This is a genomic window from Streptomyces sp. MH60 (assembly GCF_002939385.1).
In the GTDB taxonomy this organism is placed as follows: Bacteria; Actinomycetota; Actinomycetes; order Streptomycetales; family Streptomycetaceae; genus Streptomyces.
In genome coordinates, this window is the sequence record NZ_MULI01000001.1 from 169,306 (window position 1) to 396,974 (window position 227,669).

A 227,669-nucleotide genomic window follows, 5' to 3' on the forward strand; every position below is an offset into this window, starting at 1 on the left:
CATGACCCAGGTGCCCGCACTGCCGCCGCACGACCGCGGGGGACCCGGCGAGGTCTTCTCGTCCGGCTTCACCCTCTTCGCCGACATGCTGCTGGTGGGCCTGCTCACCGCCGTGGCCTGCCTGCCCGTCGTCACCGCACCGGCCGCGTTCGCCGCCGCCTCGGCCACCCTGCGCCGGGCGGCCGAGGACGGAGTGCCCGTCGACACCGGTACGTACGCCGGGCACCTGCGCGCCCGGCTGACCCGCGGCTCACTCGCCGGCGGACTGGCCGTACCGCTCCTCGTCGCCGTCCTGCTGGTGGACTCCGCGCTGACCCGCACCACCCTGCCCGGCGCGGACGTCATGGCCCCCGCGCTGACACTGCTCACCCTCGGCATCGCGGTACTGGCCCTGCGCACGACCGCGCTGCCGGCACCGCACGCACTGTCCCCGCGCGAGGGCCTCCTCCGCTCCCTCGCCGACCTCCGCGGCACCCTCCTGCTGGCCGGCGCGGTCGTCCTGGCCGCGCTGCTCGCCTGGTCGATCCCCGTCCTGATCCCCCTCCTTCCCGGCCCGCTGGCCTTCGCGGCCACCGTGGTGGACCTGCGCTGCACGGGGGAGGGGAGGGGCCCGGCCGCGGGCGGCGGTACTCGAAAGTGAGTACACGCGATGGTCGGCGCGGACGACGACGGGGCGGGGCCCGCCCGGTGAGGCTGGAGAGGTTCCCCAGATCAGATGCGGAGACCTCTCCATGGCAACTTTGCTGTACCGGTTGGGACGCGGTGCCTTCCGACGGCGCCGCTGGGTGACGCTGTCCTGGGCAGCCGTCCTCCTCGGCGTCGTGCTCGCCGCGATGAGCGCCGGCGAGGCGGCCGACGACTCGGACTCGATGCCCGGCATCGAGTCCCAGCAGGCGTTCGACCTCATCAACGAGCGGTTCCCGGACGCCGAGGCCGAAGGCGCGAGCGCCCGGATCGTCCTCGTCGCACCGGACGGACGGAAGGTCACGGCGGCCGAGTACCGGGCGGCGATCGGCACCCTGGTGGCCGAGGTGGCCGACGGGCCGCAGGTCGCCGCCGTGTCCGATCCCCTCGACGCGTCGACGGTCAGCGAGGACGGGACCACGGCGTACGCCACCGTCACCTACGAGGTGACCGACGACAACGTGACGGACGCCGGCCGGAAGGACCTCGGCGAGGCGGTGGAGAAGGCCCGGGCCTCCGGTCTGACCGTCGAGGCCGGCGGGGGCGCCGTGGCCGGTGAGCCGCCGGCCGGGATCGGTGAGTTCCTGGGCATCGCCGTCGCGGCGGTGGTCCTGCTGATCACCTTCGGTTCGCTGGCCGCCGCCGGACTGCCGCTGATCACCGCCGTCGTGGGCGTGGCCCTCACCCTCGCCTCGATCATCGCGCTGGGCAGCGCCCTCGGCATGTCCACGGCCACCGCTGACCTGGCCATGATGATCGGGATCGCGGTCGGCGTCGACTACGCCCTGCTGGTCGTCTCCCGCTACCGCGAGGAGCGCGCCAAGGGGAACGAACCCCGGGAGGCGGCGGGGCTGGCCGTGGGCACGGCCGGTTCCGCGGTCGTCTTCGCCGGGCTCACCGTCGTCATCGCGCTGGCCGGCCTGTCGGTGATCGGAGTGCCGTCGCTCACGAAGATGGGCCTGGCCGCCGCCGGCGCCGTCGTCCTCGCGGTGCTGATCACCCTCACCCTGGTCCCGGCGCTGTGCGGCTTCTGGCCCGACGCCCTGCTGGCCCGCCGGGTCCGCAAGGGGCCGAGCGCGCGTCCCGCCCGCCGCTTCCGCAAGGGTCCGGGCGCCGGAGCCGTCCGGGAGGCCGGGGCGTGGAGCGCCCGCTGGGCCCGGTTCGTCCGGCGCCGCCCGGTGCCTGTGCTGCTCGGCTCGGTGATCCTCCTGGGCGCACTCGCCGTACCGGCGCTGGACCTGCGGCTCGGCATGCCGGGCGACGAGGCGAAGCCCACCTCCACCACCGAGCGCCGGGCGTACGACGCCCTCGCGGACGGCTTCGGGCCCGGGTTCAACGGCCCGCTGACCCTCGTGGTGGACGCCCGGCGGGCCGACGACCCGCGCTCCGCGGTCGCGGCCGTGTCCGAGCGGGTCGCCGGCACCGACGGCGTGGTGTCCGTGTCGCCGCCCCGGTTCAACGCGGCCGGGGACACCGCGGTGATCCAGGCCGTCCCGTCCACCGCGCCCACCAGCGAGCGGACCGAGGAACTCGTCCGCACCATCCGCGCCGAGCGCGCCGCGGCCGAGTCCGCCACCGGCGCGACCTTCGAGGTGACCGGTACCACCGCCCTGAACATCGACGTCGCCCGGAAGATGACGGACGCGCTGATCCCCTACCTCCTGGTCGTGGTGGGCCTGGCCTTCCTCCTGCTGCTCCTCGTCTTCCGCTCCGTGCTCGTACCGCTCAAGGCCGCCCTCGGCTTCCTGCTGTCGGTCGGGGCGTCCTTCGGGGTTCTGGTCACCATCTTCCAGAACGGCCACGGTTCCGGACTCCTGGGCGTCGACGAGACCGGACCGATCATGAGCACGATGCCGCTGATGCTGGTGGGCATCGTCTTCGGTCTTGCCATGGACTACCAGGTGTTCCTCGTGTCCCGGATGCGGGAGGCCGTCATCCACGGAGAGCGTCCCGCCGAGGCCGTCGTCACCGGGTTCCGCCACAGCGGCCGGGTCGTGACCGCCGCCGCGGTCATCATGACGTCCGTCTTCGGGGGGTTCATGACCGGCGGCGAAACCCTGCTGAAGATGGTCGGCTTCGGCCTGGCGGTCGCCGTCCTGTTCGACGCCTTCGTCGTCCGCATGGCGTTCGTGCCCGCCGTCCTCGTCCTGCTCGGCAAGCGGGCCTGGTGGCTGCCGCGCCGACTGGACCGGCTGCTGCCGCGGGTCGACGTGGAGGGCGAGGCCCTCGGCCGCCGGGCCGCCGCCGCGCCCGGGCTCGCGGCCGTGCCCGGCACCGACCGCCAGGACACGGTACGCGCCTGACCCGCGCCGCCGGAGGGCCGCTCGTGCGGGACACGGGCGGCCCTCCCGACGCGCGCCCGGCGCATCGGCGATCCTGGTCCCAGGAGGACACCATGCTCAGCAGTTGCCGGCGGTACGCCGACAGCCACCCGCACCTCGTCGAGACGGCCTTCCTGCTGCTGGTGCTCGCCGTCACCAGCCGGCAGTACGTACACGGAGACCTCGGCTGGTGGGCGGGCCAGCCCCTGGCTCTTGCGGCCGCCGCGGGCCTGGTCCCGCGCCGCGGCCACCCGCGCGCCGCCGTCCTCGTCACCGCCGTCTGCGCCGCCGTCTCCGTCGCCCTGGGCTACCTGGTCTTCCCGCTCCTGCTGCTGCCCGTCCTCATCGCGCTCTACGAGCTGGCCGTCCGCACCCCGCAGCGGACCGCGTACGCCTGCTACGGCCTCACCCTCGCGCTGGTCGTCCCCGCCGCCCTGCTCTTCGAACGGAACGACCAGCCGCGGGTGGACGAGAGCGTCGGCCCCGTGTTCTGGATCCTGCTCCCGGTCCTGGCCGGCACCGCGGTGCGCAGCCGACGCGCCTACCTGGACGCCGTCCACACCCGGGCCGAGCACGCCGAACGCACCCGCGAGGAGGAGGCCCGCCACCGCGTCGCCGAGGAACGCATCCGCATCGCCCGGGAACTGCACGACGTCGTCGCCCACCACATGGCGCTGGCCAACGCCCAGGCCGCCACCGCCGCCCACCTCGCCCGCACCCACCCGGAGCAGGCCCAGGAGATCCTCACGCACCTCACCGGCACCACCGGGTCGGCACTGCGCGAACTGAAGGCCACCGTCGGCCTCCTGCGCAGGCCCGAAGACGCCGACGGCGCCGACGACCTGCAACCCCCGCCCGGTCTCGCCCGGCTCCCCGAACTGGTCTCGGCGTTCGGCTCCGCCGGGCTCCACGTCACCGTCACCGTCCGGGGCACGCGGCGTTCCCTGCCGCCGGGAGTGGACCTGACCGCCTTCCGGATCGTGCAGGAGGCCCTTACCAACGTCACCAAGCACACCGACGCCGGAACGGCGGACGTGCACCTCGCCTACGCCCACGACCGCCTCACCCTCACGGTCACCGACGACGGCGGCGCCACCCCGCGGCCGCCCGGCCCCGGCGGCGGCTACGGCCTGATCGGCATGCGGGAACGCGCCCGGACCTCCGGCGGCCGCCTCAGCGCGGGCACACTGCCGGAAGGCGGCTTCGCCGTCACCGCGGAACTCCCCGCCCCGCCACCACCAAGGGAACAGTCCTGATGACCATCCGCGTGCTGCTCGCCGACGACCAGGCCCTGCTGCGGGCGACCTTCCGCATCCTGATCGACTCCAGCGAGGACATGGCCGTGGTCGCCGAAGCCGCCGACGGCCGGGACGCCGTGGCGCTGACCCGCGCCCACCGGCCCGACCTCGTCCTCATGGACATCCGTATGCCCGGCACCGACGGACTCGCCGCAACCGCCGCCATCTGCGCCGACCCGGACCTGCGGAACACCCGGGTCCTCGTCCTCACCACCTTCGAGACCGACGAACACGTCGCCCGGGCCCTGCGCATCGGCGCGAGCGGGTTCCTCGGCAAGGACGTCACGGCGGAGGAACTCCTCGACGGCATCCGCACGGTGGCGGCCGGTGACGCCCTCCTGTCCGCCGCCGCCACCCGCAGCCTCATCACCCGGTTCCTCGATTCCCCCGACCCCGCTGCCTCTCCCGTGCCGCCCGAGGACCTGGCCGCCCTCACCGCCCGCGAGCGCGAGGTCACCGCCCTGGTCGCGGACGGCAAGTCCGACCAGGAGATCGCGGCTGGACTGTTCCTCAGCCCGCTGACCGTACGCACCCACGTCCAGCGTGCCAAGACCAAGCTCGGCGCCCGGGACCGGGCCCAACTGGTCGCCCTCGCCTACCGCTCCGGCCTGGTACGGCCGCCCCGCTGACGGCCCGGCACGGCCGGTGATGTGAGAGGATCCCGGGTCCATGGGTGAAGCTGCGGAAGCGACAGGGACCGATGTGGTCCTCGCCGGGTACGGCCCGGTCGGGCGGGCCTTCGTCGACCGGCTGGCCCGGGACGGCGACGCGCTCGCACGCCGTCACGGCGTACGGCCGCGGGTGGCCGCCGTACGCGCGAGCGCGGCCCAGTGCGGAGCGGGCGCGGACGGGTCGCTGCCGCCGCGCGCGGAGTGGGGTCCCGTGCGGCCGCTGGAGGAGACCCTCGACCGCACCGGCGCGCGGGTGTTCGTCCAGGCCGTGCCGTCCTCACCCGGAGGGCGGGAGCGGGCCGCGCGGGAGGCGGTGACCGCACTGCGCCGGGGCGTCCACGTGGTGACGGCCACCAAGAGCCACCTGCTCACGCACTGGCGGCAGCTCGACGCGGCCGCCCGGGCGGGCGGCAGCATGATCCGGATCTCCGGGGCCACCGGGGCGGCCCTCCCGGCGGGCGACCTGTCGCGGACCTCCCTGCGCGGCCTGGACTGCCGGACGATCCGCGCCTGCCCCAACGGCACCGTCACCTTCGTCCTCGACCGCCTCGCCGAAGGCGACACACTGGAGGACGCGATCGGCGCCGCGCGGCTGAGGGGCATCGCGGAGGCGGACCCGTCGGCGGACCTGTCGGGCGCGGACGCCGCCACCAAGGTGCGGCTGCTGGCCGCGCTGGCCTGGGGCTGGGACCCGGCCGACGTGCGCGTGCGGGCGCAGCCCGTGGACGGGAGCACCGCCGGCCGGGCCCTGGACGCGGCCTCCCGGTCCCGTCGGCTGCGGGCGGTCGCCGGTGCGTCGGTGGCCGAGCCCGGCATCGTGCGCGTACGGCTCGAGGAGACGGAGCCGGGGGACCCGCTGCACGGACTGACCGGGCCCGAGAAGGCCGTCGTCTTCGGCTGTCCGGACGCGGGCGACGTGACCGTCAGCGGCGGACGGTCGAGCCCGGTGGGCGCGGCGCTGGCCCTGGTGAAGGACACCGTCGAGGTCACGGCACCGCGCACGGGCTTTCACTGAGGCGCGGGCACGGCGACCGCCCTCGCGGGACCCTCACGACACGGTGATCACGGTCTTGCCGCGGGCGTGGCCCTCCTCGACGTGCCGTACCGCCTGCGCGGTGTCGGCCAGGGCGAAGGTCCGGCCGACCACGGGCGTGAGCTGCCCGGCCTCGACGAGCGCGGTGACGGCGAGCAGGTCCTCGTGGGCCGGTCCGTCCGGCGTCGCGGGCAGGATCGGACGCAGCCGCTGCCGCGTGACCGCGTTGACCGCCGCCAGTTCCAGCATGGCGCCGACCGCCCCGAACACGCGGCCGGGGGAGCCGCCGCCGTTGGCCACCAGGACGCCCGCCGGGGTGAGCGCCCGGCGCAGCCGGCCCAGCGGGTGGTTGCCCACGTTGTCCAGGACGACGTCGTAGCGCTCGCGCCCGTCGGTGAAGTCCTGCCGGGCGTAGTCCAGGACGTGGGCCGCGCCCAGGGAACGCACCAGGTCGGCGTTGCCTGCGCTGCACACCGCGGTGACCTCCGCCTCCAGGAGCGCCGCGATCTGCACCGCGAAGGTGCCCACTCCGCCGCCCGCCCCGTTGACCAGGACCCGCTGCCCGGACCGCACACGGCCGACGGTCCGGATGCCCCGCAGGGCGGTCACCGCGCCCATCGGCACTGCCGCGGCCTGCTCGAAGGTCAGGCCCGCGGGCACCGGCACCAGCAGCGGTGCGGAGGTGCACGCGTACTCGGCGAAGGCACCCGGACAGAAGCCCAGGACCGGATCGCCGGGGGCGAGCCCCCGCACGCCCGCGCCGACCCGTTCCACCACCCCCGCCGCCTCGATGCCGGCCACCCGGGACCTCGGCCGGGTCAGCCCCATGCCGCCCAACAGCCGTGCCGCGTACGGGTCTCCGCGCAGCATGTGCCAGTCGTAGGGGTTCACCGCGGCGGCGCGCATCCGCACCAGCACCTGGCCGGCCCCGGCCCGCGGCCGGTCGGCGTCCCGCACCCGCAGACTGTCCGGCGGGCCGAACCGCTCCTGGACCACTGCCTTCATCGCCCTGCCACCATCCCCTCGGGGATTCTCCGGACCGATCGCGGGTCGCGCGGTGAGGGCACCGTAGGGGCGCGGCCCACCGCCGTCAATGGCCGTACCGGGCGCCTACGGGTGCCGGCCGGCGTAGGTGAAGTCGTAGGCGCAGAAGTCGGCGAGCGGCACGTATCCGATACGCCGGTAGAGGGCGTTGCTGGTGCGGTTGGCGGGGTCGGTGAACAGCACGACCTCCGTCGCGCCCGCCGCCAGTGCGGCCCGGCTGACCTCGACCGTCACGGCGCCCGCGTAGCCGCGCCCGCGCTGCCGGGCGGGGGTGTAGACGGGGTCGATCCGGACCTGCCCGCCGACCAGCGGGTTCGCGCCCGCCATGGCGACGGGCGTGCCGTCCGGGGTCTCCCAGAAGGTGTACTGCTTCTCGGCGAAGCGCGTGCCGGCCCAGGACGCGGCGTCGACGGTCACCGCCTCGCCGACGTCCGCGGCGAACTCACGGCACCAGCGCATGAGGTGCCCGTGCTCCCGCTCGCCCACGGGCCGGCTCCGGCCCGCCGGAACGGGCTGCGGCGGGGTGAGGGTGCCGAGCCGGTGGAGACGGGCGCCCCAACCGCGCACGGGCCCGGCGCCGGTGTGCCGTCGCCAGGCCCCGGCGAACGCGGTGGCGGTCCCCTCGTCCGAGAGGACGCCGGAGGGACGGACGCCGAGGCCCACCAGGTGGACGGCGAGACGGCCGGCCTGCCCGGGGGAGAGGGCGGTGAGGGTCAGCCGTCCGGTCGGCGGGCGCAGGAAGGCGGCGCGGACCTCGCCGCCTTCCTCCAGCCACCCGAAGACGGTGGCTCCCGCTCCGGCCGCGGCCGCGCCCCCGCCCTGCCTGCGCAGCTTCTCGATCGCCGTCAGGGGCGTGGTGTGCGGGGCGGGGCGCGAGCACAGGAAGTCCCAGGCCCGGGCCAGGAAGTCGTCGAGGTCTTCGGTGAGGTACCAGCCGTCCGGTCGCATGCCTCATCGTCCCCGAACCGCTCGGCCCCCGGGGGCCGTTCGTCCCGCAGCAGGTCGGCGGACTCAGCGGACTTCGTAGAGCAGGTGGGTGGCGTTGGGGGTGGCGTTCGCGCTCCGCCGGACCAGGGTGCGCGGCGTCCCGCCGGTGAACAGCGGTGTTCCGGAGCCCAGCACGACGGGAGCCAGGTGCAGGGACAGCACGTCGACCAGCCCGGCGTCGAGCGCCGAGCCGATCAGGGCGCCGCCGCCCATGAGGACGACGTCGAGGTCCGTGCCACGGTCCGCCGAAGCCGCCTCGGCCCGCTCGCGCGCCGCGGTGACGGCGTCGGGCAGCCCCGTCGTGACGAACGTCCAGTCGAGGCCGGTGAGCCGGACCGAGGCCGGGGGCGCGCTCGTCACGACGACGAACGGGGGCTTGCCGACCTCCGCGGCGCCGTAACCGACGGTGTCGTCCCAGCCGCCCGGCCCGTCGACCAGGTCGAAGAGCCGACGGCCGAGGACGACGGCGCCCGAGCGGGCGGTGGTCTCCCGCACGATCCGGCGCTCCTCCGGGTCGTCCGAGAACGCCCAGGTGTGCAGCGCCTCGCCGCCGGTCCCCAGACCGTTGCCCGGGCCGGGATCCGGTCCGGTCACACAGCCGTCGAGGGAGATCGAGATGTCCGCGATGATCCGAGTCATACAGGGTGGACCCGATGCGTTCCCCGAACTCATCGCTCCCGCGCGAGGCGAATGCCGGAACCGTCCTTCCCGAGACATTCACCGTGCCTGTACAACGTTTCACAAGCGTCGCCGGTCTCCCTGTCCAGCCACGGTTCACCCACGCTTCACCTGGAGTTGTCCGCATGCCTCGGTTCAGCATTGTCGTCCCCGTGTTCAAGGTGCAGGGATACCTCCGCGAATGTCTGGACTCGGTCCTGGAGCAGTCCTACCGGGACATCGAGGTGATCGCCGTCGACGACTGCTCACCGGACTCCTGCGGCGCGATCATCGACGAGTACGCGGCCCGCGACGCCCGCGTCAAGGCCGTGCACCTCCCGGAGAACGTCGGCCTGGGGCGGGCGCGCAACGCGGGGCTCCGGCAGGCGCGGGGCGACTACGTCCTCTTCCTCGACAGCGACGACTCCTACACCCCCGGTCTGCTGGAGGCGCTGGCCGCCCGGCTGGACGCCGTCGGGGACCTGGACATCCTGGTCTTCGACCATGTGCGCACCTACTGGTGGGGCAAGGGCGGCCGCAGTCAGGCCGCGGACCTGATCGAGCGGGCGGGCACCGACGTCTTCCGCCTGGAGGAACGGCCCGAGTACGTGCACCTGTTCCTGGTCGCCTGGAACAAGGCGTTCCGCCGCGAGTTCTTCGTCGGGCAGGGCTTCCAGTACGCACCCGGCCTGTACGAGGACGCGCCCGTCACCCACATGGCGATGGTCACGGCCGAGCGCATCGGCTGTCTGAACCGGGTCGGGATCGAGTACCGCCAGCGCCGCCAGGGCGCGATCACGAAGACCCCCGGGCGCAAGCACTTCGACATCTTCACGCAGTACGAGGGGCTGTTCGCGTTCCTCGCCGAGCGGCCCGAGCTGGCCTGGGCCGCGCCCATGCTGTTCGAGCGGGCCGTCTTCCACATGCTGTTCACGCTCAAGCGCCCCGAGCGGGTGAGGGCCGCCGACCGCAGGGAGTTCTTCGACCGCACCGCCGACTTCTACGCGCGGCACGTCCCGGCCGGCTTCACGCTGCCCGGGGGGCCGACCGGGGTGTACATGCGGGCCGTGGCCAAACGGCTCTACCGCGCCTACCAGGCCGCCCAACTCGCCGCGCGCGCCAAGAGGGTGGGGCCGAACAAGGTCGTCAGGGCCAAGAACAAGGCCGGCAAGCGCGCGTACGCCGGGCTGTACACCCTGCAGCGCAGGCGCACCCCGGACCCCGGCCTCGCCGTCTACACCTCGTACTGGGACCGGCTGCCGTCCTGCAACCCGCTCGCCGTCTTCGAGAAGGCCAGGGAACTCGCCCCGCAGGTGCACGGCGTGTGGGTGGTGCGCAAGGAACTGGCCGGCCGGGTCCCCGACGGCATCGACCACGTGGTGCGCGACTCACGCCGCTACTGGGAGGTGATGGCCCGCGCACGGTACTTCGTGAACAACGTCGACTTCCCCGACCACGTCGTCAAGCGCCCCGGACAGCTCCACCTGCAGACCCACCACGGGACCCCGCTCAAGCGCATGGGCCTGGACCAGCGCGCCTACCCCGCGGCAGCCAGGGGCACGGACTTCGACCGCCTCCTCGAACACGTGGACCGCTGGGACCTCAGCGTCTCCTCCAACCAGTACTCCACCAAGCAGTGGGAGCGCGCCTACCCCGGCTCCTACGCGTCCCTCGACACGGGCTACCCGCGCAACGACCGCTACTACGGCGCGGATGCCGAGGACGTCGCCGCCGTCCGCGCCCGGCTCGGCATAGCCCCGGGCAGGACCGCCCTGCTGTACGCGCCGACCCACCGCGAATACCGGACGGACTGGACCCCGTCCTTCGACCTGGCCCGGGTGGCCAAGGTCCTGGGCGACGACTTCGTCCTGATGGTCCGCACCCACCACTTCGACGACCTGACGCCCGAGCTGAGGGGCCTCGCCGAACAGGGCGCCGTCCTCGACGTCTCCCGTCACCCCTGCGTCGAGGACCTCTGCCTGGCGGCGGACGCGCTCGTCTCCGACTATTCGTCCCTCACCTTCGACTACGCCAACCTCGACCGGCCCATCGTCATATACGCCGACGACTGGGAGATCTACTCCCAGGTCCGCGGCGTCACCTTCGACCTCCTCTCCGGCCGGCCCGGCGACACTCCGGGAGCGGTCGCCACCACCGAGGACGAACTCATCGACACCTTCCGCAGCGGCCGTTGGCGCGGCTCCGAGGCCGCCGCCCTGCGCGCCGCCTTCAGGGCACGCTTCTGCCAGTACGACGACGGCCACGCCGCCGAGCGCGTGGTGCGCCGATTCTTCCTCGGCCAGGACGCGGGTCCGGCGGTCGTCCCGCTGGAGCGGCGGACCCCGGCGCCGTCACCCGTCCGCGGCTGACCGGGACGGGCCCTGCCCCCGGAACGGATGCTTCCGGCCGTTTCGGGGGCGGGCCGTGTCATTTCCCGCCCGGTGCGGGTGGCGGTCGCGCAGAGTACTTCCCATGACGACACCCGCGCAGTCGCTCCGCTCCCTCGCCCGCACCCGGGCCTCCCTCGACGGTGAAGAGGTCACGTACTGGTGGTCCGGAAACGTGTACGCGTGGGCTCCCGACCAGCCCTACGAGCACGTCTTCGGCTTCGAGGGCGTCAACGTCGCCCGCCTGGTCCAGGACGCCGACGACGGCCCGGACGCCTACCGGCTGCTCACCCGTGAGGCCGCCTTCTACCTGGACCCCGTCACCCGGGAGATCCTGGAGACCTGGCGGGACCTGCCGGTGGTGCACGTCTGGAACGACCCGGCGAACCAGAAGTGGCGCCCCTTCCCGGTCCCGACGACCGACCTCGGCGACCAGGTCTGCTTCAGCCTGGAGATCCCGCTCGCCTACCCCTCCCCCCTGCCGGTGGCCCAGTACCCCCACCACTCGGCCGACGACACGTACAAGGCCCTGGAGCTCTTCCAGTTCTTCGCCCACCGCGCGGACCTGGCCGGCCCGGCCCCCAGTGTCCCGGCGACCATGTCGTGGACCCGGATGTCCCCGTGGCTCCCGTGGATGGCCCGGGGGCAACGGCCCGGCGGTCTCACCTTCCACTGCCGGGGCCGCAAGCTCGGTTCGTACGCCGAGGTGCCCGAGCGCACCCGCGCCCACATCGCCGACCACCACCCGCGGTTCGCGCGGGCACCGGAGCGGTGGAGCGAGCCGAACGAGACGAGCTGGACGTACTTCCGCACCCTCAACCCGCCCGTGTGAGAGCCGTGAGCGCGGCTTCGCACGGGCGTGCGCTCTATGGTTGTCTGATGCGATTTGTCCCCAGATGGGTCCTGCTGTCGTCGGGATGTGCACCCGTGCTGCTGGTCGCAGGCTGGACCGGCGCGGCGTATGTCGAAGGGTCCTCCTATAATCCCGTCACGCAGACCATCAGCGTGCTGGGGTCCTACGGAGCCGCCGGGTTCTGGGTGATGACGACGGCCTTCCTCGCCCTGGGGGTCTGCCATCTGCTGACCGCCTGGGGACTGCGGCCCGCCGCCACCGCCGGACGCGTCGCGCTGGGCGGTGGCGGGCTCGCCGCGCTGGTCCTGGTGGCGCTCCCCGCGCCGAGCAGCGGGGGCTCCCTGCGCCACGGCGCGGTGGTGGTGGTCGGGTTCACCCTCCTGGCGGTGTGGCCGGTGCTGGCCGTCAACGGAGGTGCGGCCGCTCCCTGGGCGCTGCGTCTCGCGCCCTCGGTCGTCGCGACGGCCCTGATGGCCGCCGGCGGTGTGTGGTTCCTGATCGAGATGGGGCGGCACGGCGACGCCGGTGTCGCGGAACGCGTGGTGACCTCGCTCCAGTCGCTGTGGCCCTTCGTGGTGGCCGCCTCCTGTCTTCGCCACGCCCGGCAGCGCGCGTGATCCCCGCGGCGCGGGGGCGCTCACCGCCGCGCCAGCGCCAGCACGCTCAGCCCGAACATCAGGACGCCCAGCGGAAGGTGGACCGACGGGACGTGCGCGATGCCGAGTACCACCTGGACCGAGGCGAGGACCAGGAAGCCGCAAGAGTGCCAGACGGGCCGGAGCGGGCCGCCGCCCGGCTTCCACACCAGCACCGCCGCGAGCACGTACAGCATCGTCGCCCCGTACATCACCCGGGCTCCCACGCTGTGCAGCGTCTCCCCGTAGGAGGCGGTCAGCAGCAGTCCGGCGGAGACCGCCTGGAGGAAGATGGTCAGGGTCTGCAGTGCGATCGCGATCCGCAGGAACGAGATCCGGTGCTGCGCCGTCGCCTGGGTTGCCATGCCGCGGTCCCCTTTTCCGCCCGGGGGGCAGTAGATCGGTAGGGTTTCACCAGCCCGACGAAGCGGGTCGGCGAAAGGTAAGGCGAGGGGGCGGTCGGGCATGGGGACGGCGGGGGCGAGGACCGACGCGACGGTCGGAGAGCGGCGCCAACTGATCAATGTCGCCTACCGCTTGCTCGGTTCGCTGGCCGAGGCCGAGGACGCCGTGCAGGAGGCCTACGCGCGCTGGTACGCGCTGCCGCCCGGCAGGCAGGAGGAGATCGTGTCCCCGGGCGCCTGGCTGACGACGGTCACCGGCCGGGTCTGCCTGGACGTGCTCGGCTCGGCGCGGGCCCGGCGCGAACGCTATGTGGGCGCGTGGCTGCCGGACCCGCTGCCCGCCCAGGCCGAGCGGGACCGCGGACACGGGGCCGACCCCGCCGACCAGATGGTCCTGGACGAGTCGGTGACCATGGCCTTCCTCGTGGTCCTGGAGTCGATGACCCCCGCGGAGCGGGTCGCCTTCGTACTCCACGACGTCTTCCGCTATCCCTTCGCCGAGATCGCGGGCATCCTCGGCCGTACCCCCGCGGCCTGCAAGCAGCTCGCGGCCTCGGGCCGGCGCCGGGTGCGCGACGCACGGGTCCGGGCGGCCCCCGCGGTGCAGGCGGACGTCGTGCGGCAGGTGAAGGCGGCGTGGGAGACGAAGGACATCGCGGCGCTGGTCGACCTCCTCGACCCGGCCGCCGTCATGACCGCCGACGGCGGCGGCATGGTGGGCACCGTCCTGCGGCCGGTCGAGGGCGGTGCCCGCATCGCCCAGTACATGGCCGCCATCGCCGACAGGGCCCCGGGCCTCGAACTGCTGGAGCGCTCGGTCAACGGAGTACCGGGACTGGTGGCCCGGCGCGACGGCGTCGTCTTGACGGTGGCCGCCTTCGACGTCTGTGAAGGCCGCGTCAGCCGCATCTGGGCGGTCCGCAACCCCGAGAAGCTGCGGCCGTGGGTAGGCTGAGCAGGGTCGCGGCAGGCGTGTCGCAGCTGATGTGACAGATGGGGAGTTCCGCCATGACCACAGCGCACGACCTGACGATCGTCTCTCTCGAGGTCCCCTCCGACTACCCGGTCGAGCGCGGCGACCTGTCACTGGCCCTGGCCGGAGCGGAACTGATCGACCTGCTGGAAGCCGGGACGGTCGCGCTGGACGGTCTCCTGCTCCGGCCGGTGTCGCCGAGCGGCTCCGGTGACCGGCTCCTCGACGCGGCGGCGGCGTCCCTGGCCGGGCGGGAGCCGGCCGAGTCCGTGACGGACTGGCTGTGGCGCCGGGGAGACGGCCTGGCGGCGCAGTACCTCGCCGCCGCGGGCGCGGACGACGGTGGCCGCGGGCGCCCGTGGCGGAGCGCACGGCGCGGTGCCGACCGGCCGGCCCCGGCCGATCCGTCGGCCCGCCGGCGCGCCACCGACCGCTGGGCCGGCGGCGATCCGGTGCTGGTGGGTCTCGCGGCCGCGGTGGGCCTCCGGCACGAGTCGGCCGACCAGCCGACGGATCCCGAGGACGACCGGATCGCGACGGTCCTCGCCGCGGTGCACGACGCCGTGGTGGAACTGGCCGCCACCCGGCAGCGCCGCAGCATCGAGGAAGCGGCGTTCGACAACATCTGGCGGGGGATGTGACGGCTGCGCGGTGACGGCCGCGCCCGTCAGATGCGCCAGGAACGGAGCACGTCGGCGATCTCGTAGATGCTCAGCCGGGTCTCGCGGACCTTTCTGATCAGGTCGGACAGGGCCCCGTAGGGCGGATCGATGCCCTCCCCGGACTGGTCCATGTACTGACCGGTGACGAAGGCCGCGAAGAGGCTGTTGCGGTGGGGGAGCGGTTCGAGCCGCACCACGGTGTGCAGGAGGGCGGCCGCGCGCCAGGCGCTGTCGGGGTTCGACGCGGCCAGGGTCGGCATGCGCGTCTTGTGGCGTGCCACCGCCGCGACGAGCGCCGAGTAGTCCGTGACCGACACGTCCTCGTTGTCCAGAGCGGCGTCCTGGACGTCCAGGAGCCAGGGGACATCTATGTACAGGGGCTCGCTCATCAGGCGGCGCTGACTCCCTCGCCACGCTGGGACGGGGGGATCTCGTCCGGGAACGCCTCGTCGAACTCGGCGCGCAGCCGGTCCGCCCAGGAGACGGCCCCGGCGACGAACCGCTTGCGCTGCATCTCGCGGACACCGAGGTCGTGCATGTACTGCTTGAGGCTCTTGCCCTCGGCCGCGGCGGCAGCGCGGACGCCTTCCATTTCTTCCTCGGTGAAGGTCACGTTGAGTGATGGCATACCAGCATGGTACCTACTCGGTACCTGATGTGCGACTCGCCGGACCGAGGAGGGCGCCCGGCATGTCGCGGCCCGCCCCGCCGCGAGGGTCGGCGAGGATTCCGTCGTTCGCGGTCCCCGGAGCGCGGCCCGGGAGCAGGGAGGCAGTGGTGACGATCGAGCGGGTCGGACTGGTGGTGCACGGCGGTCGCGAGGGCGCCGCCGCGGCGGCACGGGAGGTCCGGGAGTGGTGCGACCAGAACGCCGTGGCGTGCACGGACATCGACGTGTGGAGCGGCGGGGGGCGGCGCAGCGCCCGGGAGGAGGTGGACGCGGCCGGCGACCCGGACCTCGTCGTCACCCTGGGCGGTGACGGCACCTTTCTGCGCGGCGCCCGGCTCGCCGCGGAGAACGACGCCCTGATCCTGGGCGTGGACCTGGGGCGGGTCGGGTTCCTGACCGAGGTCCCCGCACCGGCGGTGCGCTCCGCCCTCGACGCCGTCCGCGGGGACCACCTGGACCCGGAGAGCCGCATGCTGCTCACTCTGCGTGCCTCCCGGCTCCTGGAGATCCCGTCGGAGATGGAGGCGCTCCTGCGGTACGGGCGAGGGCCGCTGCTGCCTCCCCCGCGGGTGCGGACCGACTGCGAGAGCGGTGACGAGTGGGGCATCGCCCTGAACGTCACGGCCCTCAACGACGTGGTGCTCGAGAAGCTGTCACGGGACCGGCAGATCTCCGTCGGCGTCTACATCGCGGGCCGTCTGCTGGCCTCGTACTCCGCCGACGCGCTGCTGGTCGCGACCCCGACGGGTTCCACCGCCTACAGTTTCGCCGCGGGCGGCCCGGTCGTCTCGCCCCGCGCGGAAGCACTGGTCTTCACCGCGGTGGCCCCGCACATGACGTTCGACCGCTCCGTGGTCACCGCGCCGGACGAGCCCGTCGGCATGCGGATCCTCGAACGGTCCGGCCGGGCCGCCGTGAGCATCGACGGGCAGCTGCGGGGCGTGCTCGATCCGGGCGACTGGCTCGGCGTCTACGCCGCTCCCCGAAGGCTGCGGGCGGTGCGGCTTGGACCCATGGACTTCTACGGCCGACTGCGCGACCGCATGCGGCTGACCGACGCCCCGGCCGCGGTCGCCGACGGCACGCCCGCCCCGCTGTGGCCGGTCAGCACGCCCCCGCCGGGAGACCTCGCCCATCTGGCCATGCCGGTGCCGGTGGCCGAGGACTGACGCCGCCGATCTTCTTCGCGAAAACAGGTAATCATCCGTCAAAGGCGTACAACCCCCGAAGGGGTGCAAAGGTCTCAACAGGTGGCTTCAGCAACACCATGGGGGAGCCGACCGATTCACGGATCGAGGTGCCATGAAGCGTTCCATGCAAGCCGTAGGGGCGACGTTGACCGCCGTCGGAGCCATCGGGGCGGGGCTGTTGGTGTCGGCTCCCGCCGCCGGCGCGGCGACCACCGGCGCGACCGCGTCGTACAACGGGGTCTGCGGCTCCGGCTACAAGGTGGTGAACTCCATGCCGATCGGTACCACCGGCACGGTGTACCTCACCTACAACTCGTCCACGGGCAAGAACTGCACCGTGACCATCCGCAACAGGACGGGCACACCGACGTACATGGTGGCCTACGTGCGCAACGTCGACAGCAGTGAGGACCAGACCGACGCGGGCAACTACACGTCGTACGCCGGGCCGGTGTACGCGTTCGGGCGCGGCGCCTGCGTGGAGTGGGGCGGCGTCATCGACAACCTCCAGGCCTGGAACTACGGCTCGAACTGCGGCTCACTCGCGGGCAAGGCCTCGCACAAGGACTGGTTCGCCGGCCAACGCTGAGACGGCGCGCCGGTGACCCACCGGGGGCTCCTCCGCACGGCGGAGCCCCCTCAACGAGAACTCTCCCTCAGGCGTGGCGCCGTCCTCAGGCCGGCTTGCGCCACACGGAGACGTGTTTCGCGGAGTCCTGCGTGAACGGGGCCCCGTCCCAGTCCCCGACCCGGCGTTCCAACTCCAGCCCGGCGATCCGTGCCATCAGGTCGAGCTCCGCGGGCCAGGCGTACCGGTGCCGGGAGTCGTCGCGGCGGTAGGTGCCGTCGGCCGGGTCGCGGGTGAAGTGGTGCGAGACGAGAACCTGTTCGACCAGGTCGAAGGTGTCGAAGCCGAGATGCCGCTCGGAGACGTCGAACGGCACCGCGACCTGTCCGGGCGGCAGGAACCGCAGCGGCGGCACGCCCAGCTCGATGACGAACCGGCCGCCGGGGCCCAGATGGCGAGCCGCGTTCCGGAAGCACTCGACCTGCTCGTCCTGCGTGAGCAGGTTGGTGATGGTGTTGTAGACGAGGTACACCAGGGCGAACTCGCCGGGGACGACGGTCGTGGCCATGTCCCCGAGGGACACCGGCAGCGTCTCCTCGTCCGCCTTGCGCCGCAGGACCGCCGCCATGTGCTCGGAAAGCTCGATGCCCACCACCGGCACACCGCGTTCCCGCAGCGGGACGCCCACGCGTCCGGTACCGATGGCGAACTCCAGCGCCCGGCCGTCACCGGCGAGTCCGGCGAGGAAGTCCAGTGTCGGTCCGAGGACGGCGGCGGAGGCCATCCCGGTCTCGGTCTCCTCGGCGTCGTAGCGGTCGGCGGTCTCACGGGTCCACAGTTCGCTGCTCGTCACGGGCGGACATCCTGCCGGGCACGAGCGTGCGCTGTCGACGCATTTACGCCCGTGACGTCACCGCGCCTCGCGCAGCCGGAGCAGGTACGCCGCGGTCAGCGCGACGGCACGGTCCTCGTCCCGCGACAGCTCCACCAGCGCACGGGACGCCCTCGTGCCCGGGATGCCCGCCAGCGCCTGGGTCAGCCGGCCGCGCGCGGGCGCCGCGGTGGTGTCGTGGGCGAGACGGCCGACGAGAGCGGTCGCGATCCGGTCCGCCGTCGCGGTGTCGCCCGCCAGTACGCTCAGCGCGTCGGCCGCGTCGGTGTCGTTGCGGCCCGCCACGACCATGTCGATGAGCGTCGGGACCGCGGCGGCCACCCCCTGCGTCCCGAGCGCCAGTGCCGCGTACCCGCGGACCACGAAGTCGGGGCTCGCGAGGGCGTGCCGCAGCTGCGCGGCGGCCGCATCGCCGGGCAGCTCGGTGAGCGCCTGGACCGCACGCACCCGCACCGCGGCCACCGGCGACCCGAGGCCCTCCGCCAGCAGTTCCGCGGCGTCGTCGCCCGACCGCGCCAGCGCCCACCGAAGGGCTCCGGCGACGTTGGTGTCCGTCTCGCTCAGTGCCGCCTCGACCAGGGCTTCCACCGGCACCGCCGTCTCGTGGACCGAGGACAGGGCCGCCCGCTGGCGCGCGTCCGCGCTGTTGGAACCCAGCGCCTGGAGGAGCGCGACAGCCTGGAGGACGTCCTCCCAGCCGCCGGGGCCCGCGGCATCGATCCGGCGCAGCCGGGTGAGCAACTCGGTCTCGGCCGCGATGCGTTCGCGCGTCCGGCGGATGAGGTCGCCGACGAGCGCCGAGGGCTCGAAACCGGGTTCGTCGAGCGCGCGCCCGATCTCGCGCAGCGACAGCCCCAGCGACCGCAGGCTCTCCACATGGAAGATCCGCCGGATGTCCTCCCGGGAGTATTCCCGGTAACCGGAGCCGGTGCGGCCCGAAGGCCGCACCAGGCCGAGCGACTCGTAGTGCCTGAGCATGCGGGCACTGACCCCGGACCGTCGCGCCACCTCACCGATCAACACGCTCTATCGTCCCCCGGGACCGGACCCGCCGAGGGCCACGACGCGCTTCGCCTCCTCGATCGCCGCCGCGAACCCCGCGTCGGGGTCGCGCAGCAGCTGCCGCGTGGCGAGGGCGTGCGCACGCACGTGCGGGGCAGGGGCGGTCGTCGCGGCGTCGAGAACCTCCACGACCGGCTCGCCCAGCGCGACCAGCGCCCGGCTGAGACTCAGCTGCGTCTCCCGGTCACCACGTCCCAGCTGCGTCGCCAGCACCGCGGCCAGGGCGGGCTCCTCGCCGTCGGGCACCAGGACGACCGCGGTCCGCCAGGCACTGCGCGCCACCTCGTCGTCGGCGTCGGAGAGCACCGCCCGGGTGATGGCCGGCCACGCCCGCCGGTCCCCGATCTTGGACAGCGTGTGCAGCGCCTGGCTGCGTGCCTGCGGGCGCTCCGAGCGGACCTCACCGACCAGCCGGTCGAGCGTCAGGGACACCGGATGGCGGGTGAGCGCCCAGGTCAGCATGTCGCGGACGAAGAACTCCGGCTCGATCGCGGACCGTTCGACGAGCTTGTCCACGAAACGCGGGTCCGGCGCCGAGCCGACCGCGAGGGCCGCCCGCAGCCGCACGGACGCACGCCCGTCCTCCAGAGCCCTGAGTGCGCGCATCGGATCCGCGTCCTGACTCGTCATGGTCATCGGGACCACCTCCTGGTCCGCAGTGAAGACCTTGTCACCGTGTCAAGGTCAAACAAGTGGTGGCCGGGGCTCCTCGCCGCGGGCGAGAATGGGGGCCATGACGGGAGAGAGTTCCTCCATCGACAGCACCAGGCCCAGCATCGCCCGCGTCTACGACTACCTGCTCGGCGGCAAGGACAACTACGCGGTGGACCGGGAGATCGGTGACGTGTTCAAACGTGACCTTCCCGGTTCGGTGGCGATCGCCTTCGCCAACCGCGCGGCGCTGACCCGGGCGGTGCGGGAGATCGTGACGACGACCGGGGTGCGTCAGTTCATCGACCTGGGCAGCGGCCTTCCCACCGCCGACAACGTGCACCAGGTCGCGCAGCGCACGGCGCCCGAGACCCGGGTGGTCTACGTCGACACCGACCCCCAAGTACTGGTCCACGGGCGGGCGCTGCTGGAGGAGAACGACCGGACACGGGTCGTACCGGTCGACGTGCGCGATCCCGAGGGCATCCGCGACCACCCGGACACCCGGGAGCTGATCGACTTCGACCGTCCCGTCGCAGTCGTGTTCAGCGCCATCCTCCACCACGTCAACGACGAGGAGGACCCCGCCGGGATCGTCCGCCACTGGCGCGACCGAGTGCCCTCCGGCAGCTACTTCTTCGTCAGTCACTTCCGCTCCGGGAACAACCCGGAGACCGCGGAGGCCGAGAAGGTCCTCCAGGGGACCTTCGGCCGCGGCCGGTGGCGGACGGACGCGGAGATCGAGGCCCTGCTGGACGGCCTGGAGCTCCTCGAACCGGGGATAGTTCCGGCCCCCCGGTGGCGTCCGGGGACCGCGGGCGATCCGCAGCACCTGGGCGGAGAGCGGGAGTTGACCGTCTGGGAGCGGCTCATCGCCGCCGGGATGGCCCGCAAGCCGTAGGCCACGCAATGGCCCGAATCGGCTGTTATCAGGCCAGTCGGAACGACTACGGTGGGCTGGACCCGAGGCTGATCAGCGCGACCGCCGGCGGCCCGGGCGAAGCGGGGGAGTGGGCGAGGACGTGGGAGAGTACGGCAGGCCGCCCGGGGGCGGGGCGCGGGTGACCGGTCGGCCGGGGCCCGCGGTGCTGCCGTCGTCGCTGCGCGTGTGGCTCGGGCTGATCGCCGCCCTCGCCGCGCTGGTGGTCCTCGTCCTCGGGGCCACGTACGCCGACGACAGCGAGCCGGGCGCGGCGGACGCGCGGATCTCGGCGGTGGTGGACGGGGTGGGGCCGCCGTGGCGGCACGTCGCCCTGGTCACGGACTTCCTGGGGGAGCCCGTGGGGGCGGTGCTGCTGGTCGCGGCCGTCGTGACGGGCTGCCTGCTGCTCCGGCACCCGCGCGCCGCCGTGTTCGTCGTGACCGGCGCCGGCCTGACCGTGGGGACGACGACGCTGCTCAAGCCCGTCGTGGGCCGCACCATCCACGGCGACAACCTCTCCTGTCCGAGCGGGCACACCGCCTTCCTCACCGCACTCGCCCTCATGGTGTCGCTGCTCGCGGCCGGCCGCCTCGGCCTCGGCAGGGCGGCAGGCACGGCGTTCGTGTTCGCCGCGGGGCTGGTGGCCGGCGCCGCCATGGGCTGGGCGCAGGTGGCCCTGGGCTCGCACTACGCGACCGACACCCTCGGCGGCTGGTGCACCGCGCTGGCGGTGTTGCCGGTGAGCGCGTGGCTGGTCGACCGGACGGCGGACCGGCTGACCGACCGCGCGACGGCCGACCGGCCGGCGGACGGACCCGCCGACCGGAGAGCCGACGCGGGCCGGCAGGAGTGCCGCTGACCCGGCGCCGGCTCGCCTGCGTCGTCCACTCCCCGGCGCGCCGTGCACTGGCGCCTCACGCCAGGCGGCGGAACACCGGCTTCACCGCTCGTCCGGCCATCCAGGGCGTGGGATCGGCGGCGTCCAGCGCCTTCCGGTACACCGCACAGGCCTGCGCCACCACGTCGACGGTGTGCTCGATGTCGTCCTCGTCGAGCGCGCTGCTCACCACGAACGACGGTGCCAGCACCCCGCCCGCGAGGAGCCGGCGCAGGAACAGGGTGCGGTACGGCTGCGACGGCTGCCGGTTCTCGTCGAGGGTGGCGAAGACCAGGTTGCTGGCCCGCCCCCGGACGACGACGTGGTCGCCGACGCCCATGCTCGCCGCGGCGTCGCGGACACCCGCGGCCAGCCGCTCGCCGAGCGCGTGCAGCCGCGCGGTGACCCCCTCCTCGGTGTAGGTGGTCTGCACGGCCATCGCGGCGGCCAGCGCGTGCGTCTCCGCACCGTGGGTGGTGGACAGCAGGAACACCCGGTCCCCGGAGTGGCGCAGCCCGCCCCGCTCCATCAGCTCGCGGCGCCCGGCCAGCGCGGAGACCGCGAACCCGTTGCCCAGCGCCTTGCCGAACGTGGACAGGTCGGGGACGACGCCGTACAGACCCTGGGCACCCGCCTCCGACCAGCGGAAGCCGGTGATCATCTCGTCGAAGACCAGCACGCAGCCGTGCCGGTCGGCCAGTTCACGCAGACCGGCGAGGTACCCGGGCGGCGGCTCTGAGTGGGCGGCGGGCTCCAGGATCAGGCAGGCGACCTCGTCCCGGTAGCGGGTGAGCAGTTCCTCCGTGGCGGCCAGGTCGCCGTAGGGGAACGCCACCGTGAGTTCCCCGGTCACCGCCGGGACACCGGCGGACATCGGCGTGGTGCCGATGAACCAGTCGTCGACGGAGAAGAACGGATGGTCGGCGCAGACGGCCACCCGCGGGCGCCCGGTGGCGGCCCGGGCCAGACGCACCGCGGCGGTGGTGGCGTCGGAGCCGTTCTTCGCGAACTTCACCATCTCCGCGGTCGGCACCGTGGCCAGGAACCGCTCGGCGGCCTCGACCTCCACGATGGACGGCCGGACGAAGTTGCTGCCCCGGTCGATCTCCCGCCGCACGGCCTCCGTCACCCGCGGATGGGCGTGGCCGAGACTCACCGACCGCAGGCCGGAGCCGTACTCGATGTAGCGGTTGCCGTCGACGTCCCACACATGGGCACCCCGGCCGTGGCTGATCACCGGGGCCAGGTTCTCCGGATACTGGTCGTCGCCCTTGGCGTAGGTGTGCGCGCCCCCGGGGACCATGGCGTGCAACCGTTCGTTCGCCCGTCGCGACCGGGGCAGGTCGGGCTCTTCCGTGTGCACTGCGGCCTCACCCTTCCAGGTGCTTCAGGACCTCGGCGAGGCTCGGCGCCCGCCGGTCCCGCGCGGACGTCGAGGTGACCGGCAGCGGCCAGGGGACGGCCAGCTCCGGGTCGTCGAAGGCGATGGTCACGTCCTCGGCCGGATCGTGCGGGCGGTCGATCCGGTACGACACGTCGGAGGTCTCCGTCAGCGACTGGAAGCCGTGCGCGCACCCCGCCGGGACGTACACGGTCGCCTGCGTCTCGCCGGACAGCTCGAAGTAGGCCCGGCCCAGGTACGTCGGCGAGTCCGCCCGCAGATCCACGACGACGTCGAAGATCCTCCCGTACGAGCACCGCACCAGCTTGGCCTCGCCCGCGCCGGAGCGCAGGTGCAGGCCGCGCAGCACGCCCCGGACCGAGCGGGACACGCTGTCCTGGACGAAGGAGGCCGGGTCGAGGCCCACCGAGCGGACCACGTCGGCGTCGAAGGTGCGGCAGAAGAAGCCGCGTTCGTCGGCGTGCGGCGTCGGTTCGAACAGGTACGCGCCGGCGATCTCCGGTACTTCGGTCGCCTTCATGGTGCCTCCCGCAGGGCGTCGGTGTGACCGGCCGCGGGGAACAGGGCCGCGGCCAGGGCGGCGAACTGCTGCTCGACGCGCCGGGCGACGACCAGGTTCCGTTCGAAGAGGGTCCGCCGCACCTCGGCCGACCGGCGCTCCAGCTCGCGGAACTGCTCCAGCAGCCGGTCGGCGTCGGCCTCCCGGGCCGAATGACAGTACGCGCCCATCCCCATCTCGGCCATGAGCACGTCGCTCTTCGCCGAGTAGCTGAGCGCGAGGGTCGGCGTACCGACCTTCAGGGCGCACACCAGGTTGTGGTAGCGGGTCGCCACCACGCTGTCGGCGCACGCCGTCTCCTTCATCAGGTCGGCCAGCGAGGCAGCCTCGGCGACGGTGACCAGCGGCGAGCCCACCGCGTCGACGATCGCGGCGGCCACCGGCCGGTCCAGCTCGTCCCCGGTGAGCAGCCGGACCGGCCTGCCCTCCTCTACCAGCGCGCGCACGAACCGCGTCGTCCCGTCGAGGTAGCGCCGGTGGATCTCCTCGGCCCGGTCGCGTTCGTCGTTGCTCCCGTGGAAGTCCATGACGCCGACGCAGACCGGGCCCCGCGTGCCCGCGGGCTCGCTCGCCGACGGCGCCGGCAGGGCGAACACGAGGTCCGCGTAGACCTCGTCCCGCGCGGTGTTCACGCCCATCGCCCGCATGGCGTCGCGCGACTGCTCGTCCCGGTACGACCGGTACGCGGCCAGCCGCGTCGACCAGCGCGTCAGCACCCGGGTCGGCCGGACCCCGATCGCACCGGCGCCGACGCTGACCAGCGCGACGCGGGTGCCGAGCAGCCGGCCCGTCAGGCAGAGCAGGAACAGCGAGTACGGGAAGCCCCACGGCCTGAGCGGCAGCGTGGTCTCCAGCACGCCCGTGCCCGGCACGATCACCGCGTCGTGCCGGCGCACCCAGGCGGCGGTCCGGAAGACGTCGACGAGTTTGCCCAGGGCCTTGGCCGCGACGGCGCTCACGCGTGACGCGGTCCGGTACTCCCCGCGGTACCAGTTCAGCCGCGTCGCGGGAATCCCGTACCGGGTCGCGACGGTCTCGGGTCCGCCGCACATCGCGTCCAGGACCGCGTCGGGACGGGCGGCCCGTAGATGGTCGAGCACGGCCTCGAGCGACCCGTCGTTGCCGCTGTTGCCGGCGCCGAACAGACCGAACACGCCGATGTGCAAAGGCTTTTCGCGCAGGGACGTCATGCCTGCCCTCCCTTGCGGCCGGCGACCAGGTCGTCGACGCAGACGGTGAGCCGGTCCGGGTCGACGGGGGCGCGGTCCTCGACCCGCTCGCCGGCGCCCGGCCGGACGCGGCTGGTCAGCCAGGCGGCCAGATGACGGTGGCACGCGCGCCGGTCGGCCGAGGACAGCGGCGCCCGCCCGATCGCCGAGGCGAAGCCCCAGACGTACTCGGCGAGCAACCGTGGCGTCGGATGCAGCGGGCCCGCCCGGCGCGGGTCCAGGTTGACGCACCGGGCGCGCTTGGAGGGGTTCGCCCGTTCCGCCCGGGTCGGGTGGTCGCGGCGGAAGTACAGCAGCTCCGGCACCTGGTGGAAGGGCCCGTGCAGGGTGATCTCGGCGACGAAGGTGCGGTCCGCGTGGTGGTAGCTGTCGTGCGGCTTCACCCGGCGCAGCATGTCGGCCCGCATGACCCCGTAGAAGTCGTCGCCCCCGGGCTCGAACAGCAGGCTGCGGAAGCGCTCCGGAGCGCGCGGGGAGTCGGTGGCGAGCCCGTACTCGTAGGGGACCTTCACCTTGCCGTCGCCGTCGATGACCGCCTGGCCGCTGTGCGCCAGGACCACGTCCGGCCGCTCGTCCAGCGCCTCGACGCAGCGGCGCAGCAGGTCCCGCGCGTACAGGTCGTCGTGCGAGGCCCACTTGAACAGCTCGCCGCGGCACTCGGTGAACACGTGGTTGTGGTTCGGGGCGGCGCCGATGTTCCGGGTCAGCCGGAGGTACCGGATGCGGGAGTCCCGCGCGGCGTACCGGCGGCAGATGTCCTGGGTGCCGTCGGTCGAGGCGTTGTCGGATATCACCAGTTCGAAGTCTTCGTAGGTCTGGCCGAGCAGGGCGTCCAGCGCCTCGGCGAGGTATTCCTCGCCGTTGTAGACGGGCAGGCCGATGCTCAGCCGGGGGTGGGGGGTCATGTGTTCCTCACTTCGGGGATGGGATGGTCGTGGCGCTCGCGCAGGGCGGCCCGCAGCTGCAGCCACCACACGGCCGAGCCGCAGACGGACGCGGCGGCGGCGCCCCAGGCCGAACCGACCGTGCCGCCCGCGACCGCGCCTCCGAGCCCGCCGGCGACATAGCAGGCGGAGGCGAACAACTGGCAGCGCAGACTGCGCCGGGCCGCGGCGAGCGCCCGCAGTCCGGCCGCCGCGCCGGTGCCGAGCCCGGCGCCCGCGACGCTGAGCGTGACCGGCACGATGAGTTCCGAGGCACCGCTCCAGACGTCGCCGAGCACGAACTCGCCGAGCCGGTCCGGCACCAGCAGCAGCGCCGCGCCCCACAGCAGCGCGGCGACGCTCTGCCCGGCGCCGAGCAGGAAACAGAACTTCCCGAGCCGCTGAGGGGCCTGCCGCAGTACCCGCGCCGACTCCGCCACGGTGACCAGCGACAGCCCCATCAGCACCGCGAGGAACGGCCCGAGCAGCAGCTCCGCGCCGCGGATCACGCCCACCGCGCCGACGCCGACGATCGCGCCGAGCCCGTACGCCCGTATCTGGCCCGCGCCGCTGACACCGACGTTCTCGACCAGGTAGCGGTAGCCGAGGTCGCGGTGGTCGCGGTGCCACTCGCGCGCTCCGGTGGGCCGGGGCCGGATGCCGGACTGGAAGCAGCCGTACACCGCCGCCACCGCGGCGGACCCGCCCCAGGCGAGCAGGAAGGCCGGCACCGTGCCCACCCGGGCCGCCACGACCATGGCCGGGACCAGCGCGACGGCCCACACCACGTCGTTGACGAACGCCTTGCGGCCGACGCCGGCGGCGAAGAACGAGTAACGCCAGGCATCCTGGAGCAGCAGCCCCGGCAGCACGATGCCGAGCGCGGCGAACGCGGCCCCCACCTGGCCGCCGATGCCCAGCCCGGCGGCCAGGGACACCATGCCGATCCCGGCGCCGACGAGGAGCGCCGCACCGGAGGCCCGGGCCACCGCCCCGCGCCAGGACGACTCCGGCACGGCGCTGAAGCGCACCACGAGCGGGTCGGTGGCCAGCCCGCGCGAGACGTTGAGGACCACTCCGTAGGTGACCCAGGCCAGGCTGAACACCCCGAACGCGGTCAGTCCGAGCGAGCGTGCCACGTAGATGCCCACCACGAAGTTGGACAGGCTGGAGGCCGCCTGGTCGGCCAGCCCCCAGGACAGCCTGCCGACGACGCCCCGCCGGGCGGCCCCCGCCGGTGTCGTCGTCTTCTCCCCTTCGACGGTCATCGGCGTCACGCCTTGATCAGTCCGGCGCCGTGCAGGGCGTCGGCCGCCGCGGTGACGGTGTCGAACGGCAGCCCCGAGCGCTCGGCCACGTCCAGCAGACCGTGCTCGCCGTCGGAGAGGCTGAGCACCCAGAGCATGGCCATCTGGGCCTGCTTCGCGTCACTGCGGCCGCCCAGCGAGTCGTACAGGCCGCGCCGCCCCAACTGCGGCTCCCCGTACGGACTGAGGTTGACGTACCGCCGGTTGCGGTCCAGTACGGCGAACGCCTCGCGGCAGACGGCCAGCGTGTCCGCCATCGCCGCCGGGGAGACGAAGTCCAGGTTGTCCGCCGACGTGTGGTATTCGGGGTAGCCCGCGTACGGGGTCCGGGTGAGCGAGCCCACGCCGAGGTCGAACCCGGGCGAGCAGTACTGCCGCTCGTCGTAGCCGTACGGCGTGAACTCGGTGACGCGGTGCGGGCGTTGCGACGCGGTCAGCACATGCCGCAGCACCCGGTCGATCTCCGCGTCGCCGCGCCTGCTCTGCTTGTACGTCAGCTGTCCCGGGTCGCCCGCGCAGGCCAGCACCAGGCCGTGCTTGACCCGCTCGACCCGCTCCCGGTTGCGGGCCAGCCAGGTGATCGCCCCGACGGTGCCGGGCGCGAAGATGAACCGGTAGGTGTAGTAAGGGTTCCGCTCCGCCAGTTCCCGGGCCAGGAACGTCGCCACCGCGATGCCGGCCAGGTTGTCGTTGGCCAGCGACGGGTGGCACGTGTGACAGGAGACGATCACCTCGTCCGGCACCTGACCGGGGACCACGTGCTCGGCGTAGGTGAGGTGGCCGTCCGCCAGGGTGGAGTCGATGCGGACCTCGTAGTCGCCCTCCGGCAGTGCGTCGAGCGTCTCCTGGGCCAGGCAGAACCCCCACTCCCGCTGGTAGTAACTCGTGCGGTACGGCACCCAGGACGGCTGCTCCGGCAGGGTGTGCAGGTGCGGGCGCAGCTCGGCCAGCGGCATGGTCGCCGACACCGGCACGCTGTAGCCGAGCACGTGGAGGCTCGACGCGGCGAAGTCGACGACCCGGCGGCCGGCGGCGTCGGCGACGTACGCGTCCCGGATGTTCCACTCCTGCGGCACCGTCCAGTCGAGCACCTGCGTCCCGGTCGGTACCTCGTGCACGTGCAGAGGGATGTACTCGTCGACGATCCGCAGGGTGGCGCGCACCCCGTCGCCGGTGATGCTCCGGCACAGCGGGTACATCCGCTCCACCAGGGCGTACATCTCCTCTCCTGGCTCGGTCATCGGCGCCACCGCAGGGTGTCGTCGACGGCGCCGGTCTCGGAGGCCGCGCGCAGCACGGCGAGGCGGGTGAAACGCCGCTCGAAGTCCTCCCGGGTCAGCCCGTGCTTCCGGTAGGCGTCGGCGAGTTCGAGCGCGCCCTGCTTCACCGTCCACTCGCAGTCGAAGCCGGGGACCGCGGCCCGGAACCGGGAGAAGTCCACCCGGTACGAGCGCGGGTCGGCGCCCGTCTCCCCGGTGATCACCACCTTCGAGCCGGACACCGCGGCGGCCACCTCCTCGGCGATCTCGGCGACCGTGACGTTGTTGACCTCGCTGCCGATGTTGAACGCCCGGTCGTGCACCGCCTCGCGCGGGGCGACCAGCGCGGCGGCGAAGGCCCGGGCGATGTCGGCGGCGTGCACCAGGGGACGCCACGGGGTGCCGTCGGAGAGCACGAGCACCTCACCCGACAGCAGCGCGTGGCCCACCAGGTTGTTCAGCACGATGTCCGCGCGCAGCCGGGGCGAGTAGCCGAAGGCGGTGGCGTTGCGCATGTACACCGGGCTGAAGTCGCCGTCGGACAGCGCGTGCAGATCGTCCTCCACCCGCACCTTGGACTCCGCGTACGGCGTCACCGGGCGCAGCGGGGCGTCCTCGGTCACCAGGTCGCCGCCGCCCGCGGCGCCGTAGACCGAGCACGTCGAGGCGTACAGGAAGCGCTGCACCCCGGCGTCGCGGGCGAGCCGGGCCAGCCGCACCGACGCGTGGTGGTTGATGTCGTAGGTCAGCTCGGGTGCCAGCGATCCCAGCGGGTCGTTGGAGAGCGCGGCCAGGTGGATCACCGCGTCCACCCCGGCCACGTGCTCGGCCGTGAGGTCGCGCAGGTCCACCCGCCGTCCCGGGGGGTCGGCGGGTGCCGGTCCCAGGACGCAGTCGGCGAACAGGCCGGCGTCCAGCCCGACGACCTCGTGTCCGGCGGCCGTGAGGACCGGTGCCATCACGGTGCCCAGGTAGCCCTGGTGTCCGGTGAGCAGTACGCGCAAGGTTCAACCCCCCAGGTTGAGAGTGAGTTTGGCGACGTCGAACGCCTCGGCGTAGCGGGCGTGGCATTCGATGCCGCGGATCCGGGCCAGGCCCAGGAAGGCCTCCCGGTCGTACCAGGGACGGTGCCGCTGCGAGGGGTAGTGCTCCTGCAGCAGCCGCACCTTCCGTTCGGCGACCTCCGGCGACAGCGGCTGGTACGCCGACGGGCGGCCCAGGTCGCCGTCCCACTTGACGATCTCGTAGCGGAGCACGAGGTGGTCGCGGAACGCGGTGGTCATCAGCTTCGCCAGGCCGCGGTGGTCCTGGTGCGCGTCGTCGGTGCGCGGGGCCAGGACGAGGTCCGGTTCGGTCCGCTCCCGCAGCTCCTCGACCGCCGTCTTCGCCTCCTCCCAGTGGGCCGGCATCCGGCCGTCCGGCAGCTTGAGCACCGTCAGCCGCAGATCGGCGTCCGGGCAGAAGGCGGCGAGCGCGGCCCGCTCCTCCTGCTCCCGTTCGCCGCCACCGCCGGAGAGCACCAGCGCGTCGACGCGGACGCCCGGGCGTGCCAGGCACAGCGTCAGCAGGGTGCCGCCGGCGCCGATGGCGATGTCGTCGCAGTGCGCGCCCACCGCGACGATCCGGTCCGGGCGCCCGGCGCCGAGCCGGATCACGCGGTCCTCACCCCGGCGCGCCCACCGGCACCGTCCCGCTCCCACACGGCCCACGGGCGCTCGCCCCGGGCGTAGGCGGCATCGAGCGCGGCCCGCTCCTTCACGGTGTCCGTCGGCTTCCAGAAGCCGCGGTGCTGGTGCGCCACCAGCCGTCCTCGCTTGGCCAGTTGGGTGCAGCCGTCGGCCACCAGGTCCCCGTCCTCCGGTATGTGGTCGAAGACCTCCTGACGGAGCACGAAGTAGCCGCCGTTCTCCCACAGCGGCAGGTCGCTCACCGGAGTGATGCCGCCCACCAGACCGTCCTCGCCCAGGTCCACGCAGTGGAACGAGGACTGCGGCGGCACCACCATCATCGACGCCCCGGCGTCCCGCCGCGCGAAGGCGTCGATCATCCGCGGCAGGGGTGCGTCGGTGAGCACGTCGGCGTAGTTGGCGAGGAACATCTCGTCTCCGTCCAGATGGTGCCGCACCCGGCGCAGCCGCTCCCCGATGGGCGACTCGATGCCGGTCTGCGCGAAGGTGATCGTCCAGTCGGCTATGTCGGCGGACAGCAACTCGGTCCGCCCGCCCCGCAGTACGAAGTCGTTGGACGTCGTCTCCTCGTAGTTGAGGAAGAAGTCCTTGATGTGGTGGGCCCCGTAGCCGAGGCACAGGATGAACTCCTTGTGCCCGAAGTGCGCGTAGTAGCGCATGACGTGCCAGATCAGCGGCCGCGGCCCGACCATCGCCATCGGCTTGGGCACGTCGTCGGAGGCGCCCTCGCGCATCCGCATCCCGTAACCGCCGCAGAACAGTACGACCTTCATGCTGTGACCTCTCGGGACGCAACCTCGACAACGCTCAGTTCCGGGATGGGAAACACCAGCCGGCCGCCCCACTCGTGCACGAACGAGAGCTGCTCGACCAGCTCGGCCCGCAGGTTCCACGGCAGGACGAGGACGTAGTCCGGCCGGTCGGCGGCGATCCGCTCCGGCGGCAGGATCGGGATGCGGGTGCCCGGCGTGAAACTGCCGTGCTTGTAGGGGTTGCGGTCGACCGTGTACGCGAGCAGGTCGGGCCGGATGCCGCAGTGGTTGAGCAGGGTGTTGCCCTTGCCGGGCGCTCCGTAACCGACCACCGTCTCGCCGCGCTCGGCCGCCTCGATCAGGAACCGCAGCAGGTCCCGGCGCACCTTGGCCACCCGGGCGGAGAACTCGGTGTACCCGGACAGCTCCCGCAGCCCGGCCGCCTTCTCCCGGTCCAGCACCTCGGCCACCCGCCGGCCCGGCTCACCGGCCACCTCGGCCGGCCGGGCCCACAGCCGGATGGAACCGCCGTGCGTGGGCAGCAGCTCGACGTCCACGAGGGCCAGTCCGCCACTGGCCAGCGCCCGGATCGCGGACGCGACCGTGTAGTACTGGAAGTGCTCGTGGTAGATCGTGTCGTACTGGTTCTCCTCGATCAGCGTCAGCAGGTGCTGCACCTCGATCGAGACCCAGCCGTCGTCGGCGACCAGGGCACGCAGCCCCTTGGTGAAGCCGACGACGTCCGGGATGTGCGCGTACACGTTGTTGGCCACGACCAGGTCCGCCGGGCCGTGCTCGGCGCGGACGGCCGCGCCGGTGTCCGGGCTCAGGAACTCCGTGAGCGTGGGCACGCCCGCCTCCCGCGCCGCGGCACCGACGTTCACCGACGGCTCCACGCCGAGGCAGCGGATCCCGCGGTCCACCATGTGCCGCAGCAGGTACCCGTCGTTGCTCGCGACCTCGACCACGAAGGCGTCCGGGCCGAGGCCCAGCCGCTCCACGGCGCCGGTGACGAAGGTCCGCGCGTGCTCCACCCAGGAGGTCGAGTAGGAGGAGAAGTACGCGTACTGCGTGAACGTCTCCTCCGGCGTGATCAGCGCGGGGATCTGCGCCAGCCAGCAGTCGGTGCACACCCGCAGGTGCAGCGGGTACGCCGGCTCGGGCCGGTCCAGTTGGTCCGCGGCGAGGAAGCTCTCGCACGGCGGAGTCGCTCCGAGATCGACGACGCTCTCCATCGCCGCCGAACCGCAGAGTCGGCATCGTGTCATCTACTGCCCCCATCCCCCTTGCCCGCGCGGGTGTCCCCGCCACGAGCCTGTGCCGACCGCCCCGCGATCGCGGTGCGGTACCCCTCCAGCAGGCGCTCCAGCCCGACGGCCGGGCTGAACCCCTGCTCGTAACGGCGCCGGGCCGCCCGGCCCATCTCCTGGTTCCGGTCCGGCTCCGCCGTGATCCGGCGCAGGCACGCCGCGAGCGAGGCGGGCTCGCCCGGCCGGTGCAGCAGCCCGGTCACCTGGTCCTCGACGAGTTCCACGAAGGCGCCGTGCCCGGCGGCGACGGCCGGGACCCCCGCCGCCATCGCCTCCACGACCACCAGGCCGAACGCCTCCAGCCACGTCGAGGGCGCCACCACGGCCACCGACCGGGCCAGCGCCCGCCTGCACTGCTCCGGGTCGTACAGACCGACGTACCGCACGTCGTCCCGCCCGGCCGCCCAGGCGGTCACCTCGCGCTCCAGCGGCCCCGTGCCGGCGATGACGAGCGGGACACCCACACCTTTGGCCGCGGCGAGCTCGTCCCACGCTGCCATCAGCAGCCGCACGCCCTTGGCCTCGGCGAGCCGGCCCAGATACAGCAGGTGCTCGCCGGCACCCGTACGGCGCTCCTCCGGCTCGGGCACGAAGTTGTGCTTCACCGACAGCCGCCCGGCCGGCATCCCGGACCGCACCAGCACCTCGCGCTGCGCCGCGGAGATGCAGAAGAACCGCTCCACACCGGACCACCAGCGCCGCCGGTTGGCCGACAGGCTGACCGCGAGCGGCACCGTCGCCAGGCGGGAGCCGCGGTAGCAGCCGTGCCGCACGGCGGGCAACGGCGTCGACCCGACGCACTCGGTGCAGGGCCGCCCCTCGCGCTGCAGCGTGCCGGGCGGGCAGACCTGTGTGTAGTTGTGCAGCGTGGCGACGGCGGGCACCCCGGCGTCGGCGCAGGCGGCCAGCACCGCCGGGGACAGGAGCGGGAAGACGTTGTGGACGTGCACCACGTCCGGCCGCTCGGCCCGCAGCCGGGCCGCCAGCTCCCTGCGGACCGCCGGGTTCCACGGTACGAGGAGCGGCAGCGCGGCCTTGCCGGGCAGCGACCGGGCGGCGATGTCGTCACTGCGCCGCTCGAACACCCCGACCCGGTGGCCGGCCGTGCGCAGCAGCTCCACCTCCTGGTCGACGACGTTGTTCTCGCCGCTCGGCTGGGCCGAGTTGTACCGGTTGTGCACCACGAGCACGTGCATGCTCAGATCACCTCCGAGGTCCGCGCCCAGCGCGGGACGCGTCGTCGAGGGGGGTCGGGGATCGGCGGGGGCGTGGCCGCGGCGGGCTCCGCCAGCAGGGAGGCGGCCACGGCGAGGTGCAGCAGGTACGGCGAGGCGTCGCCGAGACCCGCCTCGGTGTACGACGCGAGTGCGCAGTAGCTGATCAGGAAGATCGCGCAGGCCCTGGCCAGTGACGGCGGCCGCAGCAGCGCGACACCGCCCAGCACCACGAAGACCGCGGCCACCAGGGCGACGCCGATCAGGCCCTGCTCGTGGTAGACGGCCAGCCAGCTGTTGTCGATCGGCAGCCCGTCGAACGACTTGTCGCCCAGGCCCATCCCGAAGACCTTCTCCCCGATCGTCCGGGGCGCGGCCAGGAGGGCGTCCCAGACCTTGGCCCGGCCGGTGAGGTTGCTGAAGTTCTCCTCGCTCTGCCCGCGCAGGAACCACGCCTGCAGCGCGGAGGCGAACACCACGGCGGCCACCGCGGCGCACAGCACCGCCCAGGAGAAGAACCGGCGGGCGGCGGCGCTGGTCAGGGTGAGCGAGCCGATCGCGAGCGTCAGACCGACGAGCAGGCCGAGCGTGGCCGTACGGGTGTGGGTGAGCACGAGCAGGACGAGCGAGGGCACGATGACCAGCGCCGCGCTGCGCCGGTCGGTCCGGTGGCCCAGGACGAGCAGCACGGCGAGCCCGATGATCACCGCTGCGTACTGTCCGATCTGCGGCGGGGTGAGCGGCCACAACGCGCCGACCAGCCGCCCGCCGTAGAGGTCGGGCATGGCCGCGCCCGGCGAGACGAGCGCGCCGGCGGCCACCGAGCACAGGACGACGAAGTACATCCGGATGTGGTGCCGGACGAACGTCTGGCCGCCGTCCCACCACCGGCTGAGCAGCCACAGCGTGCCGACGAAGAGGGCCATCCGGGCGCAGCGGAACAGCGCGCCGAGCCCGGACTGCAGGTCCGCGCTGGAGATCAGGCTCGGCACCAGCAGCAGGGTGAGCAGGAACAGGAAGGCACTGGCGCGCACCCGCAGCCGGAGATTGAGCGCGAGCGCCAGCGAGAACGCGGCGACCAGCGCGCCCATGGTGACCATCTGGATGAGCGAACGGGGGAGGGGGACGACGGTCTCCGCCCCCGCGGAACCCAGGGTGTTGAGGACCAGCAGCCCCCAGACCGTCCCGACCAGTCTCGGCGTGCGCTCCGCGTCCATCTCAACCACCGTCCCGAGCGCGCAGGGTGCTGCCCGCGTCCTGCCGGTAGGGCGCGCCCTGCCACTGGCCGAAGTCGAGGACCCGGCTCGGGTCGTGGGCGACGAACTTCCACGGACCGACGTAGACGTTGTCGTGCCAGCGGTTGTGCTGCCGGCGGGTGACGGCCTCGGCCACCCGCTCGCCCTGGTACGGGGACCAGTCCGGATAGGTGCCGTAGTTGGCCAGCAGCGCCATGCGGTCGCAGTTCGACGTGCACTCCACGACGGTCTTGTCCAGGACGAAGCGGTTGTCGTGGACGTCCACCCGCTGGGTCTTCCAGCGGCAGTCGGCGTACAGCGGTGCCTTGGCGATCGCCGGGCGCGCGCAGCGCCCGATGTCCTTCACCAGCAGCGTGCAGTCGCCGGAGGAGGTGTTGGCCGGACTGTTGCAGAACCGGTCGGCGTTCTCCCAGAGGGTGATGCCGGACCAGTTGTCCTCCAGGACGTTCCGGTAGATCTCGATCTTGTCGGTGCGGGCCTCGACCCGCGGTTCACCGCCGGACTCGGAGAGGTAGACGGTGGCGAACGGGAAGTTGTCGCCGCCGTCGGTGTTCTCCCGGCCCTCGACCCAGTTGTTCCGCCGGATCGTGTTCCCCCGCACGACCGCGTTGTAGCTGGTCTCGTAGATCAGCGCGGCACCGTCGTTGCCCTCCAGCACGTTGTCCTCGATGAGGAAGTCGTTGTTGTTGGTGTCCGCCCACAGGCCGGTCCCGCGGTTGTGGTGCACCCAGTTGCCGCGTACGTCGGCGCCCTGGACGGCCCAGAACTTGACGCCCCCGGTACAGCCGCAGCCCGGCCGCTTGCGCTCCCAGTCGCCGGTGTTGTTGCCCGTGATCTCGTTGCCCTCGACCACCAGGTCGTTGATGGTGCCGTCGCCCTTGTACGCGTTCAGGCCGTACTGGCCGTTGTCGCGCAGACAACTGGCGCGGACCTGCTGGCGGTCACCGGCCATCAGCCCGGCGCCGGAGTTGTCCTGGACCGTGGCGTGCTCGATCACCCACCCGTCGGCCGAGTCGTGGTTGACCACGCCCTCGTCGTGCGGCGCGACGAAACCCCGCACCGTGAGGTGGCTGATGGTGACGTCGCGCGCGGTGCCGCCGAACGCGTACCGGTTGGTCTTGCGCCCGTCGAGCACCGCGCCCGGCGCGCCGAGGTAGCGGTTCCCTTCCTTGGGCACGACCTGGGAGTACCGGTCGGGTTCGAGCCGGTGCCTGCCCGGCCGCAGCCAGAAGGTGGTGTGCGCGGGGCTGTTGCGGGTCTTGGCGGCCAGGTCGCCGACGACCGCCGGATCGACGGTCACCGCACCGGCCGGCGCCTTCGCCGGTCCGGCCTCGGGTTTCGCGCACACCCGGGCCCCGGGGGGCCCGTCCGAGGGGGCGGACGACGCGGACGGCCCCGGCGACGGCGCGTCCGACGTGCCGACACAGCCGCCCGCCAGCAGCGCCAGCGCCAGTGCCGCCGCGGCCGAACGTGCCCCGCTCCGCCAGGTGATCCCCATGCGTCCTCCCCCTTCCTGTGCCTAGTCGCGGAACCCGAGTACGGTCGTGAAGCCCTGCGCGCCGTCGGTGAAACCGGTGCCGACCAGCGTGGTGGCCGGTTCCTTGCGCCCGAAGCCGGGGGAGTACCAGCCCAGCGGCGGGTCGGTCTCCCCGCGATGCGCCCGCCAGGACAGCCCGCCCGGCAGGTCGAGCACCGCCGAGCGCTCCTCGCCGTCCCGGGCCCAGGTGAGCACGGCCCGGCTCCCGGCCAGGTCGGCGGAGACCGCCGGGCCGAGGTGGAACGCGAGGCGCACGGCCCGGCGCGGGCCGCGCACCTCGTCCACCACCCGCAGCTCACGGCTCGCGGCGGTCAGCTCCACCCGGCGGCGGTGCACGGAACCCCCGTACCCGTCGTGCTCGGCACACCAGCGGGACACCCCCTCGTCGGAGGTGTCCACGGCCAGCACGCGGCTGCGGGCGTGCCGGGTCCACAGGAACGGGCCGCCGGAGACGGACTGGTCGGTGCCGTCCAGCTCCACGGTGTTGTGGCCGAGGGTCGACCGGAAGTACCGCCGCCACACGGGCTGCCCGTGGTAGCAGTACGTCCCCGGGTCGGCGAGCACGTCGACCCCGTCGTGCCGCACCTCCACCGAGAGCGCGTCCGCGTGGGCGTGCGCGGCGATGGAGAGGAAGCCGTGCGGACCGCCGTCGCAGCGGCACCAGATCCCCGCCGGACCGCGCAGGACCGTGAGCCCCGCGTCCGCGAAGTGGGCCGGCCTGCGCGCCGGACGGGTCACGGCCGGACCGGCGTCCCCCTTGCCGTACGGCCGGATCAGCGCGGCCAGCAGCGGGGTGCGCACATCGGTGCCGGTCACCGTCGGCCACCAGGACAGGGCGCCGAACACGGCGTCCCCGGTGGCCAGCAGCGAGGCCCAGCGGTCGGTGCCCGCGCCGTCCACCACCAGGCCGTGTCCGTCGTCCGCGTCCCCCTGGCGCGGCGGCCGCAGCGAGTCGTCCACGACGGCGGCGAGCGCGTCGGTCATCCGCAGCAGCACCAGCCGGACCGTCGCGGGCACCGGCACACCGGCGGCGTCCGCCTCCGCCACCGCGGCCAGGCCGAGTTCCAGCACCAGACCGTGGTACTCGGTGGCCAGCTCGCGGTTGAGACCGGAGGGGAACGTGTTGCCGCGCAGATGCCGCTCCAGCGACCGCAGCGCGTCGTCCCGCCAGCGTGCCGAGGCGGGGAACCAGTCGAAGGCGCAGGCCGCGGCCAGCTGACCGGCGGCCTCCGCCACGACGTGGTTGTTCGCCGACGATCCCCGGCTGGGGAAGGCGGCCAGCCAGCGCTGGTGGTGCCAGATCTGCTTCAGGGCCGCCGGGTTGTCCTCGAAGAGGGCGGCCGCGCCCGGCCAGCCGTCGAGCAGCCGGCGGATCCACACCCACGACAGCAGCCGGATGCCCAGCTCGATGCCGCTGACCCAGTGCACCCCGCGCAGCGGTGCGTTGGACGCCCACCACGACCGCAGGTGCTCGGCCACGCGCTCGGCGTACCGCTCGTTCCCGGTGACCGCGTAGGCGGCGGCGAGCACCGTCAGGTACTGGTGCCGGGACGGCTCCCAGATCTGCTTGACGTCCCCGACCGCGTCCTCGTCGCGGTAGGGCACGTCGAAGGCGTAGCCGCCCGGCGCCCGGCGCCCGGTCTTCGGGTCGTACCACCAGTCCGGGTCGGCCAGGTCGTCGCGGGCCACGCCGAAGTACTCGGCGTGCCCGGCCATCAGGCGGTCCGCCTCCGCGACGAGGCGCTTCGCGGCGTCCGGCGGCACCGCGGCGAGCGTCCCGGCGGGCAGGGCCGCGGTGAACCGGGCACCGGTCACGCCCGGGACGTCCGGCCGCACCGACCGCCACCGCCGCCTGCGCACCGTGTCGCCCACCCGGCCGCCCACCTCGCGCGGCCCCATCCGGGACAGCCGTCGCAGGTACCAGCCCGGACTCCCCGGGGTCACGGTCATCGCGCCTCCGCCAGGGTCACCGGAGCGCCGCCGGTCAGCGCGGCCCGCACGGCCAGGGTGGCCGTCGTGGTGGCGACCAGCGACCCGAGCGGCACCGGCATCGGCCCGCCGGTCCGCACCGCCCGGACGAACGCGGCCAGTTCGGCCGACTGGCCCTTGTCCCGGGCCTTGGGCAGCCGCGAACTGACCCAGCGCTTGCGCCCGTCGTAGACGGACGTACGGACGAAGTCGTCGAGTTGCAGCACCTTGCCGTCCGCGACCAGGTCCAGCGTCTCCTTGGGGAAGCCCGCCGCGCCGGCGGTGACGTAGCTGAGGGTGGCGGTGGACCCGTCCGGGTAGCCCAGCACCACCTGGAGGTCCTCGTTGCCGGACGGCGCGAGGGCGTACACCGAGACCGGGTCGGCGCCCAGCAGCCAGCTCGCCGTGTCGACGAAGTGCCCGCCCTCACCGGCGAACCGCGAGCCCTCGGTGCCCTGCTGGAGGTACCAGCTGCCGTGGTCGAGCCGCCCCGCGTTGACCAGGTAGCGCAGGCTCGCCGGTCCGGTGCGGTCGCCGAACCGCTTCCTGGCCTCCTGGAGCAGCGGCGCGAACCGGCGGTTGAAGCCCACCTGCAACCGGTCGTTGCCGGACTCCTCCACCGCGGCGAGCACGCCGGTCAGCTCGTCCTCGGTGAGCGCCAACGGCTTCTCCACGAACACGGCCTTGCCGGCCAGCAGCGCCTTGCGGGTCAGTTCGGCGTGCGAGCTGTGCCGGGTGACGACGAACACCGCGTCGACGGACGCGTCGCCGAGCACGGCGTCCAGATCGGTGGTCGCCTTCCCGAAGCCGAACTTCCGCTGCGCGTTGGCCGCGGACAGGGCCGTCGTGGTGACGACCGTCGACAGGTCGACGCCGTCGCGCCGTGCCAGGTGCGGCAGCAGCATCGACGTCGCGTAGTTCCCCGCGCCGACGAACGCGAGGCGCACCGGCCTCTTCGCCGCCCGCAGCGGGGCGGAGCGCTTGGCGCCGCTCGGCACCGCGGGCACGGTCAGCGCCGGGGCCTCGGCCGACGCCCCTTCCTCCTCGGTGAGTTCGGGATACCGGAACAGCACGGCCACGGCCTTGAGATCGCCGTCCTTGAGGCTTTGGTAGGTCTCCACTGCGTCGTCGAAGGCGGCCGTGCGGGTGATCAGCGGCTCCACGTCGACGCGGCCCCGGGCGACGAGATCGAGGAAGCACGCCAGGTTGCGCCGCTCGGTCCAGCGCACGTAGCCGATCGGGTAGTCCCGCCCCTCGATCTCGTACTCCGGGTCGTAGCGCCCGGGTCCGTAGGAGCGGGAGAACCGGACGTCCAGCTCCTTCTCGTAGTACGCGTTCCACGGCAGGTCCAGACGGCACTTGCCGATGTCGACGACCCGGCCGCGGTCCCGGCACAGCCGCGCGGCCAGCTCGACCGGCTGGTTGCTGCCACCGCCGGCGGCCAGGTACACCTGGTCCACCCCGTGGCCGTCGGTGAGTTCGGCCACGGCACTCTCCACGGCCGGGGACGCCGGGTCACCGCAGGCCGCCGCGCCCAGCCGCTCGGCCAGCTCGCAGCGCACCGGGTCGGGGTCGACGCCGACCACCCGGACGCCCGAGGCGGCGAGCAACTGCACCACCAGCTGCCCGATCAGCCCGAGACCGATGACCAGGGCCACCTCGCCCAGCCGCGACTCGCCCTGGCGGACCCCCTGGAGCGCGATCGACCCGACGGTGCCGAAGGCCGCGTGCCGCGGCGCGAGGCCGTCCGGCACCGGGGCGTAGAGGTTCTTCGGGACCCAGTTCAACTCGGCGTGCAGGGCGTGCTCGTTGCCCGCGCAGGCCACCAGGTCGCCGACCTTCACGTCGTCGATCCCGGCGCCGACCTGCTCGACCACCCCGCACAGCGAGTAGCCGAGCGGTGTGTAGGAGTCCAGCTTGCCCATCACCTTGCGGTAGGTGGCGGGCACCCCGTTGGTGGCCACGCTCTGCACGACCTTGGCCACCTGGTCCGGCCGGGAACGGGCCTTGCCCAGCATCGACATGCCGGCCTCGGACACCTTCATCAGCTCGGTGCCGGTGGAGATCAGCGAGTAGGCGGTCCGCACCAGCACACCGCCCGGCTTGCAGCCCGGCACCGGCACGTCGAGCAGCGCCAGCTCGCCGCTCTTGTAGTTCTGCACAACCTGTTTCACCCGAAGTCCTCGCGTCTCTGTGCCGGTTGTCTCGGTGCCGGTCGGTGCGCCGGGAGGCCCTACACCGTCGATGGAGAGTTCTGGTCGGCCCCCGAGGTCGCGCCGCGGTACCAGTACTCGAGGGTCAGCACGTGCCACAGGTGCTTGGAGAAGTCCCGCTGCCCGGCGGCGTCCTCGGCGACCAGCCGCCGCAGCGCGTCGCGCCGCAGGAAACCGGACCGCACCAGCTCGCCGTCGTTCACCACCTCGCGCACCAGCGGCGCCAGGTCCCGGCTCATCCAGGCCCGCAGCGGGGCGCTGAACAGGCCCTTGGGCCGGTACACGATCTCCCGGGGCAGGACCGACGTGGCCGCCTCCTTCAGGACGGCCTTGCCCTGTCGGCCGACGATCTTGCGGTCGCCGGGGAAGGCGAACGCCGCCTTCACCACCTCGACGTCCACGTACGGCACCCGGACCTCGGTCGAGGCGGCCATGCTGGAGCGGTCCGTGTAGGCGAGGTTCAGGCCCGGCAGGAACATCCGGGCGTCGCCCAGGCACATGCGGTTCACGAAGTCGTCGAGGTCGTTGTCCTGGTAGACGTCCGCGTGCTCGGTCAGCACGTCCTCGACCGTCCCCGCCAGGTCCGGGTCGATCAGGGCGAGCAGCTCCTCGCGGTCGTACATCGTGTAGCTGCGCCGGAAGGCGGTCTCCTCCGGCAGATCGGCGAAGGAGAGGAACCGCTTCGCGAAGCGCACCGAGCGGTAGCCCCGGCGGCTGGTCGCGACCGGCAGCCGGTCCACGGCCGCGGACACCCCGCGCCGCAGCGGCCGCGGGACGCGCTGGTAACGCAGCGCCAGCACGTTGGCCAGGTGCTTGCGGTAACCGGCGAACAGTTCGTCGGCGCCCATCCCCGAGAGCATCACCTTGACCCCGGCCTCCCGGGCGGCCGAGCAGATCAGGAAGGTGTTGATCGCGGCGGGGTCGCCGATCGGCTCGTCCAGGTGGTACGTCATCCGCGGCAGCAGGTCGAGCACGTCGGGGGCGATCTCGATCTCGTGCAGGTCGACGCCGAACCGCTCGGCCACCTGCCGGGCGTAGCGCAGGTCGTCGGGCATCGCCTCAAATTTGGCGTCCTCGGCGCGGAACCCGATCGTGTAGGCGGAGATCCCGGGCCGCTCGCGGGCCGCCAGCGCGGTCAGATAGCTGGAGTCCAGCCCACCGGAGAGGAACGTCGCCACCGGCACGTCGGAGAGCAGGTGGCGCCGGGTCGACTCCTCGACCACGGCGGCCAGGTCCGGCCGCTCGCCGCTCAGGGCCCGCTCCCGGCCCTCGGCGGCGACGTCCTTGAGGTTCCAGAACCTGCCGCGCTCCACCCGGCCGTCGGGCCGGCACCGCAGCCAGCTCCCCGGCGGCAGCTTCTCCGCCTCGCGGAACGCGCAGCGCGAGTCCGGCACCCAGTAGTACAGCAGCGAGGCCACCAGCGCCGCGTGGTCCACCTCCAGCTTCCCGCCGGTCACGGCGGCGAGCGCCTTGAGCTCGGAGGCGAACACCAGACCCCCGCCGCGCCGGAGCAGGAACAGCGGCTTGATGCCGAGCTGGTCGCGGGCGAGCACCAGTTCACCGGTGCGCTCGTCGAACACCGCGAACGCGAACATGCCGCGCAGCCGGGCGAGGCAGCCGGTGCCCCAGCGCCGCCAGGCCTCCAGCACCACCTCGGTGTCGGAGGTGCCGCGGAAGCGCACCCCGGCGGACTCCAGCTCGCCGCGGAGTTCGGGCGCGTTGTACAGCTCGCCGTTGTACGTCAGGGCGAGACCGTCCGAGACCATCGGCTGGGCGCCGGTCCCGGACAGGTCGATGATGGCCAGCCGACGGTGCCCGAGCTGCACCTCGCCGTCACCGGCGGGGTGGCTGTAGCGGCCCGCCCCGTCCGGACCGCGGTGCGCGAGGACGTCGGTGAGCCGGTCGGTCACGGCCTTGCCGTCCGGCCAGTGGTACGTGCCTGCGATGCCACACATGTGCTACCGCGCCTCCTGATCGCTGTCCGGGACCGTCGTGGCCGGCATCGACGGCCGTTCCGCGCGAAGCCTCCCCGTCCCGTTGTGCCGTCTCGGCCGTTCGTCGTGGCCGCGCGGCGTGAGGTGCGGGCCGTCCCACAGGGTGCCGTCGGTCCGGTCACGCGGATCGGGGTCGATCAGGACCACCCCGATCACCGCGATGCGCTGGTCCGCGAGTTGCCGCGCCACGGTGTGCAGCCACGCGGCGCTACCGTGCCCGGCCCGCACGACGAGCACCGTCCTGCTGCCGAGGTAGTGGAGGTCGGTCCACGCCGTACCGGGCGCCACCGAGCCGACGCCGAGGCGGCGCACATGGTGCGGTTCGGCCGCGGCCCGCTCGCCGCTCAGCACGGTGGGGCCCGCGGACTTCCGGCGGGCGCCCGCGAGGTCCGTGCCGGGCAGCGCGTCGACGACGACCACGGGCCCGTCCGCCTCCAGTGCTCCGGCGACGTCCAGGGCGATCAGGCCGGTGCCGCGCGCGCAGCCGAGTTCCAGCAGGGACACCGGTTCCGCGGAGCCGCGCACGATGCGGGCCAGGGTGGTGGTGAGCCGTTCGCGTGCCGCCCGGGTCCGCCGGCGCTGCCACGACCGGGCCGACCGGCGCGGCCCGCGGCGCAGCTCGGCGAGGACCGAGGCGCCCAGGTTCGCGGCGATCTCCCGGCGCAGCACGGGGCGGTCCGCCACCACCGCGCCGACCGCGGCCAGCGCGAGCCCGAGAACGAGCCCGAGGACCAGCCCGATCGCGGCGTCGGTGCCCACGGCCCTGGGCAGGGAGTGCCGCACCGCGTGCGGGGCGTCCACGATCTTCGTGCCGGCGACGACCTCGGGCGTGCCGGTGAGCGCCTCCGCGGCCCGCTGGTCGAACTCGGCGATCCGCGAGTCGAGCTCGGCCCGGCGGGCGAAGAGCGACTCGATGCTCGCCGACGCGTTCGGTTCGTCGTCCGGTGAGCGGTCCCCGATCGACTTGTTGACCTCGGCGAGTTCCTTGCGCATGCGGTCACGCTGGTCCAGCAGGGACTCGGACTCGGCCTCGGCGGCCTCCCGCATCCGCCGCACGTGGTCCGTGACGAACGTCTCGGCCAGCGCCTTGGCCCGGGCCACCGCGTCCGCGTCGCTGTCACCCGTCACGTCGATCTGCAGCAGGTTGTTGGTCAGTCCGGTGCCCCGGTAGTCCTGCATGAAGTCTTCCGGGTCCTCCCGGGAGCCGAGCGACCGCAGGGCCGCGGCGGCGATCCGCGTGGTGTCCAGCAGCTCGACATCGGTGCGGATGAGCGTTCCGGTGTCGTTCGGCTGGTCGTCCTTGTGCGCGACCAGCACCTTGGTCACCGCGGTCGGCCGGGGCGGCAGCAGGACCGCCACCGCCGCGCCGGCCAGCAGGCCCAGCAGCGCGAGGGAGGCCCACAGGCGCCGCCGCCTGCGCACCGCCACGACCAGTGCCTGCAGGTCCAGCAGCGGAGCGGAGGTGGCCGACGGCGAAGCCGTACTCGTCGTCATGCGGCACCTCCCGTCGCTCGCTCGGGCACCGGAGTCACCGGGGTGGCGTTCTCCGGAGGGCGGTCGGACGAGTCCGCGGTACGGGCCCGGACCGCGTCGGCGACGACGACGCCGACGACCTCGTGTCCGCCGTCCGCACACGCCTCGGCGAGGCCGGCGAGTTCCTCCGCGGTGCGGCTGCCCGCGCCGAGCACGACCAGGACACCGGACTCGGTGTCGCGGTCCGGCACCATCGGCCGGGACACCGAGACCTCCACCACCCGCAGCAGCGGTTCGCCCTCGGCCTCGGCGGCGAGCCGCTCGGCGGCCCGTCGGGCGACCCCGTCGTCGTCGGGTACGACGACCAGCAGCCGCCGGGCGGCCGGCAGCCGTTCCCGCAGGCGCGCGCACACCCGCCGGTAGCGGATCCGCCGCCCGGCCTCGTCGCCGGAGGACCGCGGGGCCGGCAGGTCCCACCGGACGTCGGTGCCCAGCAGCCGCCGGAGCCGGGCCCGCGCGCCGCGTGCCTTCGGCCGGTGGGCGCGCCGGTCACCGGGTACGTCGACGGTGCCCAGCGTTGCCGAGCGCAGCGCCGCGGCGATCTCGGGTTCGGAGCGCAGCCGCCGGTTCACCCGCGCCGCGGCCAGGTGACCGACGACCGCGAGCACGAAGAACAGCAGCGCGCCGCCGCCGACGAGCTGCAGCCTCGTTGGCGGAGCCTCGCCGGCCGGTCGGGGCGCCGGTCCCATGACGACCAGGCCGGCCCGGTTGTTCGCCGGGTCGGCCTCCTCCAGCTTCTGCATGGCCTCCTGCAACGTGGTGCGCAGCTTCTCCAGCTCGGTGCGGGCCTGCACGCTCTCCACGGTCTGCCCCGGATCGGCCGCGTTGGCCAGGTCGGTGATGCGCTGGTTGGTCCGCTTCACCTGCTCCCGCAGCGCCTCGGGCCCCGCCGCCTCGTCGGGATCGGTGCTGCCGCTCGCGATCCGTGCCGCGAACGTCACGAACTGCTGGGCCACTTCGTCGGAGAGCCGCTGCGCACGCTCCGGGGTCTCGGCCGTCCCGGAGATCTTGATGACGTTCCCGTCGGCGGTCTCGGCGCTCACCCGGTCGCGCAGCTCGCTGTCGCTGACCCCGCTCCAGTCGAGCGCCTCGCCCGCCCGGTCGACCACCGACGAACTGGTCGCGATCTCCACCTGCGTGACCAGCTCGCGCTCCTCCCACTGCCCCGGCAGCAGGACCGAGGCGGACGCCGTGTAGCGCGGCGGGAACAGCACCGAGACGCCGTAGCCGACGAGTGCGCCCACCACGACGAGGACGGCGAGCAGCCGCCGGCGCCGACGGAGAATCCGCCCGACCGTGACCAGGCGTATCGTGTCATCGCTCAACGGCGCGGCCTTCTCCCTGCTGGTGTGCGGCAGGCGGCGGCGTACGCGGCGAGCAGCGCCGTCTGCGAGTTGCGCCAGGAGAGCTGTCCGTTGACGCGCTCCTGGCCGATCTTGCCCATCCGGGCGCGCTCGTCGGGGTCGTCCAGCAACCGTGCGACGAGCCTCGCGAACTCGCCCTCGTCGTTGGCGGGGGCGTAGAGGGCGGCGTCACCGGCGGAGACGCGCGCCTCCCGGAGGTCGAACGAGACGATGGGCCGGCCCATCGCCATGTACTCCAGGACCTTGTTCATGGTCGACACGTCGTTGAGCGGATTGCGCGGGTCGGGGGAGAGGCACACGTCCGCCGTGGACAGGTAGCGCACCAGATCGGCGTCCGGAATGCGCCCGGTGAACCGCACCTGCTCGCCGAGCCCCAGCGACCGGGACAGCTCCACCATCGCGTCGAAGGCGTCACCGGAGCCGACGAACACCGCGTGCCAGTCGGTCCGCCCGACCTCGTCGCGCAGTTTCGCCAGGGCCCGCAGGGCGTAGTCGACGCCGTCCTGGGGGCCCATGACGCCGAGGTAGCAGAGCAGATGGGGCTTGCCCCGTTTCAAGTCCGGTTCGGCGGGCACCGGTTGGAAGCGTTCGGTGGCGGGCGCGCTGCGCACCACGAAGACGTCCTCCGGGCGGCGGCCGCCCCGGCGTATCGCGACGTCCTGGTAGCTCTCGTTCGTGGCGAGCACGATGTCCGCGGCCCGGTAGGTCATCCGTTCCAGGGCGCACACGGCGCGGTAGAGCAGGTCCTTGCCGCGGCCGAAGCGGGAGAGGTACAGCTCGGGTATCAGGTCGTGCTGGTCGAAGACGAACCGCGCGCCGCGCCGTTTGAGCCACAGGGCGGGCAGGAACAGCAGGTCGGGAGGGTTGCAGGCGTGGACCACGTGGACCGGGCCGACCCTGCGGGCCAGCCGGAAGGTGTGCCAGAGCGCCGCCCCGTACTCCCGCAGGTAGCCGGCCGGTCCTCCGGTGGCCGCGCGCAGCGGGTAGCGGTGGATGCGCACCCCGTCGACGACCGCTTCCCGCTCCGTGTCCCGCTTGGTGCCCGTGGGACAGATGACGTGCACGTCCCAGCCCGCGTCGCGCAGGGTCGTGCACTCCTGCCACACCCGCCGGTCGAAGGGCACCGACAGGTTCTCCACCAGGATCAGCGCGCGCCGTCCCGGCCGGTCGCCGGCGCCGCCGAGCGGCGTGGCACCGGACGTCGTGTCACCAGGCAAGGCCCACGTACCCCGGCTCGGTCCGGCGCGTGTCGGCGTCGGGAAGGTGGATGAGGTCGATCAGCAGCGGCCCCCCGCTGTGGGGGAGCGCCGCCAGCACGGCCGGGTCCTTGGTCCCGACCAGGCACACCTCGGCGTGTTCGAGGACCTCGTCGACGGAGTCCGCGAGCAGCTGGGCGAGGTGCGGCAGCCGGGTCTCGACGTACTCGCGGTTCGCGCCGAGCAGCCGGGACAGGCTCACGTTGGCGTCGTGGATCTTGAGGTCGTAGCCCTTGCCGAAGAGCCGCTCCGCCAGTTCGACGAGCGGGCTCTCCCGGAGGTCGTCGGTGCCGGGCTTGAAGGACAGCCCGAACAGCCCGACCCGGCGCTTCCCGGTGCGCTCCACCAGCTCCACCGCGCGCTCCAGGTGCGCGGAGTTGGAGGGCAGCACGTGGGCGAGGATGGGCACCGACACGTCGGCCCGCTGCGCCGCGTGGACCAGGCTGCGCAGGTCCTTGGGCAGGCAGGAACCGCCGAAGGCGAAGCCGGGACGCAGATAGGCGGGGCTGATGTTCAGCTTGCGGTCGGCCAGGAAGACGTCGATCACCTGGTGCGAGTCCACCCCGAGCGCCTGGCACACCGCGCCCAGCTCGTTCGCGAAGCCGATCTTGAGGCCGTGGAAGGCGTTGTCCGCGTACTTGATCGCCTCGGCCGTCGCGACCGGCACCCGGAACACCTCGCCGGGCAGGCTGTCGTACAGGGCCAGCACCGCGTCGCCGCTGGCCGGGTCGAGTTCGCCGATGACGGTCTTGGGCGGGTCGAAGAAGTCCCGCACGCTTGTGCCCTCGCGCAGGAACTCCGGGTTCACCGCGACCCCGAAGTCCACCCCGGCGGTGCCGCCGACGTACTTCTCCAGGATCGGCACCAGCAGGTTCGCGCAGGTACCCGGGAGCATGGTGCTGCGGAACACCACGGTGTGCCGCCCACTGCGCCCGCCGCGGTCCGCCAGCGCGGCGCCGATCTCCTCGGTGACCCGTTCCAAGTACGTCGTGCACAGGCTGCCGTTGGGCTCCGACGGGGTGCCCACGCAGACCAGGGATATCTCGCTCTCCATGATCGCCTCGCGGACGTCGCCGGTGGCGCGCAACGCTCCGGTGCCCACGACCTCGGCGATCAGTTCGCCGATCCGCTCCTCGACCACCGGGGCCTTGCCGTCGTTGACCAGGTCGACCTTCACCTGGTTCACATCCACCCCGATGACCTCGTGCCCCATGCCGGCCAGGCACGCGGCCGACACACAGCCCACATAGCCGAGGCCGAAAACGCTCACCCTCATGACCCGTTCCTCCCCCCAGGCAGGCCCCGACGGCCTGCGATCCGCGCGTCGGCCCGGCGGCCCCCGCGCATCAGTACGCCCCCTGCCCGTGGACCACGGCGCGCAGCGTCTTCCACAAGATCACTGTGTCCAGCGCGAGCGACCAGTCCTCCACGTACCGCAGGTCCAGCCGGACCGCCTCCTCCCACGGCAGGTCGCTGCGTCCGCTGATCTGCCACAGGCCGGTGAGTCCGGGCTTGACCAGCAGCCGTCTTCGGATGTCCGGGCCGTACGCCGCGGACTCCTCCGGCAGCGGAGGCCGCGGACCGACGAGCGACATCGATCCGGTGAGCACGTTGAACAGCTGCGGCAGCTCGTCGATCGAGTACCGGCGCAGCACCGCCCCGACCCGGGTCACCCGCGGGTCCCGGCGGAGCTTGAACAGCAGGCCCGCGCCCTCGTTGCGGTCGGCCAGCGCGGCCCGCGCCCGGTCGGCCCCGGCGACCATGGTGCGGAACTTGAGAATGGTGAACTCGCGGCCGCCCTTGCCGACCCGGCGCTGGCGGTAGAACGCCCCGCCCCGGCTGTCCACCAGGATGAGCAGTGCGACGAACACCATCAGGGGCGCGAACAGCGTCAGCAGGATCGCCGCGCCCAGCCGGTCGACCACGGCCTTGACGGCCCGGCGGCCCCCGGTGAAGGTCGGCATGCTGACCCGCAGCAGCGGGATCCCGAGCACCGCGTCGACGTGCAGCCGCGGACCGGCCACCTCCATCAGTACGGGCGCCACGACCATCTCGGCTTCGCTGCCCTCGAGGTTCCAGGCCAGCCGCTGCAGCCGGTGCGGTGACCAGTGCGGGTCCGGGGTGACCGCGACCACCCGGTAGCCGTCGCGGCGGACGTGGTGGGCGACGTCCTCCAGTGGGCCGACGACCGGCACTCCGTCCAGCTGGTCACCTCCGAGCCCGGGGCCGAGCGTCGTGCAGACCGCGTCCACGCGCCAGCCGAGGTGCGGGAACCTCCGGGTCCGGGCGATCAGATCGCGCACGGTGGCCGGGCTGCCGGCGGCGAGCACCGGTCTCAGACAGCGTCCTTCCTTGCGCTTCCGGTGCAGCCGGACGCGCAGCGCGTAGCGCGAGATCATGGTGACGATCGCGATCGCGGGGACGGCGACGAAGATCCAGAGTTTGATGTTGCGCGAGGTGAGGGCGATTCCGCCGAGCGCCAGCACGACGGTCGCCATGAACAGTGAGCGTCCGAGCCGCCGGAACTCCTCGGCGCCCTGGCCGAGCACGGCCGGTGACCACGACCGGCTCACCGCCAGCGCGCTCAGGACCAGAAGCTCGGTGCCGAACGCGAGAATGCCCCATTTCTCGTGCCAGTTGGCCGCGTCCCGGACCCCGAAGAAGTTGCCGATGCCCGCCACCACGAAGGCGGTGGTCACGGTATCGGTGGTGATCACGGTACGGCGGTACCGCTGCTCCCAGTCGCTCGTGAGCCGGCTGGCTGCCCCGGCCGCCAACTGCCCGCGGGCAGACGGAAACGGGCTGACCAATCCCCCTTGCCGCACAGAACCCCCCAGGTTCCCAGTGGTTCGACGTATTCGCCTAGCACTGTTCCTCCCCCTCGGGAGACCCCCGCCTCCCGCGCCGCGCTGTTCCTCCCCACGGACGGCCCCCCGGCCTGCCCGCGCACAACGTTCCGGCTATGTCACAGCAATACGAGTCATGCACAGTGAATGCAGCAGACCCCCCTGCCCCGGACCTAAAGATCATTACCGGTCGCCTCGTGCCTGAACAGCTGAAGCACGGTCAATCTAGACCATCGGGGCCACCGTGTAGAGGGGATGTGTGTAATTCGTGCTCAAGCTTTGGGAGTTGATCAACCATCGTGTGAAGGGCCCGGGGGCGCCTTCCCGCCACCGCGTGCTCCGGGCTGTCGGGTCCCACCGTGGTACCGCCGCCGCCCGGGCGTTCGCGCAGCGTCGGTTCAGGCCACGAGCAGCCGGAGACCGAGTTCCGCCGCGTCGAGATCCAGGGGGCGCGGTCGCGCTCGGTCCAGCGGCCGGAGGAGAGGTCGTCGCGGAGCTGGGCCCCGATCGCGCGGGCCGGCGGTCCACCGGGGGCCGGTCCGCGATGAGGTTCGCGACCGCGTCCGCGACCTCGGGCAGGCAGTCCGGGGCAGCCAGAACCGGTGCCGCCAGCCGGTGTCACTGGTGTCGTGCGTGAACACCACCACGCGACGGGTGACGCGGCGCGTCTCCCGCAGCCCGGCGATCGGGTCGTGCCAGTGGTGAACGGTGCTGAAGGCCATCGCGGCGCCGGAGGACCGGTCCTCGAACGGCAGGCTCTCCGCGGCGGCGGCCACGCACCGTGCCGCGCCGGCGGGCCGCCGCGCTCGCATGACCGCCGACGGCTCCACCGCGGTCACCTCGCGGTCCTCGGGCTCGTGGGAGCCGGTGCCGGCGCCCGGTCAGCTCGCGAGCAGGTGGTCGCGGCCGAACATGGCCGCGGCGGCCCGCGCGGTCGGCGTACCGGAGTCCAGATCGGCGCCGGCCCGGAGCAGTACGGTCACCACGTCGTCGGCGCCCTTGAACAGGGCACCGGCGAGGGGGGACTGGTCCCTGCCGTTGCGGAGGTCCGGGTCGGCGCCGTACCGGATCAGGGTCCGCACGGTGTCGGCGTGACCGTGGTACGCGGCGAGCATGAGGAGGGTGTTGCCCGCCGGATCGCGTACGTCCACCGGCAGCCCGTGGGCCACGAACTCCACCAGCTGCTCGGTGCCGCCCTCCCGGGCCAGGTCCATGGCGATGGCCACGACGCGCTCCGTCTGCTCGGCAGTCAGACCACCGCTGTTGTTCATGTCCATGATGTCTCCGTGGCGGTACGCCCGCGCCGGCGCGGGCACCTCGGGGGTGCCCACGCCGGCGCGGTGCGGGTGTACCGCTCGTCGTTCCGGCCGGCCGGGTCAGCGGTTGTCGGCGGCCAGGGCCTCGATCGCCTTGCGGACACCTTCGCCGTAGGCCGGGTCGGCCTTGGTGCAGTTGGCGATGTGCCGCGCGACGGTCTGCTCGGAGGCGCCGTCGATGGCGCGCGCCGTGTTCTCGAAGAGGACCTGCTGCTGCTCCGGGCTCATCTGCCGGAACAGGTTGCCGGGCTGCTCGAAGTAGTTGTCGTCGTCCTCACGGTAGTTGAACCGGTCGGCGACGGCACCCACGGCCTGGCTCGGCTCGCGGTAGGCCGGCTGCTCCTGCCAGCGCCCGTAGGAGTTGGGCTCGATGCCCGGGGTGGCTCCCTGGTTGCCGTCGACGCGCATGCCGCCGTCGCGGTGGTAGGAGTTCACCGGGTTCTTCGGGGCGTTGACCGGGATCTGGTGGTGGTTGACACCGAGGCGGTAGCGCTGGGCGTCGCCGTAGGAGAAGAGCCGGCCCTGCAGCATCCGGTCGGGGGAGAAGCTGATGCCCGGAACCACGTTGGCCGGGCTGAAGGCGGCCTGCTCGACGTCCGCGAAGTAGTTGTCGGGGTTGCGGTTGAGCTCCCACTCGCCGACCTCGATCAGCGGGTAGTCCTTCTTCGACCAGACCTTGGTGAGGTCGAAGGGGTGGAAGCGGTAGTTCTCGGCGTCGGCCTCCGGCATGACCTGGATGAACAGCTTCCACTTCGGGAAGTCGCCGTTCTCGATCGCGTCGAAGAGGTCGCGCTGGTGGGACTCGCGGTCCTTGCCGACCAGGGCCTCGGCCTCGGCGTCGGTCAGGTTCTTGATGCCCTGCTGGGTGCGGTGGTGGAACTTGACCCAGAACCGCTCGCCCTCGGCGTTGACGAAGCTGTAGGTGTGCGAGCCGAACCCGTGCATGTGCCGGTAGGAGGCCGGGATGCCGCGGTCCGACATCACGATCGTGACCTGGTGCAGGGCCTCGGGGAGGTTGGTCCAGAAGTCCCAGTTGTTCTCCGCGTTGCGGAGGTTGGTGCGCGGGTCGCGCTTCACCGCGTGGTTGAGGTCCGGGAACTTCAGCGGGTCACGGAAGAAGAAGACCGGGGTGTTGTTGCCGACCAGGTCCCAGTTGCCCTCCTCCGTGTAGAACTTCACGGCGAAGCCGCGGATGTCGCGCTCGGCGTCGGCGGCGCCGCGCTCACCGGCGACCGTGGAGAACCGGGTGAACAGCGGGGTCTTCTTGCCGATCTCCGAGAAGATCTTGGCACTCGTGTACCGCGTGATGTCGTGGGTCACCGTGAAGGTGCCGAACGCGCCCGAGCCCTTGGCGTGCATCCGGCGCTCCGGGATCACCTCCCGGTCGAAGTGGGCGAGCTTCTCCAGGAACCACACATCCTGCAAGAGCATCGGACCGCGCGGGCCGGACGTCAGCGAGTTCTGGTTGTCGGGAACCGGTGCACCGGCAACCGTGGTCAGCGGCTTCTGGTTGTTCTCAGGCAAGGCTTGCTCCTCGGTGTGGTTCTTCGCGGACCCCACCCTACCTTGGACAGGATCTAAGGCAAGGTGCCATCTAGAGCCATATCCGCTCTTGAGTTGAAGCGGAACCCTGCTAGGGTGCTGCGCATGAGTGATCTCCTGGGGCGGCTTCGCGAGCGCGGCTGGCGGCTGACCGCGCAGCGACGCGTGGTCGCCGAGGTCCTCGACGGAGACCACGTGCACCTGACCGCCGACGAGGTGCACGCCCGCGCGGCGGAGCGACTGCCCGAGATCTCCCGCGCGACGGTGTACAACACCCTGCGTGAACTGGTGCACCGCGGCGAGGTCCTCGAGGTGTCGACCGACGGCCGCGCCAAGCGCTACGACCCCAACGCGCATCGCCCCCATCACCACCTGCTCTGCGCGCGCTGCGGCTCGATCCGCGACGTGCACCCGACGGGCGACCCGCTCTCGGACCTCCCGGCCTCCGAGTCCTTCGGCTTCACCGTCTCCGAGGTCGAAGTGACCTACCGCGGCATCTGCCCGGACTGCGCCGCCTGACGCCGTCGGCGACCCGGTCCTCCCTCATCCCTTCGGGGCGTTCAAAGCGCAGTCCTCCGCGCGTACCGACACAGTGGTTCCTGAACCACACGGACCCGGAAGGAAGCGAGGCGCGCCGTGGAGATCGCGGTCATCGGCGGTACGGGACTCATCGGCTCGCAGGTCGTCGAGAAGCTGAACGCGGCCGGACACCAGGCGGTGCCCCACTCGCTGTCCACCGGAGTGGACGTCGTCGGCGGCGGGGGAGTGGACCGGGCGGTCGAGGGGGCCGACGTCGTGGTCAACCTGACGAACTCGCCGACCTTCGACGACGCCTCGCCCGCCTTCTTCCGGACCTCGATGGACCACCTCCTGGCCGCGGCGCAGCGGGCCGGAACGGGCCACTTCGTGATTCTCTCGATCGTCGGCGTCGACCGGGTGCCGAAGCTGGACTACTACCGCGCCAAACTCCTCCAGGAGGAACTGCTCCGGGACGGCCCCGTGCCGTACTCGATCGTGCGCGCCACCCAGTTCATGGAGTTCATGGAGGCCGTCCTGTCCTGGACCGCGGACGGCGATTCCGTCCGGCTGCCCGCCACGCCGATCCAGCCGATCGCCGCGAAGGACGTGGCCGCCGCGGTGGCGGAAGTCGCCGTGGGCGCCCCGTTGAACGGCATCCGCGACATCGGCGGACCGGAGGTGTTCCCGCTCGACGACCTGGGCCGCCTGACCCTCGCCCGCAAGGGCGACGGGCGTACGGTCGTCACCGATCCGGCCGCCGGCATGTTCGCGGCGGTCGAGGGAGACGTCCTCACCGACATGGACGCCCATCTGGCCCCCACCCGATACACCGACTGGCTGTCCTGAATGGCCGAGCGCGCCGGCCACGGCCCCGCCGAGGACGATGCGCCGAGGGGAATCCTGCGGCGCCGGCCGGAGGGGTGGCTGTTCAAGGGAATCTACGGCCTGGTACTGGCCAGCGCGCTGGTGGCCGCGCTGGACGTTCCGGGTGAGGAGGCCAATCCCGGCCAGGACGCGCTGTGGGTCCTGCTCACGGCGCTGACGTCGGGCGCCGCCCACGGGTACGCGCACGTCATCGCCCAGCGCGCGTCCGGTGGCGGGAGGGCCGGACCGGGCAGGGTGCGCGCGGTGATCGCCGAGTGGCCGCTGGCCGCCGCCGTGCTGCCGACCGTGGCGATGCTGCTCGCCGCGGCGGCCGGGTGGTGGGCGGAGGACACGGCCGCCGACACGGCCCTGGTGCTGAACACCGTCCTGCTCTTCGCCCTCGGCACCTCCGCGGCCCGCACCGCCGGGCTCGGCCGGCTGTCCTCGTGCCGCGCGGGGTTCCTGGACATGCTGATCGGCCTGGTGATCATCGCCGCGGATGCGCTGATCGAGTAGCGGGGTGTGCTCCCTCCCCGTACGGCGGCAGGGCCGTCGGCCGCGTGGACACGCCGGTGCGGACCGCGGCCGACCGTCGGCGTGCTGACCCGCGACGACGTTCCACCGCGGGAGCGGATCCTCGCGCTGTTCGAGCTGCCCGCGCCCGACGGGACACCGGTGCGCGGCTGCCCGTTCATCGACGCCGCGGCCGAGTTCCCCGACCCGGACAGCACGGCCCACTCCTACGCCCGCGAACAGAAACTCCGGACCCTCCTCGCGTACGCCCTGCCCGACGGGGCCTGACGCCCCGCGCCGTCACTCGCCCGTGTCCCGGGTGCCGAGGTCGCCGCCCTCGCGCTGGTGGCCGCGGCGGGCGTCGCGGTCGAAGATGCCCAGGATCTCGCAGGGTCCGCCCGCGGTGCCGATCGCGTGCGGCAGCATCGTGGGGAACTCGGCGGCCTGGTGGGTCTCCACGCGGAAACGGCGGTGCCCGAGCATGAGGACCGCGGTGCCGGACAGGACCACGAGCCATTCGCGGCCCGGGTGGGCGCGCATACGCGCCGGATTCTCGGGCGGCGGCTGGGTCATGCGCTGACGCACCACGGTCATGCCGGGATCGCCCTTCACCGGCCAGCGCATCAGACCGTGGGCGCTGTCGATCATCGGACTGGTGATGACGTCGTCGTCGGCGGTCTCCACGAGCTGGTCCAGCGTGGTGTCCAGGGCGCGGGCGAGGATGACCAGCTGGTCCAGGGCGAGGCGGCGCCGGCCGTTCTCGATACGGCTCAGCGAGGACTGGCTGAGGTTGGCGCGCCCGGCCAGCTCCTCCAGGGACCAGCCCTGTGCGACCCGCAGGGCGCGGATGCGTTTGCGCACGAGGCTGTCCAGATCTCCGTCTTCTTGCGTCATGAGCAATATCGTATGCCTTCAGCGCAAAGCGGGCTTAGCTTCGGACGCAGTCGAGCCGCCTCCCCGACACCCTCCACGCCCCGTCGGGCGGCGGCCTGCCCTGCGAAAGGAAGCCATGAGCACCAGCCCACCCGTACGGGCCTTCGAAGCCGGCGGCGGGAACACCCCCGACGCGCGTCAGCTCCGCACGATCCTGATCGCCGTGTCGGTCGCCCTGATGGCCGTCATCGCCTCGGTGTCCGGTCTGAACGTCGCGCAGACCCACATGGCCGTCGAGTTCGGCGCCTCCCAGAACACGGTCCTGTGGATCATCAACATCTACACGCTCGCCCTGGCCGCGCTGCTGCTCCCGCTCGGCGCCGTCGGCGACCGGCTGGGCCGCAGGCCCGTGCTCGTCGCTGGGCTGGGGGTCTTCGGTGGCGCGAGCGTCCTCGCGGGACTGGCCCCCTCGGCCGAGGTCATGCTCGCCGCCCGCGTGGCCGGCGGTGCCGGCGCCGCGATGATCATGCCCGTCACCCTCGCCGTCATCACCTCCACCTTCCCCGAGGAGCAGCGCGGCAAGGCGATCGGCGTGTGGACGGGGGTCGCCGGAGGCGGCGGCATCCTGGGCATGTTCCTCTCCGCCCTCCTCGTCGACGTCGCCGACTGGCGTCTGCTGTTCGTCCTCCCGGTGGTCCTGGTCGTGGTGGCCCTGGCCATGGTCCTGAGGTCGGTCCCCAACTCCCGCGAGACCCCGGCCCACCGGTTCGACACGGCCGGAGCGCTGATCTCCACCGTCGCCGTGACCGGCCTCATCTTCGTCCTCCAGGAAGGCCCCGAACGCGGCTGGAGCGCCCCGGTGACGCTGACCGGCCTCGCCGTCGGCATCCTCGCCGCCGTGGGCTTCGTCGCCTGGGAACTGCGCCGCCGCGACGCCTCACTGCTGGACGTGCGCCTGTTCCGCGAGCGCGGCCTGGCAGGCGGGTCGATTACGCTCCTGGTGGTCTTCGGCGTCCAGGCCGGCATCGCCGTGGTGCTCTTCCCGTACTTCCAGGCCGTGCTCGGCTGGTCCGGCCTGCTCTCCACGGTGGCGCTGATGCCCATGGCCGTCACGATGATGGCGGCCTCCGGCCTGGCCCCCGGGCTCGCCGCACGCGTCGGCTCCCGCGCGACCATGGCCGCGGGCATCGCCCTGGCCGGCGTCGGCCTCGCGCTCATGGCTCTCTTCGTCTCCGTGGACGACGGATACCTGACCGTCCTGCCCGGCATGCTGGCCATGGGCACCGGCATGGGTTTGTCGATGACCCCGTCCACGGAGGCCATCACCGGCTCGCTGCCCCGCGCGAAGCAGGGCGTCGCGTCCGCACTCAACGACGTCACCCGCGAGTTCGGCACCGCGCTCGGCGTCGCCCTGCTCGGGGCGTTGCTGGCCAGCGGCTACCGCGGTGCCATCGACGGACGGCTGGACGGCATTCCCCAGGGGCCGGCGGACGACGCCCGGGAGGGCGTGGCCAACGCCGTCGAGGCCGCGGGGGGCGCCGGCCCGCACGGCCCGGACCTGCTGCACGCCGCCCAGCAGTCCTTCGTCGACGGCTGGCAGCAGGCCATGTGGGCAGGCGTCGCCGTCATGGGCGTCCTGTTCGTCTACGTCGCGTTCCGCGGGCCGGGAAGAACGGCCCCCGTGGACACGGACGAACCGGAGGCCGCCGAGGCCCTCACCGCCCCGTGACGGAAGGCGGGCTCAGTCCTCGATCCAGCCGTGGCCCTCGCTGAACTTCAGCAGCGCGCCGCGGATGGTGAGGATCTGCTCCGCGGTCAGCTGCGGACTCGCGGTCAGCAGGAGTTCCGTCACGTCACGCCGGTACTCGTCGGAACTCAGCACATCGCACAGCGGCTGGCCGTTCTCGTCGGACATCACGGCCCTGGGCGCGGCCTCTTGGTGGCGACGCGCAGGCTTGTGCCGCTCCCCCTCGGGGAGCCGGATGCCCGAGGCCTTGAGCCCCCGCTCACCGCTCTCCACCTCGAACTCCACGACCAGACCGGCACGCACGTACTCCTCGGGGATGAGCAGATCGTTCACGTGCAGGAAGATGTCCTCGCCGCCGTCCTCCGGCGCGATGAACCCATAGCCCCGCGTACTGTCGAAACGCACCACACGACCCGCGACCACGTGCCCCCCACCTCTGAGAATCACACGGTTCCGGGGCCCTTCCCCGGAGCCGTGTGCATGCTATCCGGTGTGATCCGGCCAGGTTCCCGGTGCACGTGGCCGACGTACGGCGCGGTCGCCCCGCCCGGCATGTCGCGGCCCGTGCCGCCGGGGCGGTCGGCGAGGATTCCGTCCGGGGCCCCGACGAGGCGAGGAGAGGACCACGGAGGGCAATCGGTGCCGGGATCTCCCGCCGGGGTCGGGGCAGCACGCGGACGCGTGGACCGCGCGGCTGCTGACCTTCTCCGCGGGCGCCGTCAACGCCTGGGGTTTCCTCTCCCTCGGCGGCGTCTTCACCAGCGTGGTCACCGCCAACTCGGCGTTGACCGGGGTCGGTCTGGGCGGCGCGGACTTGAGGATCGGCGCGCTGGCCGCCGTCGCGGTGCTCTGCTACGTCCTCGGCGCGGCGGGGGCCGCCTGGGTGACCGGCCGCGCCCAACGGGGCGGCCGCCTGCACCCATCCGGCTTCCTGCTGCTCGAACTCCTCCTGCTGTGGGCCGTGGTGGGGTGGTGGCTCGCCGTGCACGGGGACCCGTCGGGCGCGGAGCGCACGGCGATGCTGGGCACGGTGGCGGCCGCGATGGGCTGCCAGAACGCCGGTGTGCGCGTCGCGATGGGCGCGCAGGTGCCGACCGCGTACCTGACGGGCCTGCTGACCGGAGCCGTCGCCGAGGCGGTGACGGCCCGGCGGATCCAGTGGCCCGCCCTGGTCACGACGGCGCTGCTGATCCTGGGCGCGGCCGCCGCCACGCTGCTGGAGCGTCTGCTGCCCGGCGCCACCCCGCTGCTCCCCGCGCTGCTGGTGACGGCGGCATGGCTGAACACGCACGCGCGGACGGGGACCCGGCCCAAGCCGTGACGCCCGGCGCCCCCGTGTCCGCACGAGCCGCAGCCGGTGGTCAGTCCAGGTGCCCCACCCGGAACGTGGTCGTGTACTCCCGCTCCTCACCGGGGGCGAGGAACGTCATGGACCCGTCCTCCCGGGCCGCGGCCTCGCCCTGAACAGGGTGCGTGGACGGTTCGAAACCGACCGCGTAGGCGCCCTCGCGCAGGTGCAGCCACTGGAAGAAGGACGGGAACTGGGCCGTGTCGAACTCCAACTCGAAGTAGACGCCGAGACGTTCGTTGACCAGGCGGGGCCGGGCCAGGCCCGCGGCGTCGGGCTCCAGCGCGTGCTCGTAGACCTGCTCGACGAAGCCCGGCAGCGGGGCGGGCATCACGCTGGGGGAAACGCCCTGCTCGGCGACGCTGTCGCTGCGCCACAGGGTGCGGTGCGGCGGCAACTCGTAGCGTGCGCCCTCCTCCAGGAAGGGCCAGCCGATGTTGACGTGGTACAGGTACATGTGCGGCGTCGGGTCGAAGCCGGCGTTGCGCACCCGGTCGGTCAGACGGATCTCGCGGCCGCCGAGATCGGCCTCGATGCGGCGGGTGAGCCGCAGGTGCTCGCCGAAGATCGCGGCCTGGCGGACCTCGCCCTGCGCCCACAGCACGCAGCGGCCGTCCTGCTCCCACCGCTCGCCGTACCCGGTGAGCCGGGCCGGAAGATTGGCGACCCGCCCGTGGAGGGCGTGCACGGCCGTGCGCCGCGGCGGATAGCGGTACTGCGAGGCGTCCACCTCGGCGCCGAAGAGCGTGTGGTCCAGGCCCGCGGTGAGCAGCAGCCCCGAGAAGCTGCGCATCATGGACAGGCCGTCGTCGTCGCGGTACTCGTGCAGTCCGGGGTGCCTGAAGCCGGTCGCCGAGCGCCAGCCGAAACCCCGGCCCTCGAACTCGGCCCCGCCGAGGTCCATCGCCCGGTCCACGAGCACGTCGAACGACAGTCCGGCGCCGGTTTGGAACTCCAGCGTGCGGATGCCGCGCTCGGAGCCGTCGTCCAGGACGACGGACCGCACCCCGCCCGCCGCGCTCAGGTCGCCCGCGTGCCGGGCGAGGGACTGCCGGTCGTGGGAACGTCCGTACAGCTTCACGCCATCACCCACCCTCCGTTGACCTCGACGCACTGGCCCGTGACGAACGAGGCGTCGGGGCCGGTGAGAAAGGACACCACCGAGGCCAGTTCCTCGGGCCGGCCGCGCCGCTTCAGGGACTGGTGGTCGAGCACGTGCCGCCGGTAGGCCGCGGGGTCCTCGTGGATGTCCTCGGCCGCGGTGGGAAAGGCGCCGGGGGAGACGCAGTTGACACGGATCTCGGCGGGACCCAGCTCCCGGGCGAGCGCGCGGGTCAGGGCGACGGCGGCACCCTTGGTCGAGATGTAGGCGGCCAGTGAGTCCCAGCCGCCGTGCAGGGTGATCGACGCGACGTTGACGATCGCCCCGCCGCCCGTGTCCGTCAGGTGCCGGGCGGCGGCCTGCGCGGCGACCCAGTAGGCACGCTGGTTGACCGCCACCACCTCCTCGTACTCGGCGAGCGGCACGTCGAGGAAGGAACGGCTCGGGTACACGGCCGCGTTGTTGACCAGCACCCGCAGCGGGCCCAGTTCGGTCACCGTCCGCTCGACGGACGCCTCGACCGCCTGGGCGTCGCGCAGGTCGGTGGTGAGCGCGAGGACCCGCGCACCGGCCTTCTCCACCAGCGCGGCGGTGCTCTCCAGGGACTCGGCGTCGCGGTCGAGTACGGCGACGTCGTGCCCGTCGGCGGCCAGCCGGACGGCGGTGGCCCGGCCGAGGGCGCCTCCGGCACCGGTCACGAGTGCGGCCCGGGGTTGCTTCATGGGGTTCCTCTCAGCGCTTGCGGAAGACGGGGGTGCGCTTCTCGGCGAACGCGCGGCGGCCCTCGGCGGCGTCCTCGGTGGCGAAGCAGATGGTCTGCAGGTCACGCTCGTAGGCGAGCGCCTGGTCCTCGGGCAGGTTTCCGGCGGCCCGCAGGTTGATCTTCGCGGTCTCGGCCGCCACGGGAGCGCGGGAGGCGATCACGGCGGCGAGGGCGCGGGCCCGGTCGAGCAGCCCGGCGCGGGGCACGACCTCGCTCACCAGGTGCCAGTCCAACGCCCTCGCGGCGTTGACGCGTTCGCCGGTGAGCAGCATCATCGCGGCGTTGCTCGGCCCGGCGGCGCGGCTGAGGAAGGCGGCCATGCCGCCGCCCCCGATCCAGCCCAGCGTGATCTCCGGTGCGCCGAAGGACGCGGTGTCCGCGGCGAGGCGGATGTCGCAGGACAGGGCGGTCTCCAGCCCGCCGCCCAGGGCGTAGCCGCCGACCGCGGCGACGGTGGGAGTGCGGGCGGCGCGGATGGCGTCGCAGTAGTCGACGCGGTTGCGGAAGTCCCACGGGGTGGCGTACCGGTCGAGCGCGCCGATGTCCGAGCCGACGCTGAAGGAGCGCTCGCCCGCCCCGGTGACGACCAGGGCCCGGACGTCGTCGGTCGTGTCGCACCACTCGATCGCCCGTACCAGGGCACGGGACATGTCGGGGGTGACGGCGTTGAGTTTGGCGGGCCGGTTGAGGGTGAGGGTGGCGACGCGGTCCGCGACGTCCAGCAGGACGTGGTCGGTGCCGAGGTCGGGCGGCGGGAGGGTGGTGTCGGTGTCGTTCATGTCTGTCGTTCCTCCGGTGTCCGGCTCGCCCGGTACAGGACGCGCATCCGGTCGAGTGCCGCACGGTGGTCGGTCTCTCCGGCGAGCGCGGCGCGTACGGTGGCCGACGCGGCGGTCTGGAAGCCGATGTAGCCGGCGTGCCGGGGACGGACCCAGGCCCGCTCGCAGGTGGCGGTGGTGCGTCGGTAGAAGTCGGCGGCGACGGTCCCGGGCGAGGTCCAGGCGGTGCGGGCGCTGGGCTGCCCGCTGTGCCGGGGCAGGAAGTCGCCCTGGGCCTCGGGGGACATCAGCCAGCGCAGGTGGGCGAGGAGTCCGGGGGACGGTGTGCAGCGGGCGCTGAGCGCGATTCCGGTGCCGCCCAGCGTGGAGCCGGGCCGTCCGCCCGGCGCCAGGGCGGGGGCGTCGGTGAAGGTCACGCGGTCGGCGTAGGTGACGTAGCCGTACACCAGCGGGCAGTGTGCCAGCCGGTCCGTGGCGGCCATGAGTTCCAGCAACCCGATCGGGTTGAGCGCGCGGGTTGCGGGCGGGGCGAGGGCGTCGAGGCCCGCCATCAGGTCGAGCACCGCGAGTCCCGTGTCGTCGCCGATCAGTTGGTCCGGGTCGGCGGCCGGTTCCTCGCCCAGGGCGACCGCGACGGAGGCGAAGGTGAGGAAGGCGTGCGGTCCGGCGAGGGACAGGGCCACGGGGGCCCGGCGGGCCAGGCGGCGTACCTCGTCCCAGGTGCCGGGCGGCTCGCCGGCGAGGTCGGTCCGGGTGGCCGCGACCTGGGTGGCGGCGTCCAGCGGGAGCGCCCACTGGCGGCCGTCCATGGCGTACGACCGCATGGTGGGACCGATGGAGCCGGCGCCCCAACGGGCCAGTTCCTCCGGGGTGAACAGGCCGTCGAGCGGCCGCAGGCACCCCGTGCGCACGGCCTCGCCGAGGTGCGGGTGGTCGAGGACGACGAGGTCGTAGCGGGCGCACAACTCCTCGACCGGGTGGGACTCGAAGCCCTCCAGCGGCTGTACGTCCCAGTGGACGAGGCCGCCCGCGGAGGCGGCGAGGGCGTCGTGGCCGCGGGGATGGTCCCACGTCAGTCCGGCGTACGCCGGTCCGGTCGGCGTCATGAGGTCGTCTCCGTCACGGCACCGGCGGCGAACAGTTCCTCGATCTCCCGTTCCGCGAGGCCCGCCTCGGTCAGCACCTCGCGGGTGTGCTCCCCGACGAGCGGAGCGCCGCGGTCGATGCGGGGCGGGGTGGCGGAGAACCTGTAGGGGAAGCCGGGCACCGTCACACGGCCCTCGGTGTGATGGTCGTAGGTGACGAAGGTGCCGTTGTGGCGGATCTGGGGGTCCTGGACCAGGTCGGCGTAGCCGTAGACGGGGCCCGCCCAGATGCCGGCGGCGGCGAAGGCGTCGAGCCAGTGCCGCGAGGTCCGGGTCAGCAGCCGGGCGGCGGTGCGGGCGAAGATCTCGTCCCGGTGGGTCCAGCCGTGCTCCTCGTCCTCCATGGACAGGAAGCCGTCCTCGCCGAGGATCTCGCCGAGCTTCTTCAACGGCGGGAAGGCGAGGACGAGATAGCCGTCGGAGGTCTGGAAGGCACCGTACGGGGAGCGGATGTACACGTGGGCGTGCGGTTCGGCGGAGCGGGTCTGGGGCAGCCCGCCCACGGTGTGGACCGACAGCTCCTGCATCTGGAGGGTGGTGACGGCGTCCAGCATGTTCACCGTCACGAGCTGGCCCTCACCGGTGCGTTCGCGGTGCAGCAGCGCGGCGAGCACGCCCTCGAAGGCGGTGGAGGCGGTGACGGCGTCCACGAGGTACTGGCCGGCCGCCCGCGGGGCCTCGCCCGACCGGCCGCTGGACAGCATGGCCCCCGACATCGCCTGGAGCAGCAGGTCCTGACCCGGGCGCTGGGCATAGGGGCCGTCCTCGCCGTACCCGGAGATGGACACGTAGACGAGGGAGGGGTTGATCGCGGCCAGGGAGGCGTAGTCGACGCCGAGGCGGTCGGCGACGCCGGGCCGGTAGTTCTGCAGGAAGACGTCGGCGCCGGCGACGAGGCGGCGCAGGACCTCCTTGCCCGCCGGGTCCTTGAGGTCGACGGCGAGGGACCGCTTGTTGCGGTTGAGGGAGAGGAAGGAGACGTTGATCCGGTTGCCGGCCGCCCCGCCGGCCGCGGCGTGGCGCTGCCACTCCCCGGTGACCGGTTCGACCTTGACGACGTCGGCGCCGAGGTCGCCGAGGCGCTGGGCGGCGAACGGGCCGGCCATGGCGATGGAACAGTCGAGGACCCGGTACCCGGCGAGGACACCGGGTTTGTCGCGCGAGGTCATGGGGCTCCTTGGAGGCGGCGGCACCGGCACGGACGGCGGGCGTCGGACGGGGCGGGAGGGACCGGACGGGAGCGCGGGCCAGCGGGCGGCAGCACCGCGTCCGGGGAGGCGCGATCATCATCCAGACACTGTTGTTAGCGCTAGCGATAGCGCTAACATGCACGCTAGGCGGGCGCCGCTCGCAGTGTCAACGCCCCTGTCCCGACCGCTTCGCATCCTTCGGGAGGGGGTCGGGGCAACCACGAAGGGAATCCGATGAACCAGTGGCCCGACGCCGCGACCACCCTGCCCGCCGACGGCACCGGGGGCGCGCTCGTCGGCCGGGTCTGGCGTCCCGGTCTCGGGCCGTCCGTCGTGGCCGTGCGCGAGGACGGCCTGCACGACATCACCGGGGCCTTCCCGACCGTGCGCGACCTGTGCGAGACACCGGACCCCGCCGCACGCCTGCGGGCCGCCCGCGGGGAACGGATCGCCGGGCTCGACGAGGTGCTGGCCAACACGCCCGTCGACGCCCGCGACCCGCGACGGCCCTGGCTGCTCGCGCCGGTCGACCTCCAGGCCGTCAAGGCCGCCGGGGTCACCTTCGTCGTCTCGATGCTGGAGCGGGTGATCGAGGAACGCGTGCGCGGCGACGCCGCCGGTGCCGCCGAGGCCCGGGAGCGGATCCGCCACCTGGTCGGCGACGACATCGCCTCCCTGCGGCCCGGTTCCCAGGAGGCCGCCGCGCTCAAGGAGATCCTGGTCGCGCAGGGAGCGTGGAGCCAGTACCTGGAGGTCGGCATCGGCCCCGACGCCGAGATCTTCACCAAGGCGCCCGTGCTGGCCGCCGTGGGCAGCGGCGCCGACGCCGGGGTGCACGCCGCCTCGCGCTGGAACAACCCCGAGCCGGAGGTGGTGCTGGCCGTCTCCTCCACCGGGGCGGTGGTCGGCGCCACACTCGGCAACGACGTCAACCTCCGTGACGTCGAGGGCCGTTCCGCGCTGCTGCTGCCCCAGGCCAAGGACAACAACGCCTCGGCCGCCCTCGGACCGTTCCTGCGCCTGTTCGAACCGGGCTTCCGCGTCGACGACGTACGGCGGGCCACGGTCACCCTGACCGTCGAGGGCGCCGACGGGTACCGGCTCGACGCCGAGTCCTCGATGGCCGCCATCAGCCGCGACCCCCTGGACCTCGTCGCCCAGTTGCTGGGCCCGCACCACCAGTACCCCGACGGCGCGGTGCTCTACCTCGGCACGATGTTCGCGCCCGTCGAGGACCGCGACGCGCCGGGACAGGGGTTCACGCATCACGACGGCGACCTCGTCGCCATCGCCACGCCGAAGCTCGGCACGCTGGCGAACCGGGTCCGGCCGAGCGACGCGTGCGCGCCGTGGACGTTCGGCATCGCGGACCTGATGCGGGCGCTGGTGGCACGGGGAGCGCTGTGACGCCCGATATCGTTTCCGGCGTGACCCAGCCGCCGCCCCGCCGTCCCCGCAAACGATCCGCGACCCGTTCGGTGACCCTGTCGGACGTCGCGGCGGCCGCCGGGGTGTCGGCCCAGACGGTCTCCCGGGTCGTCCGCGACCCCCTGTCGGTGCCGGACGAGACCCGCGCCCGGGTCCAGGCGGCCCTCACGGCCACCGGTTACGTGCCCAACCTGGCCGCCAGCAACCTGGCGTCGAACCGCAGCCGCACGGTCGCCGCCCTGGTGCCGCAGATCAACGCGTCGGTCTTCGCGGACACCGTGCACGCCTTCGCGGCGGCGCTGGCGGCCCACGGTTACCAGATCTTCGTCGGGAGCACCGACTACCGGCCCGAGCACGAGGAGGAGGTGCTGCGCAGCTTCCTGGGCCGACGGCCGGACGGCCTGCTCATGGTGGGGACCCGCCACACGCCGGGCACGCTGACGCTGCTCGGGGCGGCCGACGTGCCGGTCGTGGAGACCTGGGGCTGGTCCGAGGACCCGGTGGACCTGCTGGTCGGCTTCTCCAACGCGGCGGCGGCAGCGGCGATGGTGGGCCACCTCGTCGAGCGCGGCCGGCGGCGGATCACCTTCGCGGGACGGCACACCTCGGGCGACCCCCGGGCCGCGGAACGCCTCGACGGCTACACCGGCGCCGTCCGCGACCTGCTGGGCGGTGAACCGCGCACGGTGGACGCCGGTCCCGAGCCGGTCGCGATGGACACCGGCGTCGCCCTGCTGGACCTGGCGCTGGAGCGCTACCCGGACTCCGACGCCGTGATGTTCTCCAGCGACGTCTTCGCGGCCGGCGCCCTCCAGGCCTGCGTGCGGCGCGGCATCCAGGTGCCGGGCACGCTCGCCCTGGCCGGCTTCGGCGACTTCGAACTGGCCCGGCACCTGGTTCCCGCGCTGACCACGGTGGCCGTACCCAGCGCGCGGATCGGGGAGTTGAGCGCCGAGCTGCTGCTCACCCGGATGCGCGGCGCCCCGGTCGACGTGCCGCACCGGGACGTGGGGTACCGGGTCGTCGCACGCGAGAGCACCTGACGAGGCCGGCGTGCCGGGCCGACCGCGGCGAGGGCCCCCGGGATTCCGGGGGCCCTCGTTCGTCACGCGCGCGCCGCCCACACCAGGCCGCGGCCGACGATCGCCGCCGTCTGCGGGACCCGCAGGTCCGCGACGCGGTGCCCGAGGGTGCAGACGAAGACCCGCCCCGCTCCCCAGCGGCGCGTCCACACCACGGGGAACTCGACGGGTTCGTGCCACGGGTCCGCCGCGCCCGGGGTGAGCACGGACGTGGCCAGGACGGTGTTCAGGGAGTCCGTGAGCACCCAGTAGTGCTCGGTCTCCACGGCGTAGTCCGTGACGCCCTCGGTGATCTCGCCGTCCCGGTCCGGTGCGGCGGCGATCCGCACGGTGAACTGCTGGAAGCCGTCCGGGTGCCACAGGAAGCGGCCCCCGACCATCCGCAGGTAGCGCGGGTTGGCGACGTTCGTGGCGACCACGCCCCCGTGCCAGCCGGCGAAGCCGGTGCCCGCCTCCACCGCGTCGACCAGGTTCGCCTCCTGGGCCGCCGTCAGCCCGCCCGCCGACCAGGAGTGCACGACGAGGTCGGTGGCGGCGAGCAGTCCCGGGTCCTCGTACACCGTCAGGTCGTCGGCGACCTCGATCTCGAACCCCGCGCGCTCCAGGCTGGGCATGACCGACTCGGTGCAGCCGACCGGGTCGTGGCCCTCCCAGCCGCCGCGGACCACCAGGGCCTTGCGCGTCCTCATGTCCTGCTCCCTCCTCGTCGCTTCCTCATAGGGCCCTCGCAGCGTCTCCGGTGCGTCCTCGCCCCGTTCTCACCGCGCCTGCGGTACGAGTCTGAGGCCGGCGTCGGCAGGACGGACGTGCGGCCCGGACGGGAGGGACCACCCGCCCGACGCGGCCCGCGCGACGATCCGCTCCTCGTCGACCTCGACACCCAGGCCCGGAGCGTCGCCGAGGACGATCCCGCCGTCGGCGATCTCCTGGTCCACCCGCAGTCCGACCGGGAAGGACAGGTCCTGCACCTCGGTCACCAGGTGGTTGGGCACGGCGGCCGCCGCGTGCGCGACCGGGTTGCCGTTGTACCCGACGGGACTCACGGGCAGGCCGTGCCCGAAGGCGAGCGTCGAGACGCGCAGGAAGTGGGTGATGCCCCACACGGCACCGGTCTGCACGACGCCCACCGCGTCCGCGGACAGCAGCGGCCGGAAGTGTTCGAGGCCCGTCAGGTTCTCGCCGGTCGCGACGGCGGCACGGATGCCGGTCGCGACCGCGCGGTGCCCCGCCACGTCCCAGCGCCGGACCGGTTCCTCGATCCAGGTGAGCTCGACGCGCTCCTCCGCCTGCCGGGCCAGCCGCACCGCCTGGTGCCGCCCCCAGGACTCGTTGACGTCGTACATGAGCGCGGGGCGCTCGCTGTTGACCCGGAACACGTCACGGACCGCGATCAGGCGCCGCACGTCCCGGTCGACGTCGAGGCCGCCCTTGACCTTGGCGCCCGTGAACCCGCGCAGCGCCCACCGCTCGTGGAACGCGACGAGTTCGTCGTCGGTGAGCGCGTAGTCCAGACCGGAGGCGTAGCCCGGCACGAAGCGGTCGGCGGCGCCCAGCGTCCGCCACAGCGGTTCCTGGGCGATCTTCGCCTTGAGGTCCCACAGCGCCATGTCGAGGGCACCGATCGTGGCGAACACCTGCCCGCCGTGCCCGGACTTGAAGACGTGGGCGAGCATCCTGTCGTAGAGCGAGGTGACCGCACGGGGGTCCTGCCCCTCCAGGGCGGGGAAGACCCGCGCGACGTCGGCGTGGCCGCCGAGGCCCACACCGGTCAGGCCCTCGTCGGTCTCCAGCAGCAGGACCGGTACCTCGGTGACGCCGCCGGCGACGACGCCGTTCACGTCGCCCACCGGTCGTCCCCACTCGTGGACCGTGGCAAGGGACCGGTATCCGGTGATGCGCATCGCTCTCCCACGACTGAGTCATAACTTGTGATACGAGTGATGACCTTAGCATGTTCGGCTAACCTGGGGTCATTGGACAGCGGGGGCCGGGCGAACCTGCACGAACATTGGGAGTCTCTGACCAGATGATCAAGCCATCCGCGGACACCACCGCCGTGTCCCGACCTCAACGGCGTCGGCCACCGCTCGCTGCGGCCGTCGTCCAGAGCCTCGCCACGGCCATCGTGCTCGGTGAGTACCCGCCGGGCACGGCGCTGCCGTCGGCGGGTGAGCTCTGCGAGGAGTACGAGGTGAGCCGGACCGTGATCCGGGAGGCGACGACGACGCTCGCCGAGAAGGGGCTGGTGGCGACCCGTCAGGGCTGGGGGACCGTCGTCCTGGGCCAGGACCAGTGGAGCCTGCTCGACCCGCTGGTCCTCGACGCGCTGTTCCAGCGCGAGGACCGCCTGGTCTATCTGGACAACCTGATCGAGATCAGGACGACCCTGGAGTGCGCGATGGCCGCCCGTGCCGCAGGGCGCATGGACGAGGAGCAGTCGGCGGCGCTCTCCGCCAAGCTCGACGAACTCGCGGGCCTGATCGACGATCCCGAGGCCTACTCGCGCGCGGACATCGAGTTCCACGAGATCATCCACCGCGCCTCCCGGGACGCGTTCGGACGGGCCATCGTCTCCAGCATCCAGGGCAAGGCCGTGCGCTCCCCGCAGTACAGCGGGGACCCCAGCCGCGAGGACATCGAACTCACCCACGAGGCGCACGCCCGGGTCGCCGCCGCGGTGCTCGCCGGGGACGGCGACACGGCCGCCGAGGCGATGCGCGAGCACATCACGTCGTCGTGGGCCCGCCGCCGGCCGGCCGACGTGCCGGACGCGTAGGACGACACGACGAGGCGGCCGAGGGACCCGTCCGGTGACGGGTCCCTCGGCCGCCTCGTCGTGTTCAGCCGGTCACGGCCGTCCGATCCCCTCCGCGCCGACGTGCCGGTTCCACTCCGCGACCCACGCGGCCCCGTACGCCTCGGCCACCGAGCCGGAACCCGAGAACTTCAGCGTGTCGAGGTCCAGGCCCGTCTCCGCCACCGAAGCGGCCGCCACGGCCCGGGTGTTGACCTTGTCGCTCCAGCGCGACAGCTTGTACTCCGCCGTCGGCTCCGTGAACGTCGCGGTCGTCTCCACGAACCCCGAGCCGCCGCCGACCACCACCGCGTGGTCGATCTCCACACCGGACGGCACATAGAGCGAGTCCGCGTCGTCCCACACGGTGGCCCGGCTGCAGCCGCTCGTGCCCGCCGTCGCGTAGTCCGCCGCGGTGCAGTCCTCGCCCGTGGCGGTCACCCTCGGCACGTACCACCGCTCGACCTGCGGGTAGGCGATCGGCTTGCCGTCGGAGTACGCCGACCGCCCGCCGGTGTAGTGCTCGCGCCAGGCCGCCACCGTCTCGGGCGTCGCGCTGTACTTCTCGCCCTCGCGGACGTCGAGGAAGGAGTTGAACCTGCTCTGCAGCACCCAGCTGTTGTCCAGCGGCAGCCGTGTCTCGCCCTTCTTGTGGTAGATGCCGCCGTGGCCCACGTGCTTCACCCCGATGAACACGTTGTCGTTCGCGGTGTTGCTGTGCCCGGAGTTGAAATTGACGCCGGAGTTCGAGCCGTTCACCACGTTGTGGTGGAAGCGCACCCCCGAGGCGCCGTCGTCCATGTAGAGCGCGTCGTTGGAACCGCCGATCTTCTCGAAGTGGTTGTACGCGACCTCGTTGCCGAGGTACGTGAAGTCCCGGCCCGCGTAGACCGCGCCCATGTCCCCGGCGTTCTTCACCACGTCGTAGAAGTGGTTGTGGTTGACCCGCATGTCGTTGCCCATGATCTGCACGGCCATGTGCGGTGCGTCGTGGACGTAGTTGTACTCGAAGGAGTTGCCGACGCCGTACAGGTAGCCGGCCGGGGTGTAGGTGGCCAGCTTCGAGAAGCGCGTGATCTCGTTGTGGCGCGCGACGTTGTTCCCCCGTTCCAGCGTGGCCCGGTCGCCGCCGCCGAGGAGGACCCCGCCGCCGCCCAGGTCGTGGAGGTAGGAGTTCCGCACGACGTTGTCGTGGCCGCCCCGCAGGGCCCGGTAGTCGGGCATGGCGGTGATGGTGTCGGTGGTCCGGCCGATGCGGACGGCGTCCATGCTCACGTTGGAGATGTCGACCGCGTCGACGAGTGTGCCGACGGCGTCGAGCAGCTGCACGCCGCTGACCAGCGACCCGGTCATGGTCAGGCCGCGCAGGGTCACGCCCCGGGTCCCGTCGAGCAGGAAGAAGTTCTTGTCGAAGGTCTGGAGCGTGGTGTCCTTGCCCTCGATCGTCCCGCCCTCGGGCCGGTAGTAGAGGACGTCGTTGTCGTCGTAGCGGTCGATGTAGTACTCACCGGCCGTGTCCATCTCCGACAGCACGTTGAGGACCTTGACCTTGGTCCACGCGTCCTGCGGAATGTACATCGACGGGTACTTGGTGTAGATCCGGTCGTCGCTCCAGGACAGGATCCGCACCATGTCGTTGGCGTAGTTGTTGCCGAAGTAGCCCGAGAGCCATCCCTCCGTCTCGGCCTTCGTGTTGTCGATGTCCTCGATCCACCGCGGGTCGAGCTGCACCGGGACGTCGCCGTACTGCTCGAAGCCACGGGTGCCGAGGTCGTCCACCGTCGGCACCGCCTCGGGCGCCCAGCCCTGGTAGCGGTCGTCGGCCGCCGCCCGGCCGCCCACCGTGAAGATCTGCGGTGTCATGCGCCGCATCTCCTCCGGCGACCAGGTGTCGCGCTGCTCCGGGCCGGCGAGCTGCTGCTTCTTGTCCTCGAACTGGGCGCGCGGGGTCGTGCCCGAGGAGTTCCAGTCGTCCTGGAGGCCGAAGCGGGCGTCGAGGTCCACGTTCACCAGGTCGCGGGGGCCCTCGGCATCCCACTTGTCGCCCGTGCCCCACAGATGACAGCCGGTCTCCGTCGTGGCGCAGGAGTTCCCGTTGGGGTACTCGGCCAGGACCTGGGTGTCGCCGCCGACGACGAGTTCGGGGGCGAAGGGGTCCTGCACCCAGTTGAAACCGTTCTTGTACAGCGTGCCCGGGTCGATGCCCCGGGCGCCGAGGTCATAGACCCACACGCCTTCGCGCAGCTCGGGCGTGTCCAGGCGGGTGTGGGAGGAGTACTGCGGCTGGGCGAGGGTCTCCTCGGAGAGGTCGGTCAGCTTGTTCCACCCCTCGGCGGGCAGTTCGTGCGATCCGGTGATCGTCACCTTCTCGTTCCGGTACGGGGCGTAGGTGACCCAGGAGTTCGCGGCACCCTTCAGCTCGACGGTGTCGTCGAGGACGTAGGTGCCGCCCCGGATCAGCACCGTGCCGCGCTCCTTGGCCGACGTGTGGCCGGCCAGCGCGTCCCGGGCGGCGGCGATGGTCCGGAACGGGTCCTTGCGGCCACCGCTGTTGGCGTCGTCCCCGTCGGTGGCGGAGACGTAGACCGTCAGCGCGCCGGGAGCGGCCGGGGTGCCGGTCGCGGCGGCGGTCCCGGCGGCCGGTCCGACGGCGCCCGCCGTCAGCGCCAGGGCGACCGCGGCCAACAGCATCCGGGCCGGTCGGTGCCGTGTTCTCAGCATGGAGGTGCCCTTTCGTCGGTTCTCGGGTGACTGACGTGGCGTGCGGTTCGGGGGAGGGCTGGTCAGCCGCCCTCGGGGCGCAGCCGCAGCCCCTGCATGCCGCCGTCCACGGCGAGGGCGGTGCCGGTGACGGACGCCGCCGCCGGGGACGCCAGGTAGACGACGGCCGCGGCGACCTCCTCGGCGCTCACCAGACGGCCGGTCGGCTGGCGGGCGTTGAGCGCGGTGCGCTCGGCGGCCGGGTCGTCCGCGCTCGACAGCAGGCGGTCTATCCACGGGGTGTCCGCCGTACCGGGGTTGACGCAGTTCACGCGGATGCCCTCACGGATGTGGTCGGCGGCCATGGCGAGGGTCAGGGACTGCACGGCGCCCTTGCTGGCGCTGTACAGCGCCCGCTGGGGCAGCCCCGCGGTCGCCGCGACCGAGCAGGTGTTGACCACCGCGGCGTGCCGGGAGGCGCGCAGGTGGGGCAGGGCGGCCCGGGTGGTCCGCACGATGCCGAGGACGTTGACGTCCAGCACGTGCCGCCACTCCGTGTCGTCGTTGTCCGCGACCGTCCCCTGGGCGCCGATGCCCGCGTTGTTCACCAGGATGTCCAGGCCGCCCAGCCGGTCCACCGCCCGCGCGACACCGGCCCGCACCGCGGCGTCGTCGGTGACGTCGCACCGGACGGGGGACAGGGCTTCGCGGTCGGCGGCCGGCAGGGTGCCGGGGTCGCGGTCGAGGACGGCGACCCGGGCGCCGCGGCGGGCCAGGAGCAGGGCGGTGGCGAGCCCGATCCCCGACGCGCCGCCCGTGACGACGGCCGCGAGACCGTCGAGTTCGGGCGCCGGGGGAGAGGGGGTGTGCGGCATGGCGGTGTTCCTTCGCATGGGGTGGTGGTCAGTCCAGGTGGAACAGTTCCTCGCCGGTCACCCACCGCTCCCCGGGCTGCGCCGAGTCCAGGGGCCGCTGGCAGGGGTCGGTGAGGGTCCACCAGTGCTGGGTCTGCGGGTCGGCGGCGATGGCGGCCATGTCGGCGTCGTAGTCGTCGCCGGTGTACTCGTAGTAGGCGAAGAGCGTGTCCTCGCGCAGGAAGATGGAGTAGTTGGTGACATGGGCGCGCGAGAGCGCGTCCCGTACCGGCCGCGGGACGGCGCGGTGCAACTCCCGGTATCTCTCGGCGTGTTCGGGGCGCAGCCGGATCACGGACGCGACCCGGCGCGGGGTGCGGGATGCGGGCATGGCTGGTCACTCCTTCGGGAGCCGGTCACTTCGCGGTGCGGTGGGCCCGGCGCGGAGCGGGGCGGGACTAGCCCTTGACCGCCCCCGCCGCGAGGCCGCTCATGATGTGCCGCTGCATCACGATGAAGATCACCAGGATCGGGATCACCGCGAGCAGCAGGGTCGGGAACACCTTGGTGTAGTCCGTGGAGTACTGGCCGACCGCCGCGTACACACCCGTGGTGACGGTGTAGACGCCGCTGCCCGGGCCCAGGATCATCTGCGGACTGGCGAAGTCGTTCCAGACGCTGAGCGAGTTGAGGATGAAGACCGTGGCGACGATCGGCCGCATCAACGGCAGGATGATCCGCCACAGCGTGTAGTACCGGCCGGCCCCGTCGATGGCCGCGGCCTCGTCCAGTGACCTGGGCAGCACCCGGATGTAGCCGAAGAAGACGAACAGGGTGAACGGGATGGTGGTCGCCGTCATGAAGAGGATGAGCCCCGGCAGCGTCCCCATCAGACCGACCGCGCGCAGCACGAAGATGACCGGCACCAGGATCACCTGGGTGGGGATGAACATGCCCGCGATGAAGAAGAACAGCAGCAGCCGCGCGACCGGCCGCGGAGTGCGGGCCAGCACGTACGCCGCCGGCGCGCACACCGCCATGGCGAGGGCGTTCACGCAGAGCACCAGCGCGATGGTGACGCCGTAGCCCTTCAGGATGCTGAAGTCGGGATTGTTCCAGGCGTCGGCGAGGTACTGGAAGGTCGCCGAGCCGAAGGCGGGTGAGAACGGGTTGGCCAGGATCTCCTGCTGGCTCTTGAAGGCGTTGACCACCAGGAGGTACATCGGCACGAGCATGCCGAGGGACACCAGGGAGATGAACGCGACCCGGACGGTGGCGGCCGAGGTGAGTGTTTTCTTCATCCGATGGACTCCGCGTCGTCCTCGGCACGCCTGCGCAGGACGAGGACTGTGATGGCCAGGACCGCGGCGGCGACGATCAGCAGCACGGCCTGGGCCGAGGCGACGCCGATGTCCCGCTGCGGGAAGGAGACCGCGAGGATCGAGTAGGCGAGGGTCTTGGTGGACCCCGCCGGGCCGCCCCCGGTCAGCGACACGACCACGTCGTACGTCTTCAGCAGTGAGATGCCCGAGGTGATGACGGCGACCGTCACGGTGGACGCGAGCGAGGGCCAGGTGACGGCACGGAAGGTCTGCCACCTGTTCGCGCCGTCGATCCGTGCCGCCTCCAGCAGGTCCGCCGGCACCGCCTGCAGGCCCGCCAGGTAGAGGATCAGCTGGACGCCGAAGAGCGACCAGACGATGACGAGGATCATCGACCACAGGGCCCAGTCGGGGTCGCTGAGGAAGGGCAGGCTGTCGGTGCCGACCTTCTCCAGCATCGTGTTGACCACGCCCTGCGGACCGAGGATGGCCTGCCACAGGAAACCCACGACCAGCGCGCTGAGCACGTGCGGGTAGAACATGACGACCCGGCCGAAGGTGTTGAACCGGTTGGTGCGCTGCAGCAGCAGCGCGAGCCCCAGCGCGGCCAGGTTGACCGCGACCGCCCCCACCACGGCCACCACGGCGGTGACCACCATGGTGCCGGTCATGTCGTCGGACTCGAATATGGACGTGTAGTTGTCCAGGCCGACGAACTCGGGGACGCGGTGGGGGAATCCGTTGTACTCGGTGAAGCTGTAGTAGATCGCGTAGATCACCGGTACGACCAGCAGCGCGGCGTAGATGAGCACCGCGGGGGCGAGCATGCTGACACGGGCGCCCAGGTCGCGCCACGCTCGCGGCTTCGAGACAGATGTCCGTTCCATGGGTCAGCGGTTCTCGTCGACCCACTGGTCGATGTTCTCGGCCGCGTCGGCGGGACTCGCTCCGGTGTACAGGCTCTGGGCGACCTCGGTGAACTTCGGGTTGAACCCGGTGACGGGCAGCCGGACGTTGCCCTGGCCCTCGCCGACCGCGACCAGTGCGGGGGCGGCGTCGAGGATGCCCTGGATCTGCGCGTCGACCTCCGACTGCTTCGACTCGGAGCCCTTGCGGAACACCCCGTCCGAGCCCAGCTGCGCCTCGATGGCCTTGGCGTCGGTGACCAGGTACTCCACCAGCCGCTTGGCCCCGTCCTCGTCGCCGATGCCCTTGCGGATCATGTACGGGTTGGCCATGGTGGCGCCCTGCGGGCCCGGGTACTCCTTGCCGTCCGCGGCCGGCGGGGAGAACACACCCACCTCGAAGGGCAGGTCCCCGGCCTTGTTCAGGGTGGCCGCGAACCAGCTGCCGTTGGTGTAGAGGCCGACCTTGCCCGCGGTGAAGTTGCCGTCCGCCTGGGACGGGCTGAGCCCGACGTCGCTCTTCTTGATGTACCCGGCCTTGATCCAGTCGGCGTACATCTGGAAGGCGGGCCGGTAGGCGTCCCCGACCTTGAGCTTCCCGTCGGACACCTCGGTCTGCCACTTCGGGTGCGACTGGTTCAGCGTCGGGTGGTAGATCTGCTGGAGCTGGAGGCCGGTCTGGAAGTCACCGGCCGTCTGCATCGGCGTGTAACCGGCCTTCTTCAGGTCGCCGAGGTCCTTGGTCAGCTCGTCCCAGGTGGTGGGCGGCTCGCTGATCCCGGCCTTCTCGAAGGCGGTCTTGTTGTAGTAGACCAGCGACTGCGTCTGGGTGCCGACGCCGACCGCATAGTGCGCCTCGCCCATGGCGTACTCGTCGAACATCGGTGTGTCCTTGGCCCAGGCCTCGCCGCCGAGGTCGATCAGCTCGGGCGCCGTGTCGTCGTCCGGGAAGACCGACTGGATGACGTCGGGCGCGGTGTCGGCCGCGAGTTGCTGCGGGAAGGACTCGGCGACGGACTTGCCGGTCGGGCCCTCTATCTTCACCTTCAGACCGGTCTCGTCCTCGAACGGCTTGACCAGCTTCTCCCAGTAGGCCTGGTCGAGGTTGTCCGTCAGGTTCACCATCATCCGGATCTCGCCGTCCTCGCCCTCCGCCGAGCCGGAGCCCGACGAACAGGCCGCGACGAGGAGCAGCGGAACCACGGCGGCGAGCGCGGCACCGCGTGCCTTGCTCCCTCTTCTGGTTGACGTCATGGTCATCTCTCTTTTCCTCGGTGGGGAAAGCCGGCGGTGTCGTTCGGTGGTCACAGCCGCCCCCGGTAGGGCAGGGGCCCGACGGCCGTGATGTCGGTGGGGGCCTCGCCGCGGTCGACGCGGTAGATGCCGTCGTCGGCGACGAAGAACTCGGGGACGTCCGGGTACCGCAGCTCCTCGGGCAGCGGCTCGCGGTCCGTCCAGGCGAAGAACTCCCGGGCGAAGACGGCCCGGTCCTTGCGGCCGTACAGATGCAGGTCACCCGCGGTCAGGGGGCTGCGCACGGCCCAGTGGACGCCGGACTCGGCCCAGTACGCCCGATCGCCGACCAGCACCGACTGCCGGGCGCGCGGCGCGGTCACCCGGTCCCAGAAGTCCTCGTCGGGGCCGTACCGGGCCATCAGGAACAGCAGGTCGTGCGCGTGCCAGGCGGTGCTGGGCGCGATGTCCGCCTCGTTGTGCCAGCCGCTCGCGGACGTGAAGTACCCGGCCGGGGTCTGGTGGCGGGCGTAGGTGGCGAGGCATGCCTCGGTGAAGGCCTCGAGCTCGGCGTCCGGACCCTCGGCCAGCACCTCGTGGATGCCGTACAGGGTCAGTCCCATGCCCGCGATCAGCATCGGTGTGTCCGTCTTCAGGGCGCGCTCGTCCCGCACGTACCAGTAGCGGTGGTAGCGGGTGGCGCCGCTCTCGTCGGTCCAGGCGGAGCGGGCCACGTGCAGGCACAACCGCCGCGCCTCGGCGAGCAGTTCCGGATCGCCCTGGGCGCGGTACCCCAGCACCAGCGGCACGATCATGAGCCCGTAGTACTCGGCGGGCTCCAGGATGCCGCCCTCGGCGCGGTCGCGCACGGTGCGGAACGTCCCGGCGCTCTCCGCGTCGGGCACTCCCCGGTGGTGGAAGAGCCGGACCAGTGCGGCCAGGTCCTCGGGGATCTCGTCGGCGTAGGTCTTGTCGTCGCTCAGCTCCGTGTAGAGCTGCTTGACCCAGACCCGGGCGTACTCCTGGTTGCAGGTGCCGTCCTCGCCGGGGCGTCCGCCGCCGTAGACCTCGCAGGCGTCCAGGTTGCGCCGTACGGCGGCCAGTACGGCGGCGACCTCGTCGGGGGGCAGCAGGTGACCGGCGTGGCGCACGGCGAGCAGCATGCCGAGGCTGCCGACGGCGTTGTGGATGAGGCCGGTGGTCGCCGACTCGCCGACCTGGAAGCCGATGTGCGCGTACTGCCCGTCGGGCTGGACCTCGGCGCACTGGTACCGCAGTAGCCGCCGCAGCAGGGCGACACCGCGCTCGTCGGGGCGTGCGGCCAGGGCCTGCGCGAAGGCGCCGACGGCCGGACCCGCGAACGTGGTGTGTCCGCTGGTGAAGTCCAGGAAGGTGGCCGGGTTGGTGCCCCACACGCTGTGGTTGTGGAAGCCGTTGACCGCCCCTTCGTCCGTCACCCAGCTGTGCAGCCAGCCGGCCAGCGCGGCCGTGTCCGGCGTCGTGGTCTGGTGTTCCATGGCGTTGGCGTTCCTTCCGGAGCGGATCACCCGGCCGCGTCGCGCGCGGCGTTCAGCAGGGCGGGGTCGAGGCGGTAGAAGCGGGCGGCGGTGACGCCGAGCACGGCGGCGCGGTCGTCGGGAGGCAGCGGGGCCAGGAGTGCGCACACGGACTCCCAGGTGCGCGCGTAGCCCCCGGCCAGCAGGGAGACCGGCCAGTCCCCGCCGTACATCAGCCGCTCGGGGCCGAACAGCTCCAGCGCGTCCTCGACGAACGGCCGCACCTGGTCGGTGGACCACGCGCCGAGGGGGCCCGAGGCCGAATAGAGCCCGGAGACCTTGGCGTGGACGCCCGGGTGCTTCGCGGCTGCGGCGATCAGGCGGCGCCACTCGGCCCGGTCCTCGCGGCCGCCGCCGACGGGCGGCTTGCCGAGGTGGTCGACGACCAGGCGCAGGGTGGGGTGGCGGACCGCCAGCTCGGGCAGGTGGCGCAGCGCGGCGGGCGACGTGGTCGAGTAGTCGAAGGGGAGACCGGCCTCGGCGAGCAGCGCGAGACCCGCGCCGGCGTCGGGGCCCGTGATCCACTGCGGGTCGGACCGCTCGTGGAGCAGGGTGCGTACGCCCACCACGTGCGGGTCGCGACGGAGCGCTCTCAGGCGGGCCGCCACCCGGTCCGGATCGTCCAGCGGGACCCAGGCCACGACACCGACGACCTCCGGGTTCGCGGCGGCGATCGCCAGCATGTGCTCGGTGTCCGCGTCGTTGTCGGCGGCCTGGACCAGGACGGCCGCGGTGACCTCGGCCGTGCGCAGCGCCGGACGGGCCTCGTGGAACCGCATGGCCCGGTCGACGGGCGCCATCGCGGGCCCCAGCCAGTTGTAGGCGGCCGCCCCCGGGTCCCACACGTGCAGATGGGCGTCGACGACGGTCATGACGGCTCCCTCGTCGCGGGCGGGGCGTCGGGAGCGTCCCGGACCAGGCCCAGGTCCGCCAGCTCCGCCCAGAGCGCGTCCGGTACACGGGCCGCGAGCCGCTCCGCGTTCGTACGGGACTGCCGCGCGTCGCGGGCGCCGAGCACCACCGACACGACGGCCGGGTGCCGCAGCGGGTAGGCGATCGCGGCCTCGGGCAGCGTGACGCCGTGGCGCTCGCAGACGTCCGCGAGGGCGTCGGCCCGGGCGATCAGCGCACGGGGTGCGGGTGAGTAGTCGTAGGTGGCGTCGGCCGGCGGACGGTCGGCCGCGAGCAGGCCGGAGTTGTAGACGGCGGCGGCGACCACGCCGACCCCGCGCTCCCGGGCGAGCGGCAGCAGTCCGTCCCCCGCGGACTGGTCGAGCAGGGTGTGACGCCCGGCCACCATGACCAGGTCGACATCCGAGCGGCGGACGAACTCGGTCAGCATCGCGGCCTGGTTCATGCCCACGCCCACCGCCTTCACCACCCCCTGGTCGCGCAGCTCGACGAGGGTGTCGACGCCGGTGGTGGAGGCCTGCTGCCAGTGGTCGTCGGGATCGTGCAGGTAGACGATGTCGACGTGGTCGAGGCCGAGCCGGGTCAGGCTGCCCTCCAGGGAGCGCAGGATGCCGTCCCGGGAGAAGTCCCAGTCGCGCCGGAAGGCGGCGGGCACCGCGAAGCCGCCGTCGTCCTGCCGGTGCGCGGTCTCCGGGCTCGGCACCAGCAGCCGGCCCACTTTGGTGGACACGGTGTACTCGGTGCGCGGGCGCCGGGCGAGGGCGGCGCCGAGGCGGCGTTCCGACAGCCCGAGCCCGTAGTGCGGGGCGGTGTCGAAGTAGCGCACGCCGCTGTCCCAGGCCGCGTCGACGGCGCCCTGGGCGTCCGCGTCGCTGATCTCCCTGGCCAGATTGCCCAACTGGGCGGCTCCCAGACCGAGTTCGGTCAGCTCCGGGCCGCGTGCGGGGGTACGGGATCGCATCCGCCTCACCACACCCTCGTCCGCGCGGAGGCCGCGAGGTCCTCCGGATGGGCGAAGGGACGGCCCGCCGCGAACCGCTCCACCTCGTCGGCGACGGCGTCGCCGATGCGGTGCAGTTCCCCGCCGAGCGAACCCGCCAGGTGCGGGGTCAGCACCACGTTGTCCAGCGTCCACAGCTCGCTGCCGGGGTCCGGCGGTTCGGGGTCGGTGACGTCGAGGACGGCGTCGATGCGGCCGGTGCGCACTTCGGCGAGCAGGGCGTCCTGGTCGACCACGGCGCCCCGCGCGGTGTTGAGGAGTGTCGCGCCGTCCGGCATCAGCGCCAGCCGGCCCGCGTCGATCTGGCCGCGGGTCGCGGGAGTCAGGGGCTGGTGCAGGGACACCACCCGGCTGACCGCCATCAGCTCGTCCAGCGGCACCAGACGCGCACCGAGGGCTTGAGCCTGCTCCGCCGTGACCGTGGGGTCGTACAGCAGGACGTCCAGGTCGAAGGGGCGCAGCAGGCCGAGCACCGCGCGGCCCACGGTGGAGGCGCCCACGACGCCCACCGTCTGCCGGTAGTTGCCGCGCCCGGCGTACGCGCCGAAGTGGTCGGGCCGGGTCCGCGAGGCGCGGTAGCGGCGCTCCTCGGCGAGGACGCGCTTGTTGGCGAGCAGGATCATGGCGAGGGTGTACTCGGCCACGGGTCCCGAGTTGGCGGCGCGGGCGTTGGCCGCGACCACGCCGCGGGCGGCGAAGGCGGCCGGGTCCTCCAGACAGGTCGCGGCGACCCCGCCCGCGTAGACCACGGCCCGCAGCCGCCCGGTGCGGGGCAGGTGCTCGGCCCGTACGACGGGCGCGTCCCAGCCCGCGACGAGGATCTCGGCACCGGCCAGCGCGTCGCGGGAGCGGGCGGAGTCCAGTTCGCCGAGGACCAGTTCGGTGTCGATGTCGGTCGCGCGGCGGAGCCGGGCCAGGGCGTCCTCGTCGAAGACGGCGCGGACCAGCCGGGGGTTCATGGCGAAGACGGCGCGTGGTCGGGTCACGGCGTGCTCTCCCTCTCGGTGCGCTCACTGCGGGCGGGACGGTGGACGGGGCCGGGCACGGCGGGGGAGGCGGTGCCCGCGGAGGTACGGCCGGCCAGACCCGGGGGGCCGGACTCGGGCACGAGCCGCAGGCCGGCGGCACGGGGGCGGACGTGCGGGCCGTCGGAGCGGGCCCAGCCGGCCCCTTCCGGCGCGGCGAGCGCGCTCTCGTCGACCGTGATGCCGAGCCCCGGCGCGTCGCCGAGCACGATGCCGCCGTCCTCGATCGTCTGGTCCACGGTCAGTCCGGCCGGTGTGCCGGTGTCCTGCACCTCGGTGACCAGGTGGTTGGGGGTGGCGGCGGCCGCGTGCGCCAACGGGTTGGCGTGGTAGCCGACCGGGCTGACCGGGAGGTCGTGGCCGTGGGCGAGGGTCGCCACCCGCAGGAAGTGGGTGATGCCCCAGACACCGGCGGTCTGCACCACCTGGAGGGCGTCGGCCGCCAGCAGGGGGCGGAACTGCTCCAGGCCCGTCAGGTTCTCGCCGCTGGCCACGGCGGTGCGGGCCGCCCGGCCCACGGCCCGGTGCCCCCTCGCGTCCCAGCGCCGCACCGGCTCCTCGATCCAGGCGAGTTCGACCCGGTCCTCGATCCGGGCGAGCAGCCGTACCGCTTGGTGCCTGCCCCAGGACTCGTTGACGTCGAGCATCAGGGCGGGGGAGCGGGTGTTGGCCCGCAGCACCCCGGCGACCGCGCGCAGCCTGCCGATGTCGCGCTCGGTGTCCAGGCCGCCCTTGAGCTTGGCGCCGGTGAAGCCGCGTGCGGCCCAGCCGGCGTACAGCTCGACCAACTCCTCCTCGTCCAGCGCGATGTCGAGACCGGACGCGTAACCGGGCACGAAACGGTCCGCGGCGCCGAGGGTGCGCCACAGCGGTTCGCTGGCCATCTTCGCCTTGAGGTCCCACAGCGCCATGTCGAAGGCGCCGATGGTGCCGAAGGCGGTGCCGGCGTGACCGCTCTTGAAGGTGTGGGCCAGCATCCGGTCGTAGAGCGTGGTGACGGCGCGTGGATCCTGGCCGTCGAGGGCGGGGAAGACCCGCCGGGCCTCGTCGTGCGCGCCGAGGCCCACTCCGGTGAGGCCGCCGTCGGTCTCGACCAGCAGGACCGGGACCTCGGTGACGCCCTGGGCGACGAAGCCGTTCGCGTCCCCGACGGGACGCCCCCAGCGGTGCACGGTCGTCAGGCTCCGGAATCCGGTGATCTTCAACTGCTCCCCCTCTTCGAGCTCTCCTCGCCGTCCCGCCCACCGGCCCACCGCCCCGTGCCAGGGAGGACCGAGGCGCGCGGGAGGTGGGGGAGCGTGCCGTCGGGCCAGGGGAACGGGCGTGGTGCGGCCGCCGGAATCAGTTCCGCAACCGGGCCCTCATTGAGTCGTAACGTATCATACAAGTGATGACTGAGAAGAGGTCTCGGCGGCGACAAGTGACTGGCGCTGGCGCCCCAGCCCCTCGATCTCGATCTCCATCTGGTCACCGGGCTTCAGATAGGGGAAGCGGCCGGACAGGGCGACGCCCTCGGGGGTGCCGGTGTTGATGACGTCTCCCGGGTCGAGGACCAGGTACTGGCTCAGGTCGTACACGATCCGCGCGACGGAGAAGATCATGTCCGCGGTACTGGAGTCCTGCCGCGGCTCGCCGTTCACGAAGGACCGCAGTCGCAGGGCCTGGACGTCGGGGACCTCGTCGGCCGGTACCAGGAAGGGGCCGAGCGGGTTGAACGTGGCGCAGGACTTGCCCTTGGACCACTGGCCGCCGGAGTGCTCCAGCTGGAAGTCGCGCTCGGAGACGTCGTTGGAGACGGCGTAGCCGGCCACGTGCTCAAGGGCCTGCTCGGGGGAGTCCAGGTACCGCGCGGTGCGGCCGATGACGACGGCGAGTTCGACCTCCCAGTCGGTCTTGGCGGAGCCGCGCGGGATCTCCACCTCGTCGTACGGGCCGACCACCGTGTTCGGGGGCTTGAAGAAGATCACCGGACGGGTGGGCGGCTCACTGCCCGACTCCGCCGCGTGCGCCGCGTAGTTCTGCCCGATGCAGACCACCGCGCCGGGCCGGGCGACGGGCGGCCCGAAGCGCAGCCCCTCGGCCTCCAGCGCGGGCAGCGTGCCCTCGGCCAGGGCCCGGCGGGTGCGGGTGATGCCGTCGGCGGCGAGGAAGGTGCCGTCGATGTCGGAGGTGAGGGGGGAGAGGTCCCGGGTGACGCCCCGGTCGTCGATGACGGCGGGGCGTTCCCGCCCGGGGTCTCCGAGCCGTACGAGTCTCATGTGCCGCTTTCCTTGGTCGAGGGCCGGGTCGGTCCGTGGCGGCCGCCGTGCCGAACACGCCTGACCGGCGGCCGGGTGCGGATCTGGCGAAGGCGGTCGTCACCAGGACGGGACAGGCGCCGATTCCCGGGCGTGCGCGGAGGTCCGCGGTACCGGCGCCCTCGTGGCGCCGCCGCTCCGGGGCTTGCGGGCCCAGTATCGGTGTACGGCACCGCTTGTTGTCAATGGACTGCTTTACTGTCAACAGGCTGACAACTAGGGTGTGGCGCCATGAGTACTCGGGACGGATCGGTATGGGCCAGTGCCGCACCGGCACCGGCCGTGCTGCGGGCGGGCGCCATCCTCGACGCGCTGGCGGACGCCCGCGGCCGTGCGCTGTCGCCCGCCCAACTGGCCGCCGCCGCGGGTGGCATACCGCGCGCGTCGGCCGTCAACATCTGCGCGGCCCTGCACGAACGGGAACTGGTCCGGGCCGTGGAGGGCGGTTTCACCCTGGGCCCGGGCCTGCTGCGGCTCGCCCAGTCCTACCTGGACGCCCTCGATCCGGTACACGCCTTCCGGGAGCAGGTGGGCCGCCTGGGCGACCGGGAGGAGACGCTCCAACTGGCCACCATGGACGGCACGGACGTCGTCTACCTGGCGGTGCACGAGGGCACCGTCCTGATGCGCCTCACCAGCCGGGCGGGCGCGAGGCTCCCGGTCACCTGTACGGCACTGGGCAAGGCCATGCTGGCGGGCCTCGACGACGCCGGAGTGCGTGAACTGCTGGCCGGCCGCGAGCCGTTCGAGACCCGCACGCCCTGGTCGATCACGACCCTCGACGCGCTGCTCGCGGACGTGCGCGACGCGCGCTCGGCCGGTCACGCCGTCGACGACCAGGAGACCGCCGAGGGCATCGTCTGCGTCGCGGCGGCCGTGCCCGGACCGCCCGCGGGCGGCCGGCCCTTCGCCGTCAGCTCCTCGCTGCTCAAGTCCCAGGCCACGCCCGAGCGGGTGGCGGCCCTGGCCGCACTCATCAAGGGCGTCGTAGGGCGGATGGGCGGAGCGGTGTGAAGTGATGCCGGGGAGGTGGCGGCCGCTTCACCAGCCGGTGCCGGTGCCGGTGCCGGTGCCGGTGCCGGTGGCGGGCCCGGACCGGTCGGGAAGGTAGCGGGCGACCTCGCCCGCGGCGTGGTCGGCGAACATCGGACCGGCGACATCGGGGTCGCCGGAGCGCAGGACGTCCAGGAGTTCGGCGTGGTGCTCGGCCATCGCGCCCCAACTGCCCGCGTAGCGCGGGTCGCCGAGCACGTGCAGGTCCCACAGACTGGACTCGATCATGCGCCACAGGCGGATCAGCGCCGCATTGCCGGCCGCTTCGCACACATGCCGGTGAAAGGACATGTCCGCGTCGCGGAAGGCGCCGATGTCGTCCTCGGCCGCGGCCCGGCGCAGCCGGTCCACGTCCTCGGTGAGCAGCCGCGTGTGCTCGGCGTCCAGCCGGCCGGTCACCCGACGGGCCGCGTACTCCTCGAACATCACCCGGACGTCCCGGACGTCCTGGGCCTGCCGCTCGGAGACCCGCGCGACATAAGTACCGCGGTGCGGCTGGGAGATGACCAGGCCCTCGTACGCGAGGCGCTTGATCGCCTCGCGGGGCGGCGCCTGACTGGTGCCGAAACCGCGCGCGATCTCCGACTCGACGAGACGCTGACCGGGCGCCAGCCGACCGCCGACGATCCAGTCGCGCAGCAGGGTGTACACGTGGTCGGAGAGCAGCTGCCGCGGCATGCGGGGCGTGACCGGCGCCGGACCGCCCTCGGCCCCGCCCAGGTCCCCGCCCCCCTCCCCGCGCGGACCGCCCGGGCGCGCGACCGGCGGATCGGGCAGCCCGGCCTGCTGCTCCCGCCAGATCCGGGCGATCGTGGACTGCGACAGACCGAGCGTGTCGGACAGTGAACGGGTCGAGGGCACCGGGGCGCCGGCGCGGGCCTGTTCGAGCACCGCCGCCACCCGGGCCTCCGCCTGCCGCCGGTCAGCGCTGCGGGGCCGACCCGGACGAGGGGCGTCGTGCAGCCCGGCAACCCCCCGCCGCAGATAGCGCTCCCGCCACTTGGCCACCGTGGCGGGGCTGACCGTGAGCCGCCGGGCGACCTCCGCGTTGGTCAGCCCCTCGGCACAGGCCAGCACGATCCGGCCGCGCAGCCGGAGGCCCGCCGGCTGCTGCCGGGCGAGGTCCGACAGGGCCGCCCGCTCCTCCGCTCCGAGCTGGGGAAATGCCGGCAGGTCGGGATCGGTCATGGCACCGCGCTTCCTGGGATGCGTGAACTTATGACTCACGGGCCGCGAGTTCGTCGCCCCTCGGGTCATCAATTTCAGGTTCAGCCACGCGTATTGACGACACCACGGCACAAACATATTAACTATCGTTGCTCGATCAGTGACCCACTAGTCACCTACGGCGATGCCGTGCGGGGGCTCCGCCGGAACGAGCACCCCGGGGGCGGGCCCCGCCCCCTCCGGGCCCCGGGTCCATCGGCGGACGGCGTGAAGCCGCCGGACGACGCCGAGGCCCCCGCACCGGGAACACGAGCCCGCGCGGCACCAGAGCCCGTGACGGCACCGGACACACCGTCCGGCCCACGCGGATCCGGACCACGACATCACGCCCCCTCACGCACTCCACGCGGCAAGGAGACCTCGTGCCAACCACCCAGGTACGACCAGTACGACGACGGACCAGAAGACTGCCCCTGCTGCTCGCGGCCGGCGCCCTGCTGGTCGGCGGCGCGACCCTGGACACGCCCGACGCGAGCGCCCAGGCCGCCGGCTGCAAGGCCACCGAGCTGTTCGTGTCCCCCGACGGGAGCGACACGGCCAAGGGCACCGAAGGCAAGCCCTTCAAGACCATCGAGAAGGCGCGCGACCACATCCGCGACAAGGGCCTCAACCGGCCCGGCAGGATGCGCTGCGACATCCACGTCAACCTGCGCGCCGGGGACTACCCGCTGAGCCGCACCGTCGAACTCGACGACCGCGACTCGGGCGCCGGGGGCCACCAGGTCGTCTACCGCTCCTACGACGGCCCCGGCAAGGCCCGGGTGATGGGCGCCGCACCGGTGACCGGCTGGGAGGAGTACAAGGACGGCATCTACCGTGCCGACGTCGGCACGGAGAACCCCTTCTACACCCTCTTCGAGGACGGCAAGCGCGCCACCACCGCCCGCTACCCCAACCGCAAGTCCGACGACGAGTGGGCCCCCTACCTCACGTCCACCCTGCCGGAGCCGGAGAAGGAGGCCGTCCACCAGTGGCTGTACTCCCACCCCGGTGACTGGGACGCCACGTGGGACCTGAGCAACGCCCAGGCGGTGGTCTGGTCCGGCGGCAGCTGGAGCTGGTTCACCGACACGGTCCCGATCCGGGACTGGAACCCCGCCAAGAACCAGATGACGCTCAAGTACTGGACCCGGTACGCGCTCAACAACTCCGGCGGCGGCTCACGCTACTTCCTCCAGAACTCCCTCGACTTTCTGGACCAGGCGGGCGAGTACTACCTGGACTTCAAGAAGGGGCAGCTCTACTACAAGCCGCGCGGCGACATCGACGACGTCACCGTGCTGCGTCCCACGGTCACGACCCTGTTCGAGCTGGCCGGCACAGCCCCCGACCGGCGGATCCAGGACGTCGCGTTCGACGGACTCGCCCTGCAGTACAGCGACTTCGTCGACTGGTACCGCAACGGGTGGATCAGCGACGGCGACTCCGGCGAGGTGCACAAGTACCCGGAGTACGACCGGCAGATCGAGATGCCGCGCAACCGCTTCGGCGCCGTCACCGTCACCGACAGCAAGGACGTCACCCTGTCCCGGCTGAAGATCTCCGACACCGGCTACCACGCCGTCTACGCCCTCGCCGCCAACGACCGTCTGACGGTCCGCGACAGCCTGCTGGAGAACATCGGCGCCGACGGAATCAAGGTGGAGGGCCCCTACCCCGGAGAGGGAAACACCTCCAACGGCCACCTGCTGACCAACAACTACATCACCCACTACGGTGAGCTGAACCCCGGCGACGCCTCCGGCATCGAGCTGATGAACACCGGGCACAACACGGTCAGCCACAGCCACGTCAAGCACAGCGCACGCTACGGCATCAGCCTCGAGGTACGCCCCGAGGTGGCCCTCAAGGACAACTACGCCCGCGGCAACACCTTCGAGTACCTGCGCATCGACGAAGCCGGCCTGGACAGCGGCGACATGGGCGCCTTCTACACCTACGGCGTCAACAACGTCGAGCCGTACCCGATGGACAACCACGTACGCCAGATGGTCGTCGGCGACGTGCTCCCGGACGAGTCGATGCCCGACAGCGGCACCCGGGGCATCCACATGGACGCCGGCGGCTGCGGCTTCACCTTCGAGGACATCGAGGTCGGCAAGACCACCGACCAGTCGTACCAGAGCTACCAGTGCAACGACGTGAAGAACGCCAACTGGGAGGACGGGTACGACGCCTCCAGGATGGAGTACGACAAGATCGGCGTCACCGCCGACTTCCCCTACCCGCTGCCCGACGGGGACACCCAGTGAGCGGTCGCTGACCGGTCGCCACCGATGAGCGCCCCCGGGCAGCGTGCCGTACGAGCCGCTGCCCGGGGTGCGGTGGGCACGGGCCCGAACCGGCCCGTGCCGAGAGCACCCAGCACACTCACCGCCCTCAACACGTATCTGGAGGCACAGCCATGCCCGAGTTGTCCCGACGAAACGTCCTGGCCGCTGCCGGAGCCTCCGCGGCGGCGACCGCGCTGAGCGCCGCTCCCGCACAGGCCGCGCCACAGACGGGGGACACCACCGCGTCGGTGGCGCGGCGAGGGGACCACGACGCCAACCCGATGCGGCTGTGGTACCGCGCCCCGGCGGGGGAGTGGCTCGAGGCCCTGCCGGTCGGCAACGGGCGGCTCGGCGCCATGGTCTTCGGCGGCACCGACACCGAACGGCTCCAGCTCAACGAGGACAGCCTGTGGGCCGGCGGCCCCCACGACTACGCCCGCCCCGACGCGGTGCGGCACCTGGCCGAGATCCGCCGCCTCGTGGTCGAGGAGAAGTGGAACCAGGCACAGCGGCTGATCGACGCCGAATTCCTGGGCAGCCCCTCGGAGCAGGCCGCCTATCAGGTGCTCGGCGACCTCGAACTCACCCTCGCGGGCCAGGGCGAGGTGAGCGACTACGAGCGCGAGCTGGACCTGGAGACCGCCGTGGCACGCACCGCCTACACACGGGGTGGGGTACGCCATGTCCGCGAGGTCTTCGCCAGCGTCCCCGACCAGGTACTCGTCGTCCGGCTGAGCACCGACACCCCGGGCGCCGTCGGCTTCTCCGCCCGCTTCACCAGCCCGCAGCGATCCGGCGACTCGGCCGTGGACGCCCGCACCATCGCCCTCGACGGCGTCAGCGGCGACTGGTACGGACTGCCCGGCTCGGTGCGCTTCCGGGCCCTGGCCCGCGCCGAGGCGGAGGGCGGCCGGGTGCGCACCGACGGCGGGACACTCACCGTCGAGGGCGCCGACAGCGTCACCCTCGTGATCTCCATGGCGACCAGCTACCGCAACTACCTCGACGCCGGCGCGGACCCGAAGGCCCGCGCCCGCAACCATCTGACCCCGGCCGCGAGGAAGCCGTACGCGCACCTGCGCGCCCGGCACGTCGCCGACCACCGGCGCCTGTTCAGCCGCGTCGCCATCGACCTCGGCCCCTCCGAACGCACGAACCTCCCCACCGACGAACGCATCCCGCTGTTCGCCGACGGCAAGGACCCCCAACTGGCCGCGCTCTACTTCCAGTACGGCCGCTACCTGCTCGCCTCCAGCTCCCGGTCGCCCGGACAGCCCGCCAACCTCCAGGGCCTGTGGAACGACAGCCTGAACCCGGCCTGGGAGTCCAAGTACACCGTCAACATCAACTTCGAGATGAACTACTGGCCCGCCGGCCCCGGCAACCTCGCCGAGTGCTGGGACCCGGCCGTGCGGATGGTGCACGAACTGGCCGAGTCCGGCACCCGCACCGCGAAGGAGTTGTACGACGCCCCCGGCTGGGTCCTGCACCACAACACCGACGGCTGGCGCGGCACGGCACCGGTGGACGCCGCCCAGTACGGCATGTGGCCGACCGGCGGCGCCTGGCTGTGCGTGATGCTGTGGGACCACTACCGGTTCACCGGCGAGACGGGCGCGCTCAGCCGCAACTACCCGGTGATGAAGGGCGCGGTGGAGTTCTTCCTCGACACCCTCCAGGTGGACGCGGAGACCGGCTGGCTCGTCACCAACCCCTCGCAGTCGCCCGAGGTCACCCACCACCAGGACGAGGGGGAGAGCGTCAGCATCTGCGCCGGTCCCACGATGGACATGCAGCTCCTGCGGGACCTCTTCGACGCCTTCCGGCAGGCCGCCAAGGTACTCGACCGCGACGCCCGCCTCGTCGAACGCGTCACCGAGGTCCGCGACCGGCTCGCCCCCACCCGCGTCGGCTACCTCGGCCAGATCCAGGAGTGGCTCGTGGACTGGGAGGAGGCGGCCCTGGTCAGAAGCCGCCATGTGTCCCACCTGTACGGCGTCTTCCCCAGCGCGCAGATCACCCCCCGGGGCACCCCGGAACTCGCCGAGGCGGCCAAGAAGAGCCTGGAGCTGCGCGGCACCGCGGGACAGGGCTGGTCCCTCGCCTGGAAGATCAACATGTGGGCCCGGCTGCTCGACCCGGCACGCGCCTACCGGCACCTGGCGGACCTGCTCACCCCGGCGCGCACCGCGCCCAACCTCTTCGACCTGCACCCGCCCTTCCAGATCGACGGCAACTTCGGCGGTGTCTCCGGCATCACCGAGATGCTGGTGCAGAGCCACGCCGGCGAGATCGAGCTGCTGCCCGCGCTGCCCGACGCCTGGCCGACCGGCTCCTTCCGGGGGCTGCGGGCACGCGGCGGCTTCGAGGTCGACCTGGAGTGGACGGCGGACGGCATCAGCCGCGCGGAGGTGCGCTCGCTGCTCGGCAACCCCGTACGGATCCGCACCCCGCACCCGGTGCGTGTCGAGGGGGCCGAGCCCGACCGCCCCGAGCCGGGCGTGGTGTCCTTCGGCACCCACCGCGGCGGCCGGTACGTGCTCGGTCCGGTCGCCCCGTAGCGGCACCCGGCACAGCGTCACCGCGGCCGCCTCACCGGAACGGGGCGACCGCGGTGCCCTCGACGGGGTCCGCCACGAGCCGGTCCAGTTCGCCGCCGATGGCCTCGCGCAGCGCGTCGTGCCGAGGACCGAGCCCGAACTCCTCGTCACTCCACCGCTCACGCGGATAGACCCACACCGGAAGACCCACCACCTCCGCCGGCTCCCACTCGTACCGCGGCCAGACATGCGCGTGCAGGAACGGATCCGTGTTCCCCAGGATCTCCAGGTTGACCCGGCGGAAGGCGGGGTCCAGCCGCCGGCAGGCGCGCTCGACGGCCTCCCCGAGCCGGTCCAGGTCCGACAGGAACGACAGCCGCCTGGCCCTCGGCAGGTCCGACAACCGCTGCACACCCGGCTCGTCCACGAGCAGCACCGAGTAGCCCGGCAGGAACTGAACATCCCCGATCACCGCGAATCCGGCCGTCAACCGGCGCAGCACGGTCGGGTTCTCACCCCTGAGCGCGGACCCGATCCGATCCCTCCGCCAGTCATCCGTCACCGCCTCAACCTACAGTGGCCGGGGCGGCGTTGGATGGGCGCATGAGCGAGACAACGGCTGCTGCCCTGCGCCTGCGGCGGGCGATCACCCGGACCCGGCAGGCAACGCGAGACCGCGCCCCCGCCGGGTGCCGCCCGGAGGAGGCGGCCGACGACGTGCGGGGCACCTTCGCCACGGACGGGGCACTCGGCTTCGACCCCTTTCCCTTCCTCCGGGCACTGCACGACGCCGGGTCGCAGGCGGTGGTCATCGGTCAGGTCGCCGGCCTCCTGCACGGCTCCACCGAACTGACCGGAGACCTGGACCTGTTGTGGGACGGCACCCCTGACGAGGCACGCGCCCTGCGTGCCGCCCTCGCCGCCTGCGGCTGCACCGAACTGCCCGATCTCGGCCGCGAACAGACCGGGTACCGGGTCACCGGCGCCGACGGAGCCTGTGCACCCCCGTCCTCCGCTGGGGCGACCTGGATGTGACCCCCTGCCTGACCCGGGCCGAGACCACGCGCGACCCGGTGGGCTTCACCGTCCGCTACGCCGCACTCGACGACCTGATCCGGATGCGGCGGGCCCTAGGCCGCCCGAAGGACCTCCGCCGCGCGGACGAACTCGCCCGCCTGCGCCCCTGACCCTGAGCGGCCCGCTCACCCGCCGTGCGAGCGGGAGTCGCGGGTCGGTTCGTTGACGGGGTACCGTGCCGGTTCCCCGGTCAGGACCCGCACGGCCTCTTCCGCCGCGATGGTGCGCACCGTCCCGACGGCTTCCTCCGAGTAGTAGGCGGCGTGCGGGGTGACGATCACGTTGGGCAGTTCGAGCAGGGGGTTGCTGGGCTGCCAGTCGCGTTGCTTCGCGGGCTCTTCCTCGATGTCGTCCAGCGCCGCGCCGGCGATCCACCCTTCGGTCAGCGCCTGGTACAGCGCCGCGTCCTCCACGATGGGCCCGCGTGCGGTGTTGACGAGAACGGCGGTGGGCTTCATACGGCGGAGCGTCGCGCGGTCGAAGGTGTGGTGTGTCTGCGGGGTGAGCGGCGCCTGGACCACCACGTGGTCGGCTCCCTCCACCAGGTCGTCGAAGGACACCGGCCGGACCTGGCAGGCACGGATCTCGGACTCGTCGACGAACGGGTCGTGCGCCCACACCTCCACACCGAATGCGCGGGCCCGTTCGGCGACGAGCCGCGCGATGGCGCCGAAGGACAGGATGCCCAGCACCTGCCCCCTGAGCCTGTGGACGGGTCTGCCCGTCTTCCAGTGCCATGCGCCGCGTCGCGTCGCCCGGTCGTACCGGCAGATCTTGCGGGCCGCCGCGAGCCAGAGCGCCACGGCGTGGTCGGCGACCTCGTCGGCGCACCAGTCGTTGGGCGCGTTCGTCACCTGGATGCCGCGCCGGGTCGCGGCGTCGACGTCGACGATGTCCACACCGGTCCCGTAGCGGGCGATCACCCGGCAGTGGGGCAGCGCGTCGATGGCGCGGGAACCGACGCGCACGTACTGGGTCAGGACGCCACCGGCCTCCCTGCCCGCCTCGATCACCTCGTCCTCGCTCTTGCACTGCGCGGCGACGAGCCGAAGCCCGGCGCCTTCGACGATCGCGCGTTCGATGTCCACGTCGCCGAAGTCCGAGTCGGCGATCAGAACCGTTCGGCCGGGGTCAGTGCGAGTCACGCGGAATCCCCTTGGTGTGGACGAGATCCTGGTAGGACACGGCGAGTTCGAGGCAGCCGCCGCTGTCCAGCTGACCGACCGTGGCACGGTAGATCTCCTGCCACGGCGTCTGGTGCTCCAGTGCCGGAGGTTCGTGCCGGGCCATCCGTTCGGAGATCTCCTCGTCCGGCAGCAGGACGTCGACACGTGCCCGGTCCAGGTCGACGCGGATCCGGTCGCCGGTACGCAGGATGGCGAGGTTGCCGCCGACCGCCGCCTCGGGACTGGCGTTGAGGATGGACGGCGCGTCCGAGGTGCCGCTCTGGCGGCCGTCACCGAGCGCGGGCAGCGCGGTGAGGCCCCGCCGGCTCAACGAGGCGGGAAGCTCCATGTTCACCACCTCGGCCGAGCCCGGGTATCCGACCGGCCCCGTGTAGCGGATGACGAGGATGCAGTCCTGGTCGATGTCCAGCTCGGGGTCCTCGATGCGGGCGTGGTAGTCCTCGGGGCCGTCGAAGACGATCGCCCGGAACTCGAAGACGGACGAGCCGTCGGGGCTCGGCAGGCGACGGGACCGGAAGCCGTCGGAGAGCACGGACGTTTTCATGATCGCGGAATCGAACAGGTTCCCGCTCATGACGAGGAGGCCGCCCCGCGCACTCACCGGGTCGTCGAGGGGGCGGATGACCGCCGGGTCGGCGGACGGGGCGTCCTCCAGATTCGCGGCCACCGTACGGCCCGAGACCGTCACCGCGTCACCGTGCAGGTGTCCCGCCGCCAGCAACGACCGCATGACCGCGGGGACCCCGCCGGCGCGGTGGAAGTCCTCGCCGAGGAACTCACCCGCGGGCGCGAGGTTCACCAGCACCGGAACGTCGCGGCCCACGCGCTGCCAGTCCTCGTTGGACAGGTCCACCCCCACGTGACGGGCGATGGCGTTGACGTGGATGGGTGCGTTGGTCGACGCGGCGATGGCCGATGCCACGACGATCGCGTTCTCGAAGGCACGCCGGGTCATGATCTTGCGCGGGGTCAGGTCCTCGCGCACCACGGCCACCGCGCGGCGGCCGGTGTCGTAGGCCATCTGCGCCCGCTCGGCGTAGGGGGCCGGGATGGCGGCGCAGCCGGGGAGGGACATGCCCAGGGCCTCGGCCAGGCTGTTCATCGACAGCGCGGTGCCCATGGTGTTGCAGTGCCCGGTGCTGGGCGCGGACGCGGTCACGCGGGCCATGTACTCGTCGTGGTCGATCTCCCCGCTGGCGAGCAGGCGTTTCGACTGCCAGATCACCAGTCCCGAGCCGGTCCGCATCCCGTTGTGGTAGCCGTTGAGCATGGGGCCGCCGGACAGGACGATCGCCGGAAGGTTCACCGTCGCCGCCGCCATCAGGCATGCCGGGGTGGTCTTGTCGCAGCCCGTCGTCAGGACCACGCCGTCGAGCGGGTATCCGTACAGGACCTCGACCAGCCCGAGATAGGCGAGGTTGCGGTCAAGGGCCGCGGTCGGGCGTTTTCCCGTCTCCTGCAACGGGTGGACGGGAAATTCGAACGGGATCCCGCCACCGTCCCTGACCCCGTCCTTGACCCGGTCGGCGAGACCCAGATGGTGCCGATTGCAGGGGACCAGGTCGTTGCCCGTCTGGGCGATGCCGATGATCGGCCGACCCGACCGGAGCTCGGCCGAGGTGAGGCCGTAGTTCAGAAACCGCTCCAGGTACAGGGCGGTCATCTCCGGGTTGTCCGTGTTGTCCCACCAGGCCCGGCTGCGCAGCTGCCCCGGCGTTCCGTCCGTCTGTGACATGCGGGCTCCTCAGCCGTCCTCGCCACGCACCACGAGGACCGGACAGGGCGCGTTCTGAACGCAGTGCTGGGCCACCGATCCCAGCAGCAGCCCGGTGAAGCCGCCGAGTCCGCGGCTCCCGACCACGAGCAGCGCCGCGCCCCGGGCGGCGTGCAGCAGCACCCCGGCCGGGGTGCCGTAACGGGCCTCGGCACGCACCTCCGCCGGCGGCCGCGGTCCCACGGCCTCCTCGACGGTCCGGGTGAGTTCCTGGTGGGCCCGGGCCTGGAGCGCGCCTTCATCGCTGCTCGACGGGGGCAGCCAGCCGAGTGCGCCGTGGAACTGCGGGAACTCCCACGCGGTCACCGCCTCGACCGCACCGCGAGTGACCTCCGCCTGGCGTACGGCCCAGCGGACGGCCTGTTTCGACGAGTCCGAACCGTCCACTCCGACCACGATGCGGCCCGATTCCTCGCGCTGGTCAACCATGAACGCTCCTCCACTCGGCGGGGGCGCACGGCCTGCGGGCATCGGTGTCCCGCGGCCGGAGGATCACGCCCAGTATTCCCCGGCCACGCCGTACGCGCAGTTCGGCGGCCAGGTCCGGCCGGTGCGGCGGGCGGGTGCGACCCGGCGGCCTGGTTTGCGGGCCGGGACGGCTTCGGTGACTCTGGATCATGAGCACCAGGCGCAGGTGGCTGCTGAGGAGCGAACGGTATGTACGATCCCGACCCGCCGTTCCGGCCGGTTCGCCGACCGGACGGATACCTGCCCCTTGAGGACCTCGGCCTGATCGGGGACGGCACCACCGCGGCGCTCGTCGGCCTCGACGGCACCATCCCGTGGATGTGTCTGCCCCGGTTCGACTCCGACCCCGTGTTCTGCGCGCTGCTGGACCGTGCCGGGGGCGGCCACTTCACCGTGACGCCGGAGAACCTGCGCGAGGCCCGGCAACGGTACGAACCCGACACCGGAGTGCTGCACACGGAGCTGCGCAGTGACACGGGGCTGGTGCGCGTCACGGACGCGCTGGCCCTGCGCTCCGGGGCCGACCTGTCGGACGACGCGCCGTCCGGCCGCGGGGAACTGGTCCGCTCCGTACTGGTTCTGGACGGACGGGTACGCCTCAGGGTGGAGGTGGAACCGCGCGGCGGGGCCGACGCCCACCACCTGTACAGCGGACTGGAGGTACGGCCCGCCCGCAACGAGGGACTGCGCCTTCACCTGCGCTCCAACCGCCCCCTGAGCGGCCTGCGGACCGTGCAGGACCTGGAACAGGGCGACCGGCTCGACCTCGTCCTGTCCTGGGGACGCTTCCACCGTCACCACCGCTTCGACCCCGACGCCATGCTGCGCCAGACGGCGGACGCCTGGCGGCGGTGGATGCGCTCGTGCGACTACGCGGGTCCGCAGGAGGCACTCGTCAGGCGGGCCGCGATCACCCTGAAGCTGTGCGACGACTGGGCGAACGGGTCACTCGTCGCCGCCCCCACCTCCTCGCTGCCGGCCCCCATCGGCGGCGTCCGCAACTGGGACTACCGCTACGCCTGGATCCGGGATGCCGCCTTCGCGGTCTTCGCGCTGCGCCGCATCGGCTTCGGCGGCGAGGCCGACGCCTTCCTCGGCTGGGTCCTCGACGCGTTCGAGCGCAGCCGCCGGCCACTCATCATGTACACCCTGGACGGCGACCGGGTGCCGGACGAGACGGAGGACGCCGGGCTGGAGGGATACCGGGGCTCCTCGCCCGTACGCTGGGGCAACGGCGCCGCCGACCAGCGCCAGCACGACGTGTACGGCGAGATCCTGGACTGCGCCGACCAGTGGCTGCGCCGGGGCGGCGAGATCCAGCCCGCCATGTGGGCCAGCCTGGCCGGGCTCGCCGACACGGCCGCCCACGCCTGGCGCCGGCCGGACCAGGGCTTGTGGGAGGTCCGCAGCGAGGGCCGTCCGTTCACCTACTCCGTCGGCCTGTGCCAGGTGGCCCTGGACCGGGCGGCCCGGATCGCTGAACGCTACGGCTTGCCCGGCAACGTCGGCTCGTGGCGCCGGGAGGCGGGCCGGTTGAGCGAACTCATCCTGGAGCAGTCCTGGGACGAGCAGGCCCAGACGCTCAGCGTGTACATGGACGGCGGAGGCGTGGTCGACGCCAGTCTGCTGAACCTGCCGCTGCGCCAGGTCCTGCCGGTCGACCACCCGCGGATGGTCGCGACCACCAGGGCCGTCGCCGAACGCCTGTCGGCGGGCGACGGGCTGCTCTACCGCTACCTGCACGACGAACACCCCGACGGTCTGCCCGGAGACGAGGGCGCCTTCGTCCTGTGCAGCTTCTGGATGGTCGACAACCTGACCGGCCAGGGCCGTCTCGACGAGGCCGAGGAACTGTACGACTCACTGTGCTCGCGGGCGAGCCCCCTGGGGCTGCTGTCGGAGCAGATCGACCCCACCACGGGAGTATTCATGGGCAACGCGCCCCAGGCGTTCAGCCATATCGGGACCATCGCCAGCGGAGTGAACCTCGAAAGGGCGAGGAGCGCTTCGCGATGACCATCCGACGACTCGTCGTGTTCGGCGGGACGGGCGACCTCACGGGCCGCTACCTCCTGCCGGCCCTGGCCGCCCTGTACGCGGCGGGACACCTCGACGAACGGTTCAGCCTGCGCGCATCCAGCCGGGAGGAGTGGGACGGCGCCCGGTACCGCGAGTGGGCCGACGGCCAGCTCGCCCGCCACGGAACCGGCTTCCCCGCCGACGCCCGGCGAGCCGTCACGGCGTCGGCGGACTACCGCAGGGCCGACGTCACCGACCCCGCGGACGTGGCCGCGGCCGTCGCCGGTGACGGCCCCGTGGCCGTGTACCTCGCCCTCCCGCCGGCGCTCTTCCCGGCGGCGGTGACCGCGCTCCACCGGGCCGGACTGCCCCGGGGCAGCCGCATCGTCCTGGAGAAGCCCTTCGGGGAGAACCTCGCCGACGCACAGGAACTCAACCGGCTGCTCCGCGAACTCGTGCCGGAGCGCGCCGTCTTCCGGGTCGACCACTTCCTGGCCATGACGACCGTCCAGAACGTGCTCGGCAGCCGGCTGGCCAACCGGATGCTCGAACCGATCTGGAACAGCACCCACATCGCCGAGATCGAGATCGTCTGGGACGAGACCCTCGCCCTGGAGGGACGGGCGGGCTACTACGACCAGGTGGGCGCGCTGAAGGACATGGTGCAGAACCACCTGCTGCAGCTGCTGTGCCTGGTCGCCATGGAACCCCCGCTCACCCTCGGCGAGCGGGACCTGCGCGACCGCAAGGTCGACGTCCTGCGGTCGGTACGGCCGCTGACCGACTACGACGTCGTACAGCGCACGCGCCGCGCCCGCTACTCGGGCGGGCGGGGCGTCGGCCGCGACGTGCCCGCCTACGTCGACGAGGCCGGCGTCGACCCGCGGCGCCGGACCGAGACCTTCGCCGAAATGGTGCTGGAACTCGACAGCTGGCGCTGGGCGGGCACCCGGTTCCGGCTGCGCAGCGGCAAGGCCCTCGGCAAGGACCGCAAGGAGGTCGCGGTGCGCTTCCGCTCGGTCCCGCACCTGCCGTTCGGCCAGGACCAGGACGTGCGTCCCAACGTGCTGCGCTTCGGACTGGAACCGGAGAGCCTGAGCATGGATCTGACCGCGACCGGCTCTCGTCCGGAAACCCTCACGCAACTCTCCTTGACGGCCCGCATGGACGCCCCCGACCTGCCGGCCTACGGCCGTCTGCTGCTGGACGTCCTCCGGGGCGACCCGGCCCTGTCCCTCCGCGGCGACGAGGCCGAGGAGGCGTGGCGCGTCGTCGATCCGGTCCTGTCCGCCTGGGAGAGGGGACTGGTGCCGCTGGAGGAGTACCCGGCCGGCTCGGACGGACCACCGCCGCGGCACGCCATGCCCGAACGCCGGGACGACCTGCTGCACGAGGAGGCCGTCACACCGACCGAGTGAGCGTCCGCGCCCGACGAGGACGCCGCCTCATCCCACGGAGAGCCGGATCAGCCCGTCGTGCGCGTGCGGTGCGCCCTGCACCGTCACCGCGACGTACCGGGCCGAGCCCGCACGGGTGAGCCGGCGGACGCGTCCGCGGCCGTCCAGGGTCCCGGCACGCTGATAGCGCACCCCGTCGGTGCTGAACTCCACGCGGGCCGCCGGAGCCGCGCCGGTCCTCCACTGCGCCTCCACCCAGCGCACCTCGGTGGGCGCGCCGAGGTCGACCACCATGCGGCCGTCCCGGCCGGGCTGCCACGCCGTGTCCGGGTCGCCGTCCACGCCGGCGTCCGGACGGGACATCCCGGGCGGCAGCGGGCTCGTCGGGAAGGTCGTCCGGCCCAGGGCGTGGTCGTGGTGCGGGAAGGGCTGTGCACCGCGCAGCGTCACGCGGGTCTCGCGCCCGTCCCGCACGGTGGCGTCGGTGCTGCGGCCCTGCGCCTCGATCCGCAGCCGGCAGTGCGCGCCGGACAGGAGCAGGGTCGCCCCGTCGGCCACCCGGACCCGCAGCCCGGACGGCAGGGTCCGGCCGGACAGTGCGGTGAGGACGAAACGCGGCGCGAGCAGCGAAGCCGACGCCGCGTCCAGCCGCGCACGGTAGTCGACGCCCTCCCGGGTCACCGTCTGCTCGCCCTCGTAGACCTCTCGGCGTCCGCCGCGTTGCGGGACCACGACCCGCGTCTCCACCTCGTCCGCCGACAGGTTGAACAGGCCCAGGTACCCGTCCACCCGCGCCGCGTGGACCCGGCCGTCCGCAGCGGTGGGCGCGGCGCCGGCGGCCAGCGCGCGCAGCTCGTCGGCGGACACACCGCAGTGCCCCTCGATCACGAGCGGTTCCCGTGCCCCCTCGGCCGGGGCGATCGTGTCGCCGTACACGGCCAGCGTGTGCTCGTCCCCGCCGCGTACGACCAGCCCGGCACGGCCGTCGACGTCGAGCCAGCCGCCGCGGCTGCGCAGCGCCGGGGCCGGCCCGGTCGCCAGGTCGGTCCACCGCTCGCCGTCGGACGAACCCTGGATCCGATAGGAGCGGCCGGCGGCCGCCTCCCAGCGCAGCGTGACCCGGTCCAGCGGACGCTCGGCGCCGAGGTCCACCGCCCACCAGCTGTCCGCGCGCTTCCGGTCCTCGCGGGAGACCGCCCAGCGGGTCCGGGCGTCACCGTCCACCGCCAGCCCCGGACCCATGCCGGCCGACTGGGAGGAGGCCGTCGCCGTGCCTCCTCGCGCCAGGTCGGGGCTCTCGGCCCCGTCCCGCACCTCGACCGCGTACAGCGAGTACCCGTACGTCGGGTCGGGCTGAACGCCCAGCATGCGGAGGTGCCGCACCGTCGTCCGGGCGAAGGCCAGTTCGTCGACCCGCCCCGCGGCCGAGTCGGTGGCGTCCTGCGCGCGGACCATGGCCGAACCCTCCGCGAACCGGTAGGTGCGGCTGCCGTCCAGGCCCGCCACCCCGGGCATCGTGAGATTGTGCACGTCGAGCCGCGAACCGCCCGCGACCGGCCCGTCGGGCGCGTAGACGACTGCGCCCGTGGGCAGTGTCGCGTACCCGGCGAAGCTCTCGCCCAGGCGCAGCACCGTGGCGCTGCCGTCGAAGCCGTCCCGCAGCGCGGTGTGCACCCGCACCGTCCTGCCGGTGACCTCCGCGGCGGTCGAGGGCAGGAACATCGGGGTGTCGCCGCCGAGCCGGAACAGCCAGTCGTCGTGCGCCGGCTGCCAGGCGAACTTCACGAACCCGGGCTTGGTCACCGCACCGGCCCAGGCCGCGGGGGACTGGTGGGACACCAGACCGGGGCCGGTCCCGAAATCGGTGACCCCCGACGCGTGCGCGAACAACTCCTCGCGCGACAGCGGGCGTACCCGCGGCCCTGCATCCGGCCACACGTGCAGCAGATAGCTGATGGCGAGTTCCGCGCGCGCCTCGGGCTCGTACTTCGGCTCGCCCGAGAACTTCGCCAGCCGGTACTCCGGCGGGTACGCCTGGTAGGCCTCCAGCCGAGAGGCCAGCTCCGTCTCCGCGCGGGCCGCCGCCCGGTCTCCCACGACCCGGGAGAGGAAGGCCAGGGGGATGACGTCCCTGCCGTACAGGTGCTCGCGGTCGTCCACCATGGGCATCAGCGGCTCACCCGCGTCCGACATGACGCCCAGCAGCGTCCGCCACAGCGGCTCGGCGTTGGGCTGCCTGGTCAGCACCTCGGGCAGCGGCCGGCCCGCCGCGAGGAAGTGTGCCGCGTTACGGCCCGAGGTGCGCCACATCTCCTCCTGGTAGTGCGGCCCGAACGAGCCGTGGTTCTCGACGATGAAGGTGTCGTACGTGTTGTGCGCGGTGTTGTGCGAGACCGGGACGCCGTCCACCCGTGCGGGATTGGCGAGGTCGGCGGGCGGCAGGCCGCCCTCGTTGCGCGACCAGGTGCCGTAGTCGGTCGCCCACTCGGAGCGGCGCCGGTCGTCCGGTGCCCAGGCCAGCGCCGGAGCGAGGGTCTGCGCGTAGAGACCCATCTCCTCCAGCTTGGTGTCGCCGACGTAGCCGCCCTTGAGCCCGTTCGGCGTCCAGTCGCCGGAGGCCGGGTCGTCGCCCGTGCCCAGCGAGTGCGTGTACGCGGCCTGTTCGCGGGTGATGGTGTCCACCGCGGAGCGGGTGGCGGCGTCGAGCTCGTCCCACAACAGGTGCGCCGCGAGGATGAAGTACGACTGGAAGGTGGTGTCGAAGAACAGCGTGCGGCCCCACTGGGTGCCACCCGTGAGCCGGTTGGAGGCGGCGAAGTGACGCAGGGTCGCCAGGGTGCGGCGCTTGAGCGTCTCCCGGTCGATGCCGGCCGCGTCCTCGTCGAAGGTCCCGTGCGTCAGCAGCACGGCGTGCCCGAGGACGACGGCGAAGCCGAAGTACCGGTCGGTGTAGGTGCCCTTGGCCTCGTCCCACTGCGTCTCGGACCAGCGGGTGTGCCGCAGCAGCACGCGGTGGTACGTGGCGGCGACGTCGTCCGGCGGGTCAACGGCCCGGGCGGAGCCGGAGGATGAGGAGGAGACGGCGGCCGCAGGGGACCCCAGCGCCGGTTGGAGGGCGGCCGCGGCGCCGGTCGCGCCGAGGAGTCGCAGCAGGTGTCTGCGGCCGAGAGGGACGGATATGGGGCCCATGATGGTCCTCTTCACCAGACGACAACGTTGTCAACGGGGTCATCCTCGGACGCCCCGAAGTGGCGTGTCAATGGGCGCGGACCAGGCAGATCCACCGTCAGCCCCGCTGCAGCGGGCGGTCGTGCTCCCGGACGGCGATCCTGGCCAGCTTGGTCAGCATCATGCCGTTGCGGACCTCGACGAGGTAGTCCACGGGCAGTCCGTGCATCCGGATGCCGGGTCCCCGCAACGCGTGCCAGTCCAGCACGAAGAGCGTGGCGTCGCCCCAGGGCATCAGCTTCATGGCGATGCGGGCCGCGCCGAACGGCTCGGCCCGCGCCTCCAGTTCCAGGCGGCGCTCGGGTTCGCAGACGCGGACGACACAGGTGTCGTCGAGGACCAGCGGACCCACACCGACCCTGACGCGCAGCCGGGCACCCACCTGCGGCCAGTGCGGGTCCGCGGCGAGGACCTGCTGGGTGCCCGTCACCCACTCCCCGTAGCGGTGTCCGTCGGCCAGCAGGCTCCAGACCTCGGACGGGGTACTCAGGATCAGGCGACGATTCCGTGCCAAGCCGAACACACTCCCTCAGGACGACGGAGCCTCGACACTAGCCCGGCGACCCGGCCACCCCGGGGAACGCGCCGGGACAGGGGGCCGTCCGGAGGAGCGGTCCTGCGCCTTGGAGAACAGCTGGGTGAGGCCGCGATGCCGCGCCGCCACCGACGAACACCCCCTCAGTCCTCTCTCCACGGAGGTGATGGTACGTAACCCGGACGTCTGCCGAGCACTGCCGAAAGTCCCATACGGCAGACCGTGGTCTCCAGACGCCCGGGTGCCGGGGTCTAGAGGCCGAACTCAAGGTGCTCGATGTCCGTGAAGCGGACCTCCTCCAGGCTGCCGGCGCGGCGGCCGCCGTCCTGGAAGTACACCTCCTTGAGGGCTTCGGCCGCGATCTCCTGGAGACGGGCGTCGTCGGCTCCGGCTTCCCGGGCTTCGAAGAGGCGGGCCGCGTACGGCGGAGGCAGGGCGACGGTCAGGTGCCGCACGCGGTCCTGGTCCGTCGACCCGATCGGCGCCGTGTAACCCATGCGGGCGCGGGTGTCGATGACGATGCCGTCGGTGGTCGCCGCCCGCTGCCGTGCCCTGGCCCGGACCTGCGGCTGCCAGCGCTTGCGCACCTCGCGTTCGAGGCGCGCGGCGAGATCCGGGCGGGGCCTCTTGAGCTGGTCCTTCACATACCGCTCGACGGTGCGCTGGGAGACCCGCAGCAACTGGGCCACCGCCTTGGTGCCCTTGAGCTGCTTGACCAGGTACCGCATCTGCGCGGGCGCGCTCTTGGGCGCCGGTCGGGTGAACGCCTTCTGTACCGCGGCGTCCAGGCCGTCACCGAACACACTCATCGTCCGCTACTCCCCGTTGTCGACGTCGGTGACGGTGCCGTCCTTGATGTACCGGGCGAGGTTGAGCTCCGGGGCGTCGAACCGCTCGCGGACCTCCTCGCCCCACAACACGCTCTGGGTGCCCTCGTGCTTGACGAGCCCCGGATTGACGCCCAGTTTGAAGCCGCCCGGCAGGGGCTTGCCGTCCCGGTAGGGCAGGAAGTCCAGCGGCGAGGTGCCGTCGGCCGCGTAGACGACGCAGTCGGACAGGACCGCGACCGGGTACTGCCCGGTGAACGCCGCGTGCTTGACGATCTTCCGGTGGAGGTTGACCCGGGTACGGGAGATGACCGCCGCGCGGATGTCCGGCCGCCAGGTGGGCCGGGACAGGGCACGCCACGGTTCGCCGGGCCGCCAGCCCTCACCGCGAGGCCGCTCGCGCAGCTTGCCCAGACCGCCCTTGACCGTCGCCTTGATGGCGGAGGCGACGACGGCGAGCTGCGGGTCACGTTGCCGGTAGCCGTCCATCGCCGCCAGGAAGTCGGCGGGCGCCAGGTCGGTGCCCACGCCGAGGTCGGCCATGGTGGCGAGGTAGGCGTCCCGCAGCCGCTGGTACCAGCCGTCCAGGTAGCGGCCGTTCTCGTACCGGAGGTACGCCTCGACCGGTCGCACCTCGTAGCCCAGCTCCACCGCGTACGCCACGGTGGGCGTCGCGTACCAGGCCGGACCCGTGGGGCGCTCGCCCTTCGGGGTGAAGGGGCTGGGCAGCAGATCCGCGTCCAGCTCCGCCCACCGGCCCTTGCCGACCTGCACCCGCGCCAGGTCGACGTGGGACAGGTCCACGAGCCAGGAGCCCGGCAGCTTCGGGTCGAACGCCGGAGCCCTGACGTGGGTGGGTCCGCCGAGGCCGACGACCAGGCCGTTGGCCCCGGCGGCGAAGGCCATGTTGACGTCGATGCCGACCAGGTGCCGCAGGGTGCACTCGTCGTCGGTCATCGGCCGCGCCCAGTCGTACGCCTCCTCGAACAGTTTCTCGCCGGGCTCGCGCACATGGAACCGGGGGAGTCCCTTGAGCAGTGGATGCCCGTCGGGTGCCTCGCACGGCGCGCAGTCCACCGGATCCGTGCCCAGCGAGCCGGGGTTGTGCTCGGGATGCCGTTTGCCCGTCGAGTCGGGCCCGGACGCGCGGGTCGCCGGGTGCAGCGCGGTCATCAGCTCCAGGCCGGTCACCGCGGTCGATCCGCGCGGCGTCATCACCCGCGTCGCGTACACGCCGAGGACGCGGGCGAGTTCGGCCGGCGGGAGCTGCCCGGCCTCGCCCCAGTGCCGGGAGTCGAGCGCGTGCCAGGGCGGGATGCACAGCTGCACGCAGGCCCGCGCGGACCCGGTGGCCGGGCGGTAGATCCGCGCCCATGGCCCGAACCCGCGCTTGGTCAGCTTCCATTCCGCGCGGGCCAGCTGCTTGACCACCTTGTGGCCCTCGCGGAGCCGCCCGGCGAGCCGTTCCTCCTCGGTGAGGGTGACGGGGAGGCCGTAGCGCTTCAGCGCGGCCTCGGTGAGCACGAGCAGCGGGTCGGCGTCCTTGCCGGGGCCCGACAGCCTCGGTTGGCCGAGCCTCGCCTCGGACAGCGTCCAGTCCACCAGGGCCGGGATGCTCCTGGCGGGCACGTCCAGCACCAGACCGCCGGTGCAGTACGCCAGCACCCGTCCGTCACCGTCCACGTCGACGACCGCCAGTGGCCCGTTCTCGAACCGCGGGTCGCGGCCGTCCTCCGCGGCACCGGACGGAGCCGCCTGCCGCGTACTCCGACGGCGCGCCGTCGACGACGGTGCAGTGATGGGCGCACGACCCGGGACGGGCTTGGCACTGGGAGCGGGGTGCGGGGCCTGTTCGACCGCCGTGACGACCGCGGGCTCGGAGTCCGGCCCCGTGGACGGTTTCCGCACCTCCGCCGCTTCGGGGACGCTGCCCTCCGGCGGTGCGGGGTAGAGCTCCGCGAGCTTGTCCAGCAGCCGCGCGTACGCCTCACGCTCCGGTCCGCGCGGCTCGGTCGGCTTCTTGGGCGACTCCCAGCCGGACACCGTGGCCCGGCGCACCTTCAACGCGGCGGCGACTTCGTCCAGGGTCAGACCGTGCGCGACCCTCAGCCGCTTGCGCTCCTCCGCCGGCGGCAACGGAGAGCGGGACGCGACCAGCGCGTCGACCGCGTCGAACAACTCGGACATGGAACACCTCCGGACCGACACGCTACCCGGAAGCCGTACGGACACCGTACGAAGCGCGTACGCACGCCAGCCCCCAGGGTGACCCCGCGGGCGACCCCACGGGCGACCTCTGCGTGGCACGCCTTGCCTCTCCTATCGAATAACGATAGATTCCCATCGTGGTTCGATCGAAGGAGTGATGATGGGAAAACTGACCGTGCTCGCCCTGCGCGCCGTGCTCGTGGCACTGCTCGCCGGCTCGGTGTTCGTGCAGACCGTGATGGCGGTCCTGCTGGCCGTCGACGTCGAGGACAGCGCCCTCTCCGGCCGGCTCGTCCCGATCCTCACGATCGTGGTCCTCGGCGTGGTGGCGGCCCAGGTCGTCCTGGTCTGCGTGTGGCGGCTGGTGACGATGGTGCGGCGCGGCACCGTCTTCTCCCTCGCCGCGTTCCGGCACGTACACCTGATCATCGGTGCGTTCGTGGCCGCCTCCCTGCTGGTGTTCGCGCTCGGGGTCGTCCTGGCCCCGGGCGAGGCCGTCGCCCCGGGCATCGTGCTCCTGCTGGGCGGAGCCGCGCTGGCCGTCTTCGGGGTGGCGCTCGTCGTCCTGGTGCTGCGGATGCTGCTCGCCCAGGCCGTCGCGCGGGACGTGGAGGCGTCGCGGATGCGGGCCGAGCTGGCGGAGGTGATCTGATGCCGATCGTCGTGGACATCGACGTGATGCTGGCCAGGCGGAAGATGTCCGTGGGCGAACTCGCGGAACGGGTCGGCATCACCCCCGCCAATCTGGCCGTGCTCAAGAACGGCCGCGCCAAGGCGGTGCGGTTCACCACGCTCGCGGCTCTGTGCGAGGTACTGGCATGCCAGCCGGGGGACCTGCTGCGCTGGGAGGCGGAAACACCGGAGGAGGCCGTACCCTCCGGGACGGCGTCCGCCGGTCCGGGCTCCTAGCTCCGGCGCGCCTCGACGGCGGCGGGGCTCACGGTCCGGCGGAGTCGGGCGCGGCCTGCCGCTCGCCGGCGTGCAGGGAGCCGAGGAGGGCCAGGGCGTGGGCCGACGGGCTGCCCGGCTCGGCGTGGTAGATGACGAGTTGCTGCCCCGGTGCGTCGCGGACGTCGAAGGACTGGTACGTCAGGGAGAGGGCGCCGACGTCCGGGTGGAGGAGCTGCTTGGCGTCCCGGGTCTTGCCGCGCACGGAGTGCTGCGCCCACAGGCGCCGGAACACGGCACTGTGCTCGGTGAGCGTGTCCACGAGCCGGCCCAGAGGCGGGTGGTCGGAGTCGTAGCCGGCCGCCTGGCGCAGGTTGGCGACCACGGCCTGGGCGGCCCGGTCCCAGTCCTGGTAGAACTGCCTGCCCGCCGGATCGAGGAAGACCATGCGGGCCAGGTTGTCCGCGGGAGTGAAGGGGGCGAAGAGCGCGTCGGCCAGGGCGTTGGCGGCCAGCAGGTCGAGGGTGCGGCTCATCACGAAGGCGGGGGTGTGGGCGTAGCCGTCCATCAGCTGGCGCAGTGCGGGACTGACCTGCTCGGTGACGTGCAGCGAGCCCCGGGTGGCCGGTGCCACCCCGGCCAGGCGGTGCAGGTGGAGGTGAGCGTCCGTGTCGAGGAGCAGCGCGCGGCCGAGAGCGTCGAGCACCTGCGGCGAGGGGTGGCGCTCGCGGCCCTGCTCCAGCCGGGTGTAGTAGTCGGCGTTGACCCCGGCCAGAACGGCGACCTCCTCGCGGCGGAGCCCGGCCACTCTGCGCACGCCGTGACTCGCCATACCGACGTCCTGCGGCCGCAGTCCGGCGCGCCGCGCGCGCAGGAATTCCCCGAGGTGGTTGTCGTCCATGCCCCAAGGCTAGGCGATGGTCCGGTGAGCTTCCTGGGTGTACCGCACCCAGGAAGAGACCGGCCATCACCTCGGCCACGTCGACGACACCGGCTTCACCGCCACCGACGCGCCCGGGGCCAGCCGGTGGTAGCGGGCCGGGACGCCCGGGCCCCGTTCGCCGAGGAAGCCCTCGACCATGGTCGTGCCGATGTCGTTGAGGGCGCCGTCGTGCACGGCGTAGGCATCGTGGGGCGCGACCTCGCGCACGTAGTCGATCAGATCGCCGACCGTGGACCAGGGCGCGTGCACGGGCAGCAGCAGCGTGTCGACGGGAGTGCCGGGGACGGTCAGGGCGTCGCCGGGGTGGAACAGGGACTCGTCCACCAGGAAGCCGATGTTGGGAATGCGCGGGACGTCCGGGTGGATGACCGCGTGCCAGGTCCCGTGGACCCGGACGTCGAAGCCCGCGACGCTGAAGGCGTCCCCGTCCCCGGTGGTGACGACCTGGGTGCCGAGGCCGTCCAGGCGCTTCGCGACCGAGGCGTCGGTCCAGATACGCAGCCCCGGACGCGCTGCTGCCGCCCGGCGCAGCACCTCCTCCGAGAAGTGGTCGAAGTGCTCGTGCGTGACGAGCACGGCGTCGGCGCCGTCCAACGCCCCGGGGTCGGTCAGGCCGCCCGGGTCGATGACCAGGCGGCGCCCGTCCTTCTCGAGCCGCACACACGCGTGACCGAACTTGGTGAGCTCCATGACAACGTCCTTCCTTTCCATCGCCTAGTTGTACAATCTAACTGTACAACGAGATGATGAAGATACGGCTAGGGTGACCCCATGGACGAAGACGCGCTGGCTGAGGAACTACGGCGGTCGATCGGGGAGCTGGTCCGTGCGGTGCGAGCTGTGGACACCATGCCTCCCGGCGAGGCCGCCATCCTCGGATACCTCGACCGTGACGGCCCCTTGACGACGGCCGACCTCGCCCGTCTGCGCGGCGTCACCCACCAGTCGGCCGCCAAGTCGGTCAAGGACCTCTCCGCCGACGGCCTGGTCCACAGCGAGCGGCACCCCGACGACGGCCGCAAGTTCCTGCTGCGCCTCACCGACGCCGGCCGCTCCCGCCTCCAGCGGGAACGCACCCTCCGCGCGGGTGCCCTCGGCACCGCCATCCGCGAGACCTTCGACCCCGACGAAAGGCGGCGGCTGAGCGAGTCCGTCGCCCTGCTGTCCCGGCTGACGGCCCACCTCACCGAACACTGACGGGGTCGGAGGCATGTCCACCCAGCCGGTCAGCGCCGGGGCGCGTGGGGCGCCGGTGCGCTGCGTTCCCGCCGGGTAGGCCGAGAAGCGACGTTGCCCCCGTATGGCATGGTCACTAGAGTCGGTCGCGTGACTGCCGGGTCGGCCATGGGCCACGCACGAGTGGGGTTCCCGGCCTCGGCGTGAGCGCGAGGCGGGCAAGAGCCCCGCCGCCATCTCTCCGCGTCCCAGTGCCCGGCGCCCGCACAGGGCGCCTCGTTCCAGCGGTTCCCACGACCGGAGACACACCTTCTGATGTCCACTGACCAGCAGCCCACGCTTGCACCCGAACTGCCCCCTGGTGGCGTGCAGTTGAACCACACCGCCGTCTACGCGCACGACCGGCACCTGTCCGCCGAGTTCCTCTCCGCGGTCCTGGGCTTGACGGTCGGCGCCCCGTTCGGGCCGTTCCTGCCCCTCGATCTCGGCAACGGCGTGACGCTCGACTTCTACGAGAAGAGGGACGAGCCGATCCAGTCGCAGCACTATGCCTTCCTCGTCCCCGAAGAGCGGTTCGACGCCGTCATCGCCCGATTGGAGGCGCTCGGGGTCACCTACTACGCCGACCCCGGTCACACCGAACCCGGCCGGATCAACCGCCTGTTCGGTGGCCGCGGCGCCTATTTCGACGACCCGGACGGTCACAACATGGAGGTCATGACACGGCCTTACGTCCGCCCTTAGGGAGCGCGTTCGGTTGTGGTCACCCCGCCAGGTGCTTGCCGAAGAACCCGGCGAGCTCCGCGACGGCGGGGGTGACGTATTCGTCCTTGTCGTACAGGTCGATATGGGTGGCACCCTCGATGACGACCAGTTCCTTGGGCTCGGCCGCCCGCTCTATCGCTTCCCGGCTGAAGTAGCCGCTCTCCGCCTCCGAACCGATGATCATTAGCAGAGGACGCGGGGCGATGAGCCGGATCATCGCGTACGAGTCGTACTGGGCGAGTTGGTCGATGCTGCGCAGCACCCATCCCTGGACCGCCCGGCGGTGGTATCCGCGCGGGGTGCAGTAGTACTCGAACGTCTCCCGGAACTGCGTGGTGGCAGTCTCCAGCAGTTCCCCGGCGTTGTCGGGAATCCAGGCCACCGTCTCCGGAGCCGCACCGCATGCCTCGGCGGTACGCGCCGCCGAGGCCTGATCGAGCAGGACCTGGAGGACGGCCGGGTCCTGGTCGCGGCCCAGTCCCTCACGGAAGGCCGAGCCGAGGTCCACGGCACTGACCGTGGCGACGGCTTTGATGCGGTGGTCGGTCTGGGCGGCGTAGGGGACGTACCCGCCGGACGCACAGATGCCCAGAGCCCCGATGCGCTCCGGGTCGATGTCGTCACGCGTCGTCAGGTAGGTCACGGCGGACTTGATGTCCTCGGCTCGCTGGAACGGGTTCTCCATCCCACGCGGCTCACCCTCGCTCTCGCCCTGGTAGCCGGCATCGAAGACGAGCGCTGCGCATCCGTCCCGCGCCAGACGCTCGGCGTAGACACTCGGGCTCTGCTCCTTCACACCGCCTCCCGGATGGGAGATGACAACGGCCGGCAGTCGTCCGTCGACGTGCCCGTCGGGGGCGAAGAGAATGCCGACGAGAGCAAGACCATTGCTGGGGAAGGTGACGCTGGTTTTCACGGACTGTGGCTCCTGGTACGGAAGGATGGGTGAGGAATGCGACCGCGGACGGCACGCATCTCTGCGGCCGGACCGTGCCAGGTCATTCGCTGCCGGGCAGCCCGTCCGGCGGCCGTGGCACCGACACTCGCACGCGGCATGCGAGTGGATAAGTGGCCCCTGCTGTCCCCGGACCCCGCTTTCCTGGGACACGGCAGACCCACTGTCACAGGGCCGGTGGGCTGCCACACTGGTCCCCATGAGCAGCAGCAACACCCGCGACAGTGAACTGGGCGCCTTCCTGAGGGCGCGGCGTACAGAGCTGAGTCCGGCCGAAGCGGGGCTGCCTGACGGGACCGGCAGGCGCAGGGTCAGGGGTCTGCGCCGCGAGGAGGTGGCGTCGCTGGCGTCGATCAGCCCCGACTACTACACACGCCTGGAGCAGGGTCGCCGCCTTGGGTCCGAACCAGTCCTGAACACCCTCGCGCGTGTCCTGCGGCTCGACGACGGCGAGCGCGCCTACCTGTTCGAATTGTCCGGCCGGGATGCCGCCCGTCCGCGTCGGCGCACCGCACAGCAGGTCCAGCCGCAATTGCGGCGCCTCCTGGACGACCTCTCCAGCACACCGGCCGTCATCCTTGGCCGACGCACGGACATCCTCGCCTGGAATGCCATGGCGGCCACCCTGTTCACCGACTTCGCGCCGATCCCGGAGAAGAACCGCAACTTCGTACGCCTCGTCTTCTGCGAGCCGGCCATCAAAGCGCTGTATCAAGACTGGGAGTGGGCAGCGCAGATGACCCTTGCGCAGTTGCGCATGGAGGCCGTCCGCGATCCGAAGGATCCACGACTCGTCGAGCTGGTGGGCGAATTGTCGCTCCAGGACCCCGACTTCCGGCGCTGGTGGGGGACCCATCGCGTCGCCGCCCAGAAGTCAGGCACGAAAGTGCTGAACCACCCGGTCGTCGGTCCGCTCACTCTCGACTGGTCCTTCCTCACCTCCACCGACGACCCCGACCAGCAGCTCATCACGCTGACCGCAGAGCCCGGCACGACCAGTCATGACCGCCTGCGCCTCCTCGCATCGCGGACCACGGCAATCGCCAACCGTCAGGAAGCCGACCGGTAGCGCTCTGCCGCCGGTCCGCTTGGCCCCGCGAGCAGGGCGGTCATCACGAGGGCGACGCCCACAACGGTGCGACCGCGTACCCAGGGAGGTGTGGTGCGTGGCCCGCTGGAGGGGGTGGCCGAGTAGGTCAGAAATGGGTGGTGATTCCGAAAGCCTGCCGGAGTTGGGCCATGTCGTGACGGTCGTGGTCAGCCGGTTCGTAGCCCTGGTGGAAATAGACCTGCTGTTCTGGTGACAGGCACGGGACGGTGGAACCCAGGATCGTGCCGGTGACGAAGCACGACGCGGGATAGACGAACGGCTGCTCAGGGTCGGGAGACGCCTGCACCGCGGAGCCGTCCGCAGCGAAGACCAGCGGGTGAAGATCCACCTCTTGCCCTTGCGGGTTGGTGACGACGAACCGCACGGGGCGCAAGTCGAGGGTCTCGACGAATCCTGCGTCCGCGAGAGCTGCCACGGCTGCCGGTTCCTGGTTCTCGCGGTGCATCAGGTCCAGGTCACGGTGGGGGCGGGTCTGCCGGCCGACCAAGGCATCGATGCCCCAGCCGCCGCCGACCCAGATGTCGACGTCAACCTTTTTCAGCAGGGCGAGGATGGACAGTACGTCCTTGGCCGTCAGCACCTGCGCAGGCTAGCGCGGGCCGACACGCGCCGGCCACGGTACCGTGCTTCGATGCCCGTCTCCGGCTGCAGACCGAGACCCGGCATGGGTAGGTGTGGGCCCACTGACTTCTTCGTCCGCTGCTTGCCCGGCTGCCTCTCGCGGGGAATCGTGCGAAGCCGCCCGGTCCGGGGCGGGCGGGTGTGGTGACGGCAGGTCAGAGGCGGAGCAGACCGGTGGAGACGGCCCAGAGGCGCTCGGCGGTGGCGGGGTCGAGCGCCCACTCCTTGACACCGTGCGGGTGTCGCGCGAGGTCGGCGTCGTCGGGCACGGTGTAGGCCTCCTGCGCGTCATCGAGATAGTGGCCTCCGGAGTGGGCGAACTCGGGGGCGATGGCCGCGACGAGCGTGGTGGCGGCCCCCTGCTCAACCGTTTTGTAGGTGAAGACTCCGGCGGCCTCGGCCGCGTCCAGCGACGCCTTCTGTTCCGGCGTGAAGTGCCGCTGCAACCCCGTCGCGACACCGCCGGGGTTCACCGCGTTGGCCACGATCCCGTCGGACGCCCACAGACGGGTCGCCTCGACCGCGAAGAGGGAGTTCGCCGTCTTCGACTGGGCGTAGGCGATCTGCGGGTCGTAGTCGCGGTGCTCGAAGTGGAGGTCGTCGAAGTCGACGCCGGACCGCATGTGTGCCGTCGAACTGACCGAGACGATCCGTGCCCCGTCGCGGTCGGCCGCTCCCCGGGCCAGGGCATGGTGCAGTCCGGTGGCCAGGGCGAAGTGGCCGAGGTGGTTCGTCGCGAACTGCAACTCCCAGCCCTCATAGGTCCGTTCGAGGCCGCCGGTGACCACGCCGGCGTTGTTCACGAGCAGGTGGAGCGGGCCGCTCCACACGTCGACGAACCGGGCGACGCTGTCCCGGTCGGCGAGGTCGAGCCGGACGACGCGGGGCCGGAACCCACCGGTCGACTTCCCGATCGTCTCGGCGACGGTGTCACCCGCGGCCGTGTTCCGGACGGCGAGCGTCACTTCCGCCCCCGCGGCGGTCAGCGCACGAGCCGTCTCGATGCCGAGTCCGGAGGAGGCTCCCGTGACGATCGCGCGAACACCGGCGAGGTCGATGTCCTCCAGCACCTCGTCCGCCGTGCTGGAGGAAGTGAAGGGCGTGGAGATGAGCCGGCGGGTATCCATGCCGCCACTATACGAACTAGACGATATTTGTATAGTGCGGTTGGCGCTCGTATGCTGGCCCCCATGAACAGTTCCGACGCCGGCCGACCGCCCTCGACAGGTGCCGATGCCGACCGTCGAACCATGGTCCTGGAGTCCGCCATGGCCACGTTCGCACGGTTCGGCTACCGGAAGACGTCGATGGAGGACGTGGCGCGTGCTGCGCACATCTCCCGGCCCGGGCTCTATTTCCTCTTCTCCTCGAAGGAGGCCCTGTTCCGAGCCGCGGTGACCCAGGCGCTGGGCCGCGACATCACCGCGGTCGAACAGGTCCTGTCCGACCGTGGCCGCCCCCTGTCGGAGCGTCTCGTCGAAGCGTTCGACCAGTGGGCGGGCCGTTACGTCGGCGGCCCGCTGACGCACGATGCCGCGACGGTCATCGACGACCATCCCGACATCCTCGGAGAGATCGTCGAGACCACGCCGCGACGTTTCGAGCAACTGATCACCGACGCGATCGCCGCCGAGTCAGGACGAGAGGCGGCCCTCCCTGTCGCACAGACGTTGATCAGCGCATCGATCGGCCTCAAACATCAGGTCGCGTCGAGGGAGTCGTACCTCGAACGTCTGGCGGCCGCCGTCGGTCTCCTGGTGCGCTGAGGCGCTTCAATGCCCGGCCGCACGGGTGGTCAGGTCCTCGTCCGTGATGGTGCGGGTCACCCGGCAAGGTGTGCCGACCGCGATGGACATCGGGGGAATGTCGCGGCTGACGACACTGCCGGCGCCGATGACCGACCCGTATCCGATACGGACCCCGGGCAGCACCACCGCGTTGCTGCCGATCCACACCTTGTCCTCGATCACGATCGGTTCGGAGAACCTCCCGAAGTCGACGCGTCGGGAAGGGTGCACCGGATGCCCCGTCGTCGTCAGCGTGACGCTGGGGGCGATCATCACTCCGTGGCCGATGCGTATCTCCACGTCGTCGACGAACGTCAGGTTCACGTTCCCGAAGAAGTCGTCACCCACATGGACGTTACTGCCGAACCCGGCGTGGAATGGCGGCAGGAGCACGGTCCGTTCACCGACCGAGCCGAAGATCGCGGTCAGCAGCGACCGACGCTTCTCCGCCTCGCTCGGCGGCGTGTGGTTGTACTCGAAGATCTGCTCCGTTCGACGCAGAGGGGCCTGGAAGGCCGCTTCCGACTCGGTGTAGACGAGCCCCTCGGCGATCCGGGCCAGGACTCTTTCCTCGTGACTGTCCGCCACAGGGAGACGCTCCTTTCGCTTCGCTGCCCGGGACGAGCACACGCCGCCCCGGCCGACCGCGCGGCTGCACGCGCCTGTCATGCCCTGACGATACGTACCGGGCGGGTGAGGTCCGCTCGGTCGCTCTCGGAGGGAAGGAAGCAGGCCATGACGGGAACAGTGGCAGTCCTGTCCGGCATCCATGGACATGGAATGCTGGGGCCGCTCGATGACTACCGGCAACTCCTAGACACGACTACGTCAGGAGGCCCGCCGACGACGTCGAGGCGCTGAAGAGTTTCGGACCGCGCGACGGCAGGTGAGGAGCGGCGAGCGGGCCGGCACCCGTGCGAGCGATGCGGCATCTGCCCGGCGGATGACGGCCCTTACCGCTGCGGTGCTGCTACTCGTCGATCGCCGCTCCGAAGCGCGCGTTGGCCGTCGGGGCTCCGAGACGTGCCCCGTCGTAGGTCCATGTCCCGCGGGCGACGAGGCCGGACGGCGACGCGGGCAGCACCCAGACGAAGCCGTCGTCGGTGTTCTCGCCCGGTGCCGCCGCCAGCAGGCCGAAGAGGCCGTCCTTGTTGGCGTCGATCAGCCGGACCTGGCCACCCCAGCGGTCGGACTTCTCCGCCGTTCCGGGGATGTCGGCGAGCTGCTGGTCGAAGCTCTTCACCCCGATGCCGCTGAACCCGGTCCGGTCGCCGCGCAGCACCCACACGGCGCCCGCGTCGGGCACGGTGCCGATGTCCTCGCCGGGCGCACCGACGGCCAGGTCGGGATGACCGTCGCCGTCGGTGTCCCCGGCCGACAGTTCGGCGCCCCACTGGTCACCCGCTTCCGCGGTCCCGGGCACGCCGGGGGAGTCCTGGGTCCAGTGCTGCGCCGGCTCGGGCTCGAGTCCGGACAGGTCGCCGCGCCCGAGGTAGAGGGTGATGCCGCCGCCCGTCGGTGCGCCGGCCGCGGTGTCGCCGATGACGAGGTCGTCCTGTCCCGTGCCGTCCCAGTCGCCGGAGACGACGGCCGGGCCGCCCGGGAACGTACCCCCGTCGCCGAGACCGGAGACGTCCGGTGCGCCGTGCAGCACGTGCACCGTGCCGGTGCCCGGCTGCTCGTCGGTGGTGACACCGGAGACGGCCAGGTCGGCCCAGGAGTCCTCATTGTAGTTGCCGTGGGTGAGGCCGCGGAACGCGAAGCCGGTGTCCGCCGGTGCGAACTCGCTCGCCCGCACACGGTGCTCCGACAGCGTCGGGCGCCGCGCCGCCTGGCCGGGCGTGAGGGTGAAGAACAGCAGGGCGTCGTCCTCCAGGACGGCCAGGGAATCACGCGGGTCGGCGTCCGGGTCCGCCGGGTCGGGGGCGAAGTACCGGGCCGCTTCGAGGGCACGCCCGAAGTGGGCGTTCGCCCGCGGGGCGTCGTTCTCCAGCCAGGTGCTGTCGGAGCCGTGCAGTCCGGTCGGTGATCCCCAGAAGACGACGGCACCGCCCGTGTCGGTCAGACCGGTGAGGTCTTCACCCGGGATGCCGACGACGGCGTCGTCGTACCCGTCGTTGTCCAGGTCTCCGGAGGCGACGGCCCCGCCGAAGCCGTCCCCGGTCTCGACTCCGCCGGGTACGCCGGAAACGCTCTGGTGGAGCACGCTCTTGTTCGTCGTGCTCAGACCGCTGGACGAGCTGTACTGCACGGTGACGTAGCCGGCGCCCGGGGCACCGTCCACCGTGGCGCCCGGGGCGCCGGTCAGCACGTCGTCGTAACCGTTGCCGTCGTAGTCGCAGTTGCGCTGCTGCCATCCGATGGACGGAAAGGGCACGACGGCCTCGGCCGCGGGTGCCGCGGGCGCCGCGACGAGCGCGCCGCCCGCGACGGTGAGGAGTGCGATGGCCGTGACGGCCGCTTGTCTGAGGTGATGCACGGGAGGACCTCCCTGGTCTCCGAGTGCCCACGGCTGCCCGGCGGCCGCTGCGGGTGTGGGCGAGGACCGTGTGCGTCTCCCGCTGTGGAGCAGTGCGGTGAGGGCACGGACCGTACCGCGTTCACCGAGTAGACATCCGTACGTCCCCGAAGGTTGTACGCGCCCCGGTGCCGTCCCGTGGCCCGCACGCCATGGCGGCCGCGGGGGTGGTGCCAGCACCCCTCCTGATCCGGGGCCTGGGCCACCTGCCTCACCGGCGACGGTGGAGGAGGGTTGCTCCCGTCACCAACCACCCGGAACACAGCCGGACACCGACCATGGAACGGGGAAACATGATGGCCAGTCACACCCGGCGGAAAGTCCTCAAGGGTGCCGCGGTCGCGGCAGCAGGCAGTGTGGTGGGGAGCGGCCTCGGGCCCGGCTTCTTCACCGCTGCGGCGCAGACGACTCCCGAAGCCTCGCGGAGCGGCGGGACCGGGACGACCCCGTTCCTGGAAGGGGCCTTCGCACCGGTCACCGAGGAACTGACCGCCTTCGACCTCAAGGTCATCGGCCGCATCCCGCGCGACCTGGACGGCCGCTACCTGCGCAACGGCCCGAACGCGCTCGGCGTCGAGGACGTCCGCGCACACCACTGGATGATCGGTGACGGAATGGTGCACGGAGTCCGGCTGCGCGGCGGGCGCGCGGAGTGGTACCGCAATCGCTGGGTACGGTCCTCGCAGGTGACGGCGAAGCTGGGGGAGACCTACCCCGGCCAGGTACCGCCGGACGACTTCGCGTGCAACACGCACGTGATCCCGTACAAGGGCCGCATTCTCGCGATGCAGGAAGGCGGGCCACTGCCGTACGAGCTGGACGGCGAACTCGGCACCGTGCGCCCGTACGACTTCCGCTCCACGCTCAAGGGCCCCCTTGCCGCGCACACCAAGTACGACGCGGCGGCCGACGAACTGCACGCGATCGCGTACTACCCCACCTGGGACCATGTGCGTCACATCATGATCGACCGGACCGGCAGGGCGAGGCCGGCCACGCGGATCCCCGTCGCGGACGCGCCGATGATGCACGACTTCGCGCTCACCGAGAAGTACGTCGTGATCGTGGACGTTCCGATCACCTTCGACGGTGCCGCCGCGGAGGCCGGCGCGATCGTGCCCTACGTGTGGAACGACAGGCACCCCATGCGCATCGGGCTGCTGCCGCGCGCCGGTGGCACCACGCGCTGGTTCGAGATCGATCCCGTGTACTACTCGCACACCCTCAACGCCTACGACCACGGCGACACGGTCGTGGTGGAGTACATCGGTTTCCCGGCGCCGTTCTACGCAGCCGGGCGAGGCAGGGGCGGACCCTCCGCGACCGGGTCCCCCACACTCGACCGGTGGACGGTCGACCTGCGCGCCGACCGGGTCCGCGGCACTCGGCTGGACGACCGTCCGCAGGAATTCCCCCGCATCAACGAGTCCCTGGTCTCACGACGACACCGCTATGCCTACACCGCGAGCGCGGCCGAGATGTGGCGCGCGTACGACGCCGTCGACGGGGCGTGCCCGGACGAGAAGTTGAGCAACCACCTGGTGAAGCACGACATGCTGCGGGGCCGCAGGCACGTCCACCGCTTCCCCAGGGGCGCGGCGGTCAGCGAGCCGGTGTTCGTCCCCCGGCGCGGCGCGCGCGACGAGGACGACGGCTACGTCCTGTCGTACGTGAACGACCCCGACCGTGGCGCGACCGACTTGGTGATCCTCTCGGCCCAGGACTTCGACGGTCACCCGCTGGCCCGCGTCCAACTGCCGGGCCGGGTGCCGCTGGGATTCCACGGCAGCTGGATCGCGGACGCCTGAGCCGGCCCTGCCGGGCCCTCCGACCTGGTAGCGGTCGGCGCCGAAGAGGCGGAGGTTCTCGGCGATCCGGTCGGAGGTGCGCCGCAGTCCTTCGTCGAGTGGGACCCGCGGTGGCCGGCCGGCCCCTCCTCCGCCTCAGGATTCCGTCGCTCACCGCCGGCTCGTAACGCCCACCCCGTCGGCGAGGGCATCACCGAGCGGCGGCATCCGGACGCCGTTGCCGAGGGTGGCTTCAGCGGTGCCTGATGCCGGTCCGGGCGCCGGGGGCGAGGGTGGGCTCGGTGACGGGTGCGTCGCCGAGCGCCCGGTCGACGGCGGCCAGCAGGTCGTCGGACAGCGAGACGCCGGAGGCGGCGGCATTGGCGTGGACCTGCTCGGGGCGAGAAGCGCCGGTGATGGCGGAGGCGACCTCGCTGCGGCGCAGGACCCAGGCGAGCGCCAGGGTGGGCATGCTCATCCCGGCCTGCTCGGCGATCGGGACGAGGCGCTGGACCGCTTCGAGAGTGGCTTCGCTGTAGACCAGGTCCTTGGACACGGCCATGTCGGCGGAGGCGAAACGGCTCCCCTCCGGCACAGGTTGTCCGGGCTTGTACTTGCCGGTGAGCACGCCCTGGGCGAGCGGGGACCAGACGATCTGGGAGATGCCGTTCGCGGCGCACCGGCCGAAGACCTCGGCCTCGGGAGCCTGCCACAGCATGGAGTACTGCGGCTGGGAGGAGACGAACAGGTCGGGTCCGGCGAGGTCGACCGCGGCCTGGATCTGTTCGGGGGTCCACTCGCTGAAACCGACGTAGCGGGCCTTCCCCTGCTCGACGACCTTCCGGAACGCCTCGACGGTGTCCTCGATCGGCACCGCGGGGTCGAAGCGGTGCGCCTGGTACAGATCGACGTGATCGGTCTTCAGACGGGTGAGGGAGGCATCGATCTGCTTGGCGATCTGTGCCGGGGACAGGCCCTGGTCGGCCGGGTCGTCCGACATCGGGAAGTACACCTTGGTGGCCAGGACGTAGGAGTCGCGGGGGTGGGCCGAGAGGATCTCACCCCAGGCCGTCTCGGCGGCGCCCTGTCCGTAGACGTTGGCGGTGTCGAAGAAGTTGATGCCCGCCTCGAACGCCGCCTCGGTGCAGGCGCGCGTCCGGTCGGCCTCGATGCCCCCGGAGTAGGTGAGCCAGGACCCCAGGGAGATCTCCGAGACCTCGAGGTCCGAGCTGCCGAGCTTGCGGTAGCGCATGGTCGCTCCTTACGTCAGTGGGTCACATGATCAGTATGGAGACGCCCGCCCCGGTGCGCGAAGCGGCGTTTCGTGGCCCTCCGAGAGGCCGTTGCGGTGCCGGCGTTTCCAGGCGCCGGAGAGAGGGGGCCAGATGAGGTCAGGGGATCCTCTTGATCACCGTCGCCGGTACCCCCGCGACGACGCTCCGGGCGGGAACGTCACGGGTCACGACGGCACCGGCGGCGACCACGGCGTCAGCCCCGATGGTCACCCCTTGCAGGATCATGGCGGACGCCCCGATCCAGACGTTGCGTCCGATCCGGATCGGGGCCGAGGTGATCCCCGTGCGCCGCTGTGCCGGTGCCAGCGGGTGCCCGGAGGTGATCAGGCTGACGTCGGGGCCGAGCATCACGTCGTCGTCGATCTCGATGCCACCGACGTCGTTGAAGCGGCAGCCCTGGTTCACGAAGACGTTGCGGCCCACCCGGATATGCACACCGTGGTCGGTGAAGACGGGCGGGATCAGGTGGAAGGTCTCATCCACCGCCTGTCCGGTGAGTTCGCTCCACCGCTCTCGAATCTCCTCCTGCTGGGCGTACGCGAGCGTGTTGATCTGCTCGGCCATGCCGATCGCCCGCTGCACCTTCTGCACAAAGTCCATGTCATCCTCCCCGCGACAACCGTCCCGTGATCGCTGCGAGTGAACCAACGCCGCGACCTCTCGGGCAAACAACCTTTGGAGCGCCGGCCACAACCCCTGGTTGTGTCGCTACGATCCGGGCATGGATGTCGAAGCGGTCCGGACGTTTCTGGCGGTAGCCGACGGCGGACAATTCCAGGCGGCGGCCGACGAGCTGGGCATCAGCCAGCAGGCGGTGTCCAAGCGCATCGCGGCCCTCGAGAGACACCTCGACGTCGCACTCCTGGTGCGGACCTCCCGCGGGTCGCGGCTGAGCCTGGACGGACAGGTCTTCCTGCCCCATGCCAGGAAGATCCTGACCGCCGTCGCACGGGCCGAGCACGCCGTGCGGCCCGGCAGCAGGCCCCTGCGGGTCGACGTCCTCAACCGGCGCATCGCCCCGGCCCAGGCCGTCCACCGCTTCTACCGCTCCCGCCCCGAGGCCGACCTCGACGTGGTCACTTTGAGCCGGGAGAACGCGGCCCAGGCGGCCCAGGCCGTGCTGGAGGGAACGGTCGACGCCACCTTCCGCGCGCTGCCGGTTGACCAGGTCCCTGCCGGAATCACCGCCGAACGCGTCCTGGACGCCCCTCTGCAACTCCTGGTCGGGCCGGCCCACCCGCTGGCGAACGCTCCCGCGATCAGGCCGGCCGACCTCGCGGCGCACCGCGTCTGGGTTCCGGGGATCCGACCCGGCACGGAGTGGTCGGCGTTCTACGACGCGCTGTCCGAGGAGTTCGGACTGAGCATCGACGCCCTCGGCCCGAACTTCGGTGACGAGGCCCTCATGGACGCGCTGGCCGACTCGGCCTCTCTTGCCACCCTCGTCGGCGCCGGGGACCGGTACCTGTGGCCCCAGAGCCACGACTTGCGCCGCATCCCCCTGCACGACCCGACCCCGGTCTATCCGCACACCCTGCTGCTCCGCACCGGAGACCGGCACCCGGTGCTGACCGACCTGCGCGACCACCTGCGTGCGACGGCGACCGACCCGTCCGGTGAGGTGTGGGTGCCGCGTTGGGCGCGCACCTGACGCCGTCGTCCGTTCGCCCACCGGCCCCCTGCGCGCGTGACCGGCCAGGGCGCGGGCCGGGGTGGCATCCGACGGTCGGGGACGGGAGCGTGCCGAGCCACTTGATACGGTGCAGGCCACGTCGTAGCCGACGACACGGTGGCCTACCTCGACGGCGGGCACGTCCGGGGCAGGCCCGCATGACCCGGGCCGGCGGCGACGACATCCGCGACGACTCCGATCTGGGTAAGGAGCACGGCAGTGCCCCTGGTTTCTGTGGTGATGCCGGTACACAACTCGGCCGCGACTCTCGGTGCGTCGGTGCGCTCCGTCCTCGCGCAGACCCACACGGACGTCGAACTGCTCGTCACCGACGACGCCTCCACCGACGGCTCCCTGGACCTGCTGCGGGACCTGGCGCGCCGGGACGAGCGTGTGCTCCCGCAGGCGGCGCCCGAGCAGGGCGGCGCGGCCAGGGCCCGTAACCTCGCCCTGGCACGGGCACGGGGGGAGTACGTGGCGTTCCTGGACAGCGACGACATGTGGCTCCCGGAGAAGCTGGAGCGACAGCTCGCGTTCGCCGCCGAAGGCGATGCCCCGCTGACGTTCACCTCCTACTACAAGGTCGCCGGCGACTACACGGGAGAGGCCCGCGACTTCACGCCGAACGGCCGTGTGGTCGCGGCAAGGGATCGTGTGACGTACAAGGACATGTTGGTGCAGGACCACATCGGTGCCCTGACCGCCATGTACGACCGGACCGTGCTGGGCACGAGGCTGATGCCGGACATGCCGAAGCGGCAGGACTACGCGCTGTGGCTGTCGATCATGAGGGACGGGCACCCCGCCCGGGGACTGCGGGAACCGCTGGCGGTCTACCGGGCCGGCCGGGCGGGATCGCTGTCCTCGAACAAGCTGGCGCTGGTGGAGCACAACTGGAGGCTGTACCGAGAGCACGAACACCTCTCGGTGCCGCGGTCCACGCTGGCCCTGTCCGGGTCCGTGTGGCACTCGCTGCGCAAGTCCCGGATCTGAGCCGGCCGGCGGGGCCGACAGGGGCCCGGGCCGGCGAGCCCGAAGACAATGCCCTGGCCGGTCTCGCGGCGGACCGACCACGAGGATCCGTCTTGCCTCCGATGGGGTGCTCACCGCGGCCACCGGCTTTCGTGCTGACCGCCGCCGGACAGGCCGGTGACGCGCCCGCTTTCGCTTCTCCGCTCATGATCCAGGCATAGTGCCGACCTGAGCCGGGCCGTGCCCCCGTGGTGGCAGGAGGGGCGCGATGTCGGCTGCCGGGCGGGCGGTGTGCAGGCTGATCAGGTCGGTGAGCAAGTCGTCCAGGGGCGGCCAGGGCAGGTTTCCGTGGTCGTTGTAGAGGCTGACCAGGCCGTGCAGCGCGGTCCAGAGCAGGAGACCGGCCTGCCACTGCCGTTCCGCCGTGGCCGCGCCGCCGGTGACGGCCGCCAGGGACACCACCACGGCCTCCAGCGGTTCGGCTCCGGCGCCGTGTGCCGAGCCGGGGACGAGGTCGTCCGGCATCCGTCCGCCGAAGAGGGTGCGGTAGTGGCCGGGCTGGTCCACTCCCCAGCGCACATAGGCCGCGCACCGGGCGACCAGGTCGGCCAGCGGGTCCGGGGCGGGGCGCGCGGCCTCGTTCATCAGCCGGCCCAGTTCCTCGTAGCGCAGCCGCAGTACGTGCTGGATCAGCGAGCTCAGGTCGGGGAAGTGGCTGTAGATGCTGGCCGGTGCCACGCCGACCTCCCGCGCGACCTGCCGCAGGGTCAGCGTCTCCGGCTGGTCGAGGGTGGCCAGCAGCTTCGCCGTGGCGTCCACGAGCTGGGCCTTGAGTACCTGCCCCTGTCCGCGCGGATTGCGGCGACGGGGAGCGGACCGCTCCTGAGGCGCCATCTTCATCCCTTCCGACCAGTGTGAACGGCTGAGCAACAGGCGTTCACCGTACAGGCCCCCGCGTCTTGACATCCCTAACCAACGGTTGTTTAGTTATGTCGCCAACGGTTGTTCAGTCAAAGGATGTTCGATCATGCGTATCGCCATACTCGGAGCGTCGGGACGGACCGGCGGCACCCTCGTCGACCAGGCGCTGGAGCGGGGGCACGAAGTCGTGGCCCTGGTCCGCACACCGGCCAAGGTCACCGTGCCCGCGTCGCGGCAGGTGGAGGTCCGGACGGCGGACGTCACCGTCCCGCGGAGCTTTCCCGGCCTGAGCGACGTCGACGTGGCCGTCTCGGCCATCGGCATCGGCAAGGGCGACGGGCCGGGCGCGCTGGTCGCCGGGGCCAGGGCGCTCGCGGCGGCGGACGTGCGCACGGTGTGGCTCGGCGCACTGGGTTCGGGAGTGTCCAGCCGGTCGGGCGGATTGATCTACGCCGGGGTGATGCGGATGTTCGTCGGCTCGGAACTGGCCGAGAAGGCCGAGGCCGACGAGGTCGCCCTGGCCGCCGGCGCCACCGTCTTCCACGCCCCGGACGTCACCGACGGCCCCCTCAGTCCCACCCGCCGCACCATCCCCCTGGCGGAGCTGCGGCGCCCCCTGCTGCCGCCCCGCATCTCCCGCGTCACTCTGGCGGCCCTGCTGCTGGACGAGGCGGAGGCGGGCACGTACGGCGCCGAGATCGTCGTGCCCCGGAGCTAGGGGCAGTCGCAAGAACCGCCGTAACCGCACCGAAAGGTCATCATGAGCGCGTTCGCAGGAAAAGCAGGACTCGTCACGGGCGCCGGAAGCGGCATCGGCCGGGCGACGGCGATCGAACTGGCCCGGCAGGGCGCCGCCGTCACGGTCACCGACATCGACGAGGCCACCGCCGCCGAGACCACCGAACTGATCAGGAAGGACGGCGGACGGGCCCAGGCCCTCCCCGTCGACATCACCGACGAGGACGCGGTCCGCACGGCCGTCGAGCGTACGGTCGAGACGTACGGCGGCCTCGACTTCGCCGTGAACAACGCCGGCCTGGACTCGCACCACCGCAGGCTCGACCGGATGACCGCGGCCGAGTTCGAGCACGTGGTCCGCGTCAACCTGACCGGGACCTTCCTCTGCCTGAAGTACGAACTGCCCGCGCTGCACGGCCGAAGCGGCGGCGCGATCGTCAACGTCGCCTCCAACGGCGGTCTGTACGCGATCCCGACCGCCCCCGCCTACGTGGCCGCCAAGCACGGCGTCGTCGGCCTCAGCAAGGTCGCCGCGGTGGACTACGCGCCGCAGGGCATCCGCGTCAACGCCGTCTGCCCCGGCCCGACCCGCACTCCCGGTTTCGAGCGGGTGGCAGCGGGCACCGACATGATCGCGATGCAGTCGGCGATGACCCCGCTCGGCCGTATGGCCACCTCGGAAGAGGCGGCAGCCGCCGCGGTCTGGCTCTGCTCGGACGCCGCGTCCTACATCACCGGCGTCGCACTGTCGGTCGACGGTGGGCGGCGGGCGTGAGGGTCGTGGCGGTCGAGGAACACATGGCCACCGAGGCGTTCCTGCGCGCCGCGCACGGGCTGGACGTCGCGCCCGGTGACCAGGCCGAGATGAACGGCATGCGCACCATGGAGAGCGACCCGGCCTTCCGCACCCGGCTCACCGACCTCGCCGCCCGGCTGCGGGAGATGGACGCGCTCGGCCAGGACATGGCGGTGCTGAGCCTGAACCCGCCCGGGGTGCAGGCGTACCCGGCCGCCGACGCGGTGCCACTGGCCCGGGAGTTCAATGACGCGCTGGCCGAGATCGTACGGCGGCACCCGGACCGGTTCGGCGGACTGGCCACGGTGACTCCGCAGGCCCCGGAGGCAGCGGCCACCGAGATCGAACGTGCCATGGGCGCGCTCGGCCTCAACGGCATCATGATCAACTCTCACACCGGCGGGCACTACCTGGACGAACCGCGATTCGCCCCGCTGCTGGCGGCGGCCGAGGCGAGCGGGGCGCCGGTCTATCTGCACCCCCGGGTGCCGAGCATGCTCGGCCCCTACCTGCCTCATGGGCTGCTCGGGGCGATCTGGGGCTACCAGGCCGAGGCCGGCCTGCACGCCATGCGGCTCATCCTCAGCGGCACGCTGGACCGTCATCCAGGGCTGACCGTCGTCCTCGGCCATCTCGGCGAGGGCGTGCCGTACTGGCTGCGGCGGATCGACAACCGGCACGCGTTCGCCGCCGCGACGGCCGGCGCGGCGACGCCGATGCCACGGCTGTCACTGACACCGAGCGAGTACTTCCGCCGCAATTTCGTGCTCACCACGAGTGGCATGGACGACCCGGACGTCCTGGGTCTGGCCTTGCGCGCGGTGGGCGAGGACCGCGTGATGTTCGCGGTCGACCACCCGTACGAGGACCCGAGGGCGGCCCTGGACTTCCTGCGGAACACCCCGCTGACCGACGGCCGGCGCACGGCGATCGCCCACCGGACGGCGGAGCGGGTGTTCAACCTGACCGGGTGAGCCGGGCCGGACCTTTGTCAGACGGGCCTAGTAACTGTCGTAGCTCGGCCTGCCGTTCGGCCGGTAGACGCCGACGACGGTGCCGCCCTTCGTCGTCGAGACGCTGACCGGCTCCAGCGCGGTGGGGACCGCACCGTCGGCGAACAGCCGCTTGCCGGTGCCGATGATCACCGGGTGGATGGTCAGCCGGTACTCGTCGACGAGGTCGTGCCGCATGAGGGTCTGGGCGAGGTCGCCGCTGCCGACGACGTTGATGTCGCCGCCGTCGGTCGTCTTGAGCTTGCGTACGGCATCGGCGACGTCGCCCTCCAGCAGGGTGGAGTTCTGCCAGTCGAGGGACGTCAGGGTCCGGGACGCCACGTACTTGTCCATGCTGTTCATCCGGTGGGTGAACGGGTTGCCGGGATCGGCGGTCGGCCAGTACGACGCGAAGATCTCGTACGTCTTGCGGCCGAGCAGCATCGCGTCGGAGTGCTCGTACCAGCCGGCGATGGCCGTGCCGACCTCCTCGTCGTCCACCGGCTTCTGCCAGCCGCCGTGCCGGAAGCCGCTCTCGGCATCCTCGTCCGGACCACCCGGCGCCTGCATGACGCCGTCCAGCGTCAGGAAGGTGCAAACAATGACCTTGCGCATGGTGCGCTCCCTTCGTCGAGGGGTAGACCACGCGACGACCGGAAACTCATCGGCGGAACTCGGGTCGCTCCGGCCACCCCCCGTCCGGGTACTCTCTCGGGGTGACGCAGCACCGTGTTTCCGAGGAGCGGCGGCCCGCGAACGAGGGACGCAAGGCCGCTGCCCGTAACCGGGCGGCTCTGGTCGCCGCCGCACGGGCGGTCTACTCGGAGTACGGCCTGGACGCTCCGCTCTCCGCCATCGCGCGTCGCGCCGGGGTCGGCCAGGGGGTCCTGTACCGGCATTTTCCCGACCGGGAGGCCGTGGCGACCGCGGTGCTGGAGGAGAACGTCCGGGAGGTGGAGCGGACGGCCGCGGCTCAGGACACGGACCTGCCACGCGTGCTCGGCGTCCTGACCTGGCACCTGACGGAGTCGGCGGCGTTCATCGGCCTGCTGCACGCCGACGGGGCGGGCAGCCCGTCCAGTGTCCCCTCCTACGCGCACGACCTGTCCGAGCGGGTCGAGCGTGCCCTGCGGGCGCGGCTGCCGGACGGTCACCGGCTGGCCGCGGCGGACGACGACCTCATGATCGCCATTGCCATGGTCTCCGGTGCCGTCACCGGCCCCACCCGCGACCAGCGGGAACGCCGGGCACGGGCGGCATGGCGGCTTCTCGGCGTCGAGGTGGGGCCGGTGCGCCCCTTCGCGGAGTGACGAAGCGCAGGCGTCAGCCGCCGTTGGACTGGCGGATGCCCTTGCCCAGTGCGTCGAAGCTGTAGAGGTAACCTCCGCTCGGCCCGCTCACGGTCATGTAGGCCCTGGTTCCGCCGGGCGTGATGGCCACGTTGGTCGCCGATTCGAGCCCGCGGGCGGCGCGGGCCGGAACGGTCACGGTGGCCAGGCGCTCACCGTACTTGTCGTAGACCGCCATCGCGGGGCGCCCGTGCAGGCCTTGGTACAGATTGCCGTCCGCGTCCACCGCGATCGAGTCGGTCTGGGCGATCCCGCCGTCGACCCGGATGGCGGTGTGCCGTGAGGCCACCCCGCCCTTGCCGTCCAGGAGGAGGTAGGAGACGCGGTTCTGCGTCAACTCGCTGAACCACAGCCCGCGGTGGTCCGCGTCGAAGGAGATGCCGTTCGGCGACGCCAGACCGTCCGCCAGGACGGCGGCCTCCTTTCCCGCGCGGTCGATCCGCACCACTCGGCCCTTCGCCTCGCCCTCGGACATGCCGCGTGAGTCGCTGACGTACAGGTTTCCCTCCCGGTCGAAGGCGAGGTCGTCGGGGTTCATCCGTGATCCGTCGACCTCGCCGGAGAAGAAGGTCCGCGGGTCGCCGCCGTCCGGGGCCAGACTCACGATGTCTCCGTGGGAGAAGTCGGTCAGGTAGATCCGTCCGTCGTACGGGCTGAACTGGGCCGAGGTGTAGGTGCCGCGAGCGTCCGTGTGGACGGGCTCCGACGTCCTCTTCCGGACATTCACCCGCAGAACCTTCGGCTCGCCCGCCGGCGCGGTGACGTCGACGACGAGCAGTTGGCCGTCCTCGTCGAAGACCGGCCCCTCCAGCAGGGTCATCCCGGTCTGCTCGTGCACCTCCGTCAGGCGCATGACCTGTTGGGCGCGGATGGTCCGGTCACCTCCGGAGGTGCCCGGGTCCAGCGGCGCACCGGCGGTCTGCGTGCCGCACCCCGCAAGGGCCAGCGCGCCGAGGGTGACGAGCCCGGCCAGGGGCCGGATCGGGAGGCGTCGCATGTGCATCACTCATCCTGTCCGAAAGTATGCGGAAGCAACGTACAGCCAACCGGACAGCACTGTCCGGTTCTTGCTACGGTACTGCATGGCTGCTCAAGTCCCGTCGGTTCCGCCCCGGTTCACGGGCGCGTGGCTTCCTGACGGTGAAGCGGAAGGAACAGGGTCCCCCCACATGGCACATTCACAGGAGCTGACTCCCGAGGCACTCGCCGAACTCAGGGAGCGGTACCGGCGCGAGCGGGAGCGACGCGTACGCCCCGACGGCACCCGGCAGTACCTCGGCGCGGACGCCGAGTTCGGCTACTACGCCGCCGACCCCTACGCGGGGGAGACGGACGGGCGCGAGCCGGTGCGGGACCGGGTGGACGTCGCGATCGTCGGCGGCGGATTCGGCGGCATCCTCGCGGGGGCGCGGCTGCGGCAGCAGGGCGTCGCGCGCGTCCGCGTCATCGAGAAGGGCGGCGACCTCGGGGGCACCTGGTACTGGAACCGCTACCCCGGCATCCACTGCGACATCGAGGCGCACGTGTACCTGCCGATGCTGGACGAGACCGGCTACGTACCGGAGTGGAAGTACGCCCCCGGCGAGGAGATCCGCCGGCACGCGGTGCGTATCGGCGAGAAGTTCGACCTCTACGCGGACGCCCTGTTCTCCACCGCGGTCACCTCGCTCTCCTGGGACGACACGAGCGGGGCGTGGATCGTCGAGACCGACCGGCAGGACGAGTTCCGGGCGACCTACGTCGTCACGGCCACCGGAACCCTGTCGGAGCTGAAGCTGCCGGGCATCCCCGGCATCGAGAAGTTCGAGGGCCACACCTTCCACACCTCGCGCTGGGACTACTCCTACACCGGCGGCACTCCGGACGGCGGTCTGACCGGCCTCGCGGACAAGCGCGTGGGCGTGGTGGGGACCGGCGCCACCGGCGTCCAGGTCGTTCCGAAACTGGCCGAGGACGCCGGACATCTCTACGTCTTCCAGCGGACTCCGTCCACCGTGGACGTGCGCGGCAACCGCCGTACCACCGCTCGGGACGTCGGCGCCGACCGTGCCGGCTGGGCCGCCGAGCGCCGCGACAACTTCCTGCGCGTCGTCTCGGGGGAGGATGCGGAGGAAGACCTCGTCGCGGACCAGTGGACGGCGGCGGCCGGTCTCCTGGAGAAGCTGCTGCCGAGCTTTCGCCGGCAGGGCGACCGGGCGGCGTTCGAAGCGGCCTACGAGGTCGCGGACGCCGCCAGGATGAACCAGATCCGCGCCCGAGTCGACGACGTCGTCACCGACCCGGACACGGCGGACCGGCTCAAGCCCTGGTACCGGTACGCCTGCAAGCGCCCGACCTTCTCCGACCTGTACCTCCAGGCGTTCAACCGGGCCAACGTCACCCTCGTCGACACGGCGGACACCCATGGCATCGAGCGGATGACCGAGCGCGGTGTCGTGGTCGGCGGCACCGAGTACCCCCTCGACTGCCTCGTCTTCGCCACCGGGTTCTCCGTCGGCGTCTCCGGCGTCCACTCGGGCCGGCTCCCCGTGCGGGGCCGCGGCGGCGTCCGGCTGCGGGACGCGTGGGCCGAGCGTGGCCCACGCACGCTGCACGGATTCACCAGCAACGGCTTCCCCAACCTGATCCAACTGGGCGGGGTGCAGAGCGCCAGCAGCGTCAACTACACCCACGTACTGGACGAGCACGCCGTCCACGGCGCGGCGCTCATCGCGGCCGCGCAGGCGCGGGGCGCCGTCATCGAACCGTCCCGCGAAGCCGAGGAGGCATGGATCGCCGCCCTGGCCGAACACGCCCCCGACCATGCCTGGTTCCACGCCGAATGCACCCCCGGCTACTACAACGCCGAGGGACGCGGCAGGCCGAACGGCCCCACCGCCTACCCGCACGGCGCCGTCGCGTTCCACGAACTCCTCAAGCGGTGGCGCGAGGAGTCCATCGACGAAATCCTCATCCCCGGGACACCCGCGCGGGGGTAGGTTCCGGCTGCTGTTGGCTTCGGGGGAGGTCGGTGCCGTATCAGACCGCGGACCAGCCGTCGTCGACGGGCAGGATCGCTCCGTTGATATTGCTCGCGGCGTCCGAGGCGAGGAACAGGATGGCCGCCGCCTGTTCCTCCGGCTGCGACACACGGCCGAGATTGACGAAGTGCGGACCGAGCACCGCCGGGCCGTGTGCCGTCCGGTCGGCCGCCACCGCGATGGCGGTCGCGGTGCCGCCCGGGCAGACGGCGTTGGCGCGGATACCGTCCTTGCGGTACATCACCGCCAGCGACTTCGTCAGTCCCACCACACCGTGCTTGGACACCGTGTAGGCGGCGCCCGCCGCGCTGCCGCGCAGGGCGGCCTCGGAGGCGGTGTTCACGATGGCGCCGCGGCCCGCGGCCAGCATGTGCGGCAGTACGGCGCGGGCGAGCAGGAAGGGTGCCGTGAGGTTGACCCTGATGACCCGCTCCCATTCGGCGTCACTCACGTCGGCCGGCGCCGACATGCTGTCCATGATTCCCGCGTTGTTCACCAGGACGTCCACGCCGCCGAACCGCTCCACGGCCGTGGCGGCCACCTGGTCGACGACGGCCTGCTCGCTCAGGTCGCCCGTGACGGCCACCGCGGTGCCGCCCGACCGCTCGACCTCCTCGACGGTCGCCGCAGCACCTTCGGCATTGAGGTCCGCCACCACGACGCGGTCGCCCTGGGCGGCGAAGGCCAGCGCGGCCGCGCGGCCGATGCCCGATCCCGCTCCCGTGACGATCACGCTGCGTCCGTTCAGGCCCATGGTCATCAACTGCTCCGTTCGAAGAATCGCCGAGGCGGCGGACTGCTGCCCCACCGTGCCGGCACTCTACAAGTTTATGTCTCGCAGTGACATAAAGTCGTGGGGCAGAATGCCCACGACACCGATCACCGGCGCCGGAGGGCCAGATGACCGCAGCCCGTGGACGGACGGGGCGACCGCCGCTGACCGACGAACGCAAGGCCGCCATCCGGCTGGAGATCGCTCGCGCCGCGGTCGGCCTGTTCATCGCCCAGGGCGTCGCCGCGACCACGGGCGAGCAGATCGGGCAGGCGGTCGGCGTCTCGGCACGGACGGTCTGGCGGTACTTCCCGACCAAGGAGAGCTGCGTACGGCCGCTGTTCTCGACCGGCATCGACATGATCGCCGCCGCGCTGCGGGAGTGGCGTCCCGGCAGGCCCCTCCAGGAGGCCTTCGACCACGTGTGGACCAACGACGAGGAACTGACCGGACCGGACGTCGGTGCCCTGCTCCGGCTGACCCGCACCGAACCGGGCCTGCGCGCGGTCTGGCTGCAGACCCGCGACGAAGCGGAACCCGCCTTCGCGCGCGCCCTCGCCGAGCGCGCCGGGCTGCCCGGCGACGACGTACGGCCTGCCGTCTGGGCCGCCATGCTCAACGCCGCACTGCGCGCAGCCGTCGAACACCACGCCTACCGATCGGCTGAGCCGGACTCCGGCCCCACGCCCGCCCGAGCCGACCTCGCAGCCACTCTGCGCACCGCCTTGGGTCTCGCGGCGGCCGGGCTCACCTGACTCGGACATCGGCCAGGATGACGCGCCCTGGCCGCCCGCCGGTCGTCCGGGCGGAACCGAGGTGCCTCGGCGGGCCCCGGTCGGGTAGCGTGCGGGCCATGTCGAGTCCTGAGTCGGACGAGGTGGGGGCTTTCGGTCACGCCGTCAGCCCCCTGAACCACTGAGCGCACAGCCCTGCCGTCGCGCCGCATTCCGCGGTGGGACGAGTGCCCCTGGGGGCCGACCGCGGTGACGAGAAGACCTCCTCGTGCCTCTCCTCACCTCGGAGCCACTCGATGCCTTTCCCGCTGTACCTGCTTGCCCTGGCCGTCTTCGCCATGGGCACCTCGGAGTTCATGCTCGCCGGTCTCTTGCCGGACATCGCCTCGGACCTCGACGTCACCGTCGGGACCGCAGGCACGCTCACCTCGGCCTTCGCGGTCGGCATGGTCGTCGGCGCCCCCCTGGTGGCCGCGCTTGCCCGCACTTGGCCCAGGCGCTCCAGCCTTCTGGGGTTCATCCTCGCCTTCGCCGCGGCCCACGCCGTGGGCGCCACCACCGCCAACTTTCCGGTGCTGTTCACGACCCGGGTCGTCGCCGCGCTCGCGAACGCGGGGTTCCTCGCCGTCGCTCTGACGGCCGCCGCCGCTCTGGTCCCGCCCGACAGGAAGGGGCGTGCGCTGGCCGTACTGCTGTCGGGCACGACGGTGGCCACGGTCGCCGGTGTCCCCGGCGGATCGGTACTCGGCGCGCTGCTCGGCTGGCGGGCCACCTTCTGGGCCGTGGCCGCCCTCTGCCTGCCCGCCGCCATCGGCATCCTCGCCGGACTCCCCGCACACCGTGCACGGAACGAAACGACTGACGGACCCGCCCTGCGAACGGAGCTCGCCCAGCTCACCAGGCCGCGATTGACCCTGGCGATGCTGCTCGGCGCGCTGGTGAACGCGGCGACGTTCGCGAGCTTCACCTTCCTCGCCCCCGTGGTGACCGGCACCGCCGGGCTGGACGAGCTGTGGATCCCTGTCGTCCTGGTGCTCTTCGGTGCCGGTTCCTTCGTCGGCGTCACCGTCGCCGGGCGGCTCTCCGACCGGCGCCCCGGCCTGGTCGTCACGGCCGGCGGTCCGCTGCTGCTCCTCGGCTGGCCTGCCCTGGCCCTGCTGGCCGACGAGCCGGTCGCCCTGTTCCTCCTCGTGTTCACGCAGGGCGCGCTGTCCTTCGCGTTGGGCAGCACGTTGATCACCCGGGTTCTCTACGAGGGCGCGGGAGCCCCCACCATGGCCGGCTCCTACGCGACCGCCGCCCTCAACGCCGGCGCCGCCGTAGGCCCCCTCGCTGCCGCGACCACCCTCACCACCGCGGCCGGGGACCGCGGCCCGCTGTGGACAAGCGGCCTCCTGGTCGCTGTCGCCCTGCTCATCGCGCTCCTCTCCCGTGCCGTGATCACCACTGGCCAAGGCGTCGAGACGCTCCAGTGACGCGCGTGGGGAACCGCCAACCGCCTTCGGCCATGACGCGGCGGTGCTCGCGAGGGGCGCCGTGCGGGGGCTCAGCCTGTGACGGCGGCGGTGGTCCCGGCTGACGCGGTGACGGCCGCGACGGTTCGGAGCACCGCGGTGTTCACCGCTTCGGCGCCCCAACTGGACTGCTCGAGCTGCTTTCCGCGCCGGTGGACCGCGCCGGACCACGGGATCACCCGGTGCAGGCCCGGCAGGGTGCCGCTCGCGGAGAGCAGGCCGGCCAGCGCCGCCGTACGGTCGTCCGGCTCCGCCCCGTCGACGAGGACCGCGCGCACGCGTGCCACCAAGGCATCCTTGTGCCCGGTGTCGGCGGGGCGCATGACCGTCGTACGGATGACGCCCAGCCTGCGCCTGCTCTCGCGGCGCAGCATGCCCCGCTCCACGAGGCGGTCGAGCACGGTCTCGCGCAGCCGCAGCCCGGTGCCGAGCTCGATGAGGAGGGTCTGCACGCCGCGCACGCGTTCGGCGACCTTCTCGGCTGCGGCCCGCAGGACGGGATCGGACGGTGGCTCACCTTCGACGGCGTGCACCCGCAGGCCGTTCAGTCCCTTGTCCGCCTCGTCGACCCTGACGCGGCCGGACCGGGCGAGTTCGACGAGCACGGCGCCGCCCAGGGTGTAGTACAGCGTGCCGGCCCCCGCGACCGTGCCCGACCTGTCGTCGAACATCAGCAGCATCAGGTCCTCGACGAGGAGCGGGTCTTCGCGCATGGATCCTCTTCCGTCTTCCGCCATCGGGCCCCGCACCTGCAAGTACGACTTGCCTGCCGGGAAAGCCAAGGGTAACTTTCCCAGTAGGAAAGTCCAGCGGGACGCAACAACACACGGGGAGGCGGTGACCGTGAGCACACCGGTCGACGCGGAACAGGCATGGAGGGACCTGCAGCGCATTCGGGTGCCGCAGGAGCGGGTGTACGACGAGGTCGAGCGGTCGGCGTCCGGCGGGCCCGGCGCGACCTGGGCGACGGCCTCGATCATGTGGGTCTTCCTGGTCGTCACCGGTCTGGAGCTGCCCAAGTGGGGTGTCTGGCTGGCGCTCGGCGGATATCTCGTGGTGCTGGGCGCGCTGGCCCGGACCTACAGCCGCAGGAGCCGGGTCCGCCTGCACCACTCCCGCTGCGACTGGCGGATGCTCGCGAGCTTCGTCGCGGGAGCGGTGGTGACCGGCGGGACGATCGTGCTGTCGGGCCGGCTGGTCGAACCTCTGGAGCCGATGACGGGCGCGTTGGTCCGGGCCACGGTCTCGGCGTCCGTGTTCGTCCTGTTCGTCGGGCCGTTGACCCGGTGGTCGATGAGCTCCCTGCGAGGCCGAGAGGGACGGCCGGCCGGCGAGGGGGCGGGCAGGTGAGTGTTCCCGCCGGCTTCGACGAACTGATCCATCCCGCCACCCGGCTGTCGGTGGTCGCGCTGCTCGCCGCCACCGAATGGGCCGACTTCGCCTTCGTGCGCGACAGCCTCTCGCTCAGCGACTCCGCGCTCTCGAAGCAGCTCCACACCCTGGAAGAGGCCGGATATCTGGAGCTCCGCAAGGTGGGCGGCGGCCGCAAGCGGCGTACGAACGTGCGGCTGACGGACCGGGGGCGCGGCGCGTTCGAAGGACACGTCGCGGCCCTGCGGGCGATCGTCGAGGGCACCGGCACACCGGCACCGGCACGGCAGCATCCGACGGAGGCGGCACGGTGACGCGCCGGCACACGTCCGAACAGGCCGTCGTCGAGACCCGCGGCGTGACGATGACGTACGGCGGTGTCGACGTCCTGCGCGGTGTGGACCTGGACATCCACCGCGGCGAGGTCTTCGCCCTGCTGGGGCCCAACGGCGCCGGGAAGACCACCACCGTCGAGATCCTGGAGGGCTTCCGGCGGCGTTCCGCCGGTGACGTCCGCGTCCTGGGCACCGACCCGGAGCGGGGCTCCGACGGCTGGCGCGGACGGATCGGACTGGTCCTGCAGTCCTGGCGCGACCATCCCCGCTGGCGGGTCGCCGAACTGCTCACGCACTTCGCGACGTACTACCCCGACCCGCGCGACCCCGCCGAACTGCTGGCGCTGGTCGGCCTCGACGAGCAGGCCGGCCGGCAGGTGAACCGGCTCTCCGGCGGTCAGCGCCGGCGGCTGGACGTCGCGCTCGGCATCATCGGCCGCCCCGAGCTGCTCTTCCTCGACGAGCCGACCACCGGCTTCGACCCCGAGGCGCGGCACGAGTTCCACCTCCTGGTCGAGCGGCTGGCCCACGACGAGGACGTCACCGTGCTGCTCACCACCCATGACCTGGTGGAGGCGGAGCGGCTCGCCGACCGGATCGCGATGCTGGTCGGCGGCCGTATCCGTGCCTGCGGCACCCCGGCCGAACTGGCCCGGCGGGCCGCTGCCGAGGCCGAGGTCCGCTGGACGGCCGACGACGGGACGCCTCGGCGCGAACGCACGGCGGACCCGTCGAAGCTGGTCTGGGAACTCCACCGGGACGCGGACGGGCCGATTCCCGGTCTGGAGGTCCGCCGCCCGACGCTGGAGGACACCTACCTGCACATGGTGCACCGAGCGGGCGATGGCCCGGAGGGGGAGACGCGGGCCGCATGAGGGGAACGAAGGGAACACCCATGACGGGGCACTGGCGTGCCGGACTCCAGCGCGGCGGCATCGAACTGCGTCAGCTGCTGCGCAATCCGAAGGAGCTGTTCGGCCATCTGACCAACGTGGTCGTCGCGCTGGCCGTCGCCGCCTTCGTCGGCGACGACGTGCCGGGCACCCGGACGCCGATGGCCCATCTGGTGCTGGCCGGCTTCGCCGCCTACCTGCTGTTCCAGATCGGGCTGGTCAGCCTTCCGCAGATCCTCGTGACCGAGCGCGAGGAGGGCGCCCTGCTGCGGCTGCGCGCCACCCCGGGCGGGATACGGGCGTACCTCGTCGCCAAGTGCGTGCTGGTGGTCGTCACCGCGCTCGGCACCCTGGCCCTGCTCCTGCTGACGGCGGCCGTGTTCGTGGACGGGCCGCTGCCGCACGGACCGGCCGGCTGGCTGACCCTGCTGTGGGTCACCACGCTCGGGCTGCTCGCCGTCGTACCGCTGGGCGCGGCGATCGGCGCCGTACTGCCCAACCCGCGCGAGGCGCTGGCGCTCATCATGCTGCCGGTGATGGGGCTGCTGGTCACGTCAGGGACGGTGTTCCCGATCACCTCACTGCCCGTGCCGGTCCAGCAGGTGGCCTCGGTCTTCCCGCTCAAGTGGATGGCGCAGGGCCTGCGTTCGGCGCTGCTGCCCGATGCGGCGCGCACCGCCGAGGCGGCAGGATCCTGGGAGCTGCCCATGGTCGCCCTGGTCCTCACCGCCTGGACCGTCCTCGGCTTCCTCCTCGCCGTCCCCCTGCTGCGCCGCGCCGCCCGCCGCGAGTCCGGTTCCCGCCTGAGCGCACGCCACCGCAGGGCGGAACAGAGCGGGGCCCTGTCCGCGTAGGTGCGGGCCGGGAGGGTGGAGAGCAGGTGGTCCTCCGGGCGGGCGGGGTCAGGCATAAGGAGCGCGTGGGCCGGCGGCGGAAGTCGACGCGGTGATGGCCCGGGACAGGCCAGTCGGGCCGGACCGGCGGCGCGCCCCACACTTCGAATTCGAAGCAGTAGACTCCGTTCATGCCTGATTCACCGCCCTCGCTCGACCCTGTGCAGCTCGGCGCCTACTTCGACCTCATCGAGGTGACGAGCCTGCTCCGGCATGCGGTCGAGCAGCAGCTGCGCGAAACCGGCGATCTCAGCTATGTGCAGTTTCAGCTCCTGGCCCGGCTCGGGGACTCGCCGACGGGCAGCCACCGCATGACCGACCTGGCCGACGGTGTCGTCTACAGCCGCAGCGGCCTGACGTACCAGGTCGGTCTCCTCGAAAAGGACGGCTTGGTCGTCCGCGCTCCCTCGCCGGACGACGAGCGGAGCATCACGGTCACCATCACCGGTGCCGGGCGCGAGCTGCTGGCGAAGGTGCTGCCGGGGCACGTCGAGGTGGTCAGCGGCCTCCTGTTCGCACCGCTTTCGCGCGACGACGTCCAGACGCTCGCCGGCCTACTGGCGCCGGTGCGCGACCACATGCGCTCGACGCCACCCCGCTCGGCCGCGCCTCGCCGCCGCAGAGGGAGACCGTGAAGGCCGAGGTCTCCACGGGTGCCGGTCGGCAGCCCGTCGCAGGTCGGACACCGTCAGGCGGCCGGGCGCGTCAGCAGGCGCCGCGATGCGCTCGATGCGATATCCGGCTAGGAACGGCGAGGAGCCTCACACGGTGAACTCCCTTATCACCGTGTCCCGGAACACCGCCCCGCCATCGACGGTGAACAGCGCGAGCCGGTCGTCGATGAGGTACGGGAACGCCTCCGAGGTGTGCACATCACGCCCGTCGTCCACGAACATCTCCACCGACGTGCGGTCCACCAGAACCCGCAGCCGCACCCGCCGCGCCGACGGATCGAACGGGCTCCTGCTCTCCTGCCAGCGCCCCGAGGCGTCCGGGTTGACGGTGGGCCTGCGGTTGAGGAAGGCGTAGTCGCGGTAGACCCCCGCGTCGACGTGGCGGCCGCCGTCGTTGGAGCGGCGCAGTTGGAGACCCGCACCGGTGAGCTGGTCCCAGGTGATCTCGCAGCTCACCTCGTAGGCGGTGCCGCGGTAGTCGAGTACACGTGTGCCCTCGACCGCGAGGTCGCCCAGCCGCACCGTGCGCGAGACGTAGCGGTCCAGGGCGGCGATCGGGCGGGAGGCGAGGTAGTGGGTGCCGGTGGCGGCGCGCTTGAGGGTCACCTCGCGGACGATGGAGTCGGTGCCGTTGAAGCCGTCGGTGTCGATGGTGGGTGTGATGTTGGCGTAGTCCCAGTTGTTCAGCCAGCCGATGGCGTAGCGGGCGCGCTCGTCCAGGATGCCGCCGCCGTCCCGTTTCTCGAAGGTGACGGCGCCGTACCAGTCCCAGCCGTGGTCCAGCCACTGCGGGTCCGGCGCGTCGGGGACGAAGGCACTGCCGTCGAAGGCGCCGGTCCAGTAGGCGTAGGTGTTGGGCAGCCCGGCGCCCTTGGCGTTGGCGCTCACGCCGAGCACCCACTTCACGGTGCCGTCCTCGGAGGTGATCCGGAACAGGTCGGGGCACTCCAGGACGCCGATGCCGTCCTTGACGAACCCGCCGGCGTACGTCCACGCCTTGAGGTCGGCCGAGTGGTAGAAGCCCACCTTGTTGTTCTCGGCGAGCGCCATCACCCACCGGCCGCGCTCCTCGTCCCGGATCACCTTCGGGTCGCGGAAGTCGCGGCCGCCCGGATTGGGCAGCACCGGGGCGGTGCCGTGAGGGCGGAAGGTGCGGCCGCCGTCGGTGGAGTAGTACAGGTACTGGGCCTGCGCACCGCCTGCCGGTTCCATGGTCGCGAGCACGATCACCGCGCCGGCACCGAAGCCCGCCGTGTCGCCCGTGTCCACCACCGCCGACCCCGACCAGACGTCCCCGCCCGGCGTGGTGTCCTTCGGGACGGCGATGCCGCGGTCGGTGAAGCGGACCAGGTCGGTGCTGGTGGCCAGGCGCCAGGCGGTGCCCGCCGTGGTGCCGCCGGCGACGTAGTCCGGGTTGTACAGGTAGTAGTAGTGGTACTCGCCGTCGATCCAGACCGGACGCTGCGGGTCGTTCTTCCACTGGTCGGGGACGGTGAAGTGGTACGCGGCCCGGTAGCGGGCGCAGGCCGGGGCGGCGGCCCGGGGTTTCGCGGCGGCGGTGCCCGCCGTGGGGAGCAGCGCGGCGCCCGCACCGGCGGCGGACCCGGCGAAGAGCGCTCGTCTGGACAGTCCACGCATCACACATCGTTCCTCTCGATCGAGCGAGCCCCGGAATCAGAGGCTCCGAACGGCGGCTCTCGTGGAACCAGGACTGTAGACCTAACTCGTTAAAGGTCAAGTGGTTCCCGAGTCTTGACAGGGCTGCGGCGGGGTTCCCATCATCATCGGCATCAGCTCTCGACTAACACGAGTTAGGTACGTCCGATGACCGACTCGCACACCCGCCGCAGCCTGCTGCGGTACGGCGCCTACGGGGCGGCGGCCGCCGCACTGGCCGGTGCCGCTGCCTCTTGGGACCGGCTCACCGCGGCCGACATCCCCGGCCGCGACGACGGTTCCCTCGTCGTGGCCACCCTGGGCCCCGCCTACGGTCCGGCCGCCGTGCGCGCCCTCACCGAGGGCTTCGCCGAGCAGTACCCCGACATCAAGCTCCGGATCAACGCGGTGCAGGCCGTCGACTGGTCGGACTTCTTTGCCAAGATCCTCACCCAGATCGCCGCGGGCATGGCCCCCGACCTGGTCTACGTCGCGACGGAGGGCGTGCAGCTGTTCGCGCAACGGCTCGGGGTGCCCCTGGACCACTGGGTCCGGCGGGACGCCGACGAACTGCGGGAGTACTTCGCCGACGTCCACCCCTCACTGGTGGAGTCGATGATGTACGAGGGCAGCCTCTACCAGCTCCCCGTGGAGTTCAACGCGGCCGACATGTACCTCAACCGGCAGGTGCTGCGACGGGCCGGCGCGGAGCGTCCGCCGGCCGACTGGACCCGCGACGACTTCACCGCACTGCTGCGCCGGATGAAGAAGTCGAGCGACTCCCACTTCACGCCGTACTTCTGGACCAACCGGCTGTGGGGCGGAGTGGTGCCCTGGCTCTTCGCCAACGGCACCAACCTTTTGGCCGAGTCCAAGGCGCCCGGCGGCGACTGGCTGTGGGACGCCTTCTACCCGGCGCGACAGCGGCGGGGGCGCGGCGGCGGCTTCCGCTGGACCACACCGCAGGCGACCGGCGCCCGCTTCGAGGAGACGTACGAGTACCTGGCCTCCCTCATCGAGGAGGGCCTGTGTACCCGTCCCGAGGGCGGCAACGGGCAGAACCTGGTCGGCGTGTTCTCCACGGGCCGGGTCGGCGTGACGCCCGCGGGCGGCTTCTGGGCCGGCGGCCTGCACCAGGCGGGGATGCCCGCCGACAGATACGACGTGCAGTACTTCCCACGCTGGCGCACTCAGCGCCACCAGTTCGGCGCTGCCGGCTACGCGCTGCTGCGCACCTCGAAGCGGCAGGAGGAGGCGTGGGAGTTCATCAAGTACGCCGCCCGCAAGGACACCCTGACCCGGCTGTTCACCACCAACCAGACCACCCCGGCGCGCCGCTCGATGCTGACCGCCGACCGCTACCGGGAGACCGGCCCCGAGGGCTGGCGGGTCTTCTACGACACCCTCGACCGCTTCCCCGACACCGGACCCATCCCGGCGCCGCCCCAGGTGGCCGAGGTCGAGCAGGTGCTCCTGAAGCACACCGGCACCGCCCTGTCGTCCCCGCGCGCGGTGCGTCCGGCGCTGCGCCGGCTCCAGGGCGACCTGGAGAAGGCCATGGAGCGTGACGTATGACGCACACTCAGATCACCCCGGTCCGGCCGGAATCGCGGTCCAGGCCACTGGCGGCCGTGGTCCGTCCGTCCGCGCGGGAGCGCGGCACGCGGCTGCTCGCCGCTCTGTTCCTGGCACCGACGATCGTCGGCATCGTCGTCTTCACGGTCGTCCCCATCGTCGGCTCGGTGGTGCTGAGCCTCTTCCACTGGAACGTGATCGACGATCCGAGCTTCGCAGGGGCGGCCAACTACGGCGAGGTCTTCGGCGACTCGACGGTGCTGGTCTCCTTCCGCAACACGCTGCTGTTCATGGTGCTGGCGGTCGCGCTGCAACTGCTGATCGCGCTGGTGCTGGCGATCGCGGTGAACGGGCGGATGCCGGTGTGGCTGCGGTCGGTGTTCCGGTCGGCGTTCTTCTTCCCCCTGGTGCTGTCCGCGGCGTCCATCTCCGTGGTGATGAAGTACCTGTTCAACCAGGACTTCGGGCTGGTCAACTGGCTCGTGGGCCTGGTCGGGATCGCTCCGGTGCCCTGGCTGACCTCGGAGAACGGGGCGATGGCCACGGTGATCCTGGTCTATGTCTGGCAGCAGTTCGGGTTCTCGTTCCTGCTGTTCGTGGGCGGCCTCAACAACATCCCGAAGGAGGTCCACGAGGCCGCCGCCCTGGACGGCGCCACCGGACTCCGCAAGCACCTGCACGTCACCCTGCCGCTGCTGTCGCCGACCCTGCTCGTGGCGTCCGTGGTCGGCATCATCAACGCGCTCCAGGTCTTCGAGCAGCCGTACGTCCTGACCAACGGCGGTCCCGGCGACTCCACCCGCACCGTCGTGATGGTCATCTACGAAACCGCCTTCGAGCAGCTGCGCTTCGGCACCGCGTCCGCGGTGGGCGTGCTGCTGTTCGTGCTGATCATGGCGGTGACCGCCCTCCAGTTCCGGCTCAGCCGGCGTTTCGTCCACTACCAGTGAGCTGGGTGAGTCCCATGAGCCACACGACCCTGACCACCGGCCGGGTGCGTCACTCCCTCGCCCCATGGGCGCGGATCGCCGGACTGGCCGTCTGCGCGCTGCTGACCCTCGGCCCGGTCATCTGGACCGTCTCCACCTCGCTGCGCACTCCGGCGGAGTCGTTCGACCTGCCGCCGCAGATCATCCCCTCGCAACCGACCGGCGAGGCCTACCGCGGAGTCTTCGCGCAGATCGACGTCTGGCTGCTCGCCCTCAACTCGACGCTCGTGACGGCGCTCGTCGCGGTCGGGCAGATGATCACCGCGGGACTCGCCGGATACGCCTTCGCCCGCCTGGAGTTCCGCTTCAAGAAGCCGCTGTTCGCCCTGGTCCTGGCCACCATGATGGTGCCGTTGCAGGTCACCATCGTGCCGGTGTTCCTGGTGCTGAAGTCCATGGGGCTGACCGACACCCTGCTCGGCCTGATCGTTCCGGCGTTCCCCACCGCGTTCGGCACCTTCCTGATGCGCCAGTACTTCATGGGTATGCCGAAAGACCTGGGCGAGGCGGCGATGCTGGACGGAGCGGGCCCGTGGCGGGTGTTCCGTTCGGTGTACGCCCCGCTCGCGGCGCCCGGGCTCGCGATCGTCGGCGTACTGGCCTTCAACTACCACTGGAACGAGTTCTTCCGCCCGCTGATCCTGGAGACCTCCGGCCAGAACTACACCCTTCCCCTGGGGCTGGTCTCCCTCCAGGGCAACCTCGGCACCGGCTCCGTATCGGTGGTGCTCGCCGGTGTGGTGCTGTCCATGATCCCCGCCGTCGCCGTGTTCGTCGTCGGCCAGCGCCCTCTCCGCGAGGGCATCACCTCCGCAGGAGTCAACCGTTGAGCCTCGACAGCGACGCGCCGCGCTTCCGGGTCCGACCGCCCGCCAACTGGATCAACGACCCGAACGGTCCGTTCCGCTGGGGTGACCGGTACCACCTCTTCTACCAGCACAATCCGCACGCGCCGGTGCACGCCGACGTCCACTGGGGCCACGCCTCCAGCCAGGACCTGGCCCGCTGGCAGCACCATCCGATCGCGCTCACCCCGACACCCGGCGGGCCCGACGAGGCGGGCTGCTGGTCCGGCTGCGTGGTCGACGACGACGGAGTCCCGACAGCGGTGTACACGGGCGTCGACCACCACCACACCGGCCTCGGCACCATCTGCCTGGCCCGTGCGGCCGACCCGGGCGACCCGGCGCTGACCGAGTGGAAGCCGTTGCCCGAGCCCGTTGTACCCGGCCCGCCGCCCGGCCTGGACGTGGTGATGTTCCGCGATCCGTTCGTCTTCCGGCACGTCGGCCGCCGCTGGGCCCTGGTCGGCGCGGGTCACGCCGACGGCACGCCCTCGGTCCTGCTGTACGACTGCGACGACCTGGCGGACTGGCGGTTCGCGGGTGTGCTCCTGGACGGTGACGACCCGGTGGCCGTGGACGCGTTCGGCGACCAGGCCGTCGGCTGGGAGTGCCCACAAGCGCTGGTGACCCAGGGAGGGGACTGGGTGCTGGTGGTGTCCCTGTGGGACGGCGACCCGAGCGCGACCGGCTACCTGACGGGCCGTCTGGGACCGTCCCCGGAGCACGGGTTGCGGTTCACCGCCCGCACCGGCGGCCCTCTGGACCACGGTCGTGACTTCTACGCGCCGGCCCTCCTGCAAGAGCCGGAACGGGCCCTGATGTGGGGCTGGTCCTGGGAGTCCCGCGAGCCGGGCGAGGCCGAGCGGGCCGGCTGGGCCGGCGTGCTCACCGCGCCACGTGTCGTCGACGTCCACACCGACGGCAGCCTGCGGATCCTGCCCGCGCCGGAGCTGGACACGCTGCGGGCGCCGGAGCCCTTCGTCACCGAACCGTGCGTCGGCACACGGCTGCCGGACGCGTACGACCTGACGGTCACCGCCCGCACGGTCACAACGGTCCGCCTGGGGGAGGGGCTGGCGCTCCGGATCGACCCCGAGACGGGGGCCCTGACCGTACGGCGCGCCGGGCGGCCCGCGCCGGTCGAGGTCCGGGTGGCGCGCGGCGCGGAGCTGAACGTCCGCGTCCTCGTCGACGGTTCGCTGTACGAGGTGTTCGCGGACGACCGGGCCGTGGTGACCGAACGGGTCTACCGCGGCCCCGGCGACGCCCCCCGACTGACCGTCACGGGAGCCGACGCCACCGTCGCCGCGTGGGAGCTGGTCGGACCGACCCTGAACTGAGCACCGGGCACCGTTGCCACGCCCGCCCCTACACGGTCGGGACCGGACCCACCGACGACCGGGTCACCACCGGGCAGGCCAGACGGCGGACCCTGGCCGGTGGGGTGCGGCCGGTGGTGATGGCGTCGAGGAGGAGGCGGGTGGCGGACTCGCCCATCCCGCGGTGCGGAAGCGCGATGGTGGTGAGGGACGGCGTGAGGAAGGCGGCCATGTGCTCCTGGTCGTCATAACCGATCACCGACAACTCGGCGGGGACGGTGACGCCGAGCCGGGTCGCGGCGTGCAGGACGCCCGCCGCGACCCGGTCGTTGTAGCAGAAGACGGCAGTGGGACGGCGGGCCGGTTCCACCTCGTCGAACAGCCGCATGGCGCCCTCGTATCCGGCGGCGATCTCCCCGCCGGTGCGTACCACCCACTCCTTGGGGACGGTGACGCCCTCGGCGCGCAACGCGTCACGGAAGCCGCCCAGCCGCTCCACGGACGCGATGTCGTCCAGTCCCCCCAGGTAGGCGATCCTGCGGTGCCCGTGGTCGAGCAGCAGCCGGGCCGCCGTACGGCCGCCGGCCCGCTCGGCGGGAACCACGGCGGACAGGGAGCCGTCCTCGGGCAGGCAGTTGGCAAGGACGGAGTGGGTGCGGTGCAGTCCCTCGGGGACGCGGACCCGGCGCAACGACATGGCCGCATAGATGATGCCGTCCACGCGCCGGTCCAGGAGTTCGGCGACGGCCGCGTCCTCCTTGGCGCGGTCGCCGCCGGAATCGATGGTGAGTACGAGGTGTTCGCTGGCCCAGGCCGTCTCCATCGCGCCGCGCAGCAGCCGGCCCGCGAACGGGGAGGACGCGATCTCGTCGGTGACCAGCCCGATCACGGCCGTGCGCCGACGGCGCAGGCCGCGGGCGACGGGGTCGGGCCGGTACCCGAGCTGAGCGGCGGCCAGCCGAATGCGTTCCTGGGTGGCGGGGGAGAGGTTGCCCTCGGCGCGGCCGTTGAAGACGAAGGAGACGGCGGTGTGCGACACGCCGGCGAGCCGGGCGACGTCCCGTGAGGTGGGACGCCCGGTTCCCGTCGTGGGTTTGCCCTCTGCGTTCGTCATGGCACCCGCTGTCCTCTGCTTCCCCCGCCCGTGCGGCTGATCGCTGCTCAGCCTAACGGGAGAGGTCCGGTGCCGACGTCTCCGTACGCCGGTGGTCTGGGCAGCTGCCGGGGGAGCGAGGGCGGGACCGGTGCATCCGGGTCCCGAAGGGGGCTTCGGCCCTCATCGGGCGGAGATCACCGAGGTCGGCGCGGCTCCTGGACCAGCAGGCCCCGCGGAGACCGTACGCGTGGCGACGGACGGACGGCTCGTCGTGGACATCGCGCGGCGGAGCCGCACATCGCGGAAACGGGGATTGCATGTGCCGTAGCGGCATGTGGTCCAGTAGGCGGCGAGCACGACATCGAGAGGTTCCCCCGCATGCCCCTTCCTGCGATTCCCCGCCGGGTCAAGATCGGCGATGCCGCCGCGTTCGCCGGCACCACCCCCCGCGCCATCCGCCACTACCACGCCATCGGGCTCCTCGCCGAACCGGAACGCGGCAGCGACGACCGCCGCCGCTACGGATACGACGACATGGTCCGCCTGCTGTGGATCCGCAGGATGGCCGATGCGGGTATCTCCCTGGATGACATCCACGCCGCCTTCAAGGGCACCACGGACATCGAGCTGTCCCTGGCCCGTCTGGAGGAGGCCCTCGCTGAAAAGGCGGCCGCCATCGAGGCCCAGCGGGCCGCCGTGAACCATCTTATGGAGGCGGGCAGCCCTCTGGGCCTGCTCTCACCGCTGGTCACTGGCCTCCTGCGCGAGCGGTCCCCCGGAGCCCTGCGCTCCGCCGACCTCGACACCCTCCTGGTCACGGAGCGCATCTTCGGCCCTCTGGGCGCCGCCGGCCAAGCCAACCGGTTCATCGTCCTGGCCACCCACCCCGAACTGAGGGCCGAGGAGGACCGACTGGCCGAGGCCGAGACGGCCCTGGACGACACCGTGTCCCCTGACGACTGCCGCGTCGAAGACCTGGCCGCCCAGCGATGTGATCACGAGACCGCCCTGGCAGCCGCCGTCGAAGGATCCGGCCTGGAAGAGGCCCTCGACGTCCTTCTGGACCGGGAGGACGAGCACGCCGGCGAGGAAGGGGACGAGGTGAGGATGAGCGCGATGGAGGCCCTCGGCAAGATGCCGTACGACTTCTCCCCGGCCCGGATCCGGTACGAGGAACGCGTCATCGAACTGCTTCACTCGGCCGATCAGGACGGTGACACGAACCCACCGGCCTGCTGACTGACATCGGCCCCCAGGGCCCGCCAAGAGCGACCCGGGCGGGTGTAGCGGGAGCGTAATTCCGCTTCCCCTGACGGTCGTTGCTGGTCGGCCGGACGGGCTTCAGCGGATGCGGTCGTAGACGAGGGCGAGCGTGCCGTGCTCGCCGGCCGCTTGGCCGGCCAGCGTCCAGCCTCCCCGCGGCAGACCGTCGTCGAAGAGGCGCGGCCCGTCGCCGAGGGTGACCGGGAAGATCGTGAGGGCGAGTCGGTCGACCTCGTCGGCGGCCAGCAGTGCCTGGATGACGCTTGCGCTGGACAGGACGAGGATGTCGCCGCCCTCGGTCTTCCTGAGGTCCGCGGCTGCCTCGGCGGCCGGCTTGTCGACCAGGGTGGTCCGCTCCCAGGGCGCCTGGCTGAGGGTGGACGAGAGAACGACCTTGTCGGTGTCGACGAGCCACTTCGCGAAGCCCTCGTCCCGCGGGTCGGCACCGTCCATGCCGATGACGGTCGGCCAGAAACCGAGGAAGCCCTCGGCGTTGACCCGACCGAGGAGCGCGGTCGTGGCCGACTGCCAGAGCGTGGTCAGGTGGTCCCGGGCGACGTCGGTGACGGCGTACGGCATCACCCAGCTCATGTCCAGAGGGTCGCGACCGGCGTAGCGGCCGTCGAGGGAGAGGGCCATGTTGGTGACGATCCGGCGGCTGCTGTCGTGGTGGCTCACTTCGTACTCCCGGTGGTGGGGTCGGTGTCGACGTTGTCGTGCGCGTCTGCGGTAAGGGTCGCCGCGAGCTTGTCGAGGCTCTGACCGAAACCGGTCTCGATGCCCGCGACGAAGTCCGCCGAGTCGACCGTGCTGTCGGTGATCCGCCAGCTGACGTCGAGGTCCGTGCCGGTCCCGGTGGGCCGGCAGGTGAGGGCGACGTGTGCGGTGAAGGCCGGAGCGCCGTCGGGAAGCAGGGGCGAGAGCCGGTAGGCGAGGCGCTCATGAGGGTGCACCTCGTCGACGGTCCCTTCGGCGCGTCCAACCGTTGCGTCGCGGCCGTCCGTGTCCTCTGCATCGCGGTAGACCTGCAGGATCCGTCCGCCGGGCCGAGCCTCGAAGACCAGCTCGCAGACGTGCAGGTCGTCGGGGCTCCACCAGCGGGCGAGCAGGGCGGGCTCGGTCAGGTGGCGCCAGACCAGCTCGGGGCGGTCCGCCAGCCGCCGGTGAAACCCGAACGAGCGGCCGTCGGCCCACCCGGCCTGCGTGGCGGCGTGCCGTTCGGTTCGCATGCCGGCCCTGTAGTGCTCGTGGGTCGCGCCCGGCCCGCCCGCCTGCTCCGCGGTGTCGGCGAGTCGGCTCAGCTCGGCCGCCAACTCCCGCAGCGCGGCGGGCCTGAGCGTGTTGATGCGGCGCTGGCCGATGCGTTCGGAGACCACGACACCGGCGCGTTCCAGGGTCTGCAGATGCTTGGTCGTCTGAGGTTGACGTGCCCCGGCCAGCTGGGCAAGGACCCCGACGGGGCGGGGCCGCTCAGCCAGCAGTTCCACGAGCCGCCAGCGGACCGGGTCCGCCAGCGCGGTGAGGAGTGCGTCCATGGAGAATAGTATTCCTGGAAACGAATATTCGTGTCAAGGAATAATTTGTCGCTCGGCTGAGGAGCGAGCGCGCCCCGGTCCGGGCCACGCGGACGCGTTCCTGGTCCGGGCGCCCTGTCATCCGGACGCGGGTGTTCGGCCGGCCCGCCATTCGGGCGCCTCCGCGGTGTCGGTGAACTCCAGGAGGTGTTGACCGGCCAGGCGCTGCAGTGCGGTGCGGACTTCGGTGGGGGTGGTGTAGAAGAACTCGCGCCGCAGATTTACCCGGTTGACGCGGCGGTCTTCGAACTCCTGGTGCAGCCGCCGCTCCAGCCCCACCGCGTCCTCACTGAAGATCAGCGCGTGGACGTCGAAGCGGAACGGCACTGAGGCGTCGCCGAGTTCGTTGACCCGGTCCATGGGGTCGAGACGCCGGGTCAGTCCGATCTTGACCATGCGCTCCCCGAACGCGCCGATGTTGGAGATGACGTACACGTAACCGGCGCGGATGTTGGCCTCGCGCGCGTCCACCGCACGCAGGTCGTCACCGAGTTGCTGCGCAGCAAAACAACCCCCCGCCTCGGCGGCGGACTCCGAGCGCCCCGTGCGGCCTTCACCCCTCGGCCATGTATCCGTCGTCCGCGAGTTGCCAAGGTGATACGCGCCCTCCGCCTGCGTTCTCGATCATGTGACGTCGTCCCAGTGGTGGGTGCGGTCGCGAGCCCGACGTCGGATGCGGCGTCGGCTTGGTCCGCTTCCTGACGAAGGAGACCATGCGTGTACGCGTTCACACGACGCCGTTCCAGTGTCGTCGCGGCGACGGCGACCCTGGTGTTCACCGCCGCCGTCGCGGCCGTACCCCCGGCGGATGCCTCGGCGCTCGCCGGACCGCCCGAGGTCGTTCCCCGGGCCGAGACCGCCGCGCTGTTCGACGACGACGAGGGCGGGAACGCGAACGCCGACGATCCGGCGATCTGGCGCAACTCCGCCGATCCGGACGCGAGCCTCGTCATCGCCACGGCCAAGGAGGGCGGCCTGCGGGTCTACGACCTCGACGCCCGGCAGGTGCAGTCGGTCCCCGCGCCCGCCGCGCCCGGAGCGGACGACGCTCCCGGCCGCTACAACAACGTCGACCTGGTGCACGGGATGCCCTTGCGTTCCGGCGCCACGGACCTGGCGGTCGTCAGCGACCGTGGCAGCGACAAGCTGCGCGTCTACCGCGTCGACGGCGACCGGCCGCACGCCCCGCTCACCGATGTCACCGACGCCTCGGCGCCATGGATCTTCTCCGGCTCGCAGGAGGAGGTCAACGAGGAGAGCACCGCCTACGGCCTGGCCACGTACACCGACTCCGCGACCGGCAAGTCCTACGCGCTCGTCAGCCAGAACGCGACCACCCGCATCGCGCTGCTGGAGCTGACCCCGACGCGCGGCGGCAAGGTGTCCTACCGGAAGGTCCGCACCCTGGACCTGCCCGCCGCCTTCACGATGCCCGACGGCACGAAGTGGTCCCCCTGCGGGGAGCCCGGCGAGGGCCCGCAGGTCGAGGGCATGGTCGTCGACCCGGAGACCGGCACGCTCTTCGCCGGGCAGGAGGATGTGGGTGTCTGGCGGCTGCCGGCCGACCTCAAGGGCAGGCCGGTCCTTCAGGACAGGGTCCGCGAGTACGGTGTGCCGGCCACCTACGACGAGGCGTCCGACGAGTGCGTGGCGGGTGACGGCCCCGGGTTCGGCGGCAGTCACGTGTCCGCCGACGTCGAGGGCCTGACCCTGTTGAAGCAGGACGACGGGGACGGCTACCTGCTCACCTCCAGCCAGGGCGACGACACCTTCGTCGCCTACGACCGCGAACGGTCCGACGGCTACGAGTACGAGGGTGGCTTCCGGGTGAGTGCCGCGTCCGAGTCACTGGACGGTTCCGAGGAGTGCGACGGCGCGGACGTACTCGCCGAGCCTCTCGGCAGCCGGTACCCGAACGGCCTGCTCGTCGTCCAGGACGGTCACATGGCTCCGGAGGACAGTGACCGCGAGGCCACTGGCTTCAAGTTCGTCGACCTCGCCGACGTCCTGGAGGCTCTCGACGACTGACAGCCGATCGGACTCGGCGCCGCGCACCAGATCGCCGGGACCGCTCACCGGCATCGAGACCACCCGCCGGACCCGCATCGGCCACGACGGCATCGAACGCCTCCGCGCCGCCGGGCCCGGGATGGCAGCCGGCCCCCCGACGGCCATCCCGGGCCCGGCGCCCGCCTACCGGAAGCCGAGGTGCGGATCGGTGCCGGCCAGCTCACCGCTGACGGCCCAGAGACGAGCAGCGACAGCTGGATCGGCCATATGAGCCGGGACGGGCTCACGCCTCGGCGTGCCACGCAGGCCGAAGATCCGTGGACCCCACAACTCCCCTCCCCGCACCCCCGAGTCGAGGACGGCACGGACGACGGGCCACGCTCCGGCGCCCTTGCCCTGCACCAGGAGGCCAGCGGGCGCGGCGCGCAGCCGTTCGCCGGCAGTCGTCACGCGTACCGGCGGGCGGGACGGGGTGAGGGAGTCCAGTGCGCCGCCGGGGTGGGCCACCACACTGAGCACCGTGCTGCCGACGGCCCGCAGGCGCCGGTCGAGTGCGAAGCCGAAGCACATCTGCGCCAGCTTCGACCGGCCGTAGGTGCGCTTGGGCCGGTAGTCCCGGCTCGACTGCGGGTCGTCCAGGTCCAGGCGCTCGGACCGCGCCGCGAAACTTCCCACCGTGACGATGCGGCCCGCCGGCGCTGCGGACAGCAAAGGGGCCAGCCACTGGGTCAGCGCGAAGTGGCCGAGGTGGTTGGTCCCGAACATCAGCTCGTGGCCGTCCCCGGTCTCCCGACGCGGCGGGTCGTCGAGCGCGACCCCTGCGTTGTACGCCACCGCGTCGAGATGATCGAGGTCCAGCCTGTCCACGGCGGTCTTGAGGGACGTCAGGTCGGCCAGGTCCAGTGGGAGATGCCGCACCTGCGCGCCGGGGACGCGCGAGCGGATCGAGGCCATGGCGGCGTCGGCCTTCGCGCGGTCCCGGCTGCCGAGTACGACGACGGCGCCGGTGGCGGCGAGCTGCTCCGCGGCGAAGTAGCCGATCCCGGCGTTGCCCCCGGTGACCAGGAAGATCCTGCCCTCCGCGGACGGCAAGCGGTGAACGTCCCACGATCGGCTCTGGGGTACGGAAGACACGGTGACAGGCTCCTTGCGCTCTGGGGCAGCGTGCTCGTGGCGAGCACCAACCCGCCCAAGATCGCAGCCGCCACCGACATATCGCCGACAGATCAGGCCCGTCGCCCGACAGATTCCCGACACCTGTCCTCCGAGGCCCCGTTGCCTACCCCGCCCCCGGTCGTGCCGTCAGGCGCCAGAGGGACGTGGTCTCGGCGCTGCGTGCCAGGTGGAGTGGATCGGTGGCGTCCCTGGAGCGCGGGTGCCGGGGCTTGGTGTCCATCCTGCCCACTACGCGGAGGCCTGCCGCGTGGACGGCGTCCAGCAGTTGCCGTCGTGGGCGAAGGCCGAGGTGCTCTGCGAGGTCGGACAGGACCAGCCAGCCCTCGCCACCTGGCCGCAGGTGGCCGGCGAGCCGGGTGAGGAAGCCGCTGAGCATGGCGCCGTCCGGGTCGTAGACGCCCTGTTCGACGGGGCCGGTCGGTCGGGCGGGAAGCCATGGCGGATTGCACACGACGAGGTCGGCGCGGCCTTCGGGGAACAGACCGGGGCCGCACACCTCGATGCGGTCGGCCAGCGCGAGCCTGTGGGTGTTCTCCCTGGCGCAGGTCAAGGCGCGTGAGCTGATGTCGGTGGCCACGACACGGTTGACTCCGCGGCGGGCCAGCACCGCGGCCAGGACTCCGGTCCCGGTGCCGAGATCGAACGCCGTACCGGTGGCGGGACTGTGCCGGATCGCCGACGGCAGCGGTGCGTGGGCGACCAGGTCGACGTACTCGCCTCTGACCGGGGCGAAGACGCCGTAGTGGGGGTGGATACGGGCACCCAACGCGGGCACGTCAACCCCTTTCACCCGCCACTGGTGGGCGCCGATCACTCCCAGCAGTTCCCTGAGGGACACGGCCGTGGGTCCCTTCGGCGCACCGTAGGCCTGCAGACAGGCCTGGCGGACATCGGGGGCCCGGCGCAACGCCAGGGTGTAGTCGTCGTCCAGCAGCACCAGGAGCTTGCCGAGGACTCGGGCGCGGTGGCGGCTGTGACGCCGGTAGAGGTGGAAGGACTCGCTCGGGGAAGAACCCGACCCGGGCGCTTTGCGGTCGATACGGCGGCCGATCGCTCGCAGCAGCTGCCGGGCGTTGTGGAAGTCGCCCCGCCAGAGGAGGGCTGTTCCCTCGCAGGCCAGACGGTAGGCGTCGTCGGCCTTCACCCGGTCGTCGGCGACGACGGTTTGCCGGGGAAGAGGGCTGGCGTTCTCGGAATGCCACCGGGCGGTCTGGTGTGTGTGGTCGTCGGTCCAGCGAATGGTGGACACCACGTACTCCTCGTGGTCGAACGTGCAAGGGGCACGAAGAGCACTTCGACGAGGAGCAGACCGAACCCACGCCCGTCCGAATGACAGCAGTGACAGGCGTGTGCGTTGAAGCAGGGAGTCGTTACCGCTCTGGCGTCGAAGCGCGAGAGCGGATGTCCCAGACGACCATGCCGAGCATCGGGGTCAGACCTTCCGGAGGAGTGGCAAGCAGACTCGCACAGGTGCTGCCGTTGTTCCAAACCTTCCGGTCGGGCCGGGTCAGCGCGGCGAGGCAGCGGCGGTGCCCACCCGGGATCGGTGGGTGAGGATCTCCGCGTGGTGGTCCGCGGCCCAGCCGATCAGCTGCATGACGATCTCGCGCAGGCCGCGGCCGAGCGGGGCGAGGGCGTACTCCACACGCGGCGGGACCTCGGCGTAGTGGGCCGTTCTCCAGGACGGCGATGATCAGCATGCTCCACCAGTCGCCACGGGAGGCGTACACCCGACACCCGCTCGGCTCGGCCGGCAGGCGGCCGGAGCCCGCAAAGGGTGCCCCGGCCGGCGTGCATCTGGCGAGATGTGCCAGTCACCGAGAGCGGAACGAACCAGTCCGCCTCAAGCTCCGTCATGGTCATGAACTGATCGGGAGCCGCGCCCGGGGGTCCGAACCTCCCCTGGGTCATGCGGCACCCGGTGAGACGGAGCGCACGTTCCAGAAGGAGCCCACTGATGCGATTCAGCATGTCGAGCCGACGCAACGCCGCTACGTCGACGCGGCAGCGGCAACTGCCCTGGTACTCGGGCGTGGTCATGGTCGTGGCCGCGCTGACGACCGCCTGCACGGCACAGGGCGGTGGCGGGGAGGCCGAAGGGTCGTGCGCGATCGCCGCCCTGTACGGGGGCCGCACCTATACGCAGGTGGACAACGTCGACTTCACTGTGGGCGAAGCACTTGGCCCCGCCGAGTTCCCGCCCTGCGATGACACGCCGGGCCACGACGACGATGCCGCAAGGCCCGAACCGGGCACGGCCTATGCCGTCGACGGCTTGGATCCCCGCGTAGCCATCGCGATGCGGTACACCTCGGACGAGATCATGCTCCTCGCCGTCCAACCCGGTGGCAGCCTGCCCCCAGAGATCAAGGCCCTGACACGAGGCTAGGGTGGGATCAGGCGTGCGGACCCGAGGAAGACGCCTGTATCACCACTGCTTCCGGCGGTTGATGCACCGTTCGACGGTGTTGCGCAGCCGGTCAGTTGTAGTGCCCCCACCGGCGTCCGAGGGTGTCGTACATGTACCGGGGCAGGCCCTCGATGGCGCTGGTGCGGAACGGGCGGCCGTCGTCGTCGATGCGGACGGTGCCCGTGCGGCCCTGGGAGGACCAGTCCAGCTCCAGGTACCAGCGGCAGTCGCACGAGCTGGTCCCGGCCGTGACCAGCAGCACCTCGGGGTCCTTCGCGGAGACGCGGTAGGGCATGCGCACGGCCGGGATGGGCGTGCCGGCGTCGTTCCCGGCGACCGCGCGGGCGATGGGGCGGTCCTTGTCCAGGTCCACGGCGAAGTACCGGGGAGTGATGGAGCCGCCGCAACCCTGGTCCATCGCATAGGCATTGCCCTCGGCCGGCGCCGTGCGGCCGACCACGCGCACGCGCAGCGCCTCCAGCACGACGGCCGTGTCGCTGCGCCCCTGCACCGAGAACTGCACCAGCGTCTCGCCGCCGTGCACCGCGCTCTGCGTCGCCGCCCAGGGCGCCGCGTCCTGCGGGGCGGGGGGAGGGGGGACCTGGCTCGGCGGCTTGGCGATCACGTAGTCGTGACCGCAACCCAACTTCCATGCCTGTGAGTTGACGGACCAGGTGAGTGGCAGTCCGGCGGGCTGTTCGCCGCGCGAGGAGGCGGATGTCGCGCCGGGCGGGCGAGAGGCACCCGGCTTCTTCTTCGCAGTGGCGGAGCCCGAAGGCCGCGCCGAGGTCCCGGAGGCGCCGGAGGTGTCGGAGCTGGGGGCGCCGCTCGGGCTGGGGGAGGCCCCCCGCCGCTCGGCCGACCTGGCCTCCGCCGTACCGGACGCCGTAGGGCCGGCGACCTGGACAGAACCGTCGGCGGACGACCGCCGCCCGTCCGGCAGCGCGGACAGGGTCCCGAGCGTCGCGAGCACGGCACAGACGGAGGCCAGCCCGACCACGAGACGTCTGCGGCGGTGCCAGCGGCGGCGCGGTCGCGGGGGCGCGGTCGCCCAGGACGGTCCGGACGCACGGGCTGCTTCGGCGCCCGAGTCGCTGGTGTCCTGCGGCGCGGAGTCCGCCGGGGCCACCGATCCGCCGTCGGCTGTCGGCGCCGTGTCCGGTGCGGTGCCGTCCTCCACCCCTGGGTCCGGCCCGTCCGCCGCGTCGTTCACGGCTTCCACCGCCGCGGCACCGGCCGCGCTCACCCCCGCCTCCGCCGTACGAGGCCGGCGGCGGGCCGCCACTGCCCTGAGCCAACGACGGTGAAGTTCCAGGCGTTGCTCCGAGGTCGCCCCGCACAGGGCCGCGAAGCGTTCCACGGGGGCGAAGTCGAGCGGTACCGCGTCGCCCGCGCAGTAGCGGTGCAGCGTCGAGGTGTTCATGCCCAGACGGCGGGCCAGCGAGCCGTAGCTGCGGTCCGTGCGCTCCTTCAGCGCCCGCAGCAGCGCCGCGAACCCGGCCACCTCGTCGATGCCGTCGCCGTCCTCCTGTGCCGACACAGGTCCACCCGTCCTCGTACGACCCGTCTGGCCCGGGACGGTATCCCAGGCACCCCATGTACCTGCACGTCGGACGGGCTGGGATGGTTCCACCCCGCCCGATCGGCCGTCGGCTGTTGCGCCCGGCCGCCGTGACCGCAGATGCTCTTGGTGCCGCACCGACCAGGCCCGGGCCGACCAGCCGGCTCTCCGCGGCAGCCACGTCCACGCATCACCCACGGGGGAACGCCCATGTCGCTGCGCATCCGAACAAGCGCGCTCACCGCACTCACCGTCGCCGGACTCGCGGCGGCCACGGCCCTCACGGCACCGGCCGCCGACGCCGCGCCGAAGGCTGCCGCGCCCACGTTCCTGTCGGCGTCCCAGTTGCCGCCGCACCCGACGTCGACCTGGACCGCCGGGCCCGTCACCGACGGGTTCCCGGAGCAACTCGGCCTCTGCGTGAGCACGGAGGGCGTGCCTTCCTACGATTACCGGCACCGGCAGTTCTGGACCGACCTGGACACCAGCGCCGTGCAGTTGACCGTCGTGACGGGCTCAGCCGGCCAGGCCAAGGCCCTGGCGAAGCACTACGACGACCTGATCCGCACCTGCGCGGACCGCATCGAGGAGTCCTCGCCCGACGTCGAGGCCGAGGGCCGCGACTACGGCAAGCTGCCGGTCGAGGAGGGCGCCCGCGTCCGTGGCCTGCACACCGAGACGTCCTGGGGCGCCACCGACATCGCCCTGCTGTCGGTCGGGCGGGACGGCAGGACCGTCACCGTCGTCAAGTGGGGACAGATGGGCGACTTCCAGAACGCGCCCGTGGCCGCCTTCAAGAAGACCACGAGCACGGCCGTCGACAAGCTGTACTGACCGGACGGCCGCCGAAAGGACCGGGCCGTCCTCCCGCCACGGGGGTCGGGAGGACGGCCCCGTACCGGTCGTCTGACCGGCCGGGGCGGCGTCCGCGGCCAAGAGACAAAGCTGCTGCCCTGCTGCCCTGCGGACATGCGGTGGTCGCGCTCCGCTCGGTATTCGGTACGCCAATCACCGGTGAACGGCCCGCACATCAGCAGGAGTGCCCGATCAGCACTGGCATGAGCCCTGGTTGGAGCAGCCTGACGCCGTACGTGCGCCGTACACCACCGCTCCGGACAATCGAACAAGCCTGTCGCGGTCTGTCGCGCTGTATCCCCTCGTGTTTCCCCTTGGTTGTCCCGCAGGTGCCGGGGAAGAGGGGGAGAAGGGGGAAGCACAGAGGCTGAGAAGGACCGCAACTCAGGTTGCCGAGGACAGGAGAGCGACCCAATGGGAAGTGTCTGGATGTACGCGCCGGAGATCGGGTACGGGGCCCAGCAGTCGTTGGTGGGCTTCACAGTGGAGGCCGCCGACGGCGTCATCGGACACGTGGACCGTCAGCAGGACCAGCCCGGCATGCAGCACCTCGTCGTCGACACCGGAGTGTGGAAGTTCGGCAGAAGCGTCCTGATCCCGGCCGGCGCCGTCACCGGCATCGACACCGAGGCGCAGAAGGTGCACGTCGCACCGTCCCGGGACGAGATCAAAGCCGCTCCCCGTTTTGCCACCGACAGCGAGACGGCCGACCCCGGCTACCTGTCCGGGGTCGGCGACTACTACTTGTCCCTTCGTACCTGAGCCCCAGCAAACCCTGAGCCCCGGCAAACCGCGTAACCACTTTTGCCCTGGGGCAATTTCCCGCCCGCGGGCTCAGACGGGCGGGAACTCTCCTGGCTCCTGATCAGGCGAGATTCCCGGTGAAGAACGCGTCGAGCCTGTCGAACGGAATGAGTTCCCTGCGGTCGTACAGGTCGACGTGGTCCGCGCCCGGAATGATCAGGAGATCGGCGGTGTCGCGGGCCATCGCCTGCACATCCTCGGAGTAGTAGCGGGAGTGCGCGTCGGCGCCGGCCACCAGAAGGGCCTTGCGGGGCGCCAGCAGATCGATGTTCGTCATCTGCCGGAAGGCGAAGAACGACATCGGCGTTGTTGCGGTCCACGCCGTGGTGGAGTTGATGGAGCGCGGGTGGTAGCCGCGCTCGGTGCGGTAGTAGTCGAAGAAGATCTTCGTGATCGGGTCGGCGTCCGCCGGGAGGGTCTTGGGCAGCACGCGGTGCGAGGGGGCGACATCGCCGTCCTTGTCGAAGGGGATCTCGTGGGATCCGCGCGCGAAGGTGCCGTTCTCGGCGTCGATCCAGCGCTGCCGGCTGAGGTGGTCCACGATCTTCTGGCGCTGCTCACGCGTGTAGTAGTCCTCGTGGCCGCGGGACATGCTGCGGGACATGTCGTACATCGAGGCCGTGGCGACCGCCTTGATACGGCTGTCCGCGGCCGCCGCGGTGAGCGCCATGCCGCTCAGGCCGCAGATGCCCTGCACGCCGATCCGTTCGCGGTCGACGATCTTCTGCAGGCCGAGGAAGTCCACGGCGGAGCTGAAGTCCTCGGTGAAGATGTCGGGCGAGGCCACATCGCGCACCCTGCCACCGCTCTCCCCGGTGAAAGAGGGGTCGAAGGCGAGGGCGACGTAGCCGCGGCGGGCGAACTCGTTGGCGTAGAGCCCCGAGGACTGTTCCTTGACCGCGCCGAACGGACCGCTGACCACCAGGGCGGGCAGCCTGCCCCCGGTGTTCTTCGGCACGTAGAGGTCCGCGGCGACCTCGATGCCGTACCGGTTCTCGAACCGCACGGAGGTCCGCCTGACGTTCCGGTCCAGAGTGAAGGTGTAGCCGCCCATGCCCCTGGTCCTGCCCTGTCCAGCGGCGCCCGCGGCGCGGCCGGTCTCCGCACCGAAGGCGGGCACGCCCGTGAAGGAGGCGGTGGTGGCGGCGCCGGTGGCGGCGATCAGTCCGAGCGCTTTGCGACGTTCCATGGAGTGAACCTCATATTCGATGGGTGGGGGAAGGCACGACGGTCGATGGGGTTGACCGAGGCGCGCATCCAGGGAATCGCTTCTGCGCCCGCTGTGGCAGGTCGGGCTTATGGGGGGTGCAAGCGCAACCCCCCCACCTGCGGGGCGTGCGACCTGGCGTGGAGGGCGCACCAACACCTCCCGGACAGGGTGTTGATGTGCATCACCACCGCGATGGCTCACCTCCGGCCTCCCGTGCGGTTAGCGGCGTCGCTGACGGAGAGCGATGGCGGTGGTGGGGATCAAGGTAAGGGCGGCGACGGCGGTGCCGACCATGGCGGGGCCGGTGGTCCCGAGCGAAGTGTCGAGAGTGAGGCCGGCGATCCAGGAGCCGATGGCGGTGCCGAGGTTGAAGGCCGAGACGGTCAGGGCGGAGGCAAGGACGGGCGCCTGGCGGGCGAAGCGGACGGCCAGAGACATCAGCACCGGGTTGGCGCCGAGGCCGAAGAAGCCCAGCAGGGCGACCAGAACGATGGTGGGGGCGGTGTAGCCGGCCAGCAGGGAGATCGCCAGGAGCAGGAGCGTTGCTCCCGCGGCGGCCGCGATGGTCACCGTGTGCGGTCGGCGGTCGCCCAGACGGCCACCGACGAGCGACCCGGCCAGGGCGCCGAGGCCGAACCCGACCAGGACCAGCGGCACGATCCCGGAGGCGATGCCCGACCGGTCGGTCAGCAGCGGCGAGATGTAGGAGTACGCCGCCAGCACACCGCCGGTCGTGGTGGCGCAGGCCGCCAGTACCAGCCAGAGGCGGCCGGAGCGCAGAGCGGTCAGCTCCGAGCGGATCGATACCGCCTGCTGATCGCCACCCTCATGAGGGACGGTGCGGGCGATGAGCGCGATGGCCGCCGCGGAGAGGGCGGCAAGGGCCCAGAACGGTCCGCGCCAGCCGACGAGCTGCCCGGCGAACGCGCCCAGCGGCACGCCGACGACGTTGGCGAGCATGGCTCCGGCGCCGACCAGGCCCAGGGCGCGGGAACTGGCGGCGAGGCCCGCGGCGTGTGCGGCGGCCACATTGGCCACGGCCCAGAAGGCGCCGGTGGCGATCGCGGTCAGGAAGCGTGCCGCCAGGACCAGGGTGAAGTTCGTGCTGAGGGCGACGATGACGTGCCCCGCGGCGAAGATGCCCAGGGCGAGCATCAGTGTCAGCCGTTTGGGCAGCCGCAACGTGAGCATCGCCATCAACGGAGCGCCGACGATCATTCCGATGGCGAAGACAGTGATCATCAGACCGGTCTGGGCGACGCTGACCTGCAGGTCTCCCGCGATCTCGGGCAGCAGACCGGCCACGACGAACTCGGTGGTGCCCATCAGGAACGTGCCCAGCGCGAGCACGTACACGACGAGCGGAAGCCGGGAGGGCACTGCCTGCTGAGGCTGCTCAGCCCGTGCTCCGGCGGGGGCGTGGAGGGTTCCTCCTCGCGTACTCAAGGTTGCTCTCCATGGGTGTCGTGATCGGGGTACGTGTCCCAGGAGACCGGCATCTCCGCAGGTGGAGAAGGTCGTGTCTATAGGGGGTACAAGCTCAACCTCCCTCCCCGCGCCCCCTTGGCTACGGTGGAACGCATGGACCACCACGGCGACCACCGCACAGAGATCCGGGACTTTCTCGCCAGCCGCCGCGCGAAGATCACCCCGGAGCAGGCCGGGCTGCCCACCAGCGCCCGGCGCCGGGTTCCCGGGCTGCGGCGGGAAGAAGTCGCCGTGCTCGCCGGCGTCAGCACCGAGTGGTACACCCGCCTGGAGAAGGGCCACATCAGCGGCGTCTCCGAAGACGTCCTTGCCGCCGTCGCCCAGGCCCTGCAACTGGACGAGGACGAGCGCACTTACCTGTTCGACCTGGCCCGCGCGGCCAAACCAGCCCGGCGCACGACGTCCCGCCGCCGGGACGTCGAAGTCCCGCCCCGCATCCAGTGGCTGCTCGACTCCATCACGATGTCCGCCGCCTTCGTACGCAACGGCCGCCTGGACGTCATCGCCCACAACGCGCTCGCCAGGGCCTTGCACGCACCGATGTTCGACAGCCCCACCGCCGACAAGCGAGGCCGCGCCAACTTCGCCCGCTACCATTTCCTCGATCCCGGCTCACACGACTTCTTCGTCGACTGGGACGCCGGTGCCACCGCCACCGTCGCTCTGCTGCGTGCTGAGGCCGGGCGTGAACCGCATGACCGGGCCCTGCGCGAGCTGATCGGCGAACTGTCCACCCTCAGCGCCGATTTCCGCACCCTGTGGGCCGCGCACGACGTCCGCATCCGCCACGAAGGCGTCAAACGGCTGCAGCACCCGAAGGCCGGCCTCCTCGAGCTGACCTACCAGTCCCTGGACCTGCCCGTGCCCCAGCGAGTTGTGCACGACCTGAGCCTCTACACCGCCGAACCGGGCAGCGCCTCCGAAGACCATCTCAGGCTCCTCGCCAGCCTGGCGGCGACCCGCGCCCAGACGACACTGCCCACCGACCAACTCGGCTGACCCTCCATCACCGTCCTGCGACTAGGGCCTGGGGCCCGGCCCTGGTCACGCATCGAACGGGCGTCTGTCTTGCGTGCCTTGAAGCCGGCCCGGCACAGTGTGTCACCAGAAGGTGATTCAGTGCACGCGAACAGGAGAGGCTTATGGCCAAAGCTCGTAGGGCACGGTTGCGAATCTCCACGGTCACGGTTGCCTTCGGTGCCGTCATCGGCTTGCTGCTGGTGACCGCAGCGCCGGCAAGTGCCGAAGTGAAGTCCACCTGCGGCACCTACATCTGCGTCGCCACTGCTTACCAGGGCCGTGACTACGTCCAGGACATCACCGTCACCACGCGGGACGGCCTGCCGGGGACGTTGCGTGCGTTCGTCGGCGACTACCGGGGGAGCAAGGCGAACGTCTCGCGCTGGCGGTTCGTCGTCAATCAGGAGATCAGGGCTTATCCGAGGCTGGCCGTTTGCGGCGGTCTCGACCGTGGTGGTCGGGTCATCGAGAACCACTGCGTGATGATCCCCTGATTCCTCGATCGGCCGCACACCCGTGGCGTACCGCAACAACGGTGCTGGATCGTCGCCGTACCCGGACGACCAGCGCCGCCGCAACCAGCGGCAACACGCCCGACAAGGGAATGTACGGACGGCACCCCGGCAGTTCTCGTCACCGAGAGTGTGTGAATTCGAAGCATGGGTAACCGTCCGTGCACACGTACTCGCGCTGCCCACCATCAGGCGAGGTTGCGGAACCCAAGGGCGGTGGCGTGCTCGGTAGCATGTGGCGGGTGAATACGGCTGACGCGCACCACCACCGGCGAAGAGACGACGTCACCATGACCGAGCTCGTCGGAGGGGTCGAGAAGCGCGAGCTGTACCTGGTGCCGCACGACGCTGCGTGGGCGGGCCGATACGCCTCTCACGAAGCTCGGATCCGGAACGCGCTGGGAGACACGGCGTTGGCCGTCGAGCACATCGGGTCGACCGCGGTCCCCGGGCTGGCCGCGAAACCGATCATCGACATCGTCGTGGCGGTCCGCGACATCACCGCGGAGGAGGAGTACCTCGACCCTTTGCTCGCCTGTGGATACGTCCTACGTGTCCGAGAGCCCGGCCACCGCCTGCTGCGCACCGAATCGCGGGACCTGCACCTGCACCTCCTCGAAGACGCAGACCCAGCCATCGACGACTACCTGCTACTTCGAGACCACCTGCGGGCCAATGAGACGGATCGGCAGCTCTACGAGAGCACCAAGCGCGATTTGATGACACGCGAATGGGCCGACATGAACGCCTACGCCGATGCCAAGACCGGAGTGATCGAAGAAATCAAGGCACGTGCGCGCAGCCGACGCGTCGCGCACCGGGATTCGTCCAGGCCGCTCCCGTTCCTGGTTCACGGCCAGCCTCTTGACGTGGAGGCGGACGGTCAGGCGTCAGGGTCGACTTCGGGGTGCGTGAACCGCACGGGCTTGCCCAGCGACCGGGCGTAGACGATTTCGGCTCGGGTGCTGTCTCCGATGTAGTCGCCGACCACGAGCACCTCATCAGCGAGGCGGATCTTCGCCCGGTGCAGATCGTCGAGTCGAACCTTCAGCGCCTCGGCCTCGACAGGATCGGACCAAAGCGCGTGCGGCGACTTCATGTCGCAGCCCGGTTTGACGACGATCCTTCCGGCTTTGGTCTCCCGCAGATCGGCCTCGTTCATCTCGGTCATGAAGCGGGTGGAGCCGCAGATCACGACGATACGCGGGAGACTCAACAGCTGCTTCGCGGCGGCAAGCTTCTCCTCGGGGGTGAGCCGCGGCGGGTATGACACTGCTTCCTCCTGGTGGTGTGGTCCAAGGGGTGCCTGCGGAGACGAGAACGAGGGCACCCAAGATCGTTTCGACGAACGACGCGGACACCCTCGCGACGGCACTCTACGCGACGACCGACGACACGCCGAAGGAGCGCCCGACCTGGCGCCGTGGCCCGCGCCGGTCGGCATGGGGCCCCGCCTGAGCGATGCCGAACCGGCCCTCGCTCGACACGACAACTCCACGGAAAGCCCAGTAGGCAGCCGCCTGCTGGACGCCGCCCACCAGAAGCTCGACAGCGCGCCGTCCCGGTCGGGGTCGACAGCAGTGGTCTCGGCCGCCCGGGGGGATCAACGCCGCCGCCGGGGCCGGTGCAATGTCAGCAATCGGCGCGGCTCAGCGGGGCCGGTAGCGCGCGTAGATCAGTCCGCTGTCGAAGGCACGTTCCTCGACCAGTTCGAGTTCGAGGCGCACGCCGTCGGGAAAGAACCGCTTGCCGCCGCCGACCACGCTCGTGGTGATGAACAGGTGGTACTCGTCCACCAGGCCGGCCGCGATCGCCTGGGCCGCGAGGTTCGGACCGTCCACGGTCAGGTCGTGATCGGCCTCGGCCTTGAGCTCGCGCACCGCATCCGGGTCGAAGGTCCGCTCGATCCTGGTCTTCGCGCTGGACACCGACTCCAACGTCGTGGAGTACACGACCTTCTCCGCGGCCTGCCAGTCGCGGGCGTATTGCAGGATGTGCGGCGGCAGGTCGGCCTCGGTGTGCGCGGTCTCCCAGAAGACCATCGTCTCGTACATCCGCCGGCCGTATAGGTACGTGCCGACGGGACGGAAGACGTCGTTGATGAAGGTGTGCACCTCCGGATCCTCCGCCCCAGTGCCCAGGTTTCCGTCCGCCGCCTCGGCGTAGCCGTCGAGCGAGGTGATCATCGAGTAGATGAGCTGTGCCACGGGTCTCCTTCAGGTGGTGTGGGTGCTGTGCTCGGGGTCGGGTGGAAACACCACGAGCCGGGCATCGGTGACGTTGTCGAAACGGGCATCCCCTCCACGGATGAGTACGAAATGCCTGGGGACCGTGGCCTGGTAGACCAGCAACGGCCCAGCCGGTCCCAGGTCCTTCGGCACTAGCTGGTGACCGGTCGGCAGACGGGTGTTGAGCGAGGCGAGGTCCGCGGCCCGGGCGTCGTCGGGAGCCGGTCCCGCTGTTGCCTCCAGGTAGACCGCTTCCGCCCCGCCGACGGGTGCGGCCGTGTCGAAGACGGTGATCGCCACCTCCGGACGTGCTGCGATATTCCGTGAATGCCGGCTGTCGGGCGAGGACACCCACAGAATCCGGTGTGGCCCGTCGGCGGCGAAGAACACCGGGCTGGCCCATGGCCGGCCCTCGCCGTCCGCGGTGCCGAGGACGAGGTAGCGATGCTGAGCCAGCAGCCGCGGTACCGTTTCCCACATCGTCAGTCCTCCGGTCCGTTGTGACATCAGGGTCATCCTGGAACGCCGGCGACCTCGCCACCAACGGCGGATCTGCCAACAATCGTTCAGCCAGGGTGAACAATGAGGGGATGGAACGGCAGGACATCGAGGTGTTCCTGGCTCTGGCTCAGGAACTGCATTTCGCCCGTACCGCAGAGCGGCTGCGGGTCGCGCCTGCCTCGGTCAGCCAGACGATCAAGAAGCTCGAGCGCCGGTTCGGGGCGCAACTGTTCACCAGAAGCACGCGCCGGGTGGAGCTGACCCCGCTCGGCCGGCAGCTGCTGGACGAGCTCGGCCCGGCCTACGCACAGGTCCAGACGGCGATCGCGCGAGCGATGGCCACCGGCCACGGCACCACAGGCGAGCTCCACCTCGGCTACATGTCCGCCGCCGTCGCCCGCCGGATCCTGCCGTTGGTCGACGCCTTCCACGCCACTACGCCGGGCTGCCGGGTCACCATCCGCGAGACCGCACTGGACGACCTCCACGGGCCACTGCGCCGCACCGAAGTCGACCTGTCGATCCTGCCGCTGCCCGTTGCCGAACCGGATCTCACAGTCGGGCCTGTGCTGCTGTCCGAAGCCGCGCTGCTCGCGGTCCCCACCGACCACCGTCTGGCCCGACGCGACCAAGTGACCCCCGAGGACCTGACACGGGAAACCTTCCTGTTCGCCCAGAATCTTCCCGACTACTGGATCGAGCACCACCTGCCACTCGCCCGGCCGACGCCCACGATCACCCGGCTGCCCGGTTTCCAGGAGATGCTCGCCTACGTCGCCTCCGGCCACGGCGTGGCCATCGTCGGCGCCCAAACCGAACACCTCTACCCACGCCCCGGCCTCACCTGCCTACCGATCGCCGACGGTCCCACCTTCGACTACGCCGTCGTCTGGCGCACTGGCGGCCTGACCGCTCTCGCATCCGCCTTCCTCCATCACGCCGCCAACGGACGCGGTTCCTCCTAGCGATCGACGCAGGATTCGTGCACGCCTCATGGGAAGTACGTTCAGCAACGACCGGCTGTGCTTGCAGGCCCGCGAGGATCGATCCTTCGGCAATGCGCATGTTGCGGCCCGCTTCAGAAAATAGGGTGCGGCCGGTTGAGTTGGGGTGATAGCTAAGCCGTGTGACGAAGAGCCTTGAGTATTCCGCCCTGCTGCAACTGATCGAGGAGCGGTCGGCCGCGTTCCGGAGTGCGGTTGCCGCCGCGCCCAGCCTTGACGCGCCGGTCCCGTCCTGCCCCGAGTGGACGTTGTTCGATCTGGTGCAACACCTGGGTACGGGCCAGCGCTGGTGGGCCGCGATCGTCGCCGCGGGCCCGGCCGAGGCTCCGCCGGCCAAGGATGCCGCGGAGGCACCGCGCGAACTCGGGGCGCTGCTGGCCTGGTACACCGAGTCGAACGAGCTGCTGCTGAGTGCGCTGCGCGAGGCCGGCCCGGAGCGCGAGTGCTGGGCGTGGTGGAGCGCCGGCGTGTCGCCGGCGAATGCCTGGGGCGTTGCCCGGCGCCGGGTGCACGAGGTGCTGGTGCACACCTACGACGCCCAACTCGCCGCAGACGCCGTACAGCCGATGCCGACGGACGTCGCGATCGACGGCGTCGCCGAGTTTCTCGACACCTGCAACTCCACCCCGGCGGCCTGGCCGCACGAGGCCGCAACCATCCACTACCACGCCACCGAGGGACGCTCCTGGCTCCTCACGCTGGACGGCACCGGCGCCTGGCCCGCACCCCTCACGGACGACGCCGCGCCCGCCTCCGCTTCGGCCACGGGCACGGCCGAGCAGCTGCTCCTCTTCGTCTGGGGCCGCCTTACGCTGAGCGACCTGACGATCGAGGGCGACCAGAAGGTGTTCGAACAGCTGATTGCCTGGGAGCCCGAGGAGTAGCCAGTCAATACGCCAGCGGCCCATGTCGCCGGTGTGCCCGAAAGGCGCAGGGAGCCGCCTGTGGCGGAAGAACGAGACGGCTAGAGCCGGAACCGTCTGGGGCGCCAAGACCATCCCGCGTCGAGGACCGACTGCCGCAGGACGTTGCTCAGTTCGCGTGTGTCCCATGTCTTGACTCTGCGGCGGCGGCCGTCGGGCCCCCGCTCGTACGTCCACGCCACCGAGAACCCGCCACCTCGTCCGTACTCGCGCGACATGGACGACCTCCCCTTTGTACTCGTGCGCTGCTCCTGCAGTACCCGCACCTCGTGCCGTTCCGGGTCCAGGCGCATCCTGATCGTCAGACGCTGGTCGACCTGTTCACCGAACGAGCGGCGCGACAACCGCCAGTCGGCCACCAGGTCGGCCTTCTCCGCAGGGCCGGCCGGCCGGCCGCACACGGTAGGGCACACCCGGCCCGTTCACCGAGAGCAGTGCGTTCTTGACCTCGGCGACGGCGAGCGGTGCGACCCCGTTGGCGGGGTACCTGGTTCCGGTCAATCGTTCGAAGAAACCCACCGGTTGAGATTACGGCAGGCAGGCAGGCAGGCCACGGCCAGGGGAGTCCCCGTCTCCGTCGACGTGCGGCCACGCGGTGCACGCACTTGCGCGCCACCGGATGCGAGCCTCGGGCTCCGCCCGGTCGCCCCGCGAGGCGTCCGTGTCAACTCCGTCGCTCCCGGATTCGGAACTCACCGGCGCACTGAAGGTCGACACGGGCCATTACGTCGCCACCCACCACCCAGCGGGCAACTACCCAGGCGGGGTGGTGGGCCTGCACTACCGCTTCACCCTCCGCGAGGGCCTCATCGAAGGCCTAGTCATCGAACCCTGACCCACGACACATCCACCCACTGGCTCTGGCGCCTTGAGGGAGCAGTGGCGGTTCCTCAAGGCTCCCGTCAAGTCGCTCGTGCACGAACTGAGCGGAATCCGCGTGGTTCAGCAGCCCTCGTCCAGAGTGATGATCACTTTGATGTCGCCGTCTTGGGCGGTGAATGCCTCCGCGGCGCGCTCCAGCGGCACCCGCCTGGTGATCATCCGCTCCAGCCAGCCGCGGTCCGCCTTTGCGAGGGCGTCCGCTGCTTGCCGGTAGTGGCGCAGGTTGGCGTTCACGGAGCCCACCACGGCGTCGTTCTCCAGCACGAGCTCTCGGTTGATGGTCCCGGCATCGACCGAGAGCCGCCGCCCCTTGGCAGAAACACCGGTCAGGCAGACGATCCCGTAGGTGGCCGTACCTGCCATGGCGTCAAAGACGAGTTGGCCCACCCCGGTGGCCTCGATGACCACGTCGGGAACGACCTGCGAGGTGACCTGGTCGATGTCTTCGGAGTGGTAGGTCGCGCCCAAGTCCTTCACCAAGGCAGGCTTGGGGCCGGCGGTGACCCGGTCCAGAACGTGAACGTCCAGTCCGCGCTGCACGCCCAGCAGCGCAGCCAGCAGGCCGATCGGCCCGGCGCCGGTCACCAGGACCCGTCGGGGCTCGAACCAGGCACGGCTGCCGACTCGCTCGATCTGCTCCCATGCCTTGGCCACCACGGTGGTGGGCTCGAGCAGCATCCCGACGGGCTCCAGGGCGGGATCCAGTTTGACGGCGTAATCACTTTCCACGGTCCAGAGCTGGCTCGCGTAGCCGTCGTGCTCCTTGATGCCCCGCTCGGTGTAGCGGCCGTTGCGGCACATGTCGAACTCCCCGCGCGCGCACGCCCCGCAGGGCACCGGATCGGGGCGGCGCACGACGCCCACTACCAGGTCACCGGCCTGGAACTCGCTGTTCGGCGGCGCGGTGCGCACTCGGCCCAGTGATTCATGGCCCAGGACCAGCCGGTCGTGGCCAGGTGGTGCCCACCCGTACTCGCCGGCCACGATCTCCTTGTCCGTGCCGCAGACGCCCACCGCCAGGCCGCCCACCAACAGTTCGCCCTGGTGGGGAACGGGATCAGGAACGTCACGTACCTCCAGGGAACCAGCAGTCAGGGGGTGAACGGCTACTGCGCGCATGAGCGCCCTCCAAAGACCGTGGCGCCTAGCAGCCACAACGGCGGCTCGCCATGCTGCGCCTGTACGACCTCAGCCGGGCGAATAGTCTCGTTCCGCTTCTGTGAGTCCCCGGGTTTCGGTCCGCTATACGTCCGGCCACCCATTCAACGGACGGACACGTCCCGGTTACTCCGGGAATCGCCGGCGCTCCCCGTGCGGGCGACGCACAGGGATGAGGCGTTCAGTGGGTTTGGGTGCGCAGTTGCTCGTTGATGCGCTGGGCCTCCTCGAGCTGGTCTTCGAGGACGATGATCCGGCAGGCGGCTTCTATGGCGGTACCGGCATCGACGAGTTCGCGCGCGCGGGCGGCGATGCGCAGTTGGTAGCGGGAGTAGCGGCGGTGGCCCCCTTCGGAGCGCAGGGGGGTGATGAGGCGGTGCTCGCCGAGGGCGCGGAGGAAGGCGGGGGTGGTGCCGAGCATGTCGGCGGCCCGGCCCATGGTGTAGGCGGGGTAGTCGTCGTCATCGAGAGGGACGGCGGGGCGGGTACTGCGAGGGGGCATAGACCTCTTCTTCCGGGGGATGCGTCGAGGGGCCCGGGCGCCGTACGGCGCCCGGGCCCCGAGCTTTCAACACCATCTGCCGACTGACATCAGCCGACCTTCTTTGTCCGCTGCGATCCGCCTGGGAGGGCGGGGCTGCGGGGATCGCGGATGCGTGACCGGGGACCACCTTCCAATCCGGGGCCTGCGGTACCCGGGCGGTCTTACCCCGGCCCGGGCGATCCTGATGGCGTTCGGCTCCTTACCTGTTTCGGTTGATCCGTCTTTACTGCGGTTGCGCGGTACTGCTGTGCGACCCCTGGGATCGCTCGGCCCGGCAGCCAGTAGAGGAACCCACCATTTCCGGCTCCGCCACTCCGCTGCCGTGCCGCTCCTTCGGCTTCCTTGCACGGCAGTTCGTCTCTGCCGTGCCCATCGACTTCTGGGCTACGACGAGAACACTAGCCTCTGTCGACAGCAATGTCTACAGCGGTCACGACAGATTTACTCCATCTGCAGGGCCTGGAACTGTGTCTCCCCTGTGCCTGGAAGGGGGCAACCGGCCAGGCAGAGCGCTTTGCGCATGAGCGAGATGGAGACCACCCATGCCGCACCGCTGCGCGGCCCGTGGCCAGGCGGCCCGAACCTTCGCCGATCACCACGAGCGGACCAGGTCAGGTGGCTGAGCCGTCCGCCGGAACCTGCACCCCTTTCTCCAGCGCGGGAGCGGTGGGGTACGCCGTCCGACGCCCCTGCCCCGTCGTCCCCCTCGCGCGCCGGGCGGAGAGTGCGGCCACGCAGTGAGGGCCCGACCGGCGCGCGCCGGTCGGGCCCTCACTGCTGTTCTGGTGTGTCAGCGCGCGCCTGTCGCGTCGGTCAGAAGGACAAGGGGGCGCCGAGCATCGTGGAAGCCCGCTGCAACGGACTGCCGATGGGGGCGGATGCGGTCTCGGGCCGGGTGCGGCAGGTGAAGCCGAGCAGGGCCATGGCCCTCAGGACCTCGCCGGCGCTGAAATCGCGGCGGTCCTGACGGGTGATGACCTGGCCGACCTGCTTGACGGGGTAGTGGCGTCGTCCGATGATCACGGACTCGCCGGTGACCGGTTCGGGCTTGATGCCCTTCATCGATTCCAGCACGTCGCTCTTGGTCAGGTCGAACGGGAAGCGGGCAATGACACAGCGCATGATGCCTCACAGGCAGGAGAGGAAACGGGGCCGACCACCGTCCGGCGGTTCAGTGGGAGAGCGCGAGGACGCCCGGGACGCTGCCGTGTTCGCCGACCACGGGCACGAGCCGCCGGAAGGACATGACGTCCCCGGCTTCGGCCCTCGTGGCCAATGGTGAGACGAGCGGCTCGCTGCCGTCGCTGTCACCCAGACGGATCCGGTCGGTGTATCCGGAGCCGTTCCTCACGGCGGTCAGCCGGGTCCGGGTGACCAGGCCGACGCACCGGCCGTCCTCATCGCAGACGACCAGCTGCTCCGCACGCGCGGCGGCCATGACGGACAGTGCCACCTCGACGGTCATGTCGTACCAGAGGTGCGGCGCGGTCGCGTCCGTGGCGTCGGCCACCGGGCTGTGCGCGGCGCGAGCGCTCACGGAGCGAGTCTGCAACTGGACCATTGCCAAAGGGTGCCTCCTGGGAAGACGGGACGAATTCCTGACCACGACTGCTCTACGCGGCCGCACCTGCGGGGGACTGCGATGCGGGGGAACGCCGGGGAGCCGAGGTGGGGCGGCGCCGACCGCGGGAGGTGGCACCACGCTTCTTGGGGCGTTCGGCCACCGGTGCGGTGATGACGACCGGGATACCGGTCGGGGTCTGGGCTCCGGTGATCCGGCTGAGGGCTTCGTCGCCCGCGCGGACCTGGGTCGTCTGCGGCAGGATCCCCGCGTCCGACATGAGGCGGACCATGCCGCGTCGCTGGCTCGGTGTGACGAGCGTGACGACGCTGCCGGACTCACCGGCGCGGGCCGTGCGGCCGCCGCGGTGGAGGTAGTCCTTGTGGTCGGTCGGCGGGTCGACGTTGACGACGAGGTCGAGGTTGTCGACGTGGATGCCGCGGGCCGCGACGTTGGTCGCCACCAGCACGGTGACGTGTCCGGTCTTGAACTGCGCCAGGGTGCGGGTGCGCTGCGGCTGGGACTTGCCGCCGTGCAGGGCGGCGGCCCGCACTCCGCTGCTGAGCAGGTCCTGGGTCAGCCTGTCGACGGCGTGCTTGGTGTCGAGGAACATGATCACGCGGCCGTCGCGTGCGGCGATCTCGGTGGTGGCCGCGTGCTTGTCGGCGGCGTGGACGTGGAGTACGTGGTGCTCCATCGTCGTGACGGCGCCGGCCGAGGGGTCGACGGAGTGCACGACCGGATCGGTGAGGTAGCGGCGCACGAGCAGGTCGACGTTGCGGTCGAGGGTGGCGGAGAACAGCATGCGCTGGCCCTCGGGGCGGACCTGGTCGAGCAGGGCGGTGACCTGCGGCATGAAGCCCATGTCGGCCATCTGGTCGGCCTCGTCGAGGACGGTGATGGAGACCTGGTTCAACCGGCATTCGCCGCGGTCGATGAGATCCTTGAGACGTCCCGGAGTGGCGACGACGACCTCGGCTCCACCGCGCAGCGCGTGCGCCTGCCTGCCGATCGACATGCCGCCCACGACGGTGGCCAGCCGCAGCTTCACGGCGCGGGCGTACGGGGTGAGAGCGTCGGTGACCTGCTGTGCCAGTTCACGCGTCGGTACGAGGATCAGCCCCAGCGGCTGCCGGGGCTCGGCGCGCTGCCCGGCCGTACGGGCGAGCAGGGCCAGGCCGAAGGCGAGCGTCTTGCCGGAACCGGTGCGTCCGCGGCCGAGGACGTCGCGGCCGGCGAGGGAGTTCGGCAGGGTCGCGGCCTGGATCGGGAACGGTACGGTGACGCCGGCCGAGCCGAGCGCGGCCAGCAGCTCACCGGGCATGTCGAGATCGGCGAAGCCCTCCACGGCGGGCAGCGCGGGGGTGATCGTCCGAGGGGGAGCGAACTCCCCCTGGATGGCGGCGGGCCGACGGCCGTAACCGCCTGAGCGGTTCGGACCGGCCGGCCGGCGCGCGGCCGACGAGCCGAAGCGGCTGCCACCCTTTCCGGAGTCGACACTGCCATTACGGCTGCGGGCGTAGCGGTCGTTCGTGCGTGTGCGGTTCATGCGGAACCTTCCTCGATACGGCACATATCAAGGAATTCCCGCACTAGGAGCGGCACGGAGAATTGCAAGAAAGGGCCGGTGGGGTGACGGCTTGCGATTGCACGGATTTATCCGTCGTCAGATTCGCAAGCGCCGAAACAAGTAGCGCGGCGCGTGGGCTCAAGACTCGAAGCGTCCACTGCGCTGTGGCTGTGAAGGGGTGCGACTGCCCCCCTGAAGAACGATCCGTGTGCGGCAAGCCTACGGATTTCCTGCTTGTCTGCCACAGGTGAAATCACTGCGGGAAACGCTTGTAGCTGGGGCCCGCACCCCGAGGGATGCGGGCCCCAGCTACAAGTACGCGATGTGCGGCGTCAGGCGAGAACGATGTTCTCGGCCGTCGGGCCCTTCTGGCCCTGCGCGATGTCGAAGGTCACCTTCTGGCCCTCCAGCAGTTCGCGGAAGCCCTGGGCGGCGATGTTCGAGTAGTGGGCGAACACGTCAGCGCCGCCACCGTCCTGCTCGATGAAGCCGAAGCCCTTTTCCGCGTTGAACCACTTCACGGTACCAGCAGCCATGTCGTTTCTCCCTTGGGGCAGTGCGTCGGAGCCCGCACCGTGCGGACGCCGAGTCGCCGCGATGATCACCCCATCCGGAAAAAGACCGGATATGCACAAGCGTTTCCAGCGGAACAACGTCCGACCGGAGAGCACTTGAATTTTCGGGAACCACAACTGCAACTGAGACTGACAGTAGCACGCCGCAGCGGTCAACGTGTGGCGGAGAATCTCTCTCTGCTCATTCCGGCAAAGAATCTGCCTGACTGTTCCGCTGAAATCTCAGCTCGCGGACGCAGATATTGACATACTCGCGCGACGTCATACCAGCCGGCCCAGGGCGTGCGTGCCGTTGGCGCTCGTAAAGCTCGTCATACGTCGAGCCGGCCGGCCACCGCGCCCGCGAATGAAGCCGAGGCGAGGCACCGTGGGACGTCTGTGCCTCGCCTCGGCCGCTGTGGGGAGGGCGTTACCCGGCGGCCAGTGGTGTGACGGCGATCTGGTCGATCACCGGTGCGTACGGGGACCGCTGGTCGTACTGGTTGTAGGTGTCGCCGTCGAAGTCCGGCAGCTCTTCCGCCGTGAAGGTCAGGCGGTTCCTGCCCTTGTCGAGGGTGACCGGGACGGTCAGTTCCCAGAAGTTGTTGAAGTGGAAGGTCGTCGGGAACAGGACACGGCGGGCCGGTCCGCCGTTGACGGAGAGGTCGGCGTGGCGGGCGACCGGGTCGGGGTTGTAGTGAGTGGCGGGTGCCTGTTCGGCGTTGGAGTAGCGGATGGTCAGGGCGTGCCGTCCGGCCTTGGCTGCGGTCACGTCGATGCCGAGGGCATTGGCCTTTCCGGCGCCGATGTCTGTGACGGCCGTGCCGTTCGCCGCGAAGCTGTAGGCGGCGGTCGGCTTGGCGGCACCGGTGAGGGAGCCGTCCTCGGCCTGGTGGACGGTCGGCTTGAGGGTTCCCCGCGACGGTATGACCCGCAGCCGGTCGAGGCTCAGCCCGCCCGACACACCGGTCAGGGTGATCTTGTTGATGCCGCCGGAGAGGAACAGCTTGACCGTGTCCGTGCCCTTCCTGGCGCCCCCGACCGGATGCCCGGGGAGCTTCTCACCGTTCAGAGCCAGGCTCGCCGACCCGCCGCCCAGATGGTCGACGGAGACGGTGGATTCGCCGTCGGTGGGGGAGTGGACCCAGAAGGTCGTGGAGGCACCGTCGGGCAGGGGGACCGTGCCGGGGCCGGAGGCGCCGGAGCGGGTGTAGACGGGTCGGGTGCCGTCGAGCGCGGCGTACTCGGCTTCGTAGACGGACGGCTGGGTGACGTTGCCGTCGCGCAGACCGAGGTCGATCTTGTCGATGATCGCGTCGCCCCGGGTGACGCCGAGCTCGGGGTCCTGTGCGGCGAGGGTGATCCGGTGCTTGCCGGCGGTCAGCCTCACCGCCGTGTCGGTGTGCCCCCACACCACCCACTTGTAGCCCAGCGGCAGCCGCAGCTCCTGCGGGTCCTTGCCGTCGACGCGCAGGAAGACGTTGGTCGGGCCCTGCTCCTTCACCAGGTCGTACTGGTTGAACGAGTTGGCGAAGACGCTCAGGTCGTACGTGCCGTCCTGCGGGACCTCGACGTCGAAGGCGAGGACGCCGTCGGACCCGGTGCGCAGCCCGCCCACGTTGTAGGCGCCGGACGTGGCGAACTTGCCGACGTTCGACGGGGTGCCCTCCGGGCCGTTCCTGGAGTAGCCCGCGCCGGTGTAGGCGGCGTTCTCCGCCTCGTACGTCTTGCGCCAGCCCACCGAGGGCGCGGCCGGCGCGCCGCCGCTGCCGCCCGGGGAGAGGATGACCTGGTACGCCGACATCTCGTTCATGTCCCGCATCGGCAGGGTCACCGTGCCGTCGGCCCCGACCCGCACCTTCTGGTCGGCCAGCCGCAGCGGCTGCGCGGAGTCGCCGACCTGTCCGGTCCAGGGGATCTCCTGCACGGTGGCGCGCACGGTCGTGCCGAACAGCCCGGGGTCGATGTTGCGGAAGACGACGTCCGCGTCGCCGCTCTTGCCTCCGAAGAGGGCCCGCGACTGCTTCTTGCCCTCGTCGAGCGTGGCCACGCCCTGGAGGGTGTACTGCACGTTGGGACGCGGGGCGGTCACCTGCACCGTGTGCCCGGACATCTGGCCGTAGGCGTTGAACAGCCACCACTGGCCGTTGCCCTTGTTGGCCTCCACGGCCGAGTCGTTGAGATTGCCGTCGATGTTCCAGTACGCCAGGTCGGCGTCGATCTTCGACTCCTCGATGGCGGAGACCCACTGGACGACCTGGCCGGGCACCGACAGGTGGTAGTTGTGGCCGTACTCGTTGACGTTGATCGGCAGCGGGTCGACCCCGACCTCCTTCTCCCACCCCCGGTACCTGGCCACACTGGTGCGGACCGCGGCGGGTGAGGACAGCTCGTGCCAGGTCATCACGTCCGGCACGACGTCGTTGTCCTTCGCGTACTGGAGGAAGCCCTTGACCTGGCCGAAGAGCTGGGAGGTGTTGGGGCCCGCGATCCGCGCGTCCGGGTCGAGGCTCTTGATCAGGTGATGGACGTTCTTCCACGCGGCGAAGAACTGCCGGGGGTCGTCCAGCCAGGAGACCTTGTCGTAGCTCCAGTCGCCCGTGCCGAACATGTTCCCCTCGGGTTCGTTGAAGGGGACGTAGACGACGTGGTCCTTGTAGTCGCCCATGGTCATGACCTGGCGGACCTGCTTCTTGATCTTCTCCTTGAAGTCCGCGAGCCGCGCGGGACCGTCGACGCCCGGCCACTGGTAGGGGAAGCCTCGGTAGATGTCCGTCATGTAGATGTAGACGTCCTTGCCGCCCGACTCCACGAAGGGCGGCAGTATCTCCAGCGCGTCGGCTCCCGGATGCTGCGGACCGTCCTGCGCCTTCGTGGACACCGTGCGCAGACGCATGCCCTCGATGAGGTTGCGGCTCGGCACGCCGTCGCCGTAGACGCCGTAGAGGGAGCCGGAGGCCCCGCCGTGGAAGGCGCCGGTGTCGGTGGCGAGGTCGATGACGAGCTGCTCCGGTGCCGCCGCCCGGGCCGACCCGGTCGCGGGGCCGGCGAGCAGGGCGGCCAGGACCGCCACCGCCGCGGTACCGGCTTCCGTCATTCTTCTTCTTCGCACTGAGGTCTCCAGGAGGTCCGCGTGCTGGGTGGAGGGAAAGGCGAATCGGTTCGACATGCCGGCGGCCCGCGAGAAGGCGAGCCTGTGGCCCGGAAGGGGGGCCAGGGGTGTGTCGGGAGTGACGTCCGCTCGGCGCGGCACGGTGGGGGCGCACGGGCTTCGAACCGGTTCGGGGGAAGCTAGCACCGGCTCGACCCGTCGGCAATGCCTCTGACAGAGGGAACTATGCGGCGGTCAAAGGGCCTTGGAAACTACGAGACGTTCTGCGTGAAGCATTGACAGCGATGGATGCGCTCCCTACTTTCCCTTCAGCGAACCGGTTCGACAGCCGGTCGTGATCACCGTCCAGCCCCAGACCTTCGGACGATCGGTGGGTGCGCTCACCTCTTCCGTTCGAATCGGTTCGACAGAGGAGTTGCCGTGAACATCGGTGAAATCGCCAAGCGGGCCGGTGTCTCCCGGAGCACCGTGTCCTACGCGCTCAGTGGCAAGCGCGCCGTGTCCGAAGAGACCCGTCGGAAGATCCAGCGGGTCATCGACGAGCTGGGGTACCGGCCCAACGCGAGTGCCCGGGCCCTGGCCAACGGCCGTACCAGCACGATCGGCCTGGTGTTCCCGCCGGCCGGCAATCACTACACCGGGATGCAGCTGGACTTCATCGGCAGCGTGGTGGAGGCCGCCGCGGCGCACGACTACGACGTGCTGATGTCACCGAGCGGCGTGGACAGCGACCGCTCGTTCCAGCGCCTGCTGGGGGAGCGGCGGGTGGACGGTGCCATCCTGATGGAGATCAGGCTGGAGGACGACCGCGTCGATCACATGGTCGAGTTGGACTTCCCCTGCGTCGCCATCGGTCGTACGGCGCATCCGGAGGAGGGCTGGTGGGTCGGCCTGGACCACACCAGGCTGGCGGAGGCGTGCGTCCATCATCTCGCGGACCTGGGCCACCGCACGATCGCCTTCGTCAACCGGCCGGAACAACTGCTGCGCACCGGATACGAGTCCGCGCACCGAGGGCTGGAAGGGTTCACCAAGGCCGCCGCCGAGCGCGGGCTCACCGTGCGGACGTACTGCTGCGGGGACGACGCGGCATCCGGTCAGGCGTGCCTGGAGCGCATCCTGCACGACGACCCGGCCACCACGGCCCTGGTCACCCTCAACGAGGCAGCTCTCGGAGGCATCTACCGGGGCCTCGCCCGGGCGGGTCGCCATGTGCCGCGCGACTTCTCGGTCACCGGGGTGGTGGCCGGCCGATGGGCGGAGACGGTGACGCCGCAGCTCACCGCGGCGGACGTGCCGGCGGAGGAGATGGGCCGGCGCGCCGTCGAACTCCTCATGGAACGCCTCGACCATCCCGGCGCGGCACCACGGCACCACCTCCTTGTGCCACCGATCTCCCTGCGCTCCAGCACCGGACCCGCAACCGGAGCGGTCCCGGCCGACACCCCGGCCGGCCTCTCTCCGCGGTCCTGACGAACGACCCCGCTCACGGACCACCTCCTCCTCCCGCAGCGCCCCGCAGCGTTCACCTCCGGCCGTGCGGGCATGCCCTCGCACGCCCGCACGGCGTCCCGAGCACACCTGTGCCAAGAACTAAGGAACCCGCAATGCGCAGAATCCCCAGGCGTCGCCTCACCGCGGCAGTGGCCTTGTCGACCGTCGTCGCCGTCACCGGCACCGCCTGCTCCTCCGGCTCGGGCAGCACGAGCGCCAAGGGCGACAGCGGAACGTACACCGTCTGGGACCCCTACCCGCAGTTCGGCAAGGGGTCGGCGTGGGCGAAGCTGCTGGATGCCTGCGGCACCAAGGCCGGCGTGAAGATCAAGCGGACGGCCTTCGACACGAGCGACCTCTCCAACAAGGCGCTGCTGGCGGCGCAGCAGGACAACTCCGCGGACGTCCTCATCGTCGACAACCCGGTGGTGTCGACCCTGGCCGAAGCCGGCGTGCTCACCACGACCGACGAGAACAAGCTGGACACCTCCAAGGCCGACGCCAACCTGCTCGCCGCCGGCCAGTCGGGCGGCAAGACGTACGGCACGCCGATCGGCGCCAACACCCTTGCCCTGTACTACAACAAGGACGTGCTGCGGAAGACAGGCGTGGACATCACCTCGGTCAAGGACTGGAAGTCGCTGACGACGGCCCTCGAGAAGGTCGAGGCAGCCGGGAAGAAGGGCATCACCTTCTCGGCCATCGGCACCGAAGAGGGCAGCTTCCAGTTCCTGCCGTGGTTCTGGGGCTCCGGGGCGAAACTGACCGAACTCGACTCCGAGCAGGCGGCCGACGCGCTGTCCCTGTGGAAGGACTGGCTGGAGAAGGGGTACGCGCCCAACTCGGTCATCAACAACACCCAGACGACCAGCTGGCAGGAGTTCGCGAGCGGCGACTACGCCTTCGCGGAGAACGGCACCTGGCAGCTCGCCAACGCCCAGAAGGCCGGCTTCGACTACGGCGTCCTGCCCATCCCCGCGGCCGCGGGAGGCAACGCCGCGGCCCCGACGGGCGGCGAGTTCGTCACCGTCCCCGCCCAGGGCGACACCGGCCGCTACGCCACGTCACGGAAGCTGGTCTCCTGCCTGACCAGCGCCGAGAACCTCAACACCACCGACGCGACCCTGTCGTACGTGGCACCGACGGGCGAAGTGCGGGACAAGCAGGTCGCGGCGAACGCCGAGCTGAAGCCCTGGGTCGACGCGGTGAAGGCCGCCAAGGGACGCACCAGTGACGACCTGGGCACGAAGTACCCGCGGATCTCCGAGCAGTTGTGGAAGGCCGTGCAGTCCGCCCTCAGCGGTGCGCAGTCACCGAAGGACGCGCTGGCCAAGGCCCAGTCCGCCGTCAAGTAGCCACGAAACCCGGTCAGCAGATGACTCACACGACCCAGTTGCCGGACCACCGGCCCGCGCGCGTCCGGAAGGGGGCGGCCGGCGTCACCCCGCCACCGGCTTCCGCGCGAACACGGCGTCGTCCGACCTCCCAGCAGTGGGCCGCCTGGGCCTTCCTCGCCCCGGTGACGCTCTACCTCGTCCTGTTCTACGCCTACCCGCTGTACCGCAACATCGACCTGAGCCTGCGCAACTACACGGTCCGTTCCTTCGTCCAGGGCAACGCGCCGTTCACCGGCCTGGAGAACTACCTCACCGTCTTCGACGATCCGGCCTTCACGCCGGCCCTGCTGCACACCGCGGTGTTCACCGTCGCGTGCCTGTTCTTCCAGTACGCCTTCGGACTGGCCCTCGCGATCTTCTTCAAGCAGCACTTCCCCCTGTCGGCGACCTTGCGTGCCCTGTTCCTGGTGCCGTGGCTGCTGCCGCTCATCGTGTCGGCCTCCACCTGGTCGTGGATGCTCAACAGCGACTCCGGCATCGTCAACGCCGTCCTGCACGCCGTCGGCATCAACCCGGTGAACTGGCTCACCTCGCCCTCGTGGTCACTCACCTCGGTGATCATCGCCAACATCTGGATCGGCGTGCCGTTCAACCTCGTCGTCCTCTACAGCGGGCTCCAGTCGATCCCGGATTCGCTCTACGAGGCGGCCGCCCTCGACGGGGCGAACGCCTGGCAGCGCTTCCGGCGCATCACCTTTCCCCTGCTGCGACCGGTGTCCGCCATCACGCTGCTCCTCGGCCTGGTCTACACGCTCAAGGTCTTCGACATCATCTGGATCATGACCAAGGGCGGGCCGGCGGATGCGTCCACCACCTTCGCCACCTGGTCCTACCAGCTCGGATTCGGCAACGCCCTGCCCGCCTTCGGACCAGGGGCGGCGGTCGGAAACCTCCTCGTCGTCGCCGCCCTGGTGTTCGGTCTGATCTACCTGAAGGTCCAGCGAAAGCAGCACGCCTCATGACTACCGCGACCACACTCCGCCCGCGCGGGAGCCGGAGCCACTGGTGGAAGACGGCCACGGGCACCCTGCTCACGGCGGTCATGCTCTTCCCGGTCTACTGGATGCTCAACGTCTCCTTCACCCGGGACGAGGACATGCGCAAGAGCCCGCCCGGCCTGTTTCCCGTGCGGGGCACACTCGACGGCTACCGCAGGGTCCTCGACGAACAGCTGCCCTACCTCGCCACCAGCCTCGTCATCGGCCTGGGTACCGTCGTCCTGACCGTGGCCCTGGCCGCACCCGCCGGATACGCGCTGGCCAAGCTCCGCCCCCGCGGCGGCGGCATCCTCAACTTCGTCCTGCTGGCCGCCCAGATGATCCCCGGCATCATCATGGCGATGGGCTTCTACGCGATCTACCTCAACCTCGGCCTGCTCCAGTCCGTCCCCGGCCTGGTCCTCGCGGACTCCACCCTGGCCGTCCCCTTCGCCGTGCTCATCTTCACGGCGTTCATGTCCGGCATCCCGGGCGAGCTGATCCAGGCCGCCACCATGGACGGCGCCGGAGCCCTGCGCACCTTCTGGTCCGTCGTCCTGCCGATGAGCCGCAACTCCGTCGTCACGGTGTCCCTGTTCGCCTTCCTCTGGTCCTGGTCCGACTTCGTCTTCGCCGGCACCCTCGTCAACGGCGGCGCCCACGAGCCCATCACCCTCGGCATCTACCACTACATCGGCAACAACAACCAGGAATGGAACGCCATCATGGCCACCGCCGTCGTGGCCTCACTGCCGGCCGCCGTCATCCTCGTCCTGGCACAGCGGTACGTCGCGGCCGGCGTCACCGCAGGAGCCGTCAAGGACTGACGTCCCCGGCAGCCCGTCCCTCCTCCTCGTCACGGCTCCACCGTCCCTTTGCCGGACGGCCGTTGCCTCCTGCCCGAGAAACGAGTCGCCTTTCATGACCGCCGCCCGATCCGGCCCGGCCTTCTCCGTCCACGACATCCCGTTCAGCACCCGCGGATCCTGGTTCGGCATCTCGCCCGTGGTGGCGGAGAAGACGTACGCCGAGGACCTCCACCTCGTCTCCCACCAAACCGGCATGCACGCCGTCCTGAGCCTGACCCCCGTAAGCCCGGCGACGGGCACCCGCGCCGCAACACGCGTCGGGGCGACCCCGGACCTGCTCAGCTGGATCGGTCGGACGGGACGCGTCGACCTCGCCTACGAGTCGCCGGACACCCTTCGTCTGCGGGGAAACGGCCTGGGCCTCCGCATCCGCGCGGCGGCGCGGGCACTGACCCCGTTCAGCGGCACCTACTTCTACCAGGAGCCCCACGCCGCCGCGTACGTGTTCACCTCGTACGAGACGGGACGGCGCTACCGGATCACCGTCCTGTCCGGCACAGTGGCCGGCACCACCGGCGCGCAGGCACTGGGCAGTGCCGACCGCGGTGTCACGATCGTGGCCGACGACGGCGGGACCTGGGAGATCGCGGTCGAGGAGTACGAGACCGCACGCACCCCCTACAGTTCCTCGGCTGCCTTCGACCGGATCGTCGACGCCGCGCGCACCGCCTTCACGGACTTCACCGATGCCATCGCGCCGTGGCGTTCGCCCGCCACCCCCGCCGCGGAGCTCGCCGCCTATGTGCTGTGGTCCGCGACCGTCCGGCCGACGGGTTTCGTCACCAGGCCCGCGGTGCTGATGTCCAAGCACTGGATGGACAAGGTGTGGAGCTGGGACCACTGCTTCAACGCCCTCGCCCTGGCCCCCGGACAACCGGAACTGGCCTGGGACCAGTTCTTCCTGCCCTTCGACCACCAGGACGAGAGCGGCGCCCTGCCGGACTCGGTCACCCACTCCGAAGTACTGCACAACTTCGTCAAACCCCCCATCCACGGCTGGGCCTTCGGACACCTGCGCCGACGTCTGCCCGCGCCACTCGAGAGGACGCGACTGACCGAGGCGTACGACCGCATCGCCCGCTGGACGGACTTCTGGCTCACGGCACGACGCGCCCCCGGTGCCGCCCTGCCCTACTACCAGCACGGCAACGACAGCGGCTGGGACAACGCCACCACCTTCGACGCCGAGCGCGTCGTCGTGACCGCCGACCTGGCCGCCTTCCTCGTCCTGCAGATGCGTGAACTGGCGCGACTTGCCGAAGAATTGGAGCTCGCGGACGACGCACGGCGGTGGACGCGAACGGCCGACACGACGCAGGCGGCGATGCTCGGGGAACTGTGGACCGACGGCCGCTTCATCGCCCGCTCGCTCGCGGACGGCCACCCCTTGGCCGGCACCAGCCTCCTGGACCTGATGCCCATCACGCTGGGCGAGCACTTGCCCGAGGGCGTCGCAGCCGAACTTGCCGCAGGGCTGAAGGCGCACCTGACGCCACACGGCCTGGCCACCGAACAGCCCACCTCACCGCACTACGTCTCCGACGGCTACTGGCGCGGACCGATCTGGGCCCCGTCCACCGTGCTCGTCGAGGACGGTCTGCGCCGTGCCGGTCACCATCGTCTCGCGAACGAGGTCAGCGCACGATTCCGCGCCCTGTGCGAAAGCTCCGGCTTCGCGGAGAACTTCGACGCAGTCACCGGCACGGGGCTGCGCGACCGGGCCTACACCTGGACCGCAAGCGGCTACCTGCTGCTCGCCGAAGCGTACGAACTCCGACGCACCGAGCCGTCGCGGGCGGTCACCGTCTGACGGACCACGCCGGCACCCGTTCGGAGCCTCCCCGGTACGCCCTGGGGGGGGGCTTCGCGGGTCAGTGGAGTGCACGGCTCCGGCGCGGGTTCGGCTGTGATCGGAGCATGGGGCGGCTGACGGCTCGGGCTGTCAGTCCTCATGTACGGCGCGGCGGGCGGACCGACGGCGAAGCCACAGGGGGAGCACGTACCACGACAGTGCGAACCACACCATCACGCCGCCGACGAGCAGCTTCGCCATGAGGTCCGGAACCACGACGTGCAGGATCAGAAGCAGTGTGCACCCGATGGTCACGGCCATCAGGAGCATGCCGCCCACCATCAGCCGGTGAGCCACTTCGACCATCTCGTCCTTCATCCGCTGCCCCGACAGGAACCGGTGGATGGAGACCGGGGCGATCAGGGACGCCGTGGCCGTGGCCCCCGAGACGACGGTGATGACGTAGACGGCGTGGTCGAAGGTGTCCAGGTCGTGGAAGAGCGGGGTGAACGCGACACTGAGCAGGAAGCCGAACAGGATCTGGACCCCAGTCTGAGCGACGCGCGTCTCCTGCATGATCTCGTTCCAGCGACGGTTGACCCGCTCGCGGGGCGTCTCCGGCGCCTCGTCCGGGGCGGCACCGGTATGCCCTTCACACGCACAGCACCCATCGGTCGCTGCCTCCGGCCGCTTGATCGACTCCGTCGTCACGTTCGTGACCCCTCCCTTCGCGGACCATTCATCTGCCCGTTGAAGCTGTCCGCATGCCGGGGACGCCGACGATGACCAGGGGGGTGGCGGTCAGCCCAGGCGGAGGTCCTTGGAGACTCGGTGTGCCGTGGGAGGCCCGCCTTCGTGCGTACCTCTGTACGCCACCATGGCAAATGTTCATATAGGTGACCGGCGAGCACGTACATGACTCTTGACTCGCCCGGGACGCGCTCTCTACTCTCCCGATAGAGAGCGCTTTCTGTCCGTTGCTCTGAGGTGTTCCCACCCGCGTAACAGTTCATGCCCGCACCCGTTCATCGCCCCCACGTCTGGAGATCGAACGATGGAACTGAGACCTCTCGTCACCTCTTTCGGCCTGCTCGCCGGCACTCTGGCCGCGGCGGCCTCCGGCACGACCGCACAGGCGGCGGCGCAGGCCGCGACGACCGTCTACGTCGCACCGTCCGGGACCGCGGGCGCCGCCGGCACCCTGGCCGACCCGACGACGCTGGCCTCGGCGATCAGCCGGGTGGCCGCGGGTGGCACGATCTACCTGCGCGGCGGAACGTATGCCTACAGCCAGACCGTCACCGTGCCCCAAGGGCAGAACGGCACCGCATCCGCGCGTACCACCATCACCGCCTACGCGAGCGAGAAGCCGGTGCTCAACTTCGCCGCGCAGAGCGAGAGTTCGGCGAACCGCGGGCTGCAGGTGAACGGCTCGTACTGGCACGTCAAGGGCATCGTCGTCGAGCGCGCCGGGGACAACGGCATCTACGTCGGCGGCAGCGACAACGTCATCGAGCGCACCGTCACGCGCTTCAACCGCGACACCGGCCTCCAACTCGGCCGGATCTCCTCCAGTACGCCCGCGAGCCAGTGGCCATCGAACAACCTGATCGTGAGCGCCGAGTCGCACGACAACGCCGACTCCGACGGCGAGGACGCGGACGGGTTCGCCGCCAAACTCACCACGGGCACGGGCAACGTCTTCCGCTACGCCGTCTCCCACCACAACATCGACGACGGCTGGGACCTGTACACCAAGACCGACACCGGAGCGATCGGCCCGGTCACCATCGAGGACTCTCTCGCGTACGGCAACGGCACGCTCAGCGACGGCACCGTGAACACCAACGGCGACCGCAACGGCTACAAGCTGGGCGGCGACGACATCGCCGTCAACCACGTCGTGCGCCGCAGCATCGCCTTCAAGAACGGCCACCACGGGTTCACGTACAACAGCAACCCGGGCACCATGGCGATCTCCAGCAACTTGAGCGTCGACAACGCGGAGCGCAACTACTCGTTCGACAAGGGCACGTCGGTGTTCCGCTCCAACACCTCGTGCCGCTTCTCGGTATCCGGCTCGAACGACAAGACCGTCGGGAACGCGGACAGCTCCAACCAGTTCTGGACGGGCTCGAACGGCAGCCGCTGCTCCTCCTACAGCGGAGCCCTCGGCTGGTCGTTCGCCACGGACGGCAAGCTCGTCGTCACCCTCGGCGGCAAGGCCGTAACGCTGTAAGGGCGCCCAACGGACGGGCGTGCCCGGCGAACGCCGACCGCTGGGCACGCCACTGCCCCAGCCGGCGCACCACGGTGGGCTCAGCCGGGCCCGCGCACCACGAGTTCCGCCCGGCCGGACAGCAGACCGTGACCACCGGAAAGCTGCCCCAAGACACGATCCGGTTATGACATTCGGCCCACCGGCCCACAGGTCACCGAATCGCTGCAGGCGTAGCAACGCTCGATGTCGTGCCCCCATGCCTCGGCCAGGCCCCTGATCGTCATCACTTCGCGTCAGTGCCGAAGGTCTCCTCGCTCGCGGACTTGCACGAGATGGTCGAACGGTGGGACCTGCACGACGGGAGGCGTCGGATCGGGGCCGGACAGCGGGCGATCGACGCGTACTTCGCGATCGAACAGCCGCTGTTGCCGCCGCTGCCCAAGGAGCCGTCCTATCGGAGTTTGACCGTTGAGACGGATGAGAAAGGGCTATCCGGAGAGTTCAGCCCGCCACGTCCGTGGCCAGTTACCGGACGGCGGCGGATCTCCCGCGATGCCGAGGTCACGCCTCGCACTCTCGTAAAAGGCATCGCGTGCCACACTCGCGAGCCGATGGGCCTTGGTCCACATCTCGGCGTCGACAGGCCCCTCCCTCACGAGCAGCTCTATGGTCCAGATCATCTCGTGCCAGTTCCGTGCCGCCGCGATCGTCGCCGCGTCCCCGACGAGCAGCACCGACTCCCACTCGGTAGCACGGTGGGACTCCGCGTCGGCAAGCAGAGGCAGACCGTCGGCCGGCTGCAACGGATCGACCACATCCGCGAACCCGAGACCTGCACCGATGCGCTGGGCGACACGAAGCTGCGCCTTGAGGGCATTGGCATATCGACCGTACGTCTCGAAGCGCTTCTCGTCCCACCGCTCGTCCCGCTGCCGCTTCCACTGTCGACGCTCGGTCAAGCTCTGCACGGCATACGAGCCGAGCGAACCGACCACGACACCTATCAGAGCGGGCAACTGATCCAAGAGAACCACAGTTTCTCCCTCGGCCGGTCTCTGGTGCGGCACGCTCGTCGCTCCGCATCCAAGAGGCCGTACCCACCCAGGGGCCCGTCCCCACCTTCGTCATCGTCAGAGGCATCTCTGCTCGGCGTACCCGCGCGACCAAACTTCGATGGCTGCGGACGTGGGATGGCCGCCGAACGAGCGCTCCAACGCGCACCATGCGGCATGCGCGGAGGTCGTCCGGCGATGCCCTACCGCACCGTGGTCCCTCTCGACACGTTGGGTGACACCTACGGCCTGGCCGACGAGGTGATCGGCGATCCGGCCGGGGCTACGGAGTCCGGCACCTCCACGTAGTCGGGCAGCTCGATGCCGTTGATCGCGCGCCCGACCAGCTCGGTGAACCATTCGCTCGTGAAATCGGGGCGCGGCTCGGCGTCTGGCCCGGGGACCTCGCGGCTGCGGGCGTTCAATCGGCCGATCTCCTGGTTGGCCTCGACGAAGGGGCGCATCCGCGCCTCGTAGCGGGCGAACCCGGTGCCGGGGTCCCACTCGGCGGCGGCCAGCTCTCCGGCCAGCAGGTAGGCGCCGACCAGCGCCAGCCCGGTGCCCTGCCCGGACATCGGTGACGAGCTGAACGCCGCGTCCCCGAGCAGCCCCACCCGTCCGCTCGACCAGCGATCCATCACCACCTGGGCGACCTGGTCGAGGTAGAAGTCCGGGGTGTCGTCCAGGTGCGCGAGGATGTCCGGGGCCAGCCAGCCCAGGCCCGCCATCCGCTCACGCAGCAGGCGCTTCTGGGCCGCGACGTCACGGTAGTCGACGTCGAAGTCGGCAGAGGCGGAGTAGAACATGGCCATCGCCCGAGTGGCGTCCTGGATGGGGCGCAGGAGGGCTGAGCGCCCGGACTCCTGGTCCTGGTACTCCAGCAGCCAGCGGTCCAGCCCGAACTCGTTGGGCACACTGTAGAAGGCCAGCACGTGCCCGAGGCGGCGGAGGAACCGCTCATGCGGTCCGAAGACCATCGCCCGCAGCTCCGAGTGCAGCCCGTCGGCCCCGATCACCAGGTCGAAGCGCCGCCGGTCGCCGCCCGCGAAGACCACGTCGACCCCGTCCGCGTCCTGGGCGAGCTCGGCGATTCGGTCGCCGAAGAGGTACTCGACGCCGTCGCGGGTGTCGTCGTAGAGCACCTGGGACAGGTCCCCGCGCAGGATCTCGATGTCCGCGATGAACCCGTCGCCACCGTCGTCGTCCGCGCGGAAGGTCTCCAGCACCTGCCCGCCCGCGTCCACGGTGTGCGCGCCGGCGGTGTCGGTGCAGGCCGCGCGGACCGCCGCGTCCAGCCCCATGCGCCCGATGACCTCCTTGGCGACCCCGCGCGCGTCCACCGCCTGCCCGCCGGGACGCAGCCCGGGAGCCCGCTCCACCACGGTCACCGCGGCCCCCCGCCGGCGCAGCCAGTGGGCCACGGCGGGTCCCGCGATGCTCGCCCCCGCCACCAACACCCTGGGACCGCTCACCCGCGTCCCCTGCTCGGAGTCGTCGACGCCCATCACTGCCTCCCTGTCCTTCCTCCTGCGCTGGAACGTTCCCAGCACCGGCCCACCGCTGTCGGTGGATCGGGGTATGGACTACGGATCCGCACGAGACTCATCGGTAGGACTCACATCAGCCCCAACTGGTCTGAACCAGCCGGACCAGGCTGCCAGCCAGGGCCTGTCTCCTCGACCTCGCCCACGTGCGGGGCAGCCCCAGCGCCGGGGATGCCGCCGGTGGTCCCAGCAACACCCCCACATACACCGTCTGCCCGCACTGTCCTGTCGCCCCGTGTCCGCCAAAGTCGTGGGGGTCGGCGGACACGGCCGGCGGATTCACAAGCAGGAGGGGAAGCAGCATGTCAGATGCGACAGTTGGGACACGGCGCGGCATGGCTCGGCGGGGGTTCCTGGCCGGGGCCGCCGCCGTGACGGGTACGGCACTGACGGGCACGGCGCGCGCGGCCGGGACGAGTGCCCAAATCGGCTCCGGCACCCGCCCGTTGGCGCTCACCCACGTCACCGTGATCGACGGATCGGGAGCACCCCCGGCCCCCGACATGACGGTCGTCGTCGAGGGAGGCCGCATCACCGGACTCGCCCCGAGCGCACACACCCGGCTCCGCCCGGGCACCCGCACGGTCGACCTGACCGGCAAGTACCTGATCCCGGGACTGATCGAGGCGCACACCCACAGCGACGGCCCGGAGACAGTGATCCCGGCGCTGTACGCCCTCACCGGCGTCACCACGGTACGGGAGATGCGGGGCCAGCCGGTCCACCACGAGTGGCGCGAGAAGATCCGCAGCGGTGCACTGCTCGGCCCCCGCTGGGTGGTCGGCAGCCCCATCGTGGACGGCACGCCCTCACTGTGGGCGGCCGACGTGGGCCCGACCATCGAGGTACGCGACGCGGCCGAGGCCCGGCGCGCCGTGCGGCGGGTCAAGCGCGAGGGCGCGGACTTCGTCAAGGTGTACTCCCGCCTGTCCCGCGAGGCCTACTTCGCCATCGCGGACGAGGCCCGGCGCCAGGGCATCCCCCACCTCGGGCACTGCCCCGACACCGTACGGATCGCGGAGGCGAGCGCCATCGGCCACCGCACCATCGAGCACCTGCACGCGCTGCTCCTGGCGACCTCACGGCACGAGAAGGAGATACGCCGCCGCCTGGCCGCCGTACGGATCGACCCGCGCGACCCCGGCAGCCTGTCCCGCTACCACAGCTGGTTCCAGCAGGTGCATCCCCTCGAATGGCGGGCGGTACAGGGCTACGACCGGGACCGGGCGGACGCCCTCTTCCGGAGTCTGGCGGCCGACGGGACAGCAGTCGTCCCCACGCTCAGCGTGCACCGCACGCTGGAACTGCCCGACGAGGTTCCGTCCCGGGCCGACGAGTGGAAGTACCTGCCCGCCTGGCAGGTGGAGAGCTGGCCGGACCAGCTGGCGGCCCTGACCGGTGGGCGCACCCCCGAGCAGGCCCGGCGGATCCGCCGCATCTTCGAGCACCGGCTCCGGCTGGTGAGCGAGCTGCACGGCACCGGTGTGCGGCTGGCGGCGGGCACCGACACCGGCACGGGATACCTCGTCCCGGGCTTCGCCCTGCACGACGAACTGGCACTGCTCGTGGCGGCCGGCCTCACCCCGGCCGAGGCCCTGCGCGCGGCCACACGGGACGCGGCCCGCACCCTCGGCCTGCCCGCCGTCGGCACCGTGGCCCGCGGACAGGCCGCCGATCTGCTCGTCCTCGACGCCGACCCGCTGCGCGATATCCGCAACACCCGCCGCATCCACGGCGTGGTCGTCGACGGCAGGTGGATCCCGCCGCAGGAACGCCGCCGGCTGCTCGCGGCGGTGGAAGAGGCCGCCGCACAGACCCCGCCGCCCGAGGAGGGGGTGACCATGACGGGCTGCGGCTGCGGCGGACACCCCTGACGGCTCCTCCGGCGGCGCCCTCACCGACGAGTGCGATCAGCCGCAGCGCAGGAGACGCGCTGCCGCGGCACCTGCCCGTCGGGGCGCCGCGAAACAGGCCCGCCGAGAGCCCAAAACGTCCAAGGGCTCGGTGACTCTGCTGATGCCGCGTCCGCACGCAGGAAGCGGTCGGCGACGTGCGCCGGTCACGCGATCATCCCTCGGTGTGCTGCCGTGGCCGCACGGCGAGTTCGGCGGGGACGCCGGCATCGGCCTTGCGGTGATGGGATGCGCGGGTACCGGCGGCCGGGGCCGCGAGGACGGCCGTGGCGACGAACACCAGGACCACGACCATCGCCGGACGCAGTCCGTAGTGATCGCCCAGGAAGCCTAGGGTGGGCGGCCCCACCAGGAACGCGATGTAGCCGATCGTCGCCACGAGGCCGACCCGGGCGGTTTCGTCGGGCCCCGAGTCGCCCGCCGCCGACAGGGCCACCGGAAAGCCCAGGGACGCGCCGAGTCCCCAGAACAGGACGGCGGCCGCGGCCACGACGGCGTTGTCGGAGAAGATGACCAGGCACAGCCCGATGGCCCCGGAGACCGCGCTGGCCCGTACGACGGTCGCCCGGCTGTGACGTTTGAGGAAGAACGTGCCGCCGAAGCGTCCCAGGGTCATGGCAGCGGCGAACCCGACGAAGACGAGCGAGCCGACGGCGGCGTCGAGACCGTGGCCGTCGACCATGAGCAGCGGCAGCCAGTCGTTGGCGGCGCCCTCGGCGAGAGCCATGGCCAGGACGATGGCCCCGATCATCAGGAGCCGTCGGTCCTTCCACACCTGCGGGCCCGCGGGCCGCGTGGGGTCCGAAGCGGGCGCCGGGGCACGGACGCCGGTCCCGGCGGGGACGGCACCGATGGCGTACCCGAAGATCGCGGCCGTCACCGCGGCCACCGCCAGAAGGTGCCAGTGGGCGGGGAACGCCGCAGCGGTGGCCGCCATGCCGGCCAGACCGCCGATGACGGTGCCCAGGCTGAAGCACCCGTGCAGCGTGGGCAGAACCGCCGTGCCGGTGATCCGTTCCACGTCGGCACCGTCCACGTTGATCGCCACCTCGCCCGACCCGACCCCCATGCCGAACAAGCACAGCCCCGCGGTGACCAGGGGCGCGGAGGCGAGGGAGCTGCCCGCGCCCACGACGACCACGCTCGCGATGACGAACAGGGTGGCGAGCGCCGTCACGGGTCTGGTCCCGAACCGCGACACGAAACGGCCGGAACAGAGGATGCCGGCCATCGAGCCGACGGACAGACCGAACAGCACCAGCCCCATCCGCCCCGTGGACACGCCCAGACGGTCACGGACGTCCGGGGTGCGCGTGATCCATGAGGACATGGCGATGCCGTTGAGGAAGAAGAAGAGGTACAGCGCCCGGCGGCGTCGGCGTACAGCACGGTCTGTCAAGGAAGGACTCCGCCGGTGTTGGAGACAATGAGGGACGGGCAGGCGACGATCCCGCGTCACCCACCGAGTATGAACAAATGTACACATCGGGTCGGCGACCGAGAAGACAAGGCGGACAACGACGATGACAGGCAGCACTCGTGGCCCCAACGACCCCCGGCGCCGCGAACGCATCCTCGACGCCGCGCTGGATGTCATCGCAGAGCACGGCGCCATCAAGGTGACCTTCCGCAGGATCGCTGAGGCGGCGGGCGTGCCGCTCGGGTCACTCACCTACTACTTCGACGACATGCAGCACCTGCTCACCGACGCCTTCACCCGGCTGGCGGAGACCGTCTCCACACGCTACGGCGCCCTTCTGGAGGCGGCGCGGACCCGCCAGGAGGCCGAGGAGGCGGTCGTCGAAATCATCTGCGGCAAGGTCTGGGGGACCGACCGCAACCTCCTGCTCAGCTACGAGCTCTACGCCTTCGCCACCCGCAATCCCGAGGTGCGCGCCGTCATGCGCTCCTGGATGCAGGCCAGCCGGGACTCCCTGGCCAGACACTTCGACCCACTCACCGCACGGGCCCTGGACGCGCTGGTCGAGGGATTCTCCATCCACAACTCCGTCGACCCGCGGCCCACCGAACGCGAGGAGGTCGCCGCCGTCGTCCGTGCCGTCGTCGACAGGCACCACTGAACAGGATCGACCGGGCTGTGGTCGGCCCCCGTCGGCGGACACGTGCCGGGTCAGCTCGGCGACGTCGGGTGCGTGGCGCCGTGTCGGCCAGTTCGCTGTCTGTTCAGAGCAGGCCGCCGATGATGTCGGCGACGGTCTGGGGCTGCGACAGGAACGGGTGGTGGCCCGCCTTCACCTCCACCACTTCGTCCGCGCGTCGGGAGAATGCGCGTTGTGCCGCCACTGGGGTGCCCCGGTCCTCCGTGCACACCATGTACGTCGTGGGCAGATCGTGCCACGCCGCCGCCCGGACGGGTTGGTGGGTGACGGCCAGCGTCTGCCGGACCAGAAGGTCCCCTGCGCGGCGGGCGATGTCCGGCGGACAGTCCTGCACGAACGTCTCGGCGAACAGTTCGGGCCGGACGCCGAACGTGCCGCCGTCGGGATCGAAGTCCAGGAACGGAGGTGGCGCGTCGGCGGCGAACGTCGACAGCGATTCACCGGGCTCGGGCAGATAGCTCGAGACGAGAACCAAGTGACGCACCGTCTCCGCGCCCACCGCGGCCTCGGCCGCCACGATCCCGCCGTAGCTGTGCGCCACGATCGCGGTCGGCTCGGTCCCCTCGTTCAAGACAGCACGCAGCGCGGCGACATCTTCAGGCAGCCCGGGCCCCTGCGGTCCGGCCGGCCGATCGCCTTCCCCGCAGCTGGGGAACGCCGGGGCGATGCTGTTGATGCCGCGCTCCTGCAGAGCCGCGGCGGCCCGGTGCCACCACCAGGAACCATCGCGCACGCACGCCCCGTGCACAAACACCACCCGCATGTCTTCCTCCTCGATCCGGGATGCCCCGACCACTTCGATCAACGATAGACGTACCAGTAATTACGTGAAATCGTGTGGCCATGGGACGGCACAAACAGCCTGAGATCCGTGACCGCATTCTCGACGCCTGCGTCGACGAGGCACTCGCGCACGGACTGCCCGACCGCCTGGAGCCCTTCGCGGCGGCGTCCGGCACCTCGCCCCGGATGCTGATCTACCACTTCGGTACCCGGGACCAACTGCTCCGAGAAACCCTGGGACGAGCGAGGCGGCGCCAGCGCGACCTCTTCGGCGAACTGCTCTCCCCAAGGCCCGGCGAACCCTACGTGAGTACGCTGCGACGAGCCTGGCAGGACATGACCGGCCCGACCGGTCGCCCCTATCTCAGTATGTTCGGCAGGCTCCGCGAGGATGCGGAACAGCACTTGTGGCCGGGCTTTCGTCGTGAGGCCACCACAGACTGGCTGAAACCGTTGGAAGACGGCATGCGAAGCATTGGCCGTCCCGAACTGGGCACCCTCGTACTCGCGGTCATCCGAGGTCTCATCATGGACATCGAGGCCACAGAGGATGTGTCGCGAGCCGATCAGGCCTTCGAGGACTTCCTGGCCACACTCACTAGATGATCTCGCCGATGGCGGGAGCGAGGGGCTGGTCGACCCACTTTCGCGCCGTTCGGTGACGCGGCTCGAGCCATGGGACCTCGGCACCGATGATTCCTTGCCGCTGAGGGAGTCTGTCTTCCGACAGCAACCTCCCGGGAAGGCGTCCTCATGACCACCTTGCACGACTTGCTCGAAGCCCACGTCGGTGCCGGCACACTGCCCGGAGCCGTGGCGCTCGTAGCACGTGGCGACCAGGTGGAGGTGGTGGCCACCGGGTCGCAGGACGCCGAGGGCGACGCCCCGATGACCAGGGACTCCATCGTCCGGGTCGCCTCGATCACCAAGTCCGTCACCGCAGCCGCGGTACTGGTGCTCGTGGATGAAGGCCGGATCACACTGGACGATCCGGTCGGTACCTGGCTGCCGGAGCTGGAGGCACCCATGGTCGTACGCACTCCGGCAAGCCCGGTAGACGACCTGGTACCGGCCGTCCGGCCCATCACCGTGTTCGACGTGCTGGCCTCCCAGGCCGGGTACGGCTTCGCGTCCGACTTCACGCTGCCCGCGGTGCAGCAGTTGTTCACCGTGCAAAAGGACGGCCGGATTCCGAGCGCCTTCCCACCGGCGGACGAATGGATGGCGGCGCTCGGCAGTATTCCGATGCTCTACCAGCCGGGTGAGGCCTGGCTGTATGACACCTGCTCCGTCCTGCAGGGGGTGCTGATCTCTCGGGTCACCGGGCAGTCGCTGCCGGAGTTCCTGGCAGAGCGGATCTTCGGGCCACTGGGCATGGTGGACACCGGTTTCGAGGTGCCGGCCGCCAAGAGGGGACGGTTCACCAGCTTCTACCGCTCCGGCGACGACGGCAGTCTGGAGCTCGCCGACGGCCCGGGCGGGGAATGGAGCCGGCTGCCCGCTCTGCCGCTCGGCAACGGCGGGCTGGCCTCTACCGCCGACGACTGGTTGGCCTTCTGCCGGATGCTGCTGGCCGGCGGTCTGGCCGCCGACGGCAACCGGGTGCTGTCGGCCGACTCCGTCCACATGATGATGACCGACCACACGAACCCGGTTCAGCGCGACATCGGACGGCTGTTCCTGGAGGGCCAGGGGTGGGGTTTCGGTGGCTCGGTCGACATCGACCGGACCAACCCGTGGAACGTCCCGTGCCGTTACGGCTGGGTCGGCGGCACGGGCACAGCGGCGCACGTGGTCCCGGCGACGGGTGCGATCACCATCCTGCTGACCCAGGTGGCGGCGACGGGTCCGGTGCCGGCCCCGGTGATCAGAGAGTTCTGGCGGTACGCGGCTGGCGTCTGACACACCTCACGGGGGCGCCTGGCTCGTGTCTGTCGGTTCGGCCGCCTGGTCAGTGGGCCACCCAGTCCGGAACCCACATGTCGCGCGGGGCGCGAGTCGGAGTGCGCGGAGGGCCGCGTACTGCGTCAGCGTCCGTGACGCGGTCACGAGGATCACTCATCCGACTCCGCACCCGCACCCGCGTCCGGTCGTTCGTCGTCGCCGAAGGCGAGGCCGAGGTTTCCGGGGTCACGACGGTGCCTGGGGATGCGGTGGGTCGGGAGCTGCTCGGAATGGTTCCGCAGGATGCGAAGCCAGGGGACGAAGACGCGTTTCCGAAGCAGTTGGTCGCCGAGCGCCGAATGGTCATCCGGTTGAAGGCGGACCGGCTGTACGGAAGAGCACTGGACGTCACAGCCTAGACGACCGACGGAGGACCGAGGAATGCCTCCTCATGCCTCCTCCTCGCGTTCACGGGAATGCCTGCCCAAGAGGGGCGGTTCGGTGCATGATCGGCCAGTGACCGATGTTGAGGGAAGGCGCCCTTCCGTCTGGCGCCATCGTGACTTCCTGCTGTTGTGGGGCAGCCAGACAGTCAGCGAGATGGGGTCGCAGATCACCGTTCTCGCACTGCCGTTGGTCGCCGTCGTACTCTTGGACGCCTCCGCGTTCCAGGTCGGCCTGCTGGCGGCCGCGGAGACGAGTGCGTATCTGCTGGTGGCGCTGCCCGCCGGGGCCATCGTGGACCGGGTGCCCAAGCGCCGGCTGATGATCGGGTGCGACCTCGCGCTGTTCCTGGTGATCGGCTCGGTGCCGCTGGCCCATGCCTTCGGGAAGCTGACCCTCGCCCAGCTCTTCGCCGTCGCGCTCGTTTCCAGCGTGTTCGCGGTGTTCTTCTCGGTGGCCTACCAGAGCTACCTGCCGGTGCTGCTCGACCGTGACCAACTCCTGGACGGCAACAGCAAACTCGCGGCCTCCCGGTCGGTCGCGCAGATCGCCGGGCCCAGTATGGGCGGGGGACTGGTGACGCTGATCGGAGCCGCTGGGGCGATGGCTGCCGACGCGATCTCCTTCGCGGCGTCGGCGGGCTCGTTGACGACGATCCGTAAGCGTGAGCCACGCCCCGCCAGGCCCGAACCTGGCCCCCGGCCCTCCCTGCGCTCGCAGATTCGCGAAGGGCTCGCCTACGTCACCCGCGATCCCATACTGCGCAACTCCGTGGCGTTCAACGGCACAGCCAACTTCTTCGTGATCATGGTGGAGAGCCTCGGCCCGTTGTTCCTCATCCGGACGCTCCATCTGGAAGAAGGCCTGGTCGGGCTGCTGCTGGCGCTGGGAGCAGTCGGTGGAGTGGTCGGCGGCGTGACGGCCCGGTATCTGGCCCGTAAGGTCGGCTCGGCGCGGATCAGCTGGATCGCCATGACCCTGCTCTCGCTGCCCGGCCTGCTCATTCCGCTGGCCAGGCCCGGCTGGTGGGTTCTGCTGTTCGGCTTCGGCTGGATCTCGTGGACCTTCGCCTCGACCGTCGCGGGCATCTCGTTGACCAGCTACCGCCAGGCCGTCTGTCCGCCGGACATGCTCGGCAGGGTCAGTGCCGCCGCCCGCTGGATCAACTGGGGCACCCTTCCGCTGGGTGGTGTCACTGGTGGAGCCCTCGCCTCCGCCATCGGCGTGCAACGCACCCTGTGGATCGCGGTGGCCGGCGGCTGCTGTGCGGGACTGTGGCTGTTCTTCTCACCCCTGCGCGGCCTGCGTGACATCCCGCTTGGAGAGCTCGGCCCGGCACCTGCGGGCGCGACGCCGTGACAGCGAAAGCCCAGGTGTCGCCAGCCCACCGGGCCCGACCCTGACCCGTAGCCCTCAGCCGGGCGCCTGGCGTGCCCCCACGGTAGTCGCACGGGATCTCGAACGGTCCTGCCGCCACGACCACGGGCGCCGACGCTGCCACCACTCACTTCCACAGGCAGGCCCGTCGACAAATGCCTCGACAGCGGCGCGGTGATCGGGGACGCTTCGCGCGATGACAAGAATCGACGACACCCCGCCCGCCTGGGACGACCGTACCCAGCTCACCACATTCCTCGACTACGCACGGGCAACCGCCCGCGCCAAGTGCGACGGCGTCTCCGCGGAGAACGCGCGCAAGTCGCTTCTGCCGGGGTCGCCCCTGATGACCATGAGCGGACTGATCAACCACCTCCGCTGGGTCGAGTACTACTGGTTCCAGGTGATCTTTCTCGGCGAGGAAGACCAGGCCCCCATGACGGATGAGGATCCGGACCGCGAGATGCGGATCGCCGTCGACTTCCCGCTGACGCAATTGCTCGACGAGTACGCCGGACAAAGCGCCCGCTACCGCGAACTGGTCGCCGAAAACGACCTGGACAAGCGGGCCGAGCGAACCATCCGCAACGGCCTCCACGTCGATCTGCGCTGGATTCTCCTCCACCTCACCGAGGAGACGGCCCGCCACAACGGCCACCTGGACATCCTGCGCGAGATGCTCGACGGCGCGACCGGCGCCTAGGGGGAAGGCGCACCGCACGCGTCCGGATCCCTGGATTCCAGGGCGGAAGACCAGGCGTTCCGGGGATGACGGACCGCCCGAGAGCTCGCGGAGGGAAGGTCTGCTCCACCTGCGCACCGCCGGTCCTGGGCTCTAGCGGGATACTGGAGGCAGGACGGAGGCGGCCATGCTGACGGAGCTGCGCGGTCATGTGGGCAAGTCCCTGTTTGCCCGGGTGGCGGGCCCAGACGGTCCGGCCACCCGGGCTCGGATCCACGACACTCCGGGGCCTCGCTGGTTCGAGCCCGACCGCCCCATACGCACAGTTCACGGCGACGCCTCGATGTTCATCGGCGGGATCAGTGCGCTGCTGCTGCAGTCCCTGCACCCACTCGCCATGGCGGCAGTCGCCGCCCACTCCGGCTTCCGGGGCGACCCGTGGGGCCGGTTGCAACGCACCAGCACGTTCCTCGCGGTCACCACGTACGGCACCGCCGACGACGCCCAGCAAGCGGTCGACGGTGTCCGCGGCATTCACGAGCGCATCCGCGGCAGGACCGCCGAGGGCCTGACCTATCACGCCGCCGATCCGCACCTGCTCGGCTGGGTCCATGCGGCCGAGACGGACAGCTTCCTCCGTGCCCATCAGAGGTACGGGGCCTGTCCACTCGACGCCTCCGCATACGACGCCTACGTAGCCGACACCGCCCGGGTCGCTGAGGCCCTGGGAGTGATCGACCCGCCTCGCGACCGCCGCGGCCTCGCCGAGCGCCTGTCCGTCTACCGGCCTGAACTTCGGGCCACCCCCGAAGCCAGGGCCGCCGCGCGCTTCCTGCTGCTGCAACCGCCGATTCCCCTCGTCGCACGGCCGTTCTACGCCGGGCTCGCGGCGAACGCTGTGGCCGTACTCCCCTCGTGGGCCCGGGACTTGCTGAAACTGCCACGCCTGCCGGTCGTCGAGGACCTGGCCGTGCGTCCTGTCGGCCGTGTACTGACAGGCGCGATCCGCTGGGCCATGACGGCGCCACCGCCAAGCAGGTGACGAGTCCCGACCCTCTGCCGGTCACCACCCCTGCCGTGGCGGTGCGGGCAGGGGACTGGGAGGCGGTGGGCGACGAGATGCCGGGCGGCCCCGTTCGTGGCCGGGGGCAGAGGGAGTGCGGCAGGGCACGTGTCTGCTGCACTTCCTGGCGCAGCCGTGGCCATCGGGCCGCCCCTCGACCACGCGACCGGCCTGCATCCCAGCCTCACCACCGTGCCGCTGTGCGGGGTCGACCCCAGCCAGGTCGTACTCGCCACGCGCACCGGCGACCGCAGCCGTCTGATCACCGCCTTCCCGTGCCGAGACTCTGCTCACCGGAGCCCCCAGGCTGGGCCGGTACAAACGACCTGATCAGTAGCGGCTCCGTCCGCGTACACGAGTGATCGTGCCCGTGCCTGATCTGCCGCCACGCCCTGACGAGAGGCTCTGGGGGCACGGTATGCGCGAGCATGCTCTGCCCACAATCGTGGAAGTGCGCCATGCGCCGCTGACGGGCGACTCGGCAGCCGAGGAAGACGCATTTCTGGGGCGGGCGACTGTTCGACGACCTGGAGCCTCGGACCGCCGGCCGCCGGCCGCCGGGCGGGAGCGGCGATAGGCGGATGACACAGGCCAACTCGCAGTCGGACTGTGAGCTGAGGCAGGTGCTGCACCGGAATGCGGGAACCACGCGCGGATCGTCACTCCTCGAACGGCGTGGCGAACAGCATGTCCTCGACCGTGGGAACTGCGAAATCGGGGAGGTGACGGCGGCCGACCTCGGCGAAGGGGTGCATCACCACCGACATCGGATTCATGCGACAGATCGAGAGGATGGTGTGGACGGCGTTCTGCTTGAAATCCTCCCTGGGGAAGGCGGTGAGTATGTCCTCCAGGGCGTCGGCCGGTATTTGCTGAAGACCTTGCCCGGCGAAATCGACTGCGGAGCCGACGGAGACCATGGCGATCTCCGGCCTTTTCCGGCTCGCTATGCTGCTGCTGGTATGCAGGGCGATGGCGTCCCAGACGACTGCAACCCGGTCCTCTGGCACACCCTGTTTCCTGAGGAACCTCTGCGCGGCGTCCGCACCCCCGACTTCGAAGCGTTCGCCCGGTACCTGGTATGTCTCCAGCAACCCGAGGTCATGCAGGACCGCAGCGACGAAGGCCAGCTCCCGGTCGTAGCGGATACCTCGGCGCTCGAAGAGCACAGCACTGTAGAGGTACGTCCGCATGACGTGGTTGAAAAGGGTCACGGAGGACGCGTTTCGTGCGAATCTCACGGTTTCCCGTGTCAGTTCGGTGTTGGGGATACGAATTCCCGCGACCGATGCCGGCAGCGCGTTCTCCCGGGAAAGCGACCCACTGTCGCCCTCTACCGCAACGGCGGGGGGAGTGGAGATCGCGGTGGCGAGAAGGGACGCCGCGCCGACAGCGGCAATTCCCGTGCTGCTTCGTAGCACTGACCGCCGAGTGACGTCGCTTGCGGCATCGTGATCGCCTTTTTCAGACATGTTGCGTTGCCTTCTCTTCAGTGGTGCGGACATGAAGAGCCTATGGAGGGCATGGGGGATTTCGACAGTGGGGCGAGTGACAACGACCGCCTGGTTAGTGCCAGATGACTCCGGGGCAACTTCCTGTCCTCGGCCATCTGCTGGGCGGGGAAGGCGTCGACCTGCACGGCTTGGTTTATGGCGTCGGTCTTGGGCGGGCCGGTGAGTCGCCTGGGGATGGCCACGGCTTGGACTGCCGTGGCGATGAGGGTGACGGTGAACCGTTGGTTCTCGGTCCGTACGGCGTGGAGGTGGTCCGTCTGACGGGGCAGGCCTCTCAGCCTCCACGAGCAGACGGCCGGAGAGAGGGTCGTCCACGACGGCTGTTGCACGGCAGGGTGTCCGGCCGCTGGTCAGGGGGATGTGTCGGCAGGTCGCGCAGATGGTCAGGCTGCTGGTGCGAAGGCCGTGATGGCGTCGACGAGGTCGGCCGGAGCTTCCAGCGGGATCAGGTGACCGGTGGTCGGTATCACCGTGAACTCGATCTGGGGGAGGTAGGGCACAAGGTTGTCGCGGAGCACGTCGACGGGTTCGACCTGGTCGTTCTCTCCGGCGACGACGAGGGCGGGGACGCTGATCATGCGGGTGTGCTCGGTGATGTCCTCCGCGATACCGTGGAGCGGCCATTCGGTGCTGGCGGCGTCGGCGCCGGCTCGCGAATCGGTCGCGATCTGTGCCTTGATCGACGCGGGCAGCTCGGTCGCGGTGAGGATGTGGTCCCGTGCCCCGGCTACGGACTCGTCGGAGTCGTAGGCGTGGGAAAGGGCTTCCTGGTACTCGGGAGTGATGTGTGCCGCGGGCTTCGCCGGGCCGGAGCCGACGAGGACGATGCCGCGCAGGCCGGCGGGCCGGGCCGCCGCGACCAGTTGCGCGACCTTGCCCCCCATCGAATGCCCGACGAGGACGTAGTCGGTGACGCCCGCGTCGGCGAGTACGGCGAGCGTGTCGTCGGCGAGCTGACGGAGCGCGCAGGGGCCGGGTAGACCGCTGGACCGGCTCCACCCTCGGAAGTCGATCGTGAGCACGTCACGCCTCGGAAGGCGGTCGACCACGAGGTCCCACGTGCGGGCGGAACCGCCCCAGTAGTGCAGGAACACCAGGGTGGGTCCGGTCCCCGGCTGATGGTCATAAGCGGGCAGCAGCATCGGCTGCGTTGCGGTCATCGTGGCTCTCCTCGTCACTGTTCTGGGCGATTTTCCTTGGTGTTCATTGAAGCTCCCGGACCGAGGCGGGGCATCGGTGCGACTGGTCTTCTGATAGTGGAAACTGGACAGGTGACCGTGATCCGTCAGATGGCGTACCAGCCCGCAGAGCGCCGTGCCGACACGGTCGAGGCGATGACGTTCGGCCGCCTTCGCGAGCTGAACGACGGCGGCACGCAGCGTGCCGACTTCCATGTCCTCGCCGTCGTCGATGCCGGGCACGGCTCCGTCACGGTGGACTTCCTCCGGCACCCGCTCAAGGAGCGGTCCGCGGTGTGGATCCCGCCCGGCGCGGTGCACCGATGGGATGACATCGCAGACGTGACGGGACACCTCGTGCTGTTCGTGCCGACTGCTCCGGTCACCCACGCCACCCGTGAACTCGTCGCGTCCCCGGACCTGGCCGCGCAATGGAGCATTCCTGACGCCGACTGGCCGTTCGTGGACGCCGCACGCGACCACCTCCTCCTTGAGGCTTCCGCCCCACCGGGGGACATCTCGGGGGAGCTGCCCGGCATCCTGCTTTCCGCGCTGATCGCCCGTCTCCGGCCACCGCACGCCCGAGTACGGATCTCGCATCCGGTGTTCCGTCTGTTCCGATCCAGCGTCGAAGCGCACTTCCGGGAACACCACGACGCCGGCTATTACGCCCGTGCGCTGGGATACGCGCCCCGCACCCTGTCGCGAGCGGTGCAGCAGGTCAGTGGCCGCACGGCAAAGGGGTACATCGTCGACCGGATCGTCCTGGAAGCCAAACGGCTCCTCGCGCACGACCGCCTCACCGCGGCCCGCTGCGCCAACGTGCTCGGCTTCTCCGACGCGTCCAACTTCTCTGTGTTCTTCCGGAAGGCGACAGGCATGAGTCCAGGCGCGTGGCAGGCGACGCCGGCCGTCAAATGAGTAGGTGCACTGATGAACCGACGGCGACGAGCGGCCCCTGCCGAGGGGGCCTGCTTCTTAGAGGTTGGTTTCGCCTGGGCTGTCCCGTGCTTCGGCAGCATCCCGGGTGAGGGCATGCTGTCTTCGGGAGGGGCGGGGCGTCGGCCGCGGTGGGCGCGGGCGTCAGCCGGCAGCGGGCGCGCCCCTGGTTCGACAGCGGATCGGGCGGCTTCTTCGCCGCTGCCGTCGACAAGGCGGTGGCTGCTGCCGGGGCTCCCGGGTACGGCCGTAGCCGCCATGAGGGTGCGTCTCCATGCGATGCGATGCGATGCGATTCGAGGCGGTGGCGATCGGCTGGCTGGGCCTCACTCCCAGACGACCACGCTGCGCCGTACGGGCACTGTCGCAGGGCCGGAGGCGAAGAGTTCCGGGGAGTGGCTGCGGATGCGCTCGATGTCGTCGAAGACGGCGCGAAGGTGATCGCGCATGCGGCTGCGGGCCCCGGGAATGTCGCCGGCGGTGATCGCGGCGAAGATCTCGTGATGCTGGTCGGCGAAGACGGTGGGGGACTCGTGGCCGTGCAGGCCGAGCCGGCGGGCCCGGTCGAGGTGGCCCTTGGCGGCGGCGACGGTGGCCCAGGCATTGCCGTGACCGCTCAGCCGCATCAGATCGCGGTGGAAGGTCTCGTCCAGCGCGAAGAACTCCTCGCGGTCGAGACCGGTGCGACGCTGGCACTCCAGGTTGTTCCGCAGTTCCTCGACCGTCTCGGCGTCGAGCTGCTCGGGAAGGTCCTCCAGGGAGGCGAGTTCCACCGCTTCGCGCAGGAACTGTGCGTCGGCGACCTGGGCGGCGTCGACGCGCGAGACGAACGACCCGATCTTCGGGAAGACCTGTACGAGTCCCTCCTGGGCGAGGAGGATCAGGCTCTCCCGCACGGGCGTGCGACTGACGCCCAGTGAGGCGGCCAGTTCGTTCTCCGACAGGGCGGCGCCCGGGGCGAGTTCCAGGGTCAGGACCATCTGGCGCAGCTTGAGGTAGATGTCGCGCCGACTGGTCCGCCGCCCGTTCGATTGAGCCATGCGCACATCCTACGTACTGGACGAAGAGTCTTGCTCCCCTGCGCGACAGATGCTTGTATACAAGTACTGCACGACAGGATGGAGCTGTAAGTGAGCAAGATCGAGCGGGCCGAGGTGCTCGTCTCCTCTCCCGGTCGCACGTTCGTCACGCTGCGCATCACCACCACCGACGGAGTCACCGGACTCGGAGACGCCACGCTCAACGGGAGGGAGCTGGCCGTCGCCAGTTACCTCCGGGACCACGTGGCCCCGCTGCTCATCGGCCGCGACCCCGCCCGCATCGAGGACATGTGGCAGTACCTCTACAAGGGCGCCTACTGGCGCCGCGGCCCGGTGACGATGACCGCGGTCTCGGCCGTCGACACCGCGCTGTGGGACATCAAGGGCAAAGTCGCGGGCCTGCCCGTGTACCAGCTCCTCGGCGGCCGTTCCCGCGACGGCGTGTTGGTCTACTCGCACGCCAGCGGCACCGACGTGCCCTCCCTCCTCGACGACGTCGAACGCCACCTGGAACTGGGCTACCGGGCGGTGCGGGCCCAGGCCGCGGTTCCCGACGTCGGCGGCACGTACGGGGTGCGCAAGGGCAGGATCTACGAGCCGGCCGCGACCGACCTGCCCGAGGAGCAGCCCTGGGACACCGACGCCTACCTCGGCTTCGCGCCGGGCTACCTGGAGGCGGTCCGGGAGCGGTTCGGGTTCGGCTTCCACCTGCTGCACGACGTGCACCACCGGCTGACGCCGATGGAGGCCGCCCGCTTCGGCCGAAGCGTCGAGAGCTGCCGGCTGTTCTGGATGGAGGACCCGACCCCGGCGGAGAACCAGGAGGCGTTCCGGCTCATCCGCGAACACACCACCACACCGATCGCGGTCGGCGAGGTGCTGAACTCCATCTGGGACGTGCAGCACCTCATCACCGGGCAGCTCATCGACTACGTACGCACCACCGTCGCGCACGCGGGCGGCATCACCCACCTGCGGCGGATCTTCGACCTGGCGGCGCTGTACCACATCCGCACCGGCTCGCACGGCGCCACCGATCTCTCACCCGTCAGCATGGCCGCCGCCGTGCACCTCGACGTCACCGTGCCGAATTTCGGCATCCAGGAGTACATGGGTCACGCGGAGGAGACCTCCGAGGTGTTCCGCTCCGGCGTCACCTTCGCCGACGGGTACCTCAATCCCTCCGACGAGCCCGGCCTCGGCGTGGAGTACGACGACAGGGCCGCCGAGCGCTTCCCTTACCAACGTCGCTATCTCCCCGTGGCGCGCCGTCTCGACGGTTCGGTGCACGACTGGTGAGCGCCGCACCCGCCCTTCCCCGCCTGAACCGCCGCGCGCTGCCGCGACTGGCTCCCGGCCTCCGGCCCGCCGTCGACCCGACCGGACTGCGCCCACGCATCCTGCACTTCGGGCTCGGCGCCTTCCACCGGGCTCACCAGGCCCTCTACACGCAGAACGCCGCCGCCGTCTCCGGCGAGCCCTGGGGCATCACCGCCGTCGCGCCCCGCTCGACCGCCACCGTATGCGCCCTGAGGGAGCAGGACTGTCTGTACTCGGTCGTCGAGCGCCACCCCGACGGCCACACCTGCCGCGTCGTCGGGTCCGTCGTCGGCGCCCTGGCGATGGGACCCGACGCCGAAGCCGTCGACGCGCTGCTCACCGACCCCGAGGTGAGCGTGGTAACCCTCACGGTGACCGAGAAGGGCTACCACCGGTCGGCCGCGACGGGCGGCCTGGACACGGCGGCGGCACCCGTCGCCGCGGACCTGGCCGCCCCGCCCGGCGCGCCGCTCACCACTGTGGTGGGACGCCTCGCTTCGGGCCTGGCCCTGCGGATGCGGTCCGACGCGGCCCCCGTCGCCGTCGTCTCCTGCGACAACATGGCGGGCAACGGCGCCGTACTGGCCCGCGTCGTGCGCGAATTCGTCCACGCCTCGGCCTGGCCGGACCGCGAGAGCGTGCTGGCCCGGCTGGACGAGACGGTGACCTTCCCCTCGACCGTCGTCGACCGGATCGTGCCCGCGACCAGTGACGACGACCGGTCGGCCGCCCGCACCGCGCTGGGCCTCGACGACGGCCTGACCGTGGCCGGCGAGCCCTACCGGAGCTGGGTCCTGGAGGACTCCTTCGCCGCGGCCCGGCCACCCTGGGAGTACGACGGCGCCCTCTTCGTACCGGACGTCGGCCCGTACCAGCTCACCAAGTTGCGGCTGCTCAACGGCTCCCACTCGGCCCTGGCCCACCTGGGCCTCGCCACGGGACACGCCACCGTCGCCGACGCCATGGCGACGGATTGGGGCGAACGGCTCGTCCGCGCGCTGTGCGCCGAGGTCGCGCCCACCCTGCCGGCCGGAGGACCCGACCCCGAGGCGTACGCCGGTGATCTCGTCGTCCGCTTCCGCAACCCCACGATGCACCACCAGCTGCGGCAGATCGGCTCCGACGCTTCCCTGAAGATCACCGAGCGCTGGCTGCCCGCCCTGCGCGAGCTGCGCGCGAGCGGCACGGACACGCCGGTCCTGGCCCTCGCCCTCGCCGCCTGGGCACACGGCACCCGGCCCGGTGCCCCCGACCGGTCGGACCCCGCGGCAAAGGCACTCGCCTCCTGCTGGAACGCGGGCGGCCCTGCGACCGGGACGGTGAGCGCGCTGCTGCGCACCGTCGGCGCGGCGGATCTCGCCGACGACACGGTCCTCACCGCGGCCGTCGCCGACCGGTTGCCCGCAGTGCGCGCGGGCCGCGTCGAAATCTGACCCCCTCCGCAGCACTCCGACCTTCCCGCCCCCCGTGCAACCCACCCCCTGCACCCACCCGTTCCACCGTTCCCGTCCCCGAACAACGGAGTTCACGATGAAGGACAGCGCCGTCGCCGCGGAGCAGACGCGCCCCGCGGAGCGCACCACGGGCGATCTGGCAAGAGCCGCCGTCTCGGGCTGGCTGGGCACGGCCATGGAATTCATGGACTTCCAGCTCTACTCGCTGGCCGCCGCGATCGTCTTCAACAAGCTCTTCTTCCCCGACGTCAGCCCCGCGATCGGACTGATCGCCGCGATGGCCACCTACGGCGTCGGCTACGTCGCCCGGCTCGCCGGCGCGGTGTACTTCGGACGCATGGGCGACCGGCTCGGCCGCAAGAAGGTCCTCTACATCACCGTGCTCCTGATGGGGGCCTCGACGACCCTGATCGGCGTCCTGCCCACCTACGGCACGGTCGGCATCATGGCACCGATCCTGCTGGTCGCGCTGCGGCTGGCGCAGGGATTCGGCGCGGGCGCCGAGATCGCCGGCGCGACGGTGCTCCTCGCCGAGTACGCGCCCGCCAAGCGCCGGGGCCTGATCTCCTCGCTGGTGTCGCTCGGCACCAACTCCGGGACCCTGGCCGCCTCCGGCTTGTGGGCCGTCCTGCTCGCCGTACTCACCGAGGACCAACTCCTGTCCTGGGGCTGGCGGCTGCCGTTCCTGCTCAGCTTCGCCATGATGCTGTTCGCCGTCTGGCTGCGCCGCGGCCTGAAGGAGAGCCCCGTCTTCGAGGAACGCGCCGACGTCGTGGACGGTGTGGCGCTGGACCGCGACCAGGTGGAGGCGGCCATCACCGACTCCGCTGAGCAGCAGGGCACCGTACTGGCGGCCGGCGTGCGGCAGCGCAAGGGCAAGGCGTTCTTCCTCGCCCTGGCGCTCCGCTTCGGCCAGGCCGGCAACTCCGGACTGATCCAGACCTTCCTCGTCGGCTACATCGCCACCAATCTCGCCGTCGACCGGTCCGTACCCACGGACGCCATCGTGTACGGCTCGCTCGTGGGCTTCGCCACCGTGCCGTTCATCGGCCTGCTCGGCGACCGCGTCGGCCGCCGCGTGCTCTACCTGGTCGTCTCGGCGCTGACCATGGTCCTCGCCTTCCCGGTGATGCTGCTGATCACCTCCGGTACGACGCCGGGCGTGATGATCGGCATGGTGCTCGGCCTCAACGTCGGCGTGCTCGGGCTGTTCTCGCTGGAGAGCGTGACGATGGCCGAACTCTTCGGCGCCCGCACCCGGTTCACCCAGCTCGCGCTCGCCAAGGAGATCGGCGGCATCCTCGCCACCGCGATAGGCCCCGTCCTCGCCGCCACCCTCACGGCCGTCACCGGGAGCTGGTGGCCGATCGCCGCCATGCTCATCGTCTACTCACTGATCACGTTCGTCGGCGCGTACCTGGCGCCCGAAACCCGCGGACGCGACCTGGTCCGCCTGGAGGACGCCGTATGACCACCGCCACCGAGAGCCACGGAGCCCCCGCCGACAGGAAGCGCACCATGCGTGCCCTGGTGGTGCACGGCCCAGGCGACGTCCGCGTGGACGAACGGCCACTGCCGGTACCCGGACCCGGCGAGGTGCTGCTGGCCCTGGAATGGGGCGGGATCTGCGGATCCGACATCGCCTACTGGAGGCACGGCGCATCCGGCACAGCCGCGCTCAGCCATCCACTGGTCCTCGGGCACGAGGTGGCGGGCCGCATCGCCGCGCTCGGCCCGGGCGTCACCGGGCTCGCCGAAGGCCAGCCGACGACCGTCCACCCGGCCCGGCCGGTCGGCGACGGCGTACTGCCCCAACGGATCGCGGGCCGCACCAACCTCTACCCCCACATCCGCTACTTCGGCTCGGCAGCCTTCACCCCCCACACCGACGGCGGGTTCAGCGAATACCGCACGGTCGACGCCGACCAGGTACGGCCGCTGCCGGACGGGGTGGACACCGAGCGGGGCGCCCTGGCGGAGCCGCTGGCCGTGGCCCTGCACGCCGTCGGCCGGGCCCCGTCCCTGCACGGCCGGACCGTCCTGGTCAACGGTGCCGGACCGATCGGCTCCCTGGTGGCGGCCGCTGCCAAACACCGCGGCGCGGACACGGTGATCGCCGCCGACCTGTCAGCGGACGCGCTCGCCGTCGCCCGGGCGATGGGAGCCGACGAGACCCGCGACCTCGCGCGCGGCGAGACGCTGCCGGAGGACGTGGAGGTGGTCTTCGAGGCGTCCGGCGCCCCGGCGGCGCTCGGTGCGGTATTGCGGGCCACCGCCCGTGGCGGCACCCTCGTCCAGGTCGGCAACCTGCCCGGCAGCGCGGTGACCGCCGTCCTCGGCGACCTGGTCACCCGCGAGATCACCTGGACGGGGTCGTACCGCTTCGTGGAGGAGATCGACGACGCGCTGCTCGCCCTGCGCGACGGCGTGGACGTTACACCGCTGATCACCCACCGGTTCCCACTGGACCGGGCGGCCGAGGCCCTGTCGGTCGCCGCCGACCCGGCCGCCGGGAGCAGCAAAGTGCTGCTGCGGCTGTCCGACAGGTGGGATTCGGCTCCCACCTAGGACACCGCAGTTGTGGCCGTGGCGGCGACACCGTTTCCCCTCCCACGCCGAGTTCGACCTGTTCGTGGACCTTTCTCACCCGGTCGACACGCATCACCGACGGCGCCCGGACGTGGTGCAGGTCAGCGACCGCTTCCCTCGGTGGCAAGGGCTGTCGAAGCGGATCGGGGACATCGCCGCCGCCCACCGCAGTCGCCTACCCGCCGCAGTTGTCAGGCGTGCCTGTCTCCTGGGCTCACTGAAGGCACCACAGCCGACTGCTACACACCGCCTCCTTTCACCCGGCACCGACCTTTGGTGCGCGTGACGTGTCCAGCATTCGCGTGCGTGTCACGCGCAGCGTCTTCGACGCGAGGCGACGGCCTTCCGGCTCCGGCAGGAAGGCCGGTCAGCCGAGGTTGTCCGCGCGTCCCTCGTCACCGTTCGTCGGCTGACCTCGTAGTGGCCGTGGGCGGCACCTGGGTTGCGTGCCACCTCTGCCGTTTCGGCCAGCCGGCTGAGCTCGGCCGCCGACTCCCGCAGGGCGGGCGGCGCCGGTGCGGGCTCAAGTCGGGCCGGGGACACGCCGTGGTCGGCGAGCAGCGTTGTCGGCTCCACGACGCTCCTGTCATCCAAGGGCTGTGCTCGGCGGCAGGGCGGCGGTCTTCAGGATGCGCGCCGGGCGACCGAAGCGGGGCCGATGATGCCGGGGCCGAATTTGTCGCGCACCCGGTCCACGGCGGCCTCGGCGACGAGCGGGGCCTCACGGACCTGGCCCAGGCTGATCTCCTGGGTCACCTGGAGGTGGGCGGCCGCGAACAACGCTGAGATCGCCCGCACCCCGACGAACTCCTCCTGGCTCAACCGGATCGAGGCCCCGTTCACCGCCCCGCGCTACTTCACGCTCGACGGCACCGACCACGCCGACCACAAGGGAGCAGGGCAGCATGATCCGCCGCTTCATCATCTGGCGCCGCTACATCATCTGGCGAAACCGCCGGGCCGACGACCGGCGCCTACGCGGCGTCGTCGACCGGGCGACCGTCGCCTGATCTACTCGTCGTCGCGGCACAGGCAGAAAGGATGGCCGGCCGGGTCGAAGAGTACCCGGACGTTCTCCCGTGGTTGGAACTCCGCGATGGTGGCGCCCAGGGCCACCGCCTCGGCGACCGCCGAGTCCAGGTCACCGACCTGGAAGTCGAAGTGCATCATGGGGCGCTGATCACCGTCGGCCGGTGGCCATACCGGAGGCCGATAGCCCTCCGCTTGTTGGAAAACGAAGAACGGTCCTTGCGGTGAGGCAGCCACAATGGCTGTTCCCGGCTCTTCGTGCCCGACCTGCCAATCGAGAAGCTCGGCATAGAACTTCGCCAAACCGCTGGGATCCGGCGCTTCGAGCGTGGTGCCCCACCACATGCCGCCTGTTCGAGATCGCATGCTTGAGCCTACCCGAGCCCTCCACACACGCCGTTACCACCGTTGGCACCGGAGCGAGTCACCCTGAGCAGTACGACGGGGCGAACGTCGCCTGATGCGGCTGCGGATGTGAATGGTGATCTGGATCGTACGGGAGGTGCGGGCGGCAGCCAGCGCCGCGATCGGCGCCCCGCCACGACCGGTGAAGGCAAAGATGAGGGTTGTAACGAGTGGAGCGAGGGCGGCCTTGCCGAAGCCCTTCGCCCTGCCGGTTCGCGATCGCCTGGCCGCCTGCCTCTCCCGCCGCCGCCCCGAGCAGAGGAACTGAGTCCGGTGCGCCGCTGCCAGGCCGCCCGCGACCCTGGCCTAGGCAGTTTCGTTCGGATCACCGGGCGGACCAGAGGAAGATGCCCGCGAGGCGGAGTCCAGCCAGCCAGATGATTGCCGTCTCCTCATAGCGGGTGGCAATGCCCCCACTGTTTCAGGCGGTTGACGCACCGCTCGACGGTGTTGCACTGCTTGTAGGCCTCGCGGTCGAAGGCTGGTGGCCTGCCGCTGGTCGGCGGAAACGGGATCTGGCGGCATCGTCCAACACCACCCGGGATGAATTCGCGGGGCTCGTCATGCGTGGGTCTCGGGCTCGCATCCCGAAGGCGGCTCGGGCGAAGACCAGGCCGGGCGTCATCCTGCCTGGTCTTCATCTGTGTTCCGGGGAGGCCGAGGGGTGCGTGGCGCCGTGTCAGCCCGTCAGCAGGGACCGCAGTCGCCGCTTGTCCGGTTTGCCGACCGCGGTCAGGGGGATGGCGGGGACCAGGTGCACGGTCTCGGGGGCGTAGAGGCGTCCCTTGCGGGCGGTGACGAAGGCGCGGATCTCGTCGAGTGACGGCTCGTGTCCGGGGACGGGCACCACGGCGGCGTGGACGTGCTCCACCGATTCCTCGTCCCGGCTGCCGAAGACCGTGCACTGGGCGACGGAGGGGTGGTCCAGGAGCAGGGCCTCCAGCTCCGCGGGATAGACGTGCCCTCCGACGACCACGATCATCTCCTTGATCCGGTCCACGATGAAGAGGTAACCGTTCTCGTCGAGATAGCCGACGTCCCCCGTGCGCACCCAGCCGTCGCGCAGTACCTCACGGGTCAGCTCGGGCTGCTTCCAGTAGCCGTGCATCGCGTAGGGCGAGCGCACCAGCACTTCGCCCGGTGTCCCGGGCGCCAGGGCGGTGCCGTCGGTGTCCTGGACGACGATCTCGACGCCGGGCACGGCCCGGCCGACCGTCGGGTGGCCCTCGCGGCCGGTCAGCTCCTGCTCGTCGGGGCCCGTCTCCGATATGAGCTGCGTCTCGGCCTGACCGTACAAGCCGTACAGCACAGGGCCTAGAAGTTTGGCCGCCTGCCGCAACCTGGCCGGTGCCGCGGCGGTGCCGCCGTAGGTCACGCGGCTCAGGCTGGACAGGTCGGTGGCGGACAGGTCCGGGTGGTCCAGTAGCCGGTACAGCAGAGGCGGCAGCAACCAGGTGTGGGTGATGCGCTCGCGCTCGACCGTGGCCAGCACGTCCCCGGGTTCGAAGTCGTGCCGCAGGACGACCGATCCGCCTTCCAGAAGAGCCGTGTCGGCGAAGATCCCGGCGAGATGGGCGAGCGAGGTGCATGCCAGGAAACGGGGCGGGTCGCCGGCGTCGGTGAGCCTGCGCTCGAGGCTCCGTCGGTAGGAGCCGTGGCTCATTCGGATGCCCTTGGGAATCCCCGTGGTCCCGCCGGTGTAGCCGATGCGCCAGTCGTCGTCCGGACCCACCGGAGCGCGCACGGGACGCACCGGATGCCTACGGGCCGCGGCCAGTACGTCTTCGGCGAACTCGCTCGGGCCCAAGGACAGCACCGGAGGGACACCGGGCAGCGGCAGCAGCTCCCGCGCCACGGCACGCCGCTGTTCGTCCACCAGCAGCAGGGCGCCGTCCACGCTTTCCAGGATGCGGGCCATGACCGATGCGCTCATGCCCTCGTAGAGAACGACCACCCGCGCACCGGTCAGGTTGGCGGCGTAGCGGGCGGCAATGCCGTCGGCACTGTTGCCGGTGAGCAGGCCGACCGTGGCGCCCCTGCCCACCCCGCGCCGTCCCAGTTCCCCGCCGAGCCGGCAGACCTGGTCCCGTAACGCCCCCGCGCTGATCACCGCTCCCTCGGCGGTCGTCAGGACCGGCCGGGACGGTGCGGCGGACAGGACGTCGAGGATCGCCTCCGCGTAGGTGCTGAAGCCCGTCCCGGTGGTGCCGCCTTGTCGGCTCATCGACTGTCTCCCTCTTTCGCGTCTGTGGGCGACTTCGACGCTATGGGCGGGGTTCTTCAGGTGTCCACGACCGGTTTCGGCATGTACTCATGCTGTGTCGGGCATGAGCCGTTCCCCGGCCAGTCGGCGGAAGTCCAGGGCTGCAGGGGAGAGATAGGCGCGCCGGCGCCACACCATGGTCAGCGTCCGGTAGCAGTCCGGGGCGTCCAGTCGAAGCCAGCCGACCGGGCCGTGATCGCCGAGGGCCCGGCGTGCGACGGCCGGCATCAGGCCGATGCCCACACCGGCACCGATGAGTTCGGGAGTGGCTGCGGCCTCGTCGCCTTCGCAGACCACGTGCGGCGTGAGTCCCTCACGGGCGAAGAGCTTCTCCAACAACGCCCGTTGCCAGTGACCGGCACGTGTGCTGACGAAGCCCTCGTCGGCCAACTCGGTCACCGAGACCTGCTCCTGGTCGGCCAGTGGGTGCCCGAGCGGTACGGCCAACAGCACCTCCTCCCGTGCCAGTTCCGTCGAGCACAGCTCGGGGCCGGCCAGCGGCTGGGAGGCGAGGGCGAAATCGACCTCGCCCGAGCGCAGATGCTGTCGCATCGAACCCACCGGGGCCTGGAAGAGGTGCACCCGCACCCCCGGTCGGAGCTCGCGGAACGCGGACAGCACCCCGGCCAGCTGTAGCAGGGTCTCGGCGGCGACCGCGACCCGGCCGGGGCTGCCGCGACCGGCGTCGGCCACCTCCCGCCGGGCATCCTCCAGCTCCGCCAGGGCCCGCTCGACCCGGACCAGGAAGGCGGCGCCGTGCTCGTTGAGACGTATACGGCGGCCTCTGCGGTCGAAGAGTGGAGCGCCGAGTTCTGACTCCAGCCGGATGATGGTCCGGCTCACCGACGGCTGGGCCACTCGGAGTTCCTCCGCAGCCCGGCTGATGTGCTGGTGACGTGCGACGGACTGAAAGTAGCGAAGAGACAGCAGATCCATGTCGGTAGTCTCGTCCGGATCGGATCTGGGTGGGGCGAGGCACCGCCGCTGCGACCGCGGTGATCAACCTCGGGGACGCCCCGCCCCACTCACTTCGCGTCCGCGTAGCACGCCACCACCACCGCCGTCGTGAACGGGAACGGATCGCCGCGACGACGGTGTCGGCCTCCTCCTCGGGACACGATCACCTCGTCGTGCTGGAAGCAGACGAGCTGTCGGGGCCGTGGTCGCCCATGTGGTGGGCACCCAGCACCGAGCCCGGCGCCGTTCCGGTGACCGTCATGCGGCACCCGGCCGCCGCGGTGACCACCGTCGACATTTCCGACCCAGGCACGGGCGCACCCGCGACTCCGGCAGCCTGCCGGGCCTTCTCTGCGTTTCGGGGCCCGCGCTGCGACGCAGCCGTGGTCCGGGTGCGGGCGTCGCAAGAAGACGCCGTGGGTGCGGACGGCGCGCGGGACGCGGGGGGTGAGGACCGAGGGGGCGTCGCCCGGATACCGGCACGGGTGGAGTGTCGGTATTCGAGACTTGCAGTATTCGCCGCAGGGCGAAGCAGCTCCGCACCCGGCTTGGTCACGTCAGCGGAGACAAGGTGTAAGGCTCTCGCCGCAACGGGTGGCTCGTCTCGCCGGCGATGAGGGAGGGGAGCCCGCATGCCCCGGGGTGCCGCCGGGGCGCCGCAGAGTCGCCCGAACCTGGGCTTGTCGGACTGAGTCGCAAACGGCTATCGCTGCCGATAAAAGGAATCGTGCGGGTAGCTGGCCGGATGATGAGGTGGCACGGTGACCAATCACAATGAGGCGGCGGCTGTCCGTCCGTTGACACTCGCCTGGGTGCGCCGGCACCTGGAGGCCGGTGAGCGGATCGTCGGAACCGAGGCGCTGCGGGGCGGCCTCACGGCGGACGTGCGGAGGCTGACCATCGGTACGCCGGACGGTGGCACCCGTGACCTGGTGCTGCGGAGCTTCGTCGACCCGTTTCACCTAGGGCACGCCGAGGACTCGCTGAACAGGGAGGCCAGTGCCCTGACCCTGCTCACGGGGACCGGCGTGCCGGCTCCCGGACTGGTCGCGGTTGATCAGACCGCCGCGTACTGCGAATACCCCTCGCTCCTCATGACACATCTGGCGGGCCGGACGGCCCTCGACGACGAGGGATTGGAGGCGCGCGTCCCCCTGCTGGCCCGCCAACTTGTGGCGATCCACACGGTGCGCCCCGCCGAACGGCCCCGGAACTATGTCGCGTTGACGACCGCCGACACCGTCGCCGTTCCCAGGGGCGCCGACGCGGCGGCTTGGGCCGCCGCTGTCGACGTCATCCGTAGCCCCCCGCCGCCTTACGAAGGGCGGTTCCTGCACCGGGACTTCCAGCCGGGCAACGTACTGTTCGACGTGCCGCCTTTGAGGCCAGCAGATAACCGGATCACGGGGGTCGTCGACTGGGCGGCGACCTCCTGGGGCCCGGCGGATCTCGATGTGGCGCACTGCTCGGTCAATCTCGCGCTGCTGCACGGCCCGGAGTGGGGTCTACGGTTCCCCGAGGCGTATGAGCAGGCTGGCGGGGTGCTGGCTGCGGACGCGAGCGAACGGCTGTACTGGCTGGTCCGGGACGGGCTGGCATCCTCAGAAGAAGTGCAGGTGGTGGCGCAGACATGGCGAGGGGCAGGGAGGACAGAGCTGACGACGCGAGCTGTGGAGGCGCGGCTTGATGCCTATGTCACCGCACTGATGGACGCGCCAGGCTGAGTCAAGGCGGGCCGGGACGCGGAGGCGTCAAGGCGTCCTGTGCCTCGGATTGGCCGGAACGCGGCAATCCGCCGGGCACATCGCTAGCCCTGCGGGGTGTCCCGTCGCGCTGCCAATGTAGTCGGCGTCGATAAGACGGGTGAGTTTCGGCGGGAGCACGAAAGGGTGCTGGTTGACGGCCGGGTAGGTGTGCTCCTGGTCCCGGCTGATGTGGTCCTCGGTGAGCTCGACGATACGGGTTCAGGGGAAGGGCGTAGGGACGGACGAGGGCAGCCGCGCTGCGGACGTCCAGGGGCAACGCCGTATTGCAGGCCAGCACCGCGGCGGCCGGCACCGCGGCGGCCGGCACCGCGATCGTACGGGCCCGGCGGCCGACCTCGGGATGGCGGACCGAGCAGATCACCGCACGGGCGGGGGGCCCGACACCACCCGCATTCCCAGCCCCCGTACCCGGTAGATGCACGTGTCGTCGCCCCACAGCGTCGCGTCCGCCACGGCATAGGGCCCGCGTGCGTCCATACCGGTCTCCACGATGTCCATGTCCACCCGGATCAGCCGGTTGGCGGGGGTGATCTGGCCCCGGTACGTCCACTCCGTCTTCCGGCCGGGCAGCACCGGGTCGAACCGGGGGTGGACGATCCCCTCCGCCGCGCCGCCTTCGATCAGGTGGTACTGGAGCAGCTGGCACATGGCCTCGACCCCCAGGGAGCCGGGCTGCACCGGGTCCTGGAAGAAGTGGGCCCGGAAGAACCAGGCGTCCGGGCGCACGTCCTTCTCCGACCGCAGTCGGCCGAGCCCCGCGCTTCCGCCCTCCGGCCAGCAGCCCGTGACCCGGTCCAACATCAGCAGCATGCGGCCCGGCAGGCGCAGCTCCCCGGCGCAGTAGGAGGCGGGCCGGGCGGTCAGGTCGACCACTCGGTCGCAGGGCTCGTCGAGACGGGCGTGCTCCTCGGCCGGGACCGGCAGCCCTTGCTGGTCGTCGAACGCCGACCGGGGGAAGTAGCCGAAGACCGTGGTGAGTTCGGCGAGGGGCGCGTCGTCGGCCGTGCACACCACGCGGAACGACTCGATGATCATGTCCCCGCTGCGCGAGACACGGGTCAGTTCGGCCCGGGTGCGGATCGTACGCGTCCCGGCGGTGACCTCGCCGGTGACCGTCTTCGCTCCGTCCAGATTGCGGAACAGCAGGTCCTGCTCGCTGGTCGTCGCGCTGCCGGCGTACGAGGCCAGCCACCCGCAGGGCTGCAGCGCGACCTCCATGAGGATCGCGAGCGGCATGCACCGGGACGGGTTCTGCTCGAAGTACCACGCCCGTTCCGGTACGTCGTACTCGGCGACGACGACGCTGCCCTCTCGCATGCCGCCCTGGACGCCGTCCACCGAGACGATCCGGCTCATGAAGTGGTAGGGCGGCCCGGGGAGCCTGGCGACCCTGCGGGTGCCGTCGAAGGGCTCGTACATGGTGCCGAACGCCTCGCTGGGCCGGCCCCAGGCGCATGCCAGCAACGACGCGTAGTCGAAGCGGAACCCATCGGCCGCGACGGCCACCGCCTTTTCCTCCCGGTGCCCGGACAGCCCGCCGAGCCGTGGCGGCGGCACCGGCACTCCGTCCTCCTGCACGGCGGGCGGGCCCGAGCCCCGCCACTGCGACAACGGCCAGTCGGGCACCAGCCGGAGTGCCATGCCGCGCCCCAGGAACGCCTTCCTGCCGTCCACCGACCCGAGGACATCGGCGTGGAGCGTCGGCACCGGCCCGGCCGAGACACCCCGGACGAACACCTCGTAGACGATCCTCCGGGACTCCGGGGTCGCCTGGCCCCGGCACATGGTCCGGGACGGCTGTGTGTCGACCGGCTCGAAACGCCAACCGTCCCGGTCGACGGTGTGGCCCGAGGCCGTCAGATAGAAGGCCATGGCCTGGAGACCGCCCTGGAGCATCAGGGTGCCCGGCATGCAGGGGTCGTTCTTGAAGTGACCGGTGAAGAACCAGTCGTCCGGGGACACCGCCGTCTCGGCGCGCAGATACCCCCGGCCCCACGGTCCGCCGACGGGGTCGAACACGGTGACCTCGTCCAGCAGGCGCAGCCGCTCCCCGTCGAGAAGGGGTGTCCGCACATGGGCCGCCGTCGCCTCCCAGCCCTGCCCGAAGCACTCCGCGGGCGACCCCTGCGCCAGGGCCCGCACCCGGTCCGTACCGAAGCGGGTCCGCTCGCAGCGTACGGCCGGAGGGTCGAACGGAAGGCCGTCGCCGGGAGCGTGCTCGGCCGGGTCCCAGCGCACTCCGCCACTGCTGGCCAGCTCGGCGGGGGTGAAGAAACCAGCTTGGCCCTCGCGGACGCTGAGCCGCAACTCACCGTCCACGTAGCAGTCGTAGTGGAAGAAGGCCAGCCGGACCCCGCCCGCCTCCGCGTGGCCGTCCACATGGATCTCGAAGCGCAGGGTGTCGCCGGGGCGGGGCGGGCCACCATGGAACGTCACCTCGCAGCCGAGCAGGCGGTAGACGCGCTCGCCCCGGTTGAGCAGGTCCGCCCCCAGCCAGCTGAGCAGCAGCAGATCGGCCTGTCCCGCCTCGATCAGCACGCCGGCCGGCATGCGTCCCGTCGCGTCCAGGTACCAGCTGTCGGTCAGGATGTCGGTCTCCGTCCAGATCCGCCCGTCCGTGCGGACCGGTCCCGGCAGGACGAGCGCCGCGGGCACCGCGTCGACGGCGGTGACCCGGTCGGCGAAGAGCATCGGCGGTCCGGGCATCCGGGTCTGCACCGCGTACCGGTCCTGCTCGGCGAAGCGCGGACCGAACAGCGTGGAGATCTTCCCGGAGGCATGGTGCTCCAGCTGGGCCCGGTCGAACACCGGCTTCGCCTCCGGGACAGGGACCGGATCCGGAGCCGTGCCGGGGCGCGCGGCTGATACCGGGCCCCGCGGTCGTACGGGGGCGGACGCGGCGCACGGCGGTCGTACGGGGAGGGCGGCGGACGGCGGTACGGAGGCAACGCCTCCCGGGGGCAGGGAAATCGCCGCGCGTCCGGCGTCCGCCCTGCCGCCCGCCGTCAGCGCCGTGACGGCCAGCGTGGACACGTGCAGGAACCGCCGGTGGGCCTCCGCGTGCGCGGCCATGATCTCCTGGTGCACCAGGGCAGCCCGCCGGCTCTGCCGGGCGACCGTGCCCGCGACCCCGGGCGCCGGGGACGCCGGGTCGGACAGCCGGGCCACCGGCCCCACCGCGGCAGCGGGTACGGCGGCTACCGGGGCACCGTACCGTTCCGCGGGAGCGGGCCGCTCCGCCGGCACCGGCGCCAGCTCGGGGGCCCGGGGCAGAACGGTCACGGCGGGCTCCAGGGGCGGCAGGCAGGGCGTGGGGGGTACGGCAACGGTGACGGTCGGTCCGGGGGCCGGGAGACCGGTAGCGGCCTCGGCGAGCCGGGCGGTCAACGCGTCGGCCCGCACCTGCACCCCGGCCACCACGAGTTCGCCGACGGCCAGGCACAGATTCCGCAGCCCGGGGTCGTCCGGGGTGTCCAGCGCGACGGCCACATACTCCCGGTCCCCGAGGACCCGCTTGATCCAGCCGGTGCACAGCTTCCGGGGCCCGTGCTCCACGAAGACGCGGACACCGTCCGCCCACGCCCGCTCGATCGTCGCCGCGAAGTCGATCGTGCCCAGTCCCTGAGCGGTGAGCGCTTCGGCGGCCCGCTCAGTCGTCGGACGGTACGCCCGGCCGGTGGCCCCGCTGTAGAACCGGACCCCCGGCACCTCGACCGTGGGGCGGCGGTGGGCCTCGCGCCACACCTCGCGGACCTCCGCCAACTCCGGGGCGTGGGCGGCCATGTCGTAGTCCAGCTCGATCGCCCGGTCCACGCCCAGCCGGGTGACCACGGCCGCGCACGCCCCGGACTCGCCGCCGACGACGCAGACCCCGGGCGCGTTCACCGCCATCAGATGGACCGCCCGCTCTCCGGCGAGCTCCGCGCGGACGGCCTCCAGCGGCGCGGCGACCAGATAGCTCGACCAGCGGTCGCCGCCGATGCCGCGCTGCCGCCAGTAGCGCCGCACCGCCCGCAGCTCACCCGTGAGTTCCGTGGTGAACAGCCCGCTCTCCCGCGTCGCCTCGTACAGCCCCGAGGCGTCCGGCCACGCGCCCAGCGCGACCAGTGCCGTCGACTCGCCCGAGGAGTAGCCGATCGCGGCGTCCGGCCGCAGGCCCAGCACCTCACGGCTGAACACCGTGTGGAAGACCGCCAGTTCGGCGACGGACCAGATCTGGCCGAGCACCCCGGGCCCCGCCCCGGAGCGCAACCGCGTCCCGATCGCCCGGTGCCCCGCACGGACGCTCTCGCCCAGCGACGGGCACGCCAGCGTCAGCGCCTGACCCATCCCTGGGTACGCGGCCGAGCCGTTGGTGTACACGAAGGCGGTCTCTCCGCCGACCGGCGCGTCCCGGTACAGGACATCCGCCGGGCGGGCACCACCCTCCGCCAGCCAGCGACGGGCCGCTTCGCGGCGCTCCGCCCAGGCGGTGCCGCCGTCCGCCACGAGAGCCAGCCGGGCCGGGCCCGCCGAGGACTCGGTCCCGGCCTCCAGGGCGGCCAGCACCTCCGCGCGGTCCGCCCCGGAGAAGACGCGCAGGCGCGGGGCGGACCCCGGCAGCCACGGCCAGGGGTCCCCGGCGCGCAGCCGGACGCTCATGGCCGGCCCCTCCATCGGTACGGCGACGGCCCGCGCGGTGTGGGTGACGGCCGCCGTGTCGGCGGGCGCGTCGAGGCGGGGGACCGCGCGGTGCTGGAGCGAGAGCGCCGCGACGGCGACGGACACCAGCCCGGATGCCGCATGGGCGCGCCCGAAGGCGGACGACGGATCGAATGCCGCGTCCGGGCCGTCGCCGATGACCATGTCGGGTTCGTCGCCGGCTTCCTCGTCCAGCACGGCGACGACGGTGTCCCCGTCCCGGCGGGCGGCGTCCAGCAGCTTGAGGACCAGGACGACCGCCGCGTCACCGGGCTCCACGCCGGGAGCGGACTCCCGCACGGCGGCCCGGTGGACCGCCTCGCAGGACAGGTCGGTGGCGCCGACGAGCGCCGCGTCGACCTCCCCCGACCGCAGGGCGCGGGCCGCGGCCTCCAGCGCCACCAGCCCGGACGCCTCCTCGGCGGACACCGTGAAACTCGGTCCCGCCAGGTCCAGTTGGGTGCTGATGCGGTTCGCCGCCAGGTTCGGCATGCTGCCCACCACCCCCTCCGCCGTCATGGGCGGGGTGAAGGCGTCCCGGGCGAGGTCCGCCGACGCCGCGGTGACGGGCACACCCGACTCCTCCAGCCAGTGGGGAATCCGCCAGCGCGCGCCCGCCCGGGCCACCTCCGGGTCCACGCCGGTACCGATGACCACCATGGTCCGCTCCCGGGGCAGGTTCACCGTCCGGGCCGCCTCCCGGGCGGCCTCCAGCACCAGGAGCTGATGGCGTACGGTCCGCTCCAGGGCCAGCGGGGGGAAGCACAGGCCCGTCAGCCGCACGGCGATCTCCGCGACCGGGCCGCGCCGTTCACCGCCCAGCACCGCCCGGCGGAGGTCCTCGACCGATGTCCCCTCCCCGACCCGCGCCCCGATGGCCACGATCGCCACGGGTACCGCGCAGGCCCCGGGCGTACGGTCGCCCGGCGCACCGCCGTCGGCTGCCGCGGCCGGGATGTCCGGCGCGTCGGGTCCCGGAACCGGGGCCCTCGGTGCCCGGTCCGCCGGTGCGGCCCGCCGCGCGGTGGACCGCGGTCCGTACGCCGGCCGGGACACGGAGGGCGGGGGAGCGTCGTCCGGGTCGTCGAGGAGCAGGTGGGCGTTGGTCCCGCCGAACCCGAACGCGCTGACCGCCGCCCTGCGGGGCCCCACCCACTCCTCCGCCGTGTCCAGCACGCGCAACGGCGTGCCCGACAGGGCGTCCAGCGGCCGACGCGCGCCGAGTGTCGCCGGGCGCACCCCGGCGCGCATCGCACCCAGCACCTTCAACAGCCCCGCCCCGCCCGCCGAGGCCAGCAGATGCCCGATGTTCGACTTCGCCGAACCGATCGGCACATCGTCGGCGGCCCCGAAGACCCGGGCCATGCCCCGCGCCTCCACCGCGTCGCCGACCGGGGTTCCCGTCGCATGGCACTCGACGAGCGACACCGACTCGGGAGCGACGCCCGCCGCCTCGTACGCCAGACGCATCGCCCGCACCTGGCCCTCCTCGGACGGGCTGATCAGACCGGACCCCCGCCCGTCGTTGGACAGCCCCACCCCGCGGATCACGCCGAACACGGGGAGCCCCGCCGCGCGGGCCTCGGAGAGCCGCGTCAGGGCGACGAACCCGGCGCCCTCGCCGTGCACCAGCCCGTCGGCGTCCCGGTCGAAGGGGCGGCTGCGCCCCGTACGGCTCGTCGCGGACAGCCCGCAGAACCCCACGTGCAGGTAGAGAGGGTCGGGCCGGCTGACCGCACCGGCCACCATCAGGTCGGCCGTGCCGTCGTGCAAGCGGTCGCACGCCAGCTTGATCGCGTACAGCGAGGAGGCGCAGGCCGCGTCGAGGGACCACGCCCCGGCCCCGAGCCCGAGCGCGCGGGCCGCGATCAGGGCCGGGAGGCCGGAGGAGAAGCGGTTGCGGGCATCGGGGCGAGGGTGGCGTCCACCCGTCAGCAGCGCTTGGCGGAGCGCCGGGCGCTGCGCCGACAGCCAGACGTGTTCGGCGAAGGCCGCCCCGGTGGGGGTGGGGTACGACAGGTTGCCCAGGATCAGCCCGCCGCGCCGCAGCGGTGTGGTGCGGCCCGCCTCCGTGAGCGCCTGTCGTACCCCGTACAGCACCCAGTGGAAGAGCGGGTCCAGCGTCGCGATCCGCTCCGGGGGGAGGAGGAAGCCTTCCGGGTCGAAGACGGATTCGAATCCTTCGACGTACCCCCCGATGTCGGTCCAGGTGCGGTCGAGGTGGTCGTCCACCGTTCCCATGACCCGGTGCCGCGGCAGCCGCCACCGGCCTTCCGGGGCCGCCGTCAGACTCGTCCGCCCGGCGGCGACGTTCTCCCAGAACCCGTCCGGGTCCAGTGCGCCGGGCAGGACACAGCCCCGGCCGACGATGGCGATCGGTTCGAAACGCATGCGGGTCTCACTTCACGGCGGGGTGCAGAGGGCGGGTTCACACAGGAGGGAAAGTGCCCGGTCAGGAGGGACGGCTGACGAGTTCGACGCCGGTCAGTTCCAGCAGGACGGACCCGTCGGGACCCATCAGCGCGGCGTCGCAGCGTGCCCCGGTGTCGTGGACCTTCCGTCCCCGCACCACACAGCGCACGGCGTCGTCCACCGGGCCGCGCCGGTACACCCCGCACTCCGCGACGGCCATCGGCAGGGTCGCGGTCCCGAGCACCTTCTCGCCCCACAGCAGCGCGAGTTGGAGCGCGCCGTCCACGGCGGCCGGATCCAGCGGACCGTGCCCGCCCGGCCAGCCCAGGGACCGCAGGCCCGCGACCGTCGCCTCCGCCCCGTGCTCCGACACACCGCGCACTTCGCGCAGGGCCTGGAACCGGGGGCCGTGGAAGAGGACGCCCCCGTCGTACGGCGCGGTCACGTCGAGCGGCTTCAGGTCCGCCGGAGTGTCCCAGGAGGACCGGTCCGGCACTCCGTCGCCGGTGTCCACGACGGCACGGAAATGCGCCGGGCCCTCCTCGCCCCGCAGCTCCGCCTCCAGCCCGGCCGGGGAGCCGGGCGCGCCCCGGCTGCCGAGCACGGTGAGCCGGTGGCCCACGCCTTCCAGCTCCGGCAGGTCGTACTTCCGGTACACCCGCAGATCACGCAGGACGAGCTGCCCCTCGGCCGGCAGCCAGGCTGCCGCGGCGCCCGCGAACCAGTTCAGGACCAGCGCCACGGGCAGCACCGGGACACCGGCGGGCGCGTGGTCGGCCAGCTGCGGCAGGGTGTCCGAGCTGACCAGCACCTGTGCGCGCAACCGCTCGTCCGCGACGGCCGGCCCGTCGCCCGCCGTCAGCACGACACGGGCCTCGCCGGCCGCACCGTCCAGTTCGGCGGTGCAGGCCGCGGCCCCCTGGGGCGGGGGGATGAGCGGCACCCCGGCCCGGCCGAAGTGCGCGGCCAGGGCCGGGGTGACCATGCCGCCCTGCCAGGGGCCCCAGGCCACGCAGCGCACCAGGCAGCCGGGGCGGCGAGCCTGCTCGGCCGACGCGACCTGCTGGAGGACCTCATTGGCCATGGCGTAGTCGCTCTGGCCCGCGTTGCCGAACACGGCGGCCACCGAGGAGAACAGCAGAATCGTGTCCAGGGGATCGTCCGCCGTCGCCGACAGCAGCGCCCGCAGGCCGTCCACCTTCGTGGCCATGACCAGCTCGGCCTGCTCGTCGGTCTTGTCCGCGATCCGCTTGTCGGCGAGCACGCCCGCCCCGTGCACGATGCCGGTCACCGGCCCCCACGTCGTGCGTACCTCGCGCAGTGCCGCGGTGAGGGCGTCGGCGTCGCGGACATCCACCCTGACGTACAGGGCGGGCGAACCGGCGGCCTCCAGCCCGGCCAGCGTCGCCCGTACTTCGCGGGCGGCGAGAATCCTCCGGGCCTCCTCCGCGATCCGGGCGGGCGAGGACCCCTCCGCATCCCGGGCCCGCTCCGCGAGCAGCCGGGTGAGGGCCCGTTCGTCGGTGGCCGATGCCAGGCCGGCGGGCTCGGCGGCGGCCTCCGTCCGTCCGAGCAGGACGATCCGCGGCCGGTGGGTCCTGGCCAGGTCGAGCAGCGCGGCGGCGGTCACCCCGCGGGCGCCGCCGGTGGCCACGATCACGGAGTTCTCGCCGACGCGCGGGGCGCCGCCGGGTGCGAGCGGGCCGGGCACCATCCGCAGCAGGGCGCGGGTGCCGTCCGCGCGAAGGCCGACCTCCGTGTCGGCTCCGCCTTCGAGCAGTTCGCACACGATCGCGTCGGCGACCTCTTCGTCATCCCGCTCGCCCCGCTCGCAGTCGAGGACCCTCACCTGGATGTCCGGCCACTCCTTCGCGGCGGTCCTCGCCAGTCCGGCCGTCCCGCCCAGCCACGCACGGCCGGGCGCGTGTCCGCCGAGCCCGAAGTCGCCGCCGGTGTCCTGGACGGTGACGAACAGGCCGCCGCCCCCGGCCGCCCGCGGTGCCAGCGCGCGCGCCGCGCGGAGCGCCGAGCGGTGGACCTCCCGGGCCTCGTCCGGTGTGCCGTTCGCGGAGAGGCCGCCGAGGTGGATGACGCCGCGCGCCCCTTCGGGCACCTCCGCCACGGCGGTGGCGTCCACACCGCGCTCCGCCAGCTTCCGGGCCACGAGGCCGACGACCGGGCACCCGGCCACGTCCTCGCCGCTCACCACGACCGGCCCGTCCAGCAGCCCCGCCGTGGCCAGCCCGGACGCCGGTGACTCCACCATGCGCGGCACCAGCCGCGTCAAGGGTGCCCACCCGTCCGCCCCCGCCTCATCGGCGGACCGCTCGGATCCGGCGCCCCGTACGGCCGGGGCAGCGACGGTCGTGGAGAACGGGGCCTCCTCACGAGCCTTTGCCGGGGAGGGTCCGAACGCGTCCGCGCGGGGCGCGGGCACGGCAGGGACGTCCGGCTCCGGCGCGGCCCCGGCGGTCCGGGCGCCGGAGGCGAGTGCCGCGGTGATCTCGCGCAGGGTACGGAGCTTGCCGAGCTGTCCGGCGTCCCCGGCCGCCAGGTCGCCCACCCGGCGGCGGACGGCCGACAGAATCTCGACCCGCTTGATGGAGTCGACGCCCAGGTCCGCCTCCAGATCCATGTCCACGTGCAGCATGGCGGTCGGATAGCCGGTGAGGTCGGCCACCACCGACAGGAGCAACTCCTCCAGCTCGGAGGGAGACAGCTCCGAGGCAGTGAGCTCCGACGCCGATGGGTCCGGCGCCGACGCGTCCCCTGCCGGTGCTTCGGTCGGCACGGCCGGCTCCGATGCCGAGGGGCGCACCGCGTCGCTCGCCGGAGGGGCGCTCGCCTCCGGCACGGGATACGGCGCCGCGGCCCCGACGACCGCCGCGGGAGCCGGCGCCGCCACCGGGGGCGCCACGGCGGCCGGTACGTCGAGCGGGCCGACGGAGCGGGGCAGCGGCAGCGGAGCGGGCGCTGCCATGTCCGGGACCGCGCCCGGGACCGGCGCACCGAGCAGCGCGGCCAGGGTGGTCTCGGTCATCCTCAGGAAGGCCATGTGGCTGTCGGTCAGCAGACGTTGACAGGCGAGGTGGGTCTCGGCCGTCTGCCGGTGGATGCTCTCGACGACGAGCTGCCGATCGCCGCCGATGACCGGGCCGGCGTCAGCCGGCGCCTCCGCAGGGTGCGACGGCCCGAACTCCTGCTGCGAGGACTCGGCAGCCGGCACGTGTACCGGTGGCAGTGGCACGTCGGCGGGGACCTGCGAGGGCAGAGCGACCGCCGGTGCGGGGGCGGCGACAGCCGGTACGGCGTCGGGGCGCGGCCGGTGTTCCGGGGCGTGCGTCGGTTCGACGTGCGGGGTTCCGGAGGGCGGAAGCTGACCGTAGTTGGCTCCACTGATCTTCACGGTCATTCGGGGCTCGCGCTCCTTCGCTGGTGTTCCGGGCGATGCGTAGGGGGTCCAGAGGGGGATGAGGTCGAGGGGCACGCCCCGTACGGCGAGTGCACCGAGCGCGGCGTGGAAGGTGTCGGCGCCCGCCCCGGCCGGCCGGTCGAAGGGCACCGCCGCGTGCTCGCGGTCGCCGAGGATCTGCCCGACCAGGCCAGTGAGCGTGGCGCCCGCGCCGACCTCCACGAAGGTCCGCACGCCCGCCGCGTACATCGCCTCGATCTGGTCCTGGAAGAGGACCGGCGAGGCGAGATGACCGGCGACCCGGCGGCGCACCGCGTCGGGGCTGGAGGGGTAGGGCGCCGCGTCCGTGTTGCCGTAGACCTCGATCCGGGGTTCCGAGAACGTCACCGTGCGCAGGTGGGCGGCGAGCGGCTCGACAGCCGGGGCGACCAGCGGGCTGTGGAAGGCGGTCGACGCGGACAGCCCGCGGGAGGCGATCCCCGCGGCCGAGAAGGCGCTCCTCGCCCTTTCGACCGCCGCCGCCGAACCGGAGAGCACCGTCTGACGGGGCGAGTTGTGGTTGGCCGGCCAGATGTCTTCGAAGCCACCGCCGGCCAGTACCTCCGCCACGCGTACGCGGTCCGCCGCCACCGCCAGCATCGCGCCCGGGGTGGCCGCCGCCTCCCGCATCAGCTCGCCGCGGCGACGCGCCAGCCCGACCAGCGACTCCGCGTCCAGGGCGCCCGCGCAGTGCAGTGCCACCAGTTCGCCGAAACTGTGGCCTGCCACGCAGTCCGGCCGCAGCCCCAGTTCCCGCACCACCGCCAGCAGCGCGAGCGCGTGCACCGCCAGCGCCGGCTGAGCCCACTCGGTGGCGTTCAGCAGGGCCGCTCGGGCGGCGCGCTCCTCCTCGGTGAAGGCGGGCGGCGGGAACACGGCCCGGTGCAGGGGCCTTCCGTCGAAGCGGGTGGAGCCCAGCCGGTCCCACACGGCCTGCGCGGCCGGGGCCAGCATCGCGAGCTCGGCCCCCATCCCGACGTACTGGGAGCCCTGCCCGGGGAACAGGAAGCCGATGCGGCCGGGCGCGGACTCCCCGTACGCGTACCGGATTCCGGCCGGGGCCGAGAACGACGCCTCGGGCCGCCGCCGGATGTGCGCGAGCGCCTGCGCGTACTTGCCCCGCAGGTCATCGGTGTCGGTGGCGACGACGGCCAGCCGCACCCGCGCGGTGGGCGAGAACGCGGCGTGGCTCTCCCTCGCCAGCGCGGTCAGCGGCCGTCCGTCCTCCGGCAGTCGTTCCTCAAGGGCGGACGGCGAGGCGGCGGCGAACAGGACCAGCTCGCTCGACGCCGTGCGGTGGCGCAGGGCAGGGCGGCCCGTGGTCGTCGGCGCGGGGCGCGCGGGGGCGTCTTGGCGCGTGCCCGACGAGGGGGTGGGCACGGTCGGCGGGGTGTACTCCTCCAGTGTGACGTGGAAGTTGCTGCCGCCGAAGCCGAAGCTCGACACCGCCGCCCGGCGCGGATGACCGGCCGGCCGCACCCACGGCCGGGCCCGCGTGTTCACGTAGAACGGGCCGTGAGGGGCCGCGGCCGCCGGGTTCGGCCGTTTGACCTTGACTGTGGGCGGGAGCACTTTGTGATGGAGGGCCATCACTGCCTTGAGCAGCCCCGCCGCACCCGCCGCGCACTTGGTGTGCCCGATCTGCGACTTCACCGAGCCGATCGCGCACCACTGGCCGTCAGGACGTCCCGAAGCGCCGAACACCGCGTTGAGCGCGGCCAGTTCCGCGGTGTCCCCGGCCTTCGTGCCGGTGCCGTGCGCCTCGACCAGCTCCACGGTCTCCGGCGGGTAGCCGGCCTCCTCGTACGCGCGTCGCAGGGCCCGTTCCTGTCCCTCGGGCAGCGGGGCGTAGATCGCTGTGCTCCGGCCGTCCGACGAGGTGCCGATGCCCCTGATCACGGCGTGGATCCGGTCGCCGTCGCGCTCCGCGTCGGACAAACGCTTCAGGGCGTACATCACGACCGCCTCACCGAGCATCGTGCCGTCCGCCGCCTCCGCGAACGGGCGGCAGTCGCCGCTGGGGGAGAGCGCGGGCGTCTTGGAGAAGCACAGGAACATGCCGATGTCGTTCCCGGTGTCCACGCCGCCGCTGATGATCAGGTCGGCCCGGCGGAGGGACAGTTCTCCGACCGCCGTCGACAGGGCGGCCAGCGAGCTGGCACAGGCGGCGTCGGTGGTGTGGTTGACGCCGTGCAGATCGAACCGGTTGGCGATCCGTCCCGCGACGACGTTGCCCAGCAGCCCCGGGAAGGTCGACTCGCGCCACGGCTCGAAGCGGGCGGCGATGCGGTCGCACACGGCGTGCGCCTCGGCCTCGCCGAGCCCGCTCTCCCGCAGCCCCGCCAGCCACGCGGGGCGCTGGGAACGCCCGTACATGTGCGGCAGCAGTTCGAGGGCGGCCGCCCCGAGGACTACGCCGGTCCGGTCCCGGTCGATCCCGGACGTCCCGCCGGCGTCCCTCAGCACCTGGTCGGCGACCATGAGGGCGAGCAGCTGGGAGGAGTCCGTGGCCGGCAGATTGGCGGGAGGCACCCCGTAGGCCATCGGGTCGAAGTCCACCTCGGGAAGGAAGGCGCCCCGGCGGGCGTACGTCTTGTCGGGGGCGGCCGGGTCCGGATCGTAGTGGTCCTCCACCCGCCAGCGGGAGGCGGGGACCTCGGTGATCAGGTCGCGGCCGCCGGTCACGACCCGCCAGTAGCCGGCTGCGTCCGTGGCGCCCGGAACCAGTGCCCCGACGCCGACCACGGCGATGGGGACCTGGCGGGGGGTGGAGCCGGACATGGTCTCTCCTCGGGGTCGGGCGGCGGCGTACGGTGCTGCCGCGGCGGGGCCGCTCATGCCAGCTCACGCGGCGTGTAGGTGAACGCCTCGGAGGGCAACGGAACGCCGTACGTGCGCAGTTGGTGGGCGCGGGTGAGTGTCGCGGCCCCTTCCAGCAGGTTGAGGGCGATCTGCGTCACGGACCGGTGGAGCGGTTCCGCCAGGAAGGTGCCGGCCGCCCACCGGTTGAACGCGCCCATCGCCGGTCCGCACCAGATCTGGTAGTCGGCCCGCCGCGCGCTCTCCCCGGTGATCGCCCACCGGCTGGAACTGCCCAGGTACCAGCGGAACACCAGGGCCATGCGGTGCCGGGGGTCGGCCTCCGCACGGACGGTCTCCGCCGGATCGCGCTCCTCCCAGAAGGCACGCGTGCGCTGCCAGATCTCCTCGAACGGGGCGCCCAGCACGTCGCGTTCGATGGCGGTACGCAGCGCGGGCGGGATCTCCTCCAGCGAGCCGTGGTCACGGTAGGCCGTGTACAGGCGGCCGGCCCGCCGGGCGAACATCGTGCCCCGCGACAGCACTTGCAGCTTCACGCCCAGCTCGAACATGTCGGCCGACGGCGCCATGGCGACATCGGCGACGTCCGCGTCGCACAGCATCGCCTTGGCCTCGTCGGACAGACCGGCCTCGATCGCCGTCTGGTTCACCGAACCGGTGACGACGTAGGACGCGCCGAGTGCGAAGGCGGCGGCCACCGCGTCCGGGGTGCCGAGGCCCCCGGCCGCTCCGAGGCGGACCGGCCACCGGTACCCGAACCGCCGGCAGACCGTGTCGCGCAGGGCGGCGATCCGCGGCAGCAGGACCGACAACGGCCGGTTGTCGGTGTGCCCGCCGCTGTCCGCCTCGACGGTGATGTCCTCGGCCACCGGCACCAGGGCCGCCAGGGCCGCCTCCTCGCGGGTCAGGCTCCCCCGCGCGAGCAGAAGGTCCAGCAGAGCGGGCGGGGCGGGGGAGAGGAACCTCTCGGCCACCTCGGGACGGGAGAGCTTCGCGAGCAACCGCGTACGCCGGACGACGCCGCCGTCCGCACCCCGGCGCAGGCCCTGCGCCGAGCACAGGACGACCGCTGGGGTCAGCTCCATGAACGCCGACACCGAGATCCGGGGAACACCGCAGCGCAGCAGAAGCTCCGCGACCCGCCACTCCAGCTCCGGTTCGGCCGGTGAGTGGATGAGATTGACTCCCCAGTTTGTGCGGGACCCCAGCTCCTGTGCCAGGGAGTGCACAGCCCGCTCCACCTCCGGGAGGGGCAGGCCGCCCGCACCGAAGAAGCCGATCATCTCCGCCCGCGCCATCGCCGCGACCATGCCGGTGGTCGCGATGCCGTTCGCCATCTCCCCCGCCACATAGGGGAAGCGGACGCCGTGCGCCTCGCAGAAGGTCCGGCCGCCGAGCCACTCGGGGTACAGCGGCGGCAGCGTGCCGAGCACCGGACCGGCGGGCGGTGCCCCGGTCGCGAGGCCGAGCTGTCGGCCGTCCGGCCCGCTGACGACGTGCACGGGTTCCCGGATCAGCCGGACACGGTCGGCGATCCCTTCGGGGGAGAAGACCGGCGGGCGCGCGGCAAGGGCGCGGGGAGCGGCGAGAACGGACACGGAAGCTCCAACGGGACGGGACGGTTGCTGCTGGTCGGGCGTACGCCGTCGGCGACGTACGGGACGCTCAGGCGCACGGGGTGGGCGCAGGGGCGGATGGGGTGCCCGGGGGCCGGGGGATCGCCCCGCTCCTGGGGGCCAGTCCGGACCACAGCCGATCGAGACCGACCGGAGCGCAGACCGCCGCCGGACCGAGCAGGGTCCTCACCCGGGTGTCGTCGAACCGCCGCCGGTGGGTGAGGTAGGCCGTGATGCCCGGGTAGAAGTCGATCATGGCCTCCAACGCCGACGGGTCCTGCGGCTTGGCGTCGACCAGGTCGATCGAGAGGGGGACGAGCCGTTCCAGCAGGGCGACGACAGTGGGCACGGGGACATCGCGGTCATGGACGACGTGGTACGTCTCGACCCCGCGTGAGGACGGTGAGGACGGCAGTTCGGACAGGCGGACCATGACGTCGGCCGCGTGCTCCACCGGGAGCAGGTTCAGCCGCCCGCGCTGGTGCCCCACCGTCCGTACCCGGGGCCGGCCCCCGGGGCCCGGGGACCCGGGAGTGCCGCGGGAAGGACCGTCCGGGGCTCCGGTGGGAGGGCTCGTGACGGTCGGTGGTGCGGCGACGGTGGCGCGTCGCGCGTCGCGCAGGATGCGCTCGACGACCTGCAGTGGGTGCGAAGGCAGCTCCGGGTGCGGGGGCACGTCCGTGACGAGGATGCTCGGCCGCAGCACCAAGGCCGGTCGCCCGTGCTCGCGGGACCAGGCGTGAACCAGCAGCTCCGCCTCGTACTTGGACTGTTCGTAGGCGTTCTCGAAACCGGCGCCGTCGTCCAGTTCGTCCTCGTACACCACCCCGGTGCGCCGCGCGCCGGCCACGAACGCGGTGCTCACATGGCGCACCACCGGTTCCGCGCGCCCGGCGGCCGCCAATTCCAGAACGTGGCGGGTGCCTTCGACATTGGTCCGTCGCAGCTCGGGAAGGTCCCCCTCCAGATGGATGCTTCCCGCGCTGTGCCAGATCGCGTTGAGGCTGTCGGCCAGCTCCCGGAACGCCCGTGCGGACAGGCCCAGCCGGGGCAGCGCCAGATCGGTCTCCACCACCCTCAGCCGCTCCGGCAGTCCTGCGAGGAACGCGCGCGGCGCACCCGTCAGTTCGAGGGAACGGGTGATGCGGTGCAGCGCATCGCCCGAACCGGCGTGGGCCAGGACCGTCACCCACGTGTGCGTGTCGAGCAGACGACGTAACAGGCGCAGTCCGAGGAATCCGGTGGCGCCGGTGAGTGCGACGTGCACGAGCGTGGCTCCCAGAGCGGTGAGAAGGGCGGTCCCCCGCCGTGCGGGGCGTGCGGAGGCGGAGCACCGGCGGTGCGGCGGACCGGAAGCGCAAACGAGCGGCACGGCGTCGACCGTCCCGCGGCGCGGGTCGTCGCCGACGGTCGCACCGCGCACGGTCCGGATCATCCCGCCGATCCGGTGCTGCCGGCGCCCACCGGCTCTTCCGACGCCCGTCCCGGACGGGGCTCACCAGGCCTTCGAGCCCTGGTGATCTCCGGCGCTTTCCACACAATGGCAGACGGCGGACGGAACACGCCCACTGATCCGTCCTGGCCACCCGAACGGAGGATGTGCTCGACCGTGGGTGCCGCCGTCGCACGCCGCTCGGGGGACGGTCCCTCGTTCGGGGGAACTCTTCGCGGTACCCCGGGATCACCCCCTCGGGGGCCGCGACCCGGGACACGGCAGCGCGCGCCAGGCGCCGGGGGCCCGCCGCGGCACGGGAGAACGAGGCCGCGAGGTGTGCAGAGCAGGTGGGCGGCGACCGTCGCGGAACCGTCCGGCAACCCGTCCGCGGAGCCGGGACGGGCCGCCGCAGCCGGCCGGCGCTGTCCCGGGCGCCGGTCATCCTGGTGAGCCGCCGGTCCCGGCAGCGCGACCGGCTCGGGTGGGTGGGGCGCCCGGCCGCCGGATTCCCCGCCCTTCGCGCGCTGCCGTACCTCCGTCCCACCACCGGTGGTCACCGCGACCGCCGGCGGCCCGAACGAGAGCCCGCACCCGCATGCCCGATTCCGAGCAGTCCACCGTGTC

Annotated in this window: 200 protein-coding genes and 5 pseudogenes (1 of these 205 running past the window's edge); 88 read left to right on the forward strand and 117 right to left on the reverse strand. The window is 71.7% G+C overall.

What is annotated here, in order from left to right:
- The first annotated feature begins 1 nt into the window (after position 1).
- The 5 genes from BZZ08_RS00775 (at position 2) to BZZ08_RS00795 (ending at position 5,989) form a co-directional block, all read left to right on the forward strand.
- Entirely contained in the window at positions 2-640 is a 639-nt protein-coding gene (locus BZZ08_RS00775) for a hypothetical protein (protein ID WP_104630149.1), read from the forward strand.
- 91 nt (positions 641-731) lie between these two features.
- The gene (locus tag BZZ08_RS00780; RefSeq protein WP_104630150.1) at positions 732-2,987 is read left to right on the forward strand and encodes an MMPL family transporter; all 2,256 of its coding nucleotides are present in this window, start codon (positions 732-734) and stop codon (positions 2,985-2,987) included.
- Between the two features lie 92 nt (positions 2,988-3,079).
- Positions 3,080-4,261, forward strand: coding sequence for a sensor histidine kinase (locus BZZ08_RS00785; protein WP_104630151.1), 1,182 nt, complete (start codon positions 3,080-3,082; stop codon positions 4,259-4,261).
- Positions 4,261-4,932 (forward strand): response regulator transcription factor, encoded by a 672-nt coding sequence (locus BZZ08_RS00790; RefSeq protein ID WP_198601200.1) that lies wholly within the window; start codon positions 4,261-4,263, stop codon positions 4,930-4,932. Before BZZ08_RS00785 ends, BZZ08_RS00790 begins: the two co-directional genes overlap by 1 nt.
- Before the next feature lie 40 nt (positions 4,933-4,972).
- A complete protein-coding gene (locus BZZ08_RS00795) occupies positions 4,973-5,989 on the forward strand; it encodes a homoserine dehydrogenase (protein WP_104630152.1) in 1,017 nt (338 codons plus the stop codon).
- Positions 5,990-6,022: 33 nt separating this feature from the next.
- Here BZZ08_RS00795 and BZZ08_RS00800 read toward each other — a convergent pair whose 3' ends face one another.
- The 3 genes from BZZ08_RS00800 to BZZ08_RS00810 form a co-directional block, all read right to left on the reverse strand.
- Positions 6,023-7,012, reverse strand: a complete 990-nt coding sequence (locus BZZ08_RS00800; RefSeq protein WP_104630153.1) for an NAD(P)-dependent alcohol dehydrogenase — start codon at positions 7,010-7,012, stop codon at positions 6,023-6,025.
- Positions 7,013-7,117: 105 nt separating this feature from the next.
- Positions 7,118-7,999, reverse strand: a complete 882-nt coding sequence (locus BZZ08_RS00805) for a GNAT family N-acetyltransferase (protein WP_104630154.1) — start codon at positions 7,997-7,999, stop codon at positions 7,118-7,120.
- Between the two features lie 63 nt (positions 8,000-8,062).
- A complete protein-coding gene (locus BZZ08_RS00810; RefSeq protein ID WP_104630155.1) occupies positions 8,063-8,677 on the reverse strand; it encodes a dihydrofolate reductase family protein in 615 nt (204 codons plus the stop codon).
- A gap of 164 nt (positions 8,678-8,841) precedes the next feature.
- On the opposite strand from BZZ08_RS00810, the gene BZZ08_RS00815 reads away from it, so the two are divergent.
- From BZZ08_RS00815 to BZZ08_RS00825, 3 genes are all read left to right on the forward strand, one after another.
- Positions 8,842-11,064 carry a bifunctional glycosyltransferase/CDP-glycerol:glycerophosphate glycerophosphotransferase gene (locus BZZ08_RS00815; protein ID WP_104630156.1) on the forward strand — a complete coding sequence of 741 codons (2,223 nt, stop codon included), beginning with the start codon at positions 8,842-8,844 and terminating at the stop codon, positions 11,062-11,064.
- A gap of 103 nt (positions 11,065-11,167) precedes the next feature.
- Positions 11,168-11,914 carry a DUF1838 family protein gene (locus BZZ08_RS00820; RefSeq protein ID WP_104630157.1) on the forward strand — a complete coding sequence of 249 codons (747 nt, stop codon included), beginning with the start codon at positions 11,168-11,170 and terminating at the stop codon, positions 11,912-11,914.
- 47 nt (positions 11,915-11,961) lie between these two features.
- Positions 11,962-12,552: a DUF998 domain-containing protein gene (locus BZZ08_RS00825; RefSeq protein WP_104630158.1), complete on the forward strand. Its 591-nt coding sequence runs from the start codon at positions 11,962-11,964 to the stop codon at positions 12,550-12,552.
- Positions 12,553-12,572: 20 nt separating this feature from the next.
- Here the strand turns inward: BZZ08_RS00825 and BZZ08_RS00830 are convergent, their stop codons facing one another.
- The gene (locus BZZ08_RS00830) at positions 12,573-12,935 is read right to left on the reverse strand and encodes a hypothetical protein (protein WP_104630159.1); all 363 of its coding nucleotides are present in this window, start codon (positions 12,933-12,935) and stop codon (positions 12,573-12,575) included.
- A gap of 100 nt (positions 12,936-13,035) precedes the next feature.
- On the opposite strand from BZZ08_RS00830, the gene sigJ reads away from it, so the two are divergent.
- Together sigJ and BZZ08_RS00840 are read left to right on the forward strand one after the other, a co-directional pair.
- Positions 13,036-13,929 (forward strand): RNA polymerase sigma factor SigJ, encoded by an 894-nt coding sequence (gene sigJ, locus BZZ08_RS00835; protein WP_104630160.1) that lies wholly within the window; start codon positions 13,036-13,038, stop codon positions 13,927-13,929.
- A gap of 53 nt (positions 13,930-13,982) precedes the next feature.
- Complete coding sequence (locus BZZ08_RS00840; RefSeq protein ID WP_104630161.1) at positions 13,983-14,588, forward strand: GPP34 family phosphoprotein; 606 nt, start codon at positions 13,983-13,985, stop codon at positions 14,586-14,588.
- 26 nt (positions 14,589-14,614) lie between these two features.
- Here BZZ08_RS00840 and BZZ08_RS00845 read toward each other — a convergent pair whose 3' ends face one another.
- Both BZZ08_RS00845 and BZZ08_RS00850 read right to left on the reverse strand, forming a co-directional pair.
- A complete protein-coding gene (locus BZZ08_RS00845; RefSeq protein WP_104630162.1) occupies positions 14,615-14,998 on the reverse strand; it encodes a toxin Doc in 384 nt (127 codons plus the stop codon).
- Entirely contained in the window at positions 14,998-15,237 is a 240-nt protein-coding gene (locus BZZ08_RS00850; protein ID WP_059296486.1) for a hypothetical protein, read from the reverse strand. The genes BZZ08_RS00845 and BZZ08_RS00850 overlap by 1 nt, the downstream gene beginning before the upstream one ends.
- Before the next feature lie 149 nt (positions 15,238-15,386).
- Here BZZ08_RS00850 and BZZ08_RS00855 point away from each other — a divergent pair, with 149 nt between their 5' ends.
- Positions 15,387-16,448 carry an NAD(+)/NADH kinase gene (locus BZZ08_RS00855; protein ID WP_104630163.1) on the forward strand — a complete coding sequence of 354 codons (1,062 nt, stop codon included), beginning with the start codon at positions 15,387-15,389 and terminating at the stop codon, positions 16,446-16,448.
- A gap of 145 nt (positions 16,449-16,593) precedes the next feature.
- Positions 16,594-17,058 (forward strand): spore-associated protein A, encoded by a 465-nt coding sequence (locus BZZ08_RS00860; protein ID WP_104630347.1) that lies wholly within the window; start codon positions 16,594-16,596, stop codon positions 17,056-17,058.
- Between the two features lie 85 nt (positions 17,059-17,143).
- Here BZZ08_RS00860 and BZZ08_RS00865 read toward each other — a convergent pair whose 3' ends face one another.
- The 3 genes from BZZ08_RS00865 to BZZ08_RS00875 are packed head-to-tail and all read right to left on the reverse strand — an operon-like array spanning position 17,144 to position 19,627.
- Positions 17,144-17,890: a class I SAM-dependent DNA methyltransferase gene (locus BZZ08_RS00865; protein ID WP_104630164.1), complete on the reverse strand. Its 747-nt coding sequence runs from the start codon at positions 17,888-17,890 to the stop codon at positions 17,144-17,146.
- A gap of 57 nt (positions 17,891-17,947) precedes the next feature.
- Positions 17,948-18,952, reverse strand: a complete 1,005-nt coding sequence (locus tag BZZ08_RS00870) for a MerR family transcriptional regulator (protein WP_104630165.1) — start codon at positions 18,950-18,952, stop codon at positions 17,948-17,950.
- Between the two features lie 3 nt (positions 18,953-18,955).
- A complete protein-coding gene (locus tag BZZ08_RS00875; protein ID WP_104630166.1) occupies positions 18,956-19,627 on the reverse strand; it encodes a HEAT repeat domain-containing protein in 672 nt (223 codons plus the stop codon).
- Between the two features lie 97 nt (positions 19,628-19,724).
- Between BZZ08_RS00875 and BZZ08_RS00880 the strand changes: the two genes are divergently transcribed.
- Together BZZ08_RS00880 and BZZ08_RS00885 are read left to right on the forward strand one after the other, a co-directional pair.
- A complete protein-coding gene (locus BZZ08_RS00880) occupies positions 19,725-20,543 on the forward strand; it encodes an SAM-dependent methyltransferase (protein ID WP_104630167.1) in 819 nt (272 codons plus the stop codon).
- Between the two features lie 160 nt (positions 20,544-20,703).
- Positions 20,704-21,423: a phosphatase PAP2 family protein gene (locus tag BZZ08_RS00885; RefSeq protein WP_104630348.1), complete on the forward strand. Its 720-nt coding sequence runs from the start codon at positions 20,704-20,706 to the stop codon at positions 21,421-21,423.
- Positions 21,424-21,478: 55 nt separating this feature from the next.
- On the opposite strand, the gene BZZ08_RS00890 is transcribed toward BZZ08_RS00885, so the two are convergent.
- The 24 genes and pseudogenes from BZZ08_RS00890 to BZZ08_RS01005 form a co-directional block, all read right to left on the reverse strand.
- Entirely contained in the window at positions 21,479-22,804 is a 1,326-nt protein-coding gene (locus tag BZZ08_RS00890) for a glutamate-1-semialdehyde 2,1-aminomutase (RefSeq protein WP_104630168.1), read from the reverse strand.
- A 7-nt stretch (positions 22,805-22,811) separates the two neighbouring features.
- Positions 22,812-23,363, reverse strand: coding sequence for a dTDP-4-dehydrorhamnose 3,5-epimerase family protein (locus tag BZZ08_RS00895; protein ID WP_104630169.1), 552 nt, complete (start codon positions 23,361-23,363; stop codon positions 22,812-22,814).
- The gene (locus BZZ08_RS00900) at positions 23,360-24,592 is read right to left on the reverse strand and encodes a polysaccharide pyruvyl transferase family protein (protein WP_198601201.1); all 1,233 of its coding nucleotides are present in this window, start codon (positions 24,590-24,592) and stop codon (positions 23,360-23,362) included. Before BZZ08_RS00900 ends, BZZ08_RS00895 begins: the two co-directional genes overlap by 4 nt.
- Positions 24,589-25,536, reverse strand: coding sequence for a glycosyltransferase family 2 protein (locus BZZ08_RS00905; protein ID WP_104630170.1), 948 nt, complete (start codon positions 25,534-25,536; stop codon positions 24,589-24,591). Before BZZ08_RS00905 ends, BZZ08_RS00900 begins: the two co-directional genes overlap by 4 nt.
- Positions 25,533-26,822 carry a hypothetical protein gene (locus BZZ08_RS00910; RefSeq protein WP_104630350.1) on the reverse strand — a complete coding sequence of 430 codons (1,290 nt, stop codon included), beginning with the start codon at positions 26,820-26,822 and terminating at the stop codon, positions 25,533-25,535. The genes BZZ08_RS00905 and BZZ08_RS00910 overlap by 4 nt, the downstream gene beginning before the upstream one ends.
- A 5-nt stretch (positions 26,823-26,827) precedes the next feature.
- The gene (locus tag BZZ08_RS00915; protein ID WP_198601202.1) at positions 26,828-28,111 is read right to left on the reverse strand and encodes a DUF4910 domain-containing protein; all 1,284 of its coding nucleotides are present in this window, start codon (positions 28,109-28,111) and stop codon (positions 26,828-26,830) included.
- Positions 28,099-29,124, reverse strand: a complete 1,026-nt coding sequence (locus BZZ08_RS00920; protein WP_104630171.1) for an NAD-dependent epimerase/dehydratase family protein — start codon at positions 29,122-29,124, stop codon at positions 28,099-28,101. The genes BZZ08_RS00915 and BZZ08_RS00920 overlap by 13 nt, the downstream gene beginning before the upstream one ends.
- Positions 29,125-29,127: 3 nt before the next feature.
- Positions 29,128-29,775: a PIG-L deacetylase family protein gene (locus tag BZZ08_RS00925; RefSeq protein WP_104630172.1), complete on the reverse strand. Its 648-nt coding sequence runs from the start codon at positions 29,773-29,775 to the stop codon at positions 29,128-29,130.
- Positions 29,772-30,581: a glucose-1-phosphate cytidylyltransferase gene (locus BZZ08_RS00930; RefSeq protein ID WP_104630173.1), complete on the reverse strand. Its 810-nt coding sequence runs from the start codon at positions 30,579-30,581 to the stop codon at positions 29,772-29,774. Before BZZ08_RS00930 ends, BZZ08_RS00925 begins: the two co-directional genes overlap by 4 nt.
- Positions 30,578-31,828, reverse strand: coding sequence for a class I SAM-dependent methyltransferase (locus BZZ08_RS00935; protein ID WP_104630174.1), 1,251 nt, complete (start codon positions 31,826-31,828; stop codon positions 30,578-30,580). Before BZZ08_RS00935 ends, BZZ08_RS00930 begins: the two co-directional genes overlap by 4 nt.
- Entirely contained in the window at positions 31,825-33,066 is a 1,242-nt protein-coding gene (locus tag BZZ08_RS00940; RefSeq protein ID WP_104630175.1) for a glycosyltransferase, read from the reverse strand. The genes BZZ08_RS00935 and BZZ08_RS00940 overlap by 4 nt, the downstream gene beginning before the upstream one ends.
- 2 nt (positions 33,067-33,068) lie before the next feature.
- Entirely contained in the window at positions 33,069-34,301 is a 1,233-nt protein-coding gene (locus tag BZZ08_RS00945; protein ID WP_104630176.1) for a hypothetical protein, read from the reverse strand.
- 1 nt (position 34,302) lies between these two features.
- Positions 34,303-35,838 carry a right-handed parallel beta-helix repeat-containing protein gene (locus BZZ08_RS00950; RefSeq protein ID WP_104630177.1) on the reverse strand — a complete coding sequence of 512 codons (1,536 nt, stop codon included), beginning with the start codon at positions 35,836-35,838 and terminating at the stop codon, positions 34,303-34,305.
- A gap of 21 nt (positions 35,839-35,859) precedes the next feature.
- On the reverse strand, positions 35,860-37,827 hold the full coding sequence (locus BZZ08_RS00955; RefSeq protein WP_198601203.1) for an alginate lyase family protein: 1,968 nt from the start codon (positions 37,825-37,827) through the stop codon (positions 35,860-35,862).
- On the reverse strand, positions 37,824-40,019 hold the full coding sequence (locus BZZ08_RS00960) for a bi-domain-containing oxidoreductase (protein ID WP_198601204.1): 2,196 nt from the start codon (positions 40,017-40,019) through the stop codon (positions 37,824-37,826). Before BZZ08_RS00960 ends, BZZ08_RS00955 begins: the two co-directional genes overlap by 4 nt.
- A 59-nt stretch (positions 40,020-40,078) precedes the next feature.
- Positions 40,079-42,013 (reverse strand): asparagine synthase (glutamine-hydrolyzing), encoded by a 1,935-nt coding sequence (gene asnB / locus BZZ08_RS00965; protein ID WP_104630179.1) that lies wholly within the window; start codon positions 42,011-42,013, stop codon positions 40,079-40,081.
- A gap of 3 nt (positions 42,014-42,016) precedes the next feature.
- Positions 42,017-43,546, reverse strand: a complete 1,530-nt coding sequence (locus BZZ08_RS00970) for a Wzz/FepE/Etk N-terminal domain-containing protein (protein WP_104630180.1) — start codon at positions 43,544-43,546, stop codon at positions 42,017-42,019.
- Entirely contained in the window at positions 43,543-44,910 is a 1,368-nt protein-coding gene (locus BZZ08_RS00975; RefSeq protein ID WP_104630181.1) for a Wzz/FepE/Etk N-terminal domain-containing protein, read from the reverse strand. The genes BZZ08_RS00970 and BZZ08_RS00975 overlap by 4 nt, the downstream gene beginning before the upstream one ends.
- On the reverse strand, positions 44,907-46,166 hold the full coding sequence (locus tag BZZ08_RS00980; RefSeq protein WP_198601205.1) for a glycosyltransferase family 4 protein: 1,260 nt from the start codon (positions 46,164-46,166) through the stop codon (positions 44,907-44,909). The genes BZZ08_RS00975 and BZZ08_RS00980 overlap by 4 nt, the downstream gene beginning before the upstream one ends.
- Positions 46,156-47,481 carry a nucleotide sugar dehydrogenase gene (locus BZZ08_RS00985; protein ID WP_104630182.1) on the reverse strand — a complete coding sequence of 442 codons (1,326 nt, stop codon included), beginning with the start codon at positions 47,479-47,481 and terminating at the stop codon, positions 46,156-46,158. The genes BZZ08_RS00980 and BZZ08_RS00985 overlap by 11 nt, the downstream gene beginning before the upstream one ends.
- Positions 47,482-47,551: 70 nt before the next feature.
- Positions 47,552-49,030, reverse strand: coding sequence for a sugar transferase (locus tag BZZ08_RS00990; RefSeq protein WP_104630183.1), 1,479 nt, complete (start codon positions 49,028-49,030; stop codon positions 47,552-47,554).
- A gap of 419 nt (positions 49,031-49,449) precedes the next feature.
- A pseudogene (locus tag BZZ08_RS38920) lies at positions 49,450-49,917 on the reverse strand (methyltransferase domain-containing protein); the annotation flags it as partial.
- Positions 49,918-49,932: 15 nt separating this feature from the next.
- Complete coding sequence (locus tag BZZ08_RS01000; RefSeq protein WP_104630354.1) at positions 49,933-50,328, reverse strand: ankyrin repeat domain-containing protein; 396 nt, start codon at positions 50,326-50,328, stop codon at positions 49,933-49,935.
- A 99-nt stretch (positions 50,329-50,427) separates the two neighbouring features.
- Complete coding sequence (locus tag BZZ08_RS01005; protein ID WP_104630355.1) at positions 50,428-51,891, reverse strand: catalase; 1,464 nt, start codon at positions 51,889-51,891, stop codon at positions 50,428-50,430.
- 123 nt (positions 51,892-52,014) lie between these two features.
- Between BZZ08_RS01005 and BZZ08_RS01010 the strand changes: the two genes are divergently transcribed.
- From BZZ08_RS01010 to BZZ08_RS01025, 4 genes are all read left to right on the forward strand, one after another.
- Complete coding sequence (locus tag BZZ08_RS01010) at positions 52,015-52,428, forward strand: Fur family transcriptional regulator (RefSeq protein ID WP_104630356.1); 414 nt, start codon at positions 52,015-52,017, stop codon at positions 52,426-52,428.
- A gap of 117 nt (positions 52,429-52,545) precedes the next feature.
- Positions 52,546-53,274: an SDR family oxidoreductase gene (locus BZZ08_RS01015; protein WP_104630184.1), complete on the forward strand. Its 729-nt coding sequence runs from the start codon at positions 52,546-52,548 to the stop codon at positions 53,272-53,274.
- Entirely contained in the window at positions 53,275-53,808 is a 534-nt protein-coding gene (locus tag BZZ08_RS01020) for a hypothetical protein (RefSeq protein ID WP_104630185.1), read from the forward strand.
- A gap of 81 nt (positions 53,809-53,889) precedes the next feature.
- Positions 53,890-54,093, forward strand: coding sequence for a hypothetical protein (locus tag BZZ08_RS01025; RefSeq protein ID WP_241965301.1), 204 nt, complete (start codon positions 53,890-53,892; stop codon positions 54,091-54,093).
- Between the two features lie 12 nt (positions 54,094-54,105).
- Here the strand turns inward: BZZ08_RS01025 and BZZ08_RS01030 are convergent, their stop codons facing one another.
- Entirely contained in the window at positions 54,106-54,699 is a 594-nt protein-coding gene (locus BZZ08_RS01030; RefSeq protein ID WP_198601206.1) for a helix-turn-helix domain-containing protein, read from the reverse strand.
- 115 nt (positions 54,700-54,814) lie between these two features.
- Here BZZ08_RS01030 and BZZ08_RS01035 point away from each other — a divergent pair, with 115 nt between their 5' ends.
- Positions 54,815-56,407 carry an MFS transporter gene (locus BZZ08_RS01035; RefSeq protein ID WP_104630187.1) on the forward strand — a complete coding sequence of 531 codons (1,593 nt, stop codon included), beginning with the start codon at positions 54,815-54,817 and terminating at the stop codon, positions 56,405-56,407.
- Between the two features lie 12 nt (positions 56,408-56,419).
- Here BZZ08_RS01035 and BZZ08_RS01040 read toward each other — a convergent pair whose 3' ends face one another.
- Positions 56,420-56,848 (reverse strand): cold-shock protein, encoded by a 429-nt coding sequence (locus tag BZZ08_RS01040; RefSeq protein ID WP_104630188.1) that lies wholly within the window; start codon positions 56,846-56,848, stop codon positions 56,420-56,422.
- Between the two features lie 271 nt (positions 56,849-57,119).
- On the opposite strand from BZZ08_RS01040, the gene BZZ08_RS01045 reads away from it, so the two are divergent.
- A complete protein-coding gene (locus tag BZZ08_RS01045) occupies positions 57,120-57,746 on the forward strand; it encodes a YoaK family protein (protein WP_198601225.1) in 627 nt (208 codons plus the stop codon).
- Between the two features lie 40 nt (positions 57,747-57,786).
- Here BZZ08_RS01045 and BZZ08_RS01050 read toward each other — a convergent pair whose 3' ends face one another.
- From BZZ08_RS01050 to BZZ08_RS01070, 5 genes are read right to left on the reverse strand one after another with little or no spacing between them, the layout of a single operon-like run.
- A complete protein-coding gene (locus tag BZZ08_RS01050; protein WP_104630190.1) occupies positions 57,787-58,854 on the reverse strand; it encodes an aldose 1-epimerase family protein in 1,068 nt (355 codons plus the stop codon).
- Positions 58,851-59,597 carry an SDR family NAD(P)-dependent oxidoreductase gene (locus BZZ08_RS01055; RefSeq protein WP_104630191.1) on the reverse strand — a complete coding sequence of 249 codons (747 nt, stop codon included), beginning with the start codon at positions 59,595-59,597 and terminating at the stop codon, positions 58,851-58,853. Before BZZ08_RS01055 ends, BZZ08_RS01050 begins: the two co-directional genes overlap by 4 nt.
- A gap of 10 nt (positions 59,598-59,607) precedes the next feature.
- Positions 59,608-60,417, reverse strand: a complete 810-nt coding sequence (locus BZZ08_RS01060) for an enoyl-CoA hydratase/isomerase family protein (RefSeq protein ID WP_104630192.1) — start codon at positions 60,415-60,417, stop codon at positions 59,608-59,610.
- The gene (locus BZZ08_RS01065; RefSeq protein WP_104630193.1) at positions 60,414-61,523 is read right to left on the reverse strand and encodes an extracellular solute-binding protein; all 1,110 of its coding nucleotides are present in this window, start codon (positions 61,521-61,523) and stop codon (positions 60,414-60,416) included. The genes BZZ08_RS01060 and BZZ08_RS01065 overlap by 4 nt, the downstream gene beginning before the upstream one ends.
- Positions 61,520-62,731, reverse strand: coding sequence for a CaiB/BaiF CoA transferase family protein (locus tag BZZ08_RS01070; protein WP_104630194.1), 1,212 nt, complete (start codon positions 62,729-62,731; stop codon positions 61,520-61,522). The genes BZZ08_RS01065 and BZZ08_RS01070 overlap by 4 nt, the downstream gene beginning before the upstream one ends.
- Before the next feature lie 255 nt (positions 62,732-62,986).
- Here BZZ08_RS01070 and BZZ08_RS01075 point away from each other — a divergent pair, with 255 nt between their 5' ends.
- Both BZZ08_RS01075 and BZZ08_RS01080 read left to right on the forward strand, forming a co-directional pair.
- Positions 62,987-64,159: a fumarylacetoacetate hydrolase family protein gene (locus tag BZZ08_RS01075; RefSeq protein WP_104630195.1), complete on the forward strand. Its 1,173-nt coding sequence runs from the start codon at positions 62,987-62,989 to the stop codon at positions 64,157-64,159.
- Between the two features lie 20 nt (positions 64,160-64,179).
- Positions 64,180-65,223 carry a LacI family DNA-binding transcriptional regulator gene (locus BZZ08_RS01080; protein WP_241965302.1) on the forward strand — a complete coding sequence of 348 codons (1,044 nt, stop codon included), beginning with the start codon at positions 64,180-64,182 and terminating at the stop codon, positions 65,221-65,223.
- A 62-nt stretch (positions 65,224-65,285) separates the two neighbouring features.
- Here BZZ08_RS01080 and BZZ08_RS01085 read toward each other — a convergent pair whose 3' ends face one another.
- Together BZZ08_RS01085 and BZZ08_RS01090 are read right to left on the reverse strand one after the other, a co-directional pair.
- On the reverse strand, positions 65,286-65,951 hold the full coding sequence (locus tag BZZ08_RS01085) for a ThuA domain-containing protein (RefSeq protein ID WP_104630197.1): 666 nt from the start codon (positions 65,949-65,951) through the stop codon (positions 65,286-65,288).
- 69 nt (positions 65,952-66,020) lie between these two features.
- On the reverse strand, positions 66,021-67,163 hold the full coding sequence (locus BZZ08_RS01090; RefSeq protein WP_104630198.1) for a mandelate racemase/muconate lactonizing enzyme family protein: 1,143 nt from the start codon (positions 67,161-67,163) through the stop codon (positions 66,021-66,023).
- A 125-nt stretch (positions 67,164-67,288) separates the two neighbouring features.
- Here BZZ08_RS01090 and BZZ08_RS01095 point away from each other — a divergent pair, with 125 nt between their 5' ends.
- Entirely contained in the window at positions 67,289-68,038 is a 750-nt protein-coding gene (locus BZZ08_RS01095; RefSeq protein WP_198601208.1) for a FadR/GntR family transcriptional regulator, read from the forward strand.
- A 72-nt stretch (positions 68,039-68,110) separates the two neighbouring features.
- Here BZZ08_RS01095 and BZZ08_RS01100 read toward each other — a convergent pair whose 3' ends face one another.
- From BZZ08_RS01100 to BZZ08_RS01155, 12 genes are all read right to left on the reverse strand, one after another.
- Complete coding sequence (locus BZZ08_RS01100) at positions 68,111-70,777, reverse strand: right-handed parallel beta-helix repeat-containing protein (protein ID WP_133169132.1); 2,667 nt, start codon at positions 70,775-70,777, stop codon at positions 68,111-68,113.
- Positions 70,778-70,839: 62 nt separating this feature from the next.
- Positions 70,840-71,631 carry an SDR family NAD(P)-dependent oxidoreductase gene (locus BZZ08_RS01105; RefSeq protein WP_104630200.1) on the reverse strand — a complete coding sequence of 264 codons (792 nt, stop codon included), beginning with the start codon at positions 71,629-71,631 and terminating at the stop codon, positions 70,840-70,842.
- A gap of 28 nt (positions 71,632-71,659) precedes the next feature.
- The gene (locus tag BZZ08_RS01110) at positions 71,660-72,001 is read right to left on the reverse strand and encodes an L-rhamnose mutarotase (RefSeq protein ID WP_104630201.1); all 342 of its coding nucleotides are present in this window, start codon (positions 71,999-72,001) and stop codon (positions 71,660-71,662) included.
- Between the two features lie 67 nt (positions 72,002-72,068).
- Entirely contained in the window at positions 72,069-72,911 is an 843-nt protein-coding gene (locus tag BZZ08_RS01115) for a carbohydrate ABC transporter permease (RefSeq protein WP_104630202.1), read from the reverse strand.
- Positions 72,908-73,819, reverse strand: a complete 912-nt coding sequence (locus BZZ08_RS01120; protein ID WP_104630203.1) for a carbohydrate ABC transporter permease — start codon at positions 73,817-73,819, stop codon at positions 72,908-72,910. Before BZZ08_RS01120 ends, BZZ08_RS01115 begins: the two co-directional genes overlap by 4 nt.
- Positions 73,820-73,822: 3 nt before the next feature.
- Entirely contained in the window at positions 73,823-75,097 is a 1,275-nt protein-coding gene (locus BZZ08_RS01125) for an ABC transporter substrate-binding protein (protein WP_241965303.1), read from the reverse strand.
- 44 nt (positions 75,098-75,141) lie between these two features.
- Positions 75,142-76,587 carry a hypothetical protein gene (locus BZZ08_RS01130; protein ID WP_241965304.1) on the reverse strand — a complete coding sequence of 482 codons (1,446 nt, stop codon included), beginning with the start codon at positions 76,585-76,587 and terminating at the stop codon, positions 75,142-75,144.
- A 26-nt stretch (positions 76,588-76,613) separates the two neighbouring features.
- Positions 76,614-77,498: an amidohydrolase family protein gene (locus tag BZZ08_RS01135; protein ID WP_104630205.1), complete on the reverse strand. Its 885-nt coding sequence runs from the start codon at positions 77,496-77,498 to the stop codon at positions 76,614-76,616.
- On the reverse strand, positions 77,495-78,499 hold the full coding sequence (locus tag BZZ08_RS01140; RefSeq protein ID WP_104630206.1) for an aldo/keto reductase: 1,005 nt from the start codon (positions 78,497-78,499) through the stop codon (positions 77,495-77,497). The genes BZZ08_RS01135 and BZZ08_RS01140 overlap by 4 nt, the downstream gene beginning before the upstream one ends.
- 5 nt (positions 78,500-78,504) lie before the next feature.
- Complete coding sequence (locus BZZ08_RS01145; RefSeq protein ID WP_104630207.1) at positions 78,505-79,524, reverse strand: hydroxyacid dehydrogenase; 1,020 nt, start codon at positions 79,522-79,524, stop codon at positions 78,505-78,507.
- Positions 79,521-80,768: a mandelate racemase/muconate lactonizing enzyme family protein gene (locus BZZ08_RS01150; protein ID WP_104630208.1), complete on the reverse strand. Its 1,248-nt coding sequence runs from the start codon at positions 80,766-80,768 to the stop codon at positions 79,521-79,523. Before BZZ08_RS01150 ends, BZZ08_RS01145 begins: the two co-directional genes overlap by 4 nt.
- 174 nt (positions 80,769-80,942) lie before the next feature.
- Positions 80,943-81,821, reverse strand: a complete 879-nt coding sequence (locus BZZ08_RS01155; protein ID WP_104630209.1) for a fumarylacetoacetate hydrolase family protein — start codon at positions 81,819-81,821, stop codon at positions 80,943-80,945.
- 270 nt (positions 81,822-82,091) lie between these two features.
- Between BZZ08_RS01155 and BZZ08_RS01165 the strand changes: the two genes are divergently transcribed.
- Positions 82,092-82,874 carry an IclR family transcriptional regulator gene (locus tag BZZ08_RS01165; RefSeq protein WP_104630210.1) on the forward strand — a complete coding sequence of 261 codons (783 nt, stop codon included), beginning with the start codon at positions 82,092-82,094 and terminating at the stop codon, positions 82,872-82,874.
- Positions 82,875-82,901: 27 nt separating this feature from the next.
- Here BZZ08_RS01165 and BZZ08_RS01170 read toward each other — a convergent pair whose 3' ends face one another.
- Positions 82,902-84,101 (reverse strand): FCD domain-containing protein, encoded by a 1,200-nt coding sequence (locus BZZ08_RS01170; RefSeq protein ID WP_274543240.1) that lies wholly within the window; start codon positions 84,099-84,101, stop codon positions 82,902-82,904.
- 401 nt (positions 84,102-84,502) lie between these two features.
- On the opposite strand from BZZ08_RS01170, the gene BZZ08_RS01175 reads away from it, so the two are divergent.
- Positions 84,503-86,392 carry a right-handed parallel beta-helix repeat-containing protein gene (locus BZZ08_RS01175; RefSeq protein ID WP_104630212.1) on the forward strand — a complete coding sequence of 630 codons (1,890 nt, stop codon included), beginning with the start codon at positions 84,503-84,505 and terminating at the stop codon, positions 86,390-86,392.
- A gap of 152 nt (positions 86,393-86,544) precedes the next feature.
- Entirely contained in the window at positions 86,545-88,974 is a 2,430-nt protein-coding gene (locus tag BZZ08_RS01180; RefSeq protein WP_104630213.1) for a glycoside hydrolase family 95 protein, read from the forward strand.
- Positions 88,975-89,005: 31 nt separating this feature from the next.
- Here BZZ08_RS01180 and BZZ08_RS01185 read toward each other — a convergent pair whose 3' ends face one another.
- A complete protein-coding gene (locus tag BZZ08_RS01185) occupies positions 89,006-89,515 on the reverse strand; it encodes a diadenosine tetraphosphate hydrolase (RefSeq protein WP_104630214.1) in 510 nt (169 codons plus the stop codon).
- A gap of 41 nt (positions 89,516-89,556) precedes the next feature.
- Here BZZ08_RS01185 and BZZ08_RS01190 point away from each other — a divergent pair, with 41 nt between their 5' ends.
- On the forward strand, positions 89,557-89,988 hold the full coding sequence (locus BZZ08_RS01190; RefSeq protein WP_241965305.1) for a hypothetical protein: 432 nt from the start codon (positions 89,557-89,559) through the stop codon (positions 89,986-89,988).
- Positions 89,985-90,140: a hypothetical protein gene (locus BZZ08_RS39215; protein ID WP_241965306.1), complete on the forward strand. Its 156-nt coding sequence runs from the start codon at positions 89,985-89,987 to the stop codon at positions 90,138-90,140. The genes BZZ08_RS01190 and BZZ08_RS39215 overlap by 4 nt, the downstream gene beginning before the upstream one ends.
- A gap of 15 nt (positions 90,141-90,155) precedes the next feature.
- On the opposite strand, the gene BZZ08_RS01195 is transcribed toward BZZ08_RS39215, so the two are convergent.
- The 3 genes from BZZ08_RS01195 to BZZ08_RS01205 are packed head-to-tail and all read right to left on the reverse strand — an operon-like array spanning position 90,156 to position 93,420.
- Entirely contained in the window at positions 90,156-91,175 is a 1,020-nt protein-coding gene (locus BZZ08_RS01195) for a C-terminal binding protein (RefSeq protein ID WP_198601209.1), read from the reverse strand.
- Positions 91,162-92,952 carry an IlvD/Edd family dehydratase gene (locus BZZ08_RS01200; protein ID WP_104630215.1) on the reverse strand — a complete coding sequence of 597 codons (1,791 nt, stop codon included), beginning with the start codon at positions 92,950-92,952 and terminating at the stop codon, positions 91,162-91,164. The genes BZZ08_RS01195 and BZZ08_RS01200 overlap by 14 nt, the downstream gene beginning before the upstream one ends.
- A gap of 9 nt (positions 92,953-92,961) precedes the next feature.
- The gene (locus tag BZZ08_RS01205; RefSeq protein WP_104630216.1) at positions 92,962-93,420 is read right to left on the reverse strand and encodes a universal stress protein; all 459 of its coding nucleotides are present in this window, start codon (positions 93,418-93,420) and stop codon (positions 92,962-92,964) included.
- Between the two features lie 228 nt (positions 93,421-93,648).
- On the opposite strand from BZZ08_RS01205, the gene BZZ08_RS01210 reads away from it, so the two are divergent.
- Together BZZ08_RS01210 and BZZ08_RS01215 are read left to right on the forward strand one after the other, a co-directional pair.
- Entirely contained in the window at positions 93,649-95,475 is a 1,827-nt protein-coding gene (locus BZZ08_RS01210; protein WP_104630217.1) for a glycoside hydrolase family 15 protein, read from the forward strand.
- Positions 95,472-96,896 carry a glucose-6-phosphate dehydrogenase gene (locus BZZ08_RS01215; protein ID WP_104630218.1) on the forward strand — a complete coding sequence of 475 codons (1,425 nt, stop codon included), beginning with the start codon at positions 95,472-95,474 and terminating at the stop codon, positions 96,894-96,896. Before BZZ08_RS01210 ends, BZZ08_RS01215 begins: the two co-directional genes overlap by 4 nt.
- A gap of 27 nt (positions 96,897-96,923) precedes the next feature.
- On the opposite strand, the gene BZZ08_RS01220 is transcribed toward BZZ08_RS01215, so the two are convergent.
- The 4 genes from BZZ08_RS01220 to tap all read right to left on the reverse strand — a co-directional run bounded on the left by BZZ08_RS01220 (position 96,924) and on the right by tap (position 103,652).
- The gene (locus tag BZZ08_RS01220; RefSeq protein WP_104630219.1) at positions 96,924-100,064 is read right to left on the reverse strand and encodes a discoidin domain-containing protein; all 3,141 of its coding nucleotides are present in this window, start codon (positions 100,062-100,064) and stop codon (positions 96,924-96,926) included.
- Between the two features lie 97 nt (positions 100,065-100,161).
- Entirely contained in the window at positions 100,162-100,617 is a 456-nt protein-coding gene (locus tag BZZ08_RS01225) for an SRPBCC family protein (protein ID WP_104630360.1), read from the reverse strand.
- 272 nt (positions 100,618-100,889) lie between these two features.
- Complete coding sequence (tpg, locus tag BZZ08_RS01230; protein ID WP_104630220.1) at positions 100,890-101,447, reverse strand: telomere-protecting terminal protein Tpg; 558 nt, start codon at positions 101,445-101,447, stop codon at positions 100,890-100,892.
- A 6-nt stretch (positions 101,448-101,453) separates the two neighbouring features.
- Positions 101,454-103,652, reverse strand: a complete 2,199-nt coding sequence (gene tap / locus BZZ08_RS01235) for a telomere-associated protein Tap (protein WP_104630221.1) — start codon at positions 103,650-103,652, stop codon at positions 101,454-101,456.
- 181 nt (positions 103,653-103,833) lie between these two features.
- Here tap and BZZ08_RS01240 point away from each other — a divergent pair, with 181 nt between their 5' ends.
- Both BZZ08_RS01240 and BZZ08_RS01245 read left to right on the forward strand, forming a co-directional pair.
- Entirely contained in the window at positions 103,834-104,325 is a 492-nt protein-coding gene (locus BZZ08_RS01240; protein WP_104630361.1) for a DUF2975 domain-containing protein, read from the forward strand.
- The gene (locus BZZ08_RS01245; RefSeq protein WP_104630222.1) at positions 104,325-104,582 is read left to right on the forward strand and encodes a helix-turn-helix domain-containing protein; all 258 of its coding nucleotides are present in this window, start codon (positions 104,325-104,327) and stop codon (positions 104,580-104,582) included. Before BZZ08_RS01240 ends, BZZ08_RS01245 begins: the two co-directional genes overlap by 1 nt.
- Positions 104,583-104,610: 28 nt before the next feature.
- Here the strand turns inward: BZZ08_RS01245 and BZZ08_RS01250 are convergent, their stop codons facing one another.
- On the reverse strand, positions 104,611-105,462 hold the full coding sequence (locus BZZ08_RS01250) for a helix-turn-helix transcriptional regulator (RefSeq protein WP_104630223.1): 852 nt from the start codon (positions 105,460-105,462) through the stop codon (positions 104,611-104,613).
- Positions 105,463-105,528: 66 nt separating this feature from the next.
- Positions 105,529-106,194 carry an MBL fold metallo-hydrolase gene (locus tag BZZ08_RS01255; protein ID WP_198601210.1) on the reverse strand — a complete coding sequence of 222 codons (666 nt, stop codon included), beginning with the start codon at positions 106,192-106,194 and terminating at the stop codon, positions 105,529-105,531.
- Between the two features lie 81 nt (positions 106,195-106,275).
- On the opposite strand from BZZ08_RS01255, the gene BZZ08_RS01260 reads away from it, so the two are divergent.
- Positions 106,276-106,701, forward strand: coding sequence for a MarR family winged helix-turn-helix transcriptional regulator (locus BZZ08_RS01260; RefSeq protein WP_104630225.1), 426 nt, complete (start codon positions 106,276-106,278; stop codon positions 106,699-106,701).
- A 294-nt stretch (positions 106,702-106,995) separates the two neighbouring features.
- Positions 106,996-107,424: a VOC family protein gene (locus tag BZZ08_RS01265; protein ID WP_104630226.1), complete on the forward strand. Its 429-nt coding sequence runs from the start codon at positions 106,996-106,998 to the stop codon at positions 107,422-107,424.
- 19 nt (positions 107,425-107,443) lie between these two features.
- Here BZZ08_RS01265 and BZZ08_RS01270 read toward each other — a convergent pair whose 3' ends face one another.
- On the reverse strand, positions 107,444-108,361 hold the full coding sequence (locus BZZ08_RS01270; RefSeq protein WP_104630227.1) for an alpha/beta hydrolase: 918 nt from the start codon (positions 108,359-108,361) through the stop codon (positions 107,444-107,446).
- Positions 108,362-108,599: 238 nt separating this feature from the next.
- On the opposite strand from BZZ08_RS01270, the gene BZZ08_RS01275 reads away from it, so the two are divergent.
- Positions 108,600-109,469, forward strand: a complete 870-nt coding sequence (locus BZZ08_RS01275; protein WP_104630228.1) for a helix-turn-helix transcriptional regulator — start codon at positions 108,600-108,602, stop codon at positions 109,467-109,469.
- Positions 109,470-109,596: 127 nt separating this feature from the next.
- Here the strand turns inward: BZZ08_RS01275 and BZZ08_RS01280 are convergent, their stop codons facing one another.
- Together BZZ08_RS01280 and BZZ08_RS01285 are read right to left on the reverse strand one after the other, a co-directional pair.
- Positions 109,597-110,091, reverse strand: coding sequence for a nucleotidyltransferase domain-containing protein (locus BZZ08_RS01280; protein WP_104630229.1), 495 nt, complete (start codon positions 110,089-110,091; stop codon positions 109,597-109,599).
- 196 nt (positions 110,092-110,287) lie between these two features.
- On the reverse strand, positions 110,288-111,259 hold the full coding sequence (locus BZZ08_RS01285) for an SDR family NAD(P)-dependent oxidoreductase (RefSeq protein ID WP_104630230.1): 972 nt from the start codon (positions 111,257-111,259) through the stop codon (positions 110,288-110,290).
- A gap of 141 nt (positions 111,260-111,400) precedes the next feature.
- Here BZZ08_RS01285 and BZZ08_RS01290 point away from each other — a divergent pair, with 141 nt between their 5' ends.
- Entirely contained in the window at positions 111,401-111,898 is a 498-nt protein-coding gene (locus tag BZZ08_RS01290) for a TetR/AcrR family transcriptional regulator (RefSeq protein ID WP_241965307.1), read from the forward strand.
- A gap of 6 nt (positions 111,899-111,904) precedes the next feature.
- Here BZZ08_RS01290 and BZZ08_RS01295 read toward each other — a convergent pair whose 3' ends face one another.
- Together BZZ08_RS01295 and BZZ08_RS01300 are read right to left on the reverse strand one after the other, a co-directional pair.
- Complete coding sequence (locus tag BZZ08_RS01295) at positions 111,905-112,507, reverse strand: sugar O-acetyltransferase (RefSeq protein WP_104630231.1); 603 nt, start codon at positions 112,505-112,507, stop codon at positions 111,905-111,907.
- 382 nt (positions 112,508-112,889) lie between these two features.
- Positions 112,890-114,398: an FG-GAP repeat protein gene (locus BZZ08_RS01300; protein ID WP_104630232.1), complete on the reverse strand. Its 1,509-nt coding sequence runs from the start codon at positions 114,396-114,398 to the stop codon at positions 112,890-112,892.
- 335 nt (positions 114,399-114,733) lie between these two features.
- Here BZZ08_RS01300 and BZZ08_RS01305 point away from each other — a divergent pair, with 335 nt between their 5' ends.
- Positions 114,734-116,245, forward strand: a complete 1,512-nt coding sequence (locus BZZ08_RS01305; protein WP_104630363.1) for a carotenoid oxygenase family protein — start codon at positions 114,734-114,736, stop codon at positions 116,243-116,245.
- A gap of 232 nt (positions 116,246-116,477) precedes the next feature.
- Here BZZ08_RS01305 and BZZ08_RS01310 read toward each other — a convergent pair whose 3' ends face one another.
- Complete coding sequence (locus BZZ08_RS01310; protein WP_104630233.1) at positions 116,478-117,476, reverse strand: aldo/keto reductase family protein; 999 nt, start codon at positions 117,474-117,476, stop codon at positions 116,478-116,480.
- Between the two features lie 139 nt (positions 117,477-117,615).
- On the reverse strand, positions 117,616-118,119 hold the full coding sequence (locus tag BZZ08_RS01315; RefSeq protein WP_104630234.1) for a DapH/DapD/GlmU-related protein: 504 nt from the start codon (positions 118,117-118,119) through the stop codon (positions 117,616-117,618).
- 121 nt (positions 118,120-118,240) lie between these two features.
- On the opposite strand from BZZ08_RS01315, the gene BZZ08_RS01320 reads away from it, so the two are divergent.
- On the forward strand, positions 118,241-119,170 hold the full coding sequence (locus BZZ08_RS01320; RefSeq protein WP_104630235.1) for a LysR family transcriptional regulator: 930 nt from the start codon (positions 118,241-118,243) through the stop codon (positions 119,168-119,170).
- A 240-nt stretch (positions 119,171-119,410) separates the two neighbouring features.
- Positions 119,411-120,184 (forward strand): glycosyltransferase family 2 protein, encoded by a 774-nt coding sequence (locus BZZ08_RS01325; RefSeq protein ID WP_104630236.1) that lies wholly within the window; start codon positions 119,411-119,413, stop codon positions 120,182-120,184.
- A 183-nt stretch (positions 120,185-120,367) separates the two neighbouring features.
- Here BZZ08_RS01325 and BZZ08_RS01330 read toward each other — a convergent pair whose 3' ends face one another.
- A complete protein-coding gene (locus tag BZZ08_RS01330) occupies positions 120,368-121,063 on the reverse strand; it encodes a TetR/AcrR family transcriptional regulator (protein ID WP_241965308.1) in 696 nt (231 codons plus the stop codon).
- A 127-nt stretch (positions 121,064-121,190) separates the two neighbouring features.
- On the opposite strand from BZZ08_RS01330, the gene BZZ08_RS01335 reads away from it, so the two are divergent.
- Genes BZZ08_RS01335 through BZZ08_RS01345 form a run of 3 tightly spaced genes read left to right on the forward strand, consistent with a single transcriptional unit; the run spans position 121,191 to position 123,592 of the window.
- The gene (locus BZZ08_RS01335; RefSeq protein WP_104630237.1) at positions 121,191-121,802 is read left to right on the forward strand and encodes an NAD(P)-dependent oxidoreductase; all 612 of its coding nucleotides are present in this window, start codon (positions 121,191-121,193) and stop codon (positions 121,800-121,802) included.
- Positions 121,803-121,844: 42 nt separating this feature from the next.
- Positions 121,845-122,597, forward strand: coding sequence for an SDR family NAD(P)-dependent oxidoreductase (locus BZZ08_RS01340; RefSeq protein ID WP_104630238.1), 753 nt, complete (start codon positions 121,845-121,847; stop codon positions 122,595-122,597).
- A complete protein-coding gene (locus tag BZZ08_RS01345) occupies positions 122,594-123,592 on the forward strand; it encodes an amidohydrolase family protein (protein ID WP_104630239.1) in 999 nt (332 codons plus the stop codon). Before BZZ08_RS01340 ends, BZZ08_RS01345 begins: the two co-directional genes overlap by 4 nt.
- A 27-nt stretch (positions 123,593-123,619) precedes the next feature.
- Here the strand turns inward: BZZ08_RS01345 and BZZ08_RS01350 are convergent, their stop codons facing one another.
- Positions 123,620-124,225 carry a dihydrofolate reductase family protein gene (locus BZZ08_RS01350; protein WP_104630240.1) on the reverse strand — a complete coding sequence of 202 codons (606 nt, stop codon included), beginning with the start codon at positions 124,223-124,225 and terminating at the stop codon, positions 123,620-123,622.
- Between the two features lie 101 nt (positions 124,226-124,326).
- On the opposite strand from BZZ08_RS01350, the gene BZZ08_RS01355 reads away from it, so the two are divergent.
- Positions 124,327-124,920 carry a TetR/AcrR family transcriptional regulator gene (locus BZZ08_RS01355; RefSeq protein ID WP_104630241.1) on the forward strand — a complete coding sequence of 198 codons (594 nt, stop codon included), beginning with the start codon at positions 124,327-124,329 and terminating at the stop codon, positions 124,918-124,920.
- 13 nt (positions 124,921-124,933) lie between these two features.
- On the opposite strand, the gene BZZ08_RS01360 is transcribed toward BZZ08_RS01355, so the two are convergent.
- Positions 124,934-125,956 (reverse strand): SMP-30/gluconolactonase/LRE family protein, encoded by a 1,023-nt coding sequence (locus BZZ08_RS01360; RefSeq protein WP_198601211.1) that lies wholly within the window; start codon positions 125,954-125,956, stop codon positions 124,934-124,936.
- Positions 125,957-126,128: 172 nt separating this feature from the next.
- Here BZZ08_RS01360 and BZZ08_RS01365 point away from each other — a divergent pair, with 172 nt between their 5' ends.
- Positions 126,129-127,937: a flavin-containing monooxygenase gene (locus BZZ08_RS01365; protein ID WP_104630243.1), complete on the forward strand. Its 1,809-nt coding sequence runs from the start codon at positions 126,129-126,131 to the stop codon at positions 127,935-127,937.
- Positions 127,938-127,977: 40 nt separating this feature from the next.
- Here BZZ08_RS01365 and BZZ08_RS01370 read toward each other — a convergent pair whose 3' ends face one another.
- A complete protein-coding gene (locus BZZ08_RS01370; RefSeq protein ID WP_104630244.1) occupies positions 127,978-128,739 on the reverse strand; it encodes an SDR family NAD(P)-dependent oxidoreductase in 762 nt (253 codons plus the stop codon).
- A gap of 140 nt (positions 128,740-128,879) precedes the next feature.
- Between BZZ08_RS01370 and BZZ08_RS01375 the strand changes: the two genes are divergently transcribed.
- Together BZZ08_RS01375 and BZZ08_RS01380 are read left to right on the forward strand one after the other, a co-directional pair.
- Complete coding sequence (locus BZZ08_RS01375; RefSeq protein ID WP_104630245.1) at positions 128,880-129,506, forward strand: TetR/AcrR family transcriptional regulator; 627 nt, start codon at positions 128,880-128,882, stop codon at positions 129,504-129,506.
- Positions 129,507-129,781: 275 nt separating this feature from the next.
- Complete coding sequence (locus BZZ08_RS01380) at positions 129,782-130,960, forward strand: Cmx/CmrA family chloramphenicol efflux MFS transporter (protein ID WP_104630246.1); 1,179 nt, start codon at positions 129,782-129,784, stop codon at positions 130,958-130,960.
- 71 nt (positions 130,961-131,031) lie between these two features.
- On the opposite strand, the gene BZZ08_RS01385 is transcribed toward BZZ08_RS01380, so the two are convergent.
- Positions 131,032-131,712 (reverse strand): GOLPH3/VPS74 family protein, encoded by a 681-nt coding sequence (locus BZZ08_RS01385; protein WP_104630247.1) that lies wholly within the window; start codon positions 131,710-131,712, stop codon positions 131,032-131,034.
- Positions 131,713-131,836: 124 nt separating this feature from the next.
- On the opposite strand from BZZ08_RS01385, the gene BZZ08_RS01390 reads away from it, so the two are divergent.
- The 5 genes from BZZ08_RS01390 (at position 131,837) to BZZ08_RS01415 (ending at position 135,126) form a co-directional block, all read left to right on the forward strand.
- Complete coding sequence (locus BZZ08_RS01390) at positions 131,837-132,349, forward strand: hypothetical protein (RefSeq protein WP_104630248.1); 513 nt, start codon at positions 131,837-131,839, stop codon at positions 132,347-132,349.
- Positions 132,346-132,684 carry a transcriptional regulator gene (locus BZZ08_RS01395; protein WP_104630249.1) on the forward strand — a complete coding sequence of 113 codons (339 nt, stop codon included), beginning with the start codon at positions 132,346-132,348 and terminating at the stop codon, positions 132,682-132,684. The genes BZZ08_RS01390 and BZZ08_RS01395 overlap by 4 nt, the downstream gene beginning before the upstream one ends.
- 50 nt (positions 132,685-132,734) lie before the next feature.
- Entirely contained in the window at positions 132,735-133,580 is an 846-nt protein-coding gene (locus BZZ08_RS01400; RefSeq protein ID WP_104630365.1) for an ABC transporter ATP-binding protein, read from the forward strand.
- Between the two features lie 20 nt (positions 133,581-133,600).
- Positions 133,601-134,452 (forward strand): ABC transporter permease, encoded by an 852-nt coding sequence (locus BZZ08_RS01405; RefSeq protein ID WP_104630250.1) that lies wholly within the window; start codon positions 133,601-133,603, stop codon positions 134,450-134,452.
- Positions 134,453-134,622: 170 nt separating this feature from the next.
- On the forward strand, positions 134,623-135,126 hold the full coding sequence (locus BZZ08_RS01415; protein WP_104630251.1) for a MarR family winged helix-turn-helix transcriptional regulator: 504 nt from the start codon (positions 134,623-134,625) through the stop codon (positions 135,124-135,126).
- Positions 135,127-135,252: 126 nt separating this feature from the next.
- Here the strand turns inward: BZZ08_RS01415 and BZZ08_RS01420 are convergent, their stop codons facing one another.
- Positions 135,253-136,803: a glycoside hydrolase family 32 protein gene (locus BZZ08_RS01420; protein ID WP_104630252.1), complete on the reverse strand. Its 1,551-nt coding sequence runs from the start codon at positions 136,801-136,803 to the stop codon at positions 135,253-135,255.
- 186 nt (positions 136,804-136,989) lie between these two features.
- On the opposite strand from BZZ08_RS01420, the gene BZZ08_RS01425 reads away from it, so the two are divergent.
- The 4 genes from BZZ08_RS01425 to BZZ08_RS01440 are packed head-to-tail and all read left to right on the forward strand — an operon-like array spanning position 136,990 to position 141,570.
- Positions 136,990-138,396: an extracellular solute-binding protein gene (locus tag BZZ08_RS01425; RefSeq protein WP_104630253.1), complete on the forward strand. Its 1,407-nt coding sequence runs from the start codon at positions 136,990-136,992 to the stop codon at positions 138,394-138,396.
- Complete coding sequence (locus tag BZZ08_RS01430) at positions 138,393-139,346, forward strand: carbohydrate ABC transporter permease (protein WP_104630254.1); 954 nt, start codon at positions 138,393-138,395, stop codon at positions 139,344-139,346. The genes BZZ08_RS01425 and BZZ08_RS01430 overlap by 4 nt, the downstream gene beginning before the upstream one ends.
- Before the next feature lie 14 nt (positions 139,347-139,360).
- On the forward strand, positions 139,361-140,215 hold the full coding sequence (locus BZZ08_RS01435) for a carbohydrate ABC transporter permease (RefSeq protein WP_104630255.1): 855 nt from the start codon (positions 139,361-139,363) through the stop codon (positions 140,213-140,215).
- Complete coding sequence (locus tag BZZ08_RS01440) at positions 140,212-141,570, forward strand: glycoside hydrolase family 32 protein (RefSeq protein ID WP_104630256.1); 1,359 nt, start codon at positions 140,212-140,214, stop codon at positions 141,568-141,570. The genes BZZ08_RS01435 and BZZ08_RS01440 overlap by 4 nt, the downstream gene beginning before the upstream one ends.
- 28 nt (positions 141,571-141,598) lie before the next feature.
- On the opposite strand, the gene BZZ08_RS01445 is transcribed toward BZZ08_RS01440, so the two are convergent.
- On the reverse strand, positions 141,599-142,663 hold the full coding sequence (locus BZZ08_RS01445; protein WP_104630257.1) for a LacI family DNA-binding transcriptional regulator: 1,065 nt from the start codon (positions 142,661-142,663) through the stop codon (positions 141,599-141,601).
- A 360-nt stretch (positions 142,664-143,023) separates the two neighbouring features.
- Here BZZ08_RS01445 and BZZ08_RS01450 point away from each other — a divergent pair, with 360 nt between their 5' ends.
- Entirely contained in the window at positions 143,024-143,884 is an 861-nt protein-coding gene (locus BZZ08_RS01450) for a MerR family transcriptional regulator (RefSeq protein ID WP_104630258.1), read from the forward strand.
- A gap of 102 nt (positions 143,885-143,986) precedes the next feature.
- Here BZZ08_RS01450 and BZZ08_RS01455 read toward each other — a convergent pair whose 3' ends face one another.
- The 3 genes from BZZ08_RS01455 to BZZ08_RS01465 form a co-directional block, all read right to left on the reverse strand.
- Entirely contained in the window at positions 143,987-144,547 is a 561-nt protein-coding gene (locus BZZ08_RS01455) for a dihydrofolate reductase family protein (protein WP_104630367.1), read from the reverse strand.
- Positions 144,548-144,582: 35 nt separating this feature from the next.
- The gene (locus BZZ08_RS01460) at positions 144,583-145,443 is read right to left on the reverse strand and encodes a metalloregulator ArsR/SmtB family transcription factor (protein WP_104630259.1); all 861 of its coding nucleotides are present in this window, start codon (positions 145,441-145,443) and stop codon (positions 144,583-144,585) included.
- A 117-nt stretch (positions 145,444-145,560) separates the two neighbouring features.
- A complete protein-coding gene (locus BZZ08_RS01465) occupies positions 145,561-145,953 on the reverse strand; it encodes a GIY-YIG nuclease family protein (protein ID WP_241965309.1) in 393 nt (130 codons plus the stop codon).
- Between the two features lie 246 nt (positions 145,954-146,199).
- Here BZZ08_RS01465 and BZZ08_RS01470 point away from each other — a divergent pair, with 246 nt between their 5' ends.
- Complete coding sequence (locus BZZ08_RS01470; RefSeq protein WP_104630260.1) at positions 146,200-147,510, forward strand: phytase; 1,311 nt, start codon at positions 146,200-146,202, stop codon at positions 147,508-147,510.
- A gap of 165 nt (positions 147,511-147,675) precedes the next feature.
- On the opposite strand, the gene BZZ08_RS01475 is transcribed toward BZZ08_RS01470, so the two are convergent.
- The 3 genes from BZZ08_RS01475 to BZZ08_RS01485 all read right to left on the reverse strand — a co-directional run bounded on the left by BZZ08_RS01475 (position 147,676) and on the right by BZZ08_RS01485 (position 150,313).
- Positions 147,676-148,626: an SDR family NAD(P)-dependent oxidoreductase gene (locus tag BZZ08_RS01475; protein ID WP_104630261.1), complete on the reverse strand. Its 951-nt coding sequence runs from the start codon at positions 148,624-148,626 to the stop codon at positions 147,676-147,678.
- A gap of 145 nt (positions 148,627-148,771) precedes the next feature.
- The gene (locus BZZ08_RS01480; RefSeq protein WP_104630262.1) at positions 148,772-149,917 is read right to left on the reverse strand and encodes a methyltransferase; all 1,146 of its coding nucleotides are present in this window, start codon (positions 149,915-149,917) and stop codon (positions 148,772-148,774) included.
- Between the two features lie 258 nt (positions 149,918-150,175).
- The gene (locus BZZ08_RS01485; protein ID WP_241965310.1) at positions 150,176-150,313 is read right to left on the reverse strand and encodes a hypothetical protein; all 138 of its coding nucleotides are present in this window, start codon (positions 150,311-150,313) and stop codon (positions 150,176-150,178) included.
- A 312-nt stretch (positions 150,314-150,625) separates the two neighbouring features.
- Here BZZ08_RS01485 and BZZ08_RS01490 point away from each other — a divergent pair, with 312 nt between their 5' ends.
- Positions 150,626-151,057 carry a DUF6281 family protein gene (locus BZZ08_RS01490; RefSeq protein WP_104630263.1) on the forward strand — a complete coding sequence of 144 codons (432 nt, stop codon included), beginning with the start codon at positions 150,626-150,628 and terminating at the stop codon, positions 151,055-151,057.
- A gap of 91 nt (positions 151,058-151,148) precedes the next feature.
- Here the strand turns inward: BZZ08_RS01490 and BZZ08_RS01495 are convergent, their stop codons facing one another.
- Positions 151,149-152,618 (reverse strand): transcriptional regulator, encoded by a 1,470-nt coding sequence (locus BZZ08_RS01495; RefSeq protein WP_241965311.1) that lies wholly within the window; start codon positions 152,616-152,618, stop codon positions 151,149-151,151.
- 231 nt (positions 152,619-152,849) lie between these two features.
- Between BZZ08_RS01495 and BZZ08_RS01500 the strand changes: the two genes are divergently transcribed.
- Positions 152,850-153,473, forward strand: coding sequence for a hypothetical protein (locus BZZ08_RS01500; RefSeq protein WP_104630264.1), 624 nt, complete (start codon positions 152,850-152,852; stop codon positions 153,471-153,473).
- A gap of 435 nt (positions 153,474-153,908) precedes the next feature.
- Positions 153,909-154,256, forward strand: coding sequence for a hypothetical protein (locus tag BZZ08_RS01510; RefSeq protein WP_104630265.1), 348 nt, complete (start codon positions 153,909-153,911; stop codon positions 154,254-154,256).
- A gap of 103 nt (positions 154,257-154,359) precedes the next feature.
- On the opposite strand, the gene BZZ08_RS01515 is transcribed toward BZZ08_RS01510, so the two are convergent.
- The gene (locus BZZ08_RS01515; protein ID WP_241965312.1) at positions 154,360-155,487 is read right to left on the reverse strand and encodes an alpha/beta hydrolase; all 1,128 of its coding nucleotides are present in this window, start codon (positions 155,485-155,487) and stop codon (positions 154,360-154,362) included.
- A gap of 240 nt (positions 155,488-155,727) precedes the next feature.
- Complete coding sequence (locus BZZ08_RS01520; RefSeq protein WP_241965313.1) at positions 155,728-156,954, reverse strand: MFS transporter; 1,227 nt, start codon at positions 156,952-156,954, stop codon at positions 155,728-155,730.
- Positions 156,955-157,089: 135 nt separating this feature from the next.
- On the opposite strand from BZZ08_RS01520, the gene BZZ08_RS01525 reads away from it, so the two are divergent.
- From BZZ08_RS01525 to BZZ08_RS01535, 3 genes are all read left to right on the forward strand, one after another.
- The gene (locus tag BZZ08_RS01525; RefSeq protein ID WP_104630266.1) at positions 157,090-157,995 is read left to right on the forward strand and encodes a helix-turn-helix domain-containing protein; all 906 of its coding nucleotides are present in this window, start codon (positions 157,090-157,092) and stop codon (positions 157,993-157,995) included.
- 143 nt (positions 157,996-158,138) lie between these two features.
- On the forward strand, positions 158,139-158,510 hold the full coding sequence (locus tag BZZ08_RS01530; protein WP_104630267.1) for a hypothetical protein: 372 nt from the start codon (positions 158,139-158,141) through the stop codon (positions 158,508-158,510).
- 308 nt (positions 158,511-158,818) lie between these two features.
- Positions 158,819-159,475, forward strand: a complete 657-nt coding sequence (locus BZZ08_RS01535; RefSeq protein ID WP_241965314.1) for a GrpB family protein — start codon at positions 158,819-158,821, stop codon at positions 159,473-159,475.
- Here the strand turns inward: BZZ08_RS01535 and BZZ08_RS01540 are convergent.
- Positions 159,412-159,801 (reverse strand): hypothetical protein, encoded by a 390-nt coding sequence (locus BZZ08_RS01540; protein ID WP_198601213.1) that lies wholly within the window; start codon positions 159,799-159,801, stop codon positions 159,412-159,414. The two genes, BZZ08_RS01535 and BZZ08_RS01540, sit on opposite strands and share 64 nt — an antisense overlap.
- Positions 159,802-159,863: 62 nt before the next feature.
- Between BZZ08_RS01540 and BZZ08_RS39995 the strand changes: the two are divergent.
- A pseudogene (locus tag BZZ08_RS39995) lies at positions 159,864-159,997 on the forward strand (IS982 family transposase); the annotation flags it as partial.
- Between the two features lie 180 nt (positions 159,998-160,177).
- On the opposite strand, the gene BZZ08_RS01545 reads toward BZZ08_RS39995, so the two are convergent.
- The gene (locus BZZ08_RS01545) at positions 160,178-160,735 is read right to left on the reverse strand and encodes a dihydrofolate reductase family protein (protein ID WP_104630269.1); all 558 of its coding nucleotides are present in this window, start codon (positions 160,733-160,735) and stop codon (positions 160,178-160,180) included.
- Positions 160,736-160,744: 9 nt separating this feature from the next.
- Complete coding sequence (locus BZZ08_RS01550; RefSeq protein WP_104630372.1) at positions 160,745-161,272, reverse strand: pyridoxamine 5'-phosphate oxidase family protein; 528 nt, start codon at positions 161,270-161,272, stop codon at positions 160,745-160,747.
- A gap of 74 nt (positions 161,273-161,346) precedes the next feature.
- On the opposite strand from BZZ08_RS01550, the gene BZZ08_RS01555 reads away from it, so the two are divergent.
- Together BZZ08_RS01555 and BZZ08_RS01560 are read left to right on the forward strand one after the other, a co-directional pair.
- The gene (locus BZZ08_RS01555; RefSeq protein WP_198601214.1) at positions 161,347-162,222 is read left to right on the forward strand and encodes a LysR family transcriptional regulator; all 876 of its coding nucleotides are present in this window, start codon (positions 161,347-161,349) and stop codon (positions 162,220-162,222) included.
- Positions 162,223-162,383: 161 nt separating this feature from the next.
- Positions 162,384-163,145 (forward strand): maleylpyruvate isomerase family mycothiol-dependent enzyme, encoded by a 762-nt coding sequence (locus BZZ08_RS01560; protein WP_104630271.1) that lies wholly within the window; start codon positions 162,384-162,386, stop codon positions 163,143-163,145.
- Between the two features lie 80 nt (positions 163,146-163,225).
- Here the strand turns inward: BZZ08_RS01560 and BZZ08_RS01565 are convergent, their stop codons facing one another.
- The 8 genes from BZZ08_RS01565 to BZZ08_RS01605 all read right to left on the reverse strand — a co-directional run bounded on the left by BZZ08_RS01565 (position 163,226) and on the right by BZZ08_RS01605 (position 172,550).
- Positions 163,226-163,585, reverse strand: a complete 360-nt coding sequence (locus BZZ08_RS01565; protein WP_241965315.1) for a hypothetical protein — start codon at positions 163,583-163,585, stop codon at positions 163,226-163,228.
- A gap of 541 nt (positions 163,586-164,126) precedes the next feature.
- Positions 164,127-165,185, reverse strand: a complete 1,059-nt coding sequence (locus BZZ08_RS01575; RefSeq protein ID WP_104630273.1) for a glucose 1-dehydrogenase — start codon at positions 165,183-165,185, stop codon at positions 164,127-164,129.
- A gap of 220 nt (positions 165,186-165,405) precedes the next feature.
- On the reverse strand, positions 165,406-165,726 hold the full coding sequence (locus tag BZZ08_RS01580) for a MerR family transcriptional regulator (protein ID WP_104630274.1): 321 nt from the start codon (positions 165,724-165,726) through the stop codon (positions 165,406-165,408).
- Positions 165,727-166,581: 855 nt separating this feature from the next.
- Positions 166,582-166,890: an SCO5918 family protein gene (locus tag BZZ08_RS01585; protein ID WP_104630275.1), complete on the reverse strand. Its 309-nt coding sequence runs from the start codon at positions 166,888-166,890 to the stop codon at positions 166,582-166,584.
- Positions 166,891-166,939: 49 nt separating this feature from the next.
- Positions 166,940-167,335, reverse strand: coding sequence for a CBS domain-containing protein (locus BZZ08_RS01590; RefSeq protein ID WP_446750221.1), 396 nt, complete (start codon positions 167,333-167,335; stop codon positions 166,940-166,942).
- A 46-nt stretch (positions 167,336-167,381) separates the two neighbouring features.
- Complete coding sequence (locus BZZ08_RS01595) at positions 167,382-168,878, reverse strand: DEAD/DEAH box helicase (protein WP_104630277.1); 1,497 nt, start codon at positions 168,876-168,878, stop codon at positions 167,382-167,384.
- 353 nt (positions 168,879-169,231) lie between these two features.
- Entirely contained in the window at positions 169,232-169,435 is a 204-nt protein-coding gene (locus BZZ08_RS01600; protein ID WP_014145516.1) for a cold-shock protein, read from the reverse strand.
- Positions 169,436-169,883: 448 nt separating this feature from the next.
- Positions 169,884-172,550, reverse strand: coding sequence for a cellulosome protein (locus BZZ08_RS01605; protein WP_104630278.1), 2,667 nt, complete (start codon positions 172,548-172,550; stop codon positions 169,884-169,886).
- Positions 172,551-172,985: 435 nt separating this feature from the next.
- Here BZZ08_RS01605 and BZZ08_RS01610 point away from each other — a divergent pair, with 435 nt between their 5' ends.
- The 5 genes from BZZ08_RS01610 (at position 172,986) to BZZ08_RS01630 (ending at position 179,112) form a co-directional block, all read left to right on the forward strand.
- The gene (locus tag BZZ08_RS01610) at positions 172,986-174,038 is read left to right on the forward strand and encodes a LacI family DNA-binding transcriptional regulator (RefSeq protein WP_104630279.1); all 1,053 of its coding nucleotides are present in this window, start codon (positions 172,986-172,988) and stop codon (positions 174,036-174,038) included.
- A gap of 134 nt (positions 174,039-174,172) precedes the next feature.
- A complete protein-coding gene (locus BZZ08_RS01615; protein WP_104630280.1) occupies positions 174,173-175,414 on the forward strand; it encodes a sugar ABC transporter substrate-binding protein in 1,242 nt (413 codons plus the stop codon).
- A 20-nt stretch (positions 175,415-175,434) separates the two neighbouring features.
- Positions 175,435-176,418: a carbohydrate ABC transporter permease gene (locus tag BZZ08_RS01620; protein WP_104630281.1), complete on the forward strand. Its 984-nt coding sequence runs from the start codon at positions 175,435-175,437 to the stop codon at positions 176,416-176,418.
- Entirely contained in the window at positions 176,415-177,260 is an 846-nt protein-coding gene (locus BZZ08_RS01625; protein ID WP_104630282.1) for a carbohydrate ABC transporter permease, read from the forward strand. The genes BZZ08_RS01620 and BZZ08_RS01625 overlap by 4 nt, the downstream gene beginning before the upstream one ends.
- Positions 177,261-177,354: 94 nt before the next feature.
- Positions 177,355-179,112, forward strand: coding sequence for an amylo-alpha-1,6-glucosidase (locus BZZ08_RS01630; RefSeq protein WP_104630283.1), 1,758 nt, complete (start codon positions 177,355-177,357; stop codon positions 179,110-179,112).
- Positions 179,113-179,244: 132 nt separating this feature from the next.
- Here the strand turns inward: BZZ08_RS01630 and BZZ08_RS01635 are convergent, their stop codons facing one another.
- Complete coding sequence (locus tag BZZ08_RS01635) at positions 179,245-179,805, reverse strand: DUF6328 family protein (protein WP_104630284.1); 561 nt, start codon at positions 179,803-179,805, stop codon at positions 179,245-179,247.
- Positions 179,806-180,076: 271 nt separating this feature from the next.
- Between BZZ08_RS01635 and BZZ08_RS01640 the strand changes: the two genes are divergently transcribed.
- Positions 180,077-181,333, forward strand: a complete 1,257-nt coding sequence (locus BZZ08_RS01640; protein ID WP_241965330.1) for a right-handed parallel beta-helix repeat-containing protein — start codon at positions 180,077-180,079, stop codon at positions 181,331-181,333.
- 470 nt (positions 181,334-181,803) lie between these two features.
- On the opposite strand, the gene BZZ08_RS01645 is transcribed toward BZZ08_RS01640, so the two are convergent.
- Both BZZ08_RS01645 and BZZ08_RS01650 read right to left on the reverse strand, forming a co-directional pair.
- On the reverse strand, positions 181,804-182,349 hold the full coding sequence (locus BZZ08_RS01645) for a hypothetical protein (protein WP_241965316.1): 546 nt from the start codon (positions 182,347-182,349) through the stop codon (positions 181,804-181,806).
- A 260-nt stretch (positions 182,350-182,609) separates the two neighbouring features.
- Entirely contained in the window at positions 182,610-183,872 is a 1,263-nt protein-coding gene (locus tag BZZ08_RS01650) for an FAD-dependent monooxygenase (RefSeq protein WP_241965317.1), read from the reverse strand.
- 374 nt (positions 183,873-184,246) lie between these two features.
- Between BZZ08_RS01650 and BZZ08_RS01655 the strand changes: the two genes are divergently transcribed.
- On the forward strand, positions 184,247-185,785 hold the full coding sequence (locus tag BZZ08_RS01655) for an amidohydrolase family protein (protein ID WP_104630287.1): 1,539 nt from the start codon (positions 184,247-184,249) through the stop codon (positions 185,783-185,785).
- Positions 185,786-185,978: 193 nt separating this feature from the next.
- Here BZZ08_RS01655 and BZZ08_RS01660 read toward each other — a convergent pair whose 3' ends face one another.
- A complete protein-coding gene (locus BZZ08_RS01660) occupies positions 185,979-187,310 on the reverse strand; it encodes an MFS transporter (RefSeq protein WP_342210947.1) in 1,332 nt (443 codons plus the stop codon).
- Between the two features lie 37 nt (positions 187,311-187,347).
- Between BZZ08_RS01660 and BZZ08_RS01665 the strand changes: the two genes are divergently transcribed.
- A complete protein-coding gene (locus BZZ08_RS01665; RefSeq protein WP_104630289.1) occupies positions 187,348-187,905 on the forward strand; it encodes a TetR/AcrR family transcriptional regulator in 558 nt (185 codons plus the stop codon).
- A gap of 103 nt (positions 187,906-188,008) precedes the next feature.
- On the opposite strand, the gene BZZ08_RS01670 is transcribed toward BZZ08_RS01665, so the two are convergent.
- On the reverse strand, positions 188,009-188,707 hold the full coding sequence (locus BZZ08_RS01670; protein ID WP_104630290.1) for an alpha/beta hydrolase: 699 nt from the start codon (positions 188,705-188,707) through the stop codon (positions 188,009-188,011).
- A gap of 80 nt (positions 188,708-188,787) precedes the next feature.
- Here BZZ08_RS01670 and BZZ08_RS01675 point away from each other — a divergent pair, with 80 nt between their 5' ends.
- From BZZ08_RS01675 to BZZ08_RS01700, 6 genes and pseudogenes are all read left to right on the forward strand, one after another.
- Positions 188,788-189,333: a TetR/AcrR family transcriptional regulator gene (locus BZZ08_RS01675; protein ID WP_104630374.1), complete on the forward strand. Its 546-nt coding sequence runs from the start codon at positions 188,788-188,790 to the stop codon at positions 189,331-189,333.
- 147 nt (positions 189,334-189,480) lie between these two features.
- Complete coding sequence (locus BZZ08_RS01680; RefSeq protein ID WP_104630291.1) at positions 189,481-190,629, forward strand: serine hydrolase domain-containing protein; 1,149 nt, start codon at positions 189,481-189,483, stop codon at positions 190,627-190,629.
- A gap of 182 nt (positions 190,630-190,811) precedes the next feature.
- Positions 190,812-191,030, forward strand: a pseudogene (locus BZZ08_RS39220) (PPOX class F420-dependent oxidoreductase); the annotation flags it as partial.
- Between the two features lie 97 nt (positions 191,031-191,127).
- On the forward strand, positions 191,128-192,414 hold the full coding sequence (locus BZZ08_RS01690; RefSeq protein WP_241965318.1) for an MFS transporter: 1,287 nt from the start codon (positions 191,128-191,130) through the stop codon (positions 192,412-192,414).
- Between the two features lie 214 nt (positions 192,415-192,628).
- Positions 192,629-193,135, forward strand: coding sequence for a DinB family protein (locus BZZ08_RS01695; RefSeq protein ID WP_104630293.1), 507 nt, complete (start codon positions 192,629-192,631; stop codon positions 193,133-193,135).
- A gap of 166 nt (positions 193,136-193,301) precedes the next feature.
- Positions 193,302-194,156 carry an oxygenase MpaB family protein gene (locus tag BZZ08_RS01700; protein WP_104630294.1) on the forward strand — a complete coding sequence of 285 codons (855 nt, stop codon included), beginning with the start codon at positions 193,302-193,304 and terminating at the stop codon, positions 194,154-194,156.
- A gap of 680 nt (positions 194,157-194,836) precedes the next feature.
- On the opposite strand, the gene BZZ08_RS01710 is transcribed toward BZZ08_RS01700, so the two are convergent.
- Together BZZ08_RS01710 and BZZ08_RS01715 are read right to left on the reverse strand one after the other, a co-directional pair.
- A complete protein-coding gene (locus BZZ08_RS01710) occupies positions 194,837-195,682 on the reverse strand; it encodes an HD domain-containing protein (RefSeq protein WP_241965319.1) in 846 nt (281 codons plus the stop codon).
- Positions 195,683-196,074: 392 nt separating this feature from the next.
- Positions 196,075-196,851 (reverse strand): alpha/beta fold hydrolase, encoded by a 777-nt coding sequence (locus tag BZZ08_RS01715; protein ID WP_104630296.1) that lies wholly within the window; start codon positions 196,849-196,851, stop codon positions 196,075-196,077.
- 111 nt (positions 196,852-196,962) lie between these two features.
- On the opposite strand from BZZ08_RS01715, the gene BZZ08_RS01720 reads away from it, so the two are divergent.
- On the forward strand, positions 196,963-197,790 hold the full coding sequence (locus BZZ08_RS01720; protein ID WP_241965320.1) for a helix-turn-helix domain-containing protein: 828 nt from the start codon (positions 196,963-196,965) through the stop codon (positions 197,788-197,790).
- A gap of 344 nt (positions 197,791-198,134) precedes the next feature.
- On the opposite strand, the gene BZZ08_RS01725 is transcribed toward BZZ08_RS01720, so the two are convergent.
- Entirely contained in the window at positions 198,135-198,848 is a 714-nt protein-coding gene (locus BZZ08_RS01725) for a GntR family transcriptional regulator (protein WP_104630297.1), read from the reverse strand.
- Between the two features lie 90 nt (positions 198,849-198,938).
- On the opposite strand from BZZ08_RS01725, the gene manD reads away from it, so the two are divergent.
- The 4 genes from manD (at position 198,939) to BZZ08_RS01745 (ending at position 204,190) form a co-directional block, all read left to right on the forward strand.
- On the forward strand, positions 198,939-200,147 hold the full coding sequence (gene manD / locus BZZ08_RS01730; protein WP_104630298.1) for a D-mannonate dehydratase ManD: 1,209 nt from the start codon (positions 198,939-198,941) through the stop codon (positions 200,145-200,147).
- Entirely contained in the window at positions 200,144-201,601 is a 1,458-nt protein-coding gene (locus BZZ08_RS01735) for a mannitol dehydrogenase family protein (protein ID WP_104630299.1), read from the forward strand. The genes manD and BZZ08_RS01735 overlap by 4 nt, the downstream gene beginning before the upstream one ends.
- Before the next feature lie 97 nt (positions 201,602-201,698).
- A complete protein-coding gene (locus tag BZZ08_RS01740) occupies positions 201,699-203,093 on the forward strand; it encodes an MFS transporter (RefSeq protein WP_104630300.1) in 1,395 nt (464 codons plus the stop codon).
- Complete coding sequence (locus tag BZZ08_RS01745; RefSeq protein WP_241965321.1) at positions 203,090-204,190, forward strand: L-idonate 5-dehydrogenase; 1,101 nt, start codon at positions 203,090-203,092, stop codon at positions 204,188-204,190. The genes BZZ08_RS01740 and BZZ08_RS01745 overlap by 4 nt, the downstream gene beginning before the upstream one ends.
- A 645-nt stretch (positions 204,191-204,835) precedes the next feature.
- Here the strand turns inward: BZZ08_RS01745 and BZZ08_RS38675 are convergent.
- A complete protein-coding gene (locus BZZ08_RS38675) occupies positions 204,836-205,054 on the reverse strand; it encodes a hypothetical protein (RefSeq protein WP_198601232.1) in 219 nt (72 codons plus the stop codon).
- On the opposite strand from BZZ08_RS38675, the pseudogene BZZ08_RS39910 reads away from it, so the two are divergent.
- Positions 204,975-205,221: pseudogene (locus BZZ08_RS39910) on the forward strand (IS630 family transposase); the annotation flags it as partial. The gene BZZ08_RS38675 and the pseudogene BZZ08_RS39910 sit on opposite strands and share 80 nt — an antisense overlap.
- Before the next feature lies 1 nt (position 205,222).
- On the opposite strand, the gene BZZ08_RS01765 reads toward BZZ08_RS39910, so the two are convergent.
- The 5 genes and pseudogenes from BZZ08_RS01765 to BZZ08_RS38680 form a co-directional block, all read right to left on the reverse strand.
- Positions 205,223-205,606, reverse strand: coding sequence for a VOC family protein (locus BZZ08_RS01765; RefSeq protein ID WP_342210948.1), 384 nt, complete (start codon positions 205,604-205,606; stop codon positions 205,223-205,225).
- 364 nt (positions 205,607-205,970) lie between these two features.
- Positions 205,971-206,139 (reverse strand): annotated as a pseudogene (locus BZZ08_RS39230) (IS5/IS1182 family transposase); the annotation flags it as partial.
- 185 nt (positions 206,140-206,324) lie between these two features.
- Entirely contained in the window at positions 206,325-207,869 is a 1,545-nt protein-coding gene (locus BZZ08_RS01770) for an AMP-binding protein (RefSeq protein WP_104630304.1), read from the reverse strand.
- Between the two features lie 87 nt (positions 207,870-207,956).
- Positions 207,957-208,844, reverse strand: a complete 888-nt coding sequence (locus tag BZZ08_RS01775) for a LysR family transcriptional regulator (protein ID WP_104630305.1) — start codon at positions 208,842-208,844, stop codon at positions 207,957-207,959.
- Between the two features lie 184 nt (positions 208,845-209,028).
- Positions 209,029-209,178, reverse strand: a complete 150-nt coding sequence (locus BZZ08_RS38680) for a hypothetical protein (RefSeq protein ID WP_157953299.1) — start codon at positions 209,176-209,178, stop codon at positions 209,029-209,031.
- 448 nt (positions 209,179-209,626) lie between these two features.
- On the opposite strand from BZZ08_RS38680, the gene BZZ08_RS01785 reads away from it, so the two are divergent.
- Complete coding sequence (locus tag BZZ08_RS01785; protein ID WP_104630307.1) at positions 209,627-210,589, forward strand: phosphotransferase family protein; 963 nt, start codon at positions 209,627-209,629, stop codon at positions 210,587-210,589.
- Between the two features lie 399 nt (positions 210,590-210,988).
- Here the strand turns inward: BZZ08_RS01785 and BZZ08_RS01790 are convergent, their stop codons facing one another.
- The 4 genes from BZZ08_RS01790 to BZZ08_RS01805 all read right to left on the reverse strand — a co-directional run bounded on the left by BZZ08_RS01790 (position 210,989) and on the right by BZZ08_RS01805 (position 226,877).
- Positions 210,989-217,702: a type I polyketide synthase gene (locus BZZ08_RS01790; RefSeq protein WP_104630308.1), complete on the reverse strand. Its 6,714-nt coding sequence runs from the start codon at positions 217,700-217,702 to the stop codon at positions 210,989-210,991.
- 61 nt (positions 217,703-217,763) lie between these two features.
- Entirely contained in the window at positions 217,764-223,955 is a 6,192-nt protein-coding gene (locus BZZ08_RS01795; protein WP_198601215.1) for a type I polyketide synthase, read from the reverse strand.
- A gap of 53 nt (positions 223,956-224,008) precedes the next feature.
- Complete coding sequence (locus BZZ08_RS01800; protein WP_104630310.1) at positions 224,009-225,592, reverse strand: PfaD family polyunsaturated fatty acid/polyketide biosynthesis protein; 1,584 nt, start codon at positions 225,590-225,592, stop codon at positions 224,009-224,011.
- 67 nt (positions 225,593-225,659) lie between these two features.
- Entirely contained in the window at positions 225,660-226,877 is a 1,218-nt protein-coding gene (locus BZZ08_RS01805; protein WP_198601216.1) for an SDR family oxidoreductase, read from the reverse strand.
- 787 nt (positions 226,878-227,664) lie between these two features.
- Between BZZ08_RS01805 and BZZ08_RS01810 the strand changes: the two genes are divergently transcribed.
- Positions 227,665-227,669: the beginning of a hypothetical protein gene (locus BZZ08_RS01810; protein ID WP_104630378.1), read on the forward strand. The gene runs 1,342 nt beyond the window's last position; the window shows 5 of its 1,347 coding nt (coding positions 1-5); it begins with the start codon at positions 227,665-227,667; the stop codon falls past the right edge of the window.

What these genes read in the sequence shown, in the direction of transcription:
- BZZ08_RS00775 (WP_104630149.1), top strand. Translation starts at nt 2, where the DNA reads ATGACCCAGGTGCCCGCACTGCCGCCGCACGACCGCGGGGGACCCGGC.
- BZZ08_RS00780 (WP_104630150.1), top strand. Translation starts at nt 732, where the DNA reads ATGGCAACTTTGCTGTACCGGTTGGGACGCGGTGCCTTCCGACGGCGC.
- BZZ08_RS00785 (WP_104630151.1), top strand. Translation starts at nt 3,080, where the DNA reads ATGCTCAGCAGTTGCCGGCGGTACGCCGACAGCCACCCGCACCTCGTC.
- BZZ08_RS00790 (WP_198601200.1), top strand. Translation starts at nt 4,261, where the DNA reads ATGACCATCCGCGTGCTGCTCGCCGACGACCAGGCCCTGCTGCGGGCG.
- BZZ08_RS00795 (WP_104630152.1), top strand. Translation starts at nt 4,973, where the DNA reads ATGGGTGAAGCTGCGGAAGCGACAGGGACCGATGTGGTCCTCGCCGGG.
- BZZ08_RS00800 (WP_104630153.1), bottom strand. Translation starts at nt 7,012, where the DNA reads ATGAAGGCAGTGGTCCAGGAGCGGTTCGGCCCGCCGGACAGTCTGCGG.
- BZZ08_RS00805 (WP_104630154.1), bottom strand. Translation starts at nt 7,999, where the DNA reads ATGCGACCGGACGGCTGGTACCTCACCGAAGACCTCGACGACTTCCTG.
- BZZ08_RS00810 (WP_104630155.1), bottom strand. Translation starts at nt 8,677, where the DNA reads ATGACTCGGATCATCGCGGACATCTCGATCTCCCTCGACGGCTGTGTG.
- BZZ08_RS00815 (WP_104630156.1), top strand. Translation starts at nt 8,842, where the DNA reads ATGCCTCGGTTCAGCATTGTCGTCCCCGTGTTCAAGGTGCAGGGATAC.
- BZZ08_RS00820 (WP_104630157.1), top strand. Translation starts at nt 11,168, where the DNA reads ATGACGACACCCGCGCAGTCGCTCCGCTCCCTCGCCCGCACCCGGGCC.
- BZZ08_RS00825 (WP_104630158.1), top strand. Translation starts at nt 11,962, where the DNA reads ATGCGATTTGTCCCCAGATGGGTCCTGCTGTCGTCGGGATGTGCACCC.
- BZZ08_RS00830 (WP_104630159.1), bottom strand. Translation starts at nt 12,935, where the DNA reads ATGGCAACCCAGGCGACGGCGCAGCACCGGATCTCGTTCCTGCGGATC.
- sigJ (WP_104630160.1), top strand. Translation starts at nt 13,036, where the DNA reads ATGGGGACGGCGGGGGCGAGGACCGACGCGACGGTCGGAGAGCGGCGC.
- BZZ08_RS00840 (WP_104630161.1), top strand. Translation starts at nt 13,983, where the DNA reads ATGACCACAGCGCACGACCTGACGATCGTCTCTCTCGAGGTCCCCTCC.
- BZZ08_RS00845 (WP_104630162.1), bottom strand. Translation starts at nt 14,998, where the DNA reads ATGAGCGAGCCCCTGTACATAGATGTCCCCTGGCTCCTGGACGTCCAG.
- BZZ08_RS00850 (WP_059296486.1), bottom strand. Translation starts at nt 15,237, where the DNA reads ATGCCATCACTCAACGTGACCTTCACCGAGGAAGAAATGGAAGGCGTC.
- BZZ08_RS00860 (WP_104630347.1), top strand. Translation starts at nt 16,594, where the DNA reads ATGCAAGCCGTAGGGGCGACGTTGACCGCCGTCGGAGCCATCGGGGCG.
- BZZ08_RS00875 (WP_104630166.1), bottom strand. Translation starts at nt 19,627, where the DNA reads ATGACCATGACGAGTCAGGACGCGGATCCGATGCGCGCACTCAGGGCT.
- BZZ08_RS00880 (WP_104630167.1), top strand. Translation starts at nt 19,725, where the DNA reads ATGACGGGAGAGAGTTCCTCCATCGACAGCACCAGGCCCAGCATCGCC.
- BZZ08_RS00895 (WP_104630169.1), bottom strand. Translation starts at nt 23,363, where the DNA reads ATGAAGGCGACCGAAGTACCGGAGATCGCCGGCGCGTACCTGTTCGAA.
- BZZ08_RS00900 (WP_198601201.1), bottom strand. Translation starts at nt 24,592, where the DNA reads ATGACGTCCCTGCGCGAAAAGCCTTTGCACATCGGCGTGTTCGGTCTG.
- BZZ08_RS00905 (WP_104630170.1), bottom strand. Translation starts at nt 25,536, where the DNA reads ATGACCCCCCACCCCCGGCTGAGCATCGGCCTGCCCGTCTACAACGGC.
- BZZ08_RS00910 (WP_104630350.1), bottom strand. Translation starts at nt 26,822, where the DNA reads ATGACCGTCGAAGGGGAGAAGACGACGACACCGGCGGGGGCCGCCCGG.
- BZZ08_RS00930 (WP_104630173.1), bottom strand. Translation starts at nt 30,581, where the DNA reads ATGAAGGTCGTACTGTTCTGCGGCGGTTACGGGATGCGGATGCGCGAG.
- BZZ08_RS00935 (WP_104630174.1), bottom strand. Translation starts at nt 31,828, where the DNA reads ATGACACGATGCCGACTCTGCGGTTCGGCGGCGATGGAGAGCGTCGTC.
- BZZ08_RS00940 (WP_104630175.1), bottom strand. Translation starts at nt 33,066, where the DNA reads ATGCACGTGCTCGTGGTGCACAACCGGTACAACTCGGCCCAGCCGAGC.
- BZZ08_RS00945 (WP_104630176.1), bottom strand. Translation starts at nt 34,301, where the DNA reads ATGGACGCGGAGCGCACGCCGAGACTGGTCGGGACGGTCTGGGGGCTG.
- BZZ08_RS00950 (WP_104630177.1), bottom strand. Translation starts at nt 35,838, where the DNA reads ATGGGGATCACCTGGCGGAGCGGGGCACGTTCGGCCGCGGCGGCACTG.
- BZZ08_RS00955 (WP_198601203.1), bottom strand. Translation starts at nt 37,827, where the DNA reads ATGACCGTGACCCCGGGGAGTCCGGGCTGGTACCTGCGACGGCTGTCC.
- asnB (WP_104630179.1), bottom strand. Translation starts at nt 42,013, where the DNA reads ATGTGTGGCATCGCAGGCACGTACCACTGGCCGGACGGCAAGGCCGTG.
- BZZ08_RS00970 (WP_104630180.1), bottom strand. Translation starts at nt 43,546, where the DNA reads ATGACGACGAGTACGGCTTCGCCGTCGGCCACCTCCGCTCCGCTGCTG.
- BZZ08_RS00985 (WP_104630182.1), bottom strand. Translation starts at nt 47,481, where the DNA reads ATGAGGGTGAGCGTTTTCGGCCTCGGCTATGTGGGCTGTGTGTCGGCC.
- BZZ08_RS01000 (WP_104630354.1), bottom strand. Translation starts at nt 50,328, where the DNA reads ATGGACATGAACAACAGCGGTGGTCTGACTGCCGAGCAGACGGAGCGC.
- BZZ08_RS01010 (WP_104630356.1), top strand. Translation starts at nt 52,015, where the DNA reads ATGAGTGATCTCCTGGGGCGGCTTCGCGAGCGCGGCTGGCGGCTGACC.
- BZZ08_RS01020 (WP_104630185.1), top strand. Translation starts at nt 53,275, where the DNA reads ATGGCCGAGCGCGCCGGCCACGGCCCCGCCGAGGACGATGCGCCGAGG.
- BZZ08_RS01030 (WP_198601206.1), bottom strand. Translation starts at nt 54,699, where the DNA reads ATGACGCAAGAAGACGGAGATCTGGACAGCCTCGTGCGCAAACGCATC.
- BZZ08_RS01035 (WP_104630187.1), top strand. Translation starts at nt 54,815, where the DNA reads ATGAGCACCAGCCCACCCGTACGGGCCTTCGAAGCCGGCGGCGGGAAC.
- BZZ08_RS01055 (WP_104630191.1), bottom strand. Translation starts at nt 59,597, where the DNA reads ATGAAGCAACCCCGGGCCGCACTCGTGACCGGTGCCGGAGGCGCCCTC.
- BZZ08_RS01060 (WP_104630192.1), bottom strand. Translation starts at nt 60,417, where the DNA reads ATGAACGACACCGACACCACCCTCCCGCCGCCCGACCTCGGCACCGAC.
- BZZ08_RS01065 (WP_104630193.1), bottom strand. Translation starts at nt 61,523, where the DNA reads ATGACGCCGACCGGACCGGCGTACGCCGGACTGACGTGGGACCATCCC.
- BZZ08_RS01070 (WP_104630194.1), bottom strand. Translation starts at nt 62,731, where the DNA reads ATGACCTCGCGCGACAAACCCGGTGTCCTCGCCGGGTACCGGGTCCTC.
- BZZ08_RS01075 (WP_104630195.1), top strand. Translation starts at nt 62,987, where the DNA reads ATGAACCAGTGGCCCGACGCCGCGACCACCCTGCCCGCCGACGGCACC.
- BZZ08_RS01085 (WP_104630197.1), bottom strand. Translation starts at nt 65,951, where the DNA reads ATGAGGACGCGCAAGGCCCTGGTGGTCCGCGGCGGCTGGGAGGGCCAC.
- BZZ08_RS01090 (WP_104630198.1), bottom strand. Translation starts at nt 67,163, where the DNA reads ATGCGCATCACCGGATACCGGTCCCTTGCCACGGTCCACGAGTGGGGA.
- BZZ08_RS01095 (WP_198601208.1), top strand. Translation starts at nt 67,289, where the DNA reads ATGATCAAGCCATCCGCGGACACCACCGCCGTGTCCCGACCTCAACGG.
- BZZ08_RS01100 (WP_133169132.1), bottom strand. Translation starts at nt 70,777, where the DNA reads ATGCTGAGAACACGGCACCGACCGGCCCGGATGCTGTTGGCCGCGGTC.
- BZZ08_RS01105 (WP_104630200.1), bottom strand. Translation starts at nt 71,631, where the DNA reads ATGCCGCACACCCCCTCTCCCCCGGCGCCCGAACTCGACGGTCTCGCG.
- BZZ08_RS01110 (WP_104630201.1), bottom strand. Translation starts at nt 72,001, where the DNA reads ATGCCCGCATCCCGCACCCCGCGCCGGGTCGCGTCCGTGATCCGGCTG.
- BZZ08_RS01115 (WP_104630202.1), bottom strand. Translation starts at nt 72,911, where the DNA reads ATGAAGAAAACACTCACCTCGGCCGCCACCGTCCGGGTCGCGTTCATC.
- BZZ08_RS01120 (WP_104630203.1), bottom strand. Translation starts at nt 73,819, where the DNA reads ATGGAACGGACATCTGTCTCGAAGCCGCGAGCGTGGCGCGACCTGGGC.
- BZZ08_RS01125 (WP_241965303.1), bottom strand. Translation starts at nt 75,097, where the DNA reads ATGACCATGACGTCAACCAGAAGAGGGAGCAAGGCACGCGGTGCCGCG.
- BZZ08_RS01130 (WP_241965304.1), bottom strand. Translation starts at nt 76,587, where the DNA reads ATGGAACACCAGACCACGACGCCGGACACGGCCGCGCTGGCCGGCTGG.
- BZZ08_RS01135 (WP_104630205.1), bottom strand. Translation starts at nt 77,498, where the DNA reads ATGACCGTCGTCGACGCCCATCTGCACGTGTGGGACCCGGGGGCGGCC.
- BZZ08_RS01140 (WP_104630206.1), bottom strand. Translation starts at nt 78,499, where the DNA reads ATGCGATCCCGTACCCCCGCACGCGGCCCGGAGCTGACCGAACTCGGT.
- BZZ08_RS01155 (WP_104630209.1), bottom strand. Translation starts at nt 81,821, where the DNA reads ATGAGACTCGTACGGCTCGGAGACCCCGGGCGGGAACGCCCCGCCGTC.
- BZZ08_RS01165 (WP_104630210.1), top strand. Translation starts at nt 82,092, where the DNA reads ATGAGTACTCGGGACGGATCGGTATGGGCCAGTGCCGCACCGGCACCG.
- BZZ08_RS01170 (WP_274543240.1), bottom strand. Translation starts at nt 84,101, where the DNA reads ATGACCGATCCCGACCTGCCGGCATTTCCCCAGCTCGGAGCGGAGGAG.
- BZZ08_RS01180 (WP_104630213.1), top strand. Translation starts at nt 86,545, where the DNA reads ATGCCCGAGTTGTCCCGACGAAACGTCCTGGCCGCTGCCGGAGCCTCC.
- BZZ08_RS01190 (WP_241965305.1), top strand. Translation starts at nt 89,557, where the DNA reads ATGAGCGAGACAACGGCTGCTGCCCTGCGCCTGCGGCGGGCGATCACC.
- BZZ08_RS01200 (WP_104630215.1), bottom strand. Translation starts at nt 92,952, where the DNA reads ATGTCACAGACGGACGGAACGCCGGGGCAGCTGCGCAGCCGGGCCTGG.
- BZZ08_RS01205 (WP_104630216.1), bottom strand. Translation starts at nt 93,420, where the DNA reads ATGGTTGACCAGCGCGAGGAATCGGGCCGCATCGTGGTCGGAGTGGAC.
- BZZ08_RS01210 (WP_104630217.1), top strand. Translation starts at nt 93,649, where the DNA reads ATGTACGATCCCGACCCGCCGTTCCGGCCGGTTCGCCGACCGGACGGA.
- BZZ08_RS01215 (WP_104630218.1), top strand. Translation starts at nt 95,472, where the DNA reads ATGACCATCCGACGACTCGTCGTGTTCGGCGGGACGGGCGACCTCACG.
- BZZ08_RS01220 (WP_104630219.1), bottom strand. Translation starts at nt 100,064, where the DNA reads ATGGGCCCCATATCCGTCCCTCTCGGCCGCAGACACCTGCTGCGACTC.
- tpg (WP_104630220.1), bottom strand. Translation starts at nt 101,447, where the DNA reads ATGAGTGTGTTCGGTGACGGCCTGGACGCCGCGGTACAGAAGGCGTTC.
- tap (WP_104630221.1), bottom strand. Translation starts at nt 103,652, where the DNA reads ATGTCCGAGTTGTTCGACGCGGTCGACGCGCTGGTCGCGTCCCGCTCT.
- BZZ08_RS01240 (WP_104630361.1), top strand. Translation starts at nt 103,834, where the DNA reads ATGGGAAAACTGACCGTGCTCGCCCTGCGCGCCGTGCTCGTGGCACTG.
- BZZ08_RS01245 (WP_104630222.1), top strand. Translation starts at nt 104,325, where the DNA reads ATGCCGATCGTCGTGGACATCGACGTGATGCTGGCCAGGCGGAAGATG.
- BZZ08_RS01250 (WP_104630223.1), bottom strand. Translation starts at nt 105,462, where the DNA reads ATGGACGACAACCACCTCGGGGAATTCCTGCGCGCGCGGCGCGCCGGA.
- BZZ08_RS01255 (WP_198601210.1), bottom strand. Translation starts at nt 106,194, where the DNA reads ATGGAGCTCACCAAGTTCGGTCACGCGTGTGTGCGGCTCGAGAAGGAC.
- BZZ08_RS01260 (WP_104630225.1), top strand. Translation starts at nt 106,276, where the DNA reads ATGGACGAAGACGCGCTGGCTGAGGAACTACGGCGGTCGATCGGGGAG.
- BZZ08_RS01265 (WP_104630226.1), top strand. Translation starts at nt 106,996, where the DNA reads ATGTCCACTGACCAGCAGCCCACGCTTGCACCCGAACTGCCCCCTGGT.
- BZZ08_RS01275 (WP_104630228.1), top strand. Translation starts at nt 108,600, where the DNA reads ATGAGCAGCAGCAACACCCGCGACAGTGAACTGGGCGCCTTCCTGAGG.
- BZZ08_RS01285 (WP_104630230.1), bottom strand. Translation starts at nt 111,259, where the DNA reads ATGGATACCCGCCGGCTCATCTCCACGCCCTTCACTTCCTCCAGCACG.
- BZZ08_RS01290 (WP_241965307.1), top strand. Translation starts at nt 111,401, where the DNA reads ATGGCCACGTTCGCACGGTTCGGCTACCGGAAGACGTCGATGGAGGAC.
- BZZ08_RS01305 (WP_104630363.1), top strand. Translation starts at nt 114,734, where the DNA reads ATGGCCAGTCACACCCGGCGGAAAGTCCTCAAGGGTGCCGCGGTCGCG.
- BZZ08_RS01310 (WP_104630233.1), bottom strand. Translation starts at nt 117,476, where the DNA reads ATGCGCTACCGCAAGCTCGGCAGCTCGGACCTCGAGGTCTCGGAGATC.
- BZZ08_RS01315 (WP_104630234.1), bottom strand. Translation starts at nt 118,119, where the DNA reads ATGGACTTTGTGCAGAAGGTGCAGCGGGCGATCGGCATGGCCGAGCAG.
- BZZ08_RS01320 (WP_104630235.1), top strand. Translation starts at nt 118,241, where the DNA reads ATGGATGTCGAAGCGGTCCGGACGTTTCTGGCGGTAGCCGACGGCGGA.
- BZZ08_RS01330 (WP_241965308.1), bottom strand. Translation starts at nt 121,063, where the DNA reads ATGAAGATGGCGCCTCAGGAGCGGTCCGCTCCCCGTCGCCGCAATCCG.
- BZZ08_RS01335 (WP_104630237.1), top strand. Translation starts at nt 121,191, where the DNA reads ATGCGTATCGCCATACTCGGAGCGTCGGGACGGACCGGCGGCACCCTC.
- BZZ08_RS01340 (WP_104630238.1), top strand. Translation starts at nt 121,845, where the DNA reads ATGAGCGCGTTCGCAGGAAAAGCAGGACTCGTCACGGGCGCCGGAAGC.
- BZZ08_RS01350 (WP_104630240.1), bottom strand. Translation starts at nt 124,225, where the DNA reads ATGCGCAAGGTCATTGTTTGCACCTTCCTGACGCTGGACGGCGTCATG.
- BZZ08_RS01360 (WP_198601211.1), bottom strand. Translation starts at nt 125,956, where the DNA reads ATGCGACGCCTCCCGATCCGGCCCCTGGCCGGGCTCGTCACCCTCGGC.
- BZZ08_RS01365 (WP_104630243.1), top strand. Translation starts at nt 126,129, where the DNA reads ATGGCACATTCACAGGAGCTGACTCCCGAGGCACTCGCCGAACTCAGG.
- BZZ08_RS01370 (WP_104630244.1), bottom strand. Translation starts at nt 128,739, where the DNA reads ATGACCATGGGCCTGAACGGACGCAGCGTGATCGTCACGGGAGCGGGA.
- BZZ08_RS01375 (WP_104630245.1), top strand. Translation starts at nt 128,880, where the DNA reads ATGACCGCAGCCCGTGGACGGACGGGGCGACCGCCGCTGACCGACGAA.
- BZZ08_RS01380 (WP_104630246.1), top strand. Translation starts at nt 129,782, where the DNA reads ATGCCTTTCCCGCTGTACCTGCTTGCCCTGGCCGTCTTCGCCATGGGC.
- BZZ08_RS01385 (WP_104630247.1), bottom strand. Translation starts at nt 131,712, where the DNA reads ATGCGCGAAGACCCGCTCCTCGTCGAGGACCTGATGCTGCTGATGTTC.
- BZZ08_RS01400 (WP_104630365.1), top strand. Translation starts at nt 132,735, where the DNA reads ATGACGTACGGCGGTGTCGACGTCCTGCGCGGTGTGGACCTGGACATC.
- BZZ08_RS01405 (WP_104630250.1), top strand. Translation starts at nt 133,601, where the DNA reads ATGACGGGGCACTGGCGTGCCGGACTCCAGCGCGGCGGCATCGAACTG.
- BZZ08_RS01415 (WP_104630251.1), top strand. Translation starts at nt 134,623, where the DNA reads ATGCCTGATTCACCGCCCTCGCTCGACCCTGTGCAGCTCGGCGCCTAC.
- BZZ08_RS01420 (WP_104630252.1), bottom strand. Translation starts at nt 136,803, where the DNA reads ATGCGTGGACTGTCCAGACGAGCGCTCTTCGCCGGGTCCGCCGCCGGT.
- BZZ08_RS01425 (WP_104630253.1), top strand. Translation starts at nt 136,990, where the DNA reads ATGACCGACTCGCACACCCGCCGCAGCCTGCTGCGGTACGGCGCCTAC.
- BZZ08_RS01430 (WP_104630254.1), top strand. Translation starts at nt 138,393, where the DNA reads ATGACGCACACTCAGATCACCCCGGTCCGGCCGGAATCGCGGTCCAGG.
- BZZ08_RS01435 (WP_104630255.1), top strand. Translation starts at nt 139,361, where the DNA reads ATGAGCCACACGACCCTGACCACCGGCCGGGTGCGTCACTCCCTCGCC.
- BZZ08_RS01445 (WP_104630257.1), bottom strand. Translation starts at nt 142,663, where the DNA reads ATGACGAACGCAGAGGGCAAACCCACGACGGGAACCGGGCGTCCCACC.
- BZZ08_RS01450 (WP_104630258.1), top strand. Translation starts at nt 143,024, where the DNA reads ATGCCCCTTCCTGCGATTCCCCGCCGGGTCAAGATCGGCGATGCCGCC.
- BZZ08_RS01455 (WP_104630367.1), bottom strand. Translation starts at nt 144,547, where the DNA reads ATGGCCCTCTCCCTCGACGGCCGCTACGCCGGTCGCGACCCTCTGGAC.
- BZZ08_RS01460 (WP_104630259.1), bottom strand. Translation starts at nt 145,443, where the DNA reads ATGGACGCACTCCTCACCGCGCTGGCGGACCCGGTCCGCTGGCGGCTC.
- BZZ08_RS01490 (WP_104630263.1), top strand. Translation starts at nt 150,626, where the DNA reads ATGCGATTCAGCATGTCGAGCCGACGCAACGCCGCTACGTCGACGCGG.
- BZZ08_RS01500 (WP_104630264.1), top strand. Translation starts at nt 152,850, where the DNA reads ATGTCGCTGCGCATCCGAACAAGCGCGCTCACCGCACTCACCGTCGCC.
- BZZ08_RS01510 (WP_104630265.1), top strand. Translation starts at nt 153,909, where the DNA reads ATGGGAAGTGTCTGGATGTACGCGCCGGAGATCGGGTACGGGGCCCAG.
- BZZ08_RS01515 (WP_241965312.1), bottom strand. Translation starts at nt 155,487, where the DNA reads ATGGAACGTCGCAAAGCGCTCGGACTGATCGCCGCCACCGGCGCCGCC.
- BZZ08_RS01525 (WP_104630266.1), top strand. Translation starts at nt 157,090, where the DNA reads ATGGACCACCACGGCGACCACCGCACAGAGATCCGGGACTTTCTCGCC.
- BZZ08_RS01530 (WP_104630267.1), top strand. Translation starts at nt 158,139, where the DNA reads ATGGCCAAAGCTCGTAGGGCACGGTTGCGAATCTCCACGGTCACGGTT.
- BZZ08_RS01535 (WP_241965314.1), top strand. Translation starts at nt 158,819, where the DNA reads ATGACCGAGCTCGTCGGAGGGGTCGAGAAGCGCGAGCTGTACCTGGTG.
- BZZ08_RS01550 (WP_104630372.1), bottom strand. Translation starts at nt 161,272, where the DNA reads ATGACCCTGATGTCACAACGGACCGGAGGACTGACGATGTGGGAAACG.
- BZZ08_RS01555 (WP_198601214.1), top strand. Translation starts at nt 161,347, where the DNA reads ATGGAACGGCAGGACATCGAGGTGTTCCTGGCTCTGGCTCAGGAACTG.
- BZZ08_RS01575 (WP_104630273.1), bottom strand. Translation starts at nt 165,185, where the DNA reads ATGCGCGCAGTAGCCGTTCACCCCCTGACTGCTGGTTCCCTGGAGGTA.
- BZZ08_RS01580 (WP_104630274.1), bottom strand. Translation starts at nt 165,726, where the DNA reads ATGCCCCCTCGCAGTACCCGCCCCGCCGTCCCTCTCGATGACGACGAC.
- BZZ08_RS01585 (WP_104630275.1), bottom strand. Translation starts at nt 166,890, where the DNA reads ATGCGCTGTGTCATTGCCCGCTTCCCGTTCGACCTGACCAAGAGCGAC.
- BZZ08_RS01595 (WP_104630277.1), bottom strand. Translation starts at nt 168,878, where the DNA reads ATGAACCGCACACGCACGAACGACCGCTACGCCCGCAGCCGTAATGGC.
- BZZ08_RS01600 (WP_014145516.1), bottom strand. Translation starts at nt 169,435, where the DNA reads ATGGCTGCTGGTACCGTGAAGTGGTTCAACGCGGAAAAGGGCTTCGGC.
- BZZ08_RS01605 (WP_104630278.1), bottom strand. Translation starts at nt 172,550, where the DNA reads ATGACGGAAGCCGGTACCGCGGCGGTGGCGGTCCTGGCCGCCCTGCTC.
- BZZ08_RS01615 (WP_104630280.1), top strand. Translation starts at nt 174,173, where the DNA reads ATGCGCAGAATCCCCAGGCGTCGCCTCACCGCGGCAGTGGCCTTGTCG.
- BZZ08_RS01620 (WP_104630281.1), top strand. Translation starts at nt 175,435, where the DNA reads ATGACTCACACGACCCAGTTGCCGGACCACCGGCCCGCGCGCGTCCGG.
- BZZ08_RS01625 (WP_104630282.1), top strand. Translation starts at nt 176,415, where the DNA reads ATGACTACCGCGACCACACTCCGCCCGCGCGGGAGCCGGAGCCACTGG.
- BZZ08_RS01630 (WP_104630283.1), top strand. Translation starts at nt 177,355, where the DNA reads ATGACCGCCGCCCGATCCGGCCCGGCCTTCTCCGTCCACGACATCCCG.
- BZZ08_RS01650 (WP_241965317.1), bottom strand. Translation starts at nt 183,872, where the DNA reads ATGGGCGTCGACGACTCCGAGCAGGGGACGCGGGTGAGCGGTCCCAGG.
- BZZ08_RS01655 (WP_104630287.1), top strand. Translation starts at nt 184,247, where the DNA reads ATGGCTCGGCGGGGGTTCCTGGCCGGGGCCGCCGCCGTGACGGGTACG.
- BZZ08_RS01660 (WP_342210947.1), bottom strand. Translation starts at nt 187,310, where the DNA reads ATGTGTACATTTGTTCATACTCGGTGGGTGACGCGGGATCGTCGCCTG.
- BZZ08_RS01665 (WP_104630289.1), top strand. Translation starts at nt 187,348, where the DNA reads ATGACAGGCAGCACTCGTGGCCCCAACGACCCCCGGCGCCGCGAACGC.
- BZZ08_RS01670 (WP_104630290.1), bottom strand. Translation starts at nt 188,707, where the DNA reads ATGCGGGTGGTGTTTGTGCACGGGGCGTGCGTGCGCGATGGTTCCTGG.
- BZZ08_RS01675 (WP_104630374.1), top strand. Translation starts at nt 188,788, where the DNA reads ATGGGACGGCACAAACAGCCTGAGATCCGTGACCGCATTCTCGACGCC.
- BZZ08_RS01680 (WP_104630291.1), top strand. Translation starts at nt 189,481, where the DNA reads ATGACCACCTTGCACGACTTGCTCGAAGCCCACGTCGGTGCCGGCACA.
- BZZ08_RS01695 (WP_104630293.1), top strand. Translation starts at nt 192,629, where the DNA reads ATGACAAGAATCGACGACACCCCGCCCGCCTGGGACGACCGTACCCAG.
- BZZ08_RS01700 (WP_104630294.1), top strand. Translation starts at nt 193,302, where the DNA reads ATGCTGACGGAGCTGCGCGGTCATGTGGGCAAGTCCCTGTTTGCCCGG.
- BZZ08_RS01710 (WP_241965319.1), bottom strand. Translation starts at nt 195,682, where the DNA reads ATGTCCGCACCACTGAAGAGAAGGCAACGCAACATGTCTGAAAAAGGC.
- BZZ08_RS01715 (WP_104630296.1), bottom strand. Translation starts at nt 196,851, where the DNA reads ATGACCGCAACGCAGCCGATGCTGCTGCCCGCTTATGACCATCAGCCG.
- BZZ08_RS01725 (WP_104630297.1), bottom strand. Translation starts at nt 198,848, where the DNA reads ATGGCTCAATCGAACGGGCGGCGGACCAGTCGGCGCGACATCTACCTC.
- BZZ08_RS01740 (WP_104630300.1), top strand. Translation starts at nt 201,699, where the DNA reads ATGAAGGACAGCGCCGTCGCCGCGGAGCAGACGCGCCCCGCGGAGCGC.
- BZZ08_RS01745 (WP_241965321.1), top strand. Translation starts at nt 203,090, where the DNA reads ATGACCACCGCCACCGAGAGCCACGGAGCCCCCGCCGACAGGAAGCGC.
- BZZ08_RS01765 (WP_342210948.1), bottom strand. Translation starts at nt 205,606, where the DNA reads ATGCGATCTCGAACAGGCGGCATGTGGTGGGGCACCACGCTCGAAGCG.
- BZZ08_RS01770 (WP_104630304.1), bottom strand. Translation starts at nt 207,869, where the DNA reads ATGAGCCGACAAGGCGGCACCACCGGGACGGGCTTCAGCACCTACGCG.
- BZZ08_RS01775 (WP_104630305.1), bottom strand. Translation starts at nt 208,844, where the DNA reads ATGGATCTGCTGTCTCTTCGCTACTTTCAGTCCGTCGCACGTCACCAG.
- BZZ08_RS01790 (WP_104630308.1), bottom strand. Translation starts at nt 217,702, where the DNA reads ATGCGTTTCGAACCGATCGCCATCGTCGGCCGGGGCTGTGTCCTGCCC.
- BZZ08_RS01795 (WP_198601215.1), bottom strand. Translation starts at nt 223,955, where the DNA reads ATGTCCGGCTCCACCCCCCGCCAGGTCCCCATCGCCGTGGTCGGCGTC.